212 protein-coding genes, 10 tRNA genes and 2 riboswitches (2 of these 224 cut by a window edge) are annotated in these 230,686 nt (G+C 40.2%); of the genes, 82 read left to right on the forward strand and 140 right to left on the reverse strand.

The annotated features are described in order from the left end of the window. Positions 1 to 31 carry the beginning of a tRNA preQ1(34) S-adenosylmethionine ribosyltransferase-isomerase QueA gene (gene queA, locus TOL2_RS18030; protein ID WP_014958728.1) on the reverse strand. Its footprint begins 1,031 nt before the window's first position, so only the first 31 of its 1,062 coding nucleotides appear in the window; the start codon lies at positions 29 to 31; its stop codon lies beyond the left edge, outside the window. Next, positions 31 to 267 carry a DUF2065 domain-containing protein gene (locus TOL2_RS18035; RefSeq protein WP_014958729.1) on the reverse strand — a complete coding sequence of 79 codons (237 nt, stop codon included), beginning with the start codon at positions 265 to 267 and terminating at the stop codon, positions 31 to 33. Before TOL2_RS18035 ends, queA begins: the two co-directional genes overlap by 1 nt. 176 nt (positions 268 to 443) lie before the next feature. On the opposite strand from TOL2_RS18035, the gene gatB reads away from it, so the two are divergent. Beyond that, positions 444 to 1,871 carry an Asp-tRNA(Asn)/Glu-tRNA(Gln) amidotransferase subunit GatB gene (gene gatB, locus TOL2_RS18040; protein ID WP_014958730.1) on the forward strand — a complete coding sequence of 476 codons (1,428 nt, stop codon included), beginning with the start codon at positions 444 to 446 and terminating at the stop codon, positions 1,869 to 1,871. Positions 1,872 to 1,884: 13 nt separating this feature from the next. Then, entirely contained in the window at positions 1,885 to 2,505 is a 621-nt protein-coding gene (locus TOL2_RS18045) for a hypothetical protein (RefSeq protein ID WP_041279611.1), read from the forward strand. 111 nt (positions 2,506 to 2,616) lie between these two features. Here TOL2_RS18045 and TOL2_RS18050 read toward each other — a convergent pair whose 3' ends face one another. Continuing rightward, entirely contained in the window at positions 2,617 to 4,161 is a 1,545-nt protein-coding gene (locus TOL2_RS18050) for an FG-GAP-like repeat-containing protein (RefSeq protein WP_014958732.1), read from the reverse strand. Between the two features lie 303 nt (positions 4,162 to 4,464). On the opposite strand from TOL2_RS18050, the gene TOL2_RS18055 reads away from it, so the two are divergent. Beyond that, positions 4,465 to 5,634, forward strand: a complete 1,170-nt coding sequence (locus TOL2_RS18055) for an alginate export family protein (protein WP_014958733.1) — start codon at positions 4,465 to 4,467, stop codon at positions 5,632 to 5,634. Positions 5,635 to 5,985: 351 nt separating this feature from the next. Beyond that, on the forward strand, positions 5,986 to 7,191 hold the full coding sequence (locus tag TOL2_RS18060; protein WP_014958734.1) for an alginate export family protein: 1,206 nt from the start codon (positions 5,986 to 5,988) through the stop codon (positions 7,189 to 7,191). Between the two features lie 106 nt (positions 7,192 to 7,297). Here the strand turns inward: TOL2_RS18060 and mutL are convergent, their stop codons facing one another. From mutL to TOL2_RS18095, 7 genes are read right to left on the reverse strand one after another with little or no spacing between them, the layout of a single operon-like run. Next, a complete protein-coding gene (mutL, locus tag TOL2_RS18065; protein WP_014958735.1) occupies positions 7,298 to 9,166 on the reverse strand; it encodes a DNA mismatch repair endonuclease MutL in 1,869 nt (622 codons plus the stop codon). Beyond that, the gene (locus tag TOL2_RS18070; RefSeq protein ID WP_014958736.1) at positions 9,141 to 9,335 is read right to left on the reverse strand and encodes a hypothetical protein; all 195 of its coding nucleotides are present in this window, start codon (positions 9,333 to 9,335) and stop codon (positions 9,141 to 9,143) included. Before TOL2_RS18070 ends, mutL begins: the two co-directional genes overlap by 26 nt. A gap of 18 nt (positions 9,336 to 9,353) precedes the next feature. Further along, entirely contained in the window at positions 9,354 to 10,826 is a 1,473-nt protein-coding gene (gatA, locus tag TOL2_RS18075) for an Asp-tRNA(Asn)/Glu-tRNA(Gln) amidotransferase subunit GatA (RefSeq protein ID WP_014958737.1), read from the reverse strand. Between the two features lie 32 nt (positions 10,827 to 10,858). After that, a complete protein-coding gene (gene gatC, locus TOL2_RS18080; protein WP_014958738.1) occupies positions 10,859 to 11,146 on the reverse strand; it encodes an Asp-tRNA(Asn)/Glu-tRNA(Gln) amidotransferase subunit GatC in 288 nt (95 codons plus the stop codon). 30 nt (positions 11,147 to 11,176) lie between these two features. Continuing rightward, on the reverse strand, positions 11,177 to 11,950 hold the full coding sequence (locus TOL2_RS18085; protein WP_014958739.1) for an SPOR domain-containing protein: 774 nt from the start codon (positions 11,948 to 11,950) through the stop codon (positions 11,177 to 11,179). A gap of 5 nt (positions 11,951 to 11,955) precedes the next feature. Then, positions 11,956 to 13,623 (reverse strand): arginine--tRNA ligase, encoded by a 1,668-nt coding sequence (gene argS / locus TOL2_RS18090; RefSeq protein WP_014958740.1) that lies wholly within the window; start codon positions 13,621 to 13,623, stop codon positions 11,956 to 11,958. An 8-nt stretch (positions 13,624 to 13,631) separates the two neighbouring features. Next, positions 13,632 to 14,084 (reverse strand): hypothetical protein, encoded by a 453-nt coding sequence (locus TOL2_RS18095; RefSeq protein ID WP_014958741.1) that lies wholly within the window; start codon positions 14,082 to 14,084, stop codon positions 13,632 to 13,634. A 542-nt stretch (positions 14,085 to 14,626) separates the two neighbouring features. On the opposite strand from TOL2_RS18095, the gene TOL2_RS18100 reads away from it, so the two are divergent. From TOL2_RS18100 to TOL2_RS18140, 8 genes are all read left to right on the forward strand, one after another. Continuing rightward, positions 14,627 to 16,648, forward strand: coding sequence for a TonB-dependent receptor plug domain-containing protein (locus TOL2_RS18100; protein ID WP_014958742.1), 2,022 nt, complete (start codon positions 14,627 to 14,629; stop codon positions 16,646 to 16,648). Positions 16,649 to 16,666: 18 nt separating this feature from the next. Then, entirely contained in the window at positions 16,667 to 17,731 is a 1,065-nt protein-coding gene (locus tag TOL2_RS18105; RefSeq protein WP_014958743.1) for an ABC transporter substrate-binding protein, read from the forward strand. Then, the gene (locus TOL2_RS18110) at positions 17,728 to 18,741 is read left to right on the forward strand and encodes a FecCD family ABC transporter permease (RefSeq protein ID WP_014958744.1); all 1,014 of its coding nucleotides are present in this window, start codon (positions 17,728 to 17,730) and stop codon (positions 18,739 to 18,741) included. The genes TOL2_RS18105 and TOL2_RS18110 overlap by 4 nt, the downstream gene beginning before the upstream one ends. Beyond that, positions 18,741 to 19,574 (forward strand): ABC transporter ATP-binding protein, encoded by an 834-nt coding sequence (locus TOL2_RS18115; protein ID WP_014958745.1) that lies wholly within the window; start codon positions 18,741 to 18,743, stop codon positions 19,572 to 19,574. The genes TOL2_RS18110 and TOL2_RS18115 overlap by 1 nt, the downstream gene beginning before the upstream one ends. Before the next feature lie 467 nt (positions 19,575 to 20,041). Further along, entirely contained in the window at positions 20,042 to 22,435 is a 2,394-nt protein-coding gene (locus TOL2_RS18120; protein WP_148278149.1) for an ATP-binding protein, read from the forward strand. 238 nt (positions 22,436 to 22,673) lie between these two features. After that, a tRNA-Ser gene (locus tag TOL2_RS18125) sits at positions 22,674 to 22,761 on the forward strand. Between the two features lie 12 nt (positions 22,762 to 22,773). After that, positions 22,774 to 22,865: transfer RNA gene (locus TOL2_RS18130), tRNA-Ser, on the forward strand. Positions 22,866 to 23,357: 492 nt separating this feature from the next. Beyond that, positions 23,358 to 23,558, forward strand: coding sequence for a hypothetical protein (locus TOL2_RS18140; protein ID WP_148278150.1), 201 nt, complete (start codon positions 23,358 to 23,360; stop codon positions 23,556 to 23,558). 109 nt (positions 23,559 to 23,667) lie between these two features. Here TOL2_RS18140 and TOL2_RS18145 read toward each other — a convergent pair whose 3' ends face one another. Continuing rightward, positions 23,668 to 24,075 (reverse strand): ASCH domain-containing protein, encoded by a 408-nt coding sequence (locus TOL2_RS18145; RefSeq protein ID WP_014958748.1) that lies wholly within the window; start codon positions 24,073 to 24,075, stop codon positions 23,668 to 23,670. 277 nt (positions 24,076 to 24,352) lie between these two features. Between TOL2_RS18145 and TOL2_RS18150 the strand changes: the two genes are divergently transcribed. From TOL2_RS18150 to TOL2_RS18340, 38 genes are all read left to right on the forward strand, one after another. Beyond that, on the forward strand, positions 24,353 to 24,688 hold the full coding sequence (locus TOL2_RS18150; RefSeq protein WP_014958749.1) for a type II toxin-antitoxin system RelE/ParE family toxin: 336 nt from the start codon (positions 24,353 to 24,355) through the stop codon (positions 24,686 to 24,688). After that, entirely contained in the window at positions 24,685 to 24,975 is a 291-nt protein-coding gene (locus TOL2_RS18155; protein ID WP_014958750.1) for a helix-turn-helix domain-containing protein, read from the forward strand. The genes TOL2_RS18150 and TOL2_RS18155 overlap by 4 nt, the downstream gene beginning before the upstream one ends. Before the next feature lie 216 nt (positions 24,976 to 25,191). Beyond that, a complete protein-coding gene (locus TOL2_RS18160) occupies positions 25,192 to 25,749 on the forward strand; it encodes a ribbon-helix-helix protein, CopG family (RefSeq protein ID WP_014958751.1) in 558 nt (185 codons plus the stop codon). 138 nt (positions 25,750 to 25,887) lie between these two features. After that, positions 25,888 to 27,168: a hypothetical protein gene (locus TOL2_RS18165; protein ID WP_014958752.1), complete on the forward strand. Its 1,281-nt coding sequence runs from the start codon at positions 25,888 to 25,890 to the stop codon at positions 27,166 to 27,168. An 11-nt stretch (positions 27,169 to 27,179) separates the two neighbouring features. Continuing rightward, positions 27,180 to 27,563, forward strand: coding sequence for a hypothetical protein (locus tag TOL2_RS25660; protein WP_041279613.1), 384 nt, complete (start codon positions 27,180 to 27,182; stop codon positions 27,561 to 27,563). Next, the gene (locus TOL2_RS18175; protein WP_162138511.1) at positions 27,529 to 28,422 is read left to right on the forward strand and encodes a tyrosine-type recombinase/integrase; all 894 of its coding nucleotides are present in this window, start codon (positions 27,529 to 27,531) and stop codon (positions 28,420 to 28,422) included. The genes TOL2_RS25660 and TOL2_RS18175 overlap by 35 nt, the downstream gene beginning before the upstream one ends. Positions 28,423 to 28,668: 246 nt before the next feature. Further along, positions 28,669 to 29,715 (forward strand): IS110 family RNA-guided transposase, encoded by a 1,047-nt coding sequence (locus TOL2_RS18180; RefSeq protein WP_014958754.1) that lies wholly within the window; start codon positions 28,669 to 28,671, stop codon positions 29,713 to 29,715. A gap of 668 nt (positions 29,716 to 30,383) precedes the next feature. Continuing rightward, positions 30,384 to 31,250, forward strand: coding sequence for a hypothetical protein (locus tag TOL2_RS18185; RefSeq protein ID WP_014958755.1), 867 nt, complete (start codon positions 30,384 to 30,386; stop codon positions 31,248 to 31,250). A gap of 6 nt (positions 31,251 to 31,256) precedes the next feature. Beyond that, positions 31,257 to 32,096, forward strand: a complete 840-nt coding sequence (locus TOL2_RS18190; RefSeq protein WP_014958756.1) for a hypothetical protein — start codon at positions 31,257 to 31,259, stop codon at positions 32,094 to 32,096. A 795-nt stretch (positions 32,097 to 32,891) separates the two neighbouring features. Further along, positions 32,892 to 33,407, forward strand: coding sequence for an RsbRD N-terminal domain-containing protein (locus tag TOL2_RS18195; RefSeq protein WP_014958757.1), 516 nt, complete (start codon positions 32,892 to 32,894; stop codon positions 33,405 to 33,407). A gap of 57 nt (positions 33,408 to 33,464) precedes the next feature. Next, the gene (gene dsrM, locus TOL2_RS18200; protein WP_014958758.1) at positions 33,465 to 34,472 is read left to right on the forward strand and encodes a sulfate reduction electron transfer complex DsrMKJOP subunit DsrM; all 1,008 of its coding nucleotides are present in this window, start codon (positions 33,465 to 33,467) and stop codon (positions 34,470 to 34,472) included. 3 nt (positions 34,473 to 34,475) lie between these two features. Beyond that, entirely contained in the window at positions 34,476 to 36,140 is a 1,665-nt protein-coding gene (gene dsrK / locus TOL2_RS18205) for a sulfate reduction electron transfer complex DsrMKJOP subunit DsrK (RefSeq protein WP_014958759.1), read from the forward strand. After that, positions 36,133 to 36,528: a sulfate reduction electron transfer complex DsrMKJOP subunit DsrJ gene (dsrJ, locus tag TOL2_RS18210; RefSeq protein ID WP_014958760.1), complete on the forward strand. Its 396-nt coding sequence runs from the start codon at positions 36,133 to 36,135 to the stop codon at positions 36,526 to 36,528. Before dsrK ends, dsrJ begins: the two co-directional genes overlap by 8 nt. After that, complete coding sequence (gene dsrO, locus TOL2_RS18215) at positions 36,525 to 37,343, forward strand: sulfate reduction electron transfer complex DsrMKJOP subunit DsrO (protein WP_014958761.1); 819 nt, start codon at positions 36,525 to 36,527, stop codon at positions 37,341 to 37,343. Before dsrJ ends, dsrO begins: the two co-directional genes overlap by 4 nt. Positions 37,344 to 37,354: 11 nt before the next feature. Continuing rightward, positions 37,355 to 38,512, forward strand: coding sequence for a sulfate reduction electron transfer complex DsrMKJOP subunit DsrP (gene dsrP, locus TOL2_RS18220; RefSeq protein WP_014958762.1), 1,158 nt, complete (start codon positions 37,355 to 37,357; stop codon positions 38,510 to 38,512). Positions 38,513 to 38,643: 131 nt separating this feature from the next. Beyond that, positions 38,644 to 40,320 (forward strand): hypothetical protein, encoded by a 1,677-nt coding sequence (locus TOL2_RS18225; RefSeq protein WP_014958763.1) that lies wholly within the window; start codon positions 38,644 to 38,646, stop codon positions 40,318 to 40,320. Between the two features lie 50 nt (positions 40,321 to 40,370). Continuing rightward, positions 40,371 to 40,559, forward strand: a riboswitch (cobalamin riboswitch). A gap of 136 nt (positions 40,560 to 40,695) precedes the next feature. Then, positions 40,696 to 41,568 (forward strand): sirohydrochlorin cobaltochelatase, encoded by an 873-nt coding sequence (locus tag TOL2_RS18235; RefSeq protein ID WP_014958765.1) that lies wholly within the window; start codon positions 40,696 to 40,698, stop codon positions 41,566 to 41,568. A gap of 173 nt (positions 41,569 to 41,741) precedes the next feature. Continuing rightward, complete coding sequence (locus TOL2_RS23830; RefSeq protein ID WP_014958766.1) at positions 41,742 to 43,835, forward strand: adenosylcobinamide amidohydrolase; 2,094 nt, start codon at positions 41,742 to 41,744, stop codon at positions 43,833 to 43,835. Then, positions 43,822 to 44,802 (forward strand): ABC transporter substrate-binding protein, encoded by a 981-nt coding sequence (locus tag TOL2_RS18245; RefSeq protein ID WP_014958767.1) that lies wholly within the window; start codon positions 43,822 to 43,824, stop codon positions 44,800 to 44,802. Before TOL2_RS23830 ends, TOL2_RS18245 begins: the two co-directional genes overlap by 14 nt. Further along, entirely contained in the window at positions 44,789 to 45,802 is a 1,014-nt protein-coding gene (locus tag TOL2_RS18250; protein WP_408605388.1) for a FecCD family ABC transporter permease, read from the forward strand. The genes TOL2_RS18245 and TOL2_RS18250 overlap by 14 nt, the downstream gene beginning before the upstream one ends. Then, positions 45,799 to 46,623: an ABC transporter ATP-binding protein gene (locus TOL2_RS18255; RefSeq protein ID WP_014958769.1), complete on the forward strand. Its 825-nt coding sequence runs from the start codon at positions 45,799 to 45,801 to the stop codon at positions 46,621 to 46,623. The genes TOL2_RS18250 and TOL2_RS18255 overlap by 4 nt, the downstream gene beginning before the upstream one ends. Positions 46,624 to 46,667: 44 nt before the next feature. Then, entirely contained in the window at positions 46,668 to 48,620 is a 1,953-nt protein-coding gene (locus TOL2_RS18260) for a TonB-dependent receptor plug domain-containing protein (protein WP_014958770.1), read from the forward strand. Between the two features lie 316 nt (positions 48,621 to 48,936). Continuing rightward, entirely contained in the window at positions 48,937 to 49,746 is an 810-nt protein-coding gene (locus TOL2_RS18265; RefSeq protein ID WP_014958771.1) for a DUF3450 domain-containing protein, read from the forward strand. Continuing rightward, complete coding sequence (locus TOL2_RS18270) at positions 49,746 to 51,218, forward strand: MotA/TolQ/ExbB proton channel family protein (RefSeq protein WP_014958772.1); 1,473 nt, start codon at positions 49,746 to 49,748, stop codon at positions 51,216 to 51,218. Before TOL2_RS18265 ends, TOL2_RS18270 begins: the two co-directional genes overlap by 1 nt. 4 nt (positions 51,219 to 51,222) lie before the next feature. Beyond that, complete coding sequence (locus TOL2_RS18275; RefSeq protein ID WP_014958773.1) at positions 51,223 to 51,822, forward strand: MotA/TolQ/ExbB proton channel family protein; 600 nt, start codon at positions 51,223 to 51,225, stop codon at positions 51,820 to 51,822. Between the two features lie 31 nt (positions 51,823 to 51,853). Then, positions 51,854 to 52,273 (forward strand): ExbD/TolR family protein, encoded by a 420-nt coding sequence (locus TOL2_RS18280; protein WP_014958774.1) that lies wholly within the window; start codon positions 51,854 to 51,856, stop codon positions 52,271 to 52,273. 4 nt (positions 52,274 to 52,277) lie between these two features. Further along, on the forward strand, positions 52,278 to 52,961 hold the full coding sequence (locus TOL2_RS18285) for an energy transducer TonB (protein WP_051012460.1): 684 nt from the start codon (positions 52,278 to 52,280) through the stop codon (positions 52,959 to 52,961). Further along, positions 52,961 to 54,349, forward strand: coding sequence for a tetratricopeptide repeat protein (locus tag TOL2_RS18290; RefSeq protein ID WP_014958776.1), 1,389 nt, complete (start codon positions 52,961 to 52,963; stop codon positions 54,347 to 54,349). The genes TOL2_RS18285 and TOL2_RS18290 overlap by 1 nt, the downstream gene beginning before the upstream one ends. A gap of 59 nt (positions 54,350 to 54,408) precedes the next feature. Then, positions 54,409 to 55,200, forward strand: coding sequence for a sirohydrochlorin cobaltochelatase (locus TOL2_RS18295; protein ID WP_014958777.1), 792 nt, complete (start codon positions 54,409 to 54,411; stop codon positions 55,198 to 55,200). 324 nt (positions 55,201 to 55,524) lie between these two features. Then, positions 55,525 to 55,709, forward strand: a riboswitch (cobalamin riboswitch). A gap of 135 nt (positions 55,710 to 55,844) precedes the next feature. Then, positions 55,845 to 57,824 carry a TonB-dependent receptor plug domain-containing protein gene (locus tag TOL2_RS18300; protein WP_014958778.1) on the forward strand — a complete coding sequence of 660 codons (1,980 nt, stop codon included), beginning with the start codon at positions 55,845 to 55,847 and terminating at the stop codon, positions 57,822 to 57,824. Between the two features lie 15 nt (positions 57,825 to 57,839). Continuing rightward, positions 57,840 to 59,858 (forward strand): adenosylcobinamide amidohydrolase, encoded by a 2,019-nt coding sequence (locus TOL2_RS18305; protein ID WP_014958779.1) that lies wholly within the window; start codon positions 57,840 to 57,842, stop codon positions 59,856 to 59,858. Between the two features lie 87 nt (positions 59,859 to 59,945). Beyond that, positions 59,946 to 63,842 (forward strand): cobaltochelatase subunit CobN, encoded by a 3,897-nt coding sequence (locus TOL2_RS18310; protein ID WP_014958780.1) that lies wholly within the window; start codon positions 59,946 to 59,948, stop codon positions 63,840 to 63,842. 30 nt (positions 63,843 to 63,872) lie between these two features. Further along, positions 63,873 to 64,625 (forward strand): DUF2162 domain-containing protein, encoded by a 753-nt coding sequence (locus tag TOL2_RS18315; RefSeq protein ID WP_014958781.1) that lies wholly within the window; start codon positions 63,873 to 63,875, stop codon positions 64,623 to 64,625. After that, complete coding sequence (locus TOL2_RS18320; protein WP_014958782.1) at positions 64,622 to 65,269, forward strand: MotA/TolQ/ExbB proton channel family protein; 648 nt, start codon at positions 64,622 to 64,624, stop codon at positions 65,267 to 65,269. Before TOL2_RS18315 ends, TOL2_RS18320 begins: the two co-directional genes overlap by 4 nt. Continuing rightward, positions 65,266 to 65,631: a DUF2149 domain-containing protein gene (locus TOL2_RS18325; RefSeq protein ID WP_014958783.1), complete on the forward strand. Its 366-nt coding sequence runs from the start codon at positions 65,266 to 65,268 to the stop codon at positions 65,629 to 65,631. Before TOL2_RS18320 ends, TOL2_RS18325 begins: the two co-directional genes overlap by 4 nt. Next, positions 65,628 to 67,220, forward strand: coding sequence for a carbon-nitrogen hydrolase family protein (locus tag TOL2_RS18330; protein ID WP_041279616.1), 1,593 nt, complete (start codon positions 65,628 to 65,630; stop codon positions 67,218 to 67,220). The genes TOL2_RS18325 and TOL2_RS18330 overlap by 4 nt, the downstream gene beginning before the upstream one ends. Before the next feature lie 259 nt (positions 67,221 to 67,479). Further along, entirely contained in the window at positions 67,480 to 67,734 is a 255-nt protein-coding gene (locus TOL2_RS18335; RefSeq protein ID WP_014958785.1) for a glutaredoxin family protein, read from the forward strand. 310 nt (positions 67,735 to 68,044) lie between these two features. Next, positions 68,045 to 68,635: a DnaJ domain-containing protein gene (locus TOL2_RS18340; protein WP_014958786.1), complete on the forward strand. Its 591-nt coding sequence runs from the start codon at positions 68,045 to 68,047 to the stop codon at positions 68,633 to 68,635. A 15-nt stretch (positions 68,636 to 68,650) separates the two neighbouring features. On the opposite strand, the gene TOL2_RS18345 is transcribed toward TOL2_RS18340, so the two are convergent. From TOL2_RS18345 to TOL2_RS18375, 6 genes are all read right to left on the reverse strand, one after another. Continuing rightward, entirely contained in the window at positions 68,651 to 69,946 is a 1,296-nt protein-coding gene (locus TOL2_RS18345) for a CpaF family protein (RefSeq protein WP_014958787.1), read from the reverse strand. Next, complete coding sequence (locus tag TOL2_RS18350) at positions 69,943 to 70,242, reverse strand: DUF6812 domain-containing protein (RefSeq protein ID WP_014958788.1); 300 nt, start codon at positions 70,240 to 70,242, stop codon at positions 69,943 to 69,945. The genes TOL2_RS18345 and TOL2_RS18350 overlap by 4 nt, the downstream gene beginning before the upstream one ends. Positions 70,243 to 70,773: 531 nt before the next feature. Beyond that, entirely contained in the window at positions 70,774 to 78,426 is a 7,653-nt protein-coding gene (locus tag TOL2_RS18360) for a type I polyketide synthase (RefSeq protein ID WP_014958789.1), read from the reverse strand. Positions 78,427 to 78,541: 115 nt separating this feature from the next. Then, a complete protein-coding gene (locus TOL2_RS18365) occupies positions 78,542 to 80,128 on the reverse strand; it encodes a PfaD family polyunsaturated fatty acid/polyketide biosynthesis protein (protein WP_083863765.1) in 1,587 nt (528 codons plus the stop codon). Positions 80,129 to 80,264: 136 nt separating this feature from the next. Next, the gene (gene xerD / locus TOL2_RS18370; protein WP_014958791.1) at positions 80,265 to 81,152 is read right to left on the reverse strand and encodes a site-specific tyrosine recombinase XerD; all 888 of its coding nucleotides are present in this window, start codon (positions 81,150 to 81,152) and stop codon (positions 80,265 to 80,267) included. Positions 81,153 to 81,173: 21 nt separating this feature from the next. Next, positions 81,174 to 82,934 carry an SUMF1/EgtB/PvdO family nonheme iron enzyme gene (locus TOL2_RS18375; RefSeq protein ID WP_014958792.1) on the reverse strand — a complete coding sequence of 587 codons (1,761 nt, stop codon included), beginning with the start codon at positions 82,932 to 82,934 and terminating at the stop codon, positions 81,174 to 81,176. Positions 82,935 to 83,122: 188 nt separating this feature from the next. On the opposite strand from TOL2_RS18375, the gene TOL2_RS18380 reads away from it, so the two are divergent. From TOL2_RS18380 to TOL2_RS18410, 7 genes are read left to right on the forward strand one after another with little or no spacing between them, the layout of a single operon-like run. Beyond that, positions 83,123 to 83,902 (forward strand): ParA family protein, encoded by a 780-nt coding sequence (locus tag TOL2_RS18380; RefSeq protein ID WP_014958793.1) that lies wholly within the window; start codon positions 83,123 to 83,125, stop codon positions 83,900 to 83,902. Beyond that, positions 83,899 to 84,306 carry a hypothetical protein gene (locus TOL2_RS18385; RefSeq protein ID WP_014958794.1) on the forward strand — a complete coding sequence of 136 codons (408 nt, stop codon included), beginning with the start codon at positions 83,899 to 83,901 and terminating at the stop codon, positions 84,304 to 84,306. The genes TOL2_RS18380 and TOL2_RS18385 overlap by 4 nt, the downstream gene beginning before the upstream one ends. Continuing rightward, on the forward strand, positions 84,306 to 85,781 hold the full coding sequence (locus tag TOL2_RS18390; RefSeq protein ID WP_014958795.1) for a DNA topoisomerase I: 1,476 nt from the start codon (positions 84,306 to 84,308) through the stop codon (positions 85,779 to 85,781). Before TOL2_RS18385 ends, TOL2_RS18390 begins: the two co-directional genes overlap by 1 nt. After that, complete coding sequence (mqnE, locus tag TOL2_RS18395; protein ID WP_014958796.1) at positions 85,781 to 86,893, forward strand: aminofutalosine synthase MqnE; 1,113 nt, start codon at positions 85,781 to 85,783, stop codon at positions 86,891 to 86,893. Before TOL2_RS18390 ends, mqnE begins: the two co-directional genes overlap by 1 nt. A 5-nt stretch (positions 86,894 to 86,898) precedes the next feature. After that, positions 86,899 to 87,957 carry a cyclic dehypoxanthinyl futalosine synthase gene (mqnC, locus tag TOL2_RS18400; protein WP_014958797.1) on the forward strand — a complete coding sequence of 353 codons (1,059 nt, stop codon included), beginning with the start codon at positions 86,899 to 86,901 and terminating at the stop codon, positions 87,955 to 87,957. Next, entirely contained in the window at positions 87,954 to 89,132 is a 1,179-nt protein-coding gene (locus TOL2_RS18405; RefSeq protein WP_014958798.1) for an amidohydrolase family protein, read from the forward strand. The genes mqnC and TOL2_RS18405 overlap by 4 nt, the downstream gene beginning before the upstream one ends. Beyond that, positions 89,125 to 89,958: a menaquinone biosynthetic enzyme MqnA/MqnD family protein gene (locus TOL2_RS18410; protein WP_051012462.1), complete on the forward strand. Its 834-nt coding sequence runs from the start codon at positions 89,125 to 89,127 to the stop codon at positions 89,956 to 89,958. Before TOL2_RS18405 ends, TOL2_RS18410 begins: the two co-directional genes overlap by 8 nt. A 42-nt stretch (positions 89,959 to 90,000) precedes the next feature. Here TOL2_RS18410 and TOL2_RS25820 read toward each other — a convergent pair whose 3' ends face one another. Continuing rightward, on the reverse strand, positions 90,001 to 90,126 hold the full coding sequence (locus tag TOL2_RS25820; RefSeq protein WP_269764182.1) for a hypothetical protein: 126 nt from the start codon (positions 90,124 to 90,126) through the stop codon (positions 90,001 to 90,003). 896 nt (positions 90,127 to 91,022) lie between these two features. On the opposite strand from TOL2_RS25820, the gene TOL2_RS18420 reads away from it, so the two are divergent. Further along, on the forward strand, positions 91,023 to 92,654 hold the full coding sequence (locus TOL2_RS18420; protein WP_014958801.1) for an HD family phosphohydrolase: 1,632 nt from the start codon (positions 91,023 to 91,025) through the stop codon (positions 92,652 to 92,654). A gap of 97 nt (positions 92,655 to 92,751) precedes the next feature. Here the strand turns inward: TOL2_RS18420 and rplQ are convergent, their stop codons facing one another. The 47 genes from rplQ to TOL2_RS18650 all read right to left on the reverse strand — a co-directional run bounded on the left by rplQ (position 92,752) and on the right by TOL2_RS18650 (position 122,706). After that, positions 92,752 to 93,108 carry a 50S ribosomal protein L17 gene (rplQ, locus tag TOL2_RS18425; protein ID WP_014958802.1) on the reverse strand — a complete coding sequence of 119 codons (357 nt, stop codon included), beginning with the start codon at positions 93,106 to 93,108 and terminating at the stop codon, positions 92,752 to 92,754. A 6-nt stretch (positions 93,109 to 93,114) separates the two neighbouring features. Further along, complete coding sequence (locus TOL2_RS18430; RefSeq protein WP_014958803.1) at positions 93,115 to 94,146, reverse strand: DNA-directed RNA polymerase subunit alpha; 1,032 nt, start codon at positions 94,144 to 94,146, stop codon at positions 93,115 to 93,117. 47 nt (positions 94,147 to 94,193) lie between these two features. Continuing rightward, positions 94,194 to 94,820: a 30S ribosomal protein S4 gene (rpsD, locus tag TOL2_RS18435; protein ID WP_014958804.1), complete on the reverse strand. Its 627-nt coding sequence runs from the start codon at positions 94,818 to 94,820 to the stop codon at positions 94,194 to 94,196. Positions 94,821 to 94,850: 30 nt separating this feature from the next. Next, positions 94,851 to 95,246 (reverse strand): 30S ribosomal protein S11, encoded by a 396-nt coding sequence (gene rpsK / locus TOL2_RS18440; protein WP_014958805.1) that lies wholly within the window; start codon positions 95,244 to 95,246, stop codon positions 94,851 to 94,853. A 26-nt stretch (positions 95,247 to 95,272) separates the two neighbouring features. Next, positions 95,273 to 95,641, reverse strand: coding sequence for a 30S ribosomal protein S13 (gene rpsM, locus TOL2_RS18445; protein ID WP_014958806.1), 369 nt, complete (start codon positions 95,639 to 95,641; stop codon positions 95,273 to 95,275). A 12-nt stretch (positions 95,642 to 95,653) separates the two neighbouring features. Further along, a complete protein-coding gene (gene rpmJ, locus TOL2_RS18450) occupies positions 95,654 to 95,767 on the reverse strand; it encodes a 50S ribosomal protein L36 (protein ID WP_041279618.1) in 114 nt (37 codons plus the stop codon). 49 nt (positions 95,768 to 95,816) lie between these two features. Further along, positions 95,817 to 96,035: a translation initiation factor IF-1 gene (infA, locus tag TOL2_RS18455; protein ID WP_014958808.1), complete on the reverse strand. Its 219-nt coding sequence runs from the start codon at positions 96,033 to 96,035 to the stop codon at positions 95,817 to 95,819. 35 nt (positions 96,036 to 96,070) lie between these two features. Beyond that, positions 96,071 to 97,390: a preprotein translocase subunit SecY gene (gene secY / locus TOL2_RS18460; RefSeq protein ID WP_014958809.1), complete on the reverse strand. Its 1,320-nt coding sequence runs from the start codon at positions 97,388 to 97,390 to the stop codon at positions 96,071 to 96,073. Positions 97,391 to 97,421: 31 nt separating this feature from the next. Then, positions 97,422 to 97,856, reverse strand: coding sequence for a 50S ribosomal protein L15 (gene rplO / locus TOL2_RS18465; RefSeq protein WP_014958810.1), 435 nt, complete (start codon positions 97,854 to 97,856; stop codon positions 97,422 to 97,424). A gap of 1 nt (position 97,857) precedes the next feature. Next, positions 97,858 to 98,040: a 50S ribosomal protein L30 gene (rpmD, locus tag TOL2_RS18470; protein WP_014958811.1), complete on the reverse strand. Its 183-nt coding sequence runs from the start codon at positions 98,038 to 98,040 to the stop codon at positions 97,858 to 97,860. Positions 98,041 to 98,054: 14 nt separating this feature from the next. Continuing rightward, the gene (rpsE, locus tag TOL2_RS18475) at positions 98,055 to 98,534 is read right to left on the reverse strand and encodes a 30S ribosomal protein S5 (protein ID WP_035222739.1); all 480 of its coding nucleotides are present in this window, start codon (positions 98,532 to 98,534) and stop codon (positions 98,055 to 98,057) included. Positions 98,535 to 98,565: 31 nt separating this feature from the next. Continuing rightward, positions 98,566 to 98,934 (reverse strand): 50S ribosomal protein L18, encoded by a 369-nt coding sequence (gene rplR / locus TOL2_RS18480; RefSeq protein WP_014958813.1) that lies wholly within the window; start codon positions 98,932 to 98,934, stop codon positions 98,566 to 98,568. Positions 98,935 to 98,954: 20 nt separating this feature from the next. Continuing rightward, positions 98,955 to 99,497 carry a 50S ribosomal protein L6 gene (gene rplF / locus TOL2_RS18485; protein ID WP_014958814.1) on the reverse strand — a complete coding sequence of 181 codons (543 nt, stop codon included), beginning with the start codon at positions 99,495 to 99,497 and terminating at the stop codon, positions 98,955 to 98,957. Between the two features lie 16 nt (positions 99,498 to 99,513). Further along, positions 99,514 to 99,912, reverse strand: a complete 399-nt coding sequence (gene rpsH / locus TOL2_RS18490) for a 30S ribosomal protein S8 (RefSeq protein ID WP_014958815.1) — start codon at positions 99,910 to 99,912, stop codon at positions 99,514 to 99,516. A 54-nt stretch (positions 99,913 to 99,966) separates the two neighbouring features. Further along, positions 99,967 to 100,194, reverse strand: a complete 228-nt coding sequence (locus tag TOL2_RS24375) for a type Z 30S ribosomal protein S14 (RefSeq protein ID WP_456297554.1) — start codon at positions 100,192 to 100,194, stop codon at positions 99,967 to 99,969. Then, positions 100,172 to 100,711: a 50S ribosomal protein L5 gene (gene rplE, locus TOL2_RS18495; protein WP_014958817.1), complete on the reverse strand. Its 540-nt coding sequence runs from the start codon at positions 100,709 to 100,711 to the stop codon at positions 100,172 to 100,174. Before rplE ends, TOL2_RS24375 begins: the two co-directional genes overlap by 23 nt. A 21-nt stretch (positions 100,712 to 100,732) precedes the next feature. Next, positions 100,733 to 101,062 (reverse strand): 50S ribosomal protein L24, encoded by a 330-nt coding sequence (gene rplX / locus TOL2_RS18500; protein ID WP_014958818.1) that lies wholly within the window; start codon positions 101,060 to 101,062, stop codon positions 100,733 to 100,735. Positions 101,063 to 101,089: 27 nt separating this feature from the next. Beyond that, positions 101,090 to 101,458, reverse strand: a complete 369-nt coding sequence (gene rplN / locus TOL2_RS18505) for a 50S ribosomal protein L14 (protein ID WP_014958819.1) — start codon at positions 101,456 to 101,458, stop codon at positions 101,090 to 101,092. A 16-nt stretch (positions 101,459 to 101,474) separates the two neighbouring features. Next, positions 101,475 to 101,735: a 30S ribosomal protein S17 gene (rpsQ, locus tag TOL2_RS18510; protein WP_014958820.1), complete on the reverse strand. Its 261-nt coding sequence runs from the start codon at positions 101,733 to 101,735 to the stop codon at positions 101,475 to 101,477. A 17-nt stretch (positions 101,736 to 101,752) separates the two neighbouring features. Next, positions 101,753 to 101,950 (reverse strand): 50S ribosomal protein L29, encoded by a 198-nt coding sequence (gene rpmC / locus TOL2_RS18515; RefSeq protein ID WP_014958821.1) that lies wholly within the window; start codon positions 101,948 to 101,950, stop codon positions 101,753 to 101,755. A gap of 1 nt (position 101,951) precedes the next feature. After that, positions 101,952 to 102,362: a 50S ribosomal protein L16 gene (gene rplP, locus TOL2_RS18520; RefSeq protein WP_014958822.1), complete on the reverse strand. Its 411-nt coding sequence runs from the start codon at positions 102,360 to 102,362 to the stop codon at positions 101,952 to 101,954. 22 nt (positions 102,363 to 102,384) lie between these two features. Beyond that, positions 102,385 to 103,035: a 30S ribosomal protein S3 gene (rpsC, locus tag TOL2_RS18525; RefSeq protein ID WP_014958823.1), complete on the reverse strand. Its 651-nt coding sequence runs from the start codon at positions 103,033 to 103,035 to the stop codon at positions 102,385 to 102,387. Positions 103,036 to 103,047: 12 nt separating this feature from the next. Then, positions 103,048 to 103,386, reverse strand: a complete 339-nt coding sequence (gene rplV, locus TOL2_RS18530; protein ID WP_014958824.1) for a 50S ribosomal protein L22 — start codon at positions 103,384 to 103,386, stop codon at positions 103,048 to 103,050. Between the two features lie 27 nt (positions 103,387 to 103,413). After that, positions 103,414 to 103,689 (reverse strand): 30S ribosomal protein S19, encoded by a 276-nt coding sequence (gene rpsS / locus TOL2_RS18535; RefSeq protein ID WP_014958825.1) that lies wholly within the window; start codon positions 103,687 to 103,689, stop codon positions 103,414 to 103,416. A gap of 14 nt (positions 103,690 to 103,703) precedes the next feature. Beyond that, positions 103,704 to 104,537, reverse strand: a complete 834-nt coding sequence (gene rplB, locus TOL2_RS18540) for a 50S ribosomal protein L2 (RefSeq protein WP_014958826.1) — start codon at positions 104,535 to 104,537, stop codon at positions 103,704 to 103,706. A gap of 12 nt (positions 104,538 to 104,549) precedes the next feature. Further along, positions 104,550 to 104,837 (reverse strand): 50S ribosomal protein L23, encoded by a 288-nt coding sequence (gene rplW, locus TOL2_RS18545; RefSeq protein ID WP_014958827.1) that lies wholly within the window; start codon positions 104,835 to 104,837, stop codon positions 104,550 to 104,552. Positions 104,838 to 104,839: 2 nt separating this feature from the next. Further along, positions 104,840 to 105,460: a 50S ribosomal protein L4 gene (rplD, locus tag TOL2_RS18550; protein WP_014958828.1), complete on the reverse strand. Its 621-nt coding sequence runs from the start codon at positions 105,458 to 105,460 to the stop codon at positions 104,840 to 104,842. Between the two features lie 101 nt (positions 105,461 to 105,561). Next, on the reverse strand, positions 105,562 to 106,188 hold the full coding sequence (gene rplC / locus TOL2_RS18555; RefSeq protein WP_083863772.1) for a 50S ribosomal protein L3: 627 nt from the start codon (positions 106,186 to 106,188) through the stop codon (positions 105,562 to 105,564). Positions 106,189 to 106,205: 17 nt separating this feature from the next. Continuing rightward, positions 106,206 to 106,514 (reverse strand): 30S ribosomal protein S10, encoded by a 309-nt coding sequence (gene rpsJ / locus TOL2_RS18560; RefSeq protein ID WP_014958830.1) that lies wholly within the window; start codon positions 106,512 to 106,514, stop codon positions 106,206 to 106,208. 20 nt (positions 106,515 to 106,534) lie between these two features. Beyond that, positions 106,535 to 107,728 (reverse strand): elongation factor Tu, encoded by a 1,194-nt coding sequence (gene tuf, locus TOL2_RS18565; RefSeq protein WP_014958831.1) that lies wholly within the window; start codon positions 107,726 to 107,728, stop codon positions 106,535 to 106,537. 61 nt (positions 107,729 to 107,789) lie between these two features. Beyond that, positions 107,790 to 108,257 (reverse strand): 30S ribosomal protein S7, encoded by a 468-nt coding sequence (gene rpsG / locus TOL2_RS18570; protein ID WP_014958832.1) that lies wholly within the window; start codon positions 108,255 to 108,257, stop codon positions 107,790 to 107,792. A 58-nt stretch (positions 108,258 to 108,315) separates the two neighbouring features. Next, positions 108,316 to 108,687 carry a 30S ribosomal protein S12 gene (rpsL, locus tag TOL2_RS18575; protein ID WP_041279619.1) on the reverse strand — a complete coding sequence of 124 codons (372 nt, stop codon included), beginning with the start codon at positions 108,685 to 108,687 and terminating at the stop codon, positions 108,316 to 108,318. Between the two features lie 101 nt (positions 108,688 to 108,788). Further along, on the reverse strand, positions 108,789 to 113,168 hold the full coding sequence (rpoC, locus tag TOL2_RS18580; RefSeq protein WP_014958833.1) for a DNA-directed RNA polymerase subunit beta': 4,380 nt from the start codon (positions 113,166 to 113,168) through the stop codon (positions 108,789 to 108,791). A gap of 10 nt (positions 113,169 to 113,178) precedes the next feature. After that, positions 113,179 to 117,312: a DNA-directed RNA polymerase subunit beta gene (gene rpoB, locus TOL2_RS18585; RefSeq protein WP_014958834.1), complete on the reverse strand. Its 4,134-nt coding sequence runs from the start codon at positions 117,310 to 117,312 to the stop codon at positions 113,179 to 113,181. Between the two features lie 116 nt (positions 117,313 to 117,428). Next, positions 117,429 to 117,818 (reverse strand): 50S ribosomal protein L7/L12, encoded by a 390-nt coding sequence (gene rplL / locus TOL2_RS18590; RefSeq protein WP_014958835.1) that lies wholly within the window; start codon positions 117,816 to 117,818, stop codon positions 117,429 to 117,431. A gap of 61 nt (positions 117,819 to 117,879) precedes the next feature. After that, a complete protein-coding gene (gene rplJ / locus TOL2_RS18595) occupies positions 117,880 to 118,404 on the reverse strand; it encodes a 50S ribosomal protein L10 (protein ID WP_014958836.1) in 525 nt (174 codons plus the stop codon). Positions 118,405 to 118,572: 168 nt separating this feature from the next. Next, a complete protein-coding gene (rplA, locus tag TOL2_RS18600; protein ID WP_014958837.1) occupies positions 118,573 to 119,265 on the reverse strand; it encodes a 50S ribosomal protein L1 in 693 nt (230 codons plus the stop codon). A 24-nt stretch (positions 119,266 to 119,289) separates the two neighbouring features. After that, positions 119,290 to 119,712, reverse strand: a complete 423-nt coding sequence (gene rplK, locus TOL2_RS18605) for a 50S ribosomal protein L11 (protein WP_014958838.1) — start codon at positions 119,710 to 119,712, stop codon at positions 119,290 to 119,292. A 48-nt stretch (positions 119,713 to 119,760) separates the two neighbouring features. Beyond that, positions 119,761 to 120,291 carry a transcription termination/antitermination protein NusG gene (gene nusG, locus TOL2_RS18610; protein ID WP_014958839.1) on the reverse strand — a complete coding sequence of 177 codons (531 nt, stop codon included), beginning with the start codon at positions 120,289 to 120,291 and terminating at the stop codon, positions 119,761 to 119,763. A 15-nt stretch (positions 120,292 to 120,306) separates the two neighbouring features. Further along, the gene (secE, locus tag TOL2_RS18615; RefSeq protein ID WP_014958840.1) at positions 120,307 to 120,675 is read right to left on the reverse strand and encodes a preprotein translocase subunit SecE; all 369 of its coding nucleotides are present in this window, start codon (positions 120,673 to 120,675) and stop codon (positions 120,307 to 120,309) included. Between the two features lie 66 nt (positions 120,676 to 120,741). After that, positions 120,742 to 120,818 (reverse strand) — tRNA-Trp (locus TOL2_RS18620). Between the two features lie 11 nt (positions 120,819 to 120,829). After that, positions 120,830 to 120,988 carry a 50S ribosomal protein L33 gene (rpmG, locus tag TOL2_RS18625; protein ID WP_014958841.1) on the reverse strand — a complete coding sequence of 53 codons (159 nt, stop codon included), beginning with the start codon at positions 120,986 to 120,988 and terminating at the stop codon, positions 120,830 to 120,832. Between the two features lie 17 nt (positions 120,989 to 121,005). Beyond that, positions 121,006 to 122,199 (reverse strand): elongation factor Tu, encoded by a 1,194-nt coding sequence (gene tuf, locus TOL2_RS18630; RefSeq protein WP_014958831.1) that lies wholly within the window; start codon positions 122,197 to 122,199, stop codon positions 121,006 to 121,008. A gap of 28 nt (positions 122,200 to 122,227) precedes the next feature. Beyond that, positions 122,228 to 122,304, reverse strand: a tRNA-Thr gene (locus TOL2_RS18635). A gap of 67 nt (positions 122,305 to 122,371) precedes the next feature. After that, positions 122,372 to 122,447 (reverse strand) — tRNA-Gly (locus tag TOL2_RS18640). A gap of 90 nt (positions 122,448 to 122,537) precedes the next feature. Next, positions 122,538 to 122,622: transfer RNA gene (locus tag TOL2_RS18645), tRNA-Tyr, on the reverse strand. Between the two features lie 8 nt (positions 122,623 to 122,630). Further along, a tRNA-Thr gene (locus TOL2_RS18650) sits at positions 122,631 to 122,706 on the reverse strand. A 333-nt stretch (positions 122,707 to 123,039) separates the two neighbouring features. On the opposite strand from TOL2_RS18650, the gene TOL2_RS18655 reads away from it, so the two are divergent. The 5 genes from TOL2_RS18655 to TOL2_RS18675 all read left to right on the forward strand — a co-directional run bounded on the left by TOL2_RS18655 (position 123,040) and on the right by TOL2_RS18675 (position 128,873). Further along, a complete protein-coding gene (locus tag TOL2_RS18655) occupies positions 123,040 to 124,914 on the forward strand; it encodes a LysM peptidoglycan-binding domain-containing protein (RefSeq protein ID WP_014958842.1) in 1,875 nt (624 codons plus the stop codon). A 5-nt stretch (positions 124,915 to 124,919) separates the two neighbouring features. Beyond that, positions 124,920 to 124,994: transfer RNA gene (locus TOL2_RS18660), tRNA-Arg, on the forward strand. A 16-nt stretch (positions 124,995 to 125,010) separates the two neighbouring features. Then, a complete protein-coding gene (locus tag TOL2_RS18665; protein WP_014958843.1) occupies positions 125,011 to 126,354 on the forward strand; it encodes a peptidase U32 family protein in 1,344 nt (447 codons plus the stop codon). Between the two features lie 132 nt (positions 126,355 to 126,486). Continuing rightward, positions 126,487 to 128,421: a penicillin-binding protein 1A gene (locus tag TOL2_RS18670; protein ID WP_014958844.1), complete on the forward strand. Its 1,935-nt coding sequence runs from the start codon at positions 126,487 to 126,489 to the stop codon at positions 128,419 to 128,421. After that, positions 128,418 to 128,873, forward strand: coding sequence for an N-acetyltransferase (locus TOL2_RS18675; protein ID WP_014958845.1), 456 nt, complete (start codon positions 128,418 to 128,420; stop codon positions 128,871 to 128,873). The genes TOL2_RS18670 and TOL2_RS18675 overlap by 4 nt, the downstream gene beginning before the upstream one ends. On the opposite strand, the gene TOL2_RS18680 is transcribed toward TOL2_RS18675, so the two are convergent. The 8 genes from TOL2_RS18680 to TOL2_RS18710 form a co-directional block, all read right to left on the reverse strand. Then, a complete protein-coding gene (locus tag TOL2_RS18680) occupies positions 128,868 to 129,920 on the reverse strand; it encodes a hypothetical protein (RefSeq protein ID WP_014958846.1) in 1,053 nt (350 codons plus the stop codon). The two genes, TOL2_RS18675 and TOL2_RS18680, sit on opposite strands and share 6 nt — an antisense overlap. Positions 129,921 to 129,945: 25 nt before the next feature. After that, the gene (locus TOL2_RS18685) at positions 129,946 to 131,130 is read right to left on the reverse strand and encodes a phosphoglycerate kinase (RefSeq protein WP_014958847.1); all 1,185 of its coding nucleotides are present in this window, start codon (positions 131,128 to 131,130) and stop codon (positions 129,946 to 129,948) included. Positions 131,131 to 131,144: 14 nt separating this feature from the next. Beyond that, positions 131,145 to 131,408 carry a hypothetical protein gene (locus TOL2_RS18690; RefSeq protein ID WP_014958848.1) on the reverse strand — a complete coding sequence of 88 codons (264 nt, stop codon included), beginning with the start codon at positions 131,406 to 131,408 and terminating at the stop codon, positions 131,145 to 131,147. A gap of 11 nt (positions 131,409 to 131,419) precedes the next feature. Continuing rightward, a complete protein-coding gene (radC, locus tag TOL2_RS18695) occupies positions 131,420 to 132,154 on the reverse strand; it encodes a RadC family protein (RefSeq protein WP_148278151.1) in 735 nt (244 codons plus the stop codon). Next, positions 132,120 to 134,657, reverse strand: a complete 2,538-nt coding sequence (gene gyrA, locus TOL2_RS18700; protein ID WP_051012588.1) for a DNA gyrase subunit A — start codon at positions 134,655 to 134,657, stop codon at positions 132,120 to 132,122. The genes radC and gyrA overlap by 35 nt, the downstream gene beginning before the upstream one ends. A gap of 59 nt (positions 134,658 to 134,716) precedes the next feature. Continuing rightward, positions 134,717 to 135,811 carry an AI-2E family transporter gene (locus TOL2_RS18705; RefSeq protein ID WP_014958851.1) on the reverse strand — a complete coding sequence of 365 codons (1,095 nt, stop codon included), beginning with the start codon at positions 135,809 to 135,811 and terminating at the stop codon, positions 134,717 to 134,719. Positions 135,812 to 135,936: 125 nt separating this feature from the next. Beyond that, a complete protein-coding gene (locus tag TOL2_RS25170; RefSeq protein WP_173391129.1) occupies positions 135,937 to 136,092 on the reverse strand; it encodes a hypothetical protein in 156 nt (51 codons plus the stop codon). A 100-nt stretch (positions 136,093 to 136,192) separates the two neighbouring features. Next, positions 136,193 to 137,479 (reverse strand): thiolase family protein, encoded by a 1,287-nt coding sequence (locus TOL2_RS18710; protein WP_014958852.1) that lies wholly within the window; start codon positions 137,477 to 137,479, stop codon positions 136,193 to 136,195. A 137-nt stretch (positions 137,480 to 137,616) separates the two neighbouring features. Here TOL2_RS18710 and TOL2_RS18715 point away from each other — a divergent pair, with 137 nt between their 5' ends. Continuing rightward, a complete protein-coding gene (locus TOL2_RS18715; protein ID WP_014958853.1) occupies positions 137,617 to 138,396 on the forward strand; it encodes an NRDE family protein in 780 nt (259 codons plus the stop codon). A gap of 114 nt (positions 138,397 to 138,510) precedes the next feature. Then, positions 138,511 to 139,386 (forward strand): protein kinase family protein, encoded by an 876-nt coding sequence (locus TOL2_RS18720; RefSeq protein WP_014958854.1) that lies wholly within the window; start codon positions 138,511 to 138,513, stop codon positions 139,384 to 139,386. 31 nt (positions 139,387 to 139,417) lie between these two features. On the opposite strand, the gene TOL2_RS18725 is transcribed toward TOL2_RS18720, so the two are convergent. Together TOL2_RS18725 and der are read right to left on the reverse strand one after the other, a co-directional pair. After that, a complete protein-coding gene (locus TOL2_RS18725) occupies positions 139,418 to 140,731 on the reverse strand; it encodes a replication-associated recombination protein A (RefSeq protein ID WP_014958855.1) in 1,314 nt (437 codons plus the stop codon). Positions 140,732 to 140,736: 5 nt separating this feature from the next. After that, positions 140,737 to 142,185 (reverse strand): ribosome biogenesis GTPase Der, encoded by a 1,449-nt coding sequence (gene der / locus TOL2_RS18730; RefSeq protein ID WP_014958856.1) that lies wholly within the window; start codon positions 142,183 to 142,185, stop codon positions 140,737 to 140,739. Between the two features lie 289 nt (positions 142,186 to 142,474). Between der and TOL2_RS18735 the strand changes: the two genes are divergently transcribed. Continuing rightward, positions 142,475 to 142,789 carry a hypothetical protein gene (locus TOL2_RS18735; RefSeq protein ID WP_014958857.1) on the forward strand — a complete coding sequence of 105 codons (315 nt, stop codon included), beginning with the start codon at positions 142,475 to 142,477 and terminating at the stop codon, positions 142,787 to 142,789. Positions 142,790 to 142,903: 114 nt separating this feature from the next. Here TOL2_RS18735 and TOL2_RS18740 read toward each other — a convergent pair. Next, a tRNA-Glu gene (locus tag TOL2_RS18740) sits at positions 142,904 to 142,981 on the reverse strand. 15 nt (positions 142,982 to 142,996) lie between these two features. Continuing rightward, positions 142,997 to 143,072: transfer RNA gene (locus TOL2_RS18745), tRNA-Lys, on the reverse strand. 544 nt (positions 143,073 to 143,616) lie between these two features. Here TOL2_RS18745 and TOL2_RS18750 point away from each other — a divergent pair. Continuing rightward, entirely contained in the window at positions 143,617 to 146,496 is a 2,880-nt protein-coding gene (locus TOL2_RS18750; RefSeq protein WP_014958858.1) for a 6-hydroxymethylpterin diphosphokinase MptE-like protein, read from the forward strand. An 8-nt stretch (positions 146,497 to 146,504) separates the two neighbouring features. On the opposite strand, the gene TOL2_RS18755 is transcribed toward TOL2_RS18750, so the two are convergent. The 11 genes from TOL2_RS18755 to TOL2_RS18805 form a co-directional block, all read right to left on the reverse strand. After that, positions 146,505 to 147,200, reverse strand: a complete 696-nt coding sequence (locus TOL2_RS18755) for a nucleotidyltransferase family protein (RefSeq protein WP_014958859.1) — start codon at positions 147,198 to 147,200, stop codon at positions 146,505 to 146,507. Then, entirely contained in the window at positions 147,197 to 148,678 is a 1,482-nt protein-coding gene (locus tag TOL2_RS18760) for a PfkB family carbohydrate kinase (RefSeq protein ID WP_014958860.1), read from the reverse strand. Before TOL2_RS18760 ends, TOL2_RS18755 begins: the two co-directional genes overlap by 4 nt. A 27-nt stretch (positions 148,679 to 148,705) precedes the next feature. Then, positions 148,706 to 149,842, reverse strand: a complete 1,137-nt coding sequence (locus TOL2_RS18765; RefSeq protein ID WP_198408344.1) for a radical SAM protein — start codon at positions 149,840 to 149,842, stop codon at positions 148,706 to 148,708. A gap of 16 nt (positions 149,843 to 149,858) precedes the next feature. After that, a complete protein-coding gene (locus tag TOL2_RS18770) occupies positions 149,859 to 150,350 on the reverse strand; it encodes a transketolase family protein (protein WP_014958862.1) in 492 nt (163 codons plus the stop codon). Continuing rightward, positions 150,340 to 151,173, reverse strand: coding sequence for a transketolase (locus TOL2_RS18775; RefSeq protein ID WP_014958863.1), 834 nt, complete (start codon positions 151,171 to 151,173; stop codon positions 150,340 to 150,342). Before TOL2_RS18775 ends, TOL2_RS18770 begins: the two co-directional genes overlap by 11 nt. 60 nt (positions 151,174 to 151,233) lie before the next feature. Then, positions 151,234 to 152,355, reverse strand: coding sequence for a radical SAM protein (locus TOL2_RS18780; RefSeq protein WP_198408345.1), 1,122 nt, complete (start codon positions 152,353 to 152,355; stop codon positions 151,234 to 151,236). A gap of 7 nt (positions 152,356 to 152,362) precedes the next feature. Then, positions 152,363 to 153,352 (reverse strand): SDR family oxidoreductase, encoded by a 990-nt coding sequence (locus TOL2_RS18785; protein WP_014958865.1) that lies wholly within the window; start codon positions 153,350 to 153,352, stop codon positions 152,363 to 152,365. Between the two features lie 74 nt (positions 153,353 to 153,426). Beyond that, positions 153,427 to 154,836, reverse strand: coding sequence for a B12-binding domain-containing radical SAM protein (locus TOL2_RS23835; RefSeq protein WP_014958866.1), 1,410 nt, complete (start codon positions 154,834 to 154,836; stop codon positions 153,427 to 153,429). Positions 154,837 to 154,847: 11 nt separating this feature from the next. Next, positions 154,848 to 155,921: a GNAT family N-acetyltransferase gene (locus TOL2_RS18795; RefSeq protein WP_014958867.1), complete on the reverse strand. Its 1,074-nt coding sequence runs from the start codon at positions 155,919 to 155,921 to the stop codon at positions 154,848 to 154,850. Between the two features lie 2 nt (positions 155,922 to 155,923). Next, positions 155,924 to 156,841, reverse strand: a complete 918-nt coding sequence (locus TOL2_RS18800) for an amidohydrolase family protein (RefSeq protein WP_014958868.1) — start codon at positions 156,839 to 156,841, stop codon at positions 155,924 to 155,926. 39 nt (positions 156,842 to 156,880) lie between these two features. Further along, entirely contained in the window at positions 156,881 to 158,458 is a 1,578-nt protein-coding gene (locus tag TOL2_RS18805; RefSeq protein ID WP_014958869.1) for a B12-binding domain-containing radical SAM protein, read from the reverse strand. A gap of 481 nt (positions 158,459 to 158,939) precedes the next feature. Here TOL2_RS18805 and TOL2_RS18810 point away from each other — a divergent pair, with 481 nt between their 5' ends. The 10 genes from TOL2_RS18810 to TOL2_RS18855 all read left to right on the forward strand — a co-directional run bounded on the left by TOL2_RS18810 (position 158,940) and on the right by TOL2_RS18855 (position 172,079). Beyond that, a complete protein-coding gene (locus TOL2_RS18810) occupies positions 158,940 to 159,503 on the forward strand; it encodes a GNAT family N-acetyltransferase (protein ID WP_041279620.1) in 564 nt (187 codons plus the stop codon). Between the two features lie 433 nt (positions 159,504 to 159,936). Next, the gene (locus tag TOL2_RS18815; RefSeq protein WP_158406139.1) at positions 159,937 to 162,336 is read left to right on the forward strand and encodes a glycosyltransferase family protein; all 2,400 of its coding nucleotides are present in this window, start codon (positions 159,937 to 159,939) and stop codon (positions 162,334 to 162,336) included. Positions 162,337 to 162,444: 108 nt separating this feature from the next. Continuing rightward, a complete protein-coding gene (locus TOL2_RS18820; protein WP_014958872.1) occupies positions 162,445 to 163,572 on the forward strand; it encodes a DegT/DnrJ/EryC1/StrS family aminotransferase in 1,128 nt (375 codons plus the stop codon). 110 nt (positions 163,573 to 163,682) lie between these two features. Beyond that, positions 163,683 to 166,022 carry a hypothetical protein gene (locus tag TOL2_RS18825; RefSeq protein WP_014958873.1) on the forward strand — a complete coding sequence of 780 codons (2,340 nt, stop codon included), beginning with the start codon at positions 163,683 to 163,685 and terminating at the stop codon, positions 166,020 to 166,022. Positions 166,023 to 166,081: 59 nt separating this feature from the next. Further along, a complete protein-coding gene (locus tag TOL2_RS18830; protein ID WP_014958874.1) occupies positions 166,082 to 167,101 on the forward strand; it encodes a dTDP-glucose 4,6-dehydratase in 1,020 nt (339 codons plus the stop codon). After that, positions 167,101 to 167,808 (forward strand): WbqC family protein, encoded by a 708-nt coding sequence (locus TOL2_RS18835; protein WP_014958875.1) that lies wholly within the window; start codon positions 167,101 to 167,103, stop codon positions 167,806 to 167,808. Before TOL2_RS18830 ends, TOL2_RS18835 begins: the two co-directional genes overlap by 1 nt. Positions 167,809 to 167,870: 62 nt before the next feature. Then, complete coding sequence (locus TOL2_RS18840) at positions 167,871 to 168,836, forward strand: radical SAM/SPASM domain-containing protein (protein ID WP_014958876.1); 966 nt, start codon at positions 167,871 to 167,873, stop codon at positions 168,834 to 168,836. Positions 168,837 to 168,967: 131 nt separating this feature from the next. Next, positions 168,968 to 169,678 carry a class I SAM-dependent methyltransferase gene (locus tag TOL2_RS18845; protein ID WP_014958877.1) on the forward strand — a complete coding sequence of 237 codons (711 nt, stop codon included), beginning with the start codon at positions 168,968 to 168,970 and terminating at the stop codon, positions 169,676 to 169,678. A 125-nt stretch (positions 169,679 to 169,803) separates the two neighbouring features. Further along, complete coding sequence (locus TOL2_RS18850; RefSeq protein ID WP_083863778.1) at positions 169,804 to 170,622, forward strand: glycosyltransferase family 2 protein; 819 nt, start codon at positions 169,804 to 169,806, stop codon at positions 170,620 to 170,622. Then, entirely contained in the window at positions 170,610 to 172,079 is a 1,470-nt protein-coding gene (locus tag TOL2_RS18855; RefSeq protein ID WP_014958879.1) for a B12-binding domain-containing radical SAM protein, read from the forward strand. Before TOL2_RS18850 ends, TOL2_RS18855 begins: the two co-directional genes overlap by 13 nt. Positions 172,080 to 172,145: 66 nt before the next feature. Here the strand turns inward: TOL2_RS18855 and TOL2_RS18860 are convergent, their stop codons facing one another. The 10 genes from TOL2_RS18860 to TOL2_RS18910 form a co-directional block, all read right to left on the reverse strand. Then, the gene (locus TOL2_RS18860) at positions 172,146 to 172,733 is read right to left on the reverse strand and encodes an SIS domain-containing protein (RefSeq protein ID WP_014958880.1); all 588 of its coding nucleotides are present in this window, start codon (positions 172,731 to 172,733) and stop codon (positions 172,146 to 172,148) included. Positions 172,734 to 172,914: 181 nt separating this feature from the next. Beyond that, positions 172,915 to 174,393: an aminotransferase class I/II-fold pyridoxal phosphate-dependent enzyme gene (locus TOL2_RS18870; protein ID WP_014958881.1), complete on the reverse strand. Its 1,479-nt coding sequence runs from the start codon at positions 174,391 to 174,393 to the stop codon at positions 172,915 to 172,917. A 2-nt stretch (positions 174,394 to 174,395) separates the two neighbouring features. Further along, positions 174,396 to 175,421 (reverse strand): GDP-mannose 4,6-dehydratase, encoded by a 1,026-nt coding sequence (gmd, locus tag TOL2_RS18875; RefSeq protein WP_014958882.1) that lies wholly within the window; start codon positions 175,419 to 175,421, stop codon positions 174,396 to 174,398. After that, on the reverse strand, positions 175,421 to 176,278 hold the full coding sequence (locus TOL2_RS18880; RefSeq protein WP_014958883.1) for a TIM barrel protein: 858 nt from the start codon (positions 176,276 to 176,278) through the stop codon (positions 175,421 to 175,423). The genes gmd and TOL2_RS18880 overlap by 1 nt, the downstream gene beginning before the upstream one ends. A gap of 6 nt (positions 176,279 to 176,284) precedes the next feature. Next, positions 176,285 to 176,743 carry a GNAT family N-acetyltransferase gene (locus TOL2_RS18885; protein WP_014958884.1) on the reverse strand — a complete coding sequence of 153 codons (459 nt, stop codon included), beginning with the start codon at positions 176,741 to 176,743 and terminating at the stop codon, positions 176,285 to 176,287. Beyond that, positions 176,743 to 177,810, reverse strand: a complete 1,068-nt coding sequence (gene neuB, locus TOL2_RS18890) for an N-acetylneuraminate synthase (protein ID WP_014958885.1) — start codon at positions 177,808 to 177,810, stop codon at positions 176,743 to 176,745. Before neuB ends, TOL2_RS18885 begins: the two co-directional genes overlap by 1 nt. Continuing rightward, complete coding sequence (locus TOL2_RS18895) at positions 177,803 to 178,516, reverse strand: acylneuraminate cytidylyltransferase family protein (RefSeq protein WP_014958886.1); 714 nt, start codon at positions 178,514 to 178,516, stop codon at positions 177,803 to 177,805. The genes neuB and TOL2_RS18895 overlap by 8 nt, the downstream gene beginning before the upstream one ends. Further along, entirely contained in the window at positions 178,503 to 179,411 is a 909-nt protein-coding gene (locus TOL2_RS18900) for a class I SAM-dependent methyltransferase (RefSeq protein ID WP_014958887.1), read from the reverse strand. Before TOL2_RS18900 ends, TOL2_RS18895 begins: the two co-directional genes overlap by 14 nt. 68 nt (positions 179,412 to 179,479) lie before the next feature. Then, positions 179,480 to 180,871 (reverse strand): B12-binding domain-containing radical SAM protein, encoded by a 1,392-nt coding sequence (locus tag TOL2_RS18905; RefSeq protein ID WP_014958888.1) that lies wholly within the window; start codon positions 180,869 to 180,871, stop codon positions 179,480 to 179,482. A gap of 174 nt (positions 180,872 to 181,045) precedes the next feature. Further along, positions 181,046 to 183,484: a flagellin N-terminal helical domain-containing protein gene (locus TOL2_RS18910; protein ID WP_014958889.1), complete on the reverse strand. Its 2,439-nt coding sequence runs from the start codon at positions 183,482 to 183,484 to the stop codon at positions 181,046 to 181,048. Positions 183,485 to 183,721: 237 nt separating this feature from the next. On the opposite strand from TOL2_RS18910, the gene fliD reads away from it, so the two are divergent. The 4 genes from fliD to TOL2_RS18930 all read left to right on the forward strand — a co-directional run bounded on the left by fliD (position 183,722) and on the right by TOL2_RS18930 (position 187,103). After that, positions 183,722 to 185,701 (forward strand): flagellar filament capping protein FliD, encoded by a 1,980-nt coding sequence (gene fliD / locus TOL2_RS18915; RefSeq protein WP_148278153.1) that lies wholly within the window; start codon positions 183,722 to 183,724, stop codon positions 185,699 to 185,701. Positions 185,702 to 185,791: 90 nt separating this feature from the next. Further along, entirely contained in the window at positions 185,792 to 186,274 is a 483-nt protein-coding gene (gene fliS / locus TOL2_RS18920; protein ID WP_014958891.1) for a flagellar export chaperone FliS, read from the forward strand. Between the two features lie 26 nt (positions 186,275 to 186,300). Continuing rightward, positions 186,301 to 186,702, forward strand: coding sequence for a hypothetical protein (locus tag TOL2_RS18925; RefSeq protein ID WP_014958892.1), 402 nt, complete (start codon positions 186,301 to 186,303; stop codon positions 186,700 to 186,702). Between the two features lie 14 nt (positions 186,703 to 186,716). Next, positions 186,717 to 187,103 (forward strand): flagellar protein FlaG, encoded by a 387-nt coding sequence (locus TOL2_RS18930; protein ID WP_041279622.1) that lies wholly within the window; start codon positions 186,717 to 186,719, stop codon positions 187,101 to 187,103. A gap of 45 nt (positions 187,104 to 187,148) precedes the next feature. Here the strand turns inward: TOL2_RS18930 and fliW are convergent, their stop codons facing one another. The 11 genes from fliW to TOL2_RS18985 all read right to left on the reverse strand — a co-directional run bounded on the left by fliW (position 187,149) and on the right by TOL2_RS18985 (position 199,958). Beyond that, entirely contained in the window at positions 187,149 to 187,586 is a 438-nt protein-coding gene (fliW, locus tag TOL2_RS18935; RefSeq protein WP_014958894.1) for a flagellar assembly protein FliW, read from the reverse strand. A 17-nt stretch (positions 187,587 to 187,603) separates the two neighbouring features. Beyond that, complete coding sequence (gene csrA / locus TOL2_RS18940) at positions 187,604 to 187,846, reverse strand: carbon storage regulator CsrA (RefSeq protein WP_014958895.1); 243 nt, start codon at positions 187,844 to 187,846, stop codon at positions 187,604 to 187,606. Positions 187,847 to 187,861: 15 nt separating this feature from the next. Further along, entirely contained in the window at positions 187,862 to 190,204 is a 2,343-nt protein-coding gene (gene flgL / locus TOL2_RS23840; protein WP_014958896.1) for a flagellar hook-associated protein FlgL, read from the reverse strand. A 12-nt stretch (positions 190,205 to 190,216) separates the two neighbouring features. After that, complete coding sequence (gene flgK / locus TOL2_RS18950; protein WP_014958897.1) at positions 190,217 to 194,425, reverse strand: flagellar hook-associated protein FlgK; 4,209 nt, start codon at positions 194,423 to 194,425, stop codon at positions 190,217 to 190,219. A 3-nt stretch (positions 194,426 to 194,428) separates the two neighbouring features. Continuing rightward, positions 194,429 to 194,932: a flagellar export chaperone FlgN gene (flgN, locus tag TOL2_RS18955; protein ID WP_014958898.1), complete on the reverse strand. Its 504-nt coding sequence runs from the start codon at positions 194,930 to 194,932 to the stop codon at positions 194,429 to 194,431. Positions 194,933 to 195,308: 376 nt separating this feature from the next. Further along, a complete protein-coding gene (locus TOL2_RS18960; RefSeq protein WP_014958899.1) occupies positions 195,309 to 195,623 on the reverse strand; it encodes a rod-binding protein in 315 nt (104 codons plus the stop codon). Positions 195,624 to 195,638: 15 nt separating this feature from the next. Beyond that, entirely contained in the window at positions 195,639 to 196,700 is a 1,062-nt protein-coding gene (locus TOL2_RS18965) for a flagellar basal body P-ring protein FlgI (protein WP_014958900.1), read from the reverse strand. A 15-nt stretch (positions 196,701 to 196,715) separates the two neighbouring features. Continuing rightward, entirely contained in the window at positions 196,716 to 197,438 is a 723-nt protein-coding gene (locus TOL2_RS18970) for a flagellar basal body L-ring protein FlgH (protein ID WP_014958901.1), read from the reverse strand. A 3-nt stretch (positions 197,439 to 197,441) separates the two neighbouring features. Next, positions 197,442 to 198,455, reverse strand: a complete 1,014-nt coding sequence (flgA, locus tag TOL2_RS18975) for a flagellar basal body P-ring formation chaperone FlgA (RefSeq protein WP_041279623.1) — start codon at positions 198,453 to 198,455, stop codon at positions 197,442 to 197,444. A gap of 9 nt (positions 198,456 to 198,464) precedes the next feature. Continuing rightward, entirely contained in the window at positions 198,465 to 199,247 is a 783-nt protein-coding gene (flgG, locus tag TOL2_RS18980; RefSeq protein ID WP_014958903.1) for a flagellar basal-body rod protein FlgG, read from the reverse strand. 18 nt (positions 199,248 to 199,265) lie between these two features. Next, positions 199,266 to 199,958, reverse strand: coding sequence for a flagellar hook-basal body protein (locus TOL2_RS18985; RefSeq protein WP_014958904.1), 693 nt, complete (start codon positions 199,956 to 199,958; stop codon positions 199,266 to 199,268). Positions 199,959 to 200,430: 472 nt separating this feature from the next. On the opposite strand from TOL2_RS18985, the gene TOL2_RS18990 reads away from it, so the two are divergent. Continuing rightward, entirely contained in the window at positions 200,431 to 200,634 is a 204-nt protein-coding gene (locus tag TOL2_RS18990; RefSeq protein WP_014958905.1) for a hypothetical protein, read from the forward strand. A 36-nt stretch (positions 200,635 to 200,670) separates the two neighbouring features. Here the strand turns inward: TOL2_RS18990 and TOL2_RS18995 are convergent, their stop codons facing one another. The 31 genes from TOL2_RS18995 to TOL2_RS19145 all read right to left on the reverse strand — a co-directional run. Further along, a complete protein-coding gene (locus TOL2_RS18995) occupies positions 200,671 to 200,934 on the reverse strand; it encodes an EscU/YscU/HrcU family type III secretion system export apparatus switch protein (protein WP_014958906.1) in 264 nt (87 codons plus the stop codon). Positions 200,935 to 200,940: 6 nt separating this feature from the next. Continuing rightward, complete coding sequence (locus TOL2_RS19000) at positions 200,941 to 202,002, reverse strand: flagellar hook-length control protein FliK (RefSeq protein WP_014958907.1); 1,062 nt, start codon at positions 202,000 to 202,002, stop codon at positions 200,941 to 200,943. Then, positions 201,999 to 202,583 carry a DUF6115 domain-containing protein gene (locus tag TOL2_RS19005; protein ID WP_014958908.1) on the reverse strand — a complete coding sequence of 195 codons (585 nt, stop codon included), beginning with the start codon at positions 202,581 to 202,583 and terminating at the stop codon, positions 201,999 to 202,001. Before TOL2_RS19005 ends, TOL2_RS19000 begins: the two co-directional genes overlap by 4 nt. Beyond that, positions 202,580 to 202,882: a hypothetical protein gene (locus TOL2_RS19010; RefSeq protein WP_014958909.1), complete on the reverse strand. Its 303-nt coding sequence runs from the start codon at positions 202,880 to 202,882 to the stop codon at positions 202,580 to 202,582. Before TOL2_RS19010 ends, TOL2_RS19005 begins: the two co-directional genes overlap by 4 nt. Before the next feature lie 15 nt (positions 202,883 to 202,897). Next, the gene (locus TOL2_RS19015; protein ID WP_014958910.1) at positions 202,898 to 204,523 is read right to left on the reverse strand and encodes a hypothetical protein; all 1,626 of its coding nucleotides are present in this window, start codon (positions 204,521 to 204,523) and stop codon (positions 202,898 to 202,900) included. Positions 204,524 to 204,536: 13 nt separating this feature from the next. Beyond that, positions 204,537 to 205,283, reverse strand: coding sequence for a sigma-70 family RNA polymerase sigma factor (locus tag TOL2_RS19020; RefSeq protein ID WP_014958911.1), 747 nt, complete (start codon positions 205,281 to 205,283; stop codon positions 204,537 to 204,539). Positions 205,284 to 205,302: 19 nt separating this feature from the next. Further along, positions 205,303 to 206,196: a MinD/ParA family protein gene (locus TOL2_RS19025; RefSeq protein ID WP_041279624.1), complete on the reverse strand. Its 894-nt coding sequence runs from the start codon at positions 206,194 to 206,196 to the stop codon at positions 205,303 to 205,305. A gap of 1 nt (position 206,197) precedes the next feature. Further along, positions 206,198 to 207,298, reverse strand: coding sequence for a flagellar biosynthesis protein FlhF (locus tag TOL2_RS19030; RefSeq protein WP_014958913.1), 1,101 nt, complete (start codon positions 207,296 to 207,298; stop codon positions 206,198 to 206,200). After that, positions 207,291 to 209,390 carry a flagellar biosynthesis protein FlhA gene (gene flhA / locus TOL2_RS19035; RefSeq protein WP_014958914.1) on the reverse strand — a complete coding sequence of 700 codons (2,100 nt, stop codon included), beginning with the start codon at positions 209,388 to 209,390 and terminating at the stop codon, positions 207,291 to 207,293. The genes TOL2_RS19030 and flhA overlap by 8 nt, the downstream gene beginning before the upstream one ends. A gap of 60 nt (positions 209,391 to 209,450) precedes the next feature. Next, positions 209,451 to 210,524, reverse strand: a complete 1,074-nt coding sequence (gene flhB / locus TOL2_RS19040; protein ID WP_014958915.1) for a flagellar biosynthesis protein FlhB — start codon at positions 210,522 to 210,524, stop codon at positions 209,451 to 209,453. A 6-nt stretch (positions 210,525 to 210,530) separates the two neighbouring features. Next, positions 210,531 to 211,319: a flagellar biosynthetic protein FliR gene (gene fliR / locus TOL2_RS19045; protein ID WP_014958916.1), complete on the reverse strand. Its 789-nt coding sequence runs from the start codon at positions 211,317 to 211,319 to the stop codon at positions 210,531 to 210,533. A gap of 12 nt (positions 211,320 to 211,331) precedes the next feature. Then, on the reverse strand, positions 211,332 to 211,601 hold the full coding sequence (fliQ, locus tag TOL2_RS19050; RefSeq protein ID WP_014958917.1) for a flagellar biosynthesis protein FliQ: 270 nt from the start codon (positions 211,599 to 211,601) through the stop codon (positions 211,332 to 211,334). A 2-nt stretch (positions 211,602 to 211,603) separates the two neighbouring features. Then, positions 211,604 to 212,356 (reverse strand): flagellar type III secretion system pore protein FliP, encoded by a 753-nt coding sequence (gene fliP / locus TOL2_RS19055; protein WP_014958918.1) that lies wholly within the window; start codon positions 212,354 to 212,356, stop codon positions 211,604 to 211,606. Next, positions 212,353 to 212,745 (reverse strand): flagellar biosynthetic protein FliO, encoded by a 393-nt coding sequence (gene fliO / locus TOL2_RS19060; RefSeq protein WP_014958919.1) that lies wholly within the window; start codon positions 212,743 to 212,745, stop codon positions 212,353 to 212,355. Before fliO ends, fliP begins: the two co-directional genes overlap by 4 nt. After that, a complete protein-coding gene (fliN, locus tag TOL2_RS19065; protein ID WP_014958920.1) occupies positions 212,742 to 213,086 on the reverse strand; it encodes a flagellar motor switch protein FliN in 345 nt (114 codons plus the stop codon). The genes fliO and fliN overlap by 4 nt, the downstream gene beginning before the upstream one ends. 2 nt (positions 213,087 to 213,088) lie before the next feature. Then, on the reverse strand, positions 213,089 to 214,081 hold the full coding sequence (gene fliM / locus TOL2_RS19070; RefSeq protein ID WP_014958921.1) for a flagellar motor switch protein FliM: 993 nt from the start codon (positions 214,079 to 214,081) through the stop codon (positions 213,089 to 213,091). Between the two features lie 7 nt (positions 214,082 to 214,088). Continuing rightward, positions 214,089 to 214,667, reverse strand: a complete 579-nt coding sequence (locus TOL2_RS19075) for a flagellar basal body-associated FliL family protein (protein ID WP_041279625.1) — start codon at positions 214,665 to 214,667, stop codon at positions 214,089 to 214,091. Positions 214,668 to 215,012: 345 nt separating this feature from the next. Continuing rightward, the gene (locus TOL2_RS19080) at positions 215,013 to 217,073 is read right to left on the reverse strand and encodes a flagellar hook-basal body complex protein (protein WP_014958923.1); all 2,061 of its coding nucleotides are present in this window, start codon (positions 217,071 to 217,073) and stop codon (positions 215,013 to 215,015) included. A 36-nt stretch (positions 217,074 to 217,109) separates the two neighbouring features. Beyond that, a complete protein-coding gene (locus TOL2_RS19085) occupies positions 217,110 to 218,222 on the reverse strand; it encodes a FlgD immunoglobulin-like domain containing protein (protein ID WP_014958924.1) in 1,113 nt (370 codons plus the stop codon). A 12-nt stretch (positions 218,223 to 218,234) separates the two neighbouring features. Beyond that, positions 218,235 to 220,595, reverse strand: coding sequence for a flagellar hook-length control protein FliK (locus TOL2_RS19090; protein WP_041279626.1), 2,361 nt, complete (start codon positions 220,593 to 220,595; stop codon positions 218,235 to 218,237). Between the two features lie 236 nt (positions 220,596 to 220,831). After that, positions 220,832 to 221,467: a MotE family protein gene (locus tag TOL2_RS19095; protein WP_014958926.1), complete on the reverse strand. Its 636-nt coding sequence runs from the start codon at positions 221,465 to 221,467 to the stop codon at positions 220,832 to 220,834. Next, on the reverse strand, positions 221,454 to 221,912 hold the full coding sequence (locus tag TOL2_RS19100) for a flagellar export protein FliJ (RefSeq protein ID WP_014958927.1): 459 nt from the start codon (positions 221,910 to 221,912) through the stop codon (positions 221,454 to 221,456). Before TOL2_RS19100 ends, TOL2_RS19095 begins: the two co-directional genes overlap by 14 nt. A 23-nt stretch (positions 221,913 to 221,935) precedes the next feature. Next, positions 221,936 to 223,270: a FliI/YscN family ATPase gene (locus TOL2_RS19105; RefSeq protein ID WP_014958928.1), complete on the reverse strand. Its 1,335-nt coding sequence runs from the start codon at positions 223,268 to 223,270 to the stop codon at positions 221,936 to 221,938. After that, the gene (locus TOL2_RS19110) at positions 223,267 to 224,247 is read right to left on the reverse strand and encodes a FliH/SctL family protein (RefSeq protein ID WP_041279627.1); all 981 of its coding nucleotides are present in this window, start codon (positions 224,245 to 224,247) and stop codon (positions 223,267 to 223,269) included. Before TOL2_RS19110 ends, TOL2_RS19105 begins: the two co-directional genes overlap by 4 nt. Continuing rightward, a complete protein-coding gene (gene fliG / locus TOL2_RS19115) occupies positions 224,234 to 225,262 on the reverse strand; it encodes a flagellar motor switch protein FliG (RefSeq protein WP_014958930.1) in 1,029 nt (342 codons plus the stop codon). Before fliG ends, TOL2_RS19110 begins: the two co-directional genes overlap by 14 nt. Positions 225,263 to 225,264: 2 nt before the next feature. Next, entirely contained in the window at positions 225,265 to 226,980 is a 1,716-nt protein-coding gene (gene fliF, locus TOL2_RS19120; RefSeq protein ID WP_014958931.1) for a flagellar basal-body MS-ring/collar protein FliF, read from the reverse strand. An 84-nt stretch (positions 226,981 to 227,064) separates the two neighbouring features. Continuing rightward, entirely contained in the window at positions 227,065 to 227,358 is a 294-nt protein-coding gene (fliE, locus tag TOL2_RS19125) for a flagellar hook-basal body complex protein FliE (protein WP_014958932.1), read from the reverse strand. Positions 227,359 to 227,372: 14 nt separating this feature from the next. Beyond that, the gene (gene flgC, locus TOL2_RS19130; protein WP_014958933.1) at positions 227,373 to 227,870 is read right to left on the reverse strand and encodes a flagellar basal body rod protein FlgC; all 498 of its coding nucleotides are present in this window, start codon (positions 227,868 to 227,870) and stop codon (positions 227,373 to 227,375) included. Between the two features lie 3 nt (positions 227,871 to 227,873). Then, positions 227,874 to 228,287, reverse strand: a complete 414-nt coding sequence (gene flgB, locus TOL2_RS19135; RefSeq protein ID WP_041279628.1) for a flagellar basal body rod protein FlgB — start codon at positions 228,285 to 228,287, stop codon at positions 227,874 to 227,876. A 165-nt stretch (positions 228,288 to 228,452) separates the two neighbouring features. Then, a complete protein-coding gene (locus TOL2_RS19140) occupies positions 228,453 to 229,820 on the reverse strand; it encodes a sigma-54-dependent transcriptional regulator (protein WP_014958935.1) in 1,368 nt (455 codons plus the stop codon). 23 nt (positions 229,821 to 229,843) lie between these two features. Beyond that, positions 229,844 to 230,686, reverse strand: the final stretch of a protein-coding gene (locus TOL2_RS19145) for a tetratricopeptide repeat protein (protein ID WP_158406144.1). The gene runs 1,605 nt beyond the window's last position; 843 of the gene's 2,448 nt are visible here — the last part of the coding sequence; the start codon falls outside the window, past its right edge — the gene reads right to left on this strand; it ends in the stop codon at positions 229,844 to 229,846.

Here is a 230,686-nt window from a genome sequence, read left to right on the forward strand (position 1 = left end):
GATCATAGGCATAGTCGGATAATTGAAACATCAGAACCCACCCAGTTTAATACCATCTGATTCAAATCCATCTGGTCCAAAACCACCCATGGCAAAATATACAATGCAAAGCCCGGCCAGCATCAAAACAAAACCGAACTTTCTAAGATTCATCTCATCAAGCCCTATGATAACTTGAACCATTTCTTTCATTTTACCGGGAAATGCAAAGTATGGCAGCCCCTCAACAATCATTACCATACCGATGACACAAAGAAAAAACTTCATTAAACACGGTCCTTTTTAATTTATGATAGCAATAAAAACAATCGGTTATACTTTTTTAGCCGTTTTTATGCAATAAAAATTATATTGATTAATGAAAATTTCAAGGTTATAAAAGGAGGTTATTGTTATCTGAAATTATCAAACAAAAAATAACTCTATAAGGGAAATAATTATCCATGCAGTTTGAACCTGTCATCGGCCTTGAAGTCCACGCACAATTAAAAACCAAAACCAAAATCTTCTGTGGCTGTTCCACAGAATTCGGAAAGTCCCCCAATGCCAACACCTGCCCTGTTTGTACGGGCATGCCCGGCGTATTGCCTGTTCTGAACAAGCTGGCGGTTTCTTTTGCCATCAAAGCGGCACTTGCCACAAATTGCAAAATAAACCGGGAAAGCCGGTTTGACAGGAAAAACTATTTTTATCCGGATCTTCCAAAAGGCTACCAGATATCACAATATGCCTTGCCCATTGCCGAACATGGATACCTTGACATTGAAACCGACGCATCCGGCAACAAAAGAATAGGCATTACCAGGATTCATATGGAAGAGGATGCGGGAAAACTGATTCATGATCCTTCCAGGGCAAAAAGTATGGTGGATTTGAACAGGACCGGAGTGCCGCTGATTGAGATTGTCAGTGAACCTGATATTCGGTCTGCAAAAGAGGCAGGTGCCTATTTAAGAAAGCTGCACGCCATTTTAAAATATATTGATGTGTGCGACGGCAACATGGAAGAAGGCAGCTTCAGGTGCGATGCCAATATATCCCTAAGACCCAAAGGACAAAAAGAATTCGGCATAAGAGCTGAACTTAAAAATCTCAACTCCTTTAAAAATGTTGAAAAGGCCATTCTCTATGAAATTCAGCGCCAGACATATGTCTTGGAAGAAGGCAAGCATGTGATCCAGGAAACGCGGCTGTGGGATCCATCCAAGAACAAGACCAGCGCCATGCGCGGCAAAGAAGAGGCCCATGACTACAGGTATTTTCCCGATCCGGACCTGGTTCCCCTCATTGTTGACGACCAGTGGATACAAAAAGTTGCCCAAGACATGCCGGAACTGCCTGATGAAAAGCAATCCCGGTTTATCAAGACCTATAAACTGGCTGACTATGATGCTGCAGTTCTGACCTCATCCATTGAACTTGCCGATTTTTTTGAAGCAACCGCAGCCCCTTTGAAAGACAAAAAACAGGCTGCCAACTGGATTTTGACAACCTTACTGGGCATGCTCAACACAAAAGCAATCCCCATCACTGAATCCCCGGTAACGGCTGAAGAATTTTCAAAACTCCTGAGATTGATTGAAGAGGGAAAAATAAATGCAACCGCTGCAAAAACAGTGTTCGAGGAAATGATAGAAACATCAAAAGACCCTGAAGCCATTGTAAAAGAGAATGGACTTGAACAATTGTCGGATCAATCAGAACTTGAATCCATGGTTACGGATATAATAAATGAAAACCCGGATGAAGTAGCTGCCTACCGGGATGGAAAAACCAAGCTTTTCAGTTTTTTTATGGGACAGATCATGAAAAAAACCCGTGGCAAGGCAGACCCTAAAATCATCACCCAATTATTAAAAAGCAAACTATAACTTGGAGCGTATTGTGAACCCGTCAAATTTTTCAATAAAACAGTGCCTTTTGTGGTTTATCTTATCCATCCTGATTCCGTTCAATTCCGGCATGGCAAATACACAAAACATCAAAAACATTGTGATTCTCCCGTTTGAAACAAATTCACAGTCCGACATATCCTATATCACTTCCGGTGCCTGGAACATGCTGTATTCAAGGATTTCCTGGAGGGATCATGTAAGGGTGATTGACAGGCACAAACTTTCCGGCAGCCTTGATAATTTGACGGCTGTCACGGAAAATGAACGGATCTTCAACATTGCGCAAGACACCAGTGCAGAATATGTGATGACAGGCAGCATCACAGAATTTGCAAATGCTTTCAGCCTTGATGTAAAGTTATATGATATTGAAAACCGGTCCTATTTGACCTTTTATGATCAAACCGAAAAAATTGATCAGGTGATTAAAAAAATCAATCTCATTTCAGCAAAAATCAATAAAAAAGTATTTGACAGGACAACAACCACATTTGAACGAATGGAAAAAGAAAAACTGATCAGCGAAGAAGAGTTAAAAAGAATTCACCCGGAACAAATGATGCCCATACATCAGAGCAAAACAAATGACCCCTGGTGGAAATTCTGGTAATTTTTTTGCAACCATAAAACAGCGCTTTACAATAAAAAAAACCCCGTGTTCCCAAAAGAGGCAACACGGGGTTTTTCAACTGTCTTTAAAGTTTTTCCATATCTTTATCAATTAAAAAGGCTGCATCATCCCTTTAACAATAAAACTCTGGCTCACAATTCGGCTTATCTTTTTTTGAAGAACTCCCTTTGAACTGACAATTGCAAATATAACCTCTTTTTTACCATTATTATCCATGTCGGCAATTGTATAATCACATATATATCCTGAAACCGTCTGCGTTCTTCCCTTTGGTGCCATTCCCATCTCATTCCACAAAAGAGATTCAATATTGCCTTTGTTGTATACGCGAAGCCTTGAAAGCAAACCTTTTGCAGCATCCTGATTTTTAACTGTAACCAGACTGGTTTTGCCGTCCTGGTCGAGATCTGATGCAAACAGCCTTTGCTGCAGATATATCCTGCTCATCTGATATCCGCTATCCCGGTTATATCTCATACCTTTATACTCAACATATGAACCGCTTCCGCCATATGTGTCGGCACTTGTAAAAAGTTCCCGTCCGTCAAAAGAATAAAGAGAAAGAGTTCCTTTAAGATTCAGAACAGCAATGGTTTCCTTGCCATTATTCATAAAGTCACCAAATGCAAGCCCAAAAATATTATCCGCAAAAGGAAGGGACAATTCTGCAGGTGACAGCTGGCCTGATTCATCCATTTTCAACCGGGTTATTCCGGTTTTAAGCCGCCTTTCACCCTCCCCTCTTGTTTTTTGCCCAAGAAGTATCCTTCCGTAACTTTTTGTATCAACAGCCCTGAACAGCCATTTGATATGATCGGCAACTTTTATCAAACCGGATGTATTCCAGTGGTATAAAATGGAGTCCGGCTCCAGAGTATCATCATTAATGCCTGTAACAAATATTTCCTGTGTCCCATCGGCATCAAGGTCAACGACGTCCACAAACAAATGGCGTTTATTACCGGATGCAAGACGAAGCTCCGACATTTTTTTAAAACTGTTGCCTGTCCGTTGAAAAACACTGAGCATATTGCTTGAAAGCACAATGGTTTCATTTTTTGAATCATTATCAATGTCAGCAACTGCAATGCTTTTCATTTCCGTATCAAAGGAAGGGCTTCGCCAGATGACCGGTTTTTGAGGCTCTGCATAGGGCACATATCGTGCTGTTTTTTCCGATACGCCAGTATTCCCTTGCCTTGGTGCAAGATTGAGAACATCTGTTCTGATCTGTTCCGCAAACAGGTCAATGTGTTTTAACACGTCCCCTTTTTTATTTCCAAATTGACTGAACACAAGCTCAATCTCTCCTGAACTGGCATTGATAAGTTTTGCATCTGTACTGACACTGTCTCCAAAAACAAGTATGGTTCCTTCAAGGAGATAGTCTGCTTTTACAGATTCAATTTCCAGGTTATCAGACGAGAACACAACCGATGAATGCCCCGGGACTTTAAGCCGTGTTTCAAGCATGTGAACTACGCCTTTTTCAAGAAATTCAAGATTTTCCTGGGATTCAATTTTAAACGGAGACACCACTATTTTTTTTTCGCTTAAAGAAGCACAAACAAAATCAGGGAATATCAGAAAAAAAAATATAATAAAAAGTTTAAATTTCAAATAGTTATTGTTCAATTTCACACCCTTTATTTTTTTAAAATATTTAATTATACAGGCGCACTCACCCTACATTTTAAAATGTTAATTATACCATAATATATATAATGTAAAGCCAAAAGGCCTGCCCCTGTTCTCTTATGCCGGAAACCGTAAAAAAAGACATTCCAAACAATCAAATCCGAAAGCATGGCATAAAATTCAAAAAAAAACCAGCCATAACCACTTGACCCTAATATTAAATTTTACTATAAATAGAAAAATTTATCTCAATAATGAGGTAATAAATCTATTTTGTTTTTTTTAAAAAAGGGAGTAAGGATGAAAAAAATATTTATTGCTATGATTGTCACCTTTATCGGACTTGCATTTACAGCCCCGTCATTTGCTGTTGAACACGAGTTCGGGGGTTATTGGCGTGTGAGAATGTTCTCCATGAAAGATTTTTCAGGAGATGACTCCGGCAGTATGGACAGCTCCATGGCAGACACCAGAACACACCTTTACTACACAGCGGTTATTAACGACAACCTCAAACTTGTCAACAAGTTTGAAATGGATGCCGACTGGGGAAGTTCCTCATCATATGGTGATATCGGTGCGGATGCTGTTGCTATAGAAGTAAAAAACACTTATGCGGATTTTAATCTTGGTGCTTTAAATGCAAAAGTTGGCACCCAGGGGACAGTCATTCAGCGTGGTTTTATTTTTGATGAAGATTTTTCAGGTGTTGTTCTGACAAGTAACGGTGTAATTGCTAAATATCTTAAAATAGAAGAGAACGGCGATAATGCCGGCGACGATATCACTGCTTACAGTTTATCCTATACTGCAGATCTTGACGCCGTAAAGTTAACCCCGGTGTTTACATATGTAGATGATGACGATGATGATTCCGCATGGTTTATTGGCCTGGATGTAGACGCTGATCTTGGAGGAACTGCTCTTTGGGGAACCTTTATTTATAATGGAGGAGAAGACGGATCAAACGATATAAAAGCATGGCTTGCAGCAGCAGGTGCCGATGTTACTCTGAGTGACATGATCAGTTTTCACGGACAGGCATTTTATGCTACAGGCGATGATAACGCTGCGGACGATGATATTGAAAACTTCACAACTATCGACGGGCAGTCTTATGCATGGGCCGAGATCATGGGTGAAGGCATATTTGATGATTATGTATCCAACAACTCACCCGGAGTTGAAATCTCAAACATTACTGCAGCCAATATAGGCGTAACCTTTGTTCCCATGGAAAAACTGAGTATTTCAGCCGACCTGTGGTATGCCAGACTAAATGAAGTCGCTGCAGGGGCAGATGAAGATCTTGGATTTGAGATTGATCTTAGTGCCACATATGAACTTGTTGATGGGCTGAGTCTTGATGTTATCGGTGCATATCTTTTTGCCGATGACGGAACAACAGGCAATGCTGCAAATGATGAGAATCCCTGGGAAGTTGGAACACAGTTGAGTTTAAGCTTCTAAGCATTTAAGCATCACTTGGATGCTACTATATCAAAGCCGGACATTGCATCTGATTTCTTTCAGTGCATATCCGGCTTTTTTTTTGTTTTTTAGTTTTAAAATTATGATCACACACCCCGTTATCAAAAAGTACTGATATTTTAAAATAAACTGTCATATTTCCCTAAACTCTGTACAATACCCTTGAAATTTAATCCGGCATGACTTGATAGCAAGTTGAGCATTAAAAAAAATTATTTTTTTTTGAAACTTGACCTTGATATTAAATTCTACTATAGATACTAAAACCTGTCTTAATTGGTTAAGGCAGATCAAATCTATTTTTAATTTTCTTTTTAAAAGGGAGAAAAGATGAAAAAATTATTTATTGCAGTTCTTGTTACCTTGATCGGGCTTGCATTTACAGCCCCATCATTTGCAGTTGAACATGATTTTGGCGGGTATTGGCGTGTAAGAATGTATACCCAGAAAAATTTTGACGGAACTTCTGATGAGTCTGGTGGTGTACAAGATGATGTAGCCAAGGCAGACACCAGAACCCGTCTTTTTTACACCGCTACCATTAATGACAACCTTAAGTTTGTCAACGCATTTGAAATGGATGCAGACTGGGGAAGTTCCACATCATATGGCGACATCGGTGCTGATGCTGTTGCAATAGAAGTAAAAAACACTTACGCAGACTTTAATCTTGGTGCTTTGAATGCAAAGGTTGGTACCCAGCAGACCGTTATTCATCGCGGATTTGTGTTTGATGATGCTGCTTCAGGTGTTATTTTGGCAAGCAATGGCGTAACAGCTAAATATCTTAAATTTGAAGAGAACGGCGACAATGCTGGCGACGATATCACTGCTTACAGTTTATCCTATACTGCTGATCTTGATACTGTAAAATTAACCCCGGTTTTTACTTATATAGATGCTGACAACGACGATTCAATATGGTTTGCAGGTCTGGATGTGGATGCTAATTTAGCTGGAACTTCTCTTTGGGGTACATTCGTTTATAATGGCGGAGATAATGGAGATAACGATATTAAAGCATGGCTTGCAGCAGCAGGTGCTAAAATTAACATAACTGATATGTTGAATATTCACGGCCAGGCATTTTACCTCACCGGTGATGATAATACAGCAGATGATGATGACGAAGCATTTACAGTAATTGGTATTCCCAGCAAAACAGGAGCAACTTATTACTGGTCGGAAATTATGGGTAAAGGTCTATTTGATATGGGCGCTTGTGCATCAAATAACTCACCCGGAACCTCACCTACAAATATCACCGCTGCAAACATAGGTGTCACTGTTGTTCCCATGGAGAAACTGAGCCTTTCAGCAGATCTATGGTATGCCATGGTAAATGAAGAACTGGCTCCAGGACTTGATGAAGATCTTGGATTTGAAATTGATCTTAAAGCTACATATGAGCTTGTTGACGGCCTGAACCTTGATGTTGTCGGTGCATATCTTTTTGCTGGTGACAGCACAACAGAAAATGACGTACATGATGAAGATCCATGGGAAGTTGGAACACGGTTGAGCTTAAAATTCTAAAAAATTAAGAACCTGTTAGATCTTGTTATATCAAAGCCGGGCATTGCATCTGATTTTTTTCAGTGCATGTCCGGCTTTTTTTATGTTAAAACTTAAAAAATGATCGTCAAACAAGACGTTTAAACAGTTTTTCGATCTGCTGTTTGGTCCAGGCGATCATAATCGGTCGGCCATGAGGACAATAACAAGGATTTTCACACGCTTCAAGATCTGCCAGCAAGGTTTCCATCTCAGTCTGGTTAAGCTTTAAATTGGCACGAATAGCGCTGTGGCATGCCATTAAAATCAAACACTGCTCAAGCCACTCATCTTTTGAAAACCGATCTTTTTTAACCAGAGCTGTTTCAATAATATCAACAATCATGGGCTTGATCTCTTTTTCATCAATGATGACCGGCACGGCTTTTATGATAAAGGTTGTTCCGCCAAAGGGCTCGATGATCACCCCCAGTCCCTTCAACTCATCCAAAATACCGGACAAAAAATCCGCCTCCTTGAAATTCAAGTCAAGAGTTTCAGGCACCACAAGGTTCTGGCTTTGAATATTCAGCGACTGATACCTGCGTTTGAGCTTTTCATATACAATCCGTTCATGGGCTGCATGCTGATCCATGAGCATGATCCCTTCTTGGGTCTCCACAAGGATATAGGTTCCCATGACCTGGCCAATAATTTTTGTTGTCCCGGAAACCAAGACTGATTTTTCTTTAAGTGCAGGGGAAACTAAAATTACAGGGTTTACAAAAGTTCCGGGATGTCCGGGAGCCTGAGGCAATGCCTGTTGACAAACCGGATCTTTCTGTTTTTGAACCGGATCTGATTTGTTTGCAACCTGGGTCTGCCAATCTATTATGGATTGCTCAATCTTGCCGGAGCTTTCCGGATAAACGGCTGCATCAAAAAAATCAAAGGTTTCAACAGCTTTTTTTTCTCCAGTATCAGGAGAAACCAAAATATGTGAATGTGAATACACGGTCATATTTTCCTGGGCACAAGACAATGCCCTGTCGATTGTCTCTGACATGGCCTGATACACGGGTTTGCTGTTAAAAAATCGAATCTCTTTTTTGGACGGATGAACATTGACATCCACCTGGTCAAAGGCAATCTCAACAAAAAAAACCCCCAAAGGAAAGTTTCCTTTCATGATCCTGCCTTTGTAGCCTTTAAAAATGGCTGCGATAAGCCCCCGGTCATACACCAGCCTATTGTTCACAAACAAAAAAATCTTGGACGAAGAGCGCCGGGTAACAGACGGGTTGGAACAATATCCTTGGATGCGAATAAATTCGTCGGCGAATTCAAGCGGATAGAGTTTGCCTGCAACATCCCGCCCAAGAATGCGAACAGATCTCTGGAACAGGTCATCAGATAATGAAAAACTTTTCTGCAGTTTATGGTTTAAAAACAACCTGAACTGAACGTGAGGATTTCCAAGGGCCATACCGGATACGGCGTCGGCAATATGACTTGTTTCAGTGGTATTGGATTTTAAAAATTTTTTCCGGGCCGGGGTGTTAAAAAATAGCTGTTTCACTTCCACCATGGTTCCCACCGGAGCCCCGGCATCTGAAACATTGTGTATTTTACCACCGGCTATATCAATTTTTGTCCCGATATCACTGTCTTTTGTCCGGGTTACAAGAATGAACTTTGAAACCGATGCAATGGACGGCAATGCCTCGCCCCGAAATCCCATTGTGGAGATGGATAACAGATCCTCTTTTTTGAAAATTTTGCTTGTTGCATAACGTTCAATGGACAGCAGTGCATCATCCCGCAAAAGCCCGATCCCGTTATCAGACACCCGTATTAATGATTTGCCGCCGTTTACAATTTCAATGGTAATCTGTGTGGCGTTTGCGTCAATACTGTTTTCAACAAGCTCTTTGACCACGGAGGCAGGCCTTTCAACCACCTCACCTGCCGCAATCTGGTTGGAAAGAATTTCAGGCAGAATTCTGACTGTCGTCATCTCTTACCAGCCTTAACAGAAATTGAGAATCTTTGGGACTTAAATCAAACTGGAAACCGGCTTGATCAACCAATTTGGTCAAATTGATATCTGGATTTTCTTTTCTCTTTTCCGATATCCATTTGATCGCCTTTTTTAATTGCTCACTCTTGGGTTGCACTGTTGACATGTGTCACCTCCTTTATGATTAAAGATTGGGAAACGTTTTATCCAGCGAAATTGTTCGTTCAAACCCATACCCTGCCCGTAATAATGACATTTCATCAAATCTTTTGGCCATCATCTGGATACCAATGGGCAAACCCTTTGAAGAATACCCTGCCGGAACCGATATCCCGGGAATACCGGCCATGTTTGCAGAAAGGGTAAAAATATCTGTCAGATACATGGTCAAAGGATCATCAATCTTCTCTCCTATTTTAAATGCAGGGGCAGGTGCCACAGGGGACAAGATAAAGTCACAGGTTTCAAAAGCCTTTGAAAAATCCTCCATGATCAGGGTTCGAACCTTTGACGCCCTTCCATAATAGGCATCATAGTAACCGGCTGAAAGCGCATAGGTTCCAATAATAATCCGTCTTTGAACTTCCGGGCCAAACCCTTTTGACTTGGTCTTTTTATACATATCAATCAGATCATCACAGGATTTATCCCTGAAACCGTATTTTACCCCATCAAATCTGGCAAGATTGGAGCTGGCCTCGCAAGGGGCAATAATATAATAGGCTGCCACCACATAATCCGTGTGGGGCAAAGAGATCTCTTTGATCTCAACCCCCAGATCCTGCAAGCTCTTTTTTGCATCATTAAAAACCTTTTCAACATCAGGGTCAATGCCTTCCACAGACAAGTACTCTTTTGGAATTCCAGCAGTCATCCCTTTTAAAGCACCTTTTTCAAACTGATCCAGGGCGGTTGTAAAATCCGGCACATCCACCTTGGCACTGGTTGAATCCATTGTATCATTGCCGGATATAACATTGAGCAGGATAGCTGCATCCCTTACATCTTTGGTGATGGGGCCTATCTGGTCAAGTGACGAGGCATAAGAAACCAGCCCGAACCGGGAGACCCGGCCATAGGTCGGTTTTAATCCTACAACACCGCAATGGGATGCGGGCTGACGAATGGAACCACCGGTATCGGTTCCCAGCGCGGCACAACAGAACCGGGCAGCCACTGCTGCAGCTGACCCCCCGCTGGAACCGCCGGGTACGCAGGAGGTATTCCAGGGATTTCTGGTGATTTTGCAAGCCGAATTTTCAGTTGAAGAGCCCATTGCAAACTCATCCAAATTGGTTTTACCGATGATGACAGCACCGTTTTCCTTTAATTTTGAAACAACAGTTCCGTCATATTGAGGTACAAAATTATCAAGGATTTTTGATGCGCAAGTGGTTTTCATTCCCCTGGTACACAAAAGGTCTTTCAAGGCGATTGGTACACCTGTCAATGGGGCTGTTTTATTATCGGCTATATCTTGATCCGCTTTTTTTGCCTGATCCAGGGCCAGGTCTTTATCGACAGTTATAAAAGCACCAATTTCACCATCATATTGTTCAATCCTTTCAATTAAAGCAGTGGTCAATTCAACAGAAGAAATTTTATGATCCAGAAGGTGTTTTCGGGCGCTGCCAATGGTAAGTTCATGGTATTGCATTTTATATTATCCTTATTCTTTCACACTAAAATTTACTTAACGACTCTTGGCACCGTATAAAAATCTTCATCTCTTTGCGGTGCATTGGCAAGTGTCACATCAGGTCCCGGTGATACTTTCAACTCATCTTCCCTTAAAACATTCTGCATGAACGAAGCCCCGGAAGATTGCCTGACTCCCTCCACATCAACATCTTTTAATTTATCAATATATTGAAGGATATGGCTCAGCTGTTCAGCCATTTTTTCTTTTTGCGGCTCGTCAATCTCCAATCGAGCAAGGTGGGCCATTTTTTCGACTTCATCTGTTGATATTTTCATTACTATCCCTCTTTACCATCCATCTTATAATCATTGCGTTTTTATAATAATTGAATTTATTCCGGCTTTGTTTAATTTTTCGTTATTTTTTTTTGCCTCATCATAGGTTGTAAAAGACCCGGTTCTGATCCTGTACCAGGTAACCCCGTTCTTTTCTCCGGTTACCCTGTATGAATCAAATCCTTTTTTTCTGTAAACAGCCATCTGTGCAACCGCGTCCTTAACATTTTTAAAGGCTGCAATCTGGATTGTATATTCCCCTTTTAGGTTATTGTTATCTGGATGCTTGTTATATAGAGGCTTGTTGTCTGGGGTCATGTTATCTGTTGATCGCACGGATTTACCTGTTTCTTTCAAACGGATCGGATTCGCCTTTTTTTCAACAGACTTTGTGTTTGTTGGTTTTAAATGTTCAGCTGTTTTTTGGTCTGTCTTTGCCTTGTTTCCCTGAGGTTTAAACGTCTGTTTTTTTCTGCTTGTTTTTACGGGAATATTGTCTGTGGCTGTTGTTTCTTTTTTGGGAACGATTTCCAATGTTTTTTTTGGGGAAGGCATATTTTCTTCTGCTACGGGACGATCAAGCACATCATAAAATTTTAGATTGATTTTTTCCCGGACACCTTCTTTTTCACCAAATTCTTTGGCAATAATTTCAAGCCTTTTTTGAAATTTTTGGGTATCAAATTTTACAGGAGATGAACCACGACCAACCATGATACCCAAAAAAAACATCCAACCGGCAATACCGATGTAAAGCAAATATCTTAAAATCCCTTTAAAGGGTTTTGTTTTAAAGGGTGTCATTGTGTTTACATTCTTTCCGGTGCAGAAACCCCAAGAAGTGCCAACCCGTTTCGAATGACCTTTTTTACCCCCAGAACAAGGCTCAACCTGGCCAGGGTGAGTTCTTTTTTATCCGTAATGACCTTGTGTTTGTTATAATAGCTGTGGAAAGCCGATGCAAGACTCATCAGATAGGTAAACATAACATGGGGATGCAGTGTTTCAGCACTTTTTTCCACATTTTCCTTGAATGTATCCAAAATTTTCAAAAGATTAATTTCTTCTTCTGCGGTCAGCAGATCAAGATTTTCTCCTTTCTTAAAATCAATATCCTGAAGAATTGTCTCTTGTTTTGCCTTTAACAGAATACCGGTGATTCTCGCATGAACATATTGAACATAATAGACCGGATTATTGGCATTTTTCTGTTTGGCCACTTCAAGATCAAAATCAAGACCTGAATCATAACTGCGGCTTAAAAACATAAATCTTGCCGCATCTTTCCCCACTTCATCCACAATATTCTTTAAGGTAACAAACTCCCCGGAGCGTGTGGACATCTGAAAAGGCTTGCCGCCTCTTAAAAGGCTTACAAGCTGAACCAAAATAACATTAAACTGCTCGCTTTTTCTGCCCGAAGCAACAATGGAGGCATCAATTCTTTTGATATATCCATGGTGATCTGCGCCCCAGACATCAATGACCCTGTCAAACCCGCGCTCATATTTTTCCATATGATAGGCAATATCCGAGGCAAAATAGGTGGTCAAACCGTTATTTCTGACCACCACTCTGTTTTTCTCATCACCAAAATCCTGAGTTCTGAACCAGAGCGCCCCATCTTGTTCATATATCAGATTTCTTGACTTAAACTCATCAATGGCTTTTTGAACTTGTCCTGAATCATACAGGCTCTGCTCACTGAACCATTGATCAAAGGTGACACCAAAACTTGACAGATCCTCTTTAATGCCGTCAAGAATTTTATTTGCAGCATACCTTGCACAGATTTCAACAGCCTCTTGTTCATCTTTTTTTACAAAACCATCTCCATATTTTTCAAGAACCTCACCGGCCAGATCCTGGATATAATCCCCTTTATAACAATCATCGGGAAATTCAATTTTTTGGCCCGCTTTTTCCAACAGCCTCAACCAGACAGATGTGCCAAGGGTTCTGATCTGGCGGCCTGAATCATTAATATAGTATTCTTTTTGGACATCAAACCCGGCAAACGAAAGAATTTTAGCCACGGAATCGCCCACAGCCGCCCCTCTTCCATGCCCAACATGCAAGGGACCTGTGGGGTTTGCACTGACAAATTCTACCTGAACCTTTTCATTCTTACCAATATCAGAGGCCCCATAATTTTTATCCTGTTCAAGAATCCGGTTAACAACCGGATGCCATGCTTGCTTGGACAGAAAAAAATTAATAAATCCAGGGCCTGCGATCTCAACCTTTTCAATTAAACTTCCGGTTTCAATCAAGGCGACCAGGCCTTCGGCAATTTTTCTTGGCGGCATTTTCTGAATACCGGCTGAAACCATGGCAAAATTTGTAGAAAAATCACCATGGGATTGATGCCGGGGTTCTTCTATCTCCATTTCAGGCATCTCATCCGAGGAGAACACACCTTTTTCAAAGGCTTGTTGAGCGGCTTTAAAAATAATTCTTTTAAGTGTATGTTTCATCATTCTCTCTAATTTTCGTGTTCAGAAGTATCTTCAGGAGTAAATATAGGGGTATCGTCGCCGTCATCTATTTCTTTCATCTCATCTTCTTTGGTGTCCCCGTCTTCTTCAAGCAGCTTATCAAGTTCAACATCATCGTCGTCAAGCTGGAATTTTTCTTCCTTTGGAAAGGCTTCAACATCATTATATTCTATAACTATTTTTTCTTCAGCTTCATTTTTAAAAAACTCTTTTGTATTTTCAAAAAGTTTAATACAAAGATCTGTTGTAGGAAAAAAACCCCTCCTTCTTATGGATTTCGAGAAAGCTCTAAGACCTTCATCAGAAGCCTTTATCACGTCTTGCAAATCATAATCTTCTTCCAGAAGCGGCATGACAACCCCCGGATCAACCTCACTTGATTCTAAAATCGTCAACACGCCGGTTTTGATATTTTTCTCGAATCTTATTTTCTGTCTCATCTGTTCTCTCCCATAAAGTCTCTCCCGTAAAAAAAATCAATCTAAAACCCTTTAATATAGCGCAACTATTGCTTCTGTCAACAAGTATGAGGGGACAGATTTGAAATCCGTTCCATCCATTTACACCATATTATAATCCAATGTTATATTAAATTCTTATAGGTCACCAAGCTTACCAGTTGATAACCGGCAAGGCATTCAAGCAGATACTCAAGAAAAAAAAACAAAAAAAATGGCAGGGACAATATCACTATTCCAACATATTTTAAAAAAGCTTTAATTCAAATAGCGGTCCGCCGGACAATACAACATATTCCATATTTTTATAATCCAGATAAAGCAACTGAAATAAGAGTTTATACCCGAATTAAAACAATTGCAATCCATGTCGTCTCTAAAATACATATTGACGTGAATAACATGAATAGGATAGTACTTTTAACGGCAGGCTCTTTTAAATGACGTGTCTTTTAAAAAGAAACAAAAAAACTTGTTTCATGAGACAAACAACAAAGGCAACAAAAAAAAGGAGGAATTTCAAGATGATATACAGAGGCTCATATACTGCTGTTTTGCTGCTCACAGCTGCTGTTTTATGGAGTGCATCAGAGGTTGCTAATGCAAGTTATATGGATAAAACAAATGGCAAAGCTATTTTCACTCTGGGTCAAATCGTGGTAACAGACAAGGCCGCACCCGTCAATGAAATAACGGTAGAAACGGTTTCAAGTCGACAAATGCAGGAATTTAACCGTGAAAATGTGGCAGATGCTTTGAATCTTGTCCCGGGCATTACCCTTTCCCGGTCAGGTGCCAGAAACGAACAGATGATTTTTGTCAGGGGATTTGACATCAAGCACGCGCCTTTGTTTCTGGACGGCATTCCCATCTATGTACTGTATGACGGATATCCCGACCTGGGCCGTTTCACCACATTTGACCTTTCACAAATTGTCGTTTCCAAAGGATTTGCATCTGTTCTCTACGGCCCCAACACCATGGGCGGAGCGATCAATATGGTGTCCCGGAGGCCTGATAAATTTTTTGAAGGGAACGCGGGCGTTGGTGTAGCTTCCGGCAATACCATCACAACCCATGGCAACTTTGGAACCAATCAGGGCAAATGGTATCTTCAGGGCGGTTTCAGTTATGCGGATCAAGACTATTTTTCAGTTTCAGATAATTTTAAACCCACGGCAAATGAAGATGGTGGAGATCGGGAAAATTCATATCGGACAGACAAAAAAATCAATTTAAAAATAGGTTACACACCATCAGAACTGGATGAATACGCCTTCAGCTATATCCGCCAGGATGGGGAAAAAGGAACCCCTCTCTATGCCGGAAATGACCCTTCTGCAAGAATCAGATACTGGCAATGGCCTTACTGGGACAAAGAAAGCTTTTATTTTAATTCCAGGACCTCCATTAATCAAAAGGGCTATGTAAAAACCCGGCTTTATTACGACACCTATAAAAATTCACTTTTCAGTTATGATGATGCCACCTATACTACCATGACAAAAGGCTATTCATTTAAAAGCGCCTATGACGATTATACGATTGGCGGATCTTTGGAAGCTGGAAGCAAATATTTGTCCGGGCATTTTATCAAGGCAGCATTTCATTACAAAAAAGATGTTCACGAAGAAAAGGACGAGGGCAAGCCAAAACTGAATTTTCAAGACGAAATTTTTTCCTTTGGCCTTGAGGATACCATCACCCTTTCAGAAAATATTTCCATTATCATCGGGGCAAGCTATGATTATCTTTCTCCGGGAAATGCTGATAATTTTGATTCTGATACCGGCATTATCAGTGACTTTTCCAGTCGGGAGGTTGATGCCTTCAATCCCCAGATCAGTCTGTTTTATGATATTTCCGACACAGGAACCGTTCACGTTGCAGTGGCGGAAAAAAGCAGACTGCCCACCCTGAAAGACCGGTATTCCTATCGCATGGGCTATGGGTTGCCCAACCCTGATCTGGATGAGGAAACATCCGTCAATTATGAAATCGGATACCAGGATAACTTTGCGGACCGGGTTTATTTTAAATCCGCTGTATTTTACAGTGATGTCAGCAACTATATCATGGCCGTCAGCGTGCCGGACCCGGATGACGCCACCGACACAGTGGATCAGAATCAAAATATTGGGGCAGTAAATATTTACGGCGCAGAGGCCCAAGTATCTGCCTACCTTCTGAACAACCTTGAATACGGCCTTGGCTACACCTATATGGACTGGGACAACCAGAGCAGCGATGAAAAACTGACTGATATTCCCCGGCACAAAATTTTCACCCACATCAAATACAGTCCGGTAAAACGCCTCTCCCTCCTGACCAGTCTGGAATATAATGCCAAACGATTCAGTAATTCAGACGGTGCCACCCAAGCCGGGTCTTATGCCCTGATCAACTGCAAGGCAGATTGTACCCTTTATAAAAACATAAAGCTTGAAGCAGGGGTTAACAACCTGTTTGACCGTAATTATGAAATAGACGAAGGCTATCTTGAACCGGGACGAAACTATTTTATCAACCTCACCTGTCAGTTCTAACAACATAAGAGGATTCAGATGAAAATCAGCACACATAAATTTTACAAAATCATCCCGTATTATTTGATTTTGATTTTAATTCAAACAATTCCTGCCGGAGTATACGGCATTATCCACGCAGAAGAAATTATTGACATGAAGGGCCGCAAAGTCATGGTTCCTGATGTGATCCGCAGCGTATACAGTGTATCCCCCCCAGCCACCTGCATGGTCTATGCCCTTGCACCGGATCTGATAGCAGCTCTCAACTATCCCCCCCGAACCGAAGAAAAAAAATATATGTCCGCCCGCATACAGAACCTGCCTGTAATCGGCGGATGGTTTGGTCAGGGCCGCACTCCCAATCTGGAAACCTTGTTACAGGTTCACCCGGACATCGTTCTTGTGTGGCAATGGAAGCGCTCGGCAACAACTCAAAAGATTGAACAAACGCTTACACCGCTGGGTTTTCCCATCGTTTATATACAGATAGACACATTAAGGGATTACTCAAACGCTTTTGAATTCCTGGGAAAACTGTTGAACCGGGAACAACGAAGTGCCAGCCTGGTTCAATATGCAAAACAAACCATGGGTGCATTGGACAGTCTGCAGGCCAAAATCCCTGACGCAAAAAGAATTTCTGTCTATTATGCCGAAGGAGCAGGCGGTCTGTGTACGGATTGCAGCGCATCCATTCACGCAGAACTGATCCCCCTGTGCTGCGGAAAAAATGTCCATGTCTGCGAGGCAAAAGATGTTTTCGGCATGGAAAAGATATCTGCCGAACAGATTATCCAGTATAATCCCCAAGTGATTATAACCCGGGAATCCTCTTTTTATAACAGGATTTATACAAACCCTTGCTGGAAAAATATCCGGGCGGTTCAAGAACACCGGGTTTTCCAAATTCCACGATCCCCGTTTGACTGGTTTGACCGTCCACCTTCATTCATGCGCCTTCTGGGAGCCAGATGGCTTATGAATAAACTTTATCCAGACAAATACCCAGTAGACATGATTGAAGAAACCCGAACATTCTACCGGCTTTTTTTAAATAAAGCCCTTGACCCAAAGGCGGCTGCGGAGATTTTGTATTTATGAAATCCACATTTTTAATTCCCGCACTTCTTGTGCTTCTCTGCCTGACAGCCGTTGTTTCCCTTTGCCTGGGGCGGTATCCAGTGGCTCCAGGCCAGATGATTTCATTTTTGAGCAATGGCATTTTCGGCAGCTTATTACCTGAGGAACGCGGGTTTGCCGTGATCCAAAACATTGTAGTGGATATTCGTCTGCCACGCATCATGGCCGCCATACTCATAGGTTCAGCGCTTTCGGTTTCCGGTGTCGCATTCCAGTCCATGTTTATTAATCCCCTGGTTTCCCCAGGACTCCTGGGCGTGCTGGCCGGGGCATCTTTCGGGGCCGCCCTGGGCATGATCCTCTCTGTGAGCTGGATTGCAGTGCAGGCAGGAGCATTCATCTTTGGATTTGTGGCGGTGCTGACAGCAATCTGCATTGCAGGTTTTTACAAGGGCGACCGGCTTTTGATGCTCATCCTCGGCGGAATCATCAGCGGTGCAATGTTCACGGCACTGCTGTCCGTGATCAAATATCTGGCTGATCCCTACGACATGCTTCCAGCCATTGTTTACTGGCTCATGGGCGGTCTCTCCATGGCTGATGCAAAAACAGTCTGGACACTCAGCTTTCCGATTGCAGGAGGCATTGTCATGCTGATTTTTCTTTCCGGTCAAATGAACGTGTTGAGCATGGGCGATGAAGAAGCCCGATCCATGGGTGTAAACGTTGGACGAATCCGGTTTCTGCTCATATTTTTTGCCACACTGATCAGCGCACTTACAGTTGCCATAGGGGGAATCATCGGATGGGTGGGTCTGGTCATCCCCCATATTGCCCGGATGATCGTGGGGTCGGACAACCGTATACTCCTTCCTGCGGCAGCAATTATCGGAGCCACCTATCTGCTGGTGGTGGACAACATTTCAAGATTGGCTTTCAGTGTGGAAATCCCCCTGGGCATTCTGACCGCTTTGGCTGGAATTCCTTTTTTTACAATAGTTCTTCGAAAATCAGGCAAAGGATGGAACTGATGAAATTTATTCATGTAAACAATATAAGCTATAACTATTCCCAAAAACAGGTACTCAAAAAAGTAACTCTTACCATAGATCAGGGAAAAGTACTCTCCCTTTTAGGACCCAACGGCAGCGGCAAAACAACGCTGCTCAAGATGATAATGGGATTCTACCGGCCTTCAACCGGACAGGTTATCCTGGAAGGCCGATCAATAAGTGACATGACTCCCAGGGAGCTGGCCCGGCGTATCGCCTATGTTCCCCAGGTTCATCGACTTGCCTTTTCATATCGGGTCATGGATGTTATTTTGATGGGCCGAGTTTCCCGCAAACCTTTTTTTTTCCGATATTCGTCAAAAGACCGGGCTATTGCTGCCCGCGCTCTGGAACAGCTTTCCATTGTCCACCTGAAAGACCGCCCCTATACCGAAATCAGTGGAGGCGAACGTCAGCTTACACTCATTGCAAGAGCCATGGCCCAGGGGGCAGATACCTTTGTATTGGATGAACCGGTCAACGGTCTTGATTACGGCAACCAGATCCGTCTGCTAAAACAGATCGCAGACCTTGCTGAACAAGGATATACCTTTATCCAGACCTCTCATTTTCCGGAACATGCAATCTGGATATCGGATAGGGTAGTGATGCTTCAAGACGGGCAGATAATAGCAAACGGAAGCACACAGGATGTCATCAACGGACCCAACCTTTACCGACTTTACAAAACCCCGATCGGCATTGTTGAGGCAAAAAACGGAATGCGGGTTTGTGTACCCCGTCTCATGAGGGACAGACATCATTCATCGGAAAAACAAGAAAAAAACAATGCCCAATATCAGGCAGCCTGAAAGCAAAAAAAGCCTGTTTATAAATAATCGTACAATTCAGTACCAGTCCGGCTGAAAAAACAGGCTTCCAAAAATAAATTTGTTTTGAATCACAGAATGTTGTATATTCTTTTCTTGTAAAAAGACCTGACTATTGGTAAAAAAAATTGACTATTTAAAAAATATCCTTGTTTTCTTAATAGTTCAGGGTATCCAAAAAATATGGCGATATTACAGATAGACCGAAAGAAACATCACGCACTAATGTGTGATGTTGTAAAAAAACAGGAAAAATTTTGGATTCAAAAAACCCAGGCACAATCTATCTTAGCCCTTCAAAAACAAAAAACTACCCGCATAAGTACAAATTTATATCATTGGTAACGACATTCAATCCTTGGTGTTTTTTTGCTCTGCCCGTGATACCTTTTTTAATATTCATTTTAATAAATATCTCTTTTATAACGGCTGGCAATGGTCAAGAAAACTTGTCTGTAAAGGTTGGGGTATATGAAAATAAACCGAAAATCTTTACAGATTCAAATGGCAGGGTTGCCGGATTCTGGCCTGACCTTTTAGCTTATATTGCAAACAAAGAAAACTGGGATATAACCTATATCCATGGAACCTGGAATGAGGGTCTTGAAAGATTACTGGCTAATAATATAGATATCATGCCTGATGTTGCTTTTACGGAAGAAAGAGCCAATCTATATGCTTTTTCTAAAAGCCCTGTTCTTATAAGCTGGTCAAGGCTTTATATCAAAAAAAACGTAACCGACATCAAATCAATTAGGGATCTGGAAAATAAAACAATAGCAGTCCTGAAGGGAAGTGTTAATTTTGAATGTACCGGCGGAATAAAAGAACTCCTTCAAAAATTCAATATAAATTGTACGTTTCTGGAATTTGATAGCTATAACAATGCATTTGAGGCTGTTAAAAACGATTTGGCCGATGCCTGTGTAACAAACAGAAACTTTGGCAATAAAAATGAAAAAAAATTCCAACTTAAAAAAACTGCAATAATTTTCCAGCCCATCAATATCAATTTTGCTTTCACAAAAAATGCTTCATTACCGCATAATTTTTCCGAAAGGATAGATCATCACATGGAGCAACTTTTTAAAGACAGCACTTCATTTTATTATCAATTGCTGGAAAAATATTTTGAAACAACAATAGCGAAAAAAACTGTGGAAATATTCCCTGACTGGATTAAAACGGTATTAAAAAGCAGTGGAATTCTGCTTGCTTTTTTAGTTCTTGTCGTCTTTATATCAAGAGTGCAGGCTAAAAAACAAACCGCTGAAATTAAAATCAAAAACAAAGCTCTGCAAAAAAGTGAAGCACATTTGCGCACTTTGATTGAGACAATACCGGATCTTATATGGTTGAAAGATCCTGATGGAGTTTATCTTGCCTGTAATCCAAAATTCGAACGCTTCTTTGGCGCAAAAGAAACGGATATTGTGGGAAAAACCGACTATGATTTTGTAGACAAAAAAATGGCGGATTTTTTCCGGGAAAACGACCGTATGGCAATGGCTGCAGGCAAGCCGACCATGAACGAAGAAGAAATTATTTTTAATGATGACGGCCACAAAGAGCTGCTGGAAACCGTTAAAACACCGATGTATGATTCAGATGATAAGCTTATCGGTGTGCTGGGCATTGGCCGGGACTTTACCAGGCGCAAACAGGCAGAGCAAGAAAAGATAATTGCGCAAAAAATTGCAGCAGAACACAAAAAACTGGCACTGGTTGGGCAGATTGCAGGAAAAATGGCCCATGATTTTAATAATATTCTCGGCATTATCATGGGCCACACTGACCTTTCTCTAATGGAATGCAAGGATTTGAAAACAAGAAAAACTCTTGAGTTAATCCTTCAACAGACCCTGAAAGGAAGAAATTTAACAAAAAACCTGGTTGCCTTTGCCAAAGATCAGGATCCAAAACAAAAATTTTTCGAACTCAATGCAAAACTTGATCTGGTACTCAATTTATTAAACAAAGATATAGAAGAACTTGAACTGATAAAAGAATATAATCCTGAAATGCCGGAACTGCTCGCAGACCCTGGAATGATCGAACATGCCTTTGTCAATATTATACAAAACTCAATTCATGCATTAAGCATGACTGAAAATCCAAAAATTATTATCAGAACCTATTATTCTGATAATAATATCATTGTTGAAATTGAAGATAACGGATGCGGAATTCCTGAAGAACATATTGAAAAAATTTATGAACCGGCTTTCACACTGAAAGGAAGCCGTGATCTAACAGGTTCATACAAAAAAAACATTAAAGGAACCGGCTATGGTATGGCCAATGTAAAAAAATATATTGAACAGCACAAGGGCAATATTTCAATTGAATCAAAATCAGGCACAGGCACAAAAGTTATCATAAATCTGCCTGTGATTAAGAAAGTCTTAACAAAAGAAGAAAAAACTGAACTTCAGAAAGCAAAACTACAATTTGGAAAAAACATTCTTATTGTGGAGGATGAAGCGGCGATATCTGAAGTACAACACAGGATATTGACACAAGCCCCATGTCATCACACTGTTGATATCGCTTCCAATGGACAGACCGCAATAGATTTATTAAAAAACAACCATTATGATCTGATAAGTTTAGATTATATTCTTCCGGGAAACATGAATGGAATTCATATATATAATCATATCAGGGAAACTGATAAAGCCGTTCCAATATTATTTATCTCCGGAAACATAGATTTTTTAGAATCCATCAAGGAAATAAAACAAAAAGATGTGAACATTGATCATCTTTCCAAACCTTGCCAGAATAAAGATTATGTGGACGCCATAAATAGGTTATTGGAAAATGCCTTACCAGCACAATAATGACTATGGGCCCTACCTTTAAAGACTTTGAAAAATTGACGGATTTATTTACTTCCGAAGCGATTTTCATTACCCTATTTTTAAGAAGCTGATCAAAAATGAAATACATTTTGTACAGGCTGATCTTGCTGAAGCCATAATCAATCAGTTCACCCAATTTAATTAAAATTTCCTGAAACCAGACAACTTTATTCTTGACCTGCTTCAAACAAGGTGCTATACATTCTGGATAAATTCTGGAGGAGTGGCCGAGCGGCTGAAGGCGGCGGTCTTGAAAACCGTTAAGTGTCAAAGCTTCGTGGGTTCGAATCCTACCTCCTCCGCCATTTATAAAATACGGAGAAATGGCCGAGTGGCTGAAGGCGCTCGCCTGCTAAGCGAGTATGGGTGTTGTTATCCATCCAGAGTTCGAATCTCTGTTTCTCCGCCACAATATACAATTTTAGGAATTTTAAGCCTTGGCTTTCAATTCCTTTTTTTGTTTCTGTGGGGTCAAAAATGGTGTCAAAATCATTTCGACCTTCTCAAAACACCTTCTTTTACAACAATTCAACCTTGGATTATTTCAGATTTCAACACCCTTACATCAAGACCCCTTCCCTACTCTCAACTTCCCCTAAATTCATCGATAAAAAAGACAAAAATTATATCCATATTTTTGTTCTTTTTTATATTCTACCAAACCAAAAATCTTAAAAGGGACTACTATGAACATTGACTGTAAAAATGACACCATTACCTGTGACTGTGGTCACACCTTGCAAATCAAGGAAGCCAACTTTACCATTGTTCTGATTGTCACTCTTACCATTTTGATTGTGACCAATGCGAGAAAACCCATACAATACCATTGGGATTCAATGATTATCTCTTTGGTGAAATATCAAAATCTGTTCTTCAGGCAAAAGATGATAACAACCAAATGCCTGATGAATTTTCCGACATCTTTCTTGGACAAAATCAAGTTCCGTTAACAGATGAATTAATTGAGCATCTGGTTAAAGAAAAAGGAATGAACAGGGAAGAATTGATTTACATGCAAAAAGAAGGGGCGAAATATTCTGTCTCCCGAAATTCCTTTATTTTCCCTCCTGAAGGGGATTTGGACAAACTCATCAAATAAGAAAACAGTCTTCCACTTTTTGATTCTGCTAAACTATTGTCACTGATCGCAAGGTGGGCACGGAGCATTGCCCGGCACCACCTGAGAACGGGGACAATAGTTTAGCTGATCAGAACAAAGAAAGCTGTCTTTCTTTTCTTTGATTCTTCTTGTTCTCATTAAATTCAAAATCAAAAATACTTAACCGCCCTTTCAATGGATAAAATTCAATTTTTTGTGGTGAGGCCAAAACAAAACCATACCTGCCATGAAACCAGGATGAATAATGATTTGAAACACAATTTATTAAATTAACATGGCCAATTACGCCCCCTCTGACTTTTTTTGATTCTTCAATAAGACTTTCATATTCTGGATGCAATCGTGATACAAGATTTGCACCCTGGATATCAAACCTTTTACCGGTGTGAATATAAATTCTGCCCCGGTAGTAGGTGAACCAATTCCGGTTTTCAATATCTTTGATGCCCTCAACGATGAGGGATGCCCACGGCTGTTGGATGCTAATCGCTTTCATGATAACTCCTTACCTGTTTGTCCAGGTTTTCAAAACCTGGCCCCCGGAGGGATAATTAATAAAAAAATATCATAATTATAAATTTTCCTCCTGAACCCGCTTTTTTTTCTTGAGGCCTAGCGAATCTCATTTTATCTTAAGCGGGTGTGAAGGAGAAAAATCAGGATCAATCTCTTTTTCATCTTTTCAAAACTCTTGACAGGGTTATCAAAAATGATAACATATTGATTGTAATTGACGGGCCAATTAATAAAATAAAACTCGGTTCTTTGCTGATATGACTTGGGAAATCACATTCTATAATAAAAAAATTGAAGAACAAACTTTATCTTTCCCTGCTGGAATATTGGCAAATTTAATACACATATTAGAACTGATAGAAGAGTTTGGACCGAATTTGGGGAAACCCCATACTGCAGCTATGGGAAAGGGCTTGTTTGAAATAAGAGCAAAAGGTAAGGAGGGAATCGGAAGATCTTTTTTTTGTTCTATTGAAAACAATGAAATTGTCATTCTTCATTCTATTATTAAAAAGACCCAAAAGACTCCTAAAAAAGATTTAGCTCTCGCAATAAAAAGAATGAAAGAGATTAAAGGAGGTAACAAGAAATGACCAGACCAACTTTTAAAAATTTCAAAGAAAAAGCGCTTAAAAATCCTGAAGTTAAAAAAGAATATGAAGCCTTAATCCCTATTTATGAGCTTAGAAAAAAACTGATCCAGATGAGAATAAACAAGGGGTTAACACAAGCTGAAGTTGCAAAAAGGATGGGAACAAAAAAAAGCAATATTTCAAGATTAGAATGTGGAGAAAACGTTTCATATCCTACATTGGCAAGCATTTCAAAATATGCAGGTGCGCTGGGATATAAGGTCAAAGTGGAGTTCGAACCCATATAATACACTTCAACGCATTATCCATCATTATGGTTATCCAATGCGTATAACTTTCTGTCACTACTGCCACTCTTCCCGACAACGGGTAATCTGTATAAGAAGTTTTAAAATTCATCTTTAAATTTAGAAAAAGAAAAACTATTTTTTATAAAATTATGTTGACTTTTTATCATGATAGCGTAAGTGTAACACATTACCATTACTTTTTATGGAATAAACATGAAAAAAACCAGAAAAACTATAGTCACCATTTGGATAAATCCAGAAATTTTAGACAAGTTAGATAAATTTGCAAAAAAAGCAAATATTTCAAGAAGCCAGTTAATCCATAATTTGTTAACAATTGGTTATGATGAAATCAATTTGCAAAAGAACCTTGGAATTATCAAACTCACTTTGTCCTTAGAAAGGCTACAGGCAAAAATCGCCAAGCTTCTTTCTGGTGCTAAGAAAAAAATTGTTATTGTCGATCCAAACAAAAAGGGAACCAATCTTTCTATACGAATTGATCCAGAGTTAATGAAAAAAATTGATGCCTTAGCAAATAAATTAAGCATGTCAAGAAGCATATTTATTGAGTACCTTTTGGAAATATCCATAAAAGAGCTTAAATACATTAATTTTCCAGGAATTATTGACAGTGCTCTATTGATTAGAGATTTAAACGATAAAATTAGTGAAGCCTGGAAAAAATTATTTAAAAAATCTGAAAAAGCCCTAAAGGAGAAAGAGGTCATCACCAAAATAGATGAGAATTTAGAAGAAAACAATAATTAAAAAGGCCAAGCACCGCGTCTCGCCAAAGCCAAGGTGCTTGACCCATTAATCGTGAGAGTTCAAAGAACACTCAGTAACTAAGTGTATCAATACGCCGTTCTGGTGTCAATGAACTCTCCAAAATTCGGAGGTGTTCAAATGACAAGTTCAAATCAAAAAAATTATCCAAAAACTGCAAAATCACAAGCCACTTCTATTGGGGGGCGGACTACTATCAGCCCCCCCGCAAAAATAAGCCAGGAGTCTCAACAAGAGATAGAAATCTTAGCTTCAAATATTGATACATTAAGGCTTTCAATCAATATCGTATGGGAAAATTCATATTTCTTTGCTGTTCTCTCTGAAGCCAAAACAATAGCTCGACTTGATAAAATAGATTTACCCGTCCCATTTATAATTAATGACACAGATGATGAATATTTTTTCAGCATCAAAGAACATGGATCACAAGGCTATGAATGGATTCTCAACAATTCAGAGTATTCCTTGTTAATAGGCAACTGGCGACAACCACAATCAAGACCAAGTGTTTTATTGACTATACGTTCTGAAACCCTTTGGAGAAAAGGCCCCTTTGAGGCAATTTTTTTCATCATAAATTTTTTAAAAAAAGTTGGTGGCAAATTAACTCAAATAAAAATAAGCCGTCTTGATTTGTGTGTAGACACATTATTCCCTGAAAAATTGTGGTCTGTAAATATCCTTGATCACAGGGTTACCAGGGCATCTGATACAAAAATATTTCATAGCAATAAAAATCTATCTGGCATAACAATTGGCAAGAATAAATTTTCAGCCAGATTATATGACAAGCCGTTGGAAATACAACAGCAATCAAATAAAACCTGGTTTTTCAATATATGGGGACTGGAAAGCGTACCCGCAGATTATAAAATTATCAGGGTTGAATTTCAATTAAGAAGAGAAGACATTAAAGAGCTTGGAATCATTTCCATTAATGATCTGTTTAACCTCATACAAAACATTTGGTCTTACTGCACAAAAGATTGGCTGAAATTTCAAGACAACCCCGGCAAGCAATCCCACCAGCGAAAAACTTTAAAATGGTGGGAAATCATACAAAATGGATTTAACAACATGTCTCCCGGTAATCCATTAATCCGCAGCAAAGCATTAAACGCAGACAAAGACAGACTTTCCCAACAAATTGTGGGCTTAATGTCTTCATTCGCGGCATTGGAATTTGAAACCGGATGGGATATCAACCCTAAAAATATCAATTTAATTAACACATTCAAAAGATTCCAGAGACACTTTATCCAAAACAATTTAAATAAAATTGAATTTTCAGAACGTGTTGAAAATAAAAAAGCTAAATTCCAAAGACTCAACAATAAGCACCTTGAATCCCTTGATCTAAGAAAAGAACTTGGATTTTTACCGAACAATGCAGCTTAGGAGTGATTTTTATGATTTCACCAAGTGACATAGTTGACGTTGAAGGTTTATCAAAAGTTCTTTCTTGTTCCACGGCAACAATCAAAAAGACCTGGAGAGAATATCCTCATATTTTTATCGGTCTTGGCCGAACAGCCAAATCAGCCAGGTTTATTGTAAATGATGTTGTATCGTATTTAATTGAAAGGGATTACAAAAATGGCATATCAAGATCCAAAAACAAAAAAATGGGTAGGGGATTCAAGAGTTACAGGATGTCCAAGAAAAAAGAAAAGAGGGTTCAAGACCAAGAGAGCGGCAAAAAATTGGGAAAATACCAGGAGGGAAGACTTACTGAACCCGAAACCCGAACAGATCCAATTGACAACTTCAGAAGCATGTTTGCGATATCTTGAACATTGTAAAAGACGGGGGTTCAAGCTCAATACATATCGTTATAAAGCCAATATTTACAAGTCTATGATTCATTTCTGGGAAAACGACCCGGATATAAAGGCTGTTGATTCAATAATGATAGAAGAATTCTTTGACCACATTTTTGATTCATCCGGCGGAAAAACCGTAAACCGTTACAAACGTGAAATTAAATCTCTTTTTAATTATCTGAAAAAAAGGCATTTAATAATCAACGATCCGACCTCCCCTATAGATGATTATGAAGAGGAAGTATTTAAAAAATATGTTCCCCCGGCTGAAGATATCCAGGCCGTGATCAATGTTGCTAATGAATTTGAATCTGATATTATCCGGACAACATATCATACGGCTGCAAGATCAGGGGAAATACGTCAACTTACTTGTGATGATGTTGATTTGAATAACAACGCTTTAACACTTTGGACCCGGAAACGAAAAAATGGAAATTTTGAAGCCGACACAATTGATATGAGCCAATCCTTAAGCGATATTTTACAAAAAAAATTAAAAAGCTGCACAAAAGATTGTCCCTGGATATTCCCAAATCAGAAAGGCAAACAACTTTCCAAATACACCCTTGATAATATCATGCCGAGGCTTTGCAAAAAAGCTAATGTAAAGTCATTTGGCCTTCACGCGATACGCCACCATATAGCGGTACAACTTGCCCATAAAAATTGGCCTTTAATTAAAATCCAAAAATTTCTCAGACATAAAAGAGCAACCACAACTGATATCTATCTCCGGTCGTTAGTTAACATCAAAACTGATGGAGCATCAATTCTTGATGATTTAGAACTAAGCATGAAGAAACACAATTTAATTGAATCTCGATGATGCCAAAGGTTAAGCTTTAGAGCCTGTTTAAAAATTATTCTTCAAGCCGGTGTTGGGCTGATATCAGTGATTTTTTGTGTCGGAATCAGACAAAATTTAACATGTATCGCTTGAATTATGACACGATGTGGTATTTTTTAAACAGATAATATGAGAAGGCTGGTCCCTCCAACGAGCTATGATATAATCACGCTCAATTAGTAACGCAGTCACCCAAGGGGCTGCAAAAAAAGGAGGGGACCAGCCATGAATAACAATATCACAATAGGAATGGATTTGGGAGACAAGTTTCACATAGCGGTTGTATTTGACAGTGATGGCACTGAATTAGAGATTGCCAAAGTGATTAATACTAAAACCGGTATACGCACGTTCTTCAAACAGTACAAATCCGCCACAGTGGCTATAGAGGCAGGCACTCACTCTCCATGGATCAGCCGGTTGTTGACTGAAATGGAGCAGACCGTGTACGTCGGGAACCCTCGTAAATTAAGGTATATCTGGGACAGTATTGATAAATCAGATGCCCGGGACGCACGGATGCTTGGTATGGTTTGCCGATTGGAACCAAGACTTCTGCAACCAATACACCATCGCAGCAGCCAGGCCCAAGTTGATCTGACAACAATCAAATCCCGTGATATGCTGGTTAAGAGCCGCACACAGCTGATCAACCACGTAAGGGGAATCGTCAAAGCCAATGGGGAGCGTCTGCCCAAATGCAGTGCAGCAAGCTTTGCCAATAAATGTAGTTCCGATATCCCAAAAGAGCTTTGGCCTGCTATAGCGCCTTTGTTTGAAGTTATCACGGAGTTGAATTGCCAGATAAAAGAGCTTGAGAGCAAAATTGAACAACTCAGCATAGAAAAGTACCCTGAAACCAGGTTTTTGAGGCAGGTTCCTGGAGTTGGTCCCATAACTGCATTGTCATATATCCTTTACATTGAAGATCCTGCCCGTTTTTCCAAAAGTCGTCAAGTCGGTCCTTTCTTAGGGTTAACACCCAGGAGGGACCAATCGGGTGAAATGGACAAGCAACTTCCCATTGCTAAAGCAGGGAATACTTATCTGCGCCAGTTGCTGGTGGGATGTGCCCATTATATTATGGGGCCATTTGGCCCAGAAAATTCCCTGCGCCTCCACGGCCTGGCTATCGCTGCAAGAGGAGGTAAAAATGCCAAGAAACGAGCCGTTGTCGCTGTCGCCCGGAAATTGGCAGTGCTACTGCATCGATTATGGGTGAGCGAAGACACATACCAGCCATTTTATTGCAGAGACAAAAAAGTTGCCTGAAGATGAACCTCATCAATATAAAACAGGATTTATGAGTTGAAGATTTTTAAGGAAGATGACCCGATTTTAAGGGGGCCAGCCGCCCCCTATACCCCCCCCCGGGATTTATCGCGCTAGGGACAAAAGCATGAGGGAGGAACAGGTACAGTTGCGGTGTACCTGCCCCCATGCTCTCGTCACCGGCTGCGGCGCTCGGGTCGCTTCCCAGCGTTGCCCTATCCTCCGAGCCGGCAGTAAGATAATATCACTGCCATACAAAATATCAACAGGATGGTGCAGCATGATACAAGTTTCCAACGTCTCATCCAGGAGACTGCGATAAGAGCCTTGCAACAGTCGGTTGCCGCTGACATTAAATGGTTGCGTTAAACAGATAGCAGCTCCTGCCACCGGATATTAACATGCACCGGGACAAATGGCAGTCCCATAAAAGAGTGCGAATGGAAGCGTGATGGTCCGAGACTTGTTGGATTGGGAAAAGGATAATTCGTGAACGAATTTCCTCTTGACATAAGCCTTCTCATGGAAGGCTCTTAAGAACAGGGTATTTTTATAAAAAAATCAATTGACTGTTTTCCGGTATTTATATAATCATCCTATAAATTATTAGACGCTTATATTCTATGATATCAAATTCATAACTGATTCTCTAAAGGAGCTGCTCTACTATGTCATCAATAGAAATACATTTTCAAGGCGATCTTGTCACGAATCACAAAATATCGTTGAGAGTTCTATCTCTTACGTTAACTCACATCCAAAGCGCAATTAACCGTTCTTATTTAGACATTACAAAAAAAAAAGGTGTTTTTAAGCATGCAAAGATGACGGAAAAAGACTTTAGAAATTCAGTTTTTATTGTTGGAAATGCTCGAGAGGGTGGATATATTCTTGATTTCTTATCAGAGTTACCTCTTGCCAATCAAATCATAAAAAGGATATCTGATTCACTTGAACCAGCTTTTGAAAAATCAAAAACCGCTGGATTTTCCAATTTAGACAATATTGATTTACAAGTTAGTATTAAGAAGGATCAAATCATAAAAAATGTTGTGCAACCCCGATCCTTTGATAAAGAATTTTTATTCCCTGATCCAAAAATCATAAGGAATTATGGGGATAAATCTATACTAAAAGAAATTGATCAAATTTTAGCTATAATTCGAGCAAAAAAATTAGGTGACAATTATTTTGACTTATCTCTTGATTCCGGTCAAAAAAAGACTTTTTCATTTGATAGGAATCAAAGCAATAATTTTAGTTCATTAATCAAAAAAAGGTCTGTTGGTAACCCTCTGATTTATAAGGGTACAATTAGAGCTTTGGATACAGTCACTAAAATTGGAAAATTTATTAATTCCGGGACAAAAAAAACCTGCAATCTCCTTTTTTCATCAGCGAATGATATAATTTCAATTCGAGAATTTTTAGGCGATCAAAAAGAAATCGTGTTTTATGGTTCTCCCGTTATTGAATATGGATCGTATGACCTGAATGCTGGCGATATTTATTTTTTAATGCTTTCGACCGAGTAAGATGCTATGGAAATTTTTGATTCTATAAAAGACAAATTTATTGCAGACTTAACGGACACAGTATCTCTCCAAAAAGTTATTGTATTTGTTGTTTTTGTACTTTTTCTAAATCAATTCCACGAGATAAAAAAGAACCCTATTATTTCATTGAATTATTCAAAAGAAATAGTGACTGAATCCGTAGAAACTCAAAAAAATATAAAAGTTACAACTACGGAAAAATTCATTGAAAAAAAAATTGTAAAGAAAAGACCCCAAAAAGTTGATAAATTAGACTTGAAAAAAAAATATTGGGAAGAGCCCAAAAGCCTTTGGTTGATTTTGCTTAAGAAAAATGTACTGGAAGTTTTTTCAACAAGTTCCGGTATCATTGCTAAAATTTCTTTAGCCACCATTTTTAGTGTCATCGGTCTCTTGTTTTTTTTACATTTTATTTATCAAGGTTTTAAAAATAAATTATTCAATTTGTTTTCACGTTTTTCAAAATTAGAAACCTATATAAAAGAACTTGAAGAAGAGGCTCAAAAGAATAAATCGGACAACTATTACTTTGATACCATTATTGCTATTAATTTAGACAACCAATTATCCGATAAAATAAAATTTATTAAAAGATTTGCGAACACAGGAGAAATTTTATTTGATCTTTCGATACTATGCATTCTATCTTTTTTTTTAAAATTTTATATTGACTTAATAATAGGATTGTTCCTTTTTGCTTCCTCTACGTTTCTATATTACAAATCATTCCACTATTATCTCAGCCATTACTTGCCTATGTTTTTAAAAATTCAGATTTTAAAAAATGAACCAACCATAGATAAGAATGCGAAAGGAATCATTTGATAATTCAATTTAGCGGGGTCAAAAATGGGGTCACTTTTTTTTAGAATCGAATATTTTAGGCTATTTTAAGAATGATTGAAAATTCAAAAACCCTAACAATAAAGGGGTTATGCGCTATTAACAAGACTTTAGAAAAACCGTTCTTTCGCCTGCTAAGCGAGTATGGGTGTTGTTATCCATCCAGAGTTCGAATCTCTGTTTCTCCGCCATTAACAACAATCTTGGGGGTTAAAAGCAACCGCTTTCAATCCCCTTTTTTTTTGTTTATTTTGGCAGCCATTCTCCATCAACACCCCAAAAACCAAAATCAGCTGTTCAGGCCCGAAGATGGAACCCACAATAATTTTTCAAAACTCCGTTTATGTCATTATTGTTAACCGTATTATAGAACAACTCAAACCATTTGAAAAAAATCTTTTTTCAATCCCAGATAAGTTTCAATACTTGAATTAGCTTCACCATAACCAAAAGAAATACCATATTCTGAAGAATCAGCCATTATGGCATTAGCAAATACAATAAAAAAACACGCAATTTTTCATAACAGTTCTTTTTTATCCAAAACCAAAGAGGTGAAATTTTCTGATTATTCCTTTTTTTAAATGAAAACCGTCATTTATTCAATAAATAAAGATTGATCTTTGCCCGAAGCCATATCATCACAAATTTCAAGGGCATGCATGGATTGCAGCCTTGCGTGCATTAACCCTTGACATAAAATTGAAGGGAGTTTATATCCTTCTAACAATTATACCAAGGAGATATTTTATTTTTATATAAAATAATTAAAAAAACATGCATTTAAAACAGACACTTGAAAAGAACAAAAAATCATTTACAGAAAAATGGTTCCAGGCAACTATTGATACATACCCTGCACAAAGTGCAAAGTTTCTAGGAAAAGATTCCAACCGATTTGACAACCCTGTTGGAGCTGTTACCCATGAAACCATTGAAGACGTTATCAATCTTATTATAGGTGATTTCAATCAGGAAACACTTGAAAAAGCCCTTGATCCGATCATCCGCATCAGGGCGGTACAGTCCTTTTCCGCTTCGGAAGCGGTCAGTTTTGTTTTTGCACTAAAGCAAATTGGCGAAACCATACTTGACAACAGCCTGATCAGAGAATTTGATAAGCTTGTTGACCAGATTGCTTTAGCTTCATTTAACAAGCTTATGAAATGTAAAGAAGAAGTTTTCCTTTTAAAAGCCACTGAGAGCAAAAGACGTATCCACAGGGCTTTTGAAAGGGCGGGTTTAGTAGCTGAGCTAACGGAGGAGGACCTTCTTGGCTCAAAAAAATCTTAACCTGTATGACAAAAATTTTAAAACTTGTCATACATAAAATAATGAGGTGGTTATAATATGAATCAAAAGTACTTGATCCCCCTGACAGCTGTTTTCCTGCTTTTTTTAGTAGCCTATACAGGGGTTGAGGGAGCAGGGCTTCAGTGGTTCTTCGGAATTGTTTTCCCCTATGTAGCGATGATTGCCTTCCTTGCCGGGTTTGTATACAAGGTTATGGGATGGGCATCTTCTGCTGTACCGTTCAGGATTCCGACAACCTGCGGGCAACAGAAATCTCTACCATGGATAAAACATAACGCCATTGACAATCCTGATACTTCAACAGGTGTGTTTGTGCGTATGATTCTTGAAATTTTTCTTTTCAGGTCTCTGTTCAGAAACACAAAAGCAGCATTCAGCAGAAATGCTTCAAACAGGCTTTCCTATTCCTGGGAAATTTTCCTTTGGGTAGGTGCCCTTGCCTTTCATTATTCCTTTTTAGTAGTATTGTTAAGGCATTTCAGATTTTTTACTTCCCCAGTACCGTCGTGCATCAAATTTCTGGAGTACTTTGACGGTATTGTACAATTGGGACTTCCCGGTCTGTTTTTATCCGGTGTAGTATTGTTAGCGGCAACATTATACCTGCTTGCGCGAAGAATCTTTGATGCCAAGGTCACCTATATATCCCAGGCGGCTGACTACTTCCCATTATTCCTTATCATCGGAATTGCAGTGACCGGTTTGTCCATGAGATATTTCACAAAAGTTGATATTATCGGTATTAAAACGCTTACCATGGGCCTTGCGACTTTCAGTCCCACAATTCCTGAAGGAGTTAGCGGTCTTTTTTATGCCCATATTTTTCTGGTAAGCATCCTTTTTGCATATTTCCCAGCCAGCAAACTGATGCATTTGGGCGGAGTTTTCTTAAGCCCTACAAGAAATATGGCAAGCAATACGCGTGCAAAAAGACATATTAACCCCTGGAACTATGATGTTGATATTCATACCTATGCACAGTATGAAGATCACTTCAGAGAAAAAATGATTGAAGCTGGCCTGCCAGTGGATAAGAAGGAGTAATAAATGTCTGACGAAATCAAATCGGATGAATTATTAGATAAAATAGACTTCAGCCCGAGATCAGATAAAGGTCCGGGCAATTGGATGGATACTTCGGTCCAGATCAGACCGGGAATGTATTGCTATGCATCAAACTACAAAAGTGTAGAAACCTTGGGTCTTCCCAACGCAAGGCCGTGGAATCCCCTGGATGATGACTGGAAACTGCCGGAAAACTGGCAGGAAATTCTTCACCAGGGAATAAAGGAACGCCTGGAAAGATTTCGTACATTCAAGGTATTCATGGATATCTGTGTACGCTGCGGCGCATGTGCTGATAAATGTCACTTTTTTCTTGGAACCGGTGACCCAAAAAATATGCCTGTCTTGAGAGCCGAGCTTTTAAGGTCTGTATACAGAAATGATTTTACAACTGCAGGAAAAATTTTAAAAAAAGTTCCAGGCGGAAGCGCACTGGCCGGAGCCAGACCCCTGACCATTGATGTACTCAAGGAATGGTGGTACTATTTTTTCCAATGTACGGAATGCAGACGCTGCTCTGTTTTCTGCCCTTATGGAATTGACACGGCTGAAATCACCATCATGGGCCGGGAGTTGTTAAACCTTATCGGTCTGAACATCGACTGGATTGCAACACCTGTTTCAAATTGCTACCAAACGGGTAATCATCTGGGCATCCAGCCCCATGCTTTTAAAGACATGATTGATTTCTTTGTTGAAGATATTGAAGATGTTACAGGTGTTAATGTTGAACCCCAAATGAATAAAAAAGGGGCGGATATTCTTTTCATAACTCCTTCTGGAGATGTCTTTGCTGATCCTGGCACATATACATGTCAGGGATACATGATTCTGTTCAAATATCTCAAAGATAAATACGGCCTGGATGTAACCTGGAGTACATATGCATCAGAAGGCGGCAATTTTGGTTTCTTTACCTCCCATGAAACCATGAAACGCTTGAACGCCAAGATGTTTGCAGAAGCCAAACGTTTGGGTGTCAAATGGATTCTGGGCGGTGAATGCGGTCATATGTGGCGTGTCATCAATCAATATATGGACACCATGAATGGCCCTGCCGACTTCCTTGAAGAGCCAGTTAATCCTATTACAGGCACCAAATTTGAAAATGCAAAATCCACAAAAATGGTTCATATCACAGAGTTCACGGCAGATCTTATCAAACACGGAAAACTTGAACTTGATAAGAGCAGAAATTCAAATCGTGTCATGACCTTTCATGATTCATGCAACCCTGCCAGGGGCATGGGCCTTCTGGATGAACCCCGATATATTATCGAGAACTGTTGTGACCAGTTTTATGAAATGCCGCCAAACACGATTCGTGAGCTGACCTTCTGCTGCGGTTCAGGCGCTGGTCTGAATGCCGGTGAAAATATTGAACTGAGAATGGCCGGTGGACTGCCAAGGGCCAATGCTGTTAAATATGTTCATGAAAAATTCGGTGTTAACAGCCTGGGAACCATATGCGCTATTGACAGGGCAGCACTCCCAACCCTGATGGACTACTGGGTTCCGGGCGTGGATGTTGTTGGCATCCATGAGCTTGTAGGAAATGCCTTGATCCTGCCGGGCGAAAAGAAAAGAACAGAAGACCTGAGATTTGAACCATTGCCAGGCTTTGAGGAGGAGGAAGACGATGAATAAAAATTTGATCATCACAGGGCTTGTTATATTTGTCCTGGCCGTACTCTCACCGTTCTGGTTTAATATCATTACAGAAACCCAGGCAGCACCTGAGCCTGAACTGGTGGGAAAAGCCAAAACCGAAAAAAAATGCGTGCTGGACAAATATGACATGAGAGCCAATCACATGTCCCTTCTGGACGAATGGAGAGATTCGGTGGTTAGGGATGCAGACAGACAATACAATGCCGTCAACGGCAATTCATTTAATATGAGTCTGTCCACTGGTGAAAATTCATGTCTTGGCTGTCATGAAGATAAAGCAAAATTTTGTGACTCCTGTCATACTTATGCTTCAGTTGATCCCTATTGCTGGGATTGTCACACAAACCCCAAGGAGATTGAATGATGAAAAAAAGCAGAAGAAGCTTTCTTAAAGTAGCAGGTATTGCTGCCATTGGATTAGGTGCTTCTCCGGCAATTAACTTTGCTTCATCTGATTCTCAAGGTACAGCCCATGCGGTGAAAAACTCAGAAGCGCTGCAAGCCCATCGCTGGGGCATGGTTATTGATACCAACAAGATTACGGATGAGGTCGCTGAAAGTATTGTTGAGGCATGTCACAAATCCCATAATGTTCCAAATTTAAACCATGAAGTGAATGAAGAAAAATTTCCAAAAACACGGCCGGTCAATCACAAGCAGGAAATCAAATGGATATGGGAAGAAGAATTCCACAACGCTTTTCCAGACAAAGAAGATGAATTTCTTGCTGAGAAATTCCATCACCTTCCTTTTCTTGTGACCTGTAACCATTGCAAAAATGCACCTTGTGTTCAAGCATGCCCGACACAGGCGACTTTCAAAAGAGAAGACGGGATTGTTCTGATGGACTACCACCGCTGCATCGGATGCCGTTTTTGCATGGCTGCCTGCCCGTTTGGAGCCAGAAGCTTTAATTTCAGAGACCCAAGACCGTTTATTGAAGAAACTGATCTTGATTTCCCAACCCGGACAAAAGGGGTTGTGGAAAAATGTAATTTCTGTGCTGAACGGCTGGCAAAAGGGGAACAACCGCATTGCGTGGAAGCCTCTAAAGGTGCAATTGTGGTTGGAGACCTTGAAGATCCGGAATCTGAAGTTCGCGCACTTTTGAATGAACATTATACAATCAGACGTAAACAGTCCCTGGGTACGGAACCCTCTGTTTACTATGTCATGTAAAAGGAGCGAGTATGCTTGAAATAGCTATCAAAGGAAGTAAAAATTACTGGTTATGGATAGTCTTACTGCTCATAGTAATAGGAGCAGGCACGATTGTTTATATTGACCAGTTCATAAACGGACTTATGATCACCGGCATGAGCCGGGATGTATCATGGGGATTTTATATTGCCAACTTTACATTTCTTGTGGGTGTTGCCGCAGGAGGTGTTATGGTTGTTATCCCCTATTATCTTCATAATTATGAAAAATTTCACAGAATTACCATTTTAGGAGAATTTCTGGCTGTTGGGGCTCTGATCATGTGCCTTCTTTTCATTGTTGTGGATTTAGGTCAGCCCACCCGTATGCTGAACGTATTATTATACCCTTCACCCAAATCAATGCTGTTCTATGACATGCTTGTTCTGAACGGGTATCTGTTTTTAAACATTGTCATTGGCTGGAAAGTGCTTGAAGCGGAAAGAAATCAGGTGGAACCGCCGTTCTGGACAAAACCCTTGATTTATCTTTCCATTCCCTTTGCCATTGGTATTCATACGGTAACAGCATACCTGTATTGTGGTCTTCCTGGTCGTGGATTCTGGCTGACAGCCATTTTAGCACCCAGGTTTCTTGCATCGGCTTTTGCTGCAGGGCCGGCCTTTTTGATCATTCTTTGTTATATTATCAGAAAATACACCAAGTTTGATCCGGGCTGGGATGCAATGCAGACTTTATCAAAAATTGTCTGCTGGGCAATTATTGCCAATCTGTTCTTCTTTTTGTGTGAAGTCTTTGTTGTTTACTATTCCAAGATTCCGGGACATAAAGTCCATATCCAGTATCTGCTCTTTGGATATCACGGATATACGGCACTTGTACCATGGATGTGGACCAGCCTGATCCTCATGGGAACAGGAGCAATTTTCCTTTTGCTTCCAAAATTAAGAACCAACAAAACCCTGTTACCTGTCTCCTGCGCCATGATCTTTTTCGGTGCGTGGATTGATAAGGGATTGGGAATGATCTCAGGCGGGTTTGTACCATCTCCTTTGCACCATGTAACAGAGTATGGCCCCACAGGACCTGAAATCATGATTACCCTTGGGATATATGCCACAGGCTTTCTGGTTATAACGATTCTTTACAAACTGGCAACTCAAGTTAAAGAAGAAGTTCACGGATAGTCTTAAAACATAATAATCTTAAGATATCATAACCGATATTGATCTCAAAACAGGGGAGTTTTTTCAATAAAACTCCCCTGTTTTATTCATGGTGCTTTAGAGTGCCGTAACACGGACTCAAAACAAATGATATGATTTTACTAAACAACGACATTAAAATCCAGGCTTTCACAACCAAAGATTGCTTGCTGGAACAAAAAAAAAATGAATTTCTGGCGTCCTTGTATGAAAAAAATTTTCAAGCTGCCGAACTTATCTTCATGGATATTCTCAAACTTGCACAAAACCAGTCAGAATTCAGTGAAAATTTTGAAAAACGCCTGAACCAGATACAAACTATTTTCAAAAAATTCAAACATGCTCTGTTCAAGCATTGCTCTTCAGAAATCAAAAAAAATCATGACTGCCTTAAAAAAATGATTCTGGCTTCGATCAAGCACTCTTCCGACTCTATCGGTCATGTGAATTTTCAAACATGGGAAACAAAACTTGATTTAAAACCTTGCCAAAAAAATCTCTTGTTTCAAACAGCCATGACTTTTCAATTGACATCGGGATGCAGCAATTTTTGCAGACGTTGCAATGAATGGGCCTTGCCCAAGGTCAGGCGTCACTTCTCCTTTAATGCCATACTGACGATCCTCAACCATATGGCAGACCAAAAAAATGATGAAATTTCCCTTTACGGCGCATCCGACCCTCTTGACTGGACAGCGGGCGATAAAGCCTTGCCTGATATCATTGAGTACTTGAAAAAATTACCGCTTGAATACAGTCTATTAACAAAAGTTCCAAAAGGGAAGCGGCACTTATTAAAACTGCTGTTAAAAAACCATTCAAACCTTTCGGTCAGCATCACCTCAAAAAACAAAAAGCGCATCAAACAAATAGAACAAGAAATCGACACACCCATAAGCAAACAGCACGATCTTGAAGAGCTGCTGATCCCCGCAGGACTGGACGAAGATTTTATCAGCATAAAACCCTCAATCACTGACGGATACGGCACGGAAATCACTCCGGACGGTGCTTTTATCATTATTCCCTGCTTTACCAGCGCATTGTACCCGTTTGGCCACAAAAAAATTCCTGTTACATCAAATACACGCTTTTTCCCAGTTAAAAAAACCGGCCGCCAAGCCCTGCTTGTGGACTATTTCAAACCCCTGGAAGGCTATGATCTAAATAAAAGTCGATGCCACCTGTCCGCTTTGCTGGACGTACAAATCGAATCTGTTATTCTTGACAACGGAACTGACCAGTTGACACCGCCAGGCATGAGAAGCCTGAAAGAATTTCTGTCCATATTTGAAGAAAAGGCAAGATGTCAACGAAAGAAAATGACACCGTCGATAATGAAAAAGTTAAAACAACGGTTTCTGGCAACCACCTGTTTTAAAAAATTATCTAAAAAAAATAAAAATTTGTTTTTAAAAAAAATAGCCGGCCATTTGAAGTTATGCAAACAAAAGCACTGTGTTTCAGCAAGACTATATGCTGTCTCCTTTTTCCTGGAATCTATTCGTCAATATATACCCACCCATTCAGTTAACGTCAAAATAATGCGGTTTCTTTTGAAAAATGAGATACAATATGTCTTCAATCTTACTGACACCCTGATTGCTGATCAATCTTTGGATAAGGTGTTAACCGATCCTGATGTTGATGTGTTTTATGCCTTCAGATTTTACGTTTTTTGTCTGCTGACCGAATCTGATGATCGTGCCATCCTTGAATTCATTCAAACTTATCCTGCAGCCTATGACCCTGAAGCTGATATATTTGTTCTTCGTTCATTCTCCAATTGAGATTCTTTTTAAAATTCAAGTTTAGAGTTGACTTTTAGAACAGTTCTAAATATTAAGACTATGTTTCAGGTGCTTTAACTGCTTAAAAGGGAACGCCTGTGGAAATCAGGGACGGGCCCGCCGCTGTAATTGGGGACTAAAGCTTTACTTAAGCCACTGTCAGTTGCAAAACAGATGGGAAGGCAAAGCGATCAGGATGATCCAAAAGTCAGAAGACCTGCCTGGTACATTGTATGTATTCTCCGTGGAAAAGAGAATTACAATAAGATCTTGAGGAAAAAAAAGGGATGCCCCGGATCATTTGAAATAAACGGTCCAGGGGTTTTTTATTGCCTTGGACCATTGAATTTAATTATTTAATTTTAAGAGGCAAACATGAAAAAACAAATTTTAACCTTATTTCTAATTTTTCTGCTATTTCCTTCAATTGCTGTGGCATCAGGTCATGGTCATCACAAAGCTGTGAAAAAAGGTATTCTGCTGGTTGCATTTGGTTCCAGTATTCCTGAAGCCCAGGTTTCATTTGAGAACATTGATAAAAGAGTAAAAAAAGAATTTGCAAATATTCCTGTTCAATGGGCATTCACCTCTTCCATCATCAGAAACAAGCTGGCAAAACAGGGAAAACAACTTGACTCTGTCGCAGTAGCGCTTGCAAAAATGATGGATCAGGGATTTACCCATGTGGCGGTTCAATCTCTTCACACAATCCGGGGAGAAGAGTTTAATGACCTTTTGCATACGGCATATGCGTTCAACAATATGGCGGGCGGTATTGAAAAAATAATGATTGGATCTCCGCTTCTTTCCAGTCATCAGGATATGGAAGCTGTAACGCATGCCATTATTGAAAACATACCTGCTAAAAGAAAGAAAAATGAAGCGGTTGTTCTGATGGGCCATGGAACGCCTCACCCTTCAAATGCTTTTTATGCGGCCCTGATGTTTCATCTTCAGAGAAAAGATGCCAACATATTTGTTGGCACTGTTGAAGGTTCTCCAACCATAGATGACATAGCAACCATGTTAAAGGAAAAAAAGATAAAAAAAGTTCATCTCATACCTTTTATGTCGGTTGCCGGAGACCATGCCAGAAATGATATGGCAGGAGAAGAAGATGATTCATGGAAATCAATTCTTGAAAAACAAGGCATCAACTGTGAAGTTGTCCTTAAAGGAACAGCTGAATACGACAATATGATTGATATCTGGGTCGGGCACTTAAAAGATGTAATGGCACATTTTTAGAGTTTGATCAAAACACAGACCATTGAGATGGGTCAGGCTTGCATGATTGGCATTTTGTTCAAATTCTTTTTTATGATCAAAATGTTGGCAGACAAACAATAGCACAAGCCTGCCGCTCATTGGTTCTGGTCCCCACAGGTTCCATAAATTCAATTCACGATCCCAAGGAAGTTATGCTCATACAAAACAAAAAAAGATTAAAGTTCAACCCTTTTCTTTTAATATCCGCCTTGCTTTTCATAATCTGTACAACATCAGTTGCTGCATATCCTGTAAGTGTCATAGATTCTAAAGGAAATCATTTAAAAATTTTTAAAACTCCGCATAAGGTTATCAGCCTTGTGCCCTCAGCCACCCAAATTATTTTTGAGATAGGGGCAAAAGAGCATATCCACGCCATCACCTACCACGATATCACACTTGCCGGAGCTTTTGACAAACAAATAATAGGCGGTTTTTTTCTGCCGTCCATTGATAAAATTAAAACTGCAAAACCGGATATGATAATCCTTTCCACCCTCCACCAAGATATCATTGAAAAATTTCAAAACACTGAATGCAAAATATTTATTTTTGATACAACAACCATTGAAAGTGCTTATAAAAATATAGAGGTTTTAGGAAAAATATTTAACCGCGAACAAGCAGCTCAAAAGATCATTAAAAAAAACAAGGCAGAACTGAATCATATAAAACAAAAATTAGCTAAAATTAATCATTTAAAACACAAACGCGTCATACGGCTCATGGGCAAAAATACGATCATGACTCCTGGCACAGATTCCTTTCAAACCCGGATTATCCGTGCAGCCGGGGGAATTGCCCCTGATTTTGGCAAAAAAGGAAGTATTGTTTCCGTTACAAAACAAGAATGGATAAAATTTAACCCACAGGTGATTTATGGCTGCGGGCCTGACAAAGAGGCTGCCAAAAAATTTTTCTCAAAACCCGGCTGGAAAGATGTGGATGCTGTAAAAAAAGGACAGATCTATTATTTTCCCTGTGACCTGACCTGCAGGGCCTCCACACATACAGGTTATTTTGTATCATGGCTTTCTTCAATGATTTATACTGATGAGTTTGCCAAAGCAAAAAACACGATTTTACCCATAACCATAACCCGGTCCAAACCGTTTGAAATTGATCTTGACTATATAAAGTCAGCTTCAATCAATTATAGTCATATTTATGATTTTGAAAACAAAACCCTGGTGGTGAATTTTCAAAAGGATCAAACCATTATTTCCACTCTTGAAGGTCAACGGGATCATATCCTGACGGTGGGAAATCATTATTCTCCCCCGCCAACCTGGGCGCCGGGACATCACCTGGGCATAGAGCATATCCGGTCATCCATATTAAAAGCCATGGGGAAAAACCAACAAACAGCCAGTTTTTTAATGACCGGGGCAGACATGGATAACCTGAGCGTGAAAACAAAAGTCTTCAAAGAGATGAAAGTGGTGGCCCTGGTGACTGCCGGTGTCATGTCCAATGCGGTTCGCATGTCAAAGGATACAGGCGACTTTTATGAACCCGGCACAATTAACGTTATTATCATGACAAATATGCGTCTTTCAACAAGAGCCATGACCCGGACCATCATTGCAGGCACTGAGGCCAAAACCGCAGCTCTTGAAGACATGGATATCCGAAGCACCTATACGCCTTTAATGAATGCGGCAACCGGTACGGGAACCGATAATATTATTGTGGTTCAAGGCGAAGGGCAATTGGTGGAAAATGCCGGAGGCCACTCAAAGATGGGGGAACTGATTGCAAAAGCGGTTTATGACGGTGTCAGTGAGGCCATACTAAAACAAAATAAAATCACGGCTGATCGCCATCTTTTTCAGCGACTCAAGGAAAGAAAGATCTCTATTTTCCAGCTGGTATCCAATGTAAACTGCGACTGCATAAACAATACATCAGGAACCCCAAACAGACTTGCACAAGTTGTGGAACACCTGCTTCTTGAGCCCAAATATGCATCATTTTTAGAATCCGCTCTGGCCATAAGCGATGAATATGAAAAAGGTCTGGTAAAAGATCTGTTCTTTTTTCAAAAATGGTGCAGGACCATTGCCGGAGATATTGCAGGAAAAAATATTGAAGAGATAAAAATTCATGTCATGGATGACCATATCCCTGTCACCTTGAAAACAGCATTTAACGCTATCTTTACCGGGGCACTGGCAAAATTAAATACAGATGAATCAAATCCAGACAAATCAAATCAGGGCAAATCAACCCATGAAAACAATTAAAAATTTTAAACCATCTTTTGGTTTGTGTATAATTCTGGCTGTTTTCGTCATCCTGTTTTTATGCGGAACAAAAAAATCATTTGCCGCAGGACAAGCCTTTCCCAAAAGAGTGATCTCTTTATCCCCAATTATAACGGAAACAATTTATCTTGTGGGCGCCCAGGACAGCCTGATCGCCAACACCACCTATTGCAATATACCGGAACAGGCAGGACTTAAAGAAAAAATCGGGTCCGTAACCCATATGAATGTTGAAAAAATTATCAGTCTTTGTCCCGATCTTGTGATTGCAAGCGCCCTAACCAGGGAAAGACAGCTCATCATTTTAGAACGACAGCATATCACGATTTTAAGGGCCGAAAATCCAAAAACATTTGAGCAGATGTGCGACATGACCCTGACTATCGGACAAAAACTTGGAAAAGAATCAACAGCTAAGGTCATCGTGGAAAAAGCAAGAACAGAGGTGGCTCATGTAATGAAAAAAACCTGCGGGCTTAAAAAACCCAGGGTATTTCTGCAAATCGGTTTAAAACCCCTGCATTCCGCCAACAAGGATATGTTTATCAATGAATACATCCGGTATGGCGGCGGTGTCAATATTGCAGAACATGAATCCTCCGGCATATACAGCCGGGAAAAAGTCATTCAGGAAAACCCCCAGGTCATTCTCATCGCCACCATGGGGACATCCAAAAAAGCCGGATTAATTGAACGGCAAAGATGGATGTCGTTCCAAGGCATTGATGCAGTAAAAAACAAACGGCTTCACGTTCTGGACCCGGAAATGATCTGCAGTCCCACACCGGCAACCTTTGTGAAAGGGTTAAGATTAATCGTGCCCCTGATCCATCCGGAAATAGCCTGTCTGGAATTGGAACATCCGGAATCGGACAGTCCAAAGTCAGACAGTCCCAAATTGGTACATACAGAGGTGGCCCATCAGGAGGTGAGTGTTGAACCGTAAAAGATTCAAACAATGGCTGCTGATTCTCATAGGCCTTGCAGGGCTTGTTCTGGCCACCGGCATTTTGGCGCTTTGCACCGGAAGTGCGGGCATTGAATTAAACAAGATACCCAATATTCTTGTCCACGGCAAAGGAACGGCAGACTACAGCATCCTTGTCGGCATACGTCTGCCCAGAATCATTCTGGGGATGTCCATTGGCGGTGCTTTAAGCCTTGCCGGCACACTGCTTCAGGGCATGTTCCGCAATCCATTGGTAGAGCCTTATACCCTGGGTATTTCCGGAGGTGCCTCCCTGGGGGTCTGCATGAATATTTTGTTCAAGCTGTATGCTGTTGTAGGTATAATCGCCTATCCATTGTCCGGTTTTTTGGGAGCAAGCATTGTGATATTTCTGGTGTACAGTCTGAACAGCAGAACACAGGATGTCCAATCCAACAGGATGCTGCTTACAGGCGTGATGATCTCCTATGTTGCATCCTCTCTTGTAATGCTGCTCATGGCCCTTTCAAAAAGCGATGACCTTCAGAATATTGTTCTGTGGATCATGGGTTCTCTTGATGAACCCGATACCACACTGATAACAATCACCTGTGCAGGCTCCATTGCAGGCCTTTTTGTGTCCTATTTTTTCTGTATGGATCTCAACGCACTGCTCTTAGGAGAAGAAGAGGCAACCACCCTTGGAATCAACACTCAAAAGACAAAAAAAATCCTGTTTATCATTGCATCCTTTTTAACGGGACTCAGTGTTGCCGTTGCCGGTATCATAATGTTTGTAGGGCTGATTGTACCCCACTTTGTCCGCATGATGACAGGTCCCGACCACAGGATTCTTCTGGCCGCATCCTTTCTGGCCGGCGCTGCATTTTTAACCCTGTCCGATGTGATTGCCCGTATTATTATTGCACCACTTGAACTTCCCGTGGGCGTCATAACAGGGATCATAGGCGGAGTAATGTTTATCTGGGCTCTTTCAAGAAAGCAGGTGAGCCTATGAAGCCATTGCTGGAAATCAAAAATTTAAGTTTTAGATACCAAAAAAAAATGATTCTCCAGGACATCTCATTTTCAGTTGATCCAGGTGAATTTGTGGCTGTGATCGGCCCCAACGGGTGCGGCAAAACAACCCTGATTAAAACAATTTTAAAAACCATCCACCCGGAAACCGGCACGATTCATATAGAAAACAAAGACATACAAACGCTTTCCAACAAAGCCCTTGCCAAAAGGGTGGCTGTGGTCATGCAGACCATTGATCCGGCAAGCATGACAGTGCGCGATTATGTCCAGTTGGGGCGGCTGCCCTTTTTTCAAAAATACCAGTTTTTTGAAACCCGGAATGATGTGGATATTGCAAAAAAATATATGCGACTGACAGATGTGGCAAGGCTGGCAGATGCCAGAATCAATGAGATCAGCGGCGGGGAACGGCAGCTGGCATCCATTGCAAGGGCTTTGACCCAGGAACCCGCCCTTCTGATCTTGGATGAACCCACCTCCCATCTGGATATTACACATCAGGTCAGGATACTTGAATTGATCAACAAGTTGAAAAAAGAATTGTCTTTGACAGTTCTCATGGTACTCCATGACCTGAATCTTGCAGCAGAGTATTCCGACCGGCTGGTGCTGCTGAACAAGAAAAACGGACGTATTTTCAAGGCAGGTGTCCCAAAAGAGGTGTTAACCGAAGCATCCATCCGGGAGGTATACCAGACCCGTGTAAGGGTCAGACCGAATCCTGTTTCAAATAAGCCATGGATTTTTTTAGTAAACCAGCACGATTTAGACAACAGACCTGGCATGAAAAAAGATTAATACTATAAAGACAATAAAAGCTAAAAATAAAGGCTAAAAAAATAATGAACACTGAAAAATCAATACACATAAAAGGACATGGTGTGGTCATAATGCTTTTATGTACTGCACTGTTCTGCATGTGCTTTGCCTCAGCTGCCAAGGCTCAGGATCATGACGGCCCGGCAAAGACATCTGACCATCAACCAGCTCCCATGGAGCTTCAACAGGTGGTGGTGATCGGTGAAAAAATTGATGATTATATCAAAAAAAATCCCGCCCAGATTGTCAGCATGGATGCCAGGGAAATCGAACAGAGAAACTTTCTCCAGGTGAACGAAGTCCTTGGCAGCATGGCTGGAGTGGATGTCAAACCCGGAACCAGTGGAATGGGAACAAGGATTTCCATCCGGGGCGGCGGCGGTTCAGGATCAGTACTGGTACTTGTGGACGGCAGACCCGTGAGTACCATGCAATATGGCGGGGTTGACCTGGGCAGTATTCCCATAGACATTGTAAAAAAAATCACTGTCTTTAAACCCCCTGTCCCTGTCTGGCTGGGGCCCGGCAGCAGTGCCGGTGCCATCTATATTGAAACCAAATCCGGACAAATCAAATCCAAAAAAATCGAATCAAGGCAAACCGAGAAAAAAAGCGTAAAAAACGGCCGTGTCAGAATCTTGGCCGGATCATATGGCCTGGCCAATGTCAGTGCCACATGCAGATCAGATGCCGATGACAGTGATTATATGATTTCAGGCGGTGTCGGCCATAACGACGGAAAGCGGGACAACAGCAAAAAAGATCAGGGCAATTTAAGCATTCACTATGGAAAGGCAGTTGATTTGTTCAAATACCAGGTGAACGCCAAAGGCTTTATATCAGATCATGGTGTGTCCGGCCCGACTTACAACCCCACCCCCAATGCCCACCAGCGCTATGAAAAAGCAAGCCTGGATGTCAAACTCGACGGAATGGCTCAGCAGGCACTGGATTATGATGTCAAAGCCTATCTGGATGTCAAAAAGCTGGAAGACACCGCAAACAATGGCGATGTAGCAAAACTGGATGCATTCACCACAGGTTTTGGAACCAATTTTTTTATAACCAACAGCGCGGAAAAAAACGAATTCCGTTTCGGTACACTGGCAGAACACAGTCGGGTAGACCATACGCTGAGCGGAAAACACGAAAGAAATATGGCTTCTTTTCATGGGGTCTATACATTGAGATCCGCCCCCTTTAACCTTACCACAGGCCTGAGATCTGATTATACCAGTGATTTTCACTTTTCTCCGGGCGGCAATGCAGGAGTGAGCTATGAACTGTCTGAAAAAACGATTGTCAAAGGCAATGCCGGATATTCTGAAAATATTCCCTCTTTTGGCCAGTTGTACCAGCCAAGTCACGGATGCATTGATCAGGTCAGGGGAAACCCGGATCTGGAAAAAGAAAAAATCGTTTCTCTCTCTTTAGGAATCACTCATACCTTTGAAAACAAAAATGAGCTTGAGTTCTCTTTGTTCAGGACAGATACCTGGGATCTGATCAAATACCAGCGGGGAATTGATCTGATCAGCCGCCCGGATAATATCAACCGGGCGTACAAGCAGGGACTGGAAACAAGTGTCAGGTTTCACCTGACATCCACAACAGACCTGGATCTGAACCATATCTGGCAGAAAACTGAAAACAAGGACAATGGAAAAAATTTGAGTTATGCTCCCGAGCATACCCTCAAGGTGATCCTGAAAACAAAATTCAAAACCGGAACCAAACTGGAAATTACGGCAAGGCACTATAGTGATCAGTTTACCGATACTCTGAACACCGAATATGAAAAAATAAAAACCTACATCACCACAGATGCCAAAATTATTCATCCAGTCCTGGTGCTGAAAAAAAAGGCACAAATCTTTGTCCATATTCACAATTTGTTTGATACTGATTTTGAATCGCACTACGGGTATCCGGATGACGGATTAAAGGTACAGGCAGGTTTAAATATAAACTTTTAGGAGCTGTTTGCAAAAAATATAAGATGGAGAAAACATTTGACTTTTTAAAAAGCATTTTATAATACTTTTCAATCAATTATGATAATTTTCAACCAACTAACCTCACAGCAGAAGCTGTCCATCATAATTTTGATTAAAACAAAAATCCAAATAAAATAATAAGAGCCGGTTAGTACAGGCTGTCATTTATTAGCAAGATCTAAAAAAAAGGCCATGAAGGTCAATGATCCTGAAAATGGATACGGCTTTGTGGTCTTTTTTGGTTAGGGACTCATATAACACTTAACCCTTTAAAATATAAGATGATTGAATAAAAATGAAATTTTTCAAGAAACAAACAAACAATTTAATAGTGCAGGCAGTTGTCCTGTTTTTGGGGGGATGTGCTTTTGTTTTTCCCTCCACAGGATGGTGCAGAACAGACACGGTAAAACAAGTGAAGCAGCCGGTTGAACAGTCGGTGCAGATCCGCCGGGAAACACAGAAACAAAGAGACCAATGGGAACAGGAAAAATCAAAACTGGCTCTATTGTACGAACAGCTCAAACAAGAGCATGAAATGCTGGTATCGGAAAACAAAGACTTAATCACAACTCAAAAAAGTCAAAAAAAACTGAACCAGACCCTTTTAAAACAACAACAAGAATCCTCAAAAATCCAGAAAGAATTGTTTCCCTTTTTAAAAGAGGTGTATGCCCAACTTTCCACCCTTGTAGCCAATGATCCCCCCTTTTTAAAAGAAGAAAGGGCAGTACGGCTGAAAACACTTGAACAAGTGATCCATGATCCCGAGGTTTGCATTGCGGAAAAATACCGGAAGGTAATGGAAGCCCTTTTTATTGAAGCAGAGTATGGCGCCACCATTGAAGTATACCAGGATAAAGTGCTGATCGGCACAGAAGAAGTTCTGGGCAATATTTTCCGCCTGGGCCGGGTTTCTCTTTTCTTTTTATCATTAGATAAGCAGTCTTCAGGTTATTTTAATGTGGCACAAAAATCATGGCTGCCACTTGCAGACGACCACCTCCCAGCCATTCGCTCAGCCGTTGAAATCGGCAACAAGAGAAGAACTGTGGAGCTTTTACCCCTCCCCTTAGGACAGCTGGCCATACAAGGAGATGAATAATGATAAAGAAACCCCTTTTTATTTGTATTATCATGGTCTGTCTGGCAACGCTTCCCGCCTTTGCCCAGGATGTTCAGCCGGACATGCAATCTGACAGACGATCTGACATGCGATCAGATTACAAGACATTTGAGCAGCAGCGCAGGCAATTGATTCAAAAAGCTTTGGATGAGAAAAAAGAGGCACAACAAGAGGCACAAGACCAGTTGACATACATTAAAAGCAATAAACAAGCCCTGAAAAAAGCCATTGCACAGCTGAAAACCAATATCACCCATCTTAAAGCTGAAAACAAACAGATTCAAACCCATATCACTGAATTAAAACTTGAGGAAGACCGTCTCAAACAGGAGCTTGAAAAAACCAGTGGAGTGAACCGTGAATTTTCAGGATTTGTCAGGAGCAATGCAAAAGACTTGAAAGCCCTTTTACTCGAAAGCCTTCAATCCGGTCTTACACCGGGCCGCCACAATTTTTTGGAACCCGTCATCCTCCAGGAAAAATTTCCTTCCATGGATGATGTCAGAAAACTGGTACATAACCTGTTTGATGAAATCCATACCACAGGCCAGGTAACACTGACAAAAGGCTTGATGGTTGATCGCCAGGGCAAGGAGCAGGAGGCAAAACTGTTGATCCTGGGAAATTTTACAGGTATTTATCTTCTGGATAAAGAGGCTGGATTTCTTTTGTATTCAGACCAGAGCCAGCGGTATTTTGCCCTTTCCAAACTGCCTTCCTCACGGATAACCAACAATATCACAGCCTATATGCAGGGTAAAAGCGACAATGTTTACATGGACGTTTCAAAAGGCGGAGCGATCCGGCAGCTGGCCCATCAGCTAAACCTGATGGAACAGGTTCCCAAAGGCGGTGCCATTGTCTGGCCCATATTGATCATCCTGATGATAGCCGTTCTTATTCTCATTGAAAGAGTCTTCTTTTTTACACAAAGACGTACCCACCCGGAACAGCTGATGAAAACTATCAGGGAACTTGTCATGGCTGATAACTGGGACGGTTGCCGCAAATTTCTGGAATCTAAAAACCGCAAACTTCTCCCCCAGGTACTCCTGACAGCCATGGCATTTAAAGACCAGACCCGGCAGGACATGGAAAATGCACTTCAGGAAGCCATATTGGGGCAAATCCCAAAAATAGAACGATTTTTATCCACCCTGGGAATGCTCGCGGCCATTGCCCCGCTTCTCGGCCTTTTGGGAACCGTCACAGGCATGATCAACACCTTTCATGTGATCACTTACTATGGCACAGGTGATCCCAGGATGATGTCAGGCGGTATTTCAGAAGCGCTTGTGACAACCATGCTGGGCCTGTCCGTGGCCATCCCCATCATGCTGGCCCACACCTTTTTAAGCCGCAGGGTTGAAACCCAGATTTCACGCATGGAAGAAAAATCCGTAGCATTTGTCAATCTGGTGTTCAAGAACAGAAACGAGAGCAGGCAATAGTATCATGATCACAGAACTGCTGTTTTCCATAGAAAATTATATCCGGTCAGGCGGAGCCGTAATGATACCGATTTTGACCATCTCATTTTTCATGTGGCTTTTGATCATCAACCGGGTGATGTTTATGCACAGGCTTTATATCAAAAACATTACCCGGGATACGGCAGGGCAACTGGTCAAAACCAATCAAATGCCGGAAGAAAAATACCAGGGTGCCAACTCGCTTCTGGTAAGAGAATTTCTTGCGGCCCGAAGCCATGACCCAAAACTGGATGATTTTATCCTTGATGAAACCGTTGTGAGGCTGACCTCATCTTTGGACACCCATCTTGCCGTCATAAGGGTATTGGCAGGGGTTGCCCCCCTTTTAGGGCTGTTGGGCACGGTAACCGGAATGATGGACACCTTTGATGTGATCACCATTTTCGGCACAGGCAATGCCAAAGCAATGGCAGGCGGTATTTCCGTGGCATTGATCACCACTCAGACAGGACTTATGGTATCCATACCCGGTCTTTACATGGGCGGATTTTTAACCAAAAGAGCCCAGAACCTTAAATACAGAATCGCTGCCACCGGCATGTATTTAAAACGTTTTCTATAAAAAAATTTTTATCAACAAAAGGAGATTTTCCATGCTCAACATTTCAGCTGCCAGACGGGCAAACTCAAAAAACCTTGAGTTGAATATCGCCCCCCTGATTGACATGGTCTTTATATTATTGATTTTTTTCCTGGTAACCACAAGTTTTGTAAAAGAGACCGGAGTTGACATAGCAAGGCCCACAGCCTCAACAGCGGTCAGTAAAGCAAAATCCACCATCCTAATTGGCGTTACACAGCACAACACCATCCATATTGACCGGCGCCAGGTGGATATCCGTGCGGTCCGGGCCAATGTGGAACGGGCCCTGGCAGAAAACCCGGAAGGCAGTGTTGTTATTGTGGCGGACAAACAAAGTCTGACAGGTCTTGTGATCAATGTGATGGATGCCTGCAAGCTGGCCGGTGCCCAAAACATATCCATTGCCGCAAACCTGGATACTGGAGCATAGAAGTATGTTTGTCACCTCTTTCAGATCTTTTTGGGGATGGACATTGGCCCTGGTAGGTTCCATCCTTCTCAATATAACTCTCTTCGGCTTGATGCCCGGCCTGATCCAGATGGTTCCCGACAAGCCTGATGCACTGGATGACATCAGACAGATACGGGTCATCAGGGTTAAAAAACCCACAACCCCGCCCCGGAAAAAAGAACCGGAAAAAATAAAAAAACCCGATACCTTGAAAAAAATAGCCCGATCCCATACCACACCCCTCAAACAAAGGCCCATGAACCTGAAGCCACGACTTGACTTTGAATTAAACCCGAAACTTCCGGCAGCGCCAATGGATCTTGTGATGCCAAGTCTTGAACACTTTTCCATGAATGGCCCGATGCTGAAAACCCACTACACCATGGGTGAACTGGATTCCCCCATTACCCCCCTTGTAAAAATTCCACCCATCTATCCGATCAGGGCCACCCGGCGTGGGATTGAAGGAGCTGTAACGGTCCAGTTTCTTGTGACAAAAAACGGAACCGTGGAACAGATCAGCATCATTGATGCCCAGCCTGAAAACATATTTAACCAAAGTGTGATAAACTGTGTTTCCCATTGGAAATTCAAGCCAGGAACCGTGGAAGGCATTCCTGTTGCCACACTGGCTCAAACCACTATCCGATTCAAACTGGAGCAATAATGAAACAGATAAGGTTGAAACATATTTTAATTCTCCTGGTTTTTCTGGTGATACCGTCACTTTCCATGGCAGAAGAAGAACACCTTCCCCTGGCAGCTGGTATTTGTGTCAACAAAGCCCAACTGCTGTTTCAAAACGGCGAAATCCCAAAAGCCGTTGACGTGCTGGAAAAGTTCACGGCAAAGCAGGCCGGGCTTGATAAACAACAAATTCAAAAAAAAGGATATGCCCATTATTATATCTATTTCCTTTTGGGCAACTATTACCTGACACTGGCACAAGAAACTGAAGGAAAACAAAACAAAATATTTTCCCGCAACGCCATGACAAACTTTCAGAAGGCGGTTCTGCAGAATCCAACCTTTTGTGCAGCCTGGCTGAATCTTGCAAAGACCAGGTATGAAGCCGGCCTTTTTGCCCAGGCAGCCAAAGCTTTTGAAAAAGGATACCAGACATCTGAAACTCAAAAACCGGTTCACCTGTATTATGCTGCAGTCTGTAATTTTCATGCAAACGACCCTGCAACGGCATTGACCGTATTTAACCGGTTGATAAAACTTCACCCTGACAAAGTGACCCTTGCCTGGAAAGAAACCCTTGTCCATATCCTTTTCGCCCTTGAACGTTACCGGGATGCCCTGCCCTGGCTTGAACAACTGGCTTCAAACTCAAAAAAAGAAAAACAAAAAAAATGGCAGGAGATTCTGCTGCACCAGTATATGTCATTGAATATGAACAAAAAGGCCCTGGAATATGCTGATTTTCTGACCCGGACGGATACCCTGGAACCAAAATGGTGGAAGGCGCTGAGCCATATCCATCTGGGAAACAACCAGTTCAAGCAGGGATTATCCGCCCTGGTCATTTACGGCTACTTGACCCCCATGACCCGTAAAGAGCTTTTGCTGGCGGCAGACCTGTATCTTTCCCTGGATGTGCCAGCCAAGGCTGCATCTTTTTACACGGCTGCATTAAAAGAGAAACAGGATCAAAAAAATATTGCAAAAATAAGCCGGGCCTTTACCATGGCCTATGATCAGGACAAAGCCCTGGAATGGATTGATAAAGGACTGTCCGCTTGTCAGGACATTAAACTGCTCAGGATAAAAGCCCAAATCCTGTATAACAAAAAAGAATATGCAAAGGCAGCAGACGCATATGAAACGCTGGCAAAAAAAATGCTTGAACAAAAGACGGCCTCAAAAAACGATACCCCGGGCCAGGTATGGCTAATGCTTGGGTATTGCGCCATGAATGATCACCAGCTTACCCGGTCGCAGAAGGCTTTTTTAAAAGCATCCAAGTATAAAAAACAGCAAAAGTCCGCCCAAAAAGCCATTGCCTTGATAAAGGCAATGCAAACAAAACAGAACTGTCAGGTAATGTGAAATCATAATTTTGTTCATCAGGCGGCAGTTTCAAAAAACAAAAAAAGGATATTACAGCAATGACCAGTAAAAAAAATACAAATAAAGATGTTCCCATTATTTTAACTGCATTCGGCACCACTGCACGGGCATTTTCAACCTATGAAAAAATGGGCCAGGTGTTTGAGGCCACATTTCCGGAACATAAAATTCACTGGGCCTATTCCTCGAGAATGGTAAAATGCACCATGAAACGCAAAAAACAGCTTGATTTAAAAGATCCCATTGAAATGGCCCAAATTTTTGCCGAGCAGGGCCACCAATGGGTTGTCATGCAATCACTGCACATGATCTGCGGTCATGAATTCGACCGCTTAGTCACGGAAAGAAGCCATGCAAATATCCGCTCCTCCATTGGCCTGCCCCTGCTGACCTCTTACAATGACTATGAAAAAGCAGCTCTTGCCCTTGAGCCTATGTTCCCAAAAGATAAAGATGAGGCCGTCATCCTTGTGGGCCACGGTACGGACCACCCTGCATGGACTGCCTACCCTGCCATGGAAGCCGTGCTTCGCCGACACTATGGCAACCGTATATTCATAGGTGTGGTGGAATATTTTCCAGATATGGACGATACCCTTCAAAGAATAAAATCTGCCGGGTATAAAAAAGTCTGCCTCATCCCCTTAATGCTGGTGGCAGGCGTCCACTTCAAGGAAGATCTTACCTGCGAAGAAGACTCCTGGCAGAAAACCTTTGAACGAAACGACATCCAGGTCTCAGTGGTTGATCACGGCATCGGTTATATTGATGGCATTACAAAAATATTTTGCGACCATATATCAGATGCATTGGATGTTATACCATTGTAATACCGAATGTGTTTTACCCAAAAAATTCTGAACAAAGAACTATAACACTCGATATTTGAATAAAATGAAACATACACTTAAACAAGGACTTCTTATTTTTTACCTGATATGGGGCTTGTTTCTCTTTGATCATGTTTTTTGATGAAAACAACAAATTGATTCAGCATCAGAAATCCGTCACACAGGCAACTGACAGGCAAGGTTTAAAAATTTATTAAGCTCTCTCTGATAGAAAGTTAATAATATCAGGCTAAAAACGTGCGTGAAAAATTGAGGCCAATAAACACAATTTGTTTTTAACTTGACATTTCAAAGTTATTAGTTAATATTTTTTCCCGTTCAGGTGCTTAAAGCATTTAGCACAATAGGGAACCACGTTGAAATCGTGGACGGGCCCACCGCTGTAATCGGGGACGAACGCTGCAGTATACCACTGACCAAATGGTTGGGAAGGTGTGGCGCAAGATTGATCCGTTAGTCAGAAGACCTGCCTGAACATAGAGGGTATAAACTTTGAGGACGAAGTGACCCTTGTCAAATATCTAAGGATAAAAAAGGGAAATCCCTGGAATGAATAATTATTCAGTCCGGGGATTTTTGTTTTTCCGGACAGGCAATTTTACTTGTTTATAGGAGGTTTTTTCATGTTTAAGCATAGATTTGTTAAGTTGTTTGCAGTGTTATTGTTTATGTGGTCACTGCCTGCCTGGAGTGAAGAAATAGAACAGTCGGAAAAAAAGACGTCGATATTAGACACGATGGTGGTAACTGCGGGAAGAGTGGAAGAAAAAAAAGAGGATGTCACCACCAATATTACAATTGTGACAGAAGAAGAGATCCAGCAGTCTTTTGCCCAGGATCTGGGTGATTTGCTATCCAAAAAAGGGTTTATGATCCGGGAATATCCCAATTCACTTGTTTCAGTGGAAATCCGTGGTTTCAGGACTGAAACCCATGGTAATGATCTGGCCAGTCATGTTCTTATTCTGATCAACGGACGACGGGCCGGAACCGGAAATCTGGCAAAAATAATGCTGGGTAATGTGGAGAGGATTGAAATCATCCGTGGACCTGGGTCTGTCCAGTATGGTGCTTCTGCCATGGGCGGGGTTGTCAATATTATTACCAAACAAGGGGCCGGCAAACCTTCATTCTATGCGGAAGGAACTTTAGGCAGCTGGGACTATCAGCAGGCTTCAGCCGGAGCTTCCGGCCAGTTCAAGGCTTTTGACTTTTCATTTGATGCCTCAAAATCATCTCAGGATGATTACGACACTGCCAATGGCGACAAATATTACAACACGGGATTTGATTCAAAAAAGAGAGTTAGTTTCAATACCGGCTGGACGTTTGCGCCTGAAAACCGGATTGGATTCAGCTATACCGGGTATGAAGGTGATGGCATCGGAAATCCTGACTATCTGAGCAATAATGATTTGGACAATTATGTGGACCATGCCATCAAAACCTTTGATTTGGTTTATGATGGGCAAACAGCTGATGGATTTTTGATATGGAACCTGCGCTATTTTAATGGAAAAGATGAGTACGAAACCTTTGATCCGGAAAATTATGGCAGCAATAATTCCTACTTTAGAGATACAGATCAACAGGGTGCGCAGGCACAGCTGACGGCTAAGTGGGATTTCGCCCATATCACAGCCGGTGCTGACTGGACTAATTATGCCATCAGCAATACCTATACCATGGCCGGTGAAGAAAACACTTATGACAACCCGGCGGCATTCCTCATGGCAAAAATCAAACTGATGGACAACAAATTGATTCTATCGGCAGGGGGCCGTTATGATAAATATGAAATCGAAAGTGATGATGGTCAAAAGACTGATGAAACCAACTGGTCCAGCAATTTAGGAGCAGTCTACAAACTGGCACCAGGGTTAAGTGTACGGGCCAATTTTGCCGAAGCATTCAGAATGCCAACCGCAGACCAGCTTTACATGTTTAATGATTACAGCGCCTGGGGGTTTGGCATCTGGTCTGGAAATCCGGATCTTAAACCGGAGGAAAGCAAAACATATGAAATAGGCATGGATTTTTCAAGAGCAGCCTTTTCTTGTGGTATGACCTATTTCTACACGGATTTTAAAAATAAGATTGATTATTCTTATATCCCGGCTGAAGACCTTACCCGTTATGAAAATGTTGAAGGTGCCACCATTTCAGGCATTGAAGGCAGTCTGCAATTGGATATTGGAGCCCTGCTTGACTGGTCATATACACTGGCGCCCTACGGTTCATTTACCTATCTTACCGAATATGCGGATGACGCTACCAAGAAAGATCTTCAGTATACCCCCAATTGGACGGCATCCTATGGTTTAAAGGTTGCTAATTCCGATATCGGCTTCTCCGCAGGCCTGAATTTCAGCTATATAGGTGAGCAGGATATAACCGACTATGAAGGAACCGGTGCCACAGCACTGGGAAGCCATACTGTTGCTGATCTGACTGTTTCCAAAACACTTTTGTCCTTTGAAAAATATGGTGATGTTTCTCTTAAGGCTGAAATTCAAAATCTTTTCAACAAAGACTATGCGGTTGTTCAAGGGTATCCTATGCCGGGTCGTACATTTTTTGCCGGTTTGAAATATTTGTTTTAAAAGGATTATTAAATAATGAGATCAGATAATCGTCGTTTAAGCTTGTGCTTTTTTCTGACCGGTTTGATCCTGATGCTGCCCCTCCCATGTTCGGGAGGGGCTTTTCCCTTAACTGTAACAGATTCCGCACAAAACAAGCTCATTATACAAAAAAAACCCCGGCGCGTGGTCTGCCTGGTGCCCTATATCACAGAAATGATAGGGGCATTCGGCCGGGAACAGGTACTGGTGGGGTTGACCCGTCAAGACCTGGTTTTGTATCCTTCCTTTCGAAAAAATCATGTGGGCGGTTATTTTCATCCCGACATTGATGCAATTGCCAAAACCCATCCGGATCTGATCATTGCAGCTCCTTTTCATAAAGCAGTGATTCAATATTTTGGACCGGACTGCTGCCCCCTGATGGTGATGGAAACAAAAAGCATAGCAGATGCCTTTTATCAGATGGAAATAATCGGGCAATTGTTTGATTGCGAAAAAAAAGCCTCAGAGATCATCCAGCGCAACCGGGAACAATTGGCATTGGTCAAGTCCAGGCTGGGCAACCTGCCGGTCCAACAAAGAAAACGAGTAGTCCGGGTAATGGCGGGCACCACGCTTTCCTGCCCGGGTGACGATTCATTCCAGAATGAAATAATTACCGCCGCCGGGGGCATCCCTCCCAAATGGGGGAAAAACGGATTTGCCGTGCCGGTCAGCCAGGAACAATGGCAGCAGTTCAATTCCCAGATGGTCTACGGATGCAGCAGAAACGAAAAGGCTGTGCAAGCCTTTCTGAAGCAGGACGGCTGGAAAGATGTGGCAGCAGTGCAGAATGGATTTATCAGAATGTTTCCCTGTAATCTGACCTGCCAGGTCTCCACACGGGTGGGGTATTTTGTCCAGTGGCTGGCAACCGTCCTCTACCTGGATCTGTTTGCAGACCCTGAAAAGGCCGTGACCACCAATGCGGTTCTGGATGAATCCCCTGTGGTCCTGGGCCTTGATTATGTTAAGCAGGCTCGGGTGGTGCGGCACCGGGTGGCGGATTCCGAATACAAGTCCCTGGTGATTCGTTTCAACGGCCCCCAGGAGATCCTGTCAACCTTTGAAGGAAACCTGACCGGGATACTGGGAGCAGGCAACACCTATGTGCCCATGCCTGCCAGCCTGGGACACATGGCCTATGGCGTTACCCAGGCACAGGAAGCGATCCAAAAAAATCTGGGGTTTGCCAAAGGTGAATTTAGCACCATGATGACCGGTGCTGACATGGACAACCTGGCCGTGGTAAAAAAGAGCTTTAAAGACCTGGAAGTGACCGCACTGGTAACGGCGGGTGTCAAAGGCAATGCCATGCGCATGTCAAAGGATACCGGCCAATATTTTTCACACGGCACCATCAATATTATTGTCATGACCAATCGTACCCTGCCCCCCAATGCCAGGGCCAGAAGCATTATAACAGCCACCGAGGCCAAATCCGCAGCCCTGCTGGATATGGATGTCCGCAGTTCCTACACACCGTTGACCCACCGTGCCACCGGCACGGGCACTGACAATATCATGGTGGTGCAGGGGGACGGGCCTGTTGAGCGCTTTGCCGGTGGACACAGCAAAATCGGCGAGCTCATTGCCAAAGCGGTCCATGCCGGTGTCACCCAGGCGATTTTAAAGCAGAACGGTCTTGCGGCAGACCGGGATCTGTTCCAGAGATTAACCGACCGTAAGCTGAGGATAGAGGAGATTGTCAAGCACTGCGCCTTTGATTATGACAAACAGGTCCTGATTTCCAGAATGGAAAAATTATTGGCAACACCCTATTATTCGTCTTTCATTGAGTCGGCCCTGTCAATCAGTGATGACTATGAAAAAGGGCTTATCAAAGAATTAAACTTTTTCGATACCATGTGCTGTTCAGTAACTGCCAGGCTGTCAGGAAAAAAAGATATCAGACCTGAGACCATTGATTCGTCCAATGCTCTGCCGATTGTTATGGCCAAGGCGTTTGATGCTTTGATTTCCGGTATCACAGGAGATCATAATGAAAAATAATAATAACTTCTATCAGGTTAACCACTTGGTAACAAGACAGATACTGAAACCATTAGAAGCAAGTTCAGCATTTCAGGAGAATGCATCATGTACAAAAATCAAACTATAATCTTATTGATTGTTGCCTTCCTGTCCCTGGCTTCGACAGCTTTCCCGGCTGACACCAGGGACAAACAAACCCTGACCCTGCTGATGGGGGCGGCAGCTTCCTATAATGTCACCCAGGCCATTTCCCAGGTATTGGAAGACCCCGGGATATCAGGGCATGTGACCCTCCATTATTATACAGAGGAAGATCTGGCCGATGGAAAGATCGATCAGGAGGTCATCAATGAATCCGGCATCATCATCCTTGATGACATGTATCGCACCTTGAGCGAATATGTTCTTGAAAATGCAAATTTCAAGACAACCAAGGTTTACGGTCTTTCCACGGTGGCAAACAACCCTGAAAAAATCATATCCGATCCCAGGATCAAGCAGTATGCCCGTTCCCTTACCCGGAAAAACATATCAAACCTCATCTGTTTTCTGCTCAAGCGGGAATACGGCCTGGCTACGGACTGTGATCCGCCCCAAATCGTTCCGAAAACAGGTATTTTCCATCCCCAAAGTGATCGCATTTTCGAAAGCTTTGAGGCCTATTTTTCCTGGTATAAATCATCAGGACTCTACAAAGAAAAAGGCTTCTGGGTCGGGATTCCTGAAATGAATACCTACGTTTATCCAGGAGAAACCGGATACGTTGTGCGTTCGCTCATCGAAAAGCTGGAAGCAAACCGGATCAATGTGTTGCCGGTATATTCCTATCCCCCGGACAAGGCGGTGGAACACTATTTCTACGACGAAAAAAGCCGAAAATCCAGGGTCAACCTGATTGCGGCCATGTCCTACAAGTTTGCCCCATCCAGTGCCGAAAAAACCCGAAAGCTTTTTGCCAAACTTGGGGTTCCGGTTTTAAATCCCATCAGAGTGCATTTTCTGACCATTCCCCAGTGGGAAAATGATCCCCAGGGGCTTGGACCCATGGAAGTCACCTATGCCATGAGCAACCCGGAGGTTCTGGGCCTGATCGAACCTTCCGCCATAGGCGGCAGGGTGGCATCCCGGGACAAACAAACCGGAAAAGATGTATACACCTATCAGCCCATTGAAAAGAATATCGACTTTTTCATCCAACGCATCAATGCCTGGCGCAGACTCCAGTCAACGCCGAATAAGGACAAAAAAATTGCCATCATGTTCTGGAACCACACCCCCGGCAAGCAGAACATCGGTGCCACCTACCTGAACGTGTTCCGCAGCCTGGAAGAAATTTTACAGCGGCTTTCCAAAGAAGGCTATCATGTAGCGGGTAACCTGCCATCTGAAGAGGAGATAAAAAATCTTATCCTGGCCTCCGGCCGAAACATTGGTTCCTGGGCTTCGGGTGAGCTAGATGCGCTTATCAGCAAAGGACAAGCGATCCGCCTGCCCTTTGAGCGCTACAAGCAATGGTATCAAACCATTGATCCAGAATACAAAAAAAAGGTAGAAAAAGACTGGGGCCGAGTGGAGGATTCCAAAATCATGACTCGGAACCAGGATATTATTTTTCCCTGTATCCCCCTTGGCAACATCATCCTTATACCCCAGCCCTCCAGGGGCTGGCATGATGATCCGATAAAGCTATACCATTCAACCAAGCTGATGCCCCATCATCAATATACGGCATTTTACCTCTGGCTGAAAAACGAATTCAAGGCCGATGCCATCGTCTCTTTTGGGACCCACGGATCCCATGAATGGCTTCCCGGCAAGCAAGCGGGCTTAAGCCAATCCTGCTCCCCGGAAGTCCTGATCCGGGACATACCCAATATTTATCCCTATGTCATGGATAATATCGGAGAGGGGGTCCAGGCCAAACGCCGGGGCCGGGGCGTGATTATCGATTACCTGATCCCGGCCATGAAAAAGGCCGGAACCTATGAAGAATACGAGGAACTTGGGGGCCTTATCAGCGAGTATAACGACACCTTAATCCGGAGTCCCGAACTGGCAGGCCAAAAATTCAAGCGCATTGAAGCCATGGCAGCCAAACTGGGACTGCTTGAGGATCTGATGATAAAAAAATTTAACGAAGAGGCCATTGAAGCTGTTGAACATTATTTGCTTGAACTGCAGGAAGCCAATCTGCCATACGGCCTTCACACCTTTGGCACCTCTCCCACAGGGGAAGCATTAGAAGAATTTTCCCAACTGATCCATGAACGCAACGACACACTTGCTTTTCAAGAAATCAAAAAGAATTTAAGCCTTTGCAATAGAGAAATGGATCATCTGATTAAAGGCCTTGACGGCGGATACATCCCTTCTGCTGAGGCCAATGACCCCTTGAGAAACCCCGAGGCCATCCCCACGGGGAATAATTTTTACGGGTTTGATCCAGCCAAGGTGCCGTCAAAGGATGCCTGGAACTTAGGAAAAACCCAGGCCGATCAAATGATTGAAAAATATGTAAAAGAAAACAAAACCTACCCGGAAAAAATCGGCCTGGTTTTCTGGAGTATTGAACTTCAACGCAATGAAGGAACCCAGGTGGGGACCGCTCTCCACCTTCTGGGGATGAAGCCTGTCTGGGACAAGAACAACAAGGTGATTGGGGTTGAACCCATCCCGGGAACTGTACTCGGTCGGCCGCGGATTGATGTGCATATGCAGGTGTCAGGCCTTTTCAGGGATAATTTTCCCACCCTGATTCTGCTGATGGATGAAGCCGTGCGCAAGGCCGGCCAACTAAAGGATGTGGACAATTTCATTGCTGTTCACAACCAGAAAATAAAAGCTTACCTTCTGGAAAAAGGCTATGACGAAAAAGAAGCCGATCAGTTAAAACAGCTGAGGGTGTTTTCCAATGAATTGGGCAGCTACGGTAATACCATTGAAGACCTTATTCCCAACAGCGGGCTCTGGGAAGGCGATGATGAGATTGCCGATGTGTTTATCAACTTTGTCTCCTTTGGATATGGTAAGGGCGTGTGGGGCAAACCCCTGAAGTCCGCCTACAAAAAGAATCTTGAAGATGTGAAAATGACCATGCACACCCGGTCCAGCAATCTGTTCATGAACCTGGATACCGACGGCGTTTTCTCAGAGCTGGGCGGCCTTGCCCTGGCCGTAAAACGGGTCAGCGGGGCATATCCGGATGTGGTGCTGTCCAACCAGATGAACCCCGATGCCGCCTATGTTGAAGATATAGAAAAAACCATTGGCAAAGAGCTGCGCTCCCGTTACCTGAATCCCAAATGGATTGAGGGCATGAAAAAGGAAAATTATGCAGGTGCAAGGGAGATGAACCGGTTTGTGGAACATCTCTGGGGCTGGCAGGTGACGACTCCCTTTGCCGTTGACGGTGCAAAATGGGAACAGATCTATGAGGTCTATATTCAGGACAAATACGGCATGGAGCTGAAATCCTTTTTTAACAAACACAACCCCTGGGCCCGACAGTCCATGGCGGCACGGATGCTGGAGGCGGACCGTAAAGAATACTGGAAAGCGCCGGAAGAGATAAAAAAGAATCTGGCCAGGACCTATGCATTAAATGTCATTGAAAAAGGGGTGGCCTGCTGTGAACACACCTGCAACAATCCCATGCTTCAAAAATTTGTCACCAACATCATTTCCCTCCATGGCCTGCTGACGCCCAAAGAGCTGGAGCAGTTTAAAATGGTCATTGCCAAAGCCGTGGGAAAAACCCAGGCCGAACATGAAGCCGAGCATGCCAAAACCTGGGAAGGATTGAAAGAGCCCATTGAAAAAAATCAGCAGGAAGAGACTATCAAAGCGAAAACCCAAGGCAAACAGATGAAAGGCTTTGAAATGGTTGAAGACAAAATGGAGGAGACAAAGATTACGTCATCGGGCTCATCCTGGATGGTCATGGTTATTGTCATCGGCATCATAGGCCTTGTGGCCCTGGGATGGAAAAGAAAAAAAATATAAGGAAACACTCGTTATCAAGGAGTTATAAAAATGTTTGAACAATTATGGATGAGTGGGATACTGGTTGCTTTTTCCGCTTTTGGCATCAAAGCAGGCATGGGGCTTGGCGCACAGGTTTACAGCAAAACTGTTTCTACAAAGAAAAAAGCGCTTTTTCTTGCTGCAGGCTTTTTTGCCTATCTTCTCCTGTTTTTGCTTATGTATGCCCTGGTGAGCCGGCTGAATCTGTTGAGCTACCTGGACCATCTTTCCAACATGCTCCAATACGGCATGCTGGTACATCTGCTGGTTGCCGCAGGATTGTTTGTCTGGGGAGCAAAATTGCTGTTGAATCAGTCGAAAAAAAACAATTCCTCCCTGTTCCGGGCCAGCCTGCTTCTTGTTATGCCCTGCCCGGTATGCGCCACCGTGATCCTTCTCAACCTGACCCTGGCCCTTTCCCTTTCAACCCTGACCCCGTTTTTAACCACCCTGATCCTGTTCGGTCTGTTTGCGGGCATAATTGCCGTAACTTTAGGGCTGCTTTTTCCCTATCACCATCGGATGGGCTCAGGCAATGTTTTCTTAGGATCGTCAATGACCTTGATATCCCTTTATTTTCTAATGACCGTTATCATCGCCCCCATCTACCCAAAAATAAAAGCCGCCTTTGCCATGGCGGTTTCCAATACTCCGGTAAGCGGGATCGACCCCAAATCAACCCTTATTTTATCCGGACTGTCCCTTGCCCTGGCAGGCACAGGATTTATCCGAACCTATTTTAACAAAGGAGACATTCATTGAACCTTTTTCCTGCATTCCAAACCATTCTCTATACCATTTCCACTGCCCTGCTTTATCCGGTGGTGGCGCTGCTAATCATCCTCTGTCTCTGGCTGCTGGTCTATTCCGGCGGATTTATTGCAGAATGGATAAAGCGGACTCAATTTCGAACAAACGGGCAATTGTCGGATTCCCTGGAAATGATTCAAGAACAGCTGGCGCTTCCCCCTTCTTTAAGTGAAAATCTGCCCGCACACATCACAGCCTACACCCGGCAGATTAAAAACATCATAGCCGGAAGTTCCGTATTTCAAGAAGAAAAAGTGGAAGACCTTAATCAACAAAAACAATATGCCTTGTTGCGGGAGGTGGATAAAATCCGTCTCATTGTCCGAATCGGCCCGAGTCTCGGGCTCATGGGAACCCTGATACCCATGGGAACCGGTCTTGCCGATTTGACCAAGGGCAATATGGCTCAACTTTCCTCAAGCCTTATCCTGGCCTTTACCACAACGGTTGTGGGCCTGGCCCTTGGAGTTACCGCCCATTTTTTCTCTGTTGTCAAAGAACGATGGACAATTGAAGATATGCGGCATATCAACCTGATCACCGAAGCCATGGTCAAAAAAATGGTCAAAAAGGATATAAAGGCGGAAAAATTATGAAATACCTGATCACCAGCCGACCGGGACAATTGGGCCGTGCCGGAAAAGAAGAGCCAATGAACGGGGTGGCGAATTTGTTTGATGTTGCCCTGGTTTTTATCGTGGCCCTTCTGCTTTCACTGATGTCCACCTTCCAGGTCCTTGATTTTTTTAATCCTGAAAGTGATATAACCATCATGAAAAAAGTCCGGGATCAATGGCACATCATCACCAAAAAAGGCCAGGAGGTCAAAGTCAAAAAGGTGACGGACCGCAAAGTGGGTGGAGATGAAGGCTTTGAACTTGGTACTGCCTATCAGTTAAAAGACGGCCGTGTTATCTACATTCCCAATGGCACCAATCAGGAGGAAGGTATAAAATGAAAATTTTGTTCCGATGTGTGGTAATGGTATGTTTTTTATGGGGACACTTTGTCATAACCTGTACTGCCGGACCTGATACCTCAAACTCTTTGAAAATTGCCCTGGTGCATTACGGCGTGAGATATAAAGATCCAAAACTGAATTTAAAAGAGCTGGTGCGGCTGAATCGCAAAGCCGCCCTTGAAGGGGCACGTATCATCCTTAACACGGAACTTGCCGTCAGTGGATATTCTTTCCAATCCCGTCAGGACATTACCCCCTATACAGAAACAGACAACGGAAAAACAATTCAGGCCATAAAAACGCTGTCCAGGGAACTGGGGATTTACGTCGGAATTACCTTTCCTGAACGCGACCCCTTAACCCAAAGTTACTATAACAGCGCCTTTGTCATTGATCCCCAGGGGCAATTGGTGTGCAAATACCATAAGATTTATGCGGAAAAGCGATGGGCAAGACCCGGCAGCCCTTATCAAGAAGGGACATTTGACACACCATGGGGTCGAATCGGGGTAGCCATCTGTGCAGACAGCTATTTCGGGCTGATCCCACGGACCATGGCTTTAAAGGACGCAGATTTTCTGTGGATTCCTGCCAACTGGCCTCCCACAGGCCAATTGAGTCCCCTGGAGGTCTGGCAGGCCAGGGCACTGGAAAACGGAATCTATCTGGCCGCCTGCAACAGAACCGGAAAAGATCGCGTAATGGACTGCCGACAGGCGGTTTCCGGTGTCATTGATCCCACGGGCACACCCATATTTTCAGGATCATCGGAAAGCAGCAAGATTTTTTTTGCTGATATCCCCCTGAATGAAGATGGCCGTTTTGGCAATATTCATCGACTGGAAAGGATGAAATTACGGGATATTGACCTATACCGCCAGATCTATCTGGACCCCTGGGTTGAAAATTTAACCTTGTATTATCAGTTGCCAAAAACAGGTATGCTTGATGTTCACTGTTTTGTACCCCCATCATCGGGCCGGATTGATCTTAAGGTCTTGGAAACCGCTGTTGAAAAACGCCAAACAGACCACCCTGCCCTGTGGATACTGCCTGAATCCTCTGCAAACCAAGCAAAAGAGGCTGATCTGTTAAAGATCTCCAAAAACCGCAATGTGGCCTTTGCCTTGTCGGTTGCCGGTGAAACTCAGACGCTGAGTCTGATTACTCCCAAAGGCATTCAGCCCTTTTTTGAACCGGATATCATCCCTTCTCAGGCATTTCCCTTTAAACTCATTCACTACGGACCTGCTGCCATCGCCATGGTTCCAATGGAGGCTTTCAGGCATCCGGAACTTGCTGTTGTTCTCGCCAAATTGGGATGTGATCTGGTGGTAGTGTCTGAAGACAAGCTATCTTCGAAAGATCTGCTTTTAAGCCGAATGAGGGTACTTAACAGCGTTGCTGTGGCAGCTTGTTCGAACAATGGGGCACAGATCACCTGCATGCAGGGGCTTCACGGCAACCTGGATCAACAGCACCAGATCCAGCCGGGTGTTTGTACCTATGGTTTGGATACATCCAGGACACGCAAGAAAAGTTTTCAATATCACATTGATTATGATCTATTGCTAAAAAACAATTAAAAAAGCAATGGCCCCCTGATTTCCCGGCAAATTACAACCAGCGGAGTTACCGGGTTCAGGTGATTTAACAGCAGTTATCAATAATCCATTGAGTGAATTGTAATGTTTTTATGTCTGGGGATGTTTATGCTTGACACACAACTCAATTTAAGATTGATTGTCAGGTAATAAAGCAATTTAATTTGCTAAATATTTTGCTATAATAAGATTTTAAAACAAAAAATTACCCATCATACAACTGATTATCAAAGAGGTTATTATGTTGAAAGTATATGCTGCCAAATGGTGTCCACATTGTACGAAAACCGTTGAATATTTAAAAAACAACAACATTGAATTTGAATATTTTGAAATAGAAAAGCAATCAGAAGAGACAATTCAAAAAATCATTGAAATAAACGGAGGAGATGATTGGGTTGTACCAACACTTGAATTTAATGGAAATTGGAGGAAAGGCAAAGTCTATAATGAAAAAGAACTTGGCTTTGATTTAAATAAATTAGGATTAAAATAAAGCCATAACTTTAAAAATTTACTAACACCGGTTTTCGTCTTAATCACCTTGGCGATTTTCAATTCATTACTATCACCGTCAAAAACTACAGCTATTTGAAACTTGTCTCCCAAATCGACTCCAATTGTGATATTATTTCTGTTATCCATGGATAGCCCCTCTTCTGTTTCATGTATAGACTGTTTATGCTTGACACATGCATTAATTTGAGATTGATTGTCAGGTAAGAAAGCAATCTGATTTCCCAAATATTTTGCCATGATAAGGATTTAAAACAACTATTACGAAATCACAAATAAGGATTAACGGAATGAACAGCATCGCCTTTGATGATTATTATGAAGACCTTCAAATAAGTCCCAATGCTGATTTGGAAACTATTGAGCGTATTTATCGATTACTGGCAAAACGCTACCACCCGGACAATAAAAAAACAGGGAGTCTTGATAAATTTAATATTATCAACAAAGCGCATCAAGTGCTGTCAAATCCGGAAAAACGAGCTGCCTATGATGTTGTATATGAAGAAAAAAAGAATCATCAGTGGCAAGCTATTTCACAAATTTCTTCGCATGACGGATATGAGCAAGATTTGTATAATCGAAGATGCCTGCTGTCCATATTATATATTAAGTGCAGGGAGAATCCATCCGACCCGGGTATCGGTTTGTGGCACCTTGAAAAAATGTTAGGCTGGCCGGAAAATGTAATGGAATTTCATTTCTGGTATTTAAAAGAAAAAAGTTATATCCGGCGCGACGAAAACGGCCAGTTGGCTATCACAGTAACAGGTGTAGACAAAATTGAGCAAGATGGTTTGGTGCTGGGAAAAGATCGATTACTGCCGGAATCCACAGAAGAAAACCACAGATTAAAACTTATTAAAGATGATCCAACTTAAAACAGTCTTGTCCATTTACCATATACTGGATTTTTTGAAATTGAACAATTCAGGTCCCAAATCCAATCCTGCAACCTTAAGTTTCTGACTGAAAAACGGCCTGACACCGGTAGCCGTTAACTCACCGATAACAGTTCCGTCATGGTCAATTTTGCGTTGTTCAAATTTGAATATCTCTGTCATGGTGATCACATCACCCTCCATACCCGATATTTCGGTAATGGACGTCACTTTACGGGAACCATCACTGAAACGCGATACCTGTATGATTACATCAATGGCTGAGGCGATCTGTTTACTGATAACCCGGATGGGAAGATCCAAACCGGCCATAAGACACAGGGTTTCCAGCCGGCCGACAGCATCCCTGGGAGAATTGGCATGCACAGTTGTCAGTGAACCGTCGTGTCCGGTGTTCATGGCTTGCAGCATATCCAGAGCTTCACCACTTCGGCACTCGCCAACCACAATCCGGTCCGGCCTCATTCTCAGAGAATTTATTACCAGATCTCTTATTGTTTTTTCATATTTACCCTCGATATTGGGTGGTTTTGTTTCCATCTTCAGGACATGTTCCTGCTGCAATTGTAATTCAGCCGCATCTTCAATGGTGATAATCCGCTCATCATCAGGAATAAACCCGGAAAGAATATTAAGCAGGGTTGTTTTACCGGAGCCTGTTCCCCCGGAGATAAGGATATTGAGCCTGCCTATGACACAGGCCCGAAGCAACTGAACCATATTTTCAGTAATGGAACCCATTTCGATAAGCTGCTCAAAGCCTATCTTATCGGTTTGAAATTTTCTGATGGTTATACACGGGCCCTCGATCATCACCGGAGGGATAACGGCATTAACACGCGAACCATCCGGCAGACGGGCATCTACCGTTGGGTTATTCGCGTCAATGGTACGGCCAAGAGGCAAAATTATCCGTTCAATGAGCTTTATTATCTGGGCATCATCAGCAAAGGAAACATCTGCTCTTGTTATTTTCCCATTACGTTCAACATAAGTTTTATTAATGCCGTTTACCATGACTTCGGTTATGTCGGGATCATCCAGAAGAGGTTGCAATGGCCCAAAACCAAGGACTTCATCCAATACCTCTTTGAAAATCCGGGTTTTAACAGAATCAGAAAATCCAGGGTCATTTGCCTGATAAATCTGTTCCAGGCAACCTATAATTGCCTGGCGGTTTTCATCAAGTGGTACAGAATTTGCTTCCATCATGCGAGTAACCGTATCAATCAAATGATGCTTGAATCTGTTAACATCTGTTTGTGGTGATTTTTGGTCCAATTTATTCATGAGTCTTCCCCGTCATTTTTTAGATCATCATCCTGGAATAACCATACAATGTCCTGACGATTTACAGTTAGAAAACTGCAATTATAAATAAGCCTACTTTTCAAATCGTAAATTCCGGCATCTGTTAAGGCTATAAATGTATTGGACTTATCCAATTCATCCTTTATTCTCTCATGCAGACGCACATGAAACTTCCCTTTAATCAGGTGATTAGACATCTGAATGTGAACATCAACAGGTCTTTTTTTTATTACTTCGGTAAAAATTTTACCTTTTTCATCAAATGTAGTTGGCATATGTCTTTCCTTCATTTTTTGGAGTCCCTGCTTTTGAAGTTCCTGCGATAAGAAGCCAATTGAATATCCTTTGGTTCTGTACTATCAAAGGGAATATTTCAAATAATAAGGCAATCGCCATAAAAAACTGTTGAAATGCTTCATTATGATCAAGACGTTTGAAAAACACAATAACACAAGTCTGACCCAATTGGTTATCATTGACTCATTGTTTGTTTTTTTGGGGATAACTCTGAATATTAGTCAATAATAGTAATAAAGCAGGTTCAATTCGCCGTGTCAAGATCACGATGGATTTTTTATAAGGATTGGCCTTTGCTCAAACGCCATTAAAGCTTTATCATCACTACATGGTGTTTTATATGAAAAAATTTTTAACCTGCTGAAATTAGAGGCTTTTCATTATTTATTGCGGCAGAGTGATCTGCTATGGCCGTTTTATATGAAAGTCTTCAAAAATCCAAACAGCGACTTTCAATCTTTGTTGTGGGCAAACCAAGTAGAAATAACAGGTCTGCCCGTGGCAGTTATTCAGAAACCTTGTCCTGTTTTAATGATTTTTTTTAAGCTCTTGATTTTATTAAATCCAACAATAAAATCTGTCATTTCATAAATACAAATGCCGTCAACAGTCAGCGCACCATCTGCAATAATGGAAAGCTCATCTTTTCCTGTGGAAATATCTTTAATATGGGCATGGACTTCAATTTTTTTGTTTGAAGGTATTATTTGCCCCCGGTAGATCCATTCATGGGATTGACCAATTGTCATTTGAGGGTCATACGCTTCCGGGTCAATATCAAATTTTTTAACAAGGAAAAATCGGATCATCTGAAGAAAAGATTCGATTCCAAGTGAACCTGGACAGACCGGGTCCTGATAAAAATGGGCTTTAAAAAACCATTCCAAAGGATCAATAATTTTTATCGCCTTGATATATCCTTTTTCATAGAGCCCTGCATCAAAACTTAAAACTTCAATTTTATCGATCATTCTCAGTGCTTTTGCCGGCATCCCGGTATTTTTGTCAATATTTTTGTCATCCGGTGTTAAGGGTGCATCATCTTTAAATTCATAGGCAATTGTTGTTTTTGCATTTTGTTCCGGCAACAAATATCCGCTGAACCGGCTGTTCCTTATACCGACCTGATTTGAAAGGGTTTGTGTGGTAAAAAAACCAAAATTGGTCCATCCTTTATACACTGCATTGCCATCCTTTAATACCTCCATGTCAAAATCCTGAATAATCATACCGCCTGCTTTGGAGACATCCTTCATCCTGCTTCGAATGGTGACAGTACCACAATCTTTTGATAAAGGCTGAATCAATGTGGCTTTTCCCCCCAGATTTCTAAAATGTAGCCTTTCATCACTTGCAAGAGCGGAACCTGCATAAGCAGCCAGCCATCCACAGGGCTGGAGCGCAATTTCAAGAAGGATGCAAAAGGGAATGGTATCGCTTTTGTTGGCCTTAAAATACCATGCATCTTTTGGAATATCATATTGAGTTTCAATCCATCCGCCCGGTTTTATTTCCCATTGCGGATGGTCAGCGACAACAACCCTGTCCATAAAAAAGTAGGGAGGTCTGGGCAGTCGGGCTATCTGCCGGTCTTTATCAAATATGGTATATTTTTCTCCAAATGCTTCGGAAGGATTGCCCTGGGCAAATGCAAGAATAGAATCCCTTGAAAAAAGAGGTTTGTTTTTGAATGTGTCATTTAAAGACAAATCGGTAATCGCTTCAAATCCTGTGATACTTGCAACAACAACATTTTCTTCATTCAAAAAAGTAAAATAGCCTTTAATTTTGCTCTTGGTTTCTTCATTTACGGTAAACAAAATTCGAATATCACCTTTTAATTCTTTAAAGGATGAATACAGCCTTAGATTAGCGATAAAGCTTGGCAGGCAAACCTGTCCCATTCTTTCATAGGACCAGAGTATGGCAGCCTGAAAAGCGGCATCCAGCATCATGGGCTCAATTTTCCATGTTGAATGCAATGGCTTTTTAAACCATTTATCCGGATGAGGTGCCAAACCTGTAATCACTTCAATCCCTTTTTTTGAATACCCATTAATACATTTTATCCCCTGCAGGGCATTTCCATGGAAAAGGATTTCACGATATGCCTTTGTTATTGTTAAAGAATAGGGTTTTAACTCCATGAAAGCCGCTTTGGAAAGAACAGGCGGTTTAGGCAGTTTGTCTTTTAAAATAACGGTACAATTTGAATGCTGAAAAAAGTTTTCATTGTCGTTGGTTGATGTAATGCTGCTGGGTGTCTTATATTCATTTCCGTCTGGTTTGCATTTTCCCAGATTGACCGTGACATTCAATTCCTCAGTTCCGGGTTTAATGCCCTTTAAAAGGCGCATGCCGTCCATCCCTGCGAACACAAGGCCTGGATTGTTTTTTTGGGCAGCATGAGCATGGCATTCCATTAATAATGCAAATGGTACTACCGGCTCTCCTGCGATCCTGTGAGAATTTAGAACCGGCGCTGAGGTTAAACCCAAAGACAGCGTCATAGCCTTTGAAAGTTTGGGTTCTCTGGATTTTTCAGGCTCTAAAAGATGCGCGCCAATGACCACTTCAGGGCAAATTTTTTGTGTGTGTTCCATTTCCCTTAATAATTGTTTTGCTCCGGCCTTTAAGGGAATAAGATCAATGCCTCTTTTTAAAAATGCTTTTTTCAAAGACTCATCCACCATCCCGCCTTCCCACGGTCCCCAGTTGATGGATAAAAATTTACATTCCGGGTTTTTTATTGCCAGTTTTTGAGCTGTCTTATTTAAAATCTCGTTTGCAATTGAATAATCACATTGGCCCTGATTACCGGTTCTGGCAGCAATAGAAGAAAATAGAATAAGATATTTGAGTTTATCATGTTTTGAAGCATACAAAAGCGAGTCAAGCCCTTTTACTTTTGTTTCCAGCACATTACAAAATTGATCGATTTGTTTATCAATGATCAGTTTGTCTTCCAGTACCCCGGCACCGTGGATGATAGCGGTAATCTGCCTGAACTCTTTGCGCACGGTTTTAAAAATCTTATCAATCTCTTTTTGATTTCTGATATCTGCTGAAAAATATCTAACCTGTGATCCGTTTTTTTTCATCAATTCTATGTTTTTTTGAATTTCCCGGTTGGATACAATTTTTTGATATATTTTTTCTATATCAGCAGGTTTGGGGATCTGACCTTTAAACTCATGAGTGAGTATGGCTTTTTTCAGCATGGCAGGGTCATAAAGATCATTGGCCCATTCCGGTTCCAAAGCAGGAGGGGCTGATCTGCCGATAAGGACAATGGTGGGTGAATACTTTTTGGCAAGTTCATTGGCACAGGCTGCAGTAACTCCTTTGGCACCGCCTGTGATGATGACGACATCCTCGGGCGAAAGATCGACAATGCCATGTTGTGTCAGGTCCTGATCAACCAGAACGGGAATATTACAGCTGTCCCCATCCAGCCCCATTTCAACTGCACCGTGGGTCATCATTAAAGCCACTGCAGCTTCGGCATTTTCCAGACATTTTTCTTTGCTGTCCGGCATGTCCAATGCTCTGCATAAAACATTTTTCCACTCAAGATCAGCGGTTTTTGCAAGCCCTGCAACTCCTCCATAAGCCGGGTCACAATTGAATGCTTTGCCTGAAAATCCAAATTGTCCGCCTAAAAACGAGACTGTCGTTAAAAATGCCCCTTTTTCAGTGGCAGAATCTATGAGATAGGCTGCATTCTTTTTTACAAATTCGAATGCTGATTTTAAAAATTCCATGGCAGAGTTCCGGTTTTTTTCCTTGAAAGCATCCGGCAGCAGGACTATCCCTGCCGCATCCGGCAATTCAGGTATGTTGCCGTTACCGATATCAATCAGGTCTGCAGTTATACCTGATTTTTCAAATTCCGATTTAAACCGGGCAGCTATTGTTGAGCTGTCTTGTGTGATATAAACTTTTTTTTTAGTCGGCAGTTCGATTCTTGAGCCGTTATAAAATCTGATCTGATTTGTCGGATATTCTTGTAAAGAAACAACCTGCCGTGTCAGTCTTGTATCGGATACGGGGTTATCCGGTCCTTTTTGAGGCTCATAATTGGACTCTGGAGTTTTTTTTTTAGAGTCAACCGGTATTTTTGAATCAAGCGGTGTTTTTGAATCGTTTTTTGTCAGGTATTGAATGATCTCTTCAATCGTTTTAAGGGTTGCAATATCATCAGAAGAGATGGTTTCAATATGATCCAGTTCCTGCTCAAGTTTTGAAAGAATCTCCACACGTTTAATGGAATCAATTCCCAGGTCTGATTCAAGATTCATGGATGGTTCAAGCATTTCAACAGGAAATCCCGTCAATTCACTGATGGTATTTACCAGCACTGTTGAAACTGTTTGATAGGTATAGGTGTCATGCTTAATATCTACTTGAACAACGGGTTCAGATTCAGTGACTGGATTTGTCACAGCCGTAGTTTCAATGACAGGAGTTGCTTCATTTTGTATGGCAATACAGATATCTTTTAAGGTCCTGACGGAACCGATATTGTCAGTAGTCAATCCTTCACAGGAAGGGATCTGTTTTTCAAGTTCTGAAATAATTTCCACTTTTTTAATGGAATCAATGCCAAGATCAGATTCAATGTCCATATCGGATTCCAGCATTTCAACAGGAAAGCCGGTCAGCTTGCTTACAATTTCAAACAGGATATGTTCATTGTGAGCATCGGCAGTATTATTTTCAGATTCAGCGAACCGATTCGTTTCAACTGGTTGGGATTTCGTTTTAACTGGTTGGGGTGTCTCAATTTGAATCTCAGGTTCAACTGCAGGCGCAATTATGGTGTGGGAAGAAATTTGAGAAACCGGAATAGGATCATTTTCATGGTCAGGTCTGTATTCTGTTATTGCCGGTGCCGGTTCTGATACTGCTGCTGATACCGGTGCCGGTACTGATGACGCAATGGGAGTATTAAAGGCAATATTGCGGGTATGCTCCAGCATGCTTGCCAGGGTTTTGCTGGCCTGGGCCTGGGTCTCAAGAAATTTTTCATGGGTCCGGGCGGTCTGTGTTTGAAGCTGCTGCATGGCTTCAAACCCTTTTTGAACCATTGTCATGGCTTGTGATGCCGGTGAACTCAGACGGTAATTCTCCTGCCGTTGTGTGTTTTGAGTCGTCATATCAGATCCTTTTATGGCTGACCTGTTTTCAATAAATGGTTTTTGCATTGCTTTTTGCGGTGAATTATTTGTCAATTCAACAGTTTTTGCCGCTTTAAATTCAAGTGATTCATGGTGGATTTTTTGTTGTAATGGTTCAGGTGCTGATTTCGGAAGGTTGCACCGGTTTTTCGGCTTAGGATTAGCACCTGAAAATTGTACGCTCATTTTTTTAAGTTTGGGTTTTTCTGCTGCATCTTCCCATTGGGTCAGATCAACAAAAAATCCCTTTGATGCGATCATACACAACACATGGGCAAGATCTTCAATACCTGATTTTTTTCCTGATGATTGGTCAACAGAGACTGCCATAATATTTTTGTCTCGTAAAATTGGCTTTATGAGACCGGTTAATACGGCTTTGGGGCCCGCTTCAATAAAAAATGAGACATTTTTGCCCAGCATGTTTTCAATATTGTCCACGAAATTGACCGGGTTTATCAGCTGGTTTCCAAGAATTTTTTTGATTTCAGATTCTTTTTTAAGATAAGACGTTCCCGTGGTGTTTGACAGGACGTCAATACCAGTTGAAGAAAATGTTGTAGAGGCCAGATCTTTTTGAAAAGGCTTTACAGCATTTTGAACCAGTTTGCTGTGGAATGCTGCGGCAACATCAAGTTTGACAGCCCTCATTTTCTTTTGGTCACAGATTTCTTTTGCACGAAGGATTTCTTGTGTTGAGCCGGATAAAACCCCCTGGGTTTTACTGTTTTTATTTGCAAGGATAAGGTCAAGTTTGTTTTGTTTTATCAGGGTTTCTATATCTTTTAACGCAGCTTGAACTGCAAGCATGCTGCCTGAATCCCCATCCAGGGAACCGGCTGCGGCCATATGTTTGCCGCGTATTGCAGCCAATTTGAGAAAGGATTTTTCATCCATCCAACCTGCTGAATAAAGGGCACAAAGCTCACCAAAACTGTGACCACAGGTGATGTGTGGTGTTATGCCGAATCTTTTTAACACCTTGATCATGGCAAGGGACAGTGCGCCAATGGCGGGCTGGGCAATATCAGTTTGGCGAAGCTGTTCTTCTGATTTGTTTTTTTGCTGCAAATGGGATGGAGGGGGAAAAATATAGTCTTGTAACAGCTTGCTGCCGGAGGTGCTGTTTTCTTTAGAAAAGATATCGGCTGCCTGTTCCATTGCTTCTAATGCTTCAGGGAAGACGGAAACAAGATCTTTTCCCATACCCGTATACTGGCTTCCCTGGCCTGGAAATAAAAATCCCAGCTTGCCTTTGTTGTTGCCGGATGAAAAATAAAGATTGGGTTGTGATTTGCCCGTCTCAATGCTTTGCATGGCAAGATTCAGATTCTTTTGAATATCATCCTCTTTTTTATGAACTATCAGCAGTCTGAACTCATGAGCAGATAAAAAGTTCTGCCTTGATTCACAGGACAGCCAGGCAATGGTCTGGCGGGTTTCCAAAGCATCTTTTGTCACATCCAGCCCTGCTTTAAACCCATTGATTTTGTCCAGCAGACCCTCTTTGGCATCAGATGAAAACGCAATGATTTGAATGGCCCCATCCCATGAAACATGATTTTTTTTAGGCGCATATTCTTCCAAAACCACATGAAAATTACTGCCTCCAAAACCAAATGCGCTGACGCCCGATCGTCTGGGAGCAGCAGCAGGGTATGATATCCAGGGTTTTGACTCTGAATTTAAATAAAAAGCGGAATTGTTGATGTCCAGTTCCGGGTCAGGTTCCAGGGCTTTTAAGGTTGGAGGAAAGGTTTTGTTATAAAGAGATAAAGCGGTTTTTATAACCCCTGCCGCCCCTGCCGCAGCCTTGGTATGTCCGATCATGGACTTGACCGATCCTATGACTGTGTGATTCTTTTTGCCGGTGTGTTCAAAACATTTTTTTAATGCTTCAAACTCCACCTTGTCCCCAACCCGTGTTCCGGTTCCATGGGCCTCCACAAGCCCAACTGTGGAAGGGTCGAAACCAGCTTCCCGGTAAGCTTCCTTGAGTGCTTTTAACTGTCCTTTTGAATCCGGGGCATAAACGGCTGACGTCCTGCCGTCACTTGACGTGCCGATACCTTTAATCACGGCATAAATTCTGTCATTATCCTTTTGAGCATCTTCAAGGCGTTTTAAAATCAGCATCCCGATACCTTCACCCAGAACAGTGCCGTCAGCATCTTTTGAAAAAGGTTTTGCATCACTGGTGTGTGACAGAACCCCGGTTTTTGCAAAACACATGTGCATGAAAATATCATTTAACGTATCCACTCCGCCGGTAATGGACATATCGCATTTTTTTGAAACAAGTTCCATGACCGCCGTATGAATGGCAGACAAAGAGCTTGCACAGGCAGCATCTGTGACGGTGTTTGTTCCGGAAAGGTTCAGGCGGTTTGCAATTCTGCCGGCTACCACATTGCCAAGAAGGCCCGGAAAAGAGTTTTCCTGCCATTGAACATAATCGCCTTGTATCCGCTGAAGGATTTCTTCTCTTTTCTCTTCACGGATACCTGAATCTTTCAGAGCCTTTTTCCAAATCGGATGTCCAAGCCGTCCGCCCAGAGGAATAACCAGTTCCTGGGTTCCGGTAACGCCTAAAATCACATTGACCTTTTTTTGTTCAAGAGCAGGATGATTCAAGGGGTATCCAGCGTCTTCAAGAGCCATTCTTGCCACCTCAAGACCCAGAAGCTGGGAGGTGTCGGTTACTTCAAGATTATTGGGCGGGATACCGTAACTTAACGGGTCAAAGGAGACGGCCGGAAGAAACCCGCCTCTTTTACAATAGACATGGTCTGGTGTGGATGGGTCAGGATCAAAATAGTCTTTTATTTTCCAATGGGTTTTGTCCGGGATATCTTCAATTGCATCAATACCGTTGAACAGCAGGTGCCAATATTCTTTCAAGTTCCTGGATTTTGGGAAGATACATCCCATACCGACGATGGCAATGCAAGGTTTGTGCTGTGTGTTGTCTGTTTTGCTCATAATCTCAAAATATTGAATTTAAATAATTAAAATTATAGACAATATACTATCCCAAAATTGGAGAATCACCCAATTGTCATGGATTTGACAAAAGTTTTACATTGAAAAACACAATTTAAAGATAAAGAAAAATTTCTTCTTTTCTTATGGGGTTGAAACCATTTGCATTCATTGGAAGTTCGATTCCCTGGGTTTTTAAAATAGATGCCCGGGTGCAGACACACGCACCAAAAAGGAGATTTAGAGCTATTTCAGCTGTTTTGCGGTTTTCATGGGGTTCAAGAAAACTGCCTTTGACCCACTGATTAAAGGCACCAATGGCAGGGCCACACCATATCTGGTAATCCATTTTTCTCTGGGGGATACCCTTTATGGCCCATTTGGATGAAAGGCCCAAATAGGACCTGAAAACAAGGGCCATTTTATGTTTTGGATCAGCTTGGGCTTTTTCTATCTCTTTTATGTTTCCGGTTTTATGAAAAAAATCTTTTGTGGATTCCCAGGCATCCTCAAAGCGTGCCTGCAAAAATTTTTCCTGAATTTCATGCTTTGATTTTTCATCAATTTCATCAAAACTATTGTGGGATTGATATAATTTGTAAAGCTTGTCCGCCCTCACTGGAAACATGGTGCCACGCTTTAAAACCTGAACCTTTGCGCCAATCTCAAACATATCCGCTGCAGGGGCCATGGCCACATCCGCCTGCTCGGCCTGGCAGAGCATCTTTTTGACATCCTCACAGATTCCGGCTTCAACACAGGATTGATTTATGGACCCTGTCAAGATATAGGCGGCCCCCATTCCAAAGGCTGCTGCTGCTGATTCAGGCGTGGCAATTCCCCCTGCAAGCCCTACGCACAAGGGATCTTTGTAATTGAAAGTTTCCATAAATTCATTTTTCAATGCTATCATGGTCGGCAATAGCGTCAGTGCCGGTCGGTTGTCCGTATGGCCACCCGAGTCTGCTTCCGCAGTCAGATCCTGGGCCATAGGAATGTGTTGGGACAGCCTTGCTTCCTGTTGGGTAATCAATTTTCTTTCAAGAAGTTGATTTACAAGTTTTTCAGGCGGTGGAGAGAAAAACTGCCGTGCAATTTCAATCCTGGATACTTTTGCTATGATATTATGGGGTGTAACAATGTGCCCATTGTCGTTTGTATGAATACCTTTAATTCGATAATACACAAGGGCTGGGGTCATACGCATGAAAGCCGCAGCACTGATGAGATTGACCTGATGTTTTAGATACAGTTCCACCGTAGCCATTTCATGGGCAGGGTCACCCGGGGAATGAATCAGGTTAAACCCAAAGGGCCTGTCTTTCAGCGTGCTTTTCAGCTCAATGATATTTTCTTTGATTTTTTCAATGGAAAGGCCACCAGCACCCAAAAAACCTATCATCCCGTTTTCTGCCATGGTTTTTACAATAGCCACAGATGTGATGCCATTGGCCATGGCACCGGCAATATAGGGATATTTCAAAGCATGCCGGGTCTTGAACCGCTTATCACCAAGGTTTTCAGGCCGGACAGCCGGAACAAATGCCTTGATATGATGCAATGTGTCTTCCTTAAAAGCAGCGGTGAAAAAATCATTGTCATTATGTATAAAATGAATTGCGTCATTGTTCTGAATAGCAAAAATAGGTTTGTTCACCTGCATGAGCAGTTCGTTCAAGGAGTTTGAATTTTCAAAGGACATTATGTTTTCCGTATAAAATATTTTGCTAAAAAGCGTTTCATTGATGTTTTCCAAAAAAATAGCAGCCCTCTCTATTACCACAAAAGGAATTTAAGAATCAATATGGAAGTTTTTGATTTGAAAATCAAATGCTTAATTAGTGTCTTGGATGATATTTTTGATGCATTTTCATCAGGTATTCCCTTGAAATGTGCGTATAAATTTGTGTTGTGGATATATCTGAATGTCCAAGCATGGTCTGAACAGACCTTAAGTCAGCACCGCCTTCCAGCAGATGAGTGGCAAATGAATGCCTTAAAGTGTGGGGGGTGATATTCTTTGATATGCCTGCAATCAGAGCATATTTTTTTATTATTTTCCAGAAAGATTGCCGGGTCATGGGTTTGCCTGCCCTTGCAACAAAAAGATATGGGGTTGATATTTTATTTAACAGGGCAGGTCTGCCTTGGTTAATCCATTGTTGTGTAATTGATCTTGCAGGGGACCCTATAGGTATGAGTCGCTCTTTGGAACCTTTTCCCATAACTCTTACACAGTTTGCATCAAGGTTGATGTCCTGAAGTTTCAATGAAATCAGTTCAGATACCCTTAGGCCCGCTCCGTACATGATTTCCATCATGGCTGAATTTCTCATCTCCCGGGGCTTTTTGATGTCAGGTACATCAAGAAGATCTGCAACTTCCTCTACTGTCATAATTTTGGGAAGCGCCAGGCCGCTTTTGGGGATTTCAACCTTTTTTACAGGGTTCTTTTTGATTTTTTTTTCATTCACCAGGAATTTATAAAATCCCCGGATGGTAATCAAATGCCGGGCTCTTGATTTAGCAGACAGGCCTTGTTTTGATAGATCAATCAACCAGGCAAAAATGAATACCGTATCCACATCAGCCGGATCTTTAATTTTATTTTTTTCAAGAAAGGTGATGTATTGAGCCAGATCTGCCGAATAGGACATCAGGCTGTTATCGGACAAGCCTTTTTCAATGATAAGGTAATCAAGATATTGTTGAGTTAAATCATCCATGTTGTTATGAAAATATTGTGATTATGAAAATATTTCGGAAATACATCGAAATCCAATTGTGTTTGAGGTGAAGCCTGGTTTAAACAAAGCTCTTGAGCTGATGGTAATATCTTGTTTGGAGTTCCAGGCTGCACCCTTTGCAATATTGTATCGGATATTTTTTTTTGATTCAATTGAAGGTGTTTCCATGTCGGCGGTCCACTCCATCACATTGCCGAGCATGTCCACAATTTTAAATTCATTTGCAAACGCATCATATTCATCCACCGCACATGTGTCAGATACCCCGCTTTGCTCGATATTCAATGCATTGGGGTTAAATTTATTGCCCCAGGGGTATTTGTATCCCAGGTCTGTTCTGGCTGCCGCTTCCCATTCCGCTTCAGTCGGCAATCTTCTTCCTATCCAGGCGGCAAATGTGACGGCATCATCCACACTGACCTGGACAACCGGATGACTTCTTTTGCCATGCAGGTTTGAATCCGGACCAAAAGGATGATACCAGCAAGCCCCTTTTATATCTTCAGAGCCTGCATGTTTGTTCCAGGTTAATCCGTTGGTATCTTTTTTAAGGCTTGAATGATATACCCTGCCATAACCCTGATTTTCCGCTGTTGTCGTATATCCGGTCTGCTCAATAAATATTTCAAACAAAGAGTTGCATACGGGATACATGCCGATATAAACTTTTGGCATATCAAAGAGTTGTAATTCCATACTGGATTTAAGACTTTTTTTCGTACCGATGGTATATTTCCCTTCAGGAACGGTTACATATTTATTTATTTTTTTTTCTCTTTGCCCCAATGTGTCATCAAAATGCTCTGCAAGTTCTTTTTTTTCTCTGAATTCTTCTAAAGCTTTGAGTTCGTCTTCATCCAGCTCATCCACTTCTTCGAGTTCTTCATCTTCATCCAGCTCGATTTCTTCGACATCTTCATCCAGTTCTTCTATCTCTTCAAGTTCCTCATCTTCGTCCAGTTCTATTTCTTCAATATCCTCTTCAGCCTCGATTTCTTCAAGGTCTTCATCCAGCTCATCCACTTCTTCGAGTTCTTCATCTTCATCCAACTCGATTTCTTCGACATCTTCATCCAGTTCTTCTATCTCTTCAAGTTCCTCATCTTCGTCCAGTTCTATTTCTTCAACATCCTCTTCAACCTCAATTTCTTCAGGATCTTCATCCAGCTCATCCACTTCTTCAAGTTCTTCATCTTCATCCAGCTCAATTTCTTCGACATCTTCATCCAGTTCTTCTATCTCTTCAAATTCTTCACCTTCGTCCAGTTCTATTTCTTCAATATCTTCTTCAGAGTTGTCCGCATCTGTTGTTTGGTAATCTTTCAGAAAATTCTTTACAGCTTTTAAAAGATCCTTTGCCTGATCCAAATTAATATCACCGGTTTTAAATGCATCTGCAAAAGAGTTGAACAGGTTATTTTTTGCTTCCTGACTCATATCAAACACATTGGAATCGGCAATAATAATATTCTCACGATTTTGTCCTTTTTGGGACAGCTTTTCCAAATCCGCATTAATCGAAGATTTAATACTTGAGAAATTTCTTCGTTTTGCCTTGAGTTTTGAAAGATGGTCACCAACATCCCAAACAGATTGGATCAGGATATCCGTGTCAAGTGAAGACAATTGTTTTAAGGACTCATTTGAAGTATAAAAAGCCCTTATTGCCAGGATTGCTCTTTGTTTTATCGAACCTGGCCGATAATTGAGACTGTCAATCGCCTGATCTATTCCTTCAAGTGATATGGATATGTTTGTCAAAGGGGGCTTTGTCTCCAGTTTACAGTTTGATATTGCCCCGCATTATGATATATTCACACAAATATTTCAACTTTCTCTGAATATTTCATTATAATTATTTTAATTGAAAAATAGAGAAATTTTGGCATCACCATTTATTTGAACTATATGATTGAATTTTTTGATAATTATGTTAAAGGTATATGGTTATGAGTAAAGTAATTACTATAGCAGGCCAGAAAGGGGGAACAGGTAAAAGCGTTACAGCTGTAAATCTTGCAACATCATTTGCTTTAATTGAAAAAAAGACGCTTTTAATTGATTGTGACCCCCAGGGATGTTCCACGAAATGGTGCGGTGTTAAAAAATTTGATTATAATTGTGATATTTCTTTGGTTTTATCCGGCAGGGCAAAGTTCACAGATGCTGTTGTAAAAACGGAATTCCAATATCTGGATATCATGCCGGCAGAATTTAATTTATTTCAAGTCGCCTTGAAATTGGGTAAGTATCCTGGAAATGAAAAAATATTACGCCTCCTTTTAAAGAATGTTGAAGATAAATATGAGTATATTATTATTGATTCGCCTTCTTCATATAGTTTTTTAAGCATTACGGCTATGACAGCCGCAGATTGGCTGCTTGTCTGCATGTCTGTTCATCACAGTTCAGTCGAAGATTTCCATTGCCTGCTCAGACTGGTGAAATATATTCGAACAACTCACGATGTTCCCTTGAAAATAGCCGGTCTTCTTTTTAACAGGTGTGAAACAAAACAAGACATCCTGTCTTTTATAGAGAACCAGAGCCTTTCGGATATAAAACCAATGGTTTATAATACATTTATTCCCCTTGATGAGAGTATTAATAGGTCAATTGATTTGAAAATTCCTGCTGCATTGCATGAAATAAAGAGTCCGGCTGCTACAGCCTATTTGGAGTTTGCAGGGGAAATAGATGTTTTCTTCAATCAGAGAGGTGTTTCATGAAACTGACAAATCCGGAAATCATTCAGGAAAGCGAAAAAGAATTTATTGACACAATAAATGCGGAATTAGACTGGGAAGCCATTGAAAAATTGCTTCTTGAAAAACACGGTTTCACACTCCAAGATGAAATAGACTACAAAGACGGTGATCTTGTGGTTTATAATAATAAAATAGCCTATAAATTCGATTTTGAAATCAAGGTTCCCTTATCTGTAATTTTTAACAGGCAGGGCGAATGCTTGAAGATGTCAACCCTGCGGGATGATTTTGAAGATGAAAATGATCTGTCTCAAAAAAAAAACTCTTTAAAACCCATAAACCCTGAACAACAAAACGACACAGTGGCTCAGATGGCCTCAAATATAGCGAGTATGATTTCTGAAATAAATCATGGAGATGACTAATGGATGCAGATGCTAAACCCGGTGAAAAATTAACCCCCGCATTTGTAAGAGACAAGCTGGATGAAATTCTTACACAGGAAATTACGGCATTGCTTGATGTTGATCCAGACTTTGCAATGCTTTCTTTTAATTTGACCAGTATCTCCTGTATAACCCTTATTGTCGAGAAAGAAAGAGAAATCAAGCAATATTCGGATTTTCCACCGGAAAGATATACAAAAGAATCATTTCTCAACGAATTGATGGAGATCGGGCTTGAAAAAGATGAAACCCTTGAAAAAACAATTGATTCAGTCTTAAACAAGGGGTATGTAGGTATTGATTCAAATGGGGAATTAAAATCTGAAATGCCGGCCTTTATGATGGTTGGTTTTCTTGACAGCATGTTTCCGGGTATGCAGGGTATGAATCTGGTTGCCTTTGTTCTTCAGATGAATGATGAAGTGAATTCAGGAAGAAAAAGTCTTGAGCTGGCAACTCAGAGTTTTAAAGCTGCCCTGAAAAGTCGCGGAGTATCTGTTTCAAAAGACCGGGCTGAAAAAAAAGCATCCGAGATAGTTTCAGGACGTGTTTCAATCCCAAGGAAATCCAGAGAAGTTGCCCGGAAACTTAAAAAAAAAAATATGGATCGCCTGTCAAAATTTATCAAAAAACGAAAAAAACGATCTGTTGATTCGTCCGGTCAATTAAATATAAAGGATGTTTTTGATAAAGAGTCTTCAAAAGAAGCACTGACTGCTCAGAAAGATGAAATTAGAAAAGCTGATGACCAAGCAGAAAAAGCATTGGAAAAAGCCGCAGAACTTACCAGGGAACTGGCTCGAAAGGAAAAGAAAATAAGGGAGGCGGAAGCAGCGTCAAAAGAAGCTGAAAAGCAATTAAAAGAACTTGAGCTGAGGGAAAAACAGCTTCTGGTAGCCCGGGATGAAGCAAGGAAGGCTGCTGAAAAGACAGCGGAAATAGAAGCCCGGATGGCCGAAAAAGAGTTACTATTAAAGACTTTGGAAGAAAGGCTGAAACAAGAAGAAGAACAAAAATTGCTGCAGGAAGAAGAAGCCAAGCAAAAAAAGACCCAGGAAGCGCAAATCAAAGAAGTTTCCCGGGCGGATGAAGATATCGCCTCTCAGATTGCTGCATTTGAAAGCGAATTAACCATGCCCTGCCCCCTTTGCAAAGATGGGGAGATTATTCCGAAGACAACCGAAAAAGGAAAGGATTTTTTCACCTGCAGCAAATCTGACTGTAGATTTGTTTCCTGGGATAAGCCCTATCATTTTGAATGCCCGCTGTGTAAAAATCTGTTTTTAACGGAAATGACAACACCCAGTGGTGAAAAAGGACTAAAATGCCCCAGGGCATCATGTTCATACACCCAGAACAACCTGCTTGATCCAAAGCAGAACATGGTCCTGGCAGCAGCTGAATCAGCACCGAAAAAAAAGAAAAAAATCGTTAGAAGAAGAAAGAGATATTAATGGACATATCCTTTATAGATAAAAGACTTGAAAATATTTATTCAAAAGTCTTAAATGGTTCCCGTCTTTCCCGAAAAGACGGGATTTGTATTTATGAAACTCATGATTTGATTGGTTTGGGGCAGATTGCCAACCATGTCAGACGATCTTTGCATGGGAACAAAGCGTTTTATATTTATAATCAGCATTTAAATTATACTAATGTGTGTAAAAACAGATGTCGCTTTTGTGCATATGCCAGGGATGACAATGAAAACGGTGCCTATGCCTGGTCGATCGAAGAGATCGAACAAAGGCTTTTGGAGCGTATTGATGAGCCTGTCAATGAATTGCACATTGTCGGGGGGTTGAATGAAAATTTAAGTTTTAATTATTTTATTGACCTTTTAAAGACCGTCAAAAAAGTAAGACCCAATGCCACCATTAAAGCATTTACCTGTGTGGAAATTGATTATCTGTCAAATCTTGCCGGACTTAGTGTGGCGGATACCATTCAGCAGTTAAAGGATGCCGGGCTTGAAATGATGCCGGGCGGTGGTGCCGAAGTACTAAACTCAAGGATACACGAAGAATTGTTTCCCAAAAAAATAGGCCATGAACGCTGGCTTGAGATTGTAAGGGCTGTTCATAAGGCTGGGATCAAAACCAATGCCACCATGCTGTATGGTCATATTGAAACAATTGAAGAGCGGGTGGATCATCTCATCGCGTTAAGAGAATTGCAGGACGAAACAGGAGGGTTTTCCGCCTTTATTCCATTGGCGTTTCATTCTGAAAACACCCAGTTATCCCATCTTCCGCCCACCACCGCCATGGATGATTTAAAAAATGTGGCAGCCGCTCGCTTGCTGCTGGATAACTTCGGCCATATTAAAGCATACTGGGTGATGATAGGGGAAAAACTGGCCCAGGTGGCCTTGAGTTTCGGAGCCGACGACCTGGACGGGACGATTATAGAAGAGAGAATTACCCATATGGCCGGTGCGACATCAGCAAAAGGTCTTACAAAAGAGCAAATGGAGGATATGGTTGTTTCAGCAGGGTTTGAACCTGTTGAACGGGATTCTTTTTATCATCCGGTCAACTTATCATCTGATCAACGAATGGCGTGAATATAATGGACAATTTAAATAATATTATTGAGAAGGTTAAAGAAAATCAAAGAATCGATATTAATGAAGGTCTGCTTCTTTTCAGGCAGGCTGATTTTCTAACCCTGGCAAATCTTGCAAACCATAAACGGTTTTATTATCATCCTGATAAAATTGTCACATATGTGGTGGACAGAAATATTAATTATACCAATATCTGTGTATCAGGCTGCAGGTTTTGTGCTTTTTTTGTGCCCCCGAATCAGGACAGGGGATATATTATTTCAAAGCAGGAATTGTTTGATAAAATTGATGAAACACTGGATCTTGGGGGAACCCAGATCCTGTTACAGGGTGGCATGCATCCGGATCTTGAAATCAACTATTATATTGACCTGCTAACCGATATTAAAAAAAAATTTAATATTCATGTTCACGGATTTTCCCCCCCTGAAATAGATTTTATTGCGAAAAAATCAAACTTTTCCATCGCACAAACAATATCGATTTTAAAAAAGGCAGGTCTTTCTTCCATTCCCGGGGGAGGAGCGGAAATTTTATGTGATGATATCCGGCAGCAGGTTTCTCCGAACAAATGCAGTTCCGACGAATGGCTTGAAGTGATGCGCCAGGCACATCTGCAAAAAATGAAATCCAGTGCCACAATGATGTTCGGGCATCTTGAACAAGATGTTCATATTTTTGAGCATATGAATAAAATACGGTGCCTGCAGGATGAAACCAACGGATTTACCGCATTTATTCCCTGGACATTTCAACCGGACAATACCCAAATTGCCGTTAAAAAAAAAACCAGTGTGGAATACTTAAAGGTTCTGGCAATGAGCCGGCTGTTTCTTGATAATATTGATAATATCCAGGCATCCTGGGTAACCCAGGGAGATAAAATCGCCCAGGCCGCACTTTTTTTCGGGGCAAATGACATGGGTAGCACAATGATCGAAGAAAATGTTGTTGCGTCGGCAGGTGTTGATTTTATGCTTTCCAAAGAAGAGTTGACGCGGTTAATTACCACGGCAGGGTTTGAACCCAGGCAACGGGATTGTTATTATAACCTGCTATGACCACAAATGCGAAAAATCTTGTCTGTGTTGAAAGCAGCCATAAAAGAGAACTTCATCGCGCCGGATGGATTGTTGTTGATGCTTCAACCATTATCGAGAACGCATACCTTGAAACTGAAAAAGGTTTGATTACAGGCGTTCATAAAGGAAGGCCGAAAGAAAAGTTTATTGATCACGGCCCTGGAGTATTGATGCCGCCACTTGTTAATACTCATCTGCATCTGGAATTATCTGCCTTAAAGAACCAGTTGCATTTTGATAAGGGCTTTGAATCCTGGGTTAAAGCGCTTTTGGAAACAAGAGATGCCCTGGGACAAGAAAAGTTAATTGAACAAGCCCAAAAGGCTGTCGGGGAGTTGATAAAGTCCGGCACTCTTTATGTGGGTGATATATCAACTCTTGGGATTATAAAGCCGATGATTGAAAATTCCAGATTGAATGGCGTTTGTTTCCATGAGTTTCTGGGATCAAATATTCCATCGCTTTTTACCTGTAAAAATGATTCTGTCTCATCTTCCGTTGCAGGGCATGCACCGCATACCTCTTCGCCTCAATTGCTCAAGGCACTAAAGGAACGGTCGAAATCAGCAGGCTTGCCTTTTTCCATTCATGTGGCGGAATCTGATGTTGAATCAGAATTTATCCATGATAAAAAAGGGCAATGGGCCGATTTTTTAATTGATCGTGGAATAGACTGGTCTTCCTGGAATATTGGATCAAAAACACCTGTATCATATCTGAATGACCTGGGACTGCTTGATCCTTTAACAATTGCCGTTCATGTGTTGAATGTGACAAAAAAGGACATGGAAATACTTGCCCGGTCAAAGGTCAAGGTGTGTGTCTGCCCCAGAAGTAATCAAAATCTGCACGGAAAACTTCCTGAAATTGATCGGATGATCCAAAAGGGGATTGAACCTGCCCTTGGGACAGACAGCCTGGCAAGCTGTGATTCTCTTAATATGTTTGATGAAATGGCCTTTGTGAAGAACCATTACCCGAGACTGGACCCTGAAATTATTTTTTCAATGGGGACCATTAATGGTGCAGTGGCCCTGGGGCTTGACCGTTGGACAGGTACGCTTTCAAAGGGTAAAAGAGCGCGGTTTTTATATCGATCAGTGAATGTAACAAATAAAAAGGATCTTTTTCAAAGAATAACGTCCAATGAATAATAAACATGTTTATATGGGGAAAATAAGTTATATCAATGCTTCCCCGGTATATTACGGCCTTGATCACGGTCTTTTGCCCCATTGGCTGGCAATGATTTCTGACGTTCCGTCCGTTCTTAACCGGAAAATCATAACCGGTCAGATAGAAGTGAGCCCGATATCAGCTGCATTTTATGCCATGCATCACCGGGAGCTGTTACTGCTTCCCGATCTTTCCATATCCTGTCACGGCAGGGTGTTAAGTGTTATCCTGGCAAGTAATTATGCCATTGATGATCTTGAAGGCAAAAAAGTTATGTTCACCCGGGAATCCGCTTCGGCAGCCTCGTTTATGAAAATGATATTTAATCAGAGAAAGGTTTCTCCGGTCTATGAAATTGGGTCTGTAAACAATTGCCGGATGGTTTCGGAATCTGTTGATGCCGCCCTGGTGATCGGTGATGCAGCGCTGAGGCAACCCTGGGATCAGGTTTTTGAATATACCATTGACCTGGGACAGCTTTGGTTTGAAATGACGCAACTGCCGTTTGTCTTTGCAGTCTGGGTTGTCAGGCGATCTTTTGCTCAAAAATATCCTTTTCTTGTAAAAGACATTCATCAATTGCTGTTGGAGTCAAAAAAACAGGGATATCAACATATGGATGAGGTTGTTGAAGCAGGTAAAACCAAATTAAACCTTGAAAGATCTATTATTAAAGAATATTTTGATCTGCTGTATTGTGACCTTGACGATAAAAAGATAAAGGCCATGCAGATGTTTTTCAATTCCCTTCTGGATCAGGGGATTTTAAAAGAAAAAACCGACATCAGATTTTTTAAAGCCTGACCTTTTCGCACTCCTGCGAAAAGTATGTTTTTAGGGCTATGATTATATCGGATAAGGTGTGGCGATTTTTTCAATACTGCCCGAATTTTCATAGTTGTTATGACAGGCCTTTTCCAGTATCCCCGGAAAAGTGTCCCGGGGATACTGGAAAAGGCATTTTTTCGACATAATCATTCAGCTGTTTGAAAAAATGCCCGGTATCGGCTGTTAATCTTTCATCAAAGAATGCATCTGATTGGCGTTTAAGGTTATTCCATAATCAAGAATTATAACGAAATATTAAGAGCCTAATCATAAAAAAAATTTTATGATCCAGTGAAAATCCTGGATTTTTTGATAAAGAATCAGTAATTATTCGTAAACCGGGATGAAATATCGCGCTCATTCATAGTATTAATTATTTAGACGATAATATTGTCAGAAATAACGGAAGTCAATTCTTTTTTTAAAATAATGTTGTCGATTTTATTTTTTTTATAGCTGAGTTATCTGATTTTAAGATCTCAGAAACTACCACGACAGGCTGTTACACTTGGAAAGTTTTTGAAACCGTTGACGATAAAATTGCCAATCGCTGGTGGCTATGGGTCAGCCGTTCGGTTGTTTATTTGTAGATTACACAGGGCAGTGGATTCAAGCAAAAAACCTTGCATCAAAAATTTTTTCTTTAATGGCTCGTTATCTCCCGGATGATTGGGAAAATAGATATAAGATCCGGCCGATATTGTTAGAATCTTTTGTGCAAAAAAAATAAATTTGCAGGCACTTGTTATAAAGCTGCAAAGTGGAAAAATATTGGAAAAACTAAAGGGCGTGGAAAACTTGGACAGCCTAAAAAAAATTAGTGTTCCCATCAAAGATATCTGGATATATCCCTTAATAACAAATTTTAGAGTTTTGCTGAAAAATTAACTCATGAATTACTAAGGCAAATATTTACATTATCGTTTTGACAATTTTAAACATTATGCTTGATTAGCCTCCTTTACCTTGTTACAGACAATAGAGAATAAGAAATAAAAATGTTGATAATCATTGGATAATCTAAAGGTATTAAAGTGGTTATGAGAAATACTATAAAAAAACAGATATTTGATAAAAATTTAAACAATAATAGTCATATTGACAAATTAATTAAAATTGGTATGGCTCTTTCTTCGGAAAAAGATATCAATAAGCTGCTTGAAATAATGTTAGATAATGTTATGGAGATCTCTAATGCCGATGCAGGCTCTTTATATGTACTCGACAAAAAAAAAAAACAACTGAATTTTAAAATCGTGAGAAACTATTCCATGAATATACGGATAGGTGAAAACGATGGAAATGAATGCGTTTTACCACCGGTCCCTTTAGAAATTAATAATGAACAAAATTTGAAAAATGTTTCTTCTTATGTTGCTATCATGGGCAAAAGTGTGAATATCAATGATGTATATGATGTAAAGGGTATTTTTGATTTATCCGGTCCTAAAAAATATGATGCCATCACAGGATATCGCACTAAGTCAATGCTCGTTATTCCGTTGAAAAATCATAAAAATAACATTATTGGTGTTCTGCAACTGATCAATTCTCAGGATATTGAAACAAATGAAATTATTAATTTTTCTTCGTACGATGAATATTTAATAACATCCATTGCATCTTTGGCTGCCGTTGCTCTTACGAATGCACAATTGATTCAAAATCTTAAAGAGCTGATTTCAGCTTTTATTACAAGCATGGCTGCTGCTATTGATGAAAAATCTCCTTATACTGGTGGACATATCAGACGTGTGGTTGATTTAAGTATGCTGATAGCAAAAGAAATCAACAAAAGTGATAATGAAAAATTTATCGATATTGTTTTTAATGCAGATGAACTTGAGGAGCTGAGAATAGCAGCATGGATGCATGATGTGGGGAAAATCACTGTCCCGGAATATCTTATTGACAAGGCCACTAAGCTTGAAAAAATCATAGACAGAATTGATCTTGTTGAAACAAGATTCCAGTTAATTGAAACACTGATTCAAAAAGATCATCTTAATGAAAAAATTGAATTGTTAAATAAAGAAGGTCATATTGAATCACATATCAAGCAACTGGAAAAAAAATTTCAACTTACAGTTGATTCATTGAGGCAAGATTTAAATTTTATCAAATCCTGTAATAATACCGGTGATTTTATGCCGGAAGAAAACATAGCCCGAATAAAAAAAATCGGGAACAAAAGATATGTTTTTAATAATAAATCTTTCCCGTTTTTGAATGATGATGAGGTCGAAAACCTTTGTATTCAAAAAGGAACTCTAACTGATAAGGAACGTTTAATTATTGAAAATCATGCTAAGGTTACACAAAAGATTACAGGAGAGTTACCATTCCCTGATGAACTTTCCCGAGTATCGGAATTCGCATCAAATCATCATGAAAGACCTGATGGAAAAGGGTATCCAAATGGCTTTTCAGGTGAACAATTGGCTATTCAATCACGAATTATTGCAATTGCAGACATCTTTGAAGCTTTAACTGCAAAGGACAGGCCTTATCGGGAACCCATGAACCTGTCCAAGGCAATAAAGATTCTGGAGTTTATGCAAAAAGACAATCAGATTGACAGGGATATTTATGAACTGTTTATGAATGCCGGCATTTATAAACAGTATGCTAAAAGGGAAATTGATCCTAAGCAGATAGATATGGAGATTTAAATATATGTCAAAGGATAGATATAAAGGAAAAAAAACCCTGGCAAGATTTACCAGCCAGGGATTTTATTTCTCTTTAAAATTTACAACAATAGCTCTATCAGTCAAAAATCAATTCAATCTGTACCATTGGAGCAACATCCCCTTTTCTGGGGCCTAATTTGATAATTCTTGTATAACCACCCTGTCTTGAATTAAACTTCTCTGCTACTTCATTAAATAATGTATGAACAACATCTTTTTCCCGAATAACTGCAAGCGCTTGTCTTCTGGCATGTAAATCCCCTCTTTTTGCAAGAGTGACCATTTTGTCTGCAATTGATCTTAAGCCTTTTGCCTTTGCTTCGGTTGTTTTAATTTTATCGTGTTTGAACAGAGAAGTTACCATGTTTCTGAACATAGCCTTTCTATGACTTGAGGTCCTGTTCAATTTTAATACTGATTTTCTATGTTTCATGGAATATTATTCTCCTTCCTGATTGTTCTCATCTGAATCTTCTGGTGGTGGTTCAAAACCTTCAAGGTCCATACCCAGTGAAAGTTCCATGGTAGTAAGAACTTCCTTTATTTCATTTAAGGATTTTCTACCAAAATTTTTGGTTTTCAGCATTTCACCGTCCGTTTTTTGAACCAATTGATAAATAGTATCGATTTTAGCGTTTTTCAAACAATTGGAACTTCTGACAGATAATTCAAGCTCATCCACAGATCTGTAAATATTCTCGTTAATGCCGATATCCTTGTCTTCTGAACTTTCTTCAACATGATCAGGTTCCATGTCTTCATCAAAATTGATAAATGGATTCATCTGCTCTTTGAGAATTTTGGCAGCATATGCAACCGAATCATCAGGTGTTACGGAACCATCCGTCCAAACTTCAAGGGTAAGCTTATCATAGTCGGTTTTCTGTCCGATCCTGGAAGTTCCCACAACATATTTAACACGCTTAATGGGGGAAAACACACTGTCAATTGGGATAGTTCCGATTGGGGCATCCTCATCTTTATTGGCCGAAGAAAGAGCATATCCTTTTCCAGTTTTTACAACCATGGTCATGTTTAGCACACCATTTCTAGAAATAGTGGCAATATGCTGTTCAGAATTAAGAATTTCAACCTTGCCGTCCGGGCTTACAATATCTGCACCCGTGACCTCTCTCTCACCTTTTAGATTCAGTGTTAATATTTTATCTTCAGTGTCGTCAACCTTGAGCTTCAGCTCTTTAAGGTTTAAAATTATTTCGGAAACATCTTCTCTAACATCGGATATCACACTATATTCATGAAGAGCATCATCAAATTTAACGGATACAATGGCCGCGCCATATATGGATGAAAGAATAATACGCCGCAGAGAGTTCCCGATAGTAATACCGTACCCCCTTTCAAGGGGTTCACATACAAATTTACCATATGTTGAAGTTGTGGTAACGTCAAGCTTCTCCGGCTTGATCATCTCTCGCCAGTTCACATATGCAAGTTTTTCAGATGACATTCATATCTCCTGATATAAATATTTGACAAACCATGTCAAAGGTCTGCTTACTTTGAATAAAGCTCTACAATCAATTGTTCCTGAATAGGAAGCGTGATATCTTCTCGTGCAGGAACGCCTACAACTTCGCCTTTGAAATTTTCTTTATTGATTTCAAGCCATTGAGGGATCCCGCGTCGAACAATAGCATCCAGGGAATCTGAAATAGCCTGAATTTTTTTACTTTTCTCTCGAAGTTCGATCACATCACCTTTTTTAACCTGATAAGACGGTATATTTACTTTTTTACCATTTACCACAAAATGATTATGCTTTACAAAATGTCGACCCTGATTTCTAGAATTAACAAATCCCATTCTAAAAACAGTATTATCCAAACGTGTTTCCAAAAGACTCAACAGGTTTGTCCCTGTAATTCCTTTTCGTTTGTCCGCTTTTCTAAAAGAAATTCTAAACTGTTTTTCTGAAATTCCGTAAAGCCTTCTGACTTTTTGTTTTTCTCTGAGCTGAATCCCGTAATCTGACAATTTACTTCTTCTTTGCCCATGCTGTCCGGGGGGATAGCCTCTTCTATCAAAACTGCATTTATCTGAAAAGCATCTGTCGCCTTTCAAAAAAAGTTTCATATTTTCGCGTCTGCATTGTCGGCAAACAGAACCTCTATAACGTGACAATGTTTTTTCTCCTTTATCAAACGAGTATTCTTATACCCTTCTTCTTTTTGGCGGACGGCATCCATTATGAGGAACCGGGGTAACATCTTTGATCATGGATATATTGAATCCAAGCGCATGCAAGGCTCTTAAAGCAGATTCCCTACCAGGCCCCGGGCCTTTAACAAATACACCGATATTTTTCATACCGTGTTCCATTGCTTTGGCACCTGCATCTTCTGCAACCAGTTTTGCGGCAAATGGAGTGCTTTTTCTTGAGCCTTTAAATCCCTGCATACCAGCACTTGACCATGAAATAGTGTTTCCGTTTTCATCGGCAATGGTAACGATTGTATTATTAAAAGTGGATTGAATATGAACAATGCCGGTAGAAATGTTCTTTCTAACCCGTTTTTTGGACACAACTTTTTTAGACTTTTTTGCCATAATTAATAGTACCTTTTTAGATTATCCTACTTTTTCTTTTTAACCGCAGTCCTTTTTGGACCTTTTCGTGTTCTGGCGTTTGTACTGGTTCGCTGACCATGACAGGGAAGGCCTTTACGATGACGTAACCCTCTGTAACAACCTAAATCCATAAGCCTTTTAATATTCATGGACACTTCACTTCTAAGTTCACCTTCAACCTTATACTCAGCATCAATGACTTTTCTTATCTCATTAACCTGTTCTTCTGTAAGGTCATTTGCCTTTGTAGTAGGATCAATACCTGTTTTTGCAAGTATTAGCTTTGATCTGCTTGCACCTATTCCATAGATATAGGTTAAAGCTATCCAAGCATGCTTATCTCTTGGTAAATCTACTCCTGCGATACGTGCCAAATTTCTTCCCCCCTATCCCTGCCGCTGTTTATGGCGTTTATTAATACAAATCACTCTTATGACACCACGTCTTTTTATAACTTTACAATCTCTGCAGATTTTTTTTACAGATGCTCTGACTTTCATCCATTTACTCCTAATCTAATATTTTTATATCTTAAATAAAATATAATATTTATTTATATCTATATGTAATCCTTCCCCGACTTAAATCATAAGGTGAAATTTCAACCGTCACCCTGTCTCCTGGTAAGATCTTAATAAAATGCATTCTCATTTTGCCTGAAATATGAGCAAGCAGTACATGCTTGTTTTCCAGCTCAACTCTGAACATGGCATTTGGTAATGTTTCAAGTACTTTCCCGTCAACTTTGATGGGTTCTTCTTTTGCCATAATCTTATTAATCTCCTTTAGTTTTAGTGTTCAAATCAGGATCTGCCTTTTATTCTCTTGGCACCGGATCTTCCCAGAAATCCGTCATAATTACCTGTAATCAAATGGGACTCTATCTGGGAAATGGTATCAATTGACACCCCCACAACAATCAAAAGGGCCGTACCCCCAAAATAAAACGGAATATTAAACTTGCTCATTAAAAAGGTTGGCAGAACGCACACGGCAGACACATAAATTGCTCCACCTACAGTAATGCGGGTCAACACTTTATCAATGTATTCGGATGTTCTTTTCCCCGGCCTGATACCCGGAATATAACCACCATTTTTTTTCATATTTTCAGCAACATCTTCAGGATTAAACTGTACAGCGGTGTAAAAAAAACAAAAGAAAATAATAAATCCTATATAAAGAAGATAGTACCAAATTGTTCCAGGGCTGAACATTGCCGCTACGGTTTTCATAATCGGCAAATTGATAAATTGTGCCAAAGTCGTAGGAAACATAATAATGGAAGAAGCAAAAATAGGCGGGATTACACCGGCTGTATTTATTTTAAGCGGAAGATGAGAAGTTTGTCCTCCATACATTTTCCGCCCCACAACACGTTTTGCATAATGCACGGGTATGCGCCGCTGCGCCTGTTCCATATATATAATTGCAGCAATAACAATCACCATGAGAACAATAAGAATAATTATCGCAAAAATCCCCATTTCACCAGTTGTCATAAGTCGTATTGTATTACCCATCGCTATCGGCATCCTTGCAACAATACCTGCAAAAATAATCAGGGAAATTCCATTTCCTATTCCTCTTTCGGTAATCTGCTCTCCCAACCACATGATAAATGAAGTCCCGGCTGTCAGTGTTATAATGGTAACAAGCCTGAATCCCCATCCCGGGTATGGAACAATTGCAATACCTGCAGGTGAGGTCATGGATTCAAGACCAACACTGATGCCCAAGCCCTGGATAATACTCAGAACCACTGTTCCATATCTTGTATACTGAGTTTTCTTTTTTCGGCCCGCATCGCCCTCTTTTTTAAGTTGTTCAAGGTGTGGTACAACAACTGTCATCAGCTCTAAAATAATCGAAGCACTGATATAAGGCATAATCCCTAATGCAAATATGGAAAGCCTTTCCAATGCACCCCCTGAAAACATATTAAACATGGAAAACAAGGTGCCCTCGGCAGAAGCAAAGAAAGAAGCCAGTGCAGCTCCGTTAACCCCGGGTGTTGGGACATGGATACCGATACGGTAAACAAAAAGCAATGCGAGTGTAATAAAAATCTTTCTTTTAAGCTCAGGAAGTTTAAAAAGATTCTGGTAACTATTCTCGATCATTTATTGGTTCCTTACATCACTTCTGATAAGGTTATTCTATTGTTCCACCGACAGATTCAATTTTTTCTTTGGCAGTTTTGGAAACCAGAATATTTTTCAAGAAAAATTTCTTTGTTGTTTCACCATTACCAAGAAGTTTAACACCGTCAACACGACCTTTTACCATTCCGGCTTCTCTGAGGGCATCCATATCAATAATTGCACCGTCCTCAAATCTATCCAAATCTGTTACATTTAAGACTGCATTGTTTGTTTTAAATATATTGAAGAATCCCCTTTTGGGAAGTCTTCTGTAAATCGGCATCTGGCCGCCTTCAAATCCCGGCCTGACACTGCCGCCGGATCTTGCTTTAAGGCCTTTATGGCCGCGGGTACTTGTTTTGCCCATTCCCGAACCAGGACCTCTTCCGACTTTTTTCCTGTTTTTTCTGGAACCTGGTGCAGGTGCTAAATCATGAAGTTGCATATTACACCTCCTCTACTTTCACAAGGTGAGACACTTTTTTAACCTGTCCCAGGATAACCGGATCAGCATTATGTTCAACCGTATAATTCATTTTTTTTATACCCAGAGAACGAATAATCCGACCGTGTTTTGCCGGTCTTCCTATTGTGCTTCTGATTTGCGTAATTCTAATTTTACCAGCCATTTTTCACAACCTCATTATATATCTTCAGGTCTAAGTCCACGACGCTTTGCGACTTCTTGCTTTGTACATAAAGATTGAAGCCCTGCCATTGTAGCTCTAACAATATTCTGGGTGTTATGTGTTCCGATACATTTTGTCAGGATATCGGTTACACCGACGGCCTCAAGGACGGCACGAATTCCACCGCCAGCAATCAAACCTGTACCAGGAGAAGCCGGTTTAAGCAATACTCGGCCTGCACCTGCTTTACCAATAACTTCAAAAGGAACAGTACCGTCAAGTAATGAAATTTTGACCATATTTCTTTTTGCTTTTTCCAGGCCTTTTTTGATAGCTTCCGGTACTTCCGTTGCTTTTCCCAGACCATACCCGACACTGCCTTCTCCGTCACCAACCACAACAAGTGCGCTGAAGCTGAAATTTCTACCACCTTTTACAACTTTTGCAACACGATTGATTCTGACGACTTTATCTATTAATCCACTATCTTCCATCTGCTGTCTTGCCAAGGGTATTCCTCCTTAATTAGAAAATCAATCCGGCTTCGCGAGCTCCGTCTGAAAGCGCTTTGATGCGGCCATGATATAAAAATCCATTTCTATCCAGAACTACTTTTGTAATTCCTTTATCAAGAGCTCTCTTGCCGATAAGGATTCCGATTGCCTTTGCAATCTCAGCCTTTTTACCCTCTGCCTTATTTTCATTAAATTCTTTATCAAGTGTAGATGCAGATACAAGTGTAATCCGATCAGTATCATCAATGATCTGAGCATAAATATGTTTTGAACTTCTGAATACACTCAATCTTGGTCGATCCTGGTTACCAAGAATATTTTTCCTGATTCTTTTTTTTCTTTTAAGCCTTGATATAAGCCTTGGTGATGTATTTCCCATAATCTTTATACTCCCGCCTTTTAATCTTTACCAGCAGTCTTACCGGCTTTTCTAATGATTCTTTCGTCCGAATACATTATGCCTTTACCTTTGTAAGGCTCAGGAGGTCTAAGATCTCTTATATTTGCCGCCACCTGGCCAAGAAGCTCCTTATCTATACCTGTCAAAATAATTTGCGTATTCTTTTCAACAGTCGCCTGGATTCCATCAGGAATTTTAAAATCGACCGGATTGGAATAGCCTACATTGAGTATAAGACTGTTGCCTTTTGTTTCTGCACGATAACCAATACCGGAAAGGAGAAGTTGCTTTTCATAACCGGCAGTAACACCGGTTACCATATTGGATATAAGGGACCTGAACAACCCTTGCAAAGCCACTTTTTTCTTATCACTTGTATCTGTAGTTACCATTACAAAACCATCATTCATTTCAAGTTCAATGGCCGGATGCAATTGTCGCTCAAGATTACCTTTGGGTCCTTTAACAGAAATCATATCACCCTTCAGGGCGAACTGGACCTTATCTGGAAGCTGAACCGGCTGTTTTCCTATTCTAGACATATATATTACTCCTGTACTACCATACGTTACAAAGAATTTCACCGCCGACGTTCGCTTCAATGGCCTGCTTATCCGTCATCAACCCTTTTGAGGTTGAAACAATTGATATGCCCAGCCCATTTAAAACCGGCTTAATTTGTTTTGATTTACTGTAAACCCTGCAGGACGGTTTACTCACTCTTTTTATTCCAAAAATTGTGGGCTGTCCTTCAGACACATATTTTAAATAAACACGAAGAACTCCTTGCGTTTCATTTTCAAGGAATTTAAAATCCTTTATATATCCTTGTTCTTTCAGCACCCGCACCATTTTCAATTTAATTTTTGATCCGGGGATATCCACTTTAGCAAACCCTGCTTTACCACCATTTCTTATGATTGTCAGCATGTCTGCAATTGGATCACTAGTTGCCATTTGAAATCTCCTTAAAATCCGCTGATATAATTTTTTTGTGTTAAAATTTGCTGGTTACCAACTTGATTTGGTAACTCCGGGAAGTTTACCTTCTGACGCAAGTCCCCTGAAACAAATTCTGCAAATACCAGCTTTTCTAATAAACCCTCTTGGTCTACCGCATAAGGGGCATCTGTTGTATGAACGTACTGAAAACTTTGGTTTTCTCTGCGCCTTTACGATTAAAGCTTTTTTAGCCAAGCTTTCCTCCTTAAGATCCTTAGTTTTTGAAAGGCATCCCAAAAAATTTCAGGAGCGCCTTGCCTTCCTCATCGGTTTTAGCTGTCGTCACAACTGTAATATTAAGACCCTTGATACTGTCGGTCTTATCATAGTCAATTTCAGGGAATATAATATGCTCGGTAATACCAAGAGTATAATTACCCCTGCCATCAAAAGCCTTTCCGGATATCCCTCTAAAGTCCCTGACACGTGGTAAAGCGATATTTACAAGCCGATCAAAAAAATCGTACATTTTTTGACGGCGCAGGGTAACCTTGCACCCAATAGGCAAATCAGCACGAAGCTTAAAATTTGCAATCGGTTTTTTTGCTCTTGTAATTACCGGTTTCTGACCGGCGATCAACGCCAGTTCGGCGGCTGCAGGATCAACGATCTTTGGATTTCTGACCGCTTCGCCAAGCCCCATGTTTAAAACGATTTTTTCCAGCTTAGGTACCTGTAATTCATTTTTATAATTAAAAGTTTCCTTGAGCTTGGGCACAACCTCGTTATGATACTTTTCCTTAAGAGTTGCCATCTATTCTCTCCGCCTTTGGTCTTATGAATCTATCTGCTGACTGCATTTCTTGCAGATTCTGACCCGTTTTCCATCTTCCAATAATTTCATTCCAATTCTTGTCGGCTTTACACATGAGTTGCACATAATCATGAGATTGGAAATATGAATCGGCATGGTTTTTTCAACAATACCACCTTGTGGATTTGCCTGCGTTGGCCTTTGATGAACCTTAACGACATTAATATTTTCAACAACGACCCGATTTGTCTTTTTAACGACCTTCAGTACTTTACCGATCTTTCCCTTATCTTTACCGGTCAGCACTTTAACCTTATCATCTTTTTTCAGTCTAATTTTTATTGCTTCCATAAGATTTTTTCTCCAATAACCTGATTGTTAAAGCACATCAGGAGCCAGAGAGACGATTTTCATAAATCTTTTTGCCCTTAACTCTCTTGCCACCGGACCAAAAATACGTGTACCAACCGGTTCGTTTGATTTAGATAAAATTACAGCTGAATTATCATCAAATCTGATCATTGAGCCATCAGGCCGGGATATTTCTTTTTTGGTTCTGACAATAACGGCCTGAACAATATCCCCTTTGCTGACTTTTGCATTGGGTATTGCTTCTTTAACAGAGCAGGTGATAATATCGCCAATGCTGGCATATCGTCTTTTGGATCCGCCAAGTACCTTTATGCAGTACAGTTCCTTTGCACCGGAGTTGTCTGCTACAGTTAATCTAGTTTCACTCTGAATCATTTCTCAACTCCCTTAATCAAACAGCTCTTTTAACGACTTCACTTATCCTGAAACGTTTCAGCTTGCTCAAAGGCCTGGTTTCGATGATTTTAACCGTATCACCGATTCTGCATTCATTTGTCTCATCATGAGCATGGTATTTTTTATATCGTTTCATATATTTTTTATAAATCTTGTGTTGAACAAATCTTTCGACCTGAACAACCACTGATTTATCCATTTTATCCGATACAATAAGACCAATCAGCTCTCTTTTATTTTTTTGAATATTTTCCATAGTAATATCTTCGCAAATTAGCTAATGTTTACATTCATTTCATTGGATATCGTGTAAAGCCTTGCAATATCCTTTTTGACATTGGAAAGTGTTGCTGTATTCTCAAGCTGCCCGACATCATTCTGAAAGCGAAGATTAAAAAGCTCTTTTTTTAATTCACCAAGCTTTTCTTTAATCTGATCTGCTCCCATCTCTCTGATTTCACTAACTTTCATTTTATTTACTCCTTTCCACAAAACGAGTTTTCACGGAAAGTTTTCTGGCAGCGAGCTTCATGGCTTCTTTGGCAACTTCTCTTGGTATACCTTCCATTTCATAAAGAATTTTGCCGGGTTTCACCCTGGCTACCCAGGCATCCGTAGCACCTTTACCTTTACCCATCCTGACTTCTGCCGGTTTTTTTGTAACCGGATGATCAGGAAAAAATCGAATCCAGCTTTTTCCTGCTCTTTTAGCGTGACGGGTCAATGCAACCCTGGCTGCTTCAATCTGTCTTGCATTAACATAACCGCATTCAATTGCCTGTAGACCGAAGTCACCAAAGCTTAAGGTATTTCCCCTGTCTGGTGAACCCTTTGTCCTGCCGCGAAACTGTTTACGGAATTTTACATTTTTTGGACTAAGCATTTTTTATTTCTCCTAATCACCTCTATTTAACCAACGCTTGTTCACCGGGACTTAATACTTCGCCTTTAAATACAAAAGTTTTAATTCCAATGGCTCCGTATGTGGTTCTTGCTTCGGTAAAACCGTAATCAACATCAGCCCTTAAGGTGTGAAGAGGAATACGGCCTTCTTTGTACCATTCCGTCCGAGCCATTTCAGCACCACCAAGACGACCGGCACAAATAATTTTTATTCCTTTTGCACCAAACCGCATGGCCGAAGACACACTTCGTTTCATGGCTCTTCGAAATGCAATTCTTCTCTCAAGTTGAAGTGCAATATTCTCCGCTACCAACTGAGCATCAATTTCAGGGCGCCGGACTTCTTTGATATCAATCAACACCGCAGGTTCAAGCATTTTCTCAAGTTCCTGCTTAAGAAGGGCAATCTCCGACCCTTTCTTGCCGATTATTATACCTGGTCTTGCCGCAAAAACCCTGAGTCGAATCTGTTTGGAAAAACGTTCGATTTCTATTTTTGAAATACCTGCATGAAAGAGTTTCTTTTTTAAAAATTTTCTGACTTTAAAATCTTCTTCAACAAAAGAGGCATAATCTTTGTCTGCATACCATCTGGAATCCCAAGTCCTGATAATGCCTAACCTTAAACTGGTAGGATGTACTTTCTGGCCCAAGCTTATTTCCTCCTATTTGTCAGTTTCTTCAACAATAACTGTTAAATGACTGCTTCGTTTCAAAATTCTGGCTGCTCTACCCCTGGCTCTCGGCCTGAACCGTTTCATGGTCGGCCCGTGATCAACAAAAATATTCTTGACAACCAGTTTATCCACATCCAGTTCATTGTTATGCTCGGCATTTGCAACAGCTGATTGCAAGGTTTTATAAATAATACCTGCAGCTTTGAGCGGCATGAATTTTAACAATGTCAGCGCTTGTCCGGCATTTTTACCTTTTACTTCAGCAATGGGCAACCTAAGCTTAAATGGTGAAATTCTTGTATGTCTTGTAGTTGCTTTAACTTCCATATCAATATCCTTTAATCAAACAAGAGCTTATCTCTTGGATTTTTTATCTCCTGCATGCCCCCAGAAAGTTCTTGTAGGTGAAAATTCACCAAGCTTATGTCCGACCATATTTTCAGAAACAAAAACCGGTATGAATTTTTTACCGTTATGCACAGCAAATGTGACACCGACCATTTCAGGGAATATAGTGGATCTGCGTGACCAGGTCTTGATAACTTTGTTACGTGTGGATTTACTTGCTTCCAGCACTTTTTTTAAAAGCTGAGGTGCAATGTAGGGACCTTTTTTTAATGATCTTGGCATAATTTACCACCTATTTATTTTCTCTTAGCTCTTCTTTTAACAATGTACTGATCTGTTCTTGCACTCTTCCTGGTTCGCTTACCTTTTGTTGGAATACCCCAAGGCGTACAGGGCTGTCTACCACCGGAGGATCTTCCTTCACCACCGCCCATGGGATGATCAACCGGGTTCATGGCAACTCCTCGAACAGACGGTCTTCTTCCCATCCATCTGCTTCGACCGGCTTTACCGATCTTAACATCACCATGCTTTTCATTACCCACTCTGCCAATCGTAGCCTTGCATTTCAGGTGAACCATTCTTACTTCACCAGAGGGAAGAAGAACCTGCGCATAACTGCCTTCTTTTGCCATAAGCCGTGCATATGCACCTGCGCTTCTGACAATCTGTCCACCTTTATTTTGTTTCAATTCGATATTATGTATTCTTGTACCCGTTGGAATATCCTCAAGCGGCATGCAATTACCAGGTTTTATATCAGCGCCGGATCCTGTTTCAAGAATATCGCCGACCGCCACATCCAGAGGAGCCAGGATATACCTTTTTTCACCATCTGCATAAACCAGAAGAGCAATTCTTGCACTCCTGTTCGGATCATATTCAATGGCAGATACCTTTGCAGGGATACCATCTTTATCTCTTTTAAAATCAATGATACGATATTTCTTTTTTGCTCCGCCACCTCTGTGCTTAGCCGTAATTCTTCCGTAAGAATTTCGGCCGGCACGTTTGTTTATGTTCTTTGTCAGTCGTCTTTCAGGCTTGGTTTTGGTAATTTCTTCAAAAGAAAGGTATTCCTGAGAGCGTCGTCCTGGAGATGTCGGTTTTGTCTTTATTATTGTTGACATATATATACCTCTTTAAACACCTTCAAAAAAATCAATTCGTTGTCCTGGCATCAGTGTAACTATGGCTTTTTTCCAGTCTTTTCGTTTGCCGATAATTTTACCGCGCTGTTTAACTTTTCCTTTTACCTTGATAGTTCTGACCTGCTTAACCTTGGTGTTAAAACTTTTCTCGACAGCGTCTTTGATTTGTACCCGGTTGGCTCTTTTATCAACTTTAAGCGTCACCTGGTTGTTTAATTCTTTTTGAAGGGTTGTTTTTTCAGTTACTACAGGGCCTCTGACAATTTCATAGTGTTCCATAATCAGCTCAACCTCCCCTCGATATTTTTAATTGATGACTCTACCAAAAGAAGATTCTTAAACTTTAAAATATCATATACATTAAGACCCTCGGTCTTTATAACCTTGATATCCGGAATATTTCTAGCGGAAAGCAAAAGATTTGTATCCTCAGAATCAGACACAATCAACAAATTTGAAAGCGATAAGGTTTTGAGTACATTGGCCAGATCTTTGGTTTTAATAGTTTCAAGATTAAAATCATCAATCACAGTAATGGTATTTTCTTCCACCTTGGAACTTAATGCCATTTTCAATGCCAGCTTTCTAACTTTTTTGGGCACTTTTATCGCAAAAGATCTTTGGGACGGCCCAAAAATAACACCACCACCTTTTCTTAAAGGGGATTTAATACTGCCGGCACGTGCATTACCGGTTCCTTTCTGTCTAAACAGCTTTCTTGTACTACCCTTTACCATACCCCTGGTCTTAGACGCAGCAGTCCCTTCCCGTTTTGCAACGAGCTGGGATCGCACGACCTGGTGAAGAACGCTTGTTTTAACGGAAGTCTTGAAAATCTCATCAGGAAGCTGAGTTTCAGACACCTTTTCACCTGCACTGTTTAATACATCTACAGTAGCCATATTCTTCCTCATAAATTTTGATCAGCTATGCATCACTGCGATAAACTTTGCAATACCCATAGCCGCATTTTTGTCTTATACGTAACTGATTGTTTTTTTAATTATTTATCAGTTTTTCGAACTTCCAATATTCCTGTTTTAAAACCCGGTACAGGGCCTTTTACCAACAGAAGGTTATCGTCATGCTTGATATCTACGATTGTAAGATTCTTTACAGTTTCTCGATTAACACCCATATGACCTGGAAGTTTCTTACCCTTAAAAACTTTTCCCGGCCAGGCGCTGTTACCAATAGACCCTGGTTTTCTATGATTTCTGCTACCATGAGTTTCAGGCCCGCGTTGGAAACCGTGTCGTTTAATCGTTCCCTGAAAACCGCGTCCTTTTGAAATACCTGATATGTTCACCTTATCACCAACAGTAAATATATCAATTCCGATAGTAGCGCCTGCTTCAACGCTTTCAACATCATCGGTTCTAAACTCTTTTAAAACACGGAATCCTTTATCACTTGCTTTCTTCAAATGTCCGGCCATGGGCTTATTCAATTTCTCAACCGGTTTTTCATCAAATCCAAGTTGAAGAGCATTGTATCCATCAGATTCTATTGTTTTAATCTGTGTAACAACACATGGTCCGACCTGCACAACGGTAACAGGAACAAGCTTTCCGTCCGAGGAAAACACATTGGTCATTCCGATTTTTTTTCCAAGTAATGCGCTCATAATTGGTTCCTGTTATTGAACTATAATTTAATTTCCACATCCACACCCGGTGAAAGATCAAGCTTCATTAACGCGTCAACTGTCTGTTGGGTGGGTTCCAGAATATCCATCATTCTTTTATGCGTTCTGATCTCAAACTGTTCCCTTGATTTTTTGTTTACATGGGGAGAACGCAGTACGGTAAACTTGTTTATCCTGGTAGGAAGAGGTACCGGCCCTACGATTTTGGCTCCACTCTTCCTTGCAGTATCAACAATATCTACCGAAGACTGATCAAGAAGTTTATGATCATATGCCTTAAGCCTGATCCTAATTTTTGTTTTCAACATGATAGATCGTTCGTCCTAACTTATTCTACAATTTCACCGATAACACCGGCACCAACAGTACGTCCACCTTCTCTGATTGCAAAGCGGAGTTCTTTTTCCATTGCAATGGGATTAATCAATTCCACGTTAATGGTTGCATTATCCCCTGGCATGATCATTTCCACGCCTTCGTCAAGAGTCAAAACACCCGTAATATCTGTTGTTCTGAAAAAGAACTGGGGTCTGTAACCACTGAAAAACGGAGTATGACGACCACCTTCTTCTTTGCTCAATGCATACATTTCTGCTTTGAATTTCGTATGAGGAGTAATGGTTCCGGGTTTGGCCACAACCTGTCCTCTTTCAACCTGGTCACGTTTTGTTCCGCGAAGCAGAAGCCCGACATTATCGCCTGCCTGCCCCTCATCCAGAAGTTTTCTGAACATTTCAACACCGGTACACACTGTTTTGGCAGTATCCCTGATACCGACAATTTCAACCTCTTCACCGGTTTTAATAATACCACGTTCAATTCTTCCGGTAACAACAGTTCCACGACCCGAAATACTGAATACATCCTCAATGGGCATCAGAAATGGTTTTGCGGTATCTCTTTCAGGCTCTGCAACATAAGAGTCAAGAACATCAAGAAGCTCAAAAATCGGTTTGGCAGCTTCATCATCCGCACTTTCCACTTCAAGCGCCTTAAGCGCACTGCCTCTGATAATCGGTGTTGTGTCGCCGGGAAATTCATAGGTATCAAGAAGCTCCTGAAGCTCCATTTCAACCAGCTCAATCAATTCTTCGTCATCCACCATGTCGCATTTGTTCAAAAACACAACAATCGAGGGAACACCTACCTGCCGGGCAAGAAGGATATGCTCTCTTGTCTGCGGCATTGGACCGTCATCAGCACTTACCACAAGAACCGCACCGTCCATCTGGGCTGCCCCTGTGATCATGTTCTTAATATAGTCAGCATGGCCGGGACAGTCCACATGTGCGTAGTGACGATTGGCTGTCTCGTATTCCACATGAGCTGTTGCTATTGTAATACCACGCTCTCTTTCCTCGGGCGCCTTGTCAATCTCATCAAACGGGACATATGTACCATGACCACCCATTGCTGCAAGTTTGGTGATCGCTGCTGTAAGCGTAGTCTTTCCATGGTCAATATGACCGATTGTTCCTATGTTCACATGCGGCTTGGTCCGCTCAAATTTCTCCTTAGCCATCCTCTTTACTCCTCTTGGTTAATTCCTCCTGCGGAATGTTATCAGGATATCAAAATATTAGTTACCACCGAAAATGTGCAAATGCCTTGTTGGCTTCTGCCATCTTGTGTGTATCTTCCTTTTTCTTCATTGCCCCGCCACGCTGGTTATAAGCATCCAGGACTTCTGAAGCCAGTTTGTTTGCATAGCCTTTTTCAGAACGATTCCGGCTGAAGTTAATCAACCAGCGAAAAGCAAGCGCTGTCTGCCTGGAAGGTTTTATATCAGTCGGCACCTGATAGGTTGATCCGCCGATTCTTCTGGATTTCACTTCAACCGCAGGCCTAATATTATCAATTGCTTTTTTTAATATATCCAAAGCAGGCTCGCCGATCTTTTCTTCTGCAATCAACAAAGCATTTTTAACAACTTTACGCGCTGCGTTCTTTTTCCCGTCTTTCATGACACAGTTAACAAACTTAGCGGCAAGCTTTTCTTCCTGCGTGGCATCTTTTGTTACATTATCAAGCATGATCTCTTTAACTGCCATTATTCACATCCACCATTGCTTATATATAAGGAACAGACTAAAATCTGCTCCAAGTTGCTTATTTAGGTCTCTTTGCTCCGTATTTTGACCTGCCCTGCCGCCTGTCATCAACACCCAAAGTATCAAGAGCGCCCCTGACAATATGATAGCGAACACCTGGAAGATCCTTTACTCTGCCACCCCTGACAAGAACCACAGAATGCTCCTGAAGGTTATGCCCCATGCCGGGTATGTATGCAGCAACTTCCATTCCAGTAGTCAAACGAACCCTGGCTACTTTTCTCAAAGCAGAGTTAGGTTTCTTTGGAGTTGACGTGTACACCCTGGTACAAACACCACGTTTCTGAGGACCACCCTTTAAAGCAGGGGTACTAACCTTTTTTTCTGCTTTTTTTCTACCTTTTCGAACCAATTGATTAATGGTCGGCATAACTTTCCTTTACGCTCCTTATCAAATTTAAACCATTGTCATACACGACAAAATGTTTAATTTTACTTTCACTTATTAAAATTGTCAAGTTTTTTTATTAATCAAACTTGCGCTACGTCACCCAAAGCAACTTCTACGTCGCTGTATCCCGGGAAACCCGTCCCTGCAGGTATAATACGACCCATCACAACATTTTCTTTCAATCCTTTAAGGCCGTCATACTTACCCTCTATAGCAGCAAGAGTCAGCACTTTTGTTGTTTCCTGGAATGATGCGGCTGAAAGAAAACTATCAGTAGATAATGATGCTTTTGTAATACCAAGAATTAACGGCTCCCCTTTTGCGGTTTCACCACCCATACCGGCTACTTCCCGATTGACTTCTGCAAAATGAATCCTGTCGACCTGTTCATCCGGAATAAAGTTGGTATCACCTGTCTCAATGACCTTTACCCGTCTCATCATCTGACGGATAACCACCTCAATATGTTTGTCATTAATCCTTACACCCTGAAGCCTGTAAACCTCCTGCACCTCGTCCACCAGATATTTTGCCAAAGCAACTTCTCCCTTGATGTTCATAATATCCTGGGGATTTGCACTTCCGGCAATCAGCGGATCACCCGCCTTTACATAATCACCATCATAGACCGTAACATGTTGACCTTTTGGAATGGCGTATTCTTTCTTTCCTCCAACATCCGTCGGGGTGATCGTGACTTTCTGCCTTCCCTTTGTACCTTTGGACACCAAGACATATCCGTCAATCTCAGTCAGCATACCCGGATCTTTTGGTTTTCTGACTTCAAACAATTCGGCAACTCTTGGAAGCCCACCGGTAATGTCCTTTGTTTTTGTGGTCGCCCTGGGCAATTTTGCAATTACATCCCCCGCCATAATCTGTTCGTCTTCTTCAACCGTAAGAATGGCATTCACAGGCAAATAATATCTGGCAGAAGTCTTGGACTTGGGAAGCTTAACCGCTTTTCCCTCTTTGTCCTTAATGGTAATTCTGGGACGAATCTCACTATCTTTCCCTTCTGTGATTGTACGGGAAACTTTTCCGGTTACAGGGTCGATTTGTTCTTGAACCGTGTTTCCGACCTCTATGTCGGCAAATCTAACACGACCGGATACTTCCGTGATAATCGGCGTGGTAAACGGATCCCATGTGGCGATCACATCCCCTGGTTGGACTTGCTGACCATCTTTAAGATGAAGGGTTGCACCATAAATAACCGTCTCTTTAGCTCTTTCACGCCCTTCTTCTCCAACAATGTTAATACCGGCACCTTTCCGGTTCATTACTATTACTTCATTTTCAGCAGAAATTACCGTCTGGATATCTTCATTGTATTTCAGTATACCTCCAACCCTGGCCTTGATTTCCGCAACCTCTACCTTTCTTGAAGCAGTACCACCAATATGGAAGGTTCTCATGGTCAACTGAGTTCCAGGTTCACCAATGGACTGAGCCGCAACAATACCAATGGCTTGACCGATTTCAACAGTTACACCATGGGCAAGATCCCTTCCGTAGCACCTGGAACAAACACCATTTTTTGAATTACACGTCAGAACGGAACGAATTTTAACTTTCTGAACTCCGGCTTCTTCTATTCTTTTGACATGGCTTTCCTCAAGTTCGGTGTCCACGCCAACAATAAATTCATCCGAGTAAGGATCCCGGATATCTTCCTGAGTCACCCTTCCAAGGATTCTCTCGCCAAGGGTTTGAATAATTTCCCCCCCCTCGTACAATGCTTCAACCTCAATACCATTAATAGTACCGCAATCAATTTCAACAATGGTACAGTCCTGACCCACATCAGCCAGACGTCTTGTAAGATATCCAGAGTTTGCGGTCTTCAAGGCCGTATCAGCCAATCCCTTGCGCGCACCATGTGTTGAAATAAAATACTGCAGTACGGACAGGCCTTCCCGGAAACAGGCGGTAATCGGATTTTCAATAATCTCACCGGACGGTTTGGCCATCAAACCCCTCATCCCTGCCAGCTGACGCATCTGATCCTTACTGCCTCGAGCCCCGGAGTCAGCCATGACATACACTGCATTATAATCTTCAGGTGACCCGTCAATCTTTCCGCGTGTCGGATTTTTCATGACTTCCATCATGGCATTGGCAATATCATCCGTTGCCTGAGCCCAGATATCGACCACCTTATTATACTTTTCACCCTGAGTAATCAATCCTTCGGAATACTGATTTTTTATATCTTCAATATTTTTTTCTGATTTGGCAATAATTTCCCATTTTTCATCCGGGATAATCATATCGTCTATACAAATTGACAAACCTCCCAGAGTCGAATATTTATACCCTATATCCTTGAGCCGATCAGAAAGAATAACGGTTTCCTTTAACCCGATATTACGGTATGCATAGTCGATCAGTTTAACAATAGAAGACTTGTCCATAAGCTTGTTAACAAGATTGAAGGGCAAAGTGGTCTCTCGTTCATCCACTTTAAATATGGTATAATAATTCCCCACTTTTCTGACATCCGTAAACTGACCCTCTTTGAGACCATAGAATTGTTCAACAACAATCTCCGACACCTGAAATATATTTTTAAATTCCTTTCTGGTAAGAAGACCTGTTTTTCCTTTGGTCTTTTTAATCTCATCGTCAGAATATTTTTTTAAAACCTTATCAAAATCATTGCCGGCTTTTAATTCTTCCATTGCGGCTTCAGCATCTTCCAGGGTTTGGGTTCTGATCCTGCTCAATGACAAAAGCGTATCACCTGGAATGGATTCCCAAAGAAGAATTCGACCCGTTGTGGTATCATACATTTCACCATCAATTCGAACTTTAATTTTGGCATGAAGCGAAAGTTCCCCTGAATCAAACGCATATCTTACTTCTTCAATACTTGAAAAACTAACCCCAGAACCTTTTTGATTCTGCACGGCTCGAGTCATATAATAAATACCCAGCACAATATCCTGGGTCGGTACTATAATCGGCTGACCATTTGCAGGAGAAAGAATATTGTTTGTAGACAGCATCATAATCCTTGCCTCAAGCTGAGACTCAAGGGAAAGTGGCACATGAACCGCCATCTGATCACCATCAAAGTCTGCATTAAATGCAGGACAAACCAATGGATGAAGCTGAATGGCTTTCCCTTCGATCAGCACAGGCTCAAATGCCTGAAACCCGAGACGATGGAGTGTGGGTGCGCGGTTGAGCATCACCGGATATTCTTTTACAACAGATTCAAGTGCATCCCAAACCTCGGTCTCCTCACGTTCAACCATTTTTTTAGCACTTTTAACCGTTGAAACAAGGCCTTTTTGTTCAAGATAATTATAAATAAAAGGCTTAAACAGCTCCAGAGCCATCTTTTTAGGGATACCGCATTGATGAAGCCGCAGTTCAGAACCAACTGTAATAACGGTACGACCGGAGTAATCCACACGCTTGCCAAGCAGATTCTGTCTGAACCTGCCCTGTTTTCCTTTTAATGTGTCACTTAAAGACTTTAACGGCCGCTTATTGGTCCCGGTCACCACCCTTCCGTGACGACCATTATCAAACAGCACATCTACGGCTTCCTGAAGCATCCTTTTTTCATTTCTGACAATGATATCAGGTGCATTAAGGTCTACCAATCTTTTCAGACGGTTGTTTCTGTTTAATACCCTGCGATACAAGTCATTTAAATCAGATGTCGCAAACCGCCCACCTTCAAGAGGCACAAGCGGCCTTAAATCCGGCGGCAAAATGGGACAGGCCGTCAAAATCATCCGTGTGGGCTCAATCCCCGAGGTCAAAAATGCATCAATAACTTTAAGGCGCTTGGCCATTTTTTGTTTCTTGGCAACGGATTTGGTCAGGCTGATCTCTTCTTTAAGTTCATCATGAACCTCTTGAAGGTTAATATCTTCGAGCAACTTTAAAATGGCTTCTGCACCAATACCAGCCTCGAAGTCATCACCAAAAGTTTCCACAGCCTCATAATATTGATCATCTGACAGAAGTTGAAGTTTTTTCAAACCCGTATCTTTGGGATCAATCACAAGATAGGAGTCAAAATAAAGAACTTTTTCAAGATTTTTTAATGTCAAATCAAGAACATTGCCTATTTTGCTGGGAAGACTTTTCAAAAACCAGATGTGAGACACCGGAGAAGCAAGTTCGATATGTGCCATCCTCTCTCGCCGCACTTTGGACTGAATTACTTCAACACCGCATTTTTCACACACAACCCCGCGATGTTTCATACGTTTGTATTTACCGCAATTGCACTCGTAATCCTTGGTAGGACCGAATACCTTTGCACAAAAAAGTCCGTCTCTTTCCGGCTTGAATGTCCGGTAATTTATGGTTTCCGGTTTTTTGATTTCACCATGAGACCACTCTCTAATCTGGTCTGAAGATGCAAGGGTTATTTGAACGCCCTTATAAATCTTAGGATCTTTTGGTTTTGCGAAGAAATCGTATATATTATCCAATGTCTTCTCCTTATTTTTTTCCTTCTATAAGATTCATATCCAAACCCAGACTATTCAGCTCTTTGCAAAGAACCCTGAAAGATTCAGGCATCCCGGGCTCAAGAACGTTCTGGCCTTTAACTATTTTTTCATACATCCGAGTTCTTCCTGTCATATCATCGGACTTGACAGTCAAAAATTCCTGTAATGCATGGGCAGCGCCATAGGCTTCCATTGCCCAGACTTCCATTTCACCCAGCCTCTGTCCGCCAAACTGAGCTTTACCTCCGAGTGGCTGCTGGGTAACCAGGGAATACGGACCAATGGATCGAGCATGAAGTTTATCATCAACCAGATGGTGGAGTTTAAGCATATACATGGTGCCGACGGTTACCGGTCTGTCAAAAGGCTCGCCGGTTCTGCCGTCGTATAGTACGGATTGACCGGACTTGTCAAATCCGGCGGCATCAATCAGATATTTTATCTCATCTTCACTTGCCCCGTCAAAAACCGGAGTGGCCATGTGTACACCGTTTCTGTAAAAGCATGCAAAATCAATAAGTTCCTTATCAGAAAAATTTTTAATTTTTTCCGCCAGTGCATCCTCTTTAAAATTTACTTTCTGGGCTTCGGTCATTGAAAAAATTTCAATTACTTTTTCCCTTAATTTATCGAGTTTCATTTGGTTAAGCATTTCATCAATGCGCTGCCCCAACCCAAAAGCAGCATGTCCCAAATGAATTTCCAATATCTGGCCCACATTCATACGGGATGGAACCCCCAAGGGATTGAGAACCATATCAACCGGCCTGCCATCCTCAAAGTAAGGTAAATCTTCCATCCTTAAAATTCTAGAAACAACCCCTTTGTTCCCATGTCGACCAGCCATTTTATCGCCAACGGAAAGAACCCTTTCCATGGCAACGCTTATTTTGATCATTTTCAGTACGCCGGGCGGAAGATCGTCCCCTTTTTCAAAACGGGATACCTGACGGTTAAAATGGTCCCTGGCTTTTTTAATTTGCCTTTGGGCACTCTCTAATATAACCTGGGCCTTTTCCGTAATCACTGCATCTTTAACGGCAACATGAACCAGCACAGACATGGGAATATCAGCAAAAAGCCCTAATTTTACAGTGGTGCCGGATTTAACCAGTACCCTTCCCGACTTTTCAAGATCAGAAATAATATCATGGCCCTCAAGAATGGATTCAACTTTTTCCTGAGCCACACTTGAAATGATTTTAATTTCATCATCCCTGTCTTTTTCAAGTTTTTCTATTTCATTGTCTTCAATGAGCCGTGTACGGTCATCTTTTGAAAGCCCCCTTCGTGAGAAAACCCTTGCATCAATGACTTTACCTTTTACTCCGGGTGGTACGCAAAGAGAAGTGTCTTTAACATCTCCTGCTTTTTCACCAAAAATGGCCCGAAGCAATTTTTCTTCCGGAGAAAGTTGAGTTTCACCTTTTGGTGTAATTTTACCCACAAGGATATCACCGGATACAACTTCGGCACCCAGGCGAATAATACCGCTCTCATCAAGATTTTTTAAGGCATCTTCTCCTACATTGGGAATATCACGGGTGATTTCCTCTTTACCTAATTTTGTATCGCGGGCAAGAACCTCAAACTCTTCAACATGGACAGATGTATAAACAGCATCTTTCACAAGACGTTCACTGACAAGGATAGAGTCCTCATAGTTGTATCCGTCCCAGGGCATAAATGCGACCGTGACATTTTTCCCAAGGGCCAGTTCCCCCATTTCTGTGGACGGGCCATCTGCAATCACCTGACCTTTTTTGACGGTTTCACCTTTTTCAACAATCGGCCTGTGATTAAAACAGGTATTCTGGTTAGAACGGACAAACTTCGTACAATTATAAATAGATACGACTTTCTCAAAATTGTCTGCCTGGATATCCGGGTCATCATTTCGGACAACAATCCGTTTTGAATCCACCTCAACTACGACACCGTCATAATCCGCTACAATGGTAACGCCGGAATCACGAGCAACAACACTTTCCATTCCAGTACCGACCAGAGGTGCTTCACTTTTAATCAACGGCACTGCCTGACGCTGCATATTAGACCCCATCAACGCCCTGTTGGCATCATCATTCTCCAGAAACGGGATCAGGGCCGCAGACACGGATACCAGCTGGTTTGGTGAGACATCCATGAATTTGACATCCTGATTTTCAATCATTTCAAATTCACCGTCAACCCGTGAAGAAACCAGAGGATTTAAAAAATTACCATCAATGTCAAGGGGTGCATTTGCCTGTCCAATGGGGTGATCCTTTTCTTCAAAGGCTGTTAAATGCTTAATTTCCCTGGATGCATTTCCGTCACTGGCAATCCTGTAAGGCGTTTCAATAAAACCAAAATCATTGACCCTTGCATAGGTACACAAAGAAACGATCAATCCGATATTCGGTCCTTCCGGCGTTTCAATCGGACAAATTCTTCCATAATGAGACGGATGAACGTCTCGTACTTCAAAACCAGCTCTTTCTCGTGTCAAACCACCTGGTCCAAGCGCGGACAATCGTCTTTTATGAGTTGTTTCAGACAGCGGATTTGTCTGATCCATGAATTGGGATAGCTGGGAAGTACCAAAAAATTCCCTGACAACGGCTGAAACAGGTTTTGGATTAATCAAATCATGGGGCATCATGGCATCCACTTCCTGCATGCTCATTTTTTCCTTGATGGCTCTTTCCATCCTGACAAGCCCGATTCGATAATGATTTTCAAGAAGCTCGCCCACGGCGCGAACACGCCTGTTGCCCAGATGGTCAATATCATCGACCTGGCCCTGGGTGTCTTTGAGTTCAACCAAAGTTGCTGCTGTTAGCAGCACATCTTCTTTTCGCAATGTTTTCACATCAATCTTGGTATCAACACCTAGACGATGGTTCATTTTCAAACGTCCTACTTTTGACAGGTCGTAATACGCCTGCCTGAAAAAAAGATGATCGACAAAATCCTGTGCAACTTCAATGGTTGCAGGATTTCCGGGTCGAAGCCGCCGGTAGATATCCATTAAGGCTTCTTCTTTTTTCTCCATTTTGTCTAAAACAAGGGTTTTCCTTATGGAATCAGAACTTCTGGGATCAACATAAAGAATATTAAAGTCATTGATCTGTTTTTCCAGCATATATTCAAAGCTGTCTTCGCCAATCAGATCGCCAGCCTTTAAAATTATCTCCTGGGTTTCATCGTCAACAATATTCTCTGCAAAAGCTTTTCCAATCAATTCACTTTCCGAGATGGGAATATAATCAAGCCCATCGTCAGCCAGCTGTCGTAACGCTCGTTTTGTAAAGATTCTTCCTTTTTTGACGATAATCTCTCCTGTCTTTGGAGATTTGATATCAAAACTGGCTCTTTGGCGCTTGAGATTTTCCTGGGAAAACTCTTTAAAAAACGATCCATCCTTTTTAATAATATGTTCTTGGTTATAGAAGAAATCCAAAATATCTTCACTGGTATAGCCAAAGGCCTTAAAAAGGATAGACACTGGAAATTTTCGCCGCCTGTCTATTCTTATATAAACAATATCCTTGGCATCAATTTCCATATCAATCCAGGATCCTCTGACAGGAATAATTCGGGCATTATAAATAATTTTTCCCGTAGAATAATTTTTCCCTTTATCATGATCGAAAAATACACCTGAGGAACGATGTAACTGGCTTACGACAGCTCTTTCAGTTCCATTAACAATAAAGGTTCCCTGCCGGGTCATCAAGGGGATGGTACCAAAATAAATCTCTTGTTCCTTAATATCTCGAATCGTTGAAATCCCCGTGTCCTTGTCATTGTCATAAACAACAAGCCGGACCTTGATATTCACCGGAATATCATAGGTCATTCCTCTTGAAGTACATTCTTTCATGGAATGCTTTGATTCACCAAAGGAATACGAAACATATTCCAATGATGATGTATCTGTAAAATCCTTAATAGGAAAAACAGATTTAAAAACAGCATGGAGTCCTTTTACTTCCCTTTCTTCAGGCAAAACATCTTTTTGAAGGAAACTCTCATAAGAATTTCGTTGCATGCCTATCAAATCAGGAATATCAATTATTTTTCTTCTGCTGCCAAACTCTTTTCTAATACGCTTATTTGTCAAAAGACTACCGGTCATGATATCTCCCAGTGTGAGTTTTTCCAACCGTAAAAGCGGAGACATGGCACTATTGCCTTGCCCCCGCATAAATTTTATGCAGCTTAAATCTTTGTAAGCTAACTTATTTCATAAAACTATTTTACAGAAACCTGAGCCCCGGCTCCTTCTAATTGTTCTTTAATTTTATCAGCTTCTTCTTTTGGAATTCCTTCTTTAATTGCTTTAGGCGCTTCTTCCACTAAAGCTTTGGCTTCTTTAAGACCAAGCCCTGTAATCGCTCTTACTTCTTTGATAACGTTAATTTTTTTATCGCCAAAGGTCTCAAGGATAACGTCAAATTCGGTCTGTTCTTCTGCCGCAGCACCTGCATCGCCAACAGCAGGCATTGCACCGCCTGCAAATGCCATGGGGGCGGCAGCAGTTACACCAAATTTATCTTCAAGCTCTGTCACAAGCTCGGAAAGTTCAAGAACACTCATGCTGGATATGAATTCAATTACATCTTCTTTTGTAGTATCGGCCATTTTTTTTCTCCTAAATAAAACTGTATGGAATGTCTTTTTCTAAAATTTTATATATGCTTGCTTATGCAGCTTCTTTTTGATCTTTAATAGCATTGAGAACATTAACAAAAGATCGTGGAACAGCGGAAAGAACATTGACGATTGAGGTTGGAACCGCATTAAGCGTATAAACCAGCTTACCGAGAAGCTCTTCTCTGGATGGCATTTTCGCCAGTTGTTTTATCTCTTCAGAATTGAGAAGCTTTCCTGCTAATGCACCTGCTTTAATTTCAAGCTTATCGTTATCTTTGGCAAAATCAACCAGAATCCTTGCCGGAGCAACCGGATCATCTTGTGATAAAACAATGGCATTGGGACCTTTGTAAAAATCTTTCATCAAGGCTGCATCCGTACCTTCAGATGCCCTTTTCAACAAAGTATTTTTTACAACTTCAATTCGAACACCCTCATTTCTGAGACGCAAACGAAGATCCGTCATTTTCAATACATCCAAACCTTTATAGTCCACCAGTATTGAAATCTCAGATTCAGAAAATTCCTGGGATAGCCTTTTAACCTGTTCTTTTTTTTGGGAAATATTCAGCATTTTTATTACACCTCCTTCCATTAATAATATTTTTGACGAAGGTGCCAACTAAACCAAAACAAAATTTTATTATCTTCTGTCTCGGCAGGCCGGCAAATCCGATTATGCACTTTCAAAATACAAGCGCACCTACTGTCTATGACAGGGTTAAAAATCTATTTAAACAATCTATTTTACCAATAGGGGATCCACTTTTATACCAGGACCCATTGTCGAAGACACGCTGATTGTTTTCAAGTAAGTCCCTTTGCTGGCTGCAGGTTTCAGTGCTACCAACTTATCTATAAAGGCTTTGACGTTTTCAAGTAATTTTTGTGCCCCAAAAGAAACCTTTCCGACTGGTACATGAACGATACCGGCTTTTTCTACTCGAAATTCAATTTTACCTGCTTTTAACTCATTTATCGCTTTTTCAAGTTCAAAGGTAACCGTTCCTGTTTTAGCATTTGGCATCAGTCCGCGAGGCCCGAGTATACGACCTAACTTCCCAACAGCACCCATCATATCAGGAGTCGCAATGGCTTTATCAAAACCAAACCATCCGTCTTGAATCTTTTTTATGGTCTCATCATCCGCAATAAAATCAGCTCCTGCATCCAGTGCTTCTTTTTCCTTTTCACCTTTTGCAAAAACCAATACTTTTACTTCTTTACCAAGCCCGTTGGGCAATATGACAGTACCGCGAACCATTTGATCGGCATGCCGCGGATCAACGCCTAATCTTACGGCAACATCAACTGTTTCATCAAACTTTACATAGCTTGAAGAAACTGCCAGTTCCAAGGCATTTATTGGATCGTACTGGACCAGTCTATCGACCTTTTTAAGTGCTTCTGTATGTTTTTTACTCCGCTTTGGCATTTTTCATCACTCTTTTACTTAAAGTTAAACTACTTCTATCCCCATGCTTCTAGCTGTACCTGCAATAATTTTAACAGCTGCGTCAATGTCTGAGGCGTTTAAGTCTTCTTTTTTGGTTTCGGCAATTGCAATAAGCTGATCTTTGGTCACTTTTCCGACCTTATCCCGATTGGGTTCTCCCGATCCTTTTGCAATTTTTGCGGCAGCCAGCAACAATCTTGATGCTGGTGGCGTTTTGGTAATAAAGCTGAAAGACCTGTCCTGGTAAACCGTTATGACAACAGGAATAATAGATCCCGCATCATTGGCGGTTTTTGCATTAAAAGCTTTGCAAAAATCCATAATATTTACGCCATGCTGACCCAAGGCAGGACCGATGGGGGGAGATGGATTGGCTTTTCCTGCTTCAACCTGAAGCTTTATTTGTGTCATTACTTTTTTTGCCATTATTTTTAACTCCTGAAACTAACTATTTAACCATATTATATCTTGGTATTATATTTTGGTAACCTGTATAAAATTAAGTTCCACAGGGGTTGCACGTCCAAAAATACTGACCAGAACTTTAATTTTTTCCTTGTCAGGAGACACATCTTCCACAGTACCATTAAAATTTGAAAACGGTCCGTCAATAACCCTGACATCATCTCCAGGTTCAAAAAAGTATTTTGGTTGAGGCTTATTCTTACCTTGCTGCATCTTATCAACAATGCTTTGAGCCTCTTTGTCACTTATGGGTGCCGGCTTGTTTTTTCCACCCAGAAAACCAGTAACTTTTGCAGTGGAAGTTACAATATGCCATGTCTCATTATCCAGATGCATCCTGACCAAAATATACCCAGGATAAAATTTTCTCGAAGATTCTTTTTTCTTTCCATCTACAAGCTCAACAATATTTTCCGTCGGAATAAGAATCTCAGCAAATTTCTCAGGATGTTTGGAAGTTTCTATTTTTTCTTCCAAAGTAAGTTTTACTTTTTGCTCATGACCTGAATATACATGCACGACATACCATTTTAGAGACATGTTACTTCCCTTATTTTATGTCAGGACAACCTGAACGAGCTTAGAAAGGCCGAGATCAAAAAGCCCGAGAAACGCTGCAACAACAAAAACAAAAACAATCACAACAACGGTTGTACCGGTTGTCTGTTTTTTTGTCGGCCAAGTTACCTTTTTCAACTCAACCTTGACCTCCCTGAAAAATTCCATTGCCTTTTGGATAAAATTTGGCTCACCGACTTTAGCATCAGCCAAGTTTTTTTCCCGCTTTGCTTTCAAAGGGCTTGTCACAGTTGACGATTTTGAACTTGAAAATTTTGAAGACCCGGCAGATAAATCTGTCTGATTTTCCGTCACAGGCTTCTTCTTCTTTTCACTTAAAGCTTTCTTTTTCTGTAACCGTGACATAAAACTCCTAAGTCAACTTTGCCACCCGAGTCCTTTTAACCAAACATAGGGGCATAATTTAAAATATGGCAGGTCAGGAGGGGGTCGAACCCCCAACATCCAGATTTGGAGTCTGGCGCTCTACCAATTAGAGCTACTGACCTGCAAACTATTATTATTTAACCTTTGTCTCTTTATGCATCACATGCTTATTACAGAATTTACAGTATTTTTTAAACTCTATTTTATCAGGAGTTTTCCGCTTATTCTTAGTCGTTGTATAATTTCTTCTCTTGCACTCTGTACAAGCAAGAGCAATGATCACTCTGTCCATATCAACTCCTTAGGACTCTACTCTACAATTTCACCGATAACACCGGCGCCAACGGTACGTCCACCCTCTCTGATTGCAAAGCGGAGTTCTTTTTCCATTGCAATGGGATTAATCAATTCCACGTTAATAGTTGCATTATCCCCTGGCATGATCATTTCCACGCCTTCGTCAAGAGTCAAAACACCCGTAATATCTGTTGTTCTGAAAAAGAACTGGGGTCTGTAACCACTGAAAAACGGAGTATGACGACCACCTTCTTCTTTGCTCAATGCATACATTTCTGCTTTGAATTTCGTATGAGGAGTAATTGTTCCGGGTTTGGCCACAACCTGTCCTCTTTCGACCTGGTCACGTTTGGTTCCGCGAAGCAGAAGCCCGACATTATCGCCTGCCTGACCCTCATCCAGAAGTTTTCTGAACATTTCAACACCGGTACACACTGTTTTGGCAGTATCCCTGATACCGACAATTTCAACCTCTTCACCGGTTTTAATAATACCACGTTCAATTCTTCCGGTAACAACAGTTCCACGACCCGAAATACTGAATACATCCTCAATGGGCATCAGAAATGGTTTTGCGGTATCTCTTTCAGGCTCTGCAACATAAGAGTCAAGAACATCAAGAAGCTCAAAAATCGGTTTGGCAGCTTCATCATCCGCACTTTCCACTTCAAGCGCTTTAAGCGCACTGCCTCTGATAATCGGTGTTGTGTCGCCGGGAAATTCATAGGTATCAAGAAGCTCCTGAAGCTCCATTTCAACCAGCTCAATCAATTCTTCGTCATCCACCATGTCGCATTTGTTCAAAAACACAACAATCGAGGGAACACCTACCTGCCGGGCAAGAAGAATATGCTCTCTTGTCTGCGGCATTGGACCGTCATCAGCACTTACCACAAGAACCGCACCGTCCATCTGGGCTGCCCCTGTGATCATGTTCTTGATATAGTCAGCATGGCCGGGACAGTCCACATGTGCGTAGTGACGATTGGCTGTCTCGTATTCCACATGAGCTGTTGCTATTGTAATACCACGCTCTCTTTCCTCGGGCGCCTTGTCAATCTCATCAAACGGCACATATGTACCATGACCACCCATTGCTGCAAGTTTGGTGATCGCTGCTGTAAGCGTAGTCTTTCCATGGTCAATATGACCGATTGTTCCTATGTTCACATGCGGCTTGGTCCGCTCAAATTTTTCTTTAGCCATCCTAAATTAGCTCCTTCTGCCGTTGTTTTGGAGCCCATGACCAGAATCGAACTGGTGAACCTCTTCCTTACCAAGGAAGCGCTCTACCGACTGAGCTACATGGGCCCGAAAAGGCGATTCAAATTAATTAAATTTTAACTCAAACCATTATTCAAGTGAAGATCGAAAGAAGTGGAGCGGGAGACGAGATTCGAACTCGCGACATTCAGCTTGGAAGGCTGAAGCTCTACCAACTGAGCTACTCCCGCAAATAATGAACTAAAATAGCTAACCGTTATAATTAGCCATGTAGTAACGATCCACCAAAACAACGCTTTAAGATCTCCTACACAACATACTGGTGGTGGGGGGAGGATTTGAACCTCCGAAGGCTGAGCCGTCAGATTTACAGTCTGATCCCTTTGACCACTCGGGAACCCCACCATTTTTTTTGGAGCCGATACCCCGAATCGAACGGAGGACATTCTCATTACAAGTGAGATGCTCTACCAACTGAGCTATATCGGCTTACCTTAAATTTGCAACATTTTGTCACATCAAAAAGACCGGGAGATAATAGCAGAGCAACTCATGATAATCAACTCTTGATTTACAGAATTTTACGGGTATATTAGCCTAAAAAACGGCCTTAATATCAAATTAAATCCTTTTTGCTTCTAATTTCTAAGCATACCTTCTGATTTGATAAAATCATCTATTTGTTAACCCTACTGAGTAAAAAAAACTGTTTAAAATACAGGGATACACCCATTGGATAAATAATTCATATATCCTTGACATCCTCTTATTAATTTTATAATTAGGGCAAATTAAAAATCATTGTAAAAATCGAGGAGACAAATGGCTCAGCAGACAAAACTTGCTCTAATATTGATTATTCTTTGGATCACGGCAGGTTGTCAATATACGCACAATAAAAATAGCTCCTCAGATATTCTAAAAAGAATCAATGAGCCTGAAAAATCAATTGTAAACAATACTACTTTAAACGACACTAAATTGATTAAACACTCCCTTGAAAAATCAAGTGAATCCAAATTAAACTGCACCACCTCGAATTCTTGTTTACAAAATCAGGCTAAAACCAAAACTGATCCAAATGAATCAGATCTTGAAAAAGAATCCGATCTCTCAGCCCAGGAAAAAATTGACCAGGCGCTGGATCTTTGTAATTATGCCCAGCAGATGTGGGAAAAAGGCAAATTGGAAGAAGCACTGACCAACCTTGATTCGGCTTATTATTCCATACTTGAAATTGATCCGGACATTTATCCCGAATTCAATCAGCAAAAAGAAGATATCAGATTCCTTATATCCAAAAGGATTCTTGAAATTTACGCATCCCGCCAAATTGTAGTTAACGGTCAACACGATGAGATACCCATCACCCTGAATACGCATGTAAAAAAAGAGATAAAAAGGCTGACAGGGCCTGAAAAAAAATTCTTTATCCAGTCGCTTGAACGGGCACAACGGTATAGGCCGTTTATTGTTTCCGAATTAAAAAAAGCAGGATTACCAGAAGATCTTTCCTGGCTCCCTTTAATTGAAAGCGGCTTTAAGATCAGGGCATTATCCCCTGCAAGAGCCCTTGGTTTATGGCAATTCATCCCTTCGACCGGATACAAATTCGGATTAAACCGCAATTATTATATTGACGAACGCTTAGACCCTGAAAAAGCAACCAGAGCAGCCATTGCTTATTTAAGAGAGCTTCATAATCTTTTTGGGGACTGGACAACCGCACTTGCTGCATATAATTGCGGAGAATCAAGGGTCTTAAGAATCATTAGAAAACAAAGTATAAATTACCTTGATAATTTCTGGGATCTTTACCAGAATCTGCCAAGGGAAACATCACGATATGTTCCTAGATTTTTAGCCACACTTCACATTGTTAATAATCTTGACAAATACAATATCAAAATTGACACCCCCTCAAAGCCTTTTGATTTTCAAGTATGTGAGATCAAAAAACAGGTCAGACTTAAAGATATTGCCAAAAAAATAGGAATGGATACGGCAACTTTAAAAGAGCTTAATCCTGAACTTAGATACGCACTGTTGCCTCCAGAACCTTATATGTTAAAAATACCGAAAGAAAAAGCCCAATTATTTCTTTCAACAATTGATGAATTAAAAACAACGGGTACCCCTCCTCCAATGTATGTATTTCACCGCGTTAGAAGGGGTGAAACATTATCAGGCATTGCTAACAAATATAAAACATCAGTCCGTGCCATATCGATTGCCAACAACATCCATAAAACTCACAAAATATTTGCCGGCAAGGTACTAAAAATACCCGGCAGTACCAATAGTTCAATTGCCAGTATTGCTACAGCTACTCAGTTGAAACCCGGACAAACGATTACATACACGGTCCGGCGCGGAGACAATCTTTGGAATATTGCCAGGAAATTCGGTACGACCACAAAAAATATAATGACGACAAATCGGTTATCCTGCACTAACTTGAACATTGGTCAAACCCTTTATATTACTTCCAAAAAACAATTAATTCTTGCGAAATCAGATAGTTCAAAAAAAAGCAGCTCTCAACACAACAAGACTTTTGCATACCGGGTAAAATCAGGTGACAGCCCTTTCTCAATTGCAAAAAAATATAAAATGGATTTAAATCGACTTCTGGCCTTGAATCATTTGAATAAAAGAAGTAAGATCTTTCCCGGTCAAAAATTAATTATCGAATAATTTATGCCCCCGTAGCTCAGTGGATAGAGCATAGGATTCCTAATCCTTGAGCGCAGGTTCGATTCCTGCCGGGGGCACCACACATATGCAGCCCTTATGAAAAAACACCCTTCAGAACCAGCACCCAGAACCCAGAACCCAGAACCCAGCAATCAACACCCAATTACCAACACTCAGAACCCAGAACTCTTTAAACCTGAACTGTTGGCACCTGCAGGTAATTTTGAAAAACTGGAAATCGCCATTCACTATGGTGCCGATGCAGTATACCTGGCAGGTAAAGATTTCAGCCTGAGAAATTTCTCAGGAAACTTTACAGATACTCAACTGTTTGATGCAGTTACCCTTGCTCATCAGCACAATGTAAAAGTATACCTTGCCTGCAACATCTACTCAAGAAATCATGAACAAAAACAGCTTGAAGCCTTTTTAAGCAAAACAGGCCGGATAGGTCCTGATGCCATTATTATATCTGATCCTGGAATCATTTATCTGGCAAAAAAAATTATTCCAAATATTGACATTCACCTAAGCACCCAGGCCAATACAACCAACCTGAATGCTGCCATGTTCTGGCAGGAAATGGGCATAAAAAGGGTTAACCTTGCAAGGGAATTGTCCATAAATGAGATAAAACAAATCAGTTCAGATTGTAAAATAGAAACAGAAACATTTGTTCACGGTGCCATGTGTGTATCCTATTCAGGCCGATGCCTGCTCAGTAGTTTTTTAAGCGGCAGGGATAGCAACAGGGGGCTTTGCAGTCATCCCTGCCGATGGAAATACTCGGTGGTGGAAGAACTTCGACCCAACGAATATCATTCTCTTATGGAAGATGACAGGGGTTCATATATATTCAACTCGAAAGATCTGTGCATGATCAAGCATATTCCTGATCTTATTGATGCCAATATAACCTCGTTAAAGATAGAAGGCCGAATGAAGGGCATCAACTATCTTGCTTCTGTTGTTAAAACATACAGGAACGCTATTGATGCCTATTTTGATAAACCAGACACATATGAAACCAACCCGGAATGGTTAGCCGAGCTTTATCAGGTGTTTCACAGGGAATACTGTACCGGCTTTTATTTTAATAAACCTGATGAACAATTGCCTAATTATAAAAATATTCATCAAGGCAAAATCCATAGTTTTATCGGAAAAATTATTAATTGCACAAAAAAAATGCAAAATCAGGATCACACGAAAAACAACAGCCACATAACAAAACAAGAATACACGATTGGTATTAGAAACAAACTCAGTGTCGGTGATATGATTGAAGTACTTTCGCCAACAGGAAGTCCAAAAAGAACAAAAATTGAAACAATCCTTGATATAAATAAAAATTGCATTGAAAGTGCCCAGCCAAATACAATCGCTATTCTTAAGCTTGAAATGCAATGCCGACCCAATGATATTGTTCGAAAAATATAAAATAGATCCATTTTTCTTTGTCAATTATCCGCTTTTAGTCAGCAGTTACAACCATTTCCATCATAAAATTTGTCACAGAATTTTGACAAATAAAGACCTTCATAAAGACACAAGTGGATTTTTATAAACATAATGCTGAAACGAAATTCTATTTTATTATCCATTGCCCTTGTTGGAATTTTTTTTGGAATTCCTGCCGGGGTTTTTTTAAGCCTCTTTCATGATTTGCCGCAAATAAACAGCCTTAAGCAGTTTAAACCCTCCTCTGTTACAACTGTTTTTTCATCAGACAAACAAATTCTGGCCAAATTTTATATTGAAAAAAGATTTCCCGTATCCATTGATAAAATCCCAAAAAACCTCATAAATGCCATTTTGGCCATAGAAGACAGGACATTTTATAAGCATTCCGGTGTCAACTTAAAAGCCATTGCCAGAGCCATCATCCATGATTTAAAGGCCGGAAAATTCAAACAAGGTGCCAGCACCTTAACCCAGCAACTGGCAAAAACACTGTATCTTACTTCTGAAAAATCAATTGTCAGAAAAATCAAAGAGGCTATTTTAACACTTCAGATCGAACGGCGGTATACGAAAAATGAAATACTGGAATTATATTTAAACCTGATTTACCTGGGATCAGGGGCATATGGTGTTGAGGCCGCATCACAAACCTATTTTAACAAATCCGTAAGTGACCTTACACTGGCCCAGGCAGCCTTGATTGCCGGGCTTCCCAAAGCCCCTTCCGTGTACTCACCAATCAAAAATCCTGATTTGGCCCAAAAAAGAAGAAATATTGTTCTCCGGCAAATGCTGGATACAAACATCATCACAACACAGGAATACAATTTAGCCAAAGCAACAAAAATTGAAGCCCCCCTTCCCCAAAAAAATATGAATCCGGCTGCTTATTTTATTGAATATATAAAAACAGTTTTAAAACAGCAATTTGATTTGGAAAACATCTATTCAAACGGACTCAATATATATACAACACTTAATTTAGATCTTCAATTGGCAGCAAATAATTCTGTTTCAAATCGAATGGCACAACTTGAAACCCGGGTAAAAAAACATGGGAAGCCTTACTCAAAACTCGAATGCGCACTGGTTGCAATTGATATTAAAACCGGTGCAATTTTAAGTATGGCCGGAGGAGTCAATTTTAATAAAAGTTCCTTTAACAGGGCTGTCTATGCTAAACGACAACCTGGTTCAGCTTTTAAACCATTTGTTTATGCCACTGCAATAACCCGGGGATTTTCACAAAATGACACCCTGCTTGATGCACCCTTATCATATAAATTGGAAAACAATCAAACATGGCAGGTGAATAATTTTTCAAAAACGTATTCAGGCGAAATCACCCTTCGTAAAGCACTGGCATTGTCAAAAAACACACCTGTTGTAAGGCTTATAGAGGCAATCGGTCCTGCCAAGGTGATTGAATTTGCTCAAAAAGCCGGAGTGTCATCCAAACTTCATCCCAATCTTTCTCTGGCCTTAGGAACTTCAGAGGTCAGCCTGATGGAGCTTACAACAGCGTATATTCCGTTTGCCAATATGGGATTTAAAGTGGCCCCCTTTTCCATCATTCAAATTACGGATTCAGATTTCCGGATTATGTATCAAACCTCAATACAGAAGCAATCCATCATGTCCAGACAAAACGCAGCCATTATGTCTGACCTGTTAAAAGCTGTTATACTTGAAGGAACCGGTAAAAAGGCCATGATCATTCAAAAGGATATTGCCGGGAAATCCGGGACAACCGACAATTATAAAGATGCTCTTTTTATTGGATTCAATCCGGATATTGCCGTGGGTGTCTGGGTGGGCAATGATGATTCTACCTCTCTTGGAAAATATGAGACCGGTGCAAAAGCCGCCCTGCCCATATGGATTGATTATATGAAACACTTTCTTTCAACTAACTCTTGTCAATATTTTGATATACCGGATGGAACAAAAATGATATATATGAACCCCAATACTGGTAAAATCAGCAGAGAACAAATTTCCGGAACAGTAAAAGCATTGATTAAAATAAAGGACAATAAATGATAAGAAAAGCTGTATTAGATGATGTCAAACATATCCATGCCTTGCTTCAATTCTATCACAAAACCGGTGAACTTTTAGCAAGGCCGCTGAGCAAACTATACGACCATTTAAGAGACTTCTGGGTATTTGAAGATCCCAGGCAAAATAAAGTGGTTGGCTGCTGTGCATTGCAATTTTGCTGGGAAAATATGGCTGAAATCCGATCTCTTGCAGTTGACCCCGATTTTACAGGTCAGGGAATCGGCACGGTTCTTACGGAAAGAACCATTCAAGAAGCCGTATATTTTAAAATAACGGATCTTTTCACCCTGACCTATCGGCCAACCTTTTTTGAAAGGTTTGAATTTTCAATCATTGATAAAAATGAACTTCCAATTAAGGTATGGTCAGATTGTATCGGGTGTGTTAATTTTCCAAATTGTGACGAAATTGCCATGCTTAAAAAATTATAAGTACACCATTTTATAAGGAATGGGCGAATATATGAGTACGGATGGCTTTGGCAGGATATGCTCCCGGGAGACCGTAAGCCAGTTGGTGTCTGGGTTTAATTCCCGAAGTCTTCCTCCCTCTGACGGCAATGCATGACTTGTATAATCATATTTAACATTTAAAATACACACAAACTTTTCCCGGTGCCTTGCTACCACATAATTTTTGATAAAACAATCCTGGTTGATGCCGGCAGCTTCAGCCAGTTTTTTTGTTTCATCTTCAGGCAATTTAACCAATACAGAAGTGGATACCCCGCCTTCATCAATCCTTAAAAGAGTTCTGGATTCACTGGAAGAAACATAAATGGTTGTAATCCCGGGCAGCTGTTTGAAATATTGGGCAGCCACAATTGCTGCTGTTCTTCTTCCTCCGGACAGAACCGGAACCCCATAATATTCAAAAAATTTTTTTTGAAAATCTTCAGCATATTTATCCCCTTTTTCATACAGATCTTTTGAAATATACCTCAAATCCCTGGCAAGTGCTTCCGAGGCATCGGTAATGGGCCAGTCTATCCTTACATGGAAATGGGTCAGTCCATATCTTACCTTGCTTTGTTGATTTCTTTGAATCAACAAAGCATAATCAATGGGGAGCAACGATCTTAAAAATGAAAAAAAATCACTGGTATCAAAAAATTTAAGGTTACGGTTAAAATTTTCCACATCCGGAAAATATTTATGCGTCAATAAATTGGTTTTTGTTATTTTATTGGCATCAAAATACCGAATGTATTTTTTATGTTTTTTATCAATAGTATCTTCGGAAAAAATAATCAAAAATGAATTCTGTGCATCAAACTCAACCGATGGAATCCGGGCACGAGGCTTGAGTTCCCTTAATTCCACAAATGGATAGGGAGTCCGTAACCTGAGAAAATTATTATAAGAGCCCACAAGAGAATACCCTATAACAAATTGGTCCAATTCATCGCGCAACACCTCATAGTAAGACCTTCTGAGCCGTTCTTCCCGGCTTAAGCATTCTCTATCCTTGCAGGACATAACCGTATCCCCCTTTTTTTGTACTCTATTCCTTTTTTTCCAAGGCAACCACACCGGGGAGTTTTTTGCCTTCCATTAAGTGCAAAAAAGCACCGCCACCGGTTGAAATATAACTTACCTTGTCTGCCACATTGCATTTTTTTGCAGCAAGCCCGGTATCCCCTCCGCCAACAATGGAAAAAGCATCTGATGCGGCAATAGCATCTGCTATAATCTGTGTTCCGGACATGAATTTTTCCATTTCAAAAACCCCCATAGGACCGTTCCATACAATTGTTCCTGCTTTCTTAACGGCTGTGGCATATTCTTTGGCTGTTCTGGGACCAATATCTAAGGCCATCCATTGATCCGGAATCTGATCCAGTTCACAGACTTTTACACTGGCATTTTTATCAAATTTATCCGCACAAACCAGATCTTTTGGAAGAAGAAAGTCTATCCCTTTTTCTTTTGCTTTTTGAACGATACCGGATGCAGTCTGTAAAAGGTCGTTTTCAATCACGGAAGCCCTGGTATCAATCCCCTGGCTTTTTAAAAACGTGTTGGCCATGGCACCGCCAATAATCAATGTATCAACAAATTTGAGCATATTTTCCAAAGCAGCCAGTTTGCCGGATACTTTTGCACCACCAATGACTGCCACCAAAGGTCTTTGAGGATTTTCAACTGAATCGTAATAAGATTGAACTTCTTTTTCAAGTAGAAATCCAGCTGCAGATTCTTCTGCGAATTTGACAATACCCGTAACAGATGCCTGATCCCGGTGGGAAACCGCAAAGGCATTGTTCACATATACATCACAAAGATTGGCAAGCTTTTGTGAAAATCCGTCATTATTGTCTTTTTCCTCTTTATGGAATCTTAAATTTTCCAGCATCAGGATCTGACCGTTAGTAAGTTGGCTTACTCTTTTTTCAACTGCTTCACCAACGCAATCTTCTGCAAACAAAACCTGTTTATTTAATAATTGAGACAGCCTTTTACAAACCGGTGCCAGACTGAATTTTGGGTCCCGCTTGCCATTTGGTCTGCCCATGTGAGAGGCCAGAATGATTTTTGCATCTTGCTCCAACAAGTATGAAATAAGATCCAGGGTGGCGGTGATCCGGTTATCGTCTGTAATATTAAGATTTTCATCCATTGGCACATTATAATCAACCCTGACAAACACTCTTTTTGATGTCACATCAATATCTTTTATTAATTTCATCGGCTTCTCCAACATTATTTTTTCTTTTTTCTGTGAACCTGTTTTTTACGGGACCAGCGTTCAAAAAAATTCATGACACCCGATTGGGTTCCCCTTTCAATAATCTCTTCTTCCACTTGAACACCAGCTTTAGTGGCCATGGCATGTTGCAGACAATTAGTTTTTAACGGACAGTGATAAAAGCACTCATCCGGTGTCTGCCTCAATCCCTTATCGGTCATGGGAAATACTTTTTCAAGGATACCAAAACATTCAGGCGTGTCATTTTCTTTGTTCATTTGTTTCTTTATTAATAATTTGTTTGTTCAAATTCCGTATTAAACTTTGATATTAAGCCTTGGGCTGCAAAACTGTATGCCCCGTTATTTCCAATAATCATATGCTCATGCAAAACAATTCCCACATATTTGAGTGCAAATAACAATTGTCTTGTGATCCGGATATCACTTTTAGAAGGCTCAACATCCCCCGAAGGGTGATTGTGTGCAAAAATAACGGCTGCGGCATTATGTTGCAAGGCACTGATAATAACTTCCCGCGGATAAACAGAACTGGTCGTCAAAGTTCCGGTAAAAAGAATTTGACAGGTCAATACCCTGTTTTTGGCATCAAGAAAAATTCCGGCAAACACTTCTTTTGTTTTATGTCCAATGGTCTGGTTCAAATATTCCATCAAATCCCGGGGATTTTGAACCACATCTTTTGATATGATTTTGCTTTCAAGGTACCTGTCAGACACTTGTTTAATCAACCGGATACCCAGACTGCTTGACGGCCCTACTCCTTTAATTTCACACAGCGATTCATGACTTGCCTCCAGAACCCTCTGAAAAGTCTTAAACCTCTTTAACAGCAATTTTGCGCTCTGTTTGCAGTCTTTTCTCGGGGTATTCAAAGAAAGCAGCAACTCAATGACTTCATAATCATGAAATCCTTGAAGACCGTTTTTAAGAAATCTATCCTTAAGCCTTTTTCTGTGGCCCTCTCCCTTATGAATCAGTTGGGTCATCTGTCTTGTCAACATTCTCCTCATCAACAGGAAATTCTTTCAGAGTATCATCTTCCGGATCATCCTGCCCTGCCTGATCTTCTGCCTGATCTTCTGCCTGATCTTCTGCCTGATCTTCTGCCTGATCTTCTGCCTGATCTTCGTCCTCGGGAAGCCTTGCAATACCGATAAGGGTTTCTTTGGCAGACAGGTTAATCAATTTAACCCCCTGGGTGTTCCTGCTGATAACATTAATGCCTTCAATGGATGTTCGAATCAATTTTCCTTTATCCGTAACCATCATCAACTCGTCATTGTCATCCACCAAAAGCAATGAGACCATTTTGCCATTGCGTTTTGATGTTTTAATGGAAAAAACACCCTTGCCGCCACGGGTCTGAGTCCTGTACTCTTCAATAGAAGAGCGTTTTCCATATCCGTTTTCAGTCACGGTAAGCAAAGTATCTTCTGATTCCAGAACCTCCATGCCGACAACTTTTGTATCCGGGTCTATTCTCATTCCCCGAACCCCCATAGAACCCCTGGCCGTTGCACGAACATTTTTCTCATTAAAGCGGATAACCTTGCCCCCTTCCGATCCAAGAAAAACATCCATATTTCCGTCGGTGATTCTTGCCGCAATCAACTCGTCTCCCTCAGCCAGCTTCACCCCGATCAAGCCGCCGGATCTTCTCCTGGAATAGGCCATCAAATCGGTTTTTTTCACCCGGCCTTTTTTAGTGGCCATGACCACATATCTATCCTCAACAAACTCATCAACGGTTAATACAGTGGCAAGCTTTTCACCCTCATCAAAATTCAACAGATTTACAATGGCCTTTCCAAGACTTGAGCGGCCTGCCATGGGCAATTCATACACCTTTGCCTGGTAAACCTTGCCCAAATTGGTGATAAATAAAAAGGTGGAGTGGGTGGATGCGACAAAAAGATGTTCCACAAAATCATCCGTCTTTGTTCCCATTGCGGTTTTGCCTTTCCCGCCCCTGTGCTGACTTGAATACAGTGTAATGGGGTTGCGCTTGATATACCCGCTTCTGCTGACAGTCACCACCATGTCTTCTTGGGCAATCAGATCTTCAATACTGATTTCAGCCGTACTCTCAACGATTTGGGTACGCCGCGGATCACCAAATTCTTCATTCAGCTCGGCCAATTCGTCCTTGATCAGCCCTCTGACCACTTCATCACTTGAAAGGATCTCATTATACCAGGCAATATCCTTTAAAAGGGCATTATATTCACTGATGATTTTTTCTCTTTCAAGTCCTGTAAGCCTTTGCAAACGCATATCAAGTATTGCCTGGGCCTGAATGGCTGTCAAACTGAACCTGGATATCAATCCGTTTTTGGCCTCTTCAGGAGAATTTGAAGCACGAATAAGAGCCACCACCTCATCCAGATGATCAAGAGCAATTTTCAGGCCTTCTAAAATATGTGCCCTTTCTTGCGCCTTTTTTAAATCAAATTGTGTTCTGCGGATAATAACATTTATGCGATGTTCAATAAAATGATTCAAAATTTCTTTTAAAGTCAAAAGCTGCGGGCGGTTATTGACAACGGCAAGCAAAATAATACCAAAACTTGTCTGCATATTGGTATGCTTGTACAGCTGGTTAATCACAACCTCTGCAATCTGATCCCTTTTAAGGCCGATAGCCATTCTCATTCCATCTCGGTCTGATTCATCACGGACAAAGGAAGCACCTGTAATGACTTTGTCCCGCATAAGTTCTGCTATTTTTTCAACGACCTTTGCCTTGTTTACCTGGTAGGGCAGCTCGGTCACAATAATTGTTTCCTGACCGTTCTTTTTATTTTCCTCAACCGTTACCTTTGCCCGCAGCGTAATAATACCACGCCCTGTGCTATAGGCCTCATAGATACCCTTGGTACCATAAATATGACCAAAAGTCGGAAAATCAGGGCCTGGAATGTATTCCATTAAATCCTGAATATCCATTTCAGGATTGTCAATCAATTGGGTTAACGCACAAACCACCTCTTTGATGTTATGGGGAGGAATATTGGTTGTCATTCCAACGGCAATACCCGAGGAGCCATTTACCAGCAATGCAGGAAATTTTGTGGGTAAAACAGAAGGTTCTTCAAGGGTTTCGTCATAATTGGGAATAAAATCAACAGTTTGTTTTTCAAGATCTGCAAGCATCTGATGGGAAATCTTGCGCATACGAATCTCGGTATACCTCATTGCCGCAGCAGAATCACCATCCACAGATCCAAAGTTACCCTGACCATCCACCAACATATATCGAAGTGAAAAATCCTGGGCCATTCTAACAATGGTATCATAAACGGCAGAATCCCCATGAGGATGATACTTACCAATCACATCACCAACAATACGGGCAGATTTTTTATAGGATTTATTCCAGTCGTTTCTCAACTGCTGCATGGCATACAAAACCCGCCGGTGAACCGGCTTCAGGCCATCACGAACATCGGGCAGCGCCCTTCCGATAATGACACTCATGGCATATTCAAGATAGGATTGTTTCATCTCCTTCTCAATGCTGGTCACATTATTGTCTGTATTAATAATCAACTTTACAACTCCAATTATTTCTCTTTAAGAACCTTTCCGGGTTCAACCATAAACTGAAAACTTGAAAAATATATGTCTGCAAGGGTTAAAAACAGGGTTGCGATCAATGGACCGTAAATAATACCCAGAATGCCATAAGCTTTTAACCCGCCGATAATAGCAAAGAATACGATTAACGGATGCATACTGACTCTATTTCCCACTACCCTGGGTTTAAAGATATACTCAATCCCCCAGGACAGCACGGCATAAAAAACAAGGACAAAAATCCCTGAAAAAAATTTTAATTTCAGCATCAGGATCACTGCGGCAGGGACCATGACAATACCGATCCCCACAATGGGCAAAAAAGCCAGAAATCCCATGATAACACCCCATAGGAAAGGAGAATTCCACCCTAACAACCAGAAAAGTAAACCGCCTGCAATTCCCTGAATCAATCCGCCAAGGCCATTTCCGATAAGGACTGCACCTGCCATGTCCATAAATTTTTCAAAAAGTTTTTCATCATGTTCATCCGGTAAAGGAGACAGGTCATACATATATTTTATAAACTTATCCCCATCGATAAACATGTAAAATACCACGATTAACATCAGACCAAAATACAACACCAGATTAAACACATTGGATGTAATAAAACGGGCCTGTTCAAACAATGATAATCCCACGGCCTTTCCAAGTTCTGAAATGGGGCTGACCAATTCATCCCAGGTCACCTCTTTTTCGATACCTGCCCTGACCAGCAGATCATTGAATCGTTCCAAGGCATGCGTATTTTCAAACAAGTCTTTTAATTGATTGGAAAAAACCGCATCTTTGGCCATGGTATAAAGATTAAAGGCTTCCCTGGAAAGCACCCCGATAAAAAAAACAACCGGAATAAAGACAACAAAAAAAATCAGAATACAGGTAAGAACTGAAGCAGCTTTGGGGGACAGTTTCTTTGAAAAAAACCTGAAAACCGAATTAAAAATTCCTGTGGAGACGACCCCTAAGATGATAATAGCAAAAAACGGGGCAATCAGCTTACCTGCAAGCAGAATCGAAATACAGAACAGCACAATAAAAAATACAAACACTGCTCTTTGAGAAATATTTTGCTCCAAGATTTCACCAATCTATTCAGTCAAGGTACAAAGAAATGAAAAGGGTTAAAAAACCATGTAAAGCCGTAATATGCAAAAAGGCTTGCACAAATACGGCTTTACATAAATCCAAGAGTCTTCTTGTTTTAGTTTCTGATCAGTCCAAGGGCTGCCAGAACAAGAAGTATCTCAAATATAATGACTTGAAGAAAGCTTCCAAAAAAATGGTATACAATACCGCCGCCAACAATAGCCGGCACTGCCGTAAAGATTAACATGCCTAATTTTCTAGGAATATCCATAATAAAAACACTCCTTTATGCATTTTATTTCAAATATTTTAACCCCATTAAAAACATAGGCATTTCTACCATTTTAATGGTTCCAAGTAAAGGAAAAAACTTATCTTTCGATAATCATGGCCATGCCCATACCACCACCGATACACATGGAGATCAAACCTGTGGAGTATGATTTTCTTTTCATCTGGTTAATGGCTGTAACCATCTGTCTTGCACCTGTACAACCAATGGGATGACCGATTGAGATGGCTGATCCCAGTTCATTGGGTTTTTCCACATCAATATTGAGTTCTCTCATGCATCCAATGGCTTGAGCGGCAAAGGCTTCGTTCAGTTCAATCATGTCAATGTCTTCAATCCCCATACCGGTCTGTTTCAGCACTTTTCTAATTGCCGGTACAGGACCTAGGCCCATGTATGCAGGATCAAGTCCGCCGGATGAAAAAGCTTTAATTTTTGCCAGTTTTTCAAGACCAAGTTCATCAGCTTTTTCTTCGGTCATCAACAGAACGGCTGCTGCTGCATCATTGATTCCAGATGCATTTCCTGCTGTAACACTTCCGTCTTTTTTAAATGCCGGACGAAGTTTTGCCATTTTTTCCATGCTGGTTTCCATGGGGCGTTCATCTTTATCAACAATGGTATCGCCTCTGCGGGATTTGATCACAACCGGGATAATTTCTTCAGCAAAAGTACCGTCGTTTACCGCAGCAAACGCTCTATTGTGGCTTATTAAGGACAGCTTGTCCTGTTCTTCTCTTGTAATACCGTATTTTTCTACAATATTTTCTGCCGTAAGTCCCATGTGGTATCCGTAAAAAATTTCATATAATCCGTCAAATACCATCAAATCATGGACAGGTCCTATGCCGGTAAGTTCCATTCGATGTCCCCATCTTGCCTTGTTCAATGCCATGGGGGCATTGCTCATGCTTTCCTGACCACCAGCAAGAACCACTTCTGCCTGACCTGCCATAATGGACTGGGCACCAAGAGCAATGGCTTTGAGTCCTGAACCGCAGATTTTATTTACTGTAAAAGCAGTTGTCTGTCTTGAAATACCCGCAGCAATCATTGCCTGCCGGGCTGTGTTCTGTCCCTGTCCTGCCTGAAGGACATTACCCATGATAACTTCATCAATAAACACAGGATTTAATGAATCATCATAATCATATCCTTTTTTTTCAAGATCAATCACGCCCTGATCTTTTAACGTATCAGGAGAAAATTCATCCTGGGATGCATCCACAACAGGTTTCAAACCAGCTCTTTTTAAAACATCTTTCATTACATAAGAGCCAAGTTCAACTACGGGTACGCTTTTCAGGGAACCACCAAAAGACCCTACAGGAGTTCTAGAACCACTGACGATAACAACATTTTTCATTTAAAGCCTCCATCAATATTGATTTTTTCGCTATTAGCAGCTACATTTTAAAACTGCCATAAATTATTAATAGTTACATTTTAAATACGCCATTAGATTCAATAACAAAGAGACAAATAAAAAACAAGGAATTATACATGTGTTTAATCCTCTTTGGATATAAAGTTTCAAACAAATATCCTTTAATTTTTGCCGCCAACCGGGATGAATTTTATCAAAGACCTACAGCCCCCATGCATTTATGGAAAAACACCCCTGCTATTCTTGCGGGAAAAGACCTTGAACAGGGCGGCACATGGTTCGGGGTCCACAAAAACGGAACCTTTGCAGCCCTTACCAATTACCGTGATCCTTCCTCAATCCGTCCGGATGCCCCTTCAAGGGGTGAAATTATTGTTGATTTTCTCAAATCCAAGAAACCGCCTGAAACCCATTTTAATCATCTTAAAGAAAAACAAAATCCCTACAATGGATTTAATCTGTTGTTTGGCAGCAAAGATGATATATTCTGGTTCTCCAACCTTAAAAACACCATTGAAAAAATAGCCCCCGGCATTCACGGACTTTCCAACCGGTTTCTGGACACCCCATGGCCTAAAGTGGAATCCGGCAAAAAAGCATTGCAGGATATCATCTGCGGCACCATCACTTTTGAATCTCTTTTCTCCATACTGACGGACCAATCAATTCCTGATGATGATCAGCTTCCTCAAACCGGAGTGGGACTTGAATGGGAAAGAATGCTGTCTTCCTTATTTATCCATAGCGATACATATGGCACAAGATCCTCCACTGTAATGCTTATGGATCAAAACGGAACAATCGAAATCACGGAACGAACCTATGATCCTCAAGATACGCTGACATACAACGATCGCCGGTTTGTATGGGAAGGGTCAGAGTCAGGCCTTTCTTGACTAATTCTATCAACCGACCTATTATATGGGATAAACACCTTATATTGTATATGGTAACCCAAGGGTGTCATCCATCTTCAGACAGACTTGAAAAATTGATAAAGGGTGCCGATCATGAAACAATGCAACGGATGTGGAAAAATTGTCTCCCAGACAATTACCATGTGCCCGGTCTGCGGCATAAACAATTCAGGCCCTCTGAAATTTATTGATGAATACAAAATTCAAACCATTATTTATGAGGACCGCACTTCAATTGTCTGCAAAGCTGCAAAAAACAAAGATACCTCACCTGTAACCATCAGAATATTTACGGAAAAATCCGGTATGGATGAGCGTGTGGCCAAACGATTTAAAAACGAACTTGAAAAACTCAAAAAACTGCCGGACGAATATTTTTTACGGCATTATGCAATCAAAAAAAGCAGTGACGGACCCTGGTACAAGATCAGCGAATGGATGGATGCCTCAGATTGGAACTCTGTCTTTAGGTCCGGGATATTGGATTCCCTGCCCAGGATGGTCACCCTTTTTCATAATATCGCGTCAATACTTGATATTTTGAATAAAAATGATCATTTTATGCCCTATCTTATTCTTTATGATCTTATGATCCCCAAAGAAAAAACAAAAAATCTCAACATAAAACTCAATTACAAACTTTCAAGATTTTTAAATGCAAGAGCTACCCATAACGGCCCCATGCTTCAAAAAACACTTGACTGCCATCCTGATATCATAAACCAGCGGGCCATTGATTTTAGAAGTGGAATATGGTCACTTGGGAAAGTATTTATTGAGCTGTTAACCGCAGACTCAAACCAAAATATCAATTCCTCAACAGTGGATGAACTGGACAGTCCAGACCCTGAACTTGCCGCCCTGCTCAATGCCATGCTGTCAGATGACCCGGATCTGAGACCCCAAACCATGGAAAGCGTTGTGTCTGAGTTATTTCATATCTTAAAGCGCCTGACCTGTTCCGAATAAGCTGAGCTATAATCGACAGGATTCTTTTCTTTTACCGCTTCAGGTTAATCCAGGCATCAAGCCGCTGTTTCACAGTTTTCTCATATCCCCGGTCAGTTGGCAGGTAAAAACGATGATCGCAAAGCGTTTCCGGCAAATAGGACTGAGGGATATAGCCGCCCTTATAGTCATGGGCATACTTGTACCCTTTGCCGTAATTCAAGTTTTTCATCAGCTTTGTCGGGGCATTCCGGATATGAAGCGGAACCGGTTCATATCCGGTTTCCTGAACCGTTTTTTTAACCTGTTTGCGGGCCATATACACAGCATTGCTCTTGGGAGCTGTGGCAAGATAAATAGCTGCCTGGAACAAAACATCGTCTCCTTCGGGACGGCCTAAAATCCGAAAGGATTCACCGGCATTCAAGGCCATGGTCAAGGCTCCAGGATCAGCCATGCCGATATCCTCGGTGGCAAACCGGATCATTCTTCTGAGCATATAATAAGGATCATCCCCTGCCATGAGCATGCGTTCCAGCCAGTAAATCGCCGCATCAGGGTCACTGCCACGCATGCTCTTGATAAAGGCTGAAATCAGGTTAAAATGTTCTTCACCCGCCTTATCGTATAAAAGTGATTTTTTCTCTATGGCAGTTTCAACATCCTGGATAGAAATCCTGTCTTTTTGAGAAAAATGAAGCACTGCTGTTTCAAGATTGGCTAAGGCAATCCTGGCATCACCGTCGGCCACCCTTGCAATATGTTCCAATGCCTCATGGGTCAATTGCTCTTTTTCAATCCCCATCCCATTTTTTTTATCTGTCAGCGCCCGGATCAAAATTGTTAAAATATTTTCTTTTTCAAGACTTTTAAGGGTAAACACCCGGCATCGGGATACCAGGGCCGGAATAACCTCAAAGGACGGATTTTGGGTGGTGGCCCCCACAAGAGTTATCAGCCCTTTTTCCACATGATGTAAAAAAGCGTCCTGCTGGGCCTTGTTAAACCTGTGAATTTCATCCACAAACAGAATGGTTCGTTTTTGATACAGGGCCTGTCTTTTTTTGGCCTGTTCAATAATCTGCCGGATCTCTTTTACCCCGGACAAAACAGCTGATATTTCTACAAATTCAGATTTTGTCTCATTGGCTATAATCCCTGCCAGGGTTGTCTTCCCACATCCGGGCGGTCCCCAGAGAAGGATGGAGAAAACCCGGTCATCTTCAATTGCTTTTTGGAGCAGACTGCCTTTAGCTGTCAGGTGTTTTTGACCCTCCAGCTCATCAAGAGATTTGGGGCGCATTCTGTCAGCCAGGGGGCGGGTCAGGGATTTGTCCCGAGAACTGTGAGATTCAAAAAGATCCATTGTTTTTAAGCGATATCCGTATCCCTTTGTCTTTTTTTCTTACTCTGTTCTTTTCTCTGTTTTTGTTTTTTGGTGATCTGTCGTTTCTTTTTCTGAAAGATCCGTTCATCTTCTCTTGATCCACCTGAAAATTTAATTTTTCCCGTTTTTTCCCTGAAATAGAGTTTGATTGGAGTTTTTGAAAGCGGAATCATCTGGCGCAACTGATTGAGCAAATATCTCTCATAAGAAAAATGAACTGCTTTGGGAAAATTAACAAAACAGACAAAACAGGGGGGTCTTGTCGCCACCTGGGTGGCATAGAAAAATTTTAGTCGTTTTCCTTTGTACAGGGATGGTTCTGTTCTGTAAACCGCATCCTCAATAATCCGGTTCAACACACCGGTATTAATCCTGTGGCAATATTCCTTATGAATTTTGACCACTTCATCCAGAATCTTATGGCACCGCTGCCCGGTCAGAGCGGATATAGTCATGGCAGGAGCATAGGACAAAAATTTTGACTTGTACCTTAAATCCTCCATGTATTTTTTTACGTTTTTACGTTCTTTATCCAGAAGATCCCATTTGTTTAACAAAAACATGGCACCGCATCCCCGGTCCTCGGCATATCCGGCAATGGTAATATCCTGATCTGTAATGCCTTCTTCCGAATCAATCAGAATCAATGCCACATCACAGTCATCAAGGCTCTTCAATGATTTTAAAATGGAAAATTTTTCAAGTTTCTGAGTAACCTTGCCCTTGCGACGAATACCGGCCGTATCCACAAGGACAAATTGTCTTCCTTTATACTCAACCGACAATTCGATGGCATCCCGGGTGGTGCCGGCCTTTTCATTGACCACTACACGCTGTTCGCCAAACAGCCGGTTTGCAAGAGAAGATTTTCCCACATTGGGTCGGCCCACAATGGCTATCCTTATAGGTGTCTCACCCTCGTCTTGGGCCTGATCATATTCCGGCAGGGTTTGAATAAGGTCATCTAAAAAATCACCCACCCCGATGCCGTGTTCGGCTGAAATCTCATAAAAATGATCAATACCCAGTGAATAAAACTCAGCAAGGTCGTCATGCTGTTTGTAGTTTTCAATTTTATTGACCAAATAAAAAACCGGTTTGGACATTCGGCGTAAAAAATCCGCCAGTTCACGATCATAGGGAGACAATCCGGCCCGACCATCCAGAATAAAAACAAGAACGTCCGCCTGATCCGCCGCAGCCGTCAATTGCTCTTTAATCTGGGAGGCAAAATAATCATCATCCGAACTTAAAAATCCGCCCGTATCAATCACTGTAAAGTCAATGTCATTCCACTGTGCATCCGCATAGTGCCTGTCTCTTGTTACACCCGGAAAATCATCAACAAGCGCCTGTCTTGAACGAATGATCCTGTTAAATAATGTGGATTTCCCCACATTGGGCCTGCCCAGAAGGGCCACAACCGGTTTCATGTTTTAACCTCCAAAAAATTAAACCAACTTATTTATCAGTTTATACAATATATTGAATTATTTATAAATAGTAATGACGGTGTCTGTAAAGATTGTCTTCATTTTGTAATTTGGTCACAACATCTACCATGAGAAGGGTCTGACTCCATTAATCTGATTAGTCCACAAATAAAAATTATTGACACTTTTTTTATAAAAATTTATTCTATAAAAAATTGGGTGTAGCCCTATAAAATCTGCCCGATTGTTAACACAACGACCTTATAAAATAAGGTTAACGAGGTAAATAATGTTGACCAACACATCCGGCATACACAATTTAACTGGATACCAGGCTCAACTTAATATATCCAATACTGCTAAACCGTCATCCCATGCAACTGGTTCTCCTGTTTCAAACCGTAAAAATATCAATGATACCGTAAATATTTCCAATAAAGCAAGAGATCTTCAACAGGTCTATCAAAGGGAAAAAACTGAGGTAGAGCAAAATCACACAAATGCAACCCAACAGCTTGAAAGAGAATACCTCCAGGAAAAAAGCAGGCTTGAAAAAGAATTCAGCCGAAAAAAACAAGACCTGGAAATAAATATTTACGCTTGACAGCCGATCATCATCAGTTTAACCGCTTGGATTTTTTTAACAATGATATAAACAACATACTTTAAAAAGCAAAAAGGCTTTCAGCAAACGCTGAAAGCCTTTATTTCTTTTAATTGGCGTCCCCAAGGGGATTCGAACCCCTGTCGCCGGCGTGAAAGGCCGGTGTCCTGGACCGGGCTAGACGATGGGGACGCAATGTTTTTTTCATGGTGGGCCGTGCTGGGCTCGAACCAGCGACTCTCTGCTTAAAAGGCAGATACTCTACCGACTGAGTTAACGGCCCCGGTCAATCAAAAACACGAGATATCTATATTATTTGGAAAACAATGTCAACTGTTTTTTTTAAATCATATGGATATTTCATTTTATTTTTTTTAAACATAGCCTTTCAAATCCCAGGGCCACCAACACAAATTTCTGCAGCCTTAGATTTCCATACCGCTGTTCAAACTCTTTGCCGCTCTTTACCTTATGCGCATACACACGGCTTTCACCCTCTCCCGTCTGTTTTTGCACTGTTTTGCAATTTCAAGAATCCGTACCATTATGGAGATTTCATTGTTCTGGCCCTTTCCCCTGTATAATTGTAATGTACAATCCTTGAAACCATATCAGCATAATTAAAGGATTTATCAAAGAGTGTACCAGAACCTTGAACTTTTACAAATAAAAATCAGTTGAAAGAAACGCTTGATTTTCTCATGAAGATTGCCGATATTCTTTAAAAATAATTTTATAAAAATTTTTAAAGTTAGATTGCCTGCCTGTTCAACCCGGAGTATAAATCACATATATAATCCGGACAATCGGCTTTGGGAGATATTAAAATGAATCAAAACCATATCAATTTATATGAATCAAACCTGAAACTTCTTAAAAGAAAACATCCGGAAGTATGGAAACGCATTACTGAAAAACAACCTGAGCCATTCGGTGAAATTTCCTATGCCTCCAATGGCAATCCAAATTTGACAGTCATAAATAGCCATGAAAACTCCATTTTACTGCACAATGAAATAAATCCGGAAAAAGAAAGCATAGACTTCCTGGAAAAAATACCCCCAGACCACAAAGGATTTGTCGCCATACTCGGCATGGGTCTTTTTTATTCTGCTCTCAACATATTAAAGAAAAGACCTCATCTTCAATACCTGGCACTTTTTGAACTGGAACCAGGAATTTTCATCCAGGCACTTCGACACACTGATCTTTCACCTATATTAGAAGACCCGCGTCTTATACTGAGTATTGAAACAAAAGCAAATATCTCTGAAACACTTGCAACAGCATCCAGAACATTTCAACTGGAAGATTCAAGTATTTTACATCATCAGCCGTCCTTCGACTTTAATCCAGACGGATATAACCAGCTTAAAGATGATCTTTTTGCCCACATCAATGGTCTTAATATTGGAGGAACTACTACAAGGATACTGGGCAAAGATTTTCTAAATAATCGTTTCAAGCATATCAGCACTATTCATCATCATCAATTACTGGAACAGATACAAAACAAATTTGATAATGTCCCCGCCATCCTGGTTGCCGGAGGACCTTCTTTAGACAAAAATATTCATCTGCTGAAACAGATCCAGGAAAAAGCAGTCATCATTGCTGTTGATACTGTGTTACCGGCTCTTCTGAAAAATGATGTACACCCGCATTTTCTAACATGCATTGACCCCAATGACCTTACCTTTGAAAAATTTGCCGATATCATACCCAAGGTTAAAGATGTTGCTCTGATCTGTTCATCCTGGGTAAATCCCAAAACACCCAAAGTCTTTCCGGCTGAACAAATTTTCTGGACATTTACGAGCAACCCCATGGAAGCATGGCTAAATTCACTGATTGGAGGAAAAATCATGACCGGTGGTGCCAGTACTGTGGCACACTTAAATCTAATTGCCGCACATATGCTGGGATGTGATCCAATCATATTTATCGGTCAGGATCTGGCTTATCCCAACGCAACTTCAGCTTCCCATGCAAACGGCACCGTCCTTCAGGGATCTGCCCCGACAGATGTCATAACAAATCATATCCAGGGAGAAAGCGTTACCGGTATTAATGGAGAATTTTTACGAACAAACCGTTCATTCTTAAGCATGAAAAAGTTTTTTGAGGCCGCCATTGCTAAATCCGACAAAACCCATATCAATGCGACGCAAGGGGGTGCAAATATTGAAGGCACAAAAATCCTGACCTTGCAGGAGGTCATGGATAAACATTGCAACACCCGAATCAATACCACCCAATGCCTCAAAAAATTTCACTCTACTGTAAAACCAATCAACCCGGATAAAATGCTTATTGAGTTCAACAGGATACTCAATAAAACCAAAAAATTACAAAAACTCATCAAAAACTCAGATGAAATTACAAAAACTTTATTCAAAGAACTTACAAAAGTTAAAAGAACCGGCAAATGTATTAAATCTTTTGAGATGCTTACCCTGCCGCAAAAAAAACGAATAAACAAAATTGATAAATTTCATAAAGATCTGGACAACACCCTGGAAGTCTGGAAAATTTTAGAAGAGATAACCATGGAAGGATTAAAAGAAAGTGAACGTCAAAAGCAGGATATTTCAATACTTGAAAATGATCCAGACAAATATATTGAATGGCTGTTAAAAAACTTAAACCGGTTACTTGATATCAATAAAATTCGAAAAGATACACTGATGCTGCTGTCAGATAACTTGAACGCGGTCACCTCATTTCACCAAAAAGAAAATAACTATTTAGCAAAAATTAATAAAGGGATACAAACAGAACAAAACAAACTAAACCTTGCCGGTCTCTATATTGACTCAAAAAATTATTACCTGGCCAAGCCCCTTCTGAAAGATCTTTGCAAGTCAATTCCGGAATCCGGAGAAGTTTATTTTTATCTTGGCTGCTCAGCGGCTCAGTCTAATATGCTCAAACAAGCAAACCGTTATTTTCAAACCGCCATAGAATACGATCCAAGGTTCAACCGACAAGTAGACTCATATATACAGGGAATTGGGGACGACTTCCTGAAGTTTGCCCAATATTTTAAAACCCAACCGGGGCGTGATCTAAGCGTAAAATATATGGTGCAAAAAGGACTCAGATACCATCCAAACCACAGAGGACTTCAAAAAGAGCTGGAAATAATCTTAAAGCAAGACCTGGAAAAAATCAAATCTGACATTGATGCGGATAATTATCAAAACTCAGCTGAATTGATAAAAGAATGGTATCACAATGCAATGAATCAAAACGATTTGTTTAACAATCTCTCTGCAGAACTTGTAAGCAATATTTTTCTGTATCAGGGCAAGTTTTTCCTATCACAAAAAGAGCATCAAAATTGCCTTGCAAGCCTTAAATCAGCTATGAAATACTCACCCAAAAATCAGGATATTCATTCCATCATCATTGATACATTGTTCGTAATTGGTGATTTTAATGGAGGTATTGACGCACTGAACAAAGCCATCAAACTGGACGTTAAGTTTGCATCCTACTGGGAAATCATCGGTGACAGCCTCCAGAGTGCCGGACAAAATGAAGATGCGATCCTGGCCTATGAAAACTGTTTTGTTCATCTGCCGGACAACATAGCACTGCTCAAAAAAATAGGTGATTGTTATATGGCCACAGAGCAACTGGAGGCAGCCAAGGCCGCCTATGAACAGTTAAAAATAAAAATGAATGTTCTTAATGATAGGTAGATCCAGCTTTACAAAAAATCATTTTGAGCTTTCCGGTAACTTTCCATAGTCCCGATATCTCTATGATACCGGCTATTATGAAAAGTCTTGATCCTTCCAATATAATGGGGTAACACCTCTGTACTGAAATCAATCACCTTTTTTCCAAGACTATCCAGAAAATCCAGGACTGAAGGCTCAAGAATATAAACAGCTCCATTGGCAAGATTTCCGGGAGGATGGTCGACTTTTTCATGGAAAGCACAAACCACATTGTCACTATCAAGTTCAACAATACCACAACTTTGGGGTGTGTCGGTTTCAAATGTCATCATGGTCATCTCGCAGTGCCCGGGCCTTGAATCATGTGATTTCACAAAATCCGTTAAATCAAACAAAGAAAGATTATCCCCATGGGCCATAAAAACCGATTCTTTATCAAAAAAATGCCTATTCTTTAAAAGGGTCCCGCCCGTACCAAGAAGACTCTCTTCATATACGGTTGTAACAAATTCCCGGTATGGACTTGTTGCGATATAATCTTCGACTTTCTTAGAAAGATAATGCAGGTTAACCATGACAGGAGTGATTTTTTCCCTGCAAAGCATATCAAGCCAGTATTCCATCAGCGGCTTGCCTTTTATGGGGACCAGGCATTTAGGAATGAATTCAGTCAAAGGCCTCAATCGTGTGCCAAAACCGGCTGATAGCAGCAAGGCTTTCATTTTGATATTTTTGCCATCATATCTTCAATTGAAATAGGTATATTCCCGATGCGTTCCACCTGGCATGCGGCTGCCAAAGAACCAAGATACGCACATTGCCAGATATCAGCCCCCAAAGCTGCGGCAAGGGCGGAGCATGTTAAAAGAGAATCACCCGCTCCCGCAGGATCTGTGGCAACAGGATTCATGGCATTTAACCTGTCTGTCTCCCATTGGTCACGATTGGGAACCCCTTCATGAATAAGCATTCCTTCCTTGTCAAGAGTGATAAAAATATTTTCAGCCAAAGCTTGTTTTCTTAATTTTTCAGCCAAGACAACAAGGCCTGATTCAAAATCCCTGACAGCAAGCCTTGCTTCCCTTTCTGTCGGAGTTAAAAAAAACATATGATTAAACCGGGAGACATCTCCTATCTGGGAAGAAGACTGACTGTCTGCAACCATCATAATATCCTTCTGTCTGCATCTTTTAATGACATTGTCTACAAGAGGCTGAGGCAAAATTCCATAATTAAAATCAGAAAATATCAATATATCAATTTCATCAAGTAATTCAAAAAGATTATTTTGCATCTGTTTTTGTAACTCTTTACTGATGGGATGACTGCGCAAATGATTTATCCTTAACAATGTTTTTCCTGAACATCTGAACCTCTGTTTTAGAATTGTAGGACGACTTTCATCTTCTATAATAAATGACTGTACTGCATATTCATCCAATTTTGATTGAGCAAATTGAACTGTTTCATCAGAACCGGCTACTGAAAAAAAACTGACATCTGCCCCCATCTTTCGGGCATGAGCTGCTACAATGCCCGCCCCTCCAATATATTTATTTTTTGCAACGGGCGTGACTACAATACTAGGATCTTCCTGGCTCATGCCAAGTGGATCACAGTTAATATATTCATCAACAATTATATCCCCGATCACACTGACCTTTAACTGTTCAAAACCCTTCAAAGTACGACAAAGATCATACCAATCAAAGCCATGCCGTTTCATAAAAGCATCATGTCTCACTATTGCTGGTGAGATAAGCCTTTTTGACTCATCCTGAAGAAGTTCAACAAGGGAAAAACTCATATCTCCAGAACTGAAAAGCAATTTTCCTCCATATGATTTCACTGCTTCAGATTCCGGATTATAGACCGCTTCATGTTCCGTGCCTTTAACAACTATTGACGGTTTTAATTCTTTAATAAACTCTTCCGATGAATCCCTGAGTATAAAAGCAAAATCAACCCAAGTTATAGAGTTAACGCCTTCGAGGCGAAATTCCTCATCCATAAGAGTATGACCATCGGTTTTGTTGCCATGAACTCCAACAATAAGAAAATCACCACATTCTGCAGCAAAACGAAGTAGCCTTAAATGCCCTGGGTGAATAATATTAAAATTCCCTGATACAAAAACTATTTTTTTTTTCTTAATCCGGTCTTTAATAAAATAAAGCGTTTCTTTTGTTTCAGGATGCATTCTTATCCTTATATAGGCTTTTCTATTTTATATAAAATTGATGTGCATTGGAGGGTTTCCTTTACCATGAACAAACTGATTACCTTTATTTTTAATATCACTTAAATACTCATTCACTTTATGCTGCAAACATAAAGTTCCACACATGGTTTTTGCATCAAATTCTTGTGATGCAATCATATCCATAACCTCCCAATATCTGTCACTTTGCCAGATATCCTTAAAGGATTGCTCCACAATATTTCCAATGTGATACTTTTTATACTTATCATTGAACAGCATTCCACACGGCGCAACAAGGCCGGACCCGGACATCTGCAATATAAAAGGAGGGCCATAACATTGTGAATACTTTCTTTCCCCGTTACTGAAAATTTTGGACCATTTGGCAGAAACCTGATAAGTTTCATTGGAATATGTTTCAGCCTTTTTCAAGACATCAACCATATTATTATATTTTGAATAATCCACCCCAAGGGAACCTTCTTCGTCATCACTGCAATGTTTAATAACCAGGTAATCGACGCCAAGTTTTTTGCCAAGCTTTGAAAGGGGCAGGATCTGATCTTCAAACCCAGGCATAAGAACCATCTGCATTCCAATGGTTACATCCAGGTAATTCTTTTTTTTGATTTGAACTGCTTTTTGTATCGTTCCAATCACCCGATAATAGCATTTTTGACTGACGCCATGGATTTGGGCATATCTTTGGACCTCTCCGGCTGAAATATTGAACCGAAGATATGTCAAAGCAGGCAGGATATCTTCCAATTCATTTTGATTCAACAAATAACCGTTGGTTCCAAGGGCCATGTCCAGGCCGTTGTCTTTTCCCTTTAACACGGCATCTTTTAAGTAGGGGCTGCAGGTACTCTCTCCGTCACTGACAAAGCTGACTGCTTTTACGCCAATTTCTGCTGCATCATCAAGAAAACTGAAGATAACATCTTTTGTCATCTCTTTTTCATCATTGGCCTGGAGCTTACCATAGCAGTAAACGCAATTGTATGAACACCGCCTGGTTAGTGAACAATCTATTGTAATGGGGGCAATTCTCTCTCCCCTCAACCAGGCATCTATTTGATCTTTATGCCAGGCAAGTTTGTGTCCATCCAGAAGATACTTACTCTTATAGACTATTTTTGAATTATTCATTGAATTCATAACTCTATCAAACCTGTCATACACGAATGTATCCAGCCTGCTCACTGCTCATCCAACTATCTACCATCCCGGAAAAATCATCACAATCTTCCACATACGGATCAAAGACCGGCATGCCAATCAACTTCATAATCACTTTATCATCCTGGCCGCAACAATGGGAGTCGCCAAGAAACTTGAAATAATCATTGACTCCCGTGGCAATAAACTTCACATTCAAATCCTGCATGATCACATCATTTCGTATCTGCTCAATAGCCCTGAATGCCAGAAAATTTACAATGCAATAAACCACGGGTTTAAGCCCGGCCATTGCCATTCCCGCTGCAATACCCACCATACCCTGCTCCATCATACCACAATTAAAAATTCTGCCCGGAAACTCTTTTTTAAAATTATCGACAACACCAAATCCCATATCACCTACAAGAAGCATGATTCGAGCATCTTTTCCGACATGTTCAAGCATGGCATTAATGATTTCTTTTCGATAATTGTTATCGTTCATAGCGAACCCCCATGGCCAATTCTTCCTTTGTGGGAACCCTGAAATGAAACTTTACAACATTTTCCATTGCTTTAATGCCATACCCTTTCACGGTTTTTGCAAGGATTACAACAGGCCCGGCGTCACCCTTGAGTTCACTTACTTTTTCAAAAATATTTTTAAGCTCCGCCATATTATGCCCGTCACAGGTCATCACCTCACAACCAAAGGCGGCAAACTTAACAGACAAATCTTGATATGAATCTACCGGAGAAAGCACATTATCAAGAGAATCCATTGCCTGCAAACCATTGCAGTCAACAACTATGATTAAATTATTTAATTTATATTTTACTGCAAACTGAACAGCCTCCCAATTGCTTCCCTCCTGCGTCTCGCCATCACCTGCAATACAATAACACTGATATTTCTTATTCTGGATCTTCGCACCAAATGCAATTCCAACAGCCATTGGCATTCCATGCCCAAGAGAACCGCACCCGGCTTCAATGCCATACTTGGGACTTCGTTCAATGCACCCTTTTAAAAAACTTCCTTTATAAAAATTATTCCAGTCCTCTTCTCTTAGATAACCGATATCAGCCAGAATTGAATAAAGTCCATAGGCACCATGGGCTTTTGAAAAAACCAATCTGTCCCGCCCTTCCCATTTGGGGTCATCATTGAGACTCAATACATGATAATAAAGCAGGGTCAATATATCCACACATGATAAGGAGGGTGCAATATGACCGGCCCCATTTTTCACCGAGACATCAACAAGCTTTTTTCTTATGTAATCAGCTTTTTTTTCAAGTTCAATAATTTCTGTAATCTTTTTCATTGAAACCACACCATTTATTATAGGCTTTAAAATGAATTTCTATCTAAGGGTCTGCTGATTTCAAATAAAATTAACATGGTCATTGGGATGATGCAACTCCCAAAGATATTTATTAATATTATCCATTCTGCAGTTTATCCGACATTTAGAAACAGACAATTCATTCTCAACAAAATTCATAGATTTCTTTCGTCTATCACTTTCCCAAATTTCCTGAAATGAATTATCAATAATATTTCCATAAAAAAATCTATTATCGTTAAGATATACACTGCAACCCCAGACATTGCCTCCGGCATCGATATATGACCAGAATGGCAATCCAAAACACTTTTCATAGTTTTTATAACATTTATCCCAACTCCGCATCGTATTAAGCCTGACAATCACTGAAAAAGTATCAGAATCATATTCCTTTAATTTCCCATACAAATAGTCATATTTGGAGTAAACAATATCTTTATATTTTTTAGTAATGCTTTGAGGATGTTGTGAATAAGGCTTGACAACAAGGTAATCCATGCCGATATCTCTTACAATTTTGGTTAAGAGTTCAATTTCACTCTCGACTTCAGGCAAAAGAAGAATCTGTACACCCAGGGTACATTTTATTCCATGTTTTTCACGATATTCAGCTGCATAGCAAAGATTGTCAATTACGGTCTTAAAGTCTTCGGATTTTGTTCCGTGTATCTTTGCATAAGTATCTGGAGTACCAGAATTAATACTGAATTTAATCCATGAACAATATGAAAGTATATTTTCCGCAAGTTTTTTTTTAAACAAAACTCCGTTTGATGTTACTGCCGCATCAATACCACTCTCTTTTGAAAGCATAATCATTTCCGCAATGTCTTTATGAAGAAATGGCTCCCCTTCTCCGGCATACATAATACTTTTCAAACCGAGACGGCCAAATTCAGGCAATCTCTTTTTTAAAACCGAGATATCAATCTTTCTGGATGAATATTTCATAAAATCAAGACCGCAAAAGGAACATCTATGATTGCACGCTCCAGTAGGGCTTATTTCCATGTAGATTGGGTAGATAGGTTCACCGTTAAGCCAGTCATTTACCCTTGAGACATGGTATATTAATTTGTGACTGTCTATATTATACTTATCCATATCAATTTTAATATTCTTTATGCAGGATTTCCTGTTTTTTAAACTTAATGCCACAATCGACTTATTTACCTAAATACTGAAACCATTCCCTTGTTGCCTCTTTTATTTTTTCTGGAGTCCATACAGGTGCCTCTTGCCAGTAATCAATATTATCCAACATTGTTTGCACACCGTTTTCAAATGGAATCACAGCTTTCCACCCAATCATTTTTTGAATTTTAGATATTTCAGCAAATGTACAATCAGGCTCTCCAGGTCGCTTCGGGACATATAAGATATCTCCGCCCAATAATTCAACAAGCCTGTTGATACTGTAAGTTTGACCACTCCCTAAATTGAATATTTCGTTGCACATATCAGACTCTGCAACCTGAATATAAGCATCTACAATATCAGAGACAAAGGTAAAATCACGAGTCTGATTCCCGTTTCCGACAACAGTGAACGGTTTATTATGCAATTTTTGGGCAAGAAACACCCCAAAAACAGCCCCATAAGTTCCTGAAGTTCGTGAGCGGGGACCGTAAACATTAAACATTCGCAAAGAGACAACGGGCAATCCATAGATTTTTCCCCAATGTATGACATATTGCTCTGCTATATTTTTTGTCAGAGCATAGGGGTACTCCGTTCTAATCTCAGCAGTTTCAGGAGTTGGATATTGATCCGGAATACCATAGCAGGACGAAGATGCTGCATATACAAATCGTTTTACCTCATTCACTCTGGACGCCTCAAGTACACTGATGGTTCCATTAACATTTGACTTGTGATATTTAAATGGTTTTTTAATGGAGGGCACAATGTCAGCAAGGGCTGCAAGATGAAAAACCCAGTCAACATTTTTAAAAAATTTTTCTATTTTACTGTATTCGGAAATATCAATTTGAACTAATTTTAATTTCCTATTGTTTTTATGATGTTCAAGGTTTTGAGGACGGCCTGTAGAAAAATCATCTAAAACCACCACATCGCAACCATCTTTAAGAAGTCTATCAACTAAATGACTCCCTATAAAACCAGCCCCTCCGGTTACCAATACTTTGCCCACAACTGCTCCTATAAATAATCAACATACAATTTAAAACGAATACCTTTCTAAAATATATCAGAAAACTATCCAACCTAACCGGGCATTACTGTCTTTTTAATCAAACTACAAAATTGTAAAAAAGAATATTTTAAATCGTGAAATGACTTCAGCCTGAATAGCCAATTCAATATAAACCCAAATCTAATATAATGATTACGAATAATTTTTTTATACATATTTTTAATATAACTTTCAGTCAAATCAGATTGCAGGAAGGTTACAGCATCCCCGGAACTTGCTTCCCAATCATTCCAAAGCTCTTCATTTATTTTAAAATTTAATTTTACATATTCACGCATTGCTGTTCCAGGCCATGGATATGTAATTTGTATATTAACGAGGTCCGGTCTGATTTTTTTTATAAAACGAAATGTTTTTTCAGTAGTTGCTTGTGTATCACCAGGTAAGTTAAGCATAAAAAAACAACGTGTTTCAATATTTAATTCTTTCGCAATGTTCACGGCATATTCAACTTGATCCAGAGTAATCTTCTTATTATTAAAGGACAATATATTATTGTCTCCTGACTCCACACCATAACCAATGCTATATAAACCAATTTCTTTTAACTGTTGCAACATTTCTTTATCAACTGTATCAACTCTTGATATAACCCGAATAAAAATTTTTCTATCTCTTTTTTTCATGAGTCTTACAAATTCCATGACTCGAACTCGATCTGCCGTAAAATTATCATCAATGAAAAAAACTTCTTTGGCATTATATGTATTTTGCAACAAATCAATTTCATCAACGATATTTTTCGGGCTTCGATAGCGCATTTCTTTGCCTCTTAAATTTGAACAAAAAAAACACTGACCATTACATCCTCTACTCGTTAAAATTGAAAACTGAGGAAGTTTAAAGTATTTACCAGGCGAAGGGTAATATTTTTCCAAATCAAATTTTGAACGGGCAGGAAAAGGTAAAGAATCAAGGTTTTTCTCACATTCATGTGGTTTATTTTTAACAATTTCTGAGCCCTTTCTAAATATCAGCCCTTTAATTTTATTGATATTTCCATGTAACTCAAGTGCTGATACCAATTCATGGCAGGAATGTTCTTCTTCTCCATAAATAACATAATCTAAATAAACACATTCTTTTAATAAAATTTCTTTTAGGACTGTAAATACGCCAAATGCAAATATCGGAGTTCTACTTGTTTTGAATTTCATAAACCCAATTAATTCATAGGCATCATAAGTTGTTGATAATTCAGAATTAATACCGATGGCGATATATGAAGTATAGTCAATTTCATTTAATATTTTTTGAGCGTCTTTTAATATTTGTGTGTCAATAACATCGACTTCAAAACCTTTGGATTCAAGGAAAGACGCAGTATATGCAACATTAAGTGGAATTTCATAATCATATCCACCCCATAAAGCACCTTTGAAAAAAGAATGACCACTTGATATTAATAAAATTTTTCTCATTTTTTCCTTTTTTATGCCAAATGCCGATATAGTAGTCTTGTAAGAGAAGAAAAAATAAAATCAGGTAGAAGCTTTATCGGTTTTCTCAACGTAAGAAATGATTGAGAAGAACTATATTCATTATAAACTAATTTTTTCTTCAAAAAAATCAAATAATCATACGGATGAACGATATCTGCACCCCACCTGGTCTTAAAAAAAAGCAATCCTTTATTTTCTGATGAAGTTACGCCTAAATCAAACCATGAAATTCCTTGTGTTGCTAAATCTTCAATAATATGATGAAGTAAAAATGTTGAAACGCCCCATTTATTGTATTCTATCGATGATGCGCTCCACGAATAGTATGCTTTATCTTTAAACTTTAAAATTAGAATACCTGCGACACATTTTTCCCTATGCCGCAAAATATACAAACTATAATTCTCTTTACTCCAATATTTCCTTATATTCAAAAAAAACTCAAATGGAGCTGGGAACATAAGATGCTTATTTTTAAAAAGTTTACAAACAAGATGATAAAAATCTTTCCAATCTTTATTGGAATAGCAAGAAGAAAAGACTGCAAACTCTCCGCTACCGCTAATTTTTAAAATTGAACTTTTCAAATTTATACGAAATTGTTTTTTACAATTCTTAATAAATTCATCATAATCACTCGATAGCTTTAATATGGGTATAACTTTTGAGTCAGATTGTTTTATATTATATTTATAAATAATACTTTCAGGTAATTTTTGAAATGTTCTTAAATGAATGACATTAAAACTATTATGTTGGTATAAATTTAGAAGACTACCAATTAATAATTCACATTCCGATTCATTATCATAAAAAATATCACCGAACAGATTAAATGGATTTGAACATATTTTATTACCCAAAAGAATACTTTTAACAAAGAAAATCGGAATTCCACCAGAAATAACTCCGTTTTTCTTGACACACAAACAAGCACAATCAAAACGATAGGTTTTTTTTAATAAATCGAGCCATGATACCGTACTATAGATACTCGCTTTTTTTCGAAGGATATACTTATCCCAATCTGCTAAATCTTTTCCGAATAATAATTCTACATGCATTATTAAATGCCTAATAACTTTTTAATGTTCTCTGAAAATATTTTTTTTTTTACAATTTGATCTTTTATGTATTTATTAATTATTTTAATTGATGTGGTTTGACTTACTAATGGAAAATCGCTTCCAAAAAGAATTCTATCAACATCTATAGACATAATTGCCTTTTTAATTGTTTTAGCAGTTTGAAAACTCGTATCCAAATATATGTTTTTATGTTTTTGTGCTAGTTCAATAACATAATCTTTATATTCTAAGCCCATATGCGCGAAAACAAATGGAACATTAGGAAAATTTTTGACAAGAGTTAAAATTTGATCAGGATGAGCATATTCCTCTTCCTCAATTTTAACAATACCTGCTCTACAAGGACCGACATGAAAACATACGGGCATAGAGTATATAGAAATTTCTTCCAAAACTTGATATATTTTTTTATTTTCAGGATGAATTCGCTGAATCACTGGATGAATTTTTAATCCCTTTATACCGTTCTGGATATTTTCTTTAAGTTCTTCCATATATCTTAGAGAATGAAAATTAACTGAGCCAAAGGGAATAAATCTGGGTTGTTCTTTTGATAATGCTATAATATTTTTTGTTGTAACATTAGGCTCAATTGGTAGTACAATGGCTTTATCAACTTTGTTTCTATCAAATGCAGTTATAATATGATCAGTATCAGAAAATTGAATCCTTCGGCAACTCTCCATATACGCGATATCACCAAGAAACCTGCCAAATTTTCCTTGCTGCAAATTGGTTTGATTATTATCCTTTTTTAGTTTTCTTTTAAAAGGACTTTTAAACTGTGATGCCTCAAAAATACTCATCAATCCAAATGGTATCTTAGAAAGTGGATATTTTATTGGAAATCCATGGTAAATATCACCAACATGTATATGACTATCTATTATCTCCATGATGCTTACAAAATCCCTTACTAAACAAGCAGTTTTTGATTATATTTTATTGCGTTTTTCATACATGATTTTATTATAAAATTTTAGAACTCCAACCTTCCAAAGAAAATATGGAACAAAACTACCACGACCCGTCAAAAAAGAAAAATCAAGATTTTTCAAATGCCCCAAAGCTCTTCTCACTAAAAAAATAAAGCGCACAAAAATGATAAGGGTTTTATACTCTTTAGGATTATATATATGATCAAGAGAATATCTAAATAAAAAATGCGGAATCTTTACAACACTTAAAATATAATGCATAATATTAAAAAAAGTTGCTTCTGGATGTAACAAATTCTTATCTTTAGCTTCTATGGTTTCTCTATTTGTATATTTCTTTATATTATCCTCAAGCGCAGAGCCTAAAACAATCCTTAATGAATGTAGATTTATAACATAAGGTCTTGGGATTAAGTACATATTTTCCATATGCTCTTTTAAGTCTTCAGATGTTGCAAATGGATTATCAAGAATAATGTCATAAGCAGGGGGCGCAATAAATTTTTTATATTTATTAATAACACGTGTAGATTGAATTATTTTGTTCAATGAAGTTTTACGATTATAAATATTTAAAACTGTTGGACTACAGTTTTGAATACCCATTCTAAAAAATATAGAACCCGCTTTTACAAGAATCTTAACTTTTTCATCATTGATATAATTTGGATGCGTTCCATAGGTTAAAAAGGGAAGTTTTATTTCTTTTGAATAAACATCAGCAAACTCCTGTAGAACTTCTGGTTTTAATGCCATCATACCATCATCAAAAAATGATATCCAAGAAATCATTGGGTGAGTCTTTAAAACCGACCTTATCTCATCAACCATATATTTTGGAGATGGATGTCGTAATTGTGCATATTTTTTATGATATCGCAAAAAAGCTGAATTATAGCAATAGGCACATTTATTTGGACACCCTCTTGTCCATATTATGTTCAAATTCAAGCCAAGCCATTTCTTATATAATTTTGAATCCATCGGAACAAATTGTTTTTTTTTTGTATCATAGAATTTATTTTTAACATCAAAATCAATAAATGGGGCAGCAGTTAATTCTTCATTGGTCATTGGGGCAGATGGTTTCGTATTCACAATTGATCCATCTTTCTTTAGATAAGTTAAACCCGGTATATCAAAATAATCGTTACCATTTTGAATTTTTTGATAAAACTGAAAAAAAGGACGCTCACCTTCACTGACACAAATTATATCAGAAAAATTAAGACAGTCTTCAGGATATATCCTAGCATGCGGGCCTCCTACAAAAATGATTGCATTTTTATTAATATTTTTAATTCGTGAAATTAATTGCGCAGTTATATCTCGACACTCACTCATAAATGAAAAACCCAGAAGATCTGCACATGATAATTCCTGAGCAATAATATCCAAATCACCTAATAAGTTGAAATCTGAGTTTAAGAATATACGATTAAATAATGAAAATTGATTTGTTGGAGAAATAAAATAAGTAGTTGTATCTTTATTAAGACTTTTCACATAACTTGACATTTTTCTAAATCCTATGCCCTGTAAACCATTTTCGATATTAACCATTTTAATTTTCATTCATAAATCCCTTTTTATAGCCTAATAATCCGATAATAATAACGCTATTTAGAATCTGAGGGGGTTCATTCCTATACCTCACAGCTTAAATTAGTTTCATGATTATCTTCTGCAAATCATAAATCAATGATGAGACTTTATCAGTAGAACGGATTAAAAACAATGATGGAACTGGAATGTATAGGATAACCGAATGTAAGAACTTCATGAGCATTATATATAAAGGTGGTTACCCATGCTATAATTATCCCGGAAAGATCGTTAGACATTTAATTTTAATTGCCTTTGGATAAATCTTTTGATATTTTTTCTATATATTTTACCTCTTTGTTGTGTTTTTCCCGTGTTTGACCTAAACACCCAACACCATAATAGAGGTAAAATATACTTTAATAACAATATTTTTAGAGAAATGCGGCGGTCAAGGTCAACAATCAACTCAACTACAAGTAAAATCTTTTATAATATATTAGGTGAAGAGATGATTTCATATAAAGGGAAAAAAACACGTTTGCGTCCAATTCATAAAAATGACATAGAGAAATCTCTAATTTGGAAAAATGACCCTGAAATACGGGAAAATGTTCAGGGTTATCGTTTTCCTGTAACAGAAAGAATGGAGGAAATATGGTATGAATCAGCCCTAAATGGACAAAGCCGAACAAAAGTAATATTCTCAATTGAATCACTTAAAGATAATATGTTTGTAGGATTTATAGAACTTAATCAAATAGATTGGATATCAAGGCGCTGTAGTTTTGGAATCACTATAGGGGAAAAGGAGTACCAAAACATAGGAATTGGTAAGGATAGCATAATCTTACTCTTTAATTATGCATTCGAATACCTCAATATTAGGAAAATATGCTTGGAAGTCGCTGCATACAACACCAAGGCCATAAATTTATACAAAAAGATTGGTTTTATTGAAGAAGGGATATTAAAAGAGCATTTGTATTTAAATAACAAATATCATGACATAATTTTAATGAGACTATTTGGGACAGAATTTCGGGATGCCAATCAAACCTTGACAAAATTATAATACCAGTTTTTTTGAGGCCGCAAAAGGATTATTAATTCCATCTTATGCCAAATAATTCAACCAACTGCCTTGATCACTTCGCAGAAAATCCAAGATAATTTTTGTTTTAAATGCTGCTATATTTTTTTATTCATGCCCAACTTATGTCGTTGGACGAACTCAAAATTTAACATTTTGGAGAGTACCACCAATATGGGTTGAATGTCTTAATTGATAAGGCATACTGAGGGTTTATACTTTTTAATTTTAAAATTGCTTTTTTAATTTTAGGAATGGTATAAATATGCCGAATTATATGTAATCAAAAGGGCGAAGCTATATCCATCTTTTGATATAAATACTTTTTCACAGGCTTATTTTTCAAAAAAATCATAAATTTACAAGGACAAAATCTCATCATTACTATCCCAAAATGGTGTTTTTTACAAAAATCATGCTTACCAGACAAAATTTTGACAATAAACTTCCTGAAAAGCAAGTGATATGGTCTTGGGCCGATAATGATGATTTTAAAACCGTCATTGACCTATTGATGGAATCAGGTGTGCCTGAAAATGATATTGGAGAGATGCTATTCAGATATGCCGATCAAGCCATAGCAGAAAATAAATTGAGTACAGCAATAGCTATACTAATATTTTTAGCAGAAGCTCTTGAAGACAAATCAGAAGCCCCTCCTTTGCTAAAAAAAGTCGGACAACTTTATGCATTAACATCAAAATACGACAAAGCAAGAGAGTATTATGGAAAGTTGCCTTTAACCTTGGAAAATATCAAATTATGTTTTGAAACATTCATCCCTTTACTTGATATAAACGGGCTATTATCTTTGCGGGACTCCATTATTCTAAGGGTTAATGAAACCTCCCAAAAAAATATCCATTCCATAATCAATAAAATATTACTTAATATTTACACATTTCCTGATATTTTTACCTCCCATGCTGATTTATTTAAGAAAAATATTGAACATATTAAAACCAACCCGCCATTTTCCCAAAACTCAAAGCAATATGAAAGTTTTATTTCTTTTGATTCATCCCAAATCCCGCAGCCCAATATTATAAAAATTTCTGACAATTTCTATACAAAAAAAGATGGGGTCTGGTTAAAAATCCCCCCTTCTGCGTACATGACAAATGAAACGAAAAAGCTGATACAAAATAATTTAAGTATCATGGTACATTGTGATTCTTTTGAATCCTTTTTTATTTTCATTGATAAAATCAAAACAAATGAACCGCAGCCTATTAAGTTTGGATGCTGGGTGATCGTTGACTTTGAAGTACTCCGACAAATGATGCATATAATAGATTTTTCACCATTGAATAATTGTGATTTTGTTATCCGCTTTATCGATAAAAATAATTTACGCTCACAATTGACACATATCTTGCTTGAAAGAAAACTTCCTTTTATAGACAGAGCGATATATATATCTCAAGATGATCCCATTTTTTTTTCAAAGCATGTGCTACCTATACTCAAAGACCATAGAGCAGATATAGTATATAATATTGAAAGTTATGAACAGCAGCTTTGTAAAATTTTTCCAGATAATTACCACGACACTGTCATACAAAAAATCAAAACCGGACAGAAATTAAATATTCTTTTTTTTACTTCAAGGTTTACAACTTATTTGCAATACTCCACCCGAGATATTGCAAAAGGATTTAGGCAATTAGGCCATAATACTTTTATTGAGATAGAAGATGAGGACTCCAGTGTGAGCATCAGAAAAGATGTATGCCTGGAAAACTTAATTAATTTTAAGCCAGACGTTATTTTTTCCATTAATAACCTTCGGCAATCCTATCCATGGATACCCAAAAGCATTCCGTTTATAACTTGGATGCAGGATTTAATGCCACATATAGCTGGTCTAAAAAATCCTTCGATAATTACCGACCATGATTATATTTTTTCTTTTTCTCAAGATTGGATTGACAATTATTTTAAAAATCATACTGCATTCAAAAATAAAAAGATACATTGTCTCCCAGTAACCGTTGACACAAATATTTATCATCCCATATCTTCATGCAAAAAAAAATATAAAGTAACCAGCATCACACATTTAGTAAATCCTGGACTCACTTTCCTACCGATCATCGAGGGCAATACGATTTCAGAAATCAAATCAGAGGCTGAAGTATTTTTTTTAAAGCAATTGGTTTATGAATTAGATCATAGTTCTTTGGCTAAAGTACAACAGATCAGCTCAAACTCTGTAGATAGAAAGAAAATTGCAGAAAAAGTATGTCAAAAAATAGGGATACCCATAAATGATACACTGCTAAAATTAACAAACCCTCGTAATGACAAAAATGAATTTAGCCGTTTTACATATCATTGTTTATCCCTCATGAAAATCAAACCCATACTTGCTCTAATCACAAATAACATTGATGTGCGGGTTTTTGGAAGAAACTGGGAAAAATACCCTCAATTTAAAAATATTGCGATGGGTATTGCTGATAATGGCAAGGCTCTTAACAAAATAATTAATGAATCATGCATTAACTTAAACAGCGCAGCAACATCTTTTCATATGAAGGTGCCGGAAGTTATGGCAGCTGAAGGTTTTTTACTTACTCGTCGTATTCCAAGGTGTTATGATGCTATGCCAATAACCGACTTTTTTGATGAAAACAAAGAAATTATTTTTTATGAGGATGAGTTTGACTTAGTAAAAAAAGTAAATTTTTTTTTGAAAAACAAAAAAATAAGAAATAAATTAGCAAAAGCAGCTCATAACAAATTCATTACTTGCTATGGTGTAGACAAAGCTGCTCAATCTATCTTAAAAATAATGAAAAATAAAAAATGACTTCCCATTCAGTTGTAACAATCCAAACACAGAAGGATCAAAAAAAATACCAAGAATAGTAGGTGATTAATTTAATAAACTCCAAAAAAAATAGGTTAGCGTGAAATAATGAAAATTGATTTTTTTTATCATAATCTTGGAGAACAGGAAAGAGAGGCTGTTTATAATGCCCTTGAATCACCTTTTCTTACCACAGGAAGTACTGTGCTTGAATTTGAAAAAAAATTTTCTCAATATATTGGCTCTAAACACACAATTGCGGTGATGAGTTGTACTGCTGCCCTTCATCTTAGCTTGCAGGCTCTGGGCATTGGAAAAGGAGATGAGGTGATTACCACTCCCATGACCTTTGCTGCCTCCAGTTTAGCAATAGTTCATACAGGTGCTACACCGGTTTGGGTAGATGTAGAAGCAAATACCGGCAACATAGATGTGAAACTAATTGAAGCTGCTATCACAAAAAAAACCAAAGCGATATTACCCGTACATCTATACGGCCAGATGTGTGATATGCGAACAATTCGTGATATTGCCAATCAATTTGGTCTATTCATAATAGAAGACGCTGCACACGCACTGGAAAGCTCCCGTGATGGCATTAGAATAGGAGAGTTATCAGATGCTGCTTGTTTCAGTTTCTATGCAACCAAAAGCATTACCTGTGGTGAAGGGGGAGCTGTTTCAACAAATTCACAATCGTTGGCCAGCAAAATACACATGCTCAGGAGTCATGGCATCAATAAAGATGCTAACATGAGGCATGATAAAGTGTTTGAACACTGGGATCTTATTGATTTTGGTTGGAAATACAATATGAACAATATCCAGGCATCCATACTGATTCCTCAAATTGATAAAATTGATCACATACATAAAAAACGCAAAGAGATTTATGGACAATATATGGAAAGATTAGTCAATATTCCTGAATTAAAATTCCCTCAGATATTACCGGAATCAATCAGTGCATATCATTTACTTACCATATGGGTAGCCCCAAACAAAAGAGATAAGCTCCTTCGTGATCTGCAAAAAAAAGGTATTGGTGTAGCAGTAAATTACCGATCTATAAATATTTTATCCAAGTTTCAAAACTTCTTTTCAAAAGGGCGGGGGAGCTTTCCAATTTCTGAAAAAATTGGCGATTCTACAATATCTCTACCATTTCATACCCATCTGACACAGGAAGAAATTAATCACATAATTAGTATGCTTAAAGAATTGTTAATAAAATGAGATGGACACAATACCCAAAACCAACTATTAGGATACCAGAGAAAAATAACTGCAAGAAGATAATTAACCATATTAGTGGAAAAACGAAACCTCTAATGGAAAGCATCTAAATGTCTTTTTATATACCAATTATTTTGATAGTATTTTTGGCTTTTTATTTTTTCATTCCCTATAGAAACTGGCCGCCAGATCCGCATTTTGGATCATACGGGATATGGAGTCTTTTTTACAAAAAAGAAAATGCTCGGCAATTTATCACAGGAGCTATTGGACTTAGCCGGGCTTATATGTTTTTTATTGTAAAAATGATTGTTCAACTTTCCAATAACCGATGTACAAATACATTGGTGAAAATTTTAATGTGGGCTATGGTGATGATAACCGGGGAGCTTGTTTTCTATATCAGCGCCCAAATACTACAGATGCCCAATTGGCTGGCATTATTTGCTGCAACAACCTTCCTTTTTTCAGCATCACGCCCTCAAATGCTGCCTACCTATTTGAACGGCGAACAATTCTATATGGTAATCTCATCAATTAGTATGATTTTATTGTTTAAGGCATCCACGTATCCTATCAATGATCAACCCCAATCATTATTAATCTTATGGGCTTTTCTACTATTTGGAGCGGCTGTTTTCACAAAAATAAATTTCATTTTAGAACCGTTCATTATCGGATGTTTATATTGGAGCCAACAAAATTTTTCCATTTATGTCTTTCAATACATTTTATTGGGCTGCTTACCAGCCTTATTTTTTTATCTGCTGTTAATCAAAAAATATAGTTTTAAAGGTGCTATTAACAATTACTCATGGTATCTGACCAAAAGCGGTTGGCTCAAAACAATCAGTATATCAAATCAATATCGTTTATTGAAAGATAGATATGAAATAGCCCTCAAACATAGCCCCTTGGCAATCATATTCCTTGCTGCAGTATGGGGAGCATGGTCTTATTCCCCCAAAGACAATATCAGCTGGCTTTTAGTGGCCTGGCTGATAGCGACCCTCATCAACATAGCTACCCAGTTTCGGTTTGAACTGTACCATTTTTATGTATTAATTCCACCAGCTTCCATTTTAACAGTGATGGGCTTTCAATCTCAAATTGAAGCACAAAATAGTATTGGCATTGTGTGCCTATCATTTCTTTTAATTGTTGGGGCCAGACGCTCGATTTTAAACTTCCCTCAATATTATAAAAACAAACCTTTATCAAAGCATATGGGACAGGCCATAACGGTATATCAATATTATTGGGATTTACGTATTTCACAAGTAGAGTCCCATTGTAAAACATACGAAGGACCTTTTCTTGCTTGGGGCATCGTCCCTCAAATTTATTATATGACAAAACGAGCGCCTCTTTGCACTTATACATTCTTCCACTACAATACAATTGCAGCCCCTATGCAAGACACACTTCAGACCCAACTACTTACTGCCATTAAAGAAAAAAAGCCCTGTTGGATTTATGATTTTAACTGTTGGAATACTCGCTATGGCCCATTAAACCCGCTTACATTAAGCATTCTTACCGGACAATCATACGCCCCTGCATATCGTAGAGAGCATTTGATATACTATCAACTATGCGCAACAAGTAAAAAAAAATATCAAATGTTGCATATTCAGGATCAAACCGCCCGATATCGGTTGCATGTCTATAAATCACAATCCCTTGATTTATTTCACGATGAACTCCGAATTTCGGGTATTGAAGTGAGCGCATTATCTCCTATATGGCACATGGACATTGATGAATTACTAATTTCCTATAAACTTGGACATTACTATTGTTGCAGTGAATTACGAACGATAGAGGAAAAACTCTCCAAAACCATCATAAATCTTACAATCACACGTCTTTTTCTGAGTATATTTTTTTTACACCAAAAACAAAACAAAACAGCAGAAGAATATTTAAACTCTTGGGTAGATATCACAAAAAAAATATTACCCACAAATTCTTTATTACGACTTGCCCCCAATATTCTTTACAGGCTTATGGATCAAGATGAAAGCATCATTCATTTCGAAAATGAATCTTTGAATATTTTACCAATTCGTGACGGTTTTGACTTTAGTTTTTTTTGTATCTGGCTGGGACTTACAGGCATCACGACAGAAGTTGAACAACTACATTTCTATCAATTACTGACAGACCTAATTGAAGATAAGAGTGAATATAAAGACCCCACCATTGACATCATGGAGACTTCTTTATTGAGGTTGCGGGAGATAATCATAGACCGGAAAAATCATAAAGGAGGAGCAGAACCAATGCCATGGATCAATTTAGATCATATAGCGAACATGGGGGAAAATTCCAATTGGTATAATTTAAAAATATATATTGCTTTACTACAAACAATTATGAATCAAAACAATACCAACCCTCGAAATGACAAACAAAAAAATGACATGCATATATTGGACAGAATTTGAAATAATTCTGTTCTAAAATTTTTTCATATGAAACCAAACTAAATAGAAAGATAACAATTATGACTAAGCGCATATTGGTAACTGGTGGAGCAGGCTTCATAGGAAGCAATTTGGTTAACTATTTACAAAAAAAATATCCATCTTATAAGATAGCTGTCTATGACAAGCTTACTTATGCAGGCAATATCCGAAATCTTGATCCACTTTTTTTTAATAACAACAGTCAGTACACATTTATTAATGCCTGCGTTTCTGATCGAGAAAAACTATCTAGTGCAATCAGGAATTGTGATATTGTTGTTCATCTTGCTTCTGAATCACATGTCTCCAACTCCCTTGCCCAAGCTGATGATTTTGTAAATACAAATGTCTTCGGAACAATGGTACTATGTGAAGAAATCGTAAAATTCCCCGTTGAAAAATTCATTTTAATTTCAAGTTCTGAAGTCTATGGAACGGCAGAAATAAAACCTATGGATGAGACTCACCCTCTTAATCCAGCAAGTCCATATGCTGGTTCAAAAACCGGACAAGATAGAATTGCTTTCAGTTATTTCTATAGCTTTGATATACCACTTATAATACTTCGACCATTTAATCAATTTGGAAGCCACCAACATATAGAAAAAGTGATCCCAAAATTCATAACCAACCTATTGAATGATAAAGTTATTCATGTTGAAAATAAAGGCACTCAGACCAGAGACTGGCTTTATGTAGAAGACCTTTGCAGGGCAATTGATCGTACGATTCATTACAAATCCAATGATTTATTCGGGGAAGCAATAAACATTGGTAGCCGACGTGAAGTATCTATCCTTGAAATGGCAGAATCAATCTGCGAAATTTTGGATAAAGATGCTGAAAAACACATTAAATATGGGCGTGATAGATGCGGTCAGATCATGTCTCATATTGCCTCTATCGACAAAGCGAACAAACTGCTTGATTGGCAGCCTATGATTGATATTTACTCTGGATTAAAAAAGACTATCGCTTGGTATCATGACAATCCTTCATGGTATAATTCGTTACGTTTCCCAACACTTAAAATAACACAAACCAGAGGTGGGAATTGATGCAGGGCTGTATTTTACAACCAAGCTACTTACCTTGGCTTGGATTTTTCGAACAATTTTATGTTTCCAATATATTTATTTTTCTTGATGATGTTCAATATACCAAACAGGATTGGAGAAACAGGAATAAGCTTAGAACGTACGACCCTTCAGATAAAGGATGGACATGGCTAACAGTACCGGTCAAAGTTATCCACAGCAAACAGGCACTATCCGATACTCCAATTGATTATTCAACAAACTGGATTGCAAAACACCTGAATTGCATGAGGCAAAATTACCATACTGCCACTTATTTTAAAGAGATATTTCAGATATTAAAGAGTGTTTTAGAAAATAAATTTAAATATCTCGTTGAATTAAATGTTCAATCTACCATTGCATTGGCAACGTATTTAGGTCTCCAACGCGATACAATTTTATCCTCAAGTCTTGGGATAAAAACAAAGGATAAGAATGAGCGACTGATTCAGCTTTGTAAAGCCACTGGTATAACCAATTTGTTTGATGGAAAAAAAGCAAAGAATTTTCTTGATTTGCATCGCTTTAAGCAAAATGGAATTTCTGTCAGTTTCCAAAACTACCATCATCCTTCTTACTCCCAATGCCAACAACCTTTCATAAAATATTTGTCAGTAATTGACCTGTTATTCAACTATGGAAAGCAAAGCATTGATATCATTTTAAAAAATTCCGAATTCCTTTAAATTATAATAAAAATGATAACTATCGTTTCAGCAAACACTTCACTAAATTAGGATATAAAATAATGACAAATTCTTCCCAAAAACGACAACATATCCCTAAAAAATTTGGTTTCCGATTTAAGGATGCAATACAATTTCCAGAAATGGTTGTCTGCGGTATTTCTTTTTGCTGTAATGCTAGATGCATACACTGTCCTAACGCAAAAACTAATTTCACAGCCAGTCTCAAAGGCGCGGACCAGCTAATGAGCTGGGAAGTTTACAAAAAAATTGTTCATGAATGTACTCAATACCCCCATAGCTTAGTGCGTCTTTCTTCAGCCGGAGAAATACTGATGCATCCTCATGGAATTGAAATGATAGAATACCTATTAAATTTCAAAAAAAATGTAGCATTAACCACAAATGGAAGTTTGTTGACACCGGACAAATCCATTTGCCTGTTGAAAGCCGGAATTCGGAGTATAGAAATTAGTGTTGATGCAGCTACATCAGAGATTTATGAAAAAATTCGTCCAGGACTTTCTTTTGAACAGACTCTATCCAATATTCAAAATTTAGTTCGATTACGGGATCAAGGTAAATTTAAGACTCGAATTATGGTCAGCATCATTAAACAAAAAGACAATATGGACTCTCTGGAAAAAATAAAGAAATTTTGGAAAAATCTTGTCGATGTAGTTCTCACCCGTAGTTTACTAAGTTTTAGCGGATTGATTGACAGAGGCGCTCAGGAGACCTATATGCCGGCTACAGTACCGTGTCCCTTCTTATGGGAACGTGTTCTTATAGATCCGGTTGGAAATTTAAGAGCGTGTGTCAATGACATATATAACAAACTTTGTGTTGGAAATATCATGGAACAAAATATTTCCCAATTATGGCAGTCAGATATTTTGAATGAATGGAGAAGAATGCACTTAGAGGGCAAACGCAATGAAATGATACACTGTAAAGATTGTGTGGATCTTGAATATCGATCGTGGAACTATAACTATTTCCATGCGCTTAACAAGCCCATTGAATAAAATTTTCTCCATATGGCGAATCGCTTAGGTTCCAAACCATTGGGTTCTACATTTTGATTCTCCTTAATTGAAAAGAACTATCCATTATAATTAAATATAAACTTAAAACCTGAATTCAGGAGGTTTAGAGAATGTCGGAAGAGTTTTGGTGGAAATATTGCGGTTTTTTTTATAATGCTGCTAAAAAAAGTCAATTTGTATCCAATGTTCACAATGCATATAAAAAGACCTTGATTTCATTAAAGCTGCCCCAAGGAGCGAAAGCATTGGATGCAGGGTGCGGTTCAGGGAGCTCTACTTTTCCACTTGCTGAATTAGGCTTCGAGGTGTTGGCTGTTGATTTTGGTGCATCTATTTTAAACCAGGCAATTTGCTTAAACAAAAAAAAAGGTCCATATAAAAATATCGAATTTAAACTCATGAATTTAGGGAAAAAACTTCCTCTTGAAAACGATTCTTTTGATCTGATCACAAGTCAGCATTGTATTATGAAAATTCAAAAGCCGGATGATACTCTAAAAGAATTTTCCAGAGTATTAAAGCCAGGAGGTATAGCCCTTATTACGACAACCCCTGATTCTGATACGCCATTTGAATGGTTGAAAAAATATAAAAAAAATCGTGGGTGGATGAAAACCATTTGGGATATCAGATGGTTAATTGTGTGGTATATCCCTTATATAATATTCACGAAAAAATCAGACCGCAGGAACGAACACCGCTGGAAAGAGGATGAGTTTATCGAACATATGGAAGGTGCTGGATTTAGAGCGCTCACTGTAGCTCGTATACCTTATATTAATGTGGGATATCTTATCGGTGTGTTTGAAAAAAAATCATAAGGTTAAAAAAAAGACATGAGGCCAAAATTCAAAATTTGAAGCCCATTTATAGGGTTCCGGTCTGGTTGTTTATTTTATTGCCTGATTAATAAATTATCAAGCCTATAATCATAATAGAAAGATACATGATGATAAAAGACAAGAACAAATCTCTATCTTTTTCCTTGCTTACATTTGCATATAATGAAGAAAAATTACTAAAAAAACAAATTGAAATATGGATAGAGGGATTAAAAAAATACTCCAACGATTTTGAAATCATTCTTATCAACGACGGAAGCACAGATAAAACTGGAATAATAGCAAACGACCTTTCAAAACGGCACTCAGAACTTAAAGTTTTTCATCATAAACGCAATATGGGTATTGGATATGCCGTCAAAACTGCTATACAACAGGCCATGAAAAATATTGTATTTTGGAATGATATAGACTCTCATTTTAATATCTATGATATAGGAAAAATCATTCCAATGCTGTTAGATAAAGAGACTGATATAGTAGTTGCATTTAAACATGATAACTTGAAAACCAAATCAAAAATATCTTGGTTTAAATCAAGGGTGAATTACTACCTTATCAAAACATTATTTTTCCCTTTATTTTTTGATCATTCTCCGATTCTTGACTTCCAGTTCGTGCAGTTCTATCCTCGAGATTTCTTACTACAGGGTATTACTATCAAAAGCTATAGCTCTTTTATTCCTGCAGAATGTTTAATAAAAGCACGGTTATTAAAACTTTCCATCAGACAAATTCAATTACACTATCATAGTAGAGAATTACATGGACACGCGAAATCGGGTGTCAACTATAAAACTATTTTAAAAAGCATCCAAAATATTTTTCACTTTTGGTTTGAATGGTTCTGTTTTGGCGGAAAAAAAAGAGCCAAAATTCACTGGGACATGTCTTCGAAAGGAATACTTCCATGGCAAAAATAATTTTTATTATTCAACGAGAGGAAATAAGTAGCAAACGAAGCGTGCTTCCAAAAGTCCTTTTTCCAATTGAAACAGCTTTAACTGCATCTTTACTTGCTTTGTCAAATCACAAGGTAACAAGTTTTGACTTAAACCTTATAGGAAAAAATGAAGACTGGACAAAAAAATTCAAAAAACTCTTAAAAGACTTCAATCCCGGGTTTGTAATTTCTGCACCTCAAAGCCTCACTTTTTTAATTAAAGAAAGTATTCAGGAAACGGCTGATACATTTTTCCATGCAAAGCAATACAATCCTGCTATCAAAACAATTTATTGCGGACAATTTGCCACTTCGTATCCTAAAAAGGCCCTCAAAAAATCAACAGCTGATTATATCATTCGAGGAGAATATGATGAAGCCATCCGAAACCTAATTAACACAATTGAAAAGGGCACTGTCCCTCTCGATATAATAGGTGTCATGGGGAAGAATAGTACAAAAACGACTCCTATTGCCTGTTCACATATTTTTAAGGAGCTTCCATTCCCGGCATATGATGAGTTTAACTTTAAACAATATTTTCAATTTCCTGGAAAAGGCAATGTAAGATATGCAGAACACAGTCACAAATACACCCATTATCTTACATCCAGAGGCTGCACAGCTCGATGTTGTTTTTGCAATGTTTCATATCTCAGAGGCGGTCGAAAATATCAAATCAGACCAGTAGAAACTGTTTTAGATGATCTTGAAAGGCTAACATGTGAATTTGGCATTGAAGAAATACACTTTCTTGATGAAAACATGACAATGAACCCCAAACGAACCATTGCAATTTGCGACGGGATAGTTAAAAGAAAGATTTGCTTCAAATGGATTGCTTCTGGCGGAATGAGTATTTATTCACTTAATGAGCGGCTTTTACAAAAACTGAAAACATCCGGATGCTATAGATTAAATCTAGCAATAGAATCTGGCAGCCAAACCGTATTAAAACATCTTATTCATAAGCCCATCAATCTATCCAAAGCCATGGATGTTCTATCCATAGCAAAGAGGTTAGATTTTGAGATTATAGGTTTTTTCATAATTGGTCTTCCAGAAGAAACCAAAGAACAAATTGATAAGACACTTAAACTTGCAGCATCTTCCCATTTTGATTATGTAACTTTTTCAATTGCCACTCCTCAGGCAGGAACAGCATTTGAAAAATCATGCATAGAAAAAGGCTTTCTAAAAGCAGATCAATCGTTGGAAAGCATAAGCAAACGGTCCACAGGTACATTTTCTACAAATGAATTTACTTCTTTTGATCTTGAAAAAATCAGATGGAAATCATGGGATAAAATTAATTTTACAACACATAAAAAAAGAGAAGTGATTTGTAAAATGATGGGAATTACAAACAAAGAGCTTAGCTCAATTCGTGAACAAACGGCTCTACAATTCCATTCACGTTGGCCCCAAAATCAATAAAGTTAGCCTTCATTTTGAACTGCCATTGAAAGGGATAATTAGCAAGTATTCTCTTATTATTAAACATTAAATCTTTTTTTCAAGCCACAGGGATTCTATGATTCCGTGAAGAATTGCCTCATGGCTTAATTCTACGATACCAAAAAGATATGCCGGTACAAAAAAAGATAGATTGCTTTCCATATTCCAAAGTTTGTTGTCATCCGTAAAACCGCTCAGGGTAATAAGACCCAAACCTTTTTCCAATGCCATATCAGCACACAAGTAAATATTCTCCGAATTACCTGAACTTGAAATGGCAATTAAAAGATCATCTGGCTTCACAAGCTTCTCAAGGGGATGGAGATAAACATTTTTATAACCAAAATCATTTGATATACATGTCATCAAAGCTGCATCACCAGTATAAAAAGATTTTGCCCCAAGTTTGTTCAGCAGATCCTGGGACAGGTGGGAACAGATTGCCGCACTTCCCCCATTTCCAACCCACCAGATGCTTGCATCTTTCTCAATGATATTGTTAATTATCTTGCCGGCAGCACAGCATCCATATTCCAGATCAACTGATGCTTTGCCCAGTCTACATTGTGAAGACATAATCGTTGTATTTAATTTTTTCAGCCAGTTATATGGATTATATTTATTAAAAATCAAACAGACTCCTTAAATAATAATTTAGATCTTTCGTAAAAATAACCCCTGAATATCTCACCGCATTCACCTCCAGCTGTTTCAAAATTTATTTTATTTCCGATATCCATCCAGTATTTCCAGATCTGAAAAACCACGGTTTTATAATCTTTCTCTATCCTTTTGTCAAAAATGATGTGCCATATCAAAACATTTCATTAGTTGTTTGATTTTTAATTTTTTTTATCTCCCAAGCAATTCTATTAATTTCATCTTTCTTGATATTTGTTGAAGAAGGCAGGCTCAGACCGGAGTTTGATAATTTTTCACAAACAGGCAAATTCTGTTTTGTATCATAAATAGGCTGTTGATGAACCGGAGGGAATAATGGACGCGTTTCTATTGATTTTATTTTTAATCTTTTCCCTAATTCAACTGAAGACATCCCGAATTTTTTTTCATCAATTAATATTGAATAAAGCCAATAAATATTTTTAGCCCATTTCTCATTTGGTGGAAGAGTTATTCCAGGTATATTTTTGAGTTCCTTACTATAAAGGAAGGCATTGGTGCATTTTTGTTCTATAATCTGATCAATACGTTCCATTTGCCCAACTCCTAAGGCCGCCTGAATATTAGTCATGCGATAATTATAACCAAGAACCGAATGGCGGTATCTTTTTTCAGTATCCATGCCATGATCCCTAAAAATTCGAATTTTATCGGCCAGTTCTTTATTATCTGTCACCACCATCCCGCCCTCACCGGTAGTTATTATTTTATTACCATAAAAACTGAAAATCCCCATATCCCCTAATGACCCTGTTTTGTTGCCTTTATACAGGGCACCATGGGCTTCTGCCGCATCCTCAACAACTGCAAGATTATACTTGCCGGCAATTTCAAGGATAGAAGACATTTGCGCTGGATGCCCGTAAATATGAACGGGTATGATGGCTTTTGTTCTGCTTGTAATGGCTTGTTCAATTTTTTGGGGATCAATATTCCATGTTTCCATTTCACTATCAACAAAAACAGGGTTTGCCCCTGTAAAAGCCACTGCATTGGCTGTTGAAATAAATGTAAATGATGGCACGATAACCTCGTCACCCGCTCCGATTCCAAGTGCAAGCAAAGAAAGGTGCAAAGCTGTTGTCCCACTGCTTGAAGATATGCCGAATTTTGTTCCGCAAAATTTAGCAAACATCTGTTCAAACCGGGTGACATATTTTCCTGCAGAAGATACCCACCCTGTCAGGATACAATCACTGACATATTTTAATTCTTTTTCACCTAAATTCGGTTCTGATACCGGCAGATAAATTCTGGTATCAAAGAGAGCCAGATCAACCACCTTATTGTGTTTATCAAGCAAAGGAATAATGCGTACAGCTTCTCCAAACAGTTTGGAAAGCTGTTCAGACGATGTATCAATCGAAGCAGTTATGGATTTGGGGCGCACAATATTTGATACGGCAGAATCAAGTTCCAATCCCAGGATTAATGCTCTTCTCACATCTCCATCCGTTAGAATACCTTTAAAAATACCCGTATCCGGTTCCACAAGCAGGGCAATGCCAAGAGCGCCTTTATCAATTTGTTTTAACACCTTACGTATTGATGTGTCTTCCCGGGCACTGATATCTTCAATCCGTTCTTTTAGATAAGTAAAATGACCTTGCATAATCAACTCTTTTCCAAGTCAGATTCCATCATAATTTCAACCAATTGTTTAAACCCAACATTCGAAGACCAATTGAGTCTTTTTTTTGCAAAGGACGGATCACTTAAAAGCATATCTACCTCAGCAGGCCGGTAAAAATACGGATCAATACTCACTAAAACTTTTCCGTTTTTTTTATCAACACCAACCTCATCAACGCCCTTGTTCTCCCAAACAATATCAATATCAACATAAGCAAATGCATATTCCACAAATTGTCTTACAGAATGGGTCTCTCCCGTGCCGATAACAATGTCTTTCGGTTCATCCTGCTGAAGCATCCTCCACATGGCTTCCACATACTCGGGTGCATACCCCCAGTCTCTTTTTGCATCCAAATTACCCAAATATAACCGATCAAGCTTTTTCTTAAAAATTCTTGCAACCGAATAGGTAATTTTCCGGGTAACAAAAGTTGTCCCTCGTTTGGGAGATTCATGATTAAACAAAATTCCATTGCAGGCAAACAAATTGTACGCCTCACGATAACTTTTAACCATTTGAAACGCATAATGTTTTGCAATGGCATAAGGAGACCTTGGATTAAAAGGAGTGTTTTCATTTTGGGGTGTTTCCAGAACATCTCCGTAAAGTTCACTGGTCGAAGCCTGATAAAAACGGGTGGAAATATTGGACTCCCTGATGGCTTCAAGTATCCTCAAAGGCCCCAATGCATCAATATCAGCTGTATATTCAGGGACATCAAAGGAGACGCGCACATGTGATTGGGCCGCAAGATTATATATCTCATCAGGTTTTATTTTATCAATCAGCCTGTTAATATTACTTGAATCGGAAAGATCTCCATACAACAGATTAAAGTTTTTTTTATCCGCATGAGGATCAAACTGCAAATGATTAATATTCTCAAGATTATTCGTACTGGTACGCCTTCTAAGTCCGTATACCGTGTAACCTTTTTCAAGAAGCAAATCAGCCAGATATGAGCCATCCTGACCTGTTATACCGGTTATCAAAGCTGTTTTCATCAATTTCTCCTTTTAAGTGAGGATACAATTTCGTAGGTATTGTTTAAAGCCTTAAATCCTTCATAAATTTCCAGAGTAATTATTTTATTTTCCCATTGATACTTATTTAAGACATTAAACAATTTGCTTTCATCCGTCAGCCCGATATTCTGATCATGTCTTTGGTTATTATCACTGATATGAATATAATCGGAAATTTCAAACATATCTTGAAATTCTCTTTTAAAATCAAAGCAAAATGTCTTTGCACTCACCATCAAATGACCGACATCCAGAAGCAAGGTAAAATCTATTCTTTTTTTCAATTCATTAAAATCCTGGAATGTTAAAAGCATAAAAGGAATATTATTCCCATAAACCATATAATTTGACTCAGAGTAACAATTATTTTCAATGTACAGATCTATGTCCTTAAATTCATCCTTTAGAAGATGAAAACCAGCTATAAATTTTTTCAATGCTTTTTGCTTATCATATAAATCAGATTTGCCAAATTTTCTACCGATTTCATCAACAGGCCTGTCCACAAAAAAACCGGCATGAAATCCAAACCGTTTTCCTTCAAGCAACCGGGTCAGCCTGAGCGCTTTTCTCAGATGATTTAAACTCTTTTCATAAATATCTGTATCAAGTGAAGCTAAATTCAAAATAAAAGGATCTTTGGGCGGCGGAAAATAATTATGGACTAAAAAATTAAGATCATATTTTTTTTTAAGTTCAAGAAGATCAGATTCATAGCCGTCATAATATTTTGTCCCGCCGGTCAATTCAATATTTCTAAATCCCTGCTCTACCAATTCCTTTACAGCCGGACAGATTAGTCTTTGTTTAGAACATGCTGAAGATATATAAATCATAATTTTCTACAATTCCACAAAAGCCAATAACTGTCCTTCTTCTTTTCCTAAAAAAGAATATTCTAATTTTTTATATAAATTAACCGCACTTAAATTTTCAGGATATACTTTGAGTCTTATTTTTTTTGCACCTTTTTTCCCGGCTTGTTCATGGAGGAACTTCATAAACTTTTTCCCCAATCCCCTTCCCCTGTAATCCGAATGAATAATAATCCCCAGACTGGGAATCTTGTATCCTTGGTCCCATCCCCTGAGCATTCCGTAACCACAAATTTTTGTTTCAATTGTTTGAACATAATAAAGATCAAAGCCTGTATAACAGCAAAGTTCTTGTGCTTTTTTTTGATCAAATGGATGGGGATGAAAATATTTATCCTGGCTGTTGGTATGAATCCTTTCAAAAAAGGAGGTCAGCTGATCTGTCCAGGTTGTATCAATTCGGCAATATTGAATTTTATTGCGCACTATTCTGTCTTCCAGGATATTGAGTCAAGATTCAGCACATCATCTTTATTGATCGTCTTTGCTGCCTGTGTTCCGATTACCCTGTCAAACCAATTGGGCGGCAAACCTGTACCCGGTCGTTTGCAGGTCAAATCCTCCGGTCTAATCATCCGGCCGGCTGATATTTCACGATTTGCAACCAGACTTTTCTGCATTTTCGATTTATTTTTACGCTCACTTGGCATTATTCTTTTCATACCATCACCAAGGGCAAGTTCCACATTTCGAATCACCCTTACCAACTGAGCCATTTCTTTTGTTTCGACAGACGCCTTATGATCCGGGCCTTTCATGTTTCTATCAAGTGTAAAATGCTTTTCAACAACACAAGCGCCTGCAGCAACTGCCCAGGGACTTGCACCAATTCCTGATGTATGATCTGAAAACCCCACGGGACAGCCAAATGCTAATTGCATAGTTTTCATTGCACGAAGATTAATATCTTCTAAAGGGGCAGGATATTCGGAAGTACATTGCAAAATAATAATTTTTCCATTAAGCCCATGGAATTTAAGTTCATTTACAGATTCCTCTATATCTCCAAGATTTGACATTCCCGTGGATAAAATCACCGGGATCTCTTTTTTGGCCAGATAGCGAAGGAAAGGCACATTTGAGGTGTCTGTGGATGCAATTTTATATGCATCCACGCCAATATTCTCAAGCAAATCAGCACTGTTTTGTTCGTATGGCGTACAAAGATACAATATATTTTCATCATCACAATGTTTTTTTAATTGAGCCTGATCCTGTTTTGACAACTCAAGCTTTTTAAGCATGGAAAATTGAGAATTGTCACCATTGGTTGTTTTAAGCTGATAATCGGCCTTTTTACTATACTTGGTTACAAGCGACTCGGCTTTAAAGCTCTGGAACTTAACCGCATCCGCACCGGCAAGTTTAGCTGCTTCAATCAACTTGTGGGCAATATTGATGTCCCCGTTATGATTAACGCCTGCTTCTGCAATTATTAAGCATGGATGATTTATTCCTATTTTAAAATCTTTAATTCTGACAAAATCATTCATTTTTTTTCAATTTCATATAGGTTTGTGCCAATCTGAAATCCATTTCACTGTCAATATCAATACTTCGGTCAGAAGGCATTATATACGCTTCAATCTCACCGGAATATAAAAGTTTTTTTTCAAGAATAGTGGATCTCCAGGCAACCTCAACAGCTCCGTTAAGCCTGTATGCAGGAGGGAGCAACTGCCGCCTCATATAATTTTTGATTTGTATTCCTTCGATAAAAGGTTCCATACTGCCTTCATTGAGTTTATACATCCAGTAAGGATGATGTTCAACCTCACACACAGAACGGACCCAGTCCGGTTCTTTTTTGATTAAAATATCCAGCGCATTGTTAATATCTTGAGCAATTCTTAATGGTGCGGTAGGTCTGAGCCACACGATTATATCAGGACAAAAATTTTCATTATCATTTAACCAGGCTAAAGCATGTTCATATACCGGCATATCCAGGGTATCATCTGCAGCAATCTTTTCAGGCCTTAAAAAAGGGACCTCCGCCCCGTATTGTTTGCCAATTTCAGAAATTTGCCTGTCATCCGTGGAAAGAATAACCCTGTCAAGACAGGTCACAGACAGTGCCGTTTCAATTGTCCAGGCAATAAGAGGCTTGCCGGCAAGCAGTTTAATATTTTTCTTTAAAACACCTTTGGAGCCCCCCCGTGCAGGAATTATGGCCAGAATTTTTTTATTGTCCTTCATAATTCTTACCATTCTTTTTTGCAATATAGATTATCGTATCTGTTTTTTTTGCTTTTTCCAATGCCCGGCAGTATTCATTGGAATTTCCAAATAATTCTTTGAATTTTACATCGCCACCCGGTTTTCCTTTTTTCAGCCATGCCAGGTGATTATCAAGGCCATATCGCTGATGAAACACAATGTGTGTTTCATAAAATCCCTCTGATTCAAACACATACCTTAATCCATTTTCAGAATAAATATAATGGTGCATGGGCTGGAAATAAAAATCTTTATAAGAGTCCAAATCATAAACAGATAACAAAGGATCTTCAATATGCGGTACTTCTATAATGATGCTGCCATCTTCATTTAATAACCGGCTGCATTTGCTTAAAAAATCAAACGGATCTCTTATATGTTCAAACACATGAAACAAACAGATAACATCAAACTTTTCTCCATCAGGAATATTTTCTAAATATTCATATTGCCCCACACTGAACCGTGAAGCAAATGCTCTGTTTATGGAGTCAGGTTCAACACAGACACACTCACATTTTTGGGAACATTGTTCAAGGAAGGCTCCTGTGGAGCTCCCTATTTCAAGAATTCTTCCATCCTGCATAAAAAAGTTATCCAACTGTTCCCAACGTTTTGATGCATCCTTCATACTTTTTTTATGAAGTTCCAGAGGATCTGTTGTCAGGGTCACACCGCGTTTTTTTGTATGTTCATTGTAGTCGGCATAAAACTTTTTCTCTTCCGCTTCTTTCATTATGGGATATAAAAATCCTGTAAAACAATGATTACAGCGAAATACTTTTGTATCCCGGGCAGACCAGACTCTGTCATGCATCTGATCAAGATTTGCAGATTTACAGATGGGACATTCCATATTTAGATTATTATTCATAAGAAACCATATTTATTAAAATAAATTTAATTGTCAAGAAACATTCAATCCGAACAGATTATAAAATCTTATGATTGCCGAAAGCCCCTGAAGGAAGTGTCCCGGCTATAATATAAATCCTTTATTTGTGAAACCATCCGCTTTTTTTTATTTTCAAAATAGTTTTCAACAAGCATGATATTGGCATATGCCAATTCCGAATAAAGTTCTTCTTCAGACAATTTAGTAAAATTAACAGCAAAAAGGTCTGCATTCAGATGCTTGTTTTCATAAAAATCATCAACTCCTTTTATCATACCCTTTTCAATTGCATAATAATATAAAGGAGAACCGGGATATGGAGTAACAGGCCGAATGGTTCTCATCTGGGCTCCGTCATCATGTTTGATTAAAAATTTTACTGCTGCACTTAATGTTTGCTTATTGTCGCCGATATGGCCGAAAAGCATATTCAATCCCGGGCTGATTCCGGCAGACAATGTAGCATCAATACCCCGGTCGATCTGTTTGATGACAAGGGCTTTGTTCATCTTTTTCAACACCTCATTGTCATAGGCTTCTATTCCATAATTGATGAACACACAGCCCGCCTTTTTCATAATTGACAGTATATCAGACGTTGCATAATTTAGTCGGCCGTTACAATCCCATTTTATTTTCAAGCCTGCCCTTAAAAAAGCTTCGCAGATTTCAACGGTGCGCTGCTTGGATGACATAAGAAGTTCATCGGAAAAAGCGATATAAGATATGGCAAAGTCTTGTTGTAAATATTGAATCTCTTCAATAATCGCCTCAGCACTTCTAGGGCGGAATCCCTTATCCATCCTGTAACAAAAATTACACTTGAATGTACATCCCCTTCCGGAAAGCAACGGCATGACAAAATCACTGCTGGAACAATGGGGCATTCTCAAAAGCCTGTAATATTCAATTGGAAAAAGATCATAGGCCGGCCACGGAATAGCATCAATATCCTTTATCAAATCTCTTCTCGGATTGACCACTACCTGTGTACCATTTCGATACGCAATACCTTTAACGTCTTTGAGTGAACCGTGGTTTGCAAGGGTGTCAAAAAGCTCCAGTACCGTATTTTCCCCTTCACCCATAACAACGATATCCGCATTTGTCTTTCCAAGAAAATATTCAGGTTCTGGAGACGGTCCATGTCCGCCAAGAATAAAATGTTCCGGCCTTTGATTTGATTTTTCAATGGCCCGGGAAATTTCCAATAATTTTTTATATTGATAGTATCCGGCAATAATACTGACACCAATGATATCAAATTTATTCCGGTCCAGATAAGATGTAAGATGTTCATTCGGATAATGATGGACATCCTGATTATATATTTCAACTTCATAGCCTTCTTGTTTGAGTACCGCTGCAATATACGCCAGCCCCTGGGGAAACCAGTGGATATAAGAATCGTTATCATAGACAACCAATAGAATTCTCAAATATCTTCTCCTTTTTTTATGGGTGTTCCCCAAAACAGATAAAACCGATAACTGACCGGAAAAAATGATTATCGTTATTTTTATTTTATCAAGTCAAGAAAAAAAATAGGACGGCAACCTTTCCGGCTGCCGCCCCATTTATAATAATTACCAGTTGTTTTTTATCATATAAAACTACTGGAGCAGACTCAATACACCCTGGGCACTGGCATTGGCCTGGGACATGGCGAATGTGCCGGCCTGGCTCAGGATCTGCATTTTTGTAAAATTGGCTGATTCTTCTGCAAAGTCAACGTCACGGATGGTTGATTCTGCCGAAGAAACATTTACCTTGGTGGTTGAAATATTGGCAATGGTGGAGGTCAACTGGTTCTGTACCGAACCCAGATCCGACCTTACCTTATCCAGGGATTTCAAAGCCGCGTCTGCAACGGCAATACCGATCTGAGCACCCTCCTGGGTGGTTACATCTACATCGGAAAGGCGATATACCTCTGCCTCACCAAGAGATGAGGGGGCTGTAGAAGCATTTGCAGCATCATTTATAGCTAAAGTTGAACCGGCTTTCAGGACAGAGCCGTCAGCAAGAGTCATGGCCCCGCCGGTCAGTGTAGTACTAGCACCCGCCGCAGTAATGATATCATTTGCTAATACAGTATCAGCTTTATATACAGTGCCGTCATCCCCGGTAATATCAGTGCTTAAAAGAGTACCGGCTGCGATGGTTGAACCGGAATTAATAATAGAACCACTTCCCAGTAACATGGCTGAGCTAACTTCAGCATCCTTTGACAAAACATGCGTAGCCCCGCCTATAGATGATCCATCTGCGAGAGTAGAGTCATTACCCAGTGTCGTGGTGGTTTCCAAAGTCATATCTTGACTGACGGTACCACCCCCAAGATTAAGTAATGCACCGTCAATTCTTGACCCTGTTTTCAGAATTGAATCTGTTGCCACGGTGCTGGAAGCACCGTCCAGTGTCATGTCGCTATCAACCTGAGAATTTGCTGTAAGTTTAAGAGCTCCGAACACCTGAGATCCTTCTTTTAAAATAGAATCAGTACCAATTTGTGAACCGACTCCAAGAGTTGCATCTCCGGTTAATGTTATGTCCCCTGTAAGTTCTGCCGCACCGGAAACAACGGTGAATGCACCACTAACGCGAACTACATTAGCAGCACCTGAAACAGAGGCTGACACATCGCCGGCAAAGATATTCACACCAGCCAGAACAGTAGCGTCTGTCAATGTTGATCCGGCAGCTAAAACACTGTCCGCTGCACCAGTTACTGTGTTGCCTGATACCGTCATACTTCCGGCAATAACAGTTCCACTACCAAGAATTGAGCCTGTTGAAAGAGTAGAACCTGCTCCAATGACACCGCCTGAAGTTGTTACTGAAGATCCGGAAGTTGTCATTGATCCCTGAATAGTCGTACCGGATCCAAGCTTTGTACCAGCAGTAAAAACAGAACCTGCTGCTGCAACTGATTCCTTAGTAGTCGCAGTAGCACCGGATACCATTATACTTCCTTCACTTGTTGACACGGCAGCACCAGTACTGGCATTAACGTCTGAAATCTGAATATGGCCGCTTCCTGCCTGGCGTACTTCAACCGTACCAAAAGTTGACATTTTGTCTGTTCCGCCCATTACCGCCTTTGTTGCACTGTCCATGGTCACTTCAAGGGCTCTATTGTCTGAAGAGTTCAGGGTAAGCAGACCTGCTTCATCAACAGAAGCGGTTATGCCATGCTCACTGGATTTGTTATTGATTGCAGCAACCAATGCACCATCAGCATCATTTTCTTGAACTTCCAAAGCACCGATTTTGACACCGTTGATGGCAAAGCCGGCGCCAGTTGTACCGGCAGCGATATTGGAATCTGTCGTACTTTGAACAGATGCAGTGGCACTGATACCAAGCTCATCACTTAACTTGTTGATGGCATCTGCAACTTTTCCCACACCGTTTTCTGCACTGTTGTTATAAGCCAGATCAATGGATTGCAGCGAATAGGTCTCACTGGTCAGATTACTGGTAATACTAAGGTTAACTGCGCCGGGACCGGCCAGGCTCAACTCCGAAGTAGTGATATGACCGATCTTATTGGCTTCTGCGGACTGTATTGAAATATCCACGGTTTCACCGGCATATGCCCCCATCTGGAATTTCTTGTCGGTAAAATTACCGGAAAGAAGCTTCTGGCCGTTAAATGAGGTTGTTTTGGCAATGGTATCCAGCTCATCCCTGAGTTTTGTGATATCAGCCTGGATTGCATTACGGGATTCTGAAGTCTGCCCGTCCTGAGCAGCCTGGATGGATTTTTGTTTGATAGTGTTAACAATATTGATGGACTCTTCCAACGCAGCATCAGCGGTTTGAACGATGGAGATACCGTCATTACCATTCCGGATAGCCTGACCAAGACCCAGGGCCTGAGACCGGAGTGAATCTGCAATAGCCATGCCTGAAGCATCATCAGCAGCTTTGTTGATTCTAAGACCGGACGACAATTTTTCAAGGGCAGATGAAAGACCGTTGTCTGTTTTAATCATGTTTTTATGAGCGTTTAATGATGCAACGTTTGTATTAATTCGTAATGCCATATTTTATTCCTCCTTGAGAGTATTAATAAGGGATTCCTTTCCCTTTCTTTTTTATATTCCTAAATATCCAAAATTATTTATTCACCACCTCCTTTTTTGAAAATTCATTTCTAATGCTTGAGATATATTATCGACGGTTCAAAAAATAACTTAAAAAAAATTATGTTTTTTATGCGATTATCCGATAATAGTAATAATCAGATAGAAACCACATTTAAATTTATATGGAGATACACCATGGCAACAGGATCAATTACATCTTTGGGAATAGGATCAGGCCTTGATCTTCAGGATATCCTTGACCAGCTTAAGGGAGTTGATGAAACCAGGATCACTGCCAAAAAAAATAAAAAAACACAGTTTCAGAATCAGGTAGATGCCTACAATACGATAAATGCCAAACTTTTTTCTATTAAATCTGATGCACTGAATTTATCCCTTGCATCTAATTTTCTGGACAATAGTATTTCCGTTACGGATGAGGATGTTATTTCCGCAACGGTGGGGGATGGCTATGATGAATCTTCCTACAGCGTTGACGTGACCCAGAAAGCCAAAAGGAACTCATGGGAGTCAGCCGCAGTTGGCAGCAAGACGGATACCATGTTTACCGAACCTGCATCCGGAATTGCAGACCATGATACAACAGCAGTGATCAGCCAAAATGAAGCGCTTACCATGTATTACGGCACTTATGAAGGAATAAGTACGGACAACAGTATTGCCGCAGGCACTACAGATGACACATTTGCCATTAATGGCGTTAACATTGGAATTGTGAATATCAGTGACAAAGATTCCGACAATGCCCTGGTGAATGCAATTAATTTTAGAACAGAAGAACACGGGGTGACCGCTTCCGTGAATGATGACGGCATTCTTACCTTGAAGTCTGCTGATCACAGTGATATTGAAGTGACCATGGATGCCGGTACCCAGGCGGTGTTTGGCGGGACAGGCAATATGTCGAATACCGGACGGGAACAGATTGATATCAGCCTGACCCCTGGAATGACCCTTGATGAAATTGCGGATAAGGTCAACAATTCTTCCAGCAACAAGGATGAGAAGGGGAACCAGCTTGTAAATGCGTCTTTTACCCGTGGTGACAATGGTGACTATTATATCCGTTTATCCCCTGCATCAGGAGGCAACTCTGCAGATTCAGAGATAACTGTTGCAGGATTTGACTGGGTGGCGGCAGACACAACCGTGGCCATTGGACAAGATGACTCCACCATGTATCTGAGTGTGGCCCCTGGGACAACTTATGAAGAAATGACAAACCTGATCAATGGTTCCAAAGACAATACCGGTGTAACCGCAGCAATGATTGACAATGGGGATTCAACCAATCCATACCAACTCACCTTAACCTCCGATGAAACAGGGGAGGATGCAAGGATAAGTCTTGCCAATCTGGCTGGATTGACACAAGTCACCGGGGCCGGGGCGCAATCTCTGAATGCTGAATTTACCGTAAATGGTATCTCATACTCACGGCAATCAAACACCTCAATCAATGACGTCATTACCGGCGTCACCTTTGACCTTAAAAACACGGGAGAATCCACCCTTAATATTGACGTAAATCATGACACGGTTAAAGAAGGCATATTGTCTATGATCGAGGGGTTTAATGACCTTGTTTCGTATATCAAAGGCACGGAGACAGAGACGGAAGATACATCAAAAACAAAAGATGAGACAGAAGAAGACACTGACAATCCCCTTGATGGCTCAAGCAGTGCAAATCGGATCATTTACCAGCTCAAGTCCCTTTTAACCAATACTATTAATTTAGATACCAACTACACAAGCCTCACGGATCTGGGACTTGAAATCAGCAGCACCGGCACCATCAGCATTGATGAAGACACACTTGATGAAGCCATGGCTGCTGATCCGGACGCCATAAAATCCTTGTTCCTGGGAAATACGGATGAAGAAATCACAGGACTTGCAGACATCATTAATAATGCCGTGACGGATATGGTCAGTTCAACCGGAATCGCCACAACTGAAATTGATGAAGCAGAGGCAAAAATCACACGGATAGACAAGGATATTGAAACAGAAACCCAGCGGCTGACAAAAAAATATGAAACCATGGCAAGAGAGTTTGCACGGCTTGATACCTATATCAGCCAACTGAATTCTCAAGCCGGTGCCCTGACCTCAATGATTGATGCATTCAGTAAGGCAAATGAAAAATAATATTTAAGGAATTGAGCTGAAATGTTCTCAAGAAAAAAATAGAATTGCCGATTCTAATAAATAACAGACAACATAATTCAGGAGATTTGAATGGCAGCTTACCAGCAGATAAACACCTATCTAAACAATCATTATGAAGGCATGGATCCTGAACAATTGATACTTTTACTTTTCAATGGAGCCTTAAGTCGGCTGACTTTAAGCAGAGAAGGGATCGAAGAGAAAAATGTTCAAAAAAAAGGTGAGAACCTTTCAAAGGCCATTGCCATCATTTCCGAACTTAATGCTTCTGTTGATTCAACAATGACGGATGAATCAACACAATTTCTAAGGGGCATTTACAAGGCTATTCTGACGGAGTTGCCAAACGTCACCTTAAACAATGATTTAAAAACCCTTGACCGTGCCCAAGGCTATATATCAAGGCTCAAAGACATATGGGAAACCGAGGTCATTGCAAAACAACAGGTATCTCCCCCTGAAATTGCAAAAAACACAGTCCAAAAACAAGCTTTTTCTTCGGCTTTTAATGAAGATCGACCAAAAAAGAGCTTTCATGCAGTTTGTGTTTGACAGATAAAACAGGATATTTAATAACTATGGAAAAAAAATTCAAATCGGTTGAAGCGACATTAAACCGGCTGCATGATCTTCAGGCAAAACACCTTGCATCTTTTGACAGCCAAGACCTGCCTGACCTTGAACAACAGTCTGCAGAACGGGATGCTGAGGTTGCACAGCTTATAAGGAATGTTAACACATTGATTGAACAGCTATACATCACAACCGAAGTTGAAACAAAATCACGGTTTCTGTTTTTTAACGACCTTATTACTGGCCTCCTTGAGCAGAACAAAGCCATTGAGACAAAAACACATGCCATCAAAAACAAACTTGAAAACAGCATGAAACAGTTATCAAAAGGCAAATGCGCAATCAGTTCATATAGGTCTTCGGCAGCGGTTAATTACAAGCCCAAGGTTATCAGTATTACCAATTGATAAGGAGAATCAGGATGAATATAAGTCATATAAACACTGCTCCCGCACCGGTGGAAATAAAACCGGTGGAGCAGGCAATGCCAGCATCCGAATCAAATAAGATTGATGCGGCAGAAAAAATTAACAGCCCGGAAACAAAAAGACAGGAAACAAAAAGACAGGAAAACGATTTTTCTGTTGAAGAAACAAAGCAACTGGCAGAAGAACTGAATGAATTCATGGATGACCTCAAGACAAGTTTAGGATTTTCCATAAGAGAAGATCACAGGCACCAGGTGATTGTGGAAATCAAAAACCGGGACACGGATGAACTCATCAAACAGATTCCTTCAGAAGAACTACTTGCAATCAAAGGAAAAATTGAAGAGTTCACCGGTCTTATATTTAATCAAAAAGTTTAACTATCTCTATTTTTTTGTAGCAGTTTGATCTGTAATGACCTTTATTCAGGAAGATTCTATAACATTGTGTTGATGGGAATAGGTTGAATCAGATATCACAACCTGAATGGCCTGATTGTTTATTGAATTTATAATGATCGGGCCCATTAAGTTCGCAGTTATTCTCTTGCCTCTCTCTCCTTTAAAGATATTAATCACCACATAAACCAGCAGATCATCAACCTGAATATCTTTCCATCCCCTTGAAACGATAAATTCCTTAAGATCAATCTCGTAATCAGGCTTAAAAACAAACGGACTCAGCATGACAAGGGCCAGATTAGGCTCTTCCATGGACTGAAACCAGCAAAAAGGTGCTGATTGGGGATCTTCAAAAAGGACAAAACGCTCAAACCCTGGAAATCCTGGCAAGCCTTCCGGCATAAAAAGAATTTTATCTGCATCAATTTCTATCTCACCAAATCTTCTGGTATTTATTTTCAATCTTTTCACTCCTTTTTTTACTTCCCAGGCAATTTTTTTTTGAAAAGATCCACGGCTTCGGTGATATCCGTGATATCTTTTGCAGCAGCATCAATGTTTTCATTTTTTATTTGTTCCCACACCTCCATACGAAGGATGGTCACCTCTCTTGGGGCATCGATGCCGATTTTCACGACACCGCCTTCAACCCCGAGAATACTGACAACAACATTGTCTCCTATCTTGATTTTTTCCCCTGCCCGCCGGCTCAGGATAAGCATATGATATCTATCCTTTTATAAATAATCCACAAGACTCAAATTCATGATTTTTGCCGTTGAACTCAAGGATGCCTGGTAAGCGGTTTCAATTGCCTGCAGGTTCATGATGGCTTCTACGATATCCGCATCTTCAATAGTGGATTTTCTCTGTGTCAGAGTCAGGCTGTTCTCTGTTGTTATTTTATCCCTGATTTCAAGACGGTTATATTTATTACCAACATCCACAATCTTTGACGTCATGCTGTCAAAATGCGCGTCAAGCCGACCTAAAGTCCGTTCAATGCCATAGAGGTCATTATCTTCCAAATATTGGTTAAGGTCAATAAGCGTATTAAAAATACCCCACTCCACCTCACGGTCACTTTCAATCGGAGCTGCAATATCATCTTCTATATCAAACCCGAGAATTTCCCCTATGCTTCCGCCTGATCCCCCTGCTGAAACAGGGGCATTTTCTCCGGTCTGCCACAGCAGGTCAAACCCGGCAAGCTCGGTTCCGTTCTCCTTGATGGTAAAATTTTTAGTGTAAGAATCCCAGGAGACGGAATAATCGATATGGTTGCCGTTTTGGTAAGATTCTTCCTCCAGGGCTTTTTCCACTTCAAGGGCAAGCTCTGAATGGCTGGTATATGTTTTCTGCTTAATGTCGGCCGTCAGTTCATCAACTGCCTTACCGTCTTTTACCTTAAGGATCTCCCTAAAATCAATCTTATTATTTGTCGAGTTAATGGTGATATTAACGACGGGTTCATCACTTTCAGACAAACCGACCTTATCATCCCCGTAAAATCCCAAAACAGAGGCAGCAGAAGAACTGCTCCATAAAATTTGAAATTCATTCTGGGAACTGCCGTCCTCCTGGATAGTAAATTTACCCTCCCGGGCATCATAGGAAACCGCATAATTGATGTTGTTTCCACTGGCTTGACTTTCCATTTTTATTGCCGACTCAATCACAGCGGCAAGGCTGTCCATATCTGTATAATTGTCATTGGGTATGGTTATGGAAAGAGGAGGAACTGTTTTAGCACCAGCTGAATCTATTTCCTCAAATTCAATGGTATCATTTATCCCGATAGAGATGATTAAATTGGTTGCAAAAACAGCAGTGGTATCAGAGGTTGGAGGCGCATATATTGAATTATCCTTGTTAAACCCGATTTCATGGCCGATGCTGTGATCCCCCCGGGCAGATACAATATCAAATTCAATAAACTGCCCCGTTGCTGTAACCGGATTGTCAAGGGTAATGGTGATATCTGCAAAACCTGACTCATTAAGGTCGATACCAACAGAATCATTTGTCCCTGACAGGGTTGCCGGTATGATGGTATACCCGGGATTATTGTCAAATTCCCAGGTATCATCTCCCTGCCAGGTCAGCCGGAAAGGTTCCGTCCCATGAGGTTCAGGAGTGCTGAAGGTCAGGGCATCCGAATTCACGACCGTGACATTGATATCATCCGGATCAATTGAATCGCTGCCGGATATTTTGCTGATATAGGCATCCGCCCCTGTTTCCCACATAAATTCCGTTCTGACAAATCCATCATATGAGCCGTCTTCCCTGATGGAAAACGCCTTTTGCTCCTCGTCATACTCAACTTCATAGGTCACACTATAACCGTCTCTGGACGACACATCATTTAAAGCATTTTTCACAGCTGTTTCAATTTGAGCTGTTGTGTAGGTTCCGTCATCAATAGTAGCTTCCATAATAATTTGTGATGCTGACCCATGACCATTATCTTCCTTGAATATAATGGTGTTATTGGTTGAATTAATTTTAATCTTATCTTCCCAGAAGGTTTCTTTCCCATCCCGACCAACCGGAACAGTAACATTTTTATCTGTTTTTATTGAAAAGGGGATATGATTGCCGGCATAGGAAACAGTTGGAGGATCTTCGTCAGCATGATATGCCAAAGGTGGGGTATCCGTATCAGTGCCGCCAAAAATATAGTTCCCGTTAATCCGTGTGTTTCCAAAAGTAACGATCTGCTCAATCATACTGTTGATACTTCCGATAGCATTCTTTCTTTCGTCAGAACTCATGGATGCGTTGACCAATCGGCTCACCTGGCTTTTTGCATCCAGGATAAGGTTGTTCACACTGTCAAGGGAACTTTCAGCGCCTGAAAGCCATGAGAGACCCATACTCACATTTTTCTCAATCTGCTCAAGATTTCCGATCGAACTTTTAAGACCAAGCACCTGGCTGAACCCTATAGGATCATCCGAGAGACTGTTGATGCGCTTCTGGGTGGCTATCACTTCGTTGGCATCCTGCAAATTGCTGGTAATACCGCCAAGGCGGTATGTGGAGTTACCGTACATGGAAAGATTGGGAACCCGCATTATCCTCTCCTTTTATATTACATTGATCAGGGTGGTCAGCATCTCATCGGCAACCGTCAAAAGCTTTGATGCTGCTGAAAATCCATGCTGGTATTGCATAAGTTTGATCATTTCTTCATCAAGAGAGACGGCCGATACAGAATCCCTCTGCTCTGTCAAATTGTTCACCATAATTTCGGCAAATTCCCTTGAACTTTGAATTCTTCGGGCAATGATCCCCATGGAACCCGTCATTGTACTGTAATACCCGTCCAGAGTGGTCGTGGTCAGACTGGATACCGCACCTGCCCCCCGGTCATAGTCCCATTGTTTCATTGTAATATCCATGTACTGGACATCAGCCATGGCAAGGGCATTGGTGTTATCTCCCTGAGCAATCTCACCGGTTTCACTGTTAATTCTTGCCGCGGCAACATACTTGGTATCAGCAAGGCTTTTATTCATATCCATTGTCCCGGCATCATATCCGTTAAAAAAAGTATTTATGCCTGCGGCGGCAAGAAGGCCTGAAGATGCGCCAACCGAATCATCTGAAAAGGCAAAGCCGATATTCTCTGTCTCCCGTTTGGCAAGATCAAATTGAATAAAACCCTGATCAGATACTTTTTGAGTAAAAGCGATTTCAATATCCACCAGACCGTTCCCGGAGAAATCAATACCAAAGCCGTCATCATCCCCGCCGTCCGGTATAAAAGAAGCAGTCCCGCCAGTGGGATCATTAACGATGCTCCATTCTCCAGTTGAAGAACGCACCACCTTAAAATCATCCGCACTGAAATTAAAAGCACTCCAGTCACTTACCGTTATTCTTGCATTATCTTCACTGAACCCGTTGCTGCCGGAACACACCACATCGGTCAAGGCATGGTAGTCATCCGAAACTTCAAACTTAAGCTGGTTATCCAGTGTTGTTGAGGCCTTCATTCCTCCGGCCTGCCGGTTGAACTGGCCGGCAAAGGAATCAAGAGTCCAGTGCCAGTCGGACAGCAGTTCGCCTGTGGCAATTCCTTTATCATTGGTTGAAACAGGAATTCCGGACGCATCGGTTGTGATGGTAAAGGCATCATTTTTAAACAAGGTACCGTCATAAAACTTCAAGGTCATGCCGTCCACTTCCACTTCAATCGGTATACCCGGCGTAAGTACAGGGTCTGATCCTTCAAGTTCAAACATGCCGGAAGATGTGCCGGTTTTCCATTCAACAGTAATTGTATCGGCTTCATCTGCAGCAAGTTCCCCCATCTTTCCGCCAGTTGTTACCGTAAACTTGTAGATCTCATTTTTATTATTGGCAGCCCCGGATACCGTAAAATCCAGGGGATCGGTATTACCGGCGGCATCCGTATTAACGGTCAGGGTATTTCCTGCCACAAGATTTCCTGCGGAAATATCAAAAGAAAGGGTAGGAGATCCGGATTCAACAATGGACAATGTTCCCTCTTTTTCAACATTTATCAGCCCCTCGTCTCCGGTGAAGATACCGTCTGCATCATATTTTTCCCATTTTATGATGCCCTCGTCCGCAAACAGGGAAGCGGTTGCAAAATCCCTGTAAATATTTCCCGACTGCAAAAAATCATTTTGAGGATCACTTGTACCGGTTCCAGTTCCAGTTCTGACAGCAAGCTTTGCATCGTTACTAACAGATTCGGCAAAATTGGTGATCTCAATGGGATCGGATAAATCTTTGTTCTTGATTATTGATACGGATTTTCCATTCCTGACAACTTTATAATCAGCAACAGGAAGCGCACCCCCCACACTGCCATCAAGTGCATCCGCAAGCCCTTGTGCAAACTCCAGTTCAGTTGTATGGCCAGCGGTTGCCACATCATAGCTGACATCTATTCCATCTACCTTAAAGGATATAACATCTGAAAAACCGGGGAATCCATCTTCCCCGCCAAGTGTCATGATGGAGCTGCCGGATTCTGCCCAGTTGCCATCAAACAACCCGCCTGCCCCTGAAACATTTGAGTACAGGGACATGCCGGGATCCATGACAACGGTGACCGTACCGGTAATTACACCAGCCGCCACACCAGCCGCACTGATCTCCTCAATGGGGACAGGGGGGTCAGGGGTTCCCTGGCCTGTAAAATCTATGGTATCCCCATTTGAGGCAACAGAGACAAAGGTATCACTGTCCAGTGAACCGTCTAACAAAAAATTATTCAGTGCTGGGTTTGTCCCTGAAAGTCCAATGATATCAAGGTTTGCTCCTACAGTATTGTCACCGTCTTTGATCGTCAGGCCTGATCCGTCTGTGGTCCTTAATATGACCGAATTGGATGACGGGTCGTGAGCCACTGTAAACGGTTCATCTTTAAGAGCTGAAGTCAATGCATTATAAAAAGCCGTTGCCATTACAGCCTGATCATTAGTATCCACCGAACTTAAATCAATTGAAACAGGCGTGGTGGTGCTTGATGCCACGGTAAAAGTTACCGTATTACCAGCATCAAAACCGGTAAAATTCTCCAGACGAACCCCGGTATTATCCTGGACTTCAAAATCCTGGACACCTATGGTGTGGCCGGCACTGCTGGTAATTTTGAGCCCGCTGGTAAAAAGGTCATGATCATCCCTTATATCGTTGATACTATTAGCCGCATCTCTCAGGGCATTTTCAAACTGCTCGGCCACAGCATCTGCAAGGGGTATGGTTCCCCCATCCGTGTCCACTGTAAAGCGCTGATCATAAACAATACCATCCACATAAAGAGAAAACCGGACTTCGTCACCGTCTTGTGCAGTGGTAATTCCTGAGACATCAAACTCAGCTGAAACTTTTGACGCATAGGCATCCACACCGTCAATTGCCGAAAGTGCCTCTGCGATTGATGCAGCCGATCTTTGGGCATCTCCACCCGTGTCTTTGATTTCAATAATTTGTGTACCGGAAGGGCCGTTATTAACCGTAATAGTTTGCTCTGCAAGGGCTGAATTCAAGGCATCAGCCACATCAATACCAGATGTCTGTACTGCCGCAAGATCACTCCCGTCTGTCTGAACAACTTCCTTATCCCCAAGGGTTGCGCTTTCCATTACCGTAAGTTTATAACTGGACTGGACCTGGCCGGTTCCCTGCCAGTTGGAAATTTTTGCCTCAGATATGCCCATATCAATCTCGGTCTTTGTATAAAGAGTATCCACCGAAGAATTATCCTGGGTCCAAAGGGTAAAATCCTTTGTATAATCAATTTTGTCACCAAAGGCATAACTGGATAAAAGACCGCTTTGATCAGATTCATAATTCCCTGTAACAGATCCTGTAAAATACTCCATCCCGCTTCCCTGGGAGTGCTGATAATTCATGGCCCATATCATTTCCCTGGCCAGGACATCCAGTTCATTGGAAAATTTGGGAACAATTTCATCTCTGATTTCAAGCCACCCGGCAAGTTTTCCACCGGATATCTTATCTGTTATATCCATATTTGATCTGGAAGAACCTTGCCACATGATTCTGTCTTCATTGCGAAAAAGCTCATAATTATCAGCGCCATTCACAAGAATTAAACCGTTTGCAACATTTACAATTGTTGACCCGTTTGTCTGCTCAAAGGTATCAATATTAATGAGTGTTCCAAGCTTGTTTAAAAGCGTGTTTCTCTGGTCCCTTAAGTCATTTGCTGACCGGTTGGCCTCAAGGCCGGCAATCTGAATATTCAAGTCTGCTACCTGGCTGGACAAGGAATTGATCTGATCAAGACTTGCATCAATCTCATTGTTCATATCTGATCCAATACCTTCAAGGTCAGCGCCTGCCTTATTCAGACGGGTTGAAAAATTACTGCCTTTTTCATACACGGAAACCCTTTCAGATGACCCCAGGGGATTGTCCGAAAGATCATGCCAGGAATTCCAGAATTCATTCATAATACTGGTGATGCTTGCATCGGAATTTTCGTCAAAAAAACCTTCAAGAATATTCATATAGGATTCAGTTTCTTCAAAGGCAGCCTGGGATGATCTCTCATCCGTCAGCCTGTTCTCAAGAAGTGTGTCAACATTCTGCTGAATCTGGGACGTATCAACACCGGTACCGAACAGAAATCCCGCATAAAGTGATGGCCTTCGGTTAAGCTGAACAGCGTTTTGCATACTGTAACCAGGATTGTTAACATTGGCAATATTATTTCCTGTTACGGCCAGACCGTATTGCTGTGCTGCTATTGCAGATTTGGCAATGCTTAAAGTAGAGGTTATACCAGACATAGTTTAAACCTCGGCTCTTATGAGATATTTTCCGGTTTTATTGTTTAAAACCCTGCCGGAGTTGTTGTATTGCTCCTTATTGCCGGAACCTGTAATGGTTGTAAAAATGCCATTTATAACTGACAGGTATTCGTTGACATATCGTTTATTTTCCGATGCCATACTTGCCAGTTCTTTTTTGACCATATCCGATTCATTCTCAAGTTTTTTCAGATTTATTTTTAGCTTTGAAGAAAGCGGCAGACAATTTATCACATGAGACAAACTGAAAACCGTTGCTTCTTTTTTCAAAGGAATATTCTTATCTTCAAGAAGCATAACCATGCTATCCCTTATCTGCTCTATTTTTGCGGCAAGCTGTTTTTTCCTATCCGCCATTTTCCAAAGAGAATCAACGTCCATATCAACAATATATTTTTTTTCCTGTTCAACAACAGTTTTCAGCTCTTTATAGAATGACAGTTTTTCCCGACACATCCCTTCTATTTTACAGGCAAATTTTTCCATGTTGACTCTCCTTTTAACATATATCGGTATCTGCCTTTATTTTTTTGAATTTCAAAAAAACATTCTTTGGAAAGCGGCATTTTTTTCCTCTTTTCCCGATTATTTTCGCTGTTAATGTATTAATAGCAATATATATGCCACAAACTCAATTGTTTACTCAATTTTCAAAGTTGATAAATTTTAAATGAAACAATGCGTTGTTGTGACCGTCAGGGCATGCATGGGATGAGGAATTGGAACATATTAAAAATCCGGAGGATTACAAAAAAAATAGCGGGTGGGCTTTTTTATCTGTCAGTCTTAAAAAATCAAAACAGTGGCTTTCATATTTTGTTGTGGGCAAACCCGAATGAAATACCAGGTCTGCCAATGGTCATTATTTAGAATCTTTTAACTGCTGGTATAAAAAATCTTTAATTCCAATGGATTCATTGCCTTTCGACAATTTTTCAGCAAGATATTGGTCCTGCATTGACGTATAGATATCCATACTGTTGGAATCTTCGAAAAGGGCATTGCCCGGCAAAGTGTCACGCATGGATTTAATCATTGTATTTAAAAATATGGCTTCAAATCCGGTACAGGCCTCTTTTAATTCTTTTTCCTTGGCCAAAGATGCTGTTTTGTTTTTTATGGTATCAACATGTGCCTTTGAAACGTTCTGATTGATCAAATCAATGTCCATATTCATAATTATTTCCTTTGTTTATATAATCACAATCTCAGCCTGAAGGGCTCCTGCAGCTTTAATACTCTGCAGTATGCTGATCAAATCCCGGGGTTTAACGCCAAGGGAATTGAGCCCCCGGACAAGTTCACCAATGGTTGAGGTGCCTGGCAGATTCATGACACTTTCTTTTTTTTCATTTTCAGGGTCTTCATTAATAGTTACGGAAAGGTCTCCATGAGCAATGGCAACACTGGAAATGGTGACGTCACTGCCTATCACAACCGTGCCCGTTTTTTCATTGATGATAACTTTGGCAATGGTGTCCGGAATTACCGAAAGGGTTTCAATGTCTGCAATAAATTCCGCCACGTTTTTTTGCCACATGGTATCAGGGACTCTCAGGCTCAATGCACTGGCATCAATAGTTTTGGCTACGCCTTCACCAATGGAGGCATTGATAGTGTCGGTCATTCGCTTTGCCGTTGTGAAATCCGGACGGAACAATGATAGAATCAGATTTCTTTTTCCATCCAGTTGAAAGGGAATTTCCCTTTCAACAGATGCCCCATTGACAATCCGGGCCACCTGGAGATGACTGTCCCGGTCACCGGCACCACTAGGCATGGCAAGAGTCAGGGCTCCCTGAGCCAGGGCATAAACCCGGCCATCCACCCCTTTTAAGGGAGTGACCAGCAATGTCCCGCCTTTAAGACTTTTGGCATCTCCCAGGGATGATGCAGCCACATCAATTTTATCTCCGATCCTTGCAAAAGGCGGAATGTTTGCCGTTACCATAACCGCTGCAACATTTTTTACCTTCAACCCGTTCTTATCAACAAAAATATTCATTTTTTCCATCATGTTGGCAAGGGCCTGTTTGGTAAAACTCACCCCGTCCTTATCACCAGTACCGTTCAAACCGACAACCAGCCCGTAACCCGTGAGTTGATTGGATCGAATCCCTTTAATGGCGGCAAGGTCTTTAATCCTTGCCCCATGGGTATTTGAAACAAAAACCATCCCTATAAAACACCAGATAGAACACCAAACAGAACATCTGATAAAACTCTTACTCTTTTTCATAATAGAATTGAACATTAGAAGTTTTCCTTTTTACCAGGGCCATACATTGTCAATGATTCGGGTCCCCCAACCAGGCTTTTGCTTGTCAGAAAGAACGCCGCTGCCATAATACTCGATTCTTGAATCGGCAAGATTAGTGGATTTTACCCGGTTACCGGCAGAAATATCCAGAGGCCGAATAATCCCGGACACTGTAATATACTGAACTTCATTATTCACTTTTATTGCCTTTCTGCCAAAAAGGCTTAAGTTTCCGTTTGGCAACACTTCCGTGATACGGGCGGCAATGGATGCTGTCACCTGTCCTGAGCGATCGCTTGTAGCCTCTCCTGCAAAACTATTTGAAAAATCCGTACCAATCAGCGAAGTGTCACCTAAAGCTGCTCCGAAATCAGTTGTTTTACCCATAAGATTAATCTTTGGAACACCTATATCCATTCCTGATTTCCTGGAAGTTTCCGTATTCACATCCATGCTGGAAGTTGAATTTTCAATGATATCCACAATCACGGTATCGCCGATATAGCCCGCCTTTGAATCTTCAAACATGGAACCGCTTTTATCCATCCATAAAGACCCTTCCGAAGACCTCGCTGCAACAAATTCAGGCTGAAGAACTGGTTCGGTTGCAACGCCTTGAGGAATGACAAGTCCGGAAGTATCTTTTTGGGAACTTGAAATACAGCCGGAAAAAACAATAACAACAAAAAATAAAACCGATCCTATGATATAAATCCCACTTTTTTTATTCATTTTTTAATACGCGACCTCCACTCTTGATTTTCCTTTTACAATTCCCCGGACAAGCTTGCCTGAACTAAGGCTTTCAACCTTTATCAGTTCATTTTCAAACCCGTCTTCTTTGGATATGCCGGATGTAATAATTTCAAGGTTGTTATTCCTGGCCACCAGGGTAATGATGTCGCCTTTTTGGATTAAAGGAGGATCGGCAAAAAAATTTGTTTTTAAAATATCGCCTTTCCTCACACTATAATTTAAAATCTTATGGCTTATTTCTTCAAATGTCTTGATACCGGTCCGGCCAATCTCAAAAACATTTTCTTTTTTTAGGCATACCGTCTCTTTGGAGATAGTCTCCCCTTTTGCATAGGATCTTGTTGTATGAAGAACATTGTCATATAACGCCACCAAGCCTGAAACACTAAGCCGGTCTTCTTTGTTCCCATCAATGACCACATCCAGATAAAAGGACAGTTTACCATGTTTATCCAGCATATCATCTGAGTCCGGACAAAACTGAAGTTTTCCCTGCGGGTATGTTTCAAGCCCCCTGACGTTAAATGTTTTCAATTGATAGTCCTGGTTTTTAAAAATTTGAGACAAATACTGCTCAACAAATTGCCGGACATCCTGTTTTGAAATCACCTGGCCCAATCGTTTCACATAGATCCGCCGGGGAGAAATCATGATAATATTGTCAGGCAGGTATCGTTGCCCCCGGATAATGGAAATTATTTTTTTTTTATCAAATGATTTTATTTGATCCGGTTTCGGAGAAGAACTCACGACAATCTTTGCCAGAGCTTCCTTTAAAAACCCATTGGCCTGTATCTCTGATATGTCCCCCAAAAAAACCTGAGACTGTTTTACAAGATTTGTCTCTTTTATGGTTATCCGGATATCACTGTTGAGCAGATTCTCATCATTATCATTATTTGCAGAAAGGCAGACTGTCCATACAGACTGAAATGCCATGATCCCAATGATAAAAAAACAAATCAGTTTAATATTTAATTTGGCGGCACCCATATCCGTGATCTATCGTTTCAATCCGTTGGCTGTAGTGAGCATGGCATCAGCGGTCTGAATTGATTTTGAATTGGCCTCATAGGTTCTTTGCCCGGCAATCATGGACACCATTTCTTCAACCACACTGACATTAGAGCCTTCAAGATAATTATTGACCACTGTTCCTGCGCCATCTTCTCCCGGGGTTCTTTCTGTTGCATCCCCTGACCCCTCTGTGGGCCTGAACAAATTATTACCTGCGGCAAAAAGACCTGCCGGATTAATAAATGTAGTGACCAGAATATTTTCCGTTCCAAGGATGGTTTCGTCTGCACCATGAAAAGACAATGTTCCGTTATCCTGAAGTGTAACCGTTATGGTATTGTCCGGCAATGATATTTCCGGTTGCAGGCGGTCACCTGAAGGGGTGGTTAGAAACCCTTCACTGTCCAGGGTAAAATTACCGGCCCTGGTATATAAATCTTCATCACCGTGCCGCACTTTAAAAAAACCATTGCCCTGGATTGCCATGTCCAGTTGGTTATCGGTCTGGATATAATCCCCCTGGCTGAAAAGCTTTTGCACACTGGTGGGCTTTACCCCCATACCGACCTGTATCCCGGTCGGGACCTGTCCACCACCCGGGGTGGTCTGGCCGGCAACCTGCATGGTTTTATACATGAGATCTTCAAAATTTGCCCTGGATTTTTTAAACCCGGTAGTACTGGAGTTGGCTAGGTTGTTGGCAACAACATCTGTCTGCATCTGCTGCGCACTCATGCCGGTTGCGGCTGACCAGAGGGATCGTATCATAGAATATCTCCTGTTATCTTATCTGAGTTTTCCAACTTCATTAATTGCTTTTGAATCAATTTCATCAAATGTCATCATGGATTTTGTAAATGTTTCAAACATACGGTGGTAATCAATCATTCGAACCATTTCTTCGACAACCTCAACATTTGCTTTTTCAAGCGCTTTATGCTGTACAACCGCTCCTTGTGCCTGAATCTCATCCATGGTTTCACCGGTGTAGGACAAAAAGTTCTGCCCTTCTCTTTCCAGTTTGTTCAATTCTTTAAAGGTTACTATATCAAACGTATCCACAACTTCTCCTGAAAGCAGTATCTCACCGTTCTGATTAACAGACAAATTCTGTTCCACATTTGCAGTATCAATGGCAATGGCACCGCCCTGCCCCATGACAGGATTCCCGTTTTGATCCACCAGGGTGCCGTTAATATCCAAGGAAAAATTCCCGTTCCGGGTATATTTTATGCCTTCTGATGTTTCAATTTTAAAAAAGCCCGGACCTGACAGGGCCATATCAAGAGGATTCCCGGTAGTCTGGATAGCGCCTTGTGAAAAATCTTTATTTAATTGTGCTTTGAATTGCGCATCAAAACTGATGCTGTCCTTCTTGAACCCTGTTGTATCTGCATTGGCAAGATTGTTTGACACGGTTTCCAATTTTCTTTCCTGCCTTAATCCTCCCTGTACGGGCCGGGTCATTTCAAGAATCATTTCAAACAATTCTCCTGTAAAATATTTGTTTATAAACCCTGTTTACCAAATAAGCAGCTTGCAATATCAAAAATTGACTGCAATATAGATGCCAGTCATATTCAAAAAAATGGGCTATTCTGCACAGGCACCTTAATTCATACGGTTTTAGAGTTAAAACAATCATATTATCAATTGACCGAACATCAATTGATTTGGTTCAAAAGAATCAATCGCCAAAACTTCGACATTAAAATAGCTCGTATTTTGACATAACCAAGAAATATTTTCCTATTACCAAAACATGAAAATGATAAGTTAAAAAAAGCTCACCCCCCAGAACCCACTAATTTCCATTCAATTCAAACTAATTTTAAATACATCTGATAGATTAAGCTTGCATAAAATCCACTTAAAAGATAAACAAAATCATTACTTTTTTAAAATTTTAGGATGTGACCAAAAGAAATATTATAAAAAGAAGGATGATACCATGACAGAAGAAAAATCAGATAATGATACACAAAAACCCATAATTGATTATGAAGTCACTGCAGACTTAACAGATTATTTTTGCCCTTTTTGCAATCATAAGCTTTTCAGAGGTAAAGTTACTGAATTCAATATGGTCTGTTCAAACTGCAACAAACTGGTTAGAAGCTCGAATATCCCGGCAAAAGACTCAAATCAGGAGTAATGATCAGTACTTTTTCATCCATGATGTTTAGAAATTTTATTTGGAATTCATAGAATATACAAAGGCAAGAAGCTCTGCAACTGCAACATAGATTTCAGAAGGAATTTCTTCATCAATTTCAAGGGATGACAGCACCTCAATAAGGTCGGGATCATCTTTTACGGGAATATCATGTTGTCTGGCAAGGTCAATAATTTTCTGTGCCACCTTGCCTTTACCTTTGGCTGTAACTTTAGGCGCACTGTTGGTTGCACGATCATATTTTAAAGCAATCGCTTTTTTAGGGTAGTTTTTATCCATTAAAATTCAAATTACAATATTTAAAACCTTATTATCACGGGCTTTTATCAAAGTTTCAATTAAACTGCTGTGCTGGATATCTTTTTTTTCAGCAGTGATGCAGGTTATCTGATGAACCTGGTAATCAATGCTGGCAAGACGGGTTTTCAGCTCTGGAATCATTGACTCAACATATTTACATGTGTCTTCATCCTTGAGCAGAAACCGACCGGTCATTTTTTTTTTCAGTATTGAAAAATCAGCTCTCAATGGTCCCAACCGGCTCATGTCCAACAAAAAAGAGAGCTGAATAAGCTTATCCGCATCCTTGTTATCTTTTTTGGTTTTATCTCCCGTATCAATCAAAAGCTGTCCAAAGCTGAATGCCGATTCGCTGAAAATCGGAAACGGCAACAAAAATCGACCGGAATCTGAACTGTGGTGATTGAGTACTTGAAAATTTTCCAGGGTTTCAGAAAAAGCGGCTGCTGTTTTCAAAGCTTCAAATCTCCCGGGATCAGCACCTGACAGCTCTTTGAGAATATTTCCCTTTATATCCTGCTTTAACAGCATATCCAATTTATCTTTTATGCCTGGTGACAAGTCATTGCCAAGAAGTAGCTGGGCCACTTTTTTTTCCCATAACATACCACTTTTCTCTATTAATTTTGGCAAAAATGTCTTATCAGGCTCATCTGATTTTAATGCCATATCATATAACAGCTCTTTTACATTTTTTATTTTGATATCTGCTGGATCAGGTATGGATTCGTTGTTCGAAAAAAAACCGACAAGGGAAGATATCTGCCGGGTTGTCATTTTTTGAACCGGGCCAATAAGCTTTAAGATAATATCATCTTTTTGTGAAAGGACTTTCAATTGAACTTGCTCTCCGGGCTTCATCAGCAGTGCTGTTTTTGCAACAACTTTTTGACCGTTTATCAAAAGCTGCGCATTCCCCCGAGGTAACAATTTTAATACTTTTGCGCTGATCATCTGATTTTTTTTTAAATCGGGAAGTGTGTGTTTTTTATCATCCTCATTATGGATAACCATCTGAGAAGATGAAACATGAATACAGGTGATCATCTACTGTTCTTTTCCATTTCAATAAATTTTTTTTTAAGTTCAATCACCAGTTGAACTTCCCCTTTGGGAATGGATAGCTGCTGGGCAATGCTGTCGATATCAAATTGTTGATTATACATTTCGATAATACGATGCTGATGATCAATCGTTGCGTTTGAAGAGGTATTGAAATTTATGGTGTTGGGCAACGGACTTGATGGCTTGAATGCGGGAATATTTTTTTCCATTTTTTTTTGCAATGCATCTGCCCTGGATAAAGAACGGTTAATACTGATTACCCTTGCATCCAATGCATTGTTCAACTCTTTTACCAATCGCTTTTTTTCTTTTATCTGCTGATCAAAACTGATGGCGGCTTTTCTGGATTCTTCGACCAAAGGTTCCAGCATTTCAATAATATCCGCAGCAGATCCAAAAGCAATTTTTGCACCTTCTTGCCCGTCATCTTGGTGGCTGGTATCTGGTCCTGCCAAATTCAATCTATTGATCTTTTTTACAAAAACAAATAAAAAAATCGCTAAAAAAAAATTAACAAAAAAAAGAATCGTGATCCAAAATTCAATTGAGAATAATTCCATCATACAGTTGTATCCAGTAACCGTCCTGTTGCGTCAGGGTCGTGATCCATTTCCAATTGTCTTTTTTTCTTTTTAGCTTGTTTTAACTTCTGTTTTTTTTTCAAGGCATCTTTCTCTTTTTTGGCCTTTAGTTTTTCAGACGCATCAAATTCCTGTACTGTTGTATTTTTCAACCTTATATTGGTTGCCTGCTGAGCAGCAGCCTGCTCCGGGGAAGGTTTGTGCGTGTGGGCCTGATTTGCCAGTTCCTGAGCACTCCCGGATTGTTGAATAACAAGATTATGCCCGGGTACGGTTGTCATTTCAACCCCCTTTTTCTAACTTGCCGTAAAAGATTTAAAGCTGACCCGGTCTATATACGGTCCGGGCAATGCTTTTTTTAAAGCGGTTTCAACGATCCATAAAATATCTGTTTCTGTGATTCCTTCTCTTTTTTCGGAAACAAGACTTTGGTTCAGTGAATCATAAATTAAATCCCGGTAAAAAGATAAATTATTCTGAATTTCAAAATAAGCGCTTTGATCAGAATAATCAATAGAAATATCCACCGTGATATAAGTCATATCTTTTGACAGATCAGAGGCCAGTATGACAAAATCATTTAAAATTATATTTCCGGATTTTTTAATATTATCCTGCTTTTCAATATGAATATCCACTGTTTCAACTTCAATCTCTCTTTGTGTTTCAATGGCAACTTCTCCAACATTTTTAGGATGAGACGATTCACCGGTTTCTCCTGAAAAAAAGAAAAAATAAGTCAAAGGAACAGCAATTCCCAGAACAACCAATACAGAGGCACAGGCAACGGCAAATTTTGATTTGTACCACTTGGATCTTGCTTTTTTATTTGATTTTTCAGTATGATCTTCTTCTTCCAGAACAACCTGACCCTCATCTTCTTTATCTGTATTGTCAGGCTCAGACAATTCGTCTTCACCAACTTCATCTTCACCAACCGGATCTTCTAGGCTGCTGCCAAAATCATTGTCCATTAAATCACCAAGGACATCTTCATCTTCCTGGTCTGCAACCATTAAGAGCGTATCAATATCATCCTGGGATATGAGGATATCCTCATAATCCTCTTCTCCTTCTTCTCCTTCTTCTCCTTCTTCATCTTCAAGCAGGAACGCATCAATATCATCCTGAAAATCATTTTCATCTTCCTGCACACCCTCATCGTCAAAATCAAAGGCTGAGACATCTGAATCAGGCGTTAAAAAATCCTCTATATCATCCAGCTCCGAGGCTTTTTCCTCATTTAATTCATCCGGCTCAGGCTGTGACCCGGGATCAGATGCAAATTGTGTTTGGTCAACTGGTTCCGGTTGGGAATCCAAGAACGGGTCTTCGTCCAAAACGACAGGTTCAGAGGGTACATCAGTATCAAAATTTCGCATCAGATCATCAATTGTTTCCTGGACAATCAAGCAGTTCCTGGCATCTACTGCTTCAGATTCATCAATTACACCATCATCCCGGCTGATATCTTCCGTAGACCCTCCACCCATAAGCGTGTTAATATCATCCTGTGAGATCAGTTCGACATCTTCATCCGAAGCGTCATTTGAATCCATCAAATCATTAATATCATCCTGGGAAATGAGTTCTATATCATCATCTTCAACATCATCTTCATCTATTGGATCTTCAGAATCTGATACACTTGAATTCATTAGCTGATCAATATCATCCTGGGAAATAAGTTCCATCTCATCATCTTCGACATCATCTTCATCAATGGAATTTTCAGAAACCGATACACTTGAATTCATAAGAGCGTCAATATCATCCTGAGAAAGCTCACCAAATTCATCATCTCCATCAGCAACATTGTTGGAAAGGATTTCTTCCGCTTCTTCAATGGAAGATGAATCTAAAAGTTTGTCAATATCATCCTGGGATATTAAACCGTCTTCTTCTAAGCCTGGATCAGACATTTAATGACCTCTTTTAATGAAAATAATCTTGAAGCCCGGCTTTCAACTTCGTCAGAATCGCCGTATGAATCTGGCAGATGCGCGACTCAGTCAATGAGAGAACTTCACCGATTTCTTTTAACGTTAATTCGTCATAGTAATATAGTGACACCACCATTTGTTCTTTTTGAGTTAATGTTTTAATAGAGTCAGCCAGAACAGATTTGAGTTCTTTTTTGTCAAAAAGATCGACCGGGGTTTCATCGCTTTTAATATTGGACTGGAAGCTTGTTTTTGAATAAGCTTCGTTTTTCTTTGTTTTAATGAAATCATCCAGGCTCAGCACGGATCCCCTGTGAATATGGGTGAGCATATCATAGTATGCTTCAAGAGTAACACCCAGTGCCCGGCAAATTTCTTCATCCGTTGCCGGTGATCCCTTACGGTCTTCAATGGTTTTAACAGCCCGGGTAATATCCTGAATTTTTTTTCTCATGGATCTTGAATAGGTATCCTTGCGTCTGAGTTCATCAAGAATCGCTCCCTTTATCCGGTACTGAGCATAGGTTTTTAAGCTGACATGTTTTGAGGAATCAAATTTATCCACAGCATCAATCAAACCAAGAGATCCTGCAGAAACCAATTCATCAAAAAAAACACTGGAAGGAAGGCGCATGGAAAATCTTGCAGCAATATGTTTAACAAGATATGAATACTCAATAATACTTTTTTCACGCCATTGGGCTTTATCTGCTTTATTTTCCTGATACCGAAATCTCATATGAATTATAAATTTCCCCCTATGTTGCGGTATGAAACATTTTACTCATAAAAAAATTCAAATTCCCTTCTGAATTGGGCCTTGAAGGACCATTCCCCAAAGTAAATGCAATATCTTTTATGGCGTTTGCCGACAATGAATCCGGAGCTGTATCCATAACCAGCCCCCTTTTTTGAACCGCCTTCTGCAACTGCCTGTCAAAAGGGATGTGGCCCGCATATTCCAGAACAACATTTTTCAGGAACTTATCCAGAGCCCCGCTTAAGGATGCATAGACCCGTTTGGCATCCGCAACCGAATCAACCATATTAACAATCAGTTTAAAATATTTTGTTCCGTATTCACGGGACATGACCTTCATCATTGCATAGGCATCTGTTATGGATGTGGGTTCTTTTGTTGAAATCACAATACATTCATCACAAGCTGAATTAAAATAAAGTACATTTGATGAAATACCTGCACCTGTATCCACAAAGATAATATCCGCCAGATCAGACAAAGTTTCAAATTCACTTAAAAGATTAAGTTTTTCACCTTCAGTCAGTTGAGTCAAATCGGAAAACCCCGATCCTCCTGGAAGAATTTTAATACCATGGTCTGATTCCACCATGACCTGTTCCAGAGTTTTTTCCGAACTTATCACATGCCGTATACTGTACTCGGGCCTTAAATTAAAAATAATATCAACATTTGCCAGTCCTACATCCGCATCAATAATAACCACCCGCTTGCCCATCCGGCTAAGGGAAACCGCCATATTCCCGACAATATTGGTTTTTCCCACACCCCCTTTTCCGCTGGTCACTGCGATAACTCTTGGAAGTTTTTTTCTGCCCAATGCCATACCTGCCTTTCTCCTTGAAAGTGCTTGCGATTTAACGACGTTTCGAAGTCCGTTTGCCTGATCCAACTTAATTTTTCTCCTTTGGTCCCTTTCCCAGAATAATCTGCAGCAACTGCCGCTTATCGGGAATAATTAAATCTTCAGGAACTCTTTGACCATTTGCAATCAAAGAAACAGGCAATTGAATATCATTTACCTGATCCAATATTTTACCACATCTTTTTGTTTCGTCTATCTTTGTAAATACAACCGTATCCGGATTGAATACTGAAAAAGCTGCTGCCGCGTCCGTCATGATAATAGCTTCAGATGTGACACTCAAAACCAAATGAACGGAAATTCTAAAATCAGTTTTGATCAATTGCAATATAGAATCAATCTTAAGTTTATCAAAATGACTGTGTCCGGCTGTATCGATTAACACCATATCCATGGATTTCATTCTATCCAGAGCGCAGGACAGATCCTGGGAGCTGAAGGCAGGAACACATAACAATCCCATGATCGAGGCATATGCTTTTAATTGTTCAAATGCGCCCACCCGGTAATTATCAATGGAAATTAAGCCCACCTTCATTTTTCTTTGAAAACTCAGCATGGCCGCAAGTTTTGCAATGGTTGTTGTTTTGCCTACACCTGTCGGGCCGACAAATGCCGCCACATGAGGAACACCGGAACTGTTATCCCTGTTAAAAAAATCTTTGGTGGCGATTTGATTCAGGCACTGGTGCATCACACCCTTTTTTAAGGATCTTATTCGTGCGTCCTGATCAGCTGTTTCATCCATCAAACCGCTTGCTTTTCGAATAATATCGCCTGCCAGTGTTTCGCTGACACCTGCTCGCAAAAGAGAGGCCAGAACACCCACCGACTCAAAATGATCACAGACCATGTGATGCATTGTATTTCCAAAGCCGGCAATGGAAATCAAATCTTTTATATCTGCAATATCCTCTTTTATGGATTCGATCAAAGGATCGTTTCCGGTTTTTGCATCCTGATTTTCCGGCATGGCCGCTTCCACCTCAAACATTGTTTTTGCGTAAGGATCAAGAGGCTTTTTAGGAATTTTTCGAGTGCTTAAAATCATGGCATCCGATCCAAGCTCTTCTTTGATATTTGCAATGGCTTGTTGAATATTTTCAGCTTTAAAAACTTTCCTATTCATTCTTCAAACTCACCTTTCCACTTGCCTGTAAATTTATATCATCCACTATTTCCGCATGGGATACAACACAAACAGTGGGTAAAGACGGTTCAATCAGTTTCCTGAAATGCCGGCGCAGACTTGGAGATGTCATGATAATGGGTTGTGTATTAAATGCCACCTGTTGTTCCACCTGTTTTGTCACAGCTCGAATGATTTCTTCTATCAACCGGGGATCAAGTGCAAGATACGAACCATGTTCCGTATGTTTTATATTTTTAGATAAAATTTCTTCCAGAGTTCGATCAAGGGTAATGACCTGTAAGATCTTGCCTTCCTGAAGATAAGGGGCCAGCATTCCTTTGGCAATTTTCTGCCTGACATATTCGGTGAGAAGATCCGGATCTTTGCCCATGGGCGCAAAATCCGCCAAAGTTTCAACAATGGTGAGCAGATCCCTGATGGAGATTCTTTCCCGCAACAGGTTCTGAAGTATTTTCTGAACAACTCCCAGGCTTAACAGGTTGGGAATCAATTCTTCCACTGCCTTGGGACTTGTCTTGGCAAGATTATCCATCAGATGCTGCACCTCTTGTCTGCCCAGAAGATCGTATGCGTTATTTCTAATTATTTCAGTCAGATGAGTGGCAACAACCGTTGAATTGTCCACTACGGTATATCCTGCAAACTTTGCTTCTTCTTCGCGATCCATTGGAATCCATACGGCTGGCAGGTTGAATGCCGGTTCAATGGTTTCTATTCCCTCTATTTTCTGAGCCGTTCCCCCGGGGTCCATGGCAAGATAATGGTTCACCATCAATTCGGTTCCGGCAGCTTCCACGCCTTTTATCAGCAACCGGTATTGAGCCGGGCTTAAGTTCAGGTTATCCCGGATATGAATGGGGGGGATAATAATACCCATTTCCGTGGCAAACTGTCTTCGTATGGCCCTGATCCTTCCCAGCAATGTCCCGTCCTGCTGTTTATCCACCAGGGGGATCAATCCATATCCAACCTCAAGTTCAATGGTATCCAGATTTAACAAATGATCCACATCTTCCGGGGAACCGGATGTCTCTTCTTGTTCAGAAGCTTCAATGTCTGCCTGTTTTTCTTCTTTGTCCGTGTCTTGTCCCCTTAAAAAATACCAGGCGATTGTCCCGAGAACCAGCCCCAGGGTCATAAAAGGGATGGAAGGCAACCCGGGTATCAACCCCATACAGAAAATAATCACCGATCCGATAAAAACCGGAGTAGCGCTTGAAAAAAGGTGCTTTGCAAACTCTTTGCCCATTTTCATATCAGATCCTGATCTTGACACCAGAAGCCCTGCGGCGGCTGAAATCAAAAGGGCCGGAATCTGTGAAACCAGGCCGTCACCAACGGTTAGAAGAGTATAGACGGTTAATGCTTCCTTCATTTCCATGCCCTGCTGAAGCACACCGATAACAAACCCGCCCACTATGTTGATCATGGTGATGATAATACCGGCAACAGCATCTCCCCGGACAAATTTTGAGGCACCATCCATTGCACCGTGAAACTGGGATTCTCTGGCAATGGCTGCCCTTCTTTCCCCGGCTTCCACTTCATCAATCATCCCGGCATTCAGATCCGCATCAATGGCCATCTGTTTTCCAGGCATGGCATCCAGGGTGAACCGGGCCGCAACTTCTGCAATTCGGCCGGAACCTTTTGTAATGACCATAAAATTGATCAGCACAAGAATAATAAAAATAACAAGTCCAACCACATAATTTCCCCCGACAACAAAACTGCCGAAAGACTGGATCACTCCCCCGGCTGCAAGCGGCCCCTCACTGCCGTGCAAAAGAATCAAACGGGTGGAAGCCACATTTAAAGAGAGCCGAAACAATGTCAACACCAGCAAAAGTGAAGGGAAAATAGCAAACTCCAGAGGGGCGGTTGTATACATGGTTGTAATCAGCACCACAACTGCAAATGAAATGTTCAATGCCAGAAAAAAATCAAGAAGTATGGGGTGCAAGGGTAAAATCATGGCCATAAGAATTCCGATAAAAGCGACCACCATCAAGATATCTGAAGATTCTCGTTTGATCCCTGCAATAATTCCTGTTTCGCTTGCTGCCATTTACACTCCCAAGTTAAAAAATATAATTTTGACGCCCATTGCCAAATTATTGTCACACGCTTACATTTTTTTGCCCTTTAATTTATACACATGTGCCAGCAATTCAGCAACTGCCTGGTATAATTCCATGGGAACTTCCCCGCCAATGTCAACATTACTATACAAATTTCGGGCCAATTGTTTATCCTCAACCAATGGAACATCATTTTCCCTGGCAATTCTCCTGATATTTTCCGCGACCTGACCCGCCCCTTTTGCAAGCACTGAAGGCGCATCCATCTGGCTTCCATCATATTTAACCGCAACTGCCAGACGGGTCGGGTTGGTCACCACCACATCCGCATCAGGAACATCCGCCATCATCCTCTTTCTGGCGGCTTCATACTGGAGTTGCCGTATCCTTGATTTTACCATGGGATCACCCTCTGCCTGTTTTGCTTCATCTTTGACTTCTTTTTTGGTCATTTTCTGATCTTCCAGAAATTTCCATTTCTGATAGGCATAATCCAGAACAGCCACAATGATCATGATCAGGCATACCTTAATGAAAATCCAGAACGAAACTTTGAGAATAAACAATAGAATTTGGCCTATGCTATAATCATACAACAGTGATATTTCTGCAAATTCTGCCTTGACTGAAGAGTAGGCCACCATGGAAATGATAGTAATTTTTAATAAGGATTTAATAAATTCCACGACAGCCCTGGAAGAAAATTTTTGTTTAAATCCACTGATAGGGTTAAGCTTGGATAGTTTGGGTTCCAATGCTTTCCATGAGATGGAAAACCCTACCTGTGAAACGTTTGAGAGCAACGCCACCAATACAATTGGAAGCAGGATCGGAATACAGATAAAAATGAATTTTTCAGTATGAAACGCCAGCAGTCGGACAACCTCAAGATGAGTTAACAAAGGAATTTTTTGAAAATTGAAATTGAAATGAAACACGGATAACAGATTGTTATAAATATAACCGGCTGATGCATTTACAGAGATAATGCCGGCAAGAAGAACGAATACGGAAACAACTTCCGTACTTTTAGGAACATTGCCTTCTTCTCTTGCCTTGGAAAGCTTCTTCGACGACGCATCTTCTGTTTTCTCTCCGCCGCCTTCAGGATCTTCAGCCATATTTTTTTACCCTCCGCCTGCAAAAAAAAGAAGATACATCAATAATTTTTTAAATTCCGCAACATAATTTTGAGTTATAATAACAATAATTTGAAGGGTAAAACTAAAGAGAAGCAGCCCGACCACTATTTTTAAAGGAAACGCCACGATCATAACATTCATCTGGGGCGAAAATTTAGCCATCAAACCAAATCCCACGCTGACAAACATCAATGAGGCTATAACCGGGGCACCTATCTTTATGGCAAGAAGAAACAGATGGGCACCCAGATTGATTAATTTTGCCAGCATGACCTCCTGCATCATAAAAAAACCCATGGGAACCAGTTCAAAGCTGTCAATCACTGCCAGGAACACAATATGATGCCCATTTAACAAGAGAAAAACAATGACGCAGACCCAATAGCCAAGCTGATCCAGAATCGAAACATTTTCACCGGTCTGAGGGTCCATAACATTGATCATTGAAAATCCCATCTGGAATCCGATAATCTGTCCGGCAAGCTGAACAGCACCAAAAAACATATGCAGACACAGCCCAAGAGTAAGCCCGATCAATGTTTCAGCAAGAATCAGCAGCCCTGTTGCAATAACACTCATGGGAAATCTTTCCAGATCAACCTCCACCACTGAATAAAACAGCAGGGATACCACCAGGGCAAACCCCATTTTAAGGGTTGCAGGAAACACTTTTGATGAAAATACAGGAAACATGAAAAGAACAATACTGATCCTTAACAAAACCAGCAGATAGGTTCTGAACTCGACAGGATCAATAATATTAAGAATATCCATAGGAAATGCATCCTATCGGATGTACATGGGAATATTTTCAAACACGTTTATGGTAAAATCGGTTATTTCCTCCAGCATCCAGGGGGCTGCAAACAACAGCCCTAAAAAAACAGCTATAATTTTAGGAACAAATGTCAGGGTCATTTCCTGAATCTGGGTAACTGCTTGAAAAATACTGACCGCAAGTCCGACCAAAAGCCCGATGCCCAGCATGGGCATGGAAAGGTAAATGGTCAGTATAATGGCTTTTTTTGCAAATTCAACAACAAATTCAGGGGTCATGATTACACTCCGAAACTTTTTAACAGGGAAGCACAAATCAAATGCCATCCATCCACCAGCACAAACAGCATGAGCTTGAACGGCAATGAAATCATAACCGGGGGAAGCATCATCATTCCCATGGCCAGAAGAACGGACGCCACCACCATGTCAATCACAATAAACGGGATGTAGAGAACAAAACCGATGATAAAAGCAGTCTTTAACTCACTGATCACATATGCCGGGATCAGCACCAGCAAGGATACGTCATCTCTTGTTTCAGGCTTTTTCATATCCGCTCCTTTTACAAACAGAGCAATATCACTTTCCCTGGTATTGAGCAGCAAAAATTTTCGAATCGGAACTTGTGCTGATTCAAAAGCCTTCTCATAGGTGATTTCTCTTTCAAGATAGGGATTTAAAGATTGCTGATAAATTTCCTGGGCCACGGGCTTGATGATAAAAAACGTCATAAACAATGCCAGGCCCACAATCACCTGGTTGGGAGGGCTGGACTGTGTGCCAATGGCCTGGCGCAAAAAATGAAACACAACTATCAGACGTGTAAAAGGAGTCATCAAAATCAAAATAGCCGGTGCAAGGGCAAGAACCGTGAGCAAAGCAATAATTTCAAGAACAACCGCAACCTCTTCAGGTGTTTTAGCGGTTTCAACATTCAATTGCAAAGAGGGAATGGGAAATGTCACGGCATAGGCTTCCCCAAAAGCACAGACCAGAAAAAAAAAGATCAGGCAAACCATTCTACGGTTCATGATCCTTTCCCTTTTTCCGACATGCTGCTCTCTTTATTTTTAAATAACCTGCCTGATTTTTGAGTTAATATGTCTGAAAATTTGAAAAGCGATTCATTTTTCTCGAAAGGAAAATCAATCTCCCGTTCAATGGAGGATATTTTTGAAATATTTGACGGCGTGACGCCAACAAGAATGATATCGCCCAATACATCCAGCAACACAAGTTTCTCTTTTGGAGAAAGATGGTGTACACACAATACTTTAATAAACTCCTTACTCCCTTTACCACCTTTTAGAGTTGAAAATTTCTTGATCAGGTAAAAACAAAGTATCAAAACCGCCAGTACCAGGAACAGCATGGAAAACGTTCTGGCAAAGGCAACCCATATATCAGATGAGGTATTCACTCTTCTGATGCCAGGGATTTTACCCTGTCAATGGGAGTAACTACATCGGTAAGCCGGACACCGAATTTTTCATTCACAACGACCACTTCCCCACGGGCAATGAGCTTCCTGTTGATATACACTTCCAATGGTTCACCTGCAAGTTTATTCAATTCAATAATAGACCCCTGACCCAGTTGAAGAAGATCATTCACAATCATTTTTGTCTTGCCCAACTCAACAGAAAGCTCCAACGGGATATCAAGAATAAAATCCAACTCTCTTTCTCCCTGCTCATAGGTCTTTTCAATACCCTTTTCAACACCATCTTCAATTTCCGTATTATCGTTTTTTTCAGACATACTTATCTCTCACAATCGGTTATTATTCTATCTTTTATTTGAAACGCCTGGAATCCCCTTTGAACCCCCACATATCCAGTCATTTTTTCCAACCCGTCAATATAACAACTCAGCGGTTCACCTGCATCCTTATCCAATTGAATGACATCACCCGGCTGCATATAAATCAATCGTTCACCGGTAATTTCAGTTGTACCCAATTGAATCTTCACATCAACCCAGGATTCCAAAATGACTTCCTTTATCATTCTTCGCCAATTTGTATCTACTTCTTCAGCCTCGGTCTGAACACCTGAAGACAATTTGCGTCTCATGGGTTCAATCATGGAATACGGATAACACACCACCAGGTTGCCTGCAGACTGCTCAAGCTCAATCTCAAACCTTGTTACAAGAACAAGATCTGTAGGCAGAACAATAGCCGTAAACTGCGGGTTCATTTCCGACCGGATCAAAGATGCCGTGACCGGCTCAATAGGGGCCCAGGAAGCTTCAATATTTTTAAGAACCGCCAAAACCGCCTTTTTAATCATCACCTCTTCAATCCTGGTGAATTCACGCCCTTCAACCCTGGCTTTGCCAAGGGCTTCACCTCCAAAAAATGTATCAATCAGATTGTATACGAGCTGACTTTCAAACACAATCAAGCCGTGTCCTCTTAAAGGTTCCAGCCGAAAAACATGCAGACTTGTCGGAACCGGCAAACTCCTTACAAACTCAGAAAATTTTAATGTATCAAACGGATTGGCGCTGACATCTACATTTGCTTGAAGCAAAGTGGATAATGTGGCGCGAACTTCCCTTGACAGTCTTTCATTTATAACATCAAAGGTGGGCATTCTTGCCCGCACAACCTTGTCCTGACTGCTAAAATCATATACAGAAATCCCTTCAACCAGCTCAGGGGTGAGTACATCTGTTTCAGTTTCAACATCGCCTGAATCCAATCCGTCCAACAGGCTGTCAACTTCGTCCTGTGATAATATTTCACTCATAATTTAATCACTGCATTATAAAGTAGGTAAAATAAATATTGCTGACCGCAGGCTTTGGAAAAATTGAATTAATCCGTTTGAGCAAATCATATTTGAGCATAATTTTGCCTTCCGGATTCCTCAACGAAAGCCAGTTCATATCTTCCACCTGCCCTGTAATAATTTTCCTGATCCTGTCCTGCATTGTATAAACCTGATTTTTGTATTGAGGATCTGTTAATTCCAAAGACAGGTGCATACTGATCAGGCCCATGGCAGAATTTGCTTTGAGTTGAATACGCTCAAACGGCTCAAGATCAACAATATCTTCAAAAACAACGTTATTTTCCCAAGCCACCTCCGGCAAACTATCTTTCGAAGACGTCATTGAATTTTGAACATCCTTGGTATCCTTGGCACTTCCTTTTAAAAAAAACAGCAGTATACCTGTAATAACAATTATCAGAAAAAACAAAAATCCGGCAATGATAAGGATTGTTTTTTTGTATCCAAAAATCCGTTTAAACCTTTTTTTGAAAGATGTCTTCTTCACCTCAATTGCATTTGAAGAATCCTCCAAAGCATCATCTAAAATATCTTCAGCCAAATCAGCTCCCGATATGAACAGTTAAATAGTTTTGCTGCATGCTTCAAAAACAAAGCAAGCCTTGTGCCAGTAAGAATATATTTTTCATATTTTCCAATGTCTCATATTTTCTAATATCACGGTTAAGAAGGATGCATTACCGTGCAGTATAAATACGGCAGGCAAAATTTGCAAAGTATTTTATTTTCCTGTCAACCCTTAAGCATAAAAACGGTCAAAAAAACAGAAAATGAAATAAAAAAAACAGCTAAATGCCAATTAACCGTTAGACCGTCAAAAAACCAACAGCGGAAACAAAAAATCAATCTCTTTGTTCCCGCTGTTTTGTTGATTATGCTAATGTGCTTACCGTTTCATTTGAATAACGGTTTCCATCATAGCATCAACGGTTGTTACAGTTTTTGAATTAGCCTGAAACCCTCGCTGGTTGGTTATAAGAGAGACAAACTCTTCGGAAATATCAACATTAGACATTTCAAGAGAATTGGGTGCAATGGTGCCCAGACCATTCTCACCTGGTTTATTGGTAATAGCAACGCCGCTGTCCCGTGTTTCCATGAATAGATTTCCACCTTTAGCAGCCAGGCCATAATTATTTAAAAACTTAGCAAGCCCGACACGAAACAGGGGAACAAGCTGGCCATTGGAATATACACCAGTCATGACACCATCTGATGAAACATCAACCCCTTGAAAATCTCCTGCAGAATATCCATCGGCATCCTGAAACACGGTGGATGAAGCTCGTGAGTATTGCGTTGTTGATAAGGCATTATTTAAAAAATTATCGTCTTTGTATACAGTTCCCAGATCAAGACTGATATCATTTTGAGTGGAACCGTACTCCCCTCCCAGAAAATCGGTTGAAAAGCTGAAATATCCGGACTTCTCAATATCACTGGTCGGAATTTCAGACCATGCCGTAGAACCAATTATATCAAAACCGATCTCACTATTGTTTTGCAAAGAATCCTTAAAAACAAAGCGGATATCATCATTTGAATCATTTCCTGATCCATCAAGATCAATCATCACTTCATCCTGGTCTCCTTTTAAGATGGCATTGGTATATTCAGCCGGCGGGTCACCCACAGCCACCCCGGCATTGTTCCAAGACCATTGCCCGGCAACTGCATCCCATACAATACTCAGACCGACGGAATCATGAGTCATAACACTGGGATCATTGATTTCCAACGTTGTATTATCATTTACAGTATCACCAACATACTGGGTATTCTCAATGCCCTGTATATGAAGATCATTTTCCCTGTTGATATCAAACCCAAAAGAGTCAGTTGCCACGGCAGGCTGGTCAAGCTTTATTATAATATCCGGATCAATCTGTGTCGGATCTGCCTGATTCAGCACGAGATGGATTTCCTGGTTATCAGAATAAACAATAGTCGCATTTGGATAATTATCCGGCATATTAGCAGGATCCGCAAAAGCCCAGTCTGAACCGTCAAACTCAAAATCAAAACCATATCCATCAAGTTCCATTTCATCATAGTTAAGAATTTGATAATTAATTTTTTCTGTTGTATTAACCCCATTGGCCTGAAAATTTCCAAGACGCCCTGTAAATTCACTCATTGTCAAATCAACGATATCTCCACTGCTCTGGCTGAATGTTATGGTTCCCCTGGCCAATAATCCCTTACTGTCCGTTCCCTGGACGGAATTTCGTTTGTCTTCCTCAGGATTACAGGTTACAATATATTCCCACTCCGTACCTGATTTTTTATCATAATATATGGAAACCTCATGGGTACTTCCCAGGGCATCATACACCTTGACAACTGTTGGATACTCATAATTGTTAGCAGCGATACTGATATCCTCACTGCCGTCCCAATTATTGGATAAAACAACTGAATTACTATCGGAATCCGAGTCAAGATTGGTTATGGCAGAAATTTCCTTAGTCGCTTGAGGCGCACTGGTAAAGGTTTGCAACAAAATGTCTTTAATGGCTCCAACATCATCCCCGGTTTCCGGGTCAAGCTCCCAGCCCTGGACAACATACCCCTGAGAATTTACCAATTGTCCGGCTTTATCAAAATTAAAATCACCTGCCCGGGTATAATATGAAATATCGGAATCCGGCTGACTCACGACAAAAAAGCCGTCACCGCCAATAGAGAGATCCGTAGCATTACCGGTTGACTCAAATGATCCCTGGGAAAAACTCTGTGATACACTTCCAAGAGACATCCCTCGACCCATTTGACCCGTACCGCCTTGAGTCGCAACACTCTCATACAAGGTATCTGCAAAAGTTGATCGGCCTTTTTTAAACCCGATGGTATTTAAATTAGAAATATTATTACCAACAACCTGCAGGGAGTTTCCCATATTTTTCAAACCGCTGGTACCTGTAAAAAGTGAACTTGATAAAGACATAATTCCTCCCCTTTATTTAAACTCAACTGTGTTGATTTAATTAATTCCTGTAATGGATGATATGGCAGCCAGTCTTCCTGAGTCATTCAGCACAAGATATTGAGTACCGTTAATGTATTTAATGCCTGAAACCTCTTCTGATACGGATGTTTTTGCAAATCCGGTACCTGTTTCCACACCATAATAATATAAACCGTCAGACACTCTATAACCTGAATCAGCAAGCCCATCCCACTGAACCTTATTCTCTCCGCCGGTCGTATCTTCGGAAGACAATGTGATTGTCCTGACCAGCTCTTCGGATTCATCATATATTTTAATGGTTGCACCTTCTGCTGCATCCATAAAAAAGGTTAATTCTTTACCAGAAACAGAGCCCTTTTCCACTAGAACAATGGGAAGATCGGAAGTCACTGTTTTACCCAGATAGCTTAAGGCTGAGTCCGCAGATCCCGATTCGATTGTCTTTGCGGTATCTGCCACAGCTGTCAGTGACTGGGGATCAAGAAGCACGCCTTTAACAATCAGGTAGGCCTTTCCATCATTGTATGCAACCCCTTCGACCGTTCCGGTAATGCTTGAAGGAACTTCAGTATATCCATATCCGGCATTTGCCATAACGGTATATTGATATGATCCGTCTTCAACAGCGTCACCGGCATTATTAGTTCCATCCCATGCAATGGTTTGAGAACCGGACTCCCGCTGTCCTTCAAATAAGGTTTTAACCGTATTTCCATCCGCATCCGTTATGGTGATCATAACATCGGCAGATTGATCAAGAGTATAGAATCCACCGGAAACCGTTCCGTCATCAACAGTCATTGTATCCATGTTACCGGTAACCTGTTTTCCGACATATCCTATGGCATCACCTTCTGAACCTTTGCTATAGGCATCGGTAAGCCCACCCATGGACTCATTTATATTGATCAATTGTTCAAGTTGAGAAAATTGCGCCAGCTGGGCGGAAAAATCCGCACCATCTTGCGGATTTAAAGGATCCTGATTCTGAAGCTGGGCCACGAGCATGGTTAAAAATGTATCCCGTCCAAGAGCATCTTCTTTTTCGGATTTTACTTTTTCACTTGATTTATAGGAATTGTTAATTTGATCAAGTGAACTATTTCCCGTGGATATAACTGACATAATAATCTCCTTTTATGCTACAAAATGATGTAACCCGTCCCGGTTTAAGACATCAACAAGGCTTATGGGATCATTCATACCTTCACCATCAACATCCGCCCCCAAATGCTTTACCCTGTTTCGATTCCGCTTACCAGAATTTCCAGCCTGGTTTCCTTCATCTGCCATGGATTGTTTAAATTCACTGTTCGTATCGACATCAAATCGTTCAAGATTAACACCGGAATTGGAAAGAACGGTCCGAAGCTCATTTACATTTGAAGTTAAAATTTCCTTTGCAGCAAGACTTTCAGTCATAATACTGATCTTCATGCTTTTTCCGGTGTTGTCTATGGTCATAATAAGCCGTCCGAGCTCCTGAGGCTTTAATTGAATTCTTAATGTACTTTCACCCTGATTAATGGCTCTGACAATGCTTTTTTGCACCTGGTTAGTGACATAGGTCGGTAAATTTTTAAAAGATGACTTTGTTGTTATCATATTCAGGTTGGATTGCGTCTCATTTATTTTAAGGTCTGAAGTTGAAATCTGAGTTTGATCAAGACCCTTTGCACCCAAAGATTTCATCGGTTTTAAAAATTCTTTGTTTTCTTTGAGTTGACCACTCATATCAAAAGCCCCGCTTTTTCTTTCACTCGGAAGGAATTCCATCTCTTTTAAAGTTTTGTTTAGTTTTGTATTGATTTCAGAATTTACATTTTTATTGGCTTGCTCATTAACAGACAACAAAAATTTGTTCTTAAACTGATTTTTTATCTGCCCAAAGGAAAAATCAAATGCCCGAGTTTCTGCTGTATTATTTTCCAGTTCTACACCCTTGAACAAAGCATTAAAAAGGTCTAAAGATTTTTCATTGGCAATGGGCTTTTGATCATTTTGGCCCGGTATTTCAGTCTGTGCTTGCGGCTGTGATATTTTTTTGTGCAGTTTTTCCAGGGAACCGACTAATTCATTAAGGGTAAGTGGTGATACCTTTTGTTCAAGATTATTCTCATCAAGCGAAGATGCTGCTCTAAGGAAAGTATCCGGTGAAGTTGTGGATTCGCTATGTTCAAGGCCAAGTTGTTTAAAAAGAGATCTGAAATTATCATCACCATTCTTGGTTTCATAATGATTTTGAGTATAAAAAGATTTTTTCTGGATAGATTGAAGATTTTCAAGGATAGTATCAAGACTGATACCCTGATCACCTTTATGTGCTTTATTTAATATTTCCTGTGTTTTTTCCCAAGAGAGCCCCAATGAATTGGAAACAGACACCAAAAATTTATCCTTAAACTGATTTTTTATCTGCTCAAAAGAAAAATCAAATGCCCGGGTTTCTGCCGTATTATTTTCCAGTTCTACGCCCTTGAACAAAGCATTAAAAAGGTCTAAAGATTTTTCATTGGCAATGGGCTTTTGATCATTTTGGCCCGGCATTTCAGTCTGTGCTTGCGGCTGTGATATTTTTTTGCGCAGCTTTTCCAGGGAACCGACTAATTCATTCAAGGTAAGTGGTGACACTCGAGATTTGTTTTGTCCAAGATTGTTCTCTTCAAGAGAAGATGCTTCTCTAAGGGAAGTATCCTGTGAAATTGTGGATTCGCTATGTTCAAGGCCCAGTTGTTTAAAAAGAGATCTGAAATTATCATCAACATTATTGGCTTCATAATGATTTTGAGTATAAAAAGATTTTTTCTGAATAGATTGAAGATCTTCAAGTATAACATCAAGGCTGATACCTTTATCACCTTTCTGTGCTTTATTTAATATTTCCTGTGTTTTTTCCCTGGGAATACCCAATGAATTGAGAATGGATTCTAAAAAAGGGAGGGCCGATATTTCAAGAAAATTTTCCTGGTCTGTCTCTGTCTTTGTTTCTGAAGCTTCTTCAAAAGGAAGTTCAAAAAGTTTATCAAAAAGGTCAGCCAGACTCAGATCCTTGTTTTCAAATTCTTCTGAAAGCTCGGCTATAAAATCATTGATATCATTTTCATTAAACCCGGCTTTCAATAAAATTTCTTTCAAGGCTTCAAGACCGTCAGCATCTATTGAACCAGTTTTCAAATCCCCATTTGATAACATTAAAAACATCTTTTTCAATTCTGCAACAAAACCAAACCCTTTCTCTTGGCTCAATTTTTCTGATAAATGATTGATTATTTTATCCGAATCCATTGTTTTCCCTAAAGGATTTACCTGTACCTGATTTGACTGAGCCAGAATTTCTTTTTCAAGACGCTCAACATTTCCAAGTGCCTTGCTTAACTTTTCATCAAACAACTTGCTTCGAGAACCGGCACGACCCTTATTCAACATGACGCCCCCGGAATGATCCGGTTGAACCATGTTTGAAAAAGAACTGCTGACATCTGTAAAAGTAAAATTCATAAAACACCTATAAATAGTTTTCTTTATGCTTCATTAAGATAGCAAAGATCATGCCACCACCTGATAAATGCTTATTATCGTTTCAATTCAAATGGTTATAAAAAATCATAACTTAAGTATCAGGTTGTTTTATATTTTTTTGGGAAGTTATTTCCCAACTATGCAAACTTCATGGGAAAATATTACCGGATGATAAAAAAAAGTGGAGATGGGGAGAGAAAATTGCCTGTTTTTTGCTACTTTCTTTTAAAGGCAAGACGTTCGCTGATTTTAGCTGCTTTTTCACTGTCCACAAAAGTCAAAATTTGTGAAGCAGATGCTTCTCGCATTCTCAAAAATATTTCCTGAGCAACTTCAAGATTCATTTTATCAACAATCTGGGCGGCATTTTTCGGTTTCATGCCGGCATACATTTTGACAAGCCTTCCGATCTTGGCCTCATAAGCAGCTTCTTTTTCCAGATTTTTCTGAGTTTTCTTTTTTGTAAGAAGCGCCATATCCGCTTCGATCTGCTGCTTTAATTTTTTTAAACTTTCAAGTTTCTCATCAATCTGCTCTTCATATAATTCAAGTTCTTTTTTCTCTTGCAATTGTATTTTTTGCTGTTTTTCAATCCTTGTTTTTTTTTCTTCAAGACCTCGCAAAACAACTTTTGCAGGATCAGGACACTCCGGGCATTCAGGACACGGCTTTTTTTCAACTGCATCATCACCCGTTTGAGGCATATCATTTTGTTTTTGGTTATCATCTGCAGCAAAGGCATCACTTCCACTTACAATAGAAAAAATATTTTGGGTATAAAAAGCACTGAACACAAAAGAAAACAACAAATAAATAGTAATAAAAACCACACCCTTTTTATATTGTTTCATTGGATAATTTCCTTGCCGTTTTTATGGATGAAATCTCATCTAATTCCTTTTGTTCTATTGTTAAAACTTCCTGAGTATATTCATGTTTCAGTTTTTCCCGGTAAAGTTCCATTGCCTTTTTATCAACACTTCTTTTTTTTAACTCTAATAATTTTTCTTGAAGAATCTTCTGTAATTCAATTTTTCTTGATTTTTCATCTTCAATACTGTTTTCCACTGCATTCAGGTATTGATTATGCAGCCTGAATTCAAAAGCATTTACCCCGTTTGCCACAATATCTTCAATTTTTTCAACTTTTTGATCATAGGTCTGTTTTAAATAAACGATTTGTTTTGCACAATTTTCAACATCCATGCTTGCTTTTGCTGTATTTTGCCGGGCAACCTGTTCCAGATATTTTCTATAATTGAGCAATGGCTGTAATTTGAATTCAAATCGTTTCATTGGCTATTCTTAATTAATTACTATTATTTTATTCCCACGGCTTTTTTTAAACCGTTTACACTGGACGGCATGTCTACTTTCCTGGTCATGTCCTGCCTTAAAAATTGAATAATCCCCGGCATCAAGCGTTTTGCCTCATCAATATCAGGGTCAGACCCATCCACATAGGCACCAATGGTAATCATATCTTCCGCACTCCTGTAGGATGATAAAACATTGACCGCCTTATCCCTTACAACCACATGATCTTTTCGGCTGACATCCCTCATGACCCTTGAAACACTGGCAAGAACATCAATGGCCGGATAATGTCCCCGGTTGGCAAGATCCCTGGACAAGACGATATGGCCGTCAACAATGGATCGAACCGTATCCCCAACCGGATCATTTAAATCATCACCCTCAACCAGAACCGTATAAATTCCTGTAATTGATCCCCCGTTTTTAATATTCCCAGCCCGTTCGAGCAGGATCGGAATCTGCACAAAAAATGACGGGGTATACCCCTTGGATGTCGGAGGTTCGCCTGCAGCCAGCCCCACATCTCTTGAAGACATGGCATAACGTGTGATGGAATCCACCATCAACAATACATTTTTACCCCGGTCCCTGAAATATTCAGCAATGGTGGTGGCAAGATAAGCACCCCTCATCCTTACCAGGGGAGGAGAATCAGAGGTTGCCGCAACCACGACAGCTCTTTTTATCCCTTCTTGTCCCAATGTATCCTCAATAAAATCTTTCACTTCCCTGCCCCGCTCACCGATCAAACCAATAACGATCACATCCGCACTGGTATGCTTGGTCATCATTCCCATTAAAACACTTTTACCCACCCCGGAACCTGCCATGATAGCTACCCGTTGACCTTTACCAAGCGTGATCATACTGTTGATTGCCGCTACCCCCACATCCAGAGGTTCTTTAATCTGTTCTCTTTCCAGAGGGCTTATGGGTTTTCCATACAAGCCATATTCCTGAGTGTACTTGATCTCTCCTTTACCGTCTATGGGGATTCCCATGCCATCGACCACTCTTCCCAGCAGTTGATCTGAAACACCCACAACCGAAGATGCTGAAATGGGAATGATCCTGCTGCCAAGACTGATTCCCCGAATATCTCCATAAGGCATAAACAAGGCTTTTTCCTTTTTAAATCCAACAACCTCAGCTTTTACTTCCAGGCCATTAGAATTAACAATACTGCACAAAGCCCCAATGCCCAATCCCAGGCTGTCCCCTTCCGCAATAAGACCGATAACCTGGGAAACCTTTCCCTCCGGCCGTATCGTGACGCATTGATCCAAAGCCTTCATGTATTTATGAAAATCAATTTTGTTTAAATGTTCCAAGGTCATTTCGTACCTGCGGTTTTAAATGCGTCAAAAATAGAATCAAGCCTTGATTCAAGATCTGTTGAAACAAAACCCGTATTTGTTTCAATTTTACAGCCGCCCCTTTTAATGGTGGGATCTGATCTTATGGACACGCTGTTTAACGAATCAATCTGCTCAAAAAATTCATCCTTGATCATTTCAATATAGTCATAATCTTCCAGGGACACGCTTAACACAACTTCCTCGGGCTGGACAAGAGTTTTTAATGTGTCCATTATCAGGGGCTTTATCATTTCGTCATCAATTTCCAGCCGGGCCATAATAGCTTTTTGGGCAATCTGTTGAATAAGCGCAATAATTTTTTCTTCATACTTTTCAACCAGCAGATCCAATGTCTGATCTGCTGTTTTCAAGGATGCTTCCAAAGCATTTAAAATTTCAACAGCTTTTTCCCGGATTTCTTGTTTCCCTTTAACTTCACCTTCTTTAAACCCTTTTTCAACTCCATGCTTATGGCCTTTTTCACTTCCTTGAGCTTCTCCTTGTTCAAATCCCTCGGCCTCGCCCTTTTTAAAACCATCTTCATACCCCTGTTTTTGCCCCTGCAGCATGCCCTGTTCCAACCCTTTTTCAAACCCCTGTCTATATCCTTTTTCATCAGATGTTTCCACAGGCTCAGAGGGTTCTTTCTCTTTCTCTGATAAGGGGTGCTGTTCCTGATCATCCATCTCGTTATTGGTCGCCTCTTTTTCAAGACGATCATCTTTTTTTTTAATCAAAGGGTTGAAAAAGATGTCGTCCCGTTCCTTTTCAGCATCATAAATCACTTTAAATTCAAAAACTTCATCTTCCAACTTTGGCTTTTCAAACAGCATCTTGAAACGATTAAAATCCGGATCCGACTCATCTGGTTTACTGGAATGTTCTTGATCAAAACGTTCCAGAGAGTTCAAAGTCATGGGCGAAAACTGATCACTCTTTTTATCAGACAAGGACATCGTCTTTTCCTTTACCCAGCGTTATGGTGCCGTCAGCTTCAAGCTCCTTGGCAGAACGAACAACTGCCTGTTGGGCTTCTTCCACTTCTGCCAGACGAACAGGCCCCATGGACTCAAGATCATCTTTGAGCATTTCACCAGCCCTCTGGGAAAGATTGGAAAAAATCTTTTCTTTCATTTCATCTGTTGCGGTCTTAAGAGCATATGTCAACTGCTGGCCCTCAACCTTTTTGAGGATCTCTCGCATTGCAGAATCATCAATCGTTGTCAAATCTTCAAACACAAACATCAAGTTACGAATATCATTGGCCATTTCCGGATTATCCTCTTCGACAAAACTCATGACCACATCTTCTGTTGATTTGTCCACTCCATTGATAATATCAACCAGCACCTGCAATCCGCCTGCTTTTCCACCAGGCCCCAAAGCACCGGAAAGTTCAAGTCTCAAGGCCTTGTCAACATCCCTGACAACATCTTCTGAAATCTGACCGAGTCTTGCAATTCTCACGGCCACATCCCCTTTTAACTCTTCGGGAAGAGCCATCATGATGTCCGATGATATTTCAGACGGCATGTGGGCAAGTATCATTGCAATGGTTTGAGGATGTTCACCTTCCACATAACCGGCAAGGGTTCCCACATTGACATTCCGGCTCCAGATAAACGGCTTGTCCTGTTTTTTCTTCTCAAGATCTTCAAGAAGGGCATCTGCTTTACCGCCTTTTAATGTTCTGTTAACCACATTTTTTATAAAAGAATCGCTTTCAATGATCATTCTTGATTCGCCTTCAAAGCTCTCAACAAACTCAATTGAAACTGCTTTTAACATTTCCGAAGAAATCTGATCAATTGAAGACATTTCAAAAGCAAGTTCACCTATTTCCCTCTCACTCATTCTTTCAAATACTTTGGCCGTATATTCCTCTCCCATAGCCATCAGAAAAATAGCTGCTTTTCGAGTACCGGACAGGCTTTTGGGATCAAAACTTTCAGAGTCTAAAGCATCAGCCATAATTAGTCCTCTTCTTTATTTTTTTCGATCATCCAACCCTTAAGAATATTAACTGTTTTGTCAAAATCTTTTTGGGCATAATATCTTGCTTTTTCATCAATCGGCATATTACTCAGATAAACAGCCCGTTCTGAGGAGCTCATTTCTTTGAGAAACGTTTCTTTCTGCTCTGCGGTCATCAGATTAATGTATTCTTTTTGCTGAGCGCTATCCATTTCAATGAATTCAAGCTCTTTTTCCTCATCGTCCGCAATCAGGGCCAAATCTTCCGGTCCGGGCAAAGCTTCCTGTTCAACCGTTGTCTTGATCTCCTTCACGGTTTTTATGATGGGACGAATAACAAAAAGGAACAACAACACTACCAGGAGCAGGTTTGCAATAGTTCGGCCATACTCTTTTTGAACCATTTTAAATCCGCTCATCATCGGCTCTGATTCAATTTCAGCAATAGAGGCAAACGGAAAACATTCCATTGATACCTGGTCACTTCTCTGTTCATTATACCCCATGGATTTAATAACAATATCTTGAAACTGCTTCATTTCTTCAGGCGATCTTGGCAAATATACTTTTTGTTTATTGCCGCTTTCATCGGTTTTGTATTCATATTTTCCATCAATAACCGCAGCAACTGAAAGACGGGTTAAAACAGCCATGGGCTTTCTGGTCTCCCTGACCCGCTTGCTTATTTCATAATTAAATGTATCATCCCTTTTATTGACCAGCTCATTGTTCTGTTCTCCTGCAAGGTCTTGGGTCCCGACAATGGGATTTACACTGGACGGCGTCGGGGTTTCTTCTGAAGTTGTCGTGACTTTTTCTGCACGATTTTTACGACTCCTGATAAATTCGCCACCCCGTTCAAACGGATCATAAATCTCTTCATTCATATCATTTTCTGAAAAATCCATTTCAGAGGTGACCCTTACAATAGCCTTATCCTTGCCAACGATCCTTTCAAGCATGGTCTGGATTCTTCGGGTCAGATTTTCTTCAAACCTGACTTTATATTGATATTGAGCATCCGCCATATTACGGGCAGTTATCTTGGCTTGTTCCTCTTCGGATTTGCCCTCAAACAAAATTCTGCCTGCCGTATCAACAATGGTGACAAGTTTTGGTGTTAAATCCTGAATGGAGCTTGCCACCAAATGGGCAATGGCTGTAACTTTCTCTTTTTCAAGATCCGAATTAAGCTCCAGTAAAATGGATGCGGACGGTTTTTTCACTTCTTCCACAAACACAGACTCTTTGGGCAGTACAATCATTACACGGGCCGTCTTAACTTCATCAAAGGCGCTTATGGTTCTTGCAAGTTCGCCTTGAATGGCCCTTTTTTTATTGATCTTCTGAACAAACTCGGTAGTGCCGAACTCCGTCTTGTCAAATATCTCAAACCCGACCCCCCCGCCTTTGGGAATCCCCTCTTTTGCCATTGAAAGCCTTACATCATAAACAATGTCTTCCGGCACCATAATGGTTGTTCCATCCCCGGCAAGATGATATGGGGTATTGGATGCCTTGAGCATGTCAACAACAGATGCGGCATCCTCTTTTGTAAGGCCGCTGTAAGCAGTCTTGAACTGGGTCTTGTTTGTCCATATAAACAAGGTGCTAAACCCCGCTACAAGAACCATTGCAAAAACTCCCAAAGCAATTTTCCTGGAAAACGGCATTTCTTTGAATATAGTAATTATTCTTTCAATAACAGGATTCATAACATTGTATCACTCCGTCTGACTGCCAAGGGCAGACTTGACATTGCTCTCTGATTTACCCAACACCTAATACCTATAATAATCTTATACCTGCATCCGCATTATTTCATTATATGCAGCCATGGCCTTATTTCTGACCTGTGCAAGAATTTTCAAGGATGTATCAGCTTTTCCAAGAGCCATCATTCCTTCATGGATTCCCATTTCTCCCTGGATCACTTTTTCAATTGAATCATCCGCGATATGCTGTTTTGAATTCACATCCTTAATAGCCTCTTCCATTCTCCGGGCAAATTCAGGATTTCGCCTGCTGATTCTATCAGGCAGCGGCTCTGTATTTAAAGAAATTTTATTGATACCATCTATCCCGGTCATCATGATCTTCCCCCTGATTATTTACCGATTTCCAGTGCTTTTAAAATCATATCCTTTGTAGCGGACATTGCTGTCGTGCTGGCCTCATAACTTCGCTTGGCCACCAGCATATCTGCAATCTCCGTCAAATGGTCCACATTGGGCATTTTCACATAACCGGTATCAGGATCAGCATCAGGATGGGCCGGATTATGAACCAGCCTGAAATCTTCCTGGGATCGAATAATCCGCTCAACCCTTACACCGCTACCCCGGTTCTGTTGTTTTTCAGAATCAAACTCAATGGGTGACAGCTCTATTCCTGATTTATGTTTTTTATATTGTTTTTTTTCAATAACACTTTTAAAAGAATCAATATCATCACCTTTGAAAACAACCATTTTTCTTCTATACGGGCCACCTTCCCCGGTTCGTGTGGTATCCACATTCGCAAGATTTTCTGAAATTACATTTAATTTGGTTCTATGGGCTGAAAGAGCGGTCCCGCTGATTTTTGAAGCAGTTAAAAGATCCATAAGTTATTTTCCTCCCTCATCAATGGAATAGTGCAATATTTTCATTTTTCTCAATAACATTTCCGTTGTAGTCCGGTATTTAATATTATTCTCCGTAAGATTCATCATTTCCGTATCAATATTCACGGAATCCAAATGATAAATATCCACAGCGTCACTGTTTTCCCCGTTCATGGCAAAGGAAGGGTCGTCATCATCCGTTGACAAATGCATGGGATGGGTTTTATCCAGGAAATCAGGTTCTTTTTCACCCATGGCCCGTTTAAGCGTTGAGTTAAAATCAAGATCCTTGGGTTGATATCCTATGGTATCCATATTGGCGATATTGCCTGCAATCAAATTATGCCGCCGGGCTGATACATCCAGTGCTGTCTCAATCACCTTTGATGTGTGCCCGAAAATTCTTGAATCCGCCATTTTTCCTCTCATCACAAATTAACTAACAATAAAATTACCATATACAAACAAATGTCTGACTTATAACTTAAATTATCATTATGTGTCATTAAGCAATATCCAAGATTCGAATGCAATTTATATGCCTGCACATGGGGATAGATTTAAAACCTTCTCCGTCATCCCTTAATTATTTTCTTTATACTCGTTAAGTTTATTTCGAAGAGTCCTGACACTGATACCCAGAATTTTTGCAGCATGGGTTCTATTACCGTCTGTTTGATCCAGGGTCGTATAAATCATTTTCTGTTCCATTTCTTTTAATGAAACAGGCTGTGTTTCGCAGTCTTGATCCACAAAAGAGTATGAAGCAGGCATTCCACCCGTGGATTCGATCCCTTCAATCATAAGATCCTCAGGCTCTATCAGATCAGAATCCGCAAGAAGAACCGCTCTATGAATAATATTTTCAAGTTCCCGCACATTTCCTGAAAAAGGGTGATCATTCAGGAGGGATACAGCCTGTTTTGTCATTCCTTTGACATCACGGCCGTCAATTTTACAATATTTTTGAACAAAAAATTCGCATAATATCTCAAGATCTCCCCTGCGGTCTCTCAAGGGAGGGATGACCAGGGGAATGGTATTTAATCTATAAAAAAGATCTTCTCTGAACTCACCTTTTTCCACGGCTTTTTTTGCATCCCGATTTGTTGTGGCAATCAGCCGTACATCCACATCAACAGGTTCGATTCCACCCACTCGGTCCACAACTTTTTCCTGAAGAACCCTTAACAATTTTGCCTGAAGGTGAAATTGCATCTCAGTGATTTCATCCAGAAACAAGGTGCCTTTATTCGCCAATTCAAATTTACCTGTTTTTCTTGATATCGCACCTGTAAACGCCCCTTTTTCATGGCCGAAAAGTTCACTTTCCAGAAGATTTTCCGGCAAAGCAGCACAATTTATTGCAACAAAAGGCTGATCCCTCCTGTCACTTTGTTCATGGATAAATTTTGCAAACAACTCTTTTCCAGTACCACTTTCGCCCTGAATGAATACGGAAGCACTTGAATTTGCAACCCGTGCTGCAAGAGCAAGCAGCTTTTGTATCTCTTTGTCTCTTGCAATGATTTTAACCTTTTTCCCGGATGACAATGATGCCCGTTTAGGAATTTTTTTTTGTTTCAATACCGCTAACGCTCTTTTGGCGCTCAACTCAAGCTGTTCCATTTCAACCGGCTTGACCAGATAATCCAGAGCACCAAGTTTCATCAACTGAACGGCATGTTCAACAACAGGCTCTGAGGCAAGCAAAATTATCTGGCATGGAATATGGGCTTCATCAACTTTTTTCAAAAATTCAACAGCAGAAAAACCAGGAGTTGCTACATCTGCAATCACCATGTCTGTTTTCTTTTCAATCACACAAGAAACTGCATCCGATCCATCAGGGGCCGCATCCACCAAAAAACCAAGATCCTCGAAAAACCGGACATATTCCATTCTTTCCTTAGGATTTTCAAGTATGATAAAAATTCTATGTCCCGGCATATTTTTCTTGTTTCCCCGACCGCCTAAGAGTTTTGAAGCATTTGTGCCAACTCCAGCGTATTCAGTCTCTGCTGTGAAAGTTTTGCCCATACAGAATCATATGATGTGACCACCTGCTTGAAAGCCGCTTTGGCTTTTGGGATAATATTTCCCTTTTGATATGCATCTCCAAGCAAAAATCCAAGCGTTGCCCTTTCCCGGTCATTTTCTGAAAAGCTTAATGCTTTCAGATAAGCATCTGCGGATTTTATATATTTTTTAAGCGAACGATATGTTCCGCCCAATTGTTTATAGGCATGGGTTAAAACCTCATAATTTTCACCAGATGCCAAAGCAAGCTCTTTGACTGCTTTTTCACGAAGATTTGAAGTAATGTCCATATCCCCTTTTTTTTCATATACGTTTGAATGCAACATCAAAATTTTACCCTTATCAAGGTGAGTTTTTGAAATTTTGCATGCTTCATTAAAACAGGCTGAAGACAATTTATATTTTTCTTTTGCAAGATAAATGTCTCCTGACCGCAAAAGCGCTTCCACCCGGTGCCTATCTTCCGGAAACCGCTTTGAAAAAGCATCAAACAATTTAAGAGCATCATCATCCCTGCCGGACTCATCCATGGCAACCCCCAGCCCGAAAAGAAGTTCCGGTGATCTTGAAGATCTTTTATATTGTTTGTATGCATTAATCAAATGATTAAATGATTCTTCATATAATTTTGCCTGAAGATATGCAAGCCCAACGCTTAAAGCGATCTGTTTGCTTCCCATTTTATCAATTTTTGTATGTTCAAGCTCGTATCTGTTCAACACCTTTGTATACTCATCTGATTTTAATTGTTTTTCAAACAATGCTTCATAGGCTTT

It is taken from the genome of Desulfobacula toluolica Tol2, assembly GCF_000307105.1.
GTDB lineage: Bacteria > Desulfobacterota > Desulfobacteria > Desulfobacterales > Desulfobacteraceae > Desulfobacula > Desulfobacula toluolica.

Coding starts and splice junctions, on each gene's coding strand:
- TOL2_RS18335 (WP_014958785.1), top strand. CDS start 67,480: ATGTTGAAAGTATATGCTGCCAAATGGTGTCCACATTGTACGAAAACC.
- TOL2_RS18265 (WP_014958771.1), top strand. CDS start 48,937: ATGAAATTTTTCAAGAAACAAACAAACAATTTAATAGTGCAGGCAGTT.
- TOL2_RS18345 (WP_014958787.1), bottom strand. CDS start 69,946: ATGAATAAATTGGACCAAAAATCACCACAAACAGATGTTAACAGATTC.
- TOL2_RS18310 (WP_014958780.1), top strand. CDS start 59,946: ATGTACAAAAATCAAACTATAATCTTATTGATTGTTGCCTTCCTGTCC.
- TOL2_RS18710 (WP_014958852.1), bottom strand. CDS start 137,479: ATGAAAAATGTTGTTATCGTCAGTGGTTCTAGAACTCCTGTAGGGTCT.
- gatB (WP_014958730.1), top strand. CDS start 444: ATGCAGTTTGAACCTGTCATCGGCCTTGAAGTCCACGCACAATTAAAA.
- TOL2_RS18290 (WP_014958776.1), top strand. CDS start 52,961: ATGAAACAGATAAGGTTGAAACATATTTTAATTCTCCTGGTTTTTCTG.
- TOL2_RS18925 (WP_014958892.1), top strand. CDS start 186,301: ATGGAAAAAAAATTCAAATCGGTTGAAGCGACATTAAACCGGCTGCAT.
- TOL2_RS18385 (WP_014958794.1), top strand. CDS start 83,899: ATGAAACTGACAAATCCGGAAATCATTCAGGAAAGCGAAAAAGAATTT.
- rpmC (WP_014958821.1), bottom strand. CDS start 101,950: ATGAAAGTTAGTGAAATCAGAGAGATGGGAGCAGATCAGATTAAAGAA.
- TOL2_RS18390 (WP_014958795.1), top strand. CDS start 84,306: ATGGATGCAGATGCTAAACCCGGTGAAAAATTAACCCCCGCATTTGTA.
- TOL2_RS18850 (WP_083863778.1), top strand. CDS start 169,804: ATGATGATAAAAGACAAGAACAAATCTCTATCTTTTTCCTTGCTTACA.
- fliG (WP_014958930.1), bottom strand. CDS start 225,262: ATGGCTGATGCTTTAGACTCTGAAAGTTTTGATCCCAAAAGCCTGTCC.
- TOL2_RS18160 (WP_014958751.1), top strand. CDS start 25,192: ATGAAAAAAACCAGAAAAACTATAGTCACCATTTGGATAAATCCAGAA.
- rplA (WP_014958837.1), bottom strand. CDS start 119,265: ATGCCAAAGCGGAGTAAAAAACATACAGAAGCACTTAAAAAGGTCGAT.
- TOL2_RS18360 (WP_014958789.1), bottom strand. CDS start 78,426: ATGAGCAAAACAGACAACACACAGCACAAACCTTGCATTGCCATCGTC.
- rplK (WP_014958838.1), bottom strand. CDS start 119,712: ATGGCAAAAAAAGTAATGACACAAATAAAGCTTCAGGTTGAAGCAGGA.
- flhA (WP_014958914.1), bottom strand. CDS start 209,390: ATGGCAGCAAGCGAAACAGGAATTATTGCAGGGATCAAACGAGAATCT.
- TOL2_RS19080 (WP_014958923.1), bottom strand. CDS start 217,073: ATGTCTTTATCAAGTTCACTTTTTACAGGTACCAGCGGTTTGAAAAAT.
- TOL2_RS19005 (WP_014958908.1), bottom strand. CDS start 202,583: ATGATGGAATTATTCTCAATTGAATTTTGGATCACGATTCTTTTTTTT.
- TOL2_RS19020 (WP_014958911.1), bottom strand. CDS start 205,283: ATGAGATTTCGGTATCAGGAAAATAAAGCAGATAAAGCCCAATGGCGT.
- rplF (WP_014958814.1), bottom strand. CDS start 99,497: ATGTCTAGAATAGGAAAACAGCCGGTTCAGCTTCCAGATAAGGTCCAG.
- TOL2_RS19100 (WP_014958927.1), bottom strand. CDS start 221,912: ATGAAACGATTTGAATTCAAATTACAGCCATTGCTCAATTATAGAAAA.
- TOL2_RS18715 (WP_014958853.1), top strand. CDS start 137,617: ATGTGTTTAATCCTCTTTGGATATAAAGTTTCAAACAAATATCCTTTA.
- rplR (WP_014958813.1), bottom strand. CDS start 98,934: ATGGGAAATACATCACCAAGGCTTATATCAAGGCTTAAAAGAAAAAAA.
- nusG (WP_014958839.1), bottom strand. CDS start 120,291: ATGTCTCTAAAATGGTATGTCGTGCATGTATATTCAGGTCATGAGCAA.
- rpsE (WP_035222739.1), bottom strand. CDS start 98,534: ATGGAAGATAGTGGATTAATAGATAAAGTCGTCAGAATCAATCGTGTT.
- flgB (WP_041279628.1), bottom strand. CDS start 228,287: ATGGCGGATTCAAGAATTTTCGGGCACACATCAAAGGTGATTGAGACA.
- rplV (WP_014958824.1), bottom strand. CDS start 103,386: ATGGAAGTTAAAGCAACTACAAGACATACAAGAATTTCACCATTTAAG.
- TOL2_RS18825 (WP_014958873.1), top strand. CDS start 163,683: ATGTCTTTTTATATACCAATTATTTTGATAGTATTTTTGGCTTTTTAT.
- rpsH (WP_014958815.1), bottom strand. CDS start 99,912: ATGGCAACTAGTGATCCAATTGCAGACATGCTGACAATCATAAGAAAT.
- rpoB (WP_014958834.1), bottom strand. CDS start 117,312: ATGACCGGTAGTCTTTTGACAAATAAGCGTATTAGAAAAGAGTTTGGC.
- der (WP_014958856.1), bottom strand. CDS start 142,185: ATGAAACCGGTTGTGGCCCTTCTGGGCAGGCCCAATGTGGGGAAATCC.
- TOL2_RS18155 (WP_014958750.1), top strand. CDS start 24,685: ATGACCAGACCAACTTTTAAAAATTTCAAAGAAAAAGCGCTTAAAAAT.
- fliE (WP_014958932.1), bottom strand. CDS start 227,358: ATGATGACCGGGATAGATGGTATCAATAAAATTTCTTTAAATACAGAG.
- flgC (WP_014958933.1), bottom strand. CDS start 227,870: ATGGATCTTTTAACTGCTTCAAAAATCAGCGGGACCGCTCTTTCAGCC.
- TOL2_RS18685 (WP_014958847.1), bottom strand. CDS start 131,130: ATGAAATTAATAAAAGATATTGATGTGACATCAAAAAGAGTGTTTGTC.
- TOL2_RS18655 (WP_014958842.1), top strand. CDS start 123,040: ATGGCTCAGCAGACAAAACTTGCTCTAATATTGATTATTCTTTGGATC.
- TOL2_RS18965 (WP_014958900.1), bottom strand. CDS start 196,700: ATGTTCAATTCTATTATGAAAAAGAGTAAGAGTTTTATCAGATGTTCT.
- TOL2_RS19000 (WP_014958907.1), bottom strand. CDS start 202,002: ATGATCACCTGTATTCATGTTTCATCTTCTCAGATGGTTATCCATAAT.
- TOL2_RS18960 (WP_014958899.1), bottom strand. CDS start 195,623: ATGAATATGGACATTGATTTGATCAATCAGAACGTTTCAAAGGCACAT.
- TOL2_RS23835 (WP_014958866.1), bottom strand. CDS start 154,836: ATGAGAAAAATTTTATTAATATCAAGTGGTCATTCTTTTTTCAAAGGT.
- TOL2_RS18180 (WP_014958754.1), top strand. CDS start 28,669: ATGAATAACAATATCACAATAGGAATGGATTTGGGAGACAAGTTTCAC.
- fliS (WP_014958891.1), top strand. CDS start 185,792: ATGGCAGCTTACCAGCAGATAAACACCTATCTAAACAATCATTATGAA.
- TOL2_RS18805 (WP_014958869.1), bottom strand. CDS start 158,458: ATGAAAATTAAAATGGTTAATATCGAAAATGGTTTACAGGGCATAGGA.
- flgK (WP_014958897.1), bottom strand. CDS start 194,425: ATGTCTGGTATAACCTCTACTTTAAGCATTGCCAAATCTGCAATAGCA.
- TOL2_RS18325 (WP_014958783.1), top strand. CDS start 65,266: ATGAAATACCTGATCACCAGCCGACCGGGACAATTGGGCCGTGCCGGA.
- rpsK (WP_014958805.1), bottom strand. CDS start 95,246: ATGGCAAAAAAGTCTAAAAAAGTTGTGTCCAAAAAACGGGTTAGAAAG.
- TOL2_RS19015 (WP_014958910.1), bottom strand. CDS start 204,523: ATGTCTGATCCAGGCTTAGAAGAAGACGGTTTAATATCCCAGGATGAT.
- TOL2_RS18405 (WP_014958798.1), top strand. CDS start 87,954: ATGACCACAAATGCGAAAAATCTTGTCTGTGTTGAAAGCAGCCATAAA.
- TOL2_RS25820 (WP_269764182.1), bottom strand. CDS start 90,126: ATGTCGAAAAAATGCCTTTTCCAGTATCCCCGGGACACTTTTCCGGGG.
- TOL2_RS18895 (WP_014958886.1), bottom strand. CDS start 178,516: ATGAAGGACAATAAAAAAATTCTGGCCATAATTCCTGCACGGGGGGGC.
- TOL2_RS18760 (WP_014958860.1), bottom strand. CDS start 148,678: ATGCATCCTGAAACAAAAGAAACGCTTTATTTTATTAAAGACCGGATT.
- fliF (WP_014958931.1), bottom strand. CDS start 226,980: ATGAATCCTGTTATTGAAAGAATAATTACTATATTCAAAGAAATGCCG.
- TOL2_RS18190 (WP_014958756.1), top strand. CDS start 31,257: ATGGAAATTTTTGATTCTATAAAAGACAAATTTATTGCAGACTTAACG.
- TOL2_RS23830 (WP_014958766.1), top strand. CDS start 41,742: ATGCTCATACAAAACAAAAAAAGATTAAAGTTCAACCCTTTTCTTTTA.
- rpmD (WP_014958811.1), bottom strand. CDS start 98,040: ATGGCTGGTAAAATTAGAATTACGCAAATCAGAAGCACAATAGGAAGA.
- gatA (WP_014958737.1), bottom strand. CDS start 10,826: ATGCAATACCATGAACTTACCATTGGCAGCGCCCGAAAACACCTTCTG.
- TOL2_RS18840 (WP_014958876.1), top strand. CDS start 167,871: ATGACAAATTCTTCCCAAAAACGACAACATATCCCTAAAAAATTTGGT.
- gmd (WP_014958882.1), bottom strand. CDS start 175,421: ATGAAAACAGCTTTGATAACCGGTATAACAGGTCAGGATGGCTCATAT.
- TOL2_RS18765 (WP_198408344.1), bottom strand. CDS start 149,842: ATGAATTCAATGAATAATTCAAAAATAGTCTATAAGAGTAAGTATCTT.
- TOL2_RS19030 (WP_014958913.1), bottom strand. CDS start 207,298: ATGAATAGGAAAGTTTTTAAAGCTGAAAATATTCAACAAGCCATTGCA.
- rpmG (WP_014958841.1), bottom strand. CDS start 120,988: ATGGACAGAGTGATCATTGCTCTTGCTTGTACAGAGTGCAAGAGAAGA.
- TOL2_RS18095 (WP_014958741.1), bottom strand. CDS start 14,084: ATGAGACAGAAAATAAGATTCGAGAAAAATATCAAAACCGGCGTGTTG.
- TOL2_RS18380 (WP_014958793.1), top strand. CDS start 83,123: ATGAGTAAAGTAATTACTATAGCAGGCCAGAAAGGGGGAACAGGTAAA.
- TOL2_RS18255 (WP_014958769.1), top strand. CDS start 45,799: ATGAAGCCATTGCTGGAAATCAAAAATTTAAGTTTTAGATACCAAAAA.
- TOL2_RS18280 (WP_014958774.1), top strand. CDS start 51,854: ATGCTCAACATTTCAGCTGCCAGACGGGCAAACTCAAAAAACCTTGAG.
- TOL2_RS18350 (WP_014958788.1), bottom strand. CDS start 70,242: ATGCCAACTACATTTGATGAAAAAGGTAAAATTTTTACCGAAGTAATA.
- TOL2_RS19090 (WP_041279626.1), bottom strand. CDS start 220,595: ATGAATTTTACTTTTACAGATGTCAGCAGTTCTTTTTCAAACATGGTT.
- rplJ (WP_014958836.1), bottom strand. CDS start 118,404: ATGCTGAATATTTCCCAAAAAAAAGAACAGGTTAAAAGGCTATCCCAG.
- radC (WP_148278151.1), bottom strand. CDS start 132,154: ATGTTGACAAGACAGATGACCCAACTGATTCATAAGGGAGAGGGCCAC.
- TOL2_RS18930 (WP_041279622.1), top strand. CDS start 186,717: ATGAATATAAGTCATATAAACACTGCTCCCGCACCGGTGGAAATAAAA.
- flhB (WP_014958915.1), bottom strand. CDS start 210,524: ATGGCTGAAGATCCTGAAGGCGGCGGAGAGAAAACAGAAGATGCGTCG.
- secE (WP_014958840.1), bottom strand. CDS start 120,675: ATGTCACGGTTACAGAAAAAGAAAGCTTTAAGTGAAAAGAAGAAGAAG.
- fliR (WP_014958916.1), bottom strand. CDS start 211,319: ATGGATATTCTTAATATTATTGATCCTGTCGAGTTCAGAACCTATCTG.
- rplX (WP_014958818.1), bottom strand. CDS start 101,062: ATGGAAGCAATAAAAATTAGACTGAAAAAAGATGATAAGGTTAAAGTG.
- gyrA (WP_051012588.1), bottom strand. CDS start 134,657: ATGAAACAATCCTATCTTGAATATGCCATGAGTGTCATTATCGGAAGG.
- infA (WP_014958808.1), bottom strand. CDS start 96,035: ATGGCAAAAGAAGAACCCATCAAAGTTGACGGGAAAGTACTTGAAACA.
- TOL2_RS18245 (WP_014958767.1), top strand. CDS start 43,822: ATGAAAACAATTAAAAATTTTAAACCATCTTTTGGTTTGTGTATAATT.
- TOL2_RS18830 (WP_014958874.1), top strand. CDS start 166,082: ATGACTAAGCGCATATTGGTAACTGGTGGAGCAGGCTTCATAGGAAGC.
- TOL2_RS19110 (WP_041279627.1), bottom strand. CDS start 224,247: ATGTCCTTGTCTGATAAAAAGAGTGATCAGTTTTCGCCCATGACTTTG.
- dsrP (WP_014958762.1), top strand. CDS start 37,355: ATGCTTGAAATAGCTATCAAAGGAAGTAAAAATTACTGGTTATGGATA.
- TOL2_RS18285 (WP_051012460.1), top strand. CDS start 52,278: ATGTTTGTCACCTCTTTCAGATCTTTTTGGGGATGGACATTGGCCCTG.
- rpsJ (WP_014958830.1), bottom strand. CDS start 106,514: ATGTTGAAAACAAAAATTAGGATCAGGCTTAAGGCATATGATCATAAA.
- TOL2_RS18870 (WP_014958881.1), bottom strand. CDS start 174,393: ATGCAAGGTCATTTTACTTATCTAAAAGAACGGATTGAAGATATCAGT.
- TOL2_RS18735 (WP_014958857.1), top strand. CDS start 142,475: ATGTTGACCAACACATCCGGCATACACAATTTAACTGGATACCAGGCT.
- flgG (WP_014958903.1), bottom strand. CDS start 199,247: ATGATACGATCCCTCTGGTCAGCCGCAACCGGCATGAGTGCGCAGCAG.
- flgL (WP_014958896.1), bottom strand. CDS start 190,204: ATGCGGGTTCCCAATCTTTCCATGTACGGTAACTCCACATACCGCCTT.
- flgN (WP_014958898.1), bottom strand. CDS start 194,932: ATGGAAAAATTTGCCTGTAAAATAGAAGGGATGTGTCGGGAAAAACTG.
- TOL2_RS18725 (WP_014958855.1), bottom strand. CDS start 140,731: ATGGATCTTTTTGAATCTCACAGTTCTCGGGACAAATCCCTGACCCGC.
- TOL2_RS18145 (WP_014958748.1), bottom strand. CDS start 24,075: ATGAAAGCGATTAGCATCCAACAGCCGTGGGCATCCCTCATCGTTGAG.
- TOL2_RS18330 (WP_041279616.1), top strand. CDS start 65,628: ATGAAAATTTTGTTCCGATGTGTGGTAATGGTATGTTTTTTATGGGGA.
- TOL2_RS18690 (WP_014958848.1), bottom strand. CDS start 131,408: ATGAACAAAGAAAATGACACGCCTGAATGTTTTGGTATCCTTGAAAAA.
- TOL2_RS18165 (WP_014958752.1), top strand. CDS start 25,888: ATGACAAGTTCAAATCAAAAAAATTATCCAAAAACTGCAAAATCACAA.
- TOL2_RS18105 (WP_014958743.1), top strand. CDS start 16,667: ATGAAAATCAGCACACATAAATTTTACAAAATCATCCCGTATTATTTG.
- secY (WP_014958809.1), bottom strand. CDS start 97,390: ATGATCGAGAATAGTTACCAGAATCTTTTTAAACTTCCTGAGCTTAAA.
- dsrK (WP_014958759.1), top strand. CDS start 34,476: ATGTCTGACGAAATCAAATCGGATGAATTATTAGATAAAATAGACTTC.
- rplD (WP_014958828.1), bottom strand. CDS start 105,460: ATGGCTACTGTAGATGTATTAAACAGTGCAGGTGAAAAGGTGTCTGAA.
- TOL2_RS18420 (WP_014958801.1), top strand. CDS start 91,023: ATGAGAAATACTATAAAAAAACAGATATTTGATAAAAATTTAAACAAT.
- TOL2_RS18755 (WP_014958859.1), bottom strand. CDS start 147,200: ATGAAAGCCTTGCTGCTATCAGCCGGTTTTGGCACACGATTGAGGCCT.
- TOL2_RS18985 (WP_014958904.1), bottom strand. CDS start 199,958: ATGATTCTTGAAATGACCCGGCCCGTACAGGGAGGATTAAGGCAGGAA.
- mqnE (WP_014958796.1), top strand. CDS start 85,781: ATGGACATATCCTTTATAGATAAAAGACTTGAAAATATTTATTCAAAA.
- TOL2_RS18070 (WP_014958736.1), bottom strand. CDS start 9,335: ATGTCAACAGTGCAACCCAAGAGTGAGCAATTAAAAAAGGCGATCAAA.
- rplB (WP_014958826.1), bottom strand. CDS start 104,537: ATGTCAACAATAATAAAGACAAAACCGACATCTCCAGGACGACGCTCT.
- TOL2_RS18990 (WP_014958905.1), top strand. CDS start 200,431: ATGACAGAAGAAAAATCAGATAATGATACACAAAAACCCATAATTGAT.
- TOL2_RS18675 (WP_014958845.1), top strand. CDS start 128,418: ATGATAAGAAAAGCTGTATTAGATGATGTCAAACATATCCATGCCTTG.
- dsrO (WP_014958761.1), top strand. CDS start 36,525: ATGATGAAAAAAAGCAGAAGAAGCTTTCTTAAAGTAGCAGGTATTGCT.
- TOL2_RS18845 (WP_014958877.1), top strand. CDS start 168,968: ATGTCGGAAGAGTTTTGGTGGAAATATTGCGGTTTTTTTTATAATGCT.
- TOL2_RS19105 (WP_014958928.1), bottom strand. CDS start 223,270: ATGACCTTGGAACATTTAAACAAAATTGATTTTCATAAATACATGAAG.
- TOL2_RS25660 (WP_041279613.1), top strand. CDS start 27,180: ATGATTTCACCAAGTGACATAGTTGACGTTGAAGGTTTATCAAAAGTT.
- TOL2_RS18260 (WP_014958770.1), top strand. CDS start 46,668: ATGAACACTGAAAAATCAATACACATAAAAGGACATGGTGTGGTCATA.
- fliN (WP_014958920.1), bottom strand. CDS start 213,086: ATGTCTGAAAAAAACGATAATACGGAAATTGAAGATGGTGTTGAAAAG.
- TOL2_RS18410 (WP_051012462.1), top strand. CDS start 89,125: ATGAATAATAAACATGTTTATATGGGGAAAATAAGTTATATCAATGCT.
- mutL (WP_014958735.1), bottom strand. CDS start 9,166: ATGACGACAGTCAGAATTCTGCCTGAAATTCTTTCCAACCAGATTGCG.
- TOL2_RS18195 (WP_014958757.1), top strand. CDS start 32,892: ATGCATTTAAAACAGACACTTGAAAAGAACAAAAAATCATTTACAGAA.
- TOL2_RS18365 (WP_083863765.1), bottom strand. CDS start 80,128: ATGTCCTTTGAAAATTCAAACTCCTTGAACGAACTGCTCATGCAGGTG.
- rplE (WP_014958817.1), bottom strand. CDS start 100,711: ATGGCAACTCTTAAGGAAAAGTATCATAACGAGGTTGTGCCCAAGCTC.
- TOL2_RS18275 (WP_014958773.1), top strand. CDS start 51,223: ATGATCACAGAACTGCTGTTTTCCATAGAAAATTATATCCGGTCAGGC.
- dsrM (WP_014958758.1), top strand. CDS start 33,465: ATGAATCAAAAGTACTTGATCCCCCTGACAGCTGTTTTCCTGCTTTTT.
- TOL2_RS18055 (WP_014958733.1), top strand. CDS start 4,465: ATGAAAAAAATATTTATTGCTATGATTGTCACCTTTATCGGACTTGCA.
- TOL2_RS18720 (WP_014958854.1), top strand. CDS start 138,511: ATGAAACAATGCAACGGATGTGGAAAAATTGTCTCCCAGACAATTACC.
- TOL2_RS18430 (WP_014958803.1), bottom strand. CDS start 94,146: ATGTCATCTGAAAAACTTGCATATGTGAACTGGCGAGAGATGATCAAG.
- TOL2_RS18910 (WP_014958889.1), bottom strand. CDS start 183,484: ATGGCATTACGAATTAATACAAACGTTGCATCATTAAACGCTCATAAA.
- argS (WP_014958740.1), bottom strand. CDS start 13,623: ATGAAACATACACTTAAAAGAATTATTTTTAAAGCCGCTCAACAAGCC.
- TOL2_RS18970 (WP_014958901.1), bottom strand. CDS start 197,438: ATGAATAAAAAAAGTGGGATTTATATCATAGGATCGGTTTTATTTTTT.
- rplP (WP_014958822.1), bottom strand. CDS start 102,362: ATGCTTAGTCCAAAAAATGTAAAATTCCGTAAACAGTTTCGCGGCAGG.
- TOL2_RS18115 (WP_014958745.1), top strand. CDS start 18,741: ATGAAATTTATTCATGTAAACAATATAAGCTATAACTATTCCCAAAAA.
- TOL2_RS18270 (WP_014958772.1), top strand. CDS start 49,746: ATGATAAAGAAACCCCTTTTTATTTGTATTATCATGGTCTGTCTGGCA.
- TOL2_RS18795 (WP_014958867.1), bottom strand. CDS start 155,921: ATGCATGTAGAATTATTATTCGGAAAAGATTTAGCAGATTGGGATAAG.
- TOL2_RS18800 (WP_014958868.1), bottom strand. CDS start 156,841: ATGGAGATAATAGATAGTCATATACATGTTGGTGATATTTACCATGGA.
- TOL2_RS18855 (WP_014958879.1), top strand. CDS start 170,610: ATGGCAAAAATAATTTTTATTATTCAACGAGAGGAAATAAGTAGCAAA.
- TOL2_RS18035 (WP_014958729.1), bottom strand. CDS start 267: ATGAAGTTTTTTCTTTGTGTCATCGGTATGGTAATGATTGTTGAGGGG.
- rpsQ (WP_014958820.1), bottom strand. CDS start 101,735: ATGGAAAATATTCAAAAAAATAAAAGAGAGCTGATTGGTCTTATTGTA.
- TOL2_RS18150 (WP_014958749.1), top strand. CDS start 24,353: ATGACTTGGGAAATCACATTCTATAATAAAAAAATTGAAGAACAAACT.
- TOL2_RS18880 (WP_014958883.1), bottom strand. CDS start 176,278: ATGATTTATATATCTTCAGCATGTTCTAAACAAAGACTAATCTGTCCG.
- rplQ (WP_014958802.1), bottom strand. CDS start 93,108: ATGAAACATAGAAAATCAGTATTAAAATTGAACAGGACCTCAAGTCAT.
- xerD (WP_014958791.1), bottom strand. CDS start 81,152: ATGGATGATTTAACTCAACAATATCTTGATTACCTTATCATTGAAAAA.
- rplN (WP_014958819.1), bottom strand. CDS start 101,458: ATGATTCAGAGTGAAACTAGATTAACTGTAGCAGACAACTCCGGTGCA.
- csrA (WP_014958895.1), bottom strand. CDS start 187,846: ATGCTTATCCTGAGCCGGCGGGCAGGGGAAAAAATCAAGATAGGAGAC.
- TOL2_RS18140 (WP_148278150.1), top strand. CDS start 23,358: ATGCCTGATGAATTTTCCGACATCTTTCTTGGACAAAATCAAGTTCCG.
- TOL2_RS18680 (WP_014958846.1), bottom strand. CDS start 129,920: ATGTCCTGCAAGGATAGAGAATGCTTAAGCCGGGAAGAACGGCTCAGA.
- TOL2_RS18225 (WP_014958763.1), top strand. CDS start 38,644: ATGATTTTACTAAACAACGACATTAAAATCCAGGCTTTCACAACCAAA.
- TOL2_RS18100 (WP_014958742.1), top strand. CDS start 14,627: ATGATATACAGAGGCTCATATACTGCTGTTTTGCTGCTCACAGCTGCT.
- rpsS (WP_014958825.1), bottom strand. CDS start 103,689: ATGCCAAGATCATTAAAAAAAGGTCCCTACATTGCACCTCAGCTTTTA.
- TOL2_RS18085 (WP_014958739.1), bottom strand. CDS start 11,950: ATGACACCCTTTAAAACAAAACCCTTTAAAGGGATTTTAAGATATTTG.
- TOL2_RS19085 (WP_014958924.1), bottom strand. CDS start 218,222: ATGTCAGTTATATCCACGGGAAATAGTTCACTTGATCAAATTAACAAT.
- dsrJ (WP_014958760.1), top strand. CDS start 36,133: ATGAATAAAAATTTGATCATCACAGGGCTTGTTATATTTGTCCTGGCC.
- rplW (WP_014958827.1), bottom strand. CDS start 104,837: ATGGAACACTATGAAATTGTCAGAGGCCCTGTAGTAACTGAAAAAACA.
- neuB (WP_014958885.1), bottom strand. CDS start 177,810: ATGAATGATTTTGTCAGAATTAAAGATTTTAAAATAGGAATAAATCAT.
- TOL2_RS18340 (WP_014958786.1), top strand. CDS start 68,045: ATGAACAGCATCGCCTTTGATGATTATTATGAAGACCTTCAAATAAGT.
- fliP (WP_014958918.1), bottom strand. CDS start 212,356: ATGAACCGTAGAATGGTTTGCCTGATCTTTTTTTTTCTGGTCTGTGCT.
- TOL2_RS19010 (WP_014958909.1), bottom strand. CDS start 202,882: ATGACAACCGTACCCGGGCATAATCTTGTTATTCAACAATCCGGGAGT.
- TOL2_RS18300 (WP_014958778.1), top strand. CDS start 55,845: ATGTTTAAGCATAGATTTGTTAAGTTGTTTGCAGTGTTATTGTTTATG.
- tuf (WP_014958831.1), bottom strand. CDS start 122,199: ATGGCTAAAGAAAAATTTGAGCGGACCAAGCCGCATGTGAACATAGGA.
- TOL2_RS18185 (WP_014958755.1), top strand. CDS start 30,384: ATGTCATCAATAGAAATACATTTTCAAGGCGATCTTGTCACGAATCAC.
- rplO (WP_014958810.1), bottom strand. CDS start 97,856: ATGCAACTTCATGATTTAGCACCTGCACCAGGTTCCAGAAAAAACAGG.
- TOL2_RS18315 (WP_014958781.1), top strand. CDS start 63,873: ATGTTTGAACAATTATGGATGAGTGGGATACTGGTTGCTTTTTCCGCT.
- TOL2_RS18665 (WP_014958843.1), top strand. CDS start 125,011: ATGAAAAAACACCCTTCAGAACCAGCACCCAGAACCCAGAACCCAGAA.
- TOL2_RS18110 (WP_014958744.1), top strand. CDS start 17,728: ATGAAATCCACATTTTTAATTCCCGCACTTCTTGTGCTTCTCTGCCTG.
- fliD (WP_148278153.1), top strand. CDS start 183,722: ATGGCAACAGGATCAATTACATCTTTGGGAATAGGATCAGGCCTTGAT.
- rpmJ (WP_041279618.1), bottom strand. CDS start 95,767: ATGAAAGTCAGAGCATCTGTAAAAAAAATCTGCAGAGATTGTAAAGTT.
- gatC (WP_014958738.1), bottom strand. CDS start 11,146: ATGAAAATATCAACAGATGAAGTCGAAAAAATGGCCCACCTTGCTCGA.
- TOL2_RS18995 (WP_014958906.1), bottom strand. CDS start 200,934: ATGGATAAAAACTACCCTAAAAAAGCGATTGCTTTAAAATATGATCGT.
- TOL2_RS18810 (WP_041279620.1), top strand. CDS start 158,940: ATGATTTCATATAAAGGGAAAAAAACACGTTTGCGTCCAATTCATAAA.
- flgA (WP_041279623.1), bottom strand. CDS start 198,455: ATGGGTGCCGCCAAATTAAATATTAAACTGATTTGTTTTTTTATCATT.
- TOL2_RS18670 (WP_014958844.1), top strand. CDS start 126,487: ATGCTGAAACGAAATTCTATTTTATTATCCATTGCCCTTGTTGGAATT.
- TOL2_RS18235 (WP_014958765.1), top strand. CDS start 40,696: ATGAAAAAACAAATTTTAACCTTATTTCTAATTTTTCTGCTATTTCCT.
- rpsG (WP_014958832.1), bottom strand. CDS start 108,257: ATGGCAGTTAAAGAGATCATGCTTGATAATGTAACAAAAGATGCCACG.
- TOL2_RS18060 (WP_014958734.1), top strand. CDS start 5,986: ATGAAAAAATTATTTATTGCAGTTCTTGTTACCTTGATCGGGCTTGCA.
- TOL2_RS18775 (WP_014958863.1), bottom strand. CDS start 151,173: ATGAAAAAGATTACAGAAATTATTGAACTTGAAAAAAAAGCTGATTAC.
- TOL2_RS18305 (WP_014958779.1), top strand. CDS start 57,840: ATGAGATCAGATAATCGTCGTTTAAGCTTGTGCTTTTTTCTGACCGGT.
- fliM (WP_014958921.1), bottom strand. CDS start 214,081: ATGAGTGAAATATTATCACAGGACGAAGTTGACAGCCTGTTGGACGGA.
- TOL2_RS18820 (WP_014958872.1), top strand. CDS start 162,445: ATGAAAATTGATTTTTTTTATCATAATCTTGGAGAACAGGAAAGAGAG.
- rplL (WP_014958835.1), bottom strand. CDS start 117,818: ATGGCCGATACTACAAAAGAAGATGTAATTGAATTCATATCCAGCATG.
- mqnC (WP_014958797.1), top strand. CDS start 86,899: ATGGACAATTTAAATAATATTATTGAGAAGGTTAAAGAAAATCAAAGA.
- fliQ (WP_014958917.1), bottom strand. CDS start 211,601: ATGACCCCTGAATTTGTTGTTGAATTTGCAAAAAAAGCCATTATACTG.
- TOL2_RS19140 (WP_014958935.1), bottom strand. CDS start 229,820: ATGCCGGGACATAGAATTTTTATCATACTTGAAAATCCTAAGGAAAGA.
- TOL2_RS19095 (WP_014958926.1), bottom strand. CDS start 221,467: ATGAAACAATATAAAAAGGGTGTGGTTTTTATTACTATTTATTTGTTG.
- TOL2_RS18835 (WP_014958875.1), top strand. CDS start 167,101: ATGCAGGGCTGTATTTTACAACCAAGCTACTTACCTTGGCTTGGATTT.
- TOL2_RS18900 (WP_014958887.1), bottom strand. CDS start 179,411: ATGAATAATAATCTAAATATGGAATGTCCCATCTGTAAATCTGCAAAT.
- tuf (WP_014958831.1), bottom strand. CDS start 107,728: ATGGCTAAGGAGAAATTTGAGCGGACCAAGCCGCATGTGAACATAGGA.
- TOL2_RS18815 (WP_158406139.1), top strand. CDS start 159,937: ATGCTTACCAGACAAAATTTTGACAATAAACTTCCTGAAAAGCAAGTG.
- TOL2_RS25170 (WP_173391129.1), bottom strand. CDS start 136,092: ATGGATATTCCTAGAAAATTAGGCATGTTAATCTTTACGGCAGTGCCG.
- TOL2_RS18770 (WP_014958862.1), bottom strand. CDS start 150,350: ATGAACGATAACAATTATCGAAAAGAAATCATTAATGCCATGCTTGAA.
- TOL2_RS18750 (WP_014958858.1), top strand. CDS start 143,617: ATGAATCAAAACCATATCAATTTATATGAATCAAACCTGAAACTTCTT.
- TOL2_RS18295 (WP_014958777.1), top strand. CDS start 54,409: ATGACCAGTAAAAAAAATACAAATAAAGATGTTCCCATTATTTTAACT.
- rpsL (WP_041279619.1), bottom strand. CDS start 108,687: ATGCCGACCATTAATCAATTGGTTCGAAAAGGTAGAAAAAAAGCAGAA.